This is a genomic window from Siphonobacter sp. SORGH_AS_0500 (genome assembly GCF_002838835.1).
In the GTDB taxonomy this organism is placed as follows: Bacteria; Bacteroidota; Bacteroidia; order Cytophagales; family Spirosomataceae; genus Siphonobacter.
On the sequence record NZ_NHPP01000004.1, the window covers coordinates 1 to 230,686 of the forward strand.

At 44.6% G+C, this 230,686-nt stretch carries 202 protein-coding genes, 2 tRNA genes and 6 pseudogenes (1 of these 210 cut by a window edge); 106 read left to right on the forward strand and 104 right to left on the reverse strand.

Going from position 1 to position 230,686, the window contains the following annotated elements; translation table 11 throughout:
* Positions 1-74: 74 nt before the first annotated feature.
* Positions 75-1,802, reverse strand: a complete 1,728-nt coding sequence (locus tag BWI96_RS05385) for a glycoside hydrolase family 9 protein (protein ID WP_106635672.1) — start codon at positions 1,800-1,802, stop codon at positions 75-77.
* Between the two features lie 142 nt (positions 1,803-1,944).
* Here BWI96_RS05385 and BWI96_RS05390 point away from each other — a divergent pair, with 142 nt between their 5' ends.
* From BWI96_RS05390 to BWI96_RS05410, 6 genes and pseudogenes are all read left to right on the forward strand, one after another.
* The gene (locus BWI96_RS05390) at positions 1,945-2,706 is read left to right on the forward strand and encodes a type III pantothenate kinase (protein ID WP_106635673.1); all 762 of its coding nucleotides are present in this window, start codon (positions 1,945-1,947) and stop codon (positions 2,704-2,706) included.
* A gap of 150 nt (positions 2,707-2,856) precedes the next feature.
* Positions 2,857-3,468, forward strand: a complete 612-nt coding sequence (locus tag BWI96_RS05395; protein ID WP_106635674.1) for a TetR/AcrR family transcriptional regulator — start codon at positions 2,857-2,859, stop codon at positions 3,466-3,468.
* Between the two features lie 103 nt (positions 3,469-3,571).
* Entirely contained in the window at positions 3,572-4,885 is a 1,314-nt protein-coding gene (locus BWI96_RS05400) for a TolC family protein (RefSeq protein ID WP_106635675.1), read from the forward strand.
* A 12-nt stretch (positions 4,886-4,897) separates the two neighbouring features.
* Complete coding sequence (locus BWI96_RS22150; RefSeq protein ID WP_232793586.1) at positions 4,898-5,431, forward strand: efflux RND transporter periplasmic adaptor subunit; 534 nt, start codon at positions 4,898-4,900, stop codon at positions 5,429-5,431.
* Positions 5,425-5,946, forward strand: a complete 522-nt coding sequence (locus tag BWI96_RS22155) for an efflux RND transporter periplasmic adaptor subunit (protein WP_232793587.1) — start codon at positions 5,425-5,427, stop codon at positions 5,944-5,946. The genes BWI96_RS22150 and BWI96_RS22155 overlap by 7 nt, the downstream gene beginning before the upstream one ends.
* Before the next feature lie 215 nt (positions 5,947-6,161).
* Positions 6,162-9,262: pseudogene (locus BWI96_RS05410) on the forward strand (efflux RND transporter permease subunit).
* A gap of 335 nt (positions 9,263-9,597) precedes the next feature.
* On the opposite strand, the gene dinB reads toward BWI96_RS05410, so the two are convergent.
* Positions 9,598-10,674, reverse strand: a complete 1,077-nt coding sequence (dinB, locus tag BWI96_RS05415; protein ID WP_255400646.1) for a DNA polymerase IV — start codon at positions 10,672-10,674, stop codon at positions 9,598-9,600.
* Positions 10,675-10,865: 191 nt separating this feature from the next.
* On the opposite strand from dinB, the gene arfB reads away from it, so the two are divergent.
* Both arfB and pafA read left to right on the forward strand, forming a co-directional pair.
* Positions 10,866-11,267, forward strand: coding sequence for an alternative ribosome rescue aminoacyl-tRNA hydrolase ArfB (gene arfB, locus BWI96_RS05420; RefSeq protein ID WP_106635677.1), 402 nt, complete (start codon positions 10,866-10,868; stop codon positions 11,265-11,267).
* Between the two features lie 36 nt (positions 11,268-11,303).
* Positions 11,304-12,956 (forward strand): alkaline phosphatase PafA, encoded by a 1,653-nt coding sequence (gene pafA / locus BWI96_RS05425; RefSeq protein ID WP_106635678.1) that lies wholly within the window; start codon positions 11,304-11,306, stop codon positions 12,954-12,956.
* A gap of 191 nt (positions 12,957-13,147) precedes the next feature.
* Here pafA and BWI96_RS05430 read toward each other — a convergent pair whose 3' ends face one another.
* The 19 genes from BWI96_RS05430 to polX all read right to left on the reverse strand — a co-directional run bounded on the left by BWI96_RS05430 (position 13,148) and on the right by polX (position 33,529).
* Positions 13,148-14,269: a Gfo/Idh/MocA family protein gene (locus tag BWI96_RS05430; protein ID WP_106635679.1), complete on the reverse strand. Its 1,122-nt coding sequence runs from the start codon at positions 14,267-14,269 to the stop codon at positions 13,148-13,150.
* Positions 14,270-15,075: 806 nt separating this feature from the next.
* On the reverse strand, positions 15,076-15,588 hold the full coding sequence (locus BWI96_RS05435; RefSeq protein WP_106635680.1) for a helicase: 513 nt from the start codon (positions 15,586-15,588) through the stop codon (positions 15,076-15,078).
* 68 nt (positions 15,589-15,656) lie between these two features.
* Positions 15,657-16,412 carry a hypothetical protein gene (locus BWI96_RS05440; protein ID WP_157830221.1) on the reverse strand — a complete coding sequence of 252 codons (756 nt, stop codon included), beginning with the start codon at positions 16,410-16,412 and terminating at the stop codon, positions 15,657-15,659.
* Positions 16,413-16,481: 69 nt separating this feature from the next.
* On the reverse strand, positions 16,482-17,276 hold the full coding sequence (locus BWI96_RS05445) for a thymidylate synthase (protein WP_106635682.1): 795 nt from the start codon (positions 17,274-17,276) through the stop codon (positions 16,482-16,484).
* 37 nt (positions 17,277-17,313) lie between these two features.
* A complete protein-coding gene (locus BWI96_RS05450; RefSeq protein ID WP_106635938.1) occupies positions 17,314-17,775 on the reverse strand; it encodes an OsmC family protein in 462 nt (153 codons plus the stop codon).
* 393 nt (positions 17,776-18,168) lie between these two features.
* Positions 18,169-18,333: a hypothetical protein gene (locus tag BWI96_RS23140; protein WP_369804074.1), complete on the reverse strand. Its 165-nt coding sequence runs from the start codon at positions 18,331-18,333 to the stop codon at positions 18,169-18,171.
* Between the two features lie 38 nt (positions 18,334-18,371).
* Complete coding sequence (locus tag BWI96_RS05455) at positions 18,372-18,788, reverse strand: hypothetical protein (protein ID WP_106635683.1); 417 nt, start codon at positions 18,786-18,788, stop codon at positions 18,372-18,374.
* 11 nt (positions 18,789-18,799) lie between these two features.
* Positions 18,800-20,977 carry a tetratricopeptide repeat protein gene (locus BWI96_RS05460; protein WP_106635684.1) on the reverse strand — a complete coding sequence of 726 codons (2,178 nt, stop codon included), beginning with the start codon at positions 20,975-20,977 and terminating at the stop codon, positions 18,800-18,802.
* 166 nt (positions 20,978-21,143) lie between these two features.
* Positions 21,144-22,592 carry a CCA tRNA nucleotidyltransferase gene (locus tag BWI96_RS05465; protein ID WP_106635685.1) on the reverse strand — a complete coding sequence of 483 codons (1,449 nt, stop codon included), beginning with the start codon at positions 22,590-22,592 and terminating at the stop codon, positions 21,144-21,146.
* 64 nt (positions 22,593-22,656) lie between these two features.
* The gene (locus BWI96_RS05470; RefSeq protein WP_106635686.1) at positions 22,657-23,211 is read right to left on the reverse strand and encodes an L-threonylcarbamoyladenylate synthase; all 555 of its coding nucleotides are present in this window, start codon (positions 23,209-23,211) and stop codon (positions 22,657-22,659) included.
* 786 nt (positions 23,212-23,997) lie between these two features.
* Complete coding sequence (locus tag BWI96_RS05475) at positions 23,998-25,485, reverse strand: hypothetical protein (RefSeq protein ID WP_157830222.1); 1,488 nt, start codon at positions 25,483-25,485, stop codon at positions 23,998-24,000.
* A 208-nt stretch (positions 25,486-25,693) separates the two neighbouring features.
* Positions 25,694-26,113 (reverse strand): diacylglycerol kinase family protein, encoded by a 420-nt coding sequence (locus BWI96_RS05480; protein WP_106635688.1) that lies wholly within the window; start codon positions 26,111-26,113, stop codon positions 25,694-25,696.
* 98 nt (positions 26,114-26,211) lie between these two features.
* The gene (locus BWI96_RS05485) at positions 26,212-26,859 is read right to left on the reverse strand and encodes a DUF1361 domain-containing protein (protein ID WP_106635689.1); all 648 of its coding nucleotides are present in this window, start codon (positions 26,857-26,859) and stop codon (positions 26,212-26,214) included.
* A gap of 22 nt (positions 26,860-26,881) precedes the next feature.
* Entirely contained in the window at positions 26,882-28,294 is a 1,413-nt protein-coding gene (locus tag BWI96_RS05490) for a DUF4173 domain-containing protein (protein WP_106635690.1), read from the reverse strand.
* Positions 28,295-28,337: 43 nt separating this feature from the next.
* A complete protein-coding gene (locus BWI96_RS05495) occupies positions 28,338-28,646 on the reverse strand; it encodes a transcriptional regulator (RefSeq protein ID WP_106635691.1) in 309 nt (102 codons plus the stop codon).
* Between the two features lie 24 nt (positions 28,647-28,670).
* The gene (locus BWI96_RS05500) at positions 28,671-29,294 is read right to left on the reverse strand and encodes a hypothetical protein (protein WP_106635939.1); all 624 of its coding nucleotides are present in this window, start codon (positions 29,292-29,294) and stop codon (positions 28,671-28,673) included.
* Between the two features lie 636 nt (positions 29,295-29,930).
* Complete coding sequence (locus BWI96_RS05510) at positions 29,931-30,791, reverse strand: DMT family transporter (RefSeq protein ID WP_232793588.1); 861 nt, start codon at positions 30,789-30,791, stop codon at positions 29,931-29,933.
* A 59-nt stretch (positions 30,792-30,850) separates the two neighbouring features.
* Positions 30,851-31,723, reverse strand: coding sequence for a carbon-nitrogen hydrolase (locus tag BWI96_RS05515; protein WP_106635694.1), 873 nt, complete (start codon positions 31,721-31,723; stop codon positions 30,851-30,853).
* A gap of 114 nt (positions 31,724-31,837) precedes the next feature.
* Positions 31,838-33,529, reverse strand: coding sequence for a DNA polymerase/3'-5' exonuclease PolX (polX, locus tag BWI96_RS05520; RefSeq protein WP_106635695.1), 1,692 nt, complete (start codon positions 33,527-33,529; stop codon positions 31,838-31,840).
* Positions 33,530-33,959: 430 nt separating this feature from the next.
* Between polX and BWI96_RS05525 the strand changes: the two genes are divergently transcribed.
* Positions 33,960-35,276, forward strand: coding sequence for a UDP-glucose/GDP-mannose dehydrogenase family protein (locus BWI96_RS05525; RefSeq protein ID WP_106635696.1), 1,317 nt, complete (start codon positions 33,960-33,962; stop codon positions 35,274-35,276).
* A gap of 64 nt (positions 35,277-35,340) precedes the next feature.
* The gene (locus BWI96_RS05530; RefSeq protein WP_106635697.1) at positions 35,341-36,348 is read left to right on the forward strand and encodes a UDP-glucuronic acid decarboxylase family protein; all 1,008 of its coding nucleotides are present in this window, start codon (positions 35,341-35,343) and stop codon (positions 36,346-36,348) included.
* Positions 36,349-36,423: 75 nt separating this feature from the next.
* Here the strand turns inward: BWI96_RS05530 and BWI96_RS05535 are convergent, their stop codons facing one another.
* The 3 genes from BWI96_RS05535 to BWI96_RS22780 form a co-directional block, all read right to left on the reverse strand.
* Complete coding sequence (locus BWI96_RS05535; RefSeq protein WP_106635698.1) at positions 36,424-37,737, reverse strand: hypothetical protein; 1,314 nt, start codon at positions 37,735-37,737, stop codon at positions 36,424-36,426.
* Between the two features lie 221 nt (positions 37,738-37,958).
* Positions 37,959-38,462: a DNA polymerase III subunit psi gene (locus tag BWI96_RS05540; RefSeq protein WP_106635699.1), complete on the reverse strand. Its 504-nt coding sequence runs from the start codon at positions 38,460-38,462 to the stop codon at positions 37,959-37,961.
* Positions 38,459-38,587: a hypothetical protein gene (locus BWI96_RS22780; protein ID WP_255400586.1), complete on the reverse strand. Its 129-nt coding sequence runs from the start codon at positions 38,585-38,587 to the stop codon at positions 38,459-38,461. Before BWI96_RS22780 ends, BWI96_RS05540 begins: the two co-directional genes overlap by 4 nt.
* 174 nt (positions 38,588-38,761) lie before the next feature.
* On the opposite strand from BWI96_RS22780, the gene BWI96_RS05545 reads away from it, so the two are divergent.
* The 7 genes from BWI96_RS05545 (at position 38,762) to BWI96_RS05575 (ending at position 46,019) form a co-directional block, all read left to right on the forward strand.
* Positions 38,762-39,799: an agmatine/peptidylarginine deiminase gene (locus BWI96_RS05545; protein ID WP_106635700.1), complete on the forward strand. Its 1,038-nt coding sequence runs from the start codon at positions 38,762-38,764 to the stop codon at positions 39,797-39,799.
* 151 nt (positions 39,800-39,950) lie between these two features.
* A complete protein-coding gene (locus tag BWI96_RS05550; RefSeq protein ID WP_106635701.1) occupies positions 39,951-40,289 on the forward strand; it encodes a n-acetylglutamate synthase in 339 nt (112 codons plus the stop codon).
* 84 nt (positions 40,290-40,373) lie between these two features.
* Complete coding sequence (locus BWI96_RS05555) at positions 40,374-41,033, forward strand: hypothetical protein (protein WP_157830224.1); 660 nt, start codon at positions 40,374-40,376, stop codon at positions 41,031-41,033.
* A gap of 128 nt (positions 41,034-41,161) precedes the next feature.
* Positions 41,162-42,823 (forward strand): peptidylprolyl isomerase, encoded by a 1,662-nt coding sequence (locus BWI96_RS05560; RefSeq protein WP_157830225.1) that lies wholly within the window; start codon positions 41,162-41,164, stop codon positions 42,821-42,823.
* On the forward strand, positions 42,820-43,437 hold the full coding sequence (locus tag BWI96_RS05565; protein ID WP_369804097.1) for an OmpA family protein: 618 nt from the start codon (positions 42,820-42,822) through the stop codon (positions 43,435-43,437). Before BWI96_RS05560 ends, BWI96_RS05565 begins: the two co-directional genes overlap by 4 nt.
* A gap of 105 nt (positions 43,438-43,542) precedes the next feature.
* Positions 43,543-44,895, forward strand: a complete 1,353-nt coding sequence (locus BWI96_RS05570) for a peptidylprolyl isomerase (RefSeq protein ID WP_106635705.1) — start codon at positions 43,543-43,545, stop codon at positions 44,893-44,895.
* A gap of 161 nt (positions 44,896-45,056) precedes the next feature.
* On the forward strand, positions 45,057-46,019 hold the full coding sequence (locus BWI96_RS05575) for a MoxR family ATPase (protein ID WP_106635706.1): 963 nt from the start codon (positions 45,057-45,059) through the stop codon (positions 46,017-46,019).
* A gap of 164 nt (positions 46,020-46,183) precedes the next feature.
* Here BWI96_RS05575 and BWI96_RS05580 read toward each other — a convergent pair whose 3' ends face one another.
* The 14 genes and pseudogenes from BWI96_RS05580 to BWI96_RS05645 form a co-directional block, all read right to left on the reverse strand.
* Positions 46,184-47,215, reverse strand: coding sequence for an NYN domain-containing protein (locus tag BWI96_RS05580; RefSeq protein ID WP_106635707.1), 1,032 nt, complete (start codon positions 47,213-47,215; stop codon positions 46,184-46,186).
* 201 nt (positions 47,216-47,416) lie between these two features.
* The gene (locus BWI96_RS05585; RefSeq protein ID WP_106635708.1) at positions 47,417-48,019 is read right to left on the reverse strand and encodes an NTP transferase domain-containing protein; all 603 of its coding nucleotides are present in this window, start codon (positions 48,017-48,019) and stop codon (positions 47,417-47,419) included.
* Positions 48,020-48,022: 3 nt separating this feature from the next.
* Positions 48,023-48,793, reverse strand: a complete 771-nt coding sequence (truA, locus tag BWI96_RS05590) for a tRNA pseudouridine(38-40) synthase TruA (protein ID WP_369804077.1) — start codon at positions 48,791-48,793, stop codon at positions 48,023-48,025.
* A 63-nt stretch (positions 48,794-48,856) separates the two neighbouring features.
* Positions 48,857-49,588 carry a hypothetical protein gene (locus BWI96_RS05595; RefSeq protein ID WP_106635710.1) on the reverse strand — a complete coding sequence of 244 codons (732 nt, stop codon included), beginning with the start codon at positions 49,586-49,588 and terminating at the stop codon, positions 48,857-48,859.
* Between the two features lie 124 nt (positions 49,589-49,712).
* Positions 49,713-50,300 (reverse strand): DUF4136 domain-containing protein, encoded by a 588-nt coding sequence (locus BWI96_RS05600; RefSeq protein WP_106635711.1) that lies wholly within the window; start codon positions 50,298-50,300, stop codon positions 49,713-49,715.
* A 111-nt stretch (positions 50,301-50,411) separates the two neighbouring features.
* Positions 50,412-50,606 (reverse strand): cold-shock protein, encoded by a 195-nt coding sequence (locus tag BWI96_RS05605; protein WP_106635940.1) that lies wholly within the window; start codon positions 50,604-50,606, stop codon positions 50,412-50,414.
* 315 nt (positions 50,607-50,921) lie between these two features.
* Positions 50,922-53,492: a TonB-dependent receptor domain-containing protein gene (locus tag BWI96_RS05610; protein WP_106635712.1), complete on the reverse strand. Its 2,571-nt coding sequence runs from the start codon at positions 53,490-53,492 to the stop codon at positions 50,922-50,924.
* A 304-nt stretch (positions 53,493-53,796) separates the two neighbouring features.
* Positions 53,797-54,342 carry a cupin domain-containing protein gene (locus tag BWI96_RS05615; protein ID WP_106635713.1) on the reverse strand — a complete coding sequence of 182 codons (546 nt, stop codon included), beginning with the start codon at positions 54,340-54,342 and terminating at the stop codon, positions 53,797-53,799.
* Between the two features lie 350 nt (positions 54,343-54,692).
* Positions 54,693-55,283 carry an O-methyltransferase gene (locus BWI96_RS05620; RefSeq protein WP_106635714.1) on the reverse strand — a complete coding sequence of 197 codons (591 nt, stop codon included), beginning with the start codon at positions 55,281-55,283 and terminating at the stop codon, positions 54,693-54,695.
* 60 nt (positions 55,284-55,343) lie between these two features.
* A pseudogene (gene acs, locus BWI96_RS05625) lies at positions 55,344-57,246 on the reverse strand (acetate--CoA ligase).
* Positions 57,247-57,413: 167 nt separating this feature from the next.
* The gene (locus tag BWI96_RS05630) at positions 57,414-57,776 is read right to left on the reverse strand and encodes a response regulator transcription factor (protein ID WP_106635715.1); all 363 of its coding nucleotides are present in this window, start codon (positions 57,774-57,776) and stop codon (positions 57,414-57,416) included.
* A 207-nt stretch (positions 57,777-57,983) separates the two neighbouring features.
* Positions 57,984-60,683: a sensor histidine kinase gene (locus BWI96_RS05635; protein WP_106635716.1), complete on the reverse strand. Its 2,700-nt coding sequence runs from the start codon at positions 60,681-60,683 to the stop codon at positions 57,984-57,986.
* 33 nt (positions 60,684-60,716) lie between these two features.
* Positions 60,717-60,875 (reverse strand): hypothetical protein, encoded by a 159-nt coding sequence (locus tag BWI96_RS05640; protein ID WP_198555151.1) that lies wholly within the window; start codon positions 60,873-60,875, stop codon positions 60,717-60,719.
* A 79-nt stretch (positions 60,876-60,954) separates the two neighbouring features.
* The gene (locus BWI96_RS05645; protein ID WP_106635717.1) at positions 60,955-61,383 is read right to left on the reverse strand and encodes a helix-turn-helix domain-containing protein; all 429 of its coding nucleotides are present in this window, start codon (positions 61,381-61,383) and stop codon (positions 60,955-60,957) included.
* Between the two features lie 679 nt (positions 61,384-62,062).
* Between BWI96_RS05645 and BWI96_RS05650 the strand changes: the two genes are divergently transcribed.
* From BWI96_RS05650 to BWI96_RS05665, 4 genes are all read left to right on the forward strand, one after another.
* Positions 62,063-63,412 (forward strand): flippase, encoded by a 1,350-nt coding sequence (locus tag BWI96_RS05650; RefSeq protein ID WP_106635718.1) that lies wholly within the window; start codon positions 62,063-62,065, stop codon positions 63,410-63,412.
* A 60-nt stretch (positions 63,413-63,472) separates the two neighbouring features.
* Positions 63,473-64,228, forward strand: coding sequence for an FkbM family methyltransferase (locus tag BWI96_RS05655; protein ID WP_106635719.1), 756 nt, complete (start codon positions 63,473-63,475; stop codon positions 64,226-64,228).
* 521 nt (positions 64,229-64,749) lie between these two features.
* The gene (locus BWI96_RS05660) at positions 64,750-67,197 is read left to right on the forward strand and encodes an alpha-L-fucosidase (RefSeq protein WP_106635720.1); all 2,448 of its coding nucleotides are present in this window, start codon (positions 64,750-64,752) and stop codon (positions 67,195-67,197) included.
* Positions 67,198-67,505: 308 nt separating this feature from the next.
* The gene (locus BWI96_RS05665; protein WP_106635721.1) at positions 67,506-68,312 is read left to right on the forward strand and encodes a RimK family alpha-L-glutamate ligase; all 807 of its coding nucleotides are present in this window, start codon (positions 67,506-67,508) and stop codon (positions 68,310-68,312) included.
* Between the two features lie 76 nt (positions 68,313-68,388).
* Here the strand turns inward: BWI96_RS05665 and BWI96_RS05670 are convergent, their stop codons facing one another.
* The 5 genes from BWI96_RS05670 to BWI96_RS05690 all read right to left on the reverse strand — a co-directional run bounded on the left by BWI96_RS05670 (position 68,389) and on the right by BWI96_RS05690 (position 75,378).
* On the reverse strand, positions 68,389-71,127 hold the full coding sequence (locus BWI96_RS05670; protein WP_106635722.1) for a DUF4365 domain-containing protein: 2,739 nt from the start codon (positions 71,125-71,127) through the stop codon (positions 68,389-68,391).
* Between the two features lie 55 nt (positions 71,128-71,182).
* Complete coding sequence (locus BWI96_RS05675; protein WP_106635723.1) at positions 71,183-73,162, reverse strand: NACHT domain-containing NTPase; 1,980 nt, start codon at positions 73,160-73,162, stop codon at positions 71,183-71,185.
* A 75-nt stretch (positions 73,163-73,237) separates the two neighbouring features.
* A tRNA-Ser gene (locus tag BWI96_RS05680) sits at positions 73,238-73,322 on the reverse strand.
* A 58-nt stretch (positions 73,323-73,380) separates the two neighbouring features.
* The gene (locus BWI96_RS05685) at positions 73,381-73,899 is read right to left on the reverse strand and encodes an ABC transporter permease (RefSeq protein WP_106635724.1); all 519 of its coding nucleotides are present in this window, start codon (positions 73,897-73,899) and stop codon (positions 73,381-73,383) included.
* 102 nt (positions 73,900-74,001) lie between these two features.
* On the reverse strand, positions 74,002-75,378 hold the full coding sequence (locus BWI96_RS05690) for a cystathionine beta-synthase (RefSeq protein WP_106635725.1): 1,377 nt from the start codon (positions 75,376-75,378) through the stop codon (positions 74,002-74,004).
* 177 nt (positions 75,379-75,555) lie between these two features.
* On the opposite strand from BWI96_RS05690, the gene BWI96_RS05695 reads away from it, so the two are divergent.
* Positions 75,556-75,882, forward strand: coding sequence for an iron-sulfur cluster assembly accessory protein (locus BWI96_RS05695; protein WP_106635726.1), 327 nt, complete (start codon positions 75,556-75,558; stop codon positions 75,880-75,882).
* 104 nt (positions 75,883-75,986) lie between these two features.
* Here BWI96_RS05695 and BWI96_RS05700 read toward each other — a convergent pair whose 3' ends face one another.
* From BWI96_RS05700 to BWI96_RS05720, 5 genes are all read right to left on the reverse strand, one after another.
* Entirely contained in the window at positions 75,987-76,313 is a 327-nt protein-coding gene (locus BWI96_RS05700; RefSeq protein WP_106635727.1) for an MGMT family protein, read from the reverse strand.
* Positions 76,314-76,387: 74 nt separating this feature from the next.
* Positions 76,388-76,972 (reverse strand): DUF3109 family protein, encoded by a 585-nt coding sequence (locus tag BWI96_RS05705; protein ID WP_106635728.1) that lies wholly within the window; start codon positions 76,970-76,972, stop codon positions 76,388-76,390.
* A 101-nt stretch (positions 76,973-77,073) separates the two neighbouring features.
* Positions 77,074-79,377 (reverse strand): LysM peptidoglycan-binding domain-containing protein, encoded by a 2,304-nt coding sequence (locus BWI96_RS05710; RefSeq protein WP_106635729.1) that lies wholly within the window; start codon positions 79,375-79,377, stop codon positions 77,074-77,076.
* Between the two features lie 88 nt (positions 79,378-79,465).
* Positions 79,466-80,107, reverse strand: coding sequence for an O-methyltransferase (locus BWI96_RS05715; protein ID WP_106635730.1), 642 nt, complete (start codon positions 80,105-80,107; stop codon positions 79,466-79,468).
* A 78-nt stretch (positions 80,108-80,185) separates the two neighbouring features.
* Entirely contained in the window at positions 80,186-81,421 is a 1,236-nt protein-coding gene (locus BWI96_RS05720; protein WP_106635731.1) for a pitrilysin family protein, read from the reverse strand.
* A 380-nt stretch (positions 81,422-81,801) separates the two neighbouring features.
* Between BWI96_RS05720 and BWI96_RS05725 the strand changes: the two genes are divergently transcribed.
* Positions 81,802-82,776, forward strand: a complete 975-nt coding sequence (locus BWI96_RS05725) for a glycosyltransferase family 9 protein (RefSeq protein WP_106635732.1) — start codon at positions 81,802-81,804, stop codon at positions 82,774-82,776.
* Here BWI96_RS05725 and BWI96_RS05730 read toward each other — a convergent pair whose 3' ends face one another.
* From BWI96_RS05730 to BWI96_RS22165, 5 genes are all read right to left on the reverse strand, one after another.
* A complete protein-coding gene (locus BWI96_RS05730) occupies positions 82,777-84,510 on the reverse strand; it encodes a DUF1097 domain-containing protein (RefSeq protein ID WP_157830227.1) in 1,734 nt (577 codons plus the stop codon).
* A 180-nt stretch (positions 84,511-84,690) separates the two neighbouring features.
* A tRNA-OTHER gene (locus tag BWI96_RS21445) sits at positions 84,691-84,818 on the reverse strand.
* A gap of 207 nt (positions 84,819-85,025) precedes the next feature.
* Positions 85,026-85,796 carry a DNA polymerase beta superfamily protein gene (locus BWI96_RS05735; protein ID WP_106635734.1) on the reverse strand — a complete coding sequence of 257 codons (771 nt, stop codon included), beginning with the start codon at positions 85,794-85,796 and terminating at the stop codon, positions 85,026-85,028.
* A 186-nt stretch (positions 85,797-85,982) separates the two neighbouring features.
* Positions 85,983-86,645 carry a hypothetical protein gene (locus tag BWI96_RS22160; protein ID WP_232793589.1) on the reverse strand — a complete coding sequence of 221 codons (663 nt, stop codon included), beginning with the start codon at positions 86,643-86,645 and terminating at the stop codon, positions 85,983-85,985.
* Positions 86,600-87,547 (reverse strand): TROVE domain-containing protein, encoded by a 948-nt coding sequence (locus BWI96_RS22165; protein WP_232793590.1) that lies wholly within the window; start codon positions 87,545-87,547, stop codon positions 86,600-86,602. The genes BWI96_RS22160 and BWI96_RS22165 overlap by 46 nt, the downstream gene beginning before the upstream one ends.
* Before the next feature lie 101 nt (positions 87,548-87,648).
* On the opposite strand from BWI96_RS22165, the gene BWI96_RS05745 reads away from it, so the two are divergent.
* The gene (locus tag BWI96_RS05745) at positions 87,649-88,692 is read left to right on the forward strand and encodes a YafY family protein (protein WP_106635735.1); all 1,044 of its coding nucleotides are present in this window, start codon (positions 87,649-87,651) and stop codon (positions 88,690-88,692) included.
* A gap of 4 nt (positions 88,693-88,696) precedes the next feature.
* On the opposite strand, the gene BWI96_RS05750 is transcribed toward BWI96_RS05745, so the two are convergent.
* From BWI96_RS05750 to BWI96_RS05780, 7 genes and pseudogenes are all read right to left on the reverse strand, one after another.
* Positions 88,697-89,464, reverse strand: a complete 768-nt coding sequence (locus BWI96_RS05750; RefSeq protein WP_106635736.1) for a TIGR03915 family putative DNA repair protein — start codon at positions 89,462-89,464, stop codon at positions 88,697-88,699.
* Positions 89,465-90,727, reverse strand: a complete 1,263-nt coding sequence (locus BWI96_RS05755) for a putative DNA modification/repair radical SAM protein (RefSeq protein ID WP_106635737.1) — start codon at positions 90,725-90,727, stop codon at positions 89,465-89,467. It abuts the gene before it with no gap.
* A 455-nt stretch (positions 90,728-91,182) separates the two neighbouring features.
* Positions 91,183-92,592 (reverse strand): tetratricopeptide repeat protein, encoded by a 1,410-nt coding sequence (locus BWI96_RS05760; RefSeq protein WP_307143514.1) that lies wholly within the window; start codon positions 92,590-92,592, stop codon positions 91,183-91,185.
* Positions 92,593-93,411: 819 nt separating this feature from the next.
* Complete coding sequence (locus BWI96_RS05765; RefSeq protein WP_106635738.1) at positions 93,412-96,411, reverse strand: DUF2723 domain-containing protein; 3,000 nt, start codon at positions 96,409-96,411, stop codon at positions 93,412-93,414.
* Between the two features lie 169 nt (positions 96,412-96,580).
* A complete protein-coding gene (locus BWI96_RS05770; RefSeq protein WP_106635739.1) occupies positions 96,581-97,912 on the reverse strand; it encodes an ABC transporter permease in 1,332 nt (443 codons plus the stop codon).
* Between the two features lie 13 nt (positions 97,913-97,925).
* Positions 97,926-98,854, reverse strand: a pseudogene (locus tag BWI96_RS05775) (ABC transporter ATP-binding protein).
* Between the two features lie 250 nt (positions 98,855-99,104).
* Positions 99,105-99,542 (reverse strand): hypothetical protein, encoded by a 438-nt coding sequence (locus BWI96_RS05780; protein WP_106635740.1) that lies wholly within the window; start codon positions 99,540-99,542, stop codon positions 99,105-99,107.
* 228 nt (positions 99,543-99,770) lie between these two features.
* On the opposite strand from BWI96_RS05780, the gene BWI96_RS05785 reads away from it, so the two are divergent.
* The gene (locus BWI96_RS05785; RefSeq protein ID WP_106635741.1) at positions 99,771-101,045 is read left to right on the forward strand and encodes a dicarboxylate/amino acid:cation symporter; all 1,275 of its coding nucleotides are present in this window, start codon (positions 99,771-99,773) and stop codon (positions 101,043-101,045) included.
* 244 nt (positions 101,046-101,289) lie between these two features.
* Here BWI96_RS05785 and BWI96_RS05790 read toward each other — a convergent pair whose 3' ends face one another.
* Positions 101,290-101,628, reverse strand: coding sequence for a phosphoribosylpyrophosphate synthetase (locus BWI96_RS05790; RefSeq protein ID WP_106635742.1), 339 nt, complete (start codon positions 101,626-101,628; stop codon positions 101,290-101,292).
* A gap of 157 nt (positions 101,629-101,785) precedes the next feature.
* On the opposite strand from BWI96_RS05790, the gene BWI96_RS05795 reads away from it, so the two are divergent.
* The 3 genes from BWI96_RS05795 to BWI96_RS05805 all read left to right on the forward strand — a co-directional run bounded on the left by BWI96_RS05795 (position 101,786) and on the right by BWI96_RS05805 (position 104,054).
* On the forward strand, positions 101,786-102,016 hold the full coding sequence (locus tag BWI96_RS05795) for a 4a-hydroxytetrahydrobiopterin dehydratase (protein WP_106635743.1): 231 nt from the start codon (positions 101,786-101,788) through the stop codon (positions 102,014-102,016).
* A 72-nt stretch (positions 102,017-102,088) separates the two neighbouring features.
* Positions 102,089-102,760, forward strand: a complete 672-nt coding sequence (gene rsmI / locus BWI96_RS05800; RefSeq protein WP_106635744.1) for a 16S rRNA (cytidine(1402)-2'-O)-methyltransferase — start codon at positions 102,089-102,091, stop codon at positions 102,758-102,760.
* Between the two features lie 118 nt (positions 102,761-102,878).
* Complete coding sequence (locus BWI96_RS05805) at positions 102,879-104,054, forward strand: DUF4105 domain-containing protein (protein ID WP_106635745.1); 1,176 nt, start codon at positions 102,879-102,881, stop codon at positions 104,052-104,054.
* Positions 104,055-104,224: 170 nt separating this feature from the next.
* Here BWI96_RS05805 and BWI96_RS05810 read toward each other — a convergent pair whose 3' ends face one another.
* Entirely contained in the window at positions 104,225-105,586 is a 1,362-nt protein-coding gene (locus BWI96_RS05810; RefSeq protein WP_106635746.1) for an RNA methyltransferase, read from the reverse strand.
* Between the two features lie 175 nt (positions 105,587-105,761).
* Here BWI96_RS05810 and BWI96_RS05815 point away from each other — a divergent pair, with 175 nt between their 5' ends.
* From BWI96_RS05815 to BWI96_RS05825, 3 genes are all read left to right on the forward strand, one after another.
* Positions 105,762-106,541 (forward strand): alpha/beta fold hydrolase, encoded by a 780-nt coding sequence (locus tag BWI96_RS05815; protein ID WP_106635942.1) that lies wholly within the window; start codon positions 105,762-105,764, stop codon positions 106,539-106,541.
* Between the two features lie 93 nt (positions 106,542-106,634).
* A complete protein-coding gene (locus BWI96_RS05820; RefSeq protein ID WP_106635747.1) occupies positions 106,635-107,300 on the forward strand; it encodes a CBS domain-containing protein in 666 nt (221 codons plus the stop codon).
* A 109-nt stretch (positions 107,301-107,409) separates the two neighbouring features.
* Positions 107,410-107,907, forward strand: a complete 498-nt coding sequence (locus tag BWI96_RS05825) for a low affinity iron permease family protein (protein ID WP_106635943.1) — start codon at positions 107,410-107,412, stop codon at positions 107,905-107,907.
* 208 nt (positions 107,908-108,115) lie between these two features.
* Here the strand turns inward: BWI96_RS05825 and BWI96_RS05830 are convergent, their stop codons facing one another.
* Entirely contained in the window at positions 108,116-109,381 is a 1,266-nt protein-coding gene (locus tag BWI96_RS05830; RefSeq protein ID WP_106635748.1) for a glutamate-5-semialdehyde dehydrogenase, read from the reverse strand.
* A gap of 112 nt (positions 109,382-109,493) precedes the next feature.
* Positions 109,494-110,525 carry a glutamate 5-kinase gene (proB, locus tag BWI96_RS05835; protein ID WP_106635749.1) on the reverse strand — a complete coding sequence of 344 codons (1,032 nt, stop codon included), beginning with the start codon at positions 110,523-110,525 and terminating at the stop codon, positions 109,494-109,496.
* Between the two features lie 346 nt (positions 110,526-110,871).
* Between proB and BWI96_RS05840 the strand changes: the two genes are divergently transcribed.
* From BWI96_RS05840 to BWI96_RS05860, 5 genes are all read left to right on the forward strand, one after another.
* Complete coding sequence (locus BWI96_RS05840) at positions 110,872-112,077, forward strand: histidinol-phosphate transaminase (protein WP_106635750.1); 1,206 nt, start codon at positions 110,872-110,874, stop codon at positions 112,075-112,077.
* Between the two features lie 125 nt (positions 112,078-112,202).
* Positions 112,203-113,756 carry a flavin monoamine oxidase family protein gene (locus tag BWI96_RS05845; RefSeq protein WP_106635751.1) on the forward strand — a complete coding sequence of 518 codons (1,554 nt, stop codon included), beginning with the start codon at positions 112,203-112,205 and terminating at the stop codon, positions 113,754-113,756.
* A gap of 72 nt (positions 113,757-113,828) precedes the next feature.
* Positions 113,829-114,731, forward strand: coding sequence for a hypothetical protein (locus BWI96_RS05850; protein WP_106635752.1), 903 nt, complete (start codon positions 113,829-113,831; stop codon positions 114,729-114,731).
* A 335-nt stretch (positions 114,732-115,066) separates the two neighbouring features.
* Complete coding sequence (locus tag BWI96_RS05855) at positions 115,067-117,190, forward strand: M48 family metallopeptidase (protein WP_106635753.1); 2,124 nt, start codon at positions 115,067-115,069, stop codon at positions 117,188-117,190.
* Between the two features lie 67 nt (positions 117,191-117,257).
* On the forward strand, positions 117,258-117,962 hold the full coding sequence (locus BWI96_RS05860; RefSeq protein WP_106635754.1) for a head GIN domain-containing protein: 705 nt from the start codon (positions 117,258-117,260) through the stop codon (positions 117,960-117,962).
* Here the strand turns inward: BWI96_RS05860 and BWI96_RS05865 are convergent.
* Positions 117,959-118,195: a hypothetical protein gene (locus tag BWI96_RS05865; protein ID WP_106635755.1), complete on the reverse strand. Its 237-nt coding sequence runs from the start codon at positions 118,193-118,195 to the stop codon at positions 117,959-117,961. The genes BWI96_RS05860 and BWI96_RS05865 overlap by 4 nt on opposite strands.
* Positions 118,196-118,225: 30 nt before the next feature.
* Positions 118,226-118,870 carry a leucyl/phenylalanyl-tRNA--protein transferase gene (gene aat, locus BWI96_RS05870; protein ID WP_106635756.1) on the reverse strand — a complete coding sequence of 215 codons (645 nt, stop codon included), beginning with the start codon at positions 118,868-118,870 and terminating at the stop codon, positions 118,226-118,228.
* 376 nt (positions 118,871-119,246) lie between these two features.
* Here aat and BWI96_RS05875 point away from each other — a divergent pair, with 376 nt between their 5' ends.
* The 9 genes from BWI96_RS05875 to BWI96_RS22785 all read left to right on the forward strand — a co-directional run bounded on the left by BWI96_RS05875 (position 119,247) and on the right by BWI96_RS22785 (position 127,888).
* Entirely contained in the window at positions 119,247-119,915 is a 669-nt protein-coding gene (locus tag BWI96_RS05875; protein WP_106635757.1) for a GNAT family N-acetyltransferase, read from the forward strand.
* Positions 119,916-120,098: 183 nt separating this feature from the next.
* The gene (argG, locus tag BWI96_RS05880) at positions 120,099-121,298 is read left to right on the forward strand and encodes an argininosuccinate synthase (RefSeq protein WP_106635758.1); all 1,200 of its coding nucleotides are present in this window, start codon (positions 120,099-120,101) and stop codon (positions 121,296-121,298) included.
* An 86-nt stretch (positions 121,299-121,384) separates the two neighbouring features.
* A complete protein-coding gene (argC, locus tag BWI96_RS05885; protein ID WP_198555152.1) occupies positions 121,385-122,341 on the forward strand; it encodes an N-acetyl-gamma-glutamyl-phosphate reductase in 957 nt (318 codons plus the stop codon).
* Between the two features lie 145 nt (positions 122,342-122,486).
* The gene (locus BWI96_RS05890) at positions 122,487-123,617 is read left to right on the forward strand and encodes an aspartate aminotransferase family protein (protein ID WP_106635944.1); all 1,131 of its coding nucleotides are present in this window, start codon (positions 122,487-122,489) and stop codon (positions 123,615-123,617) included.
* Positions 123,618-123,761: 144 nt separating this feature from the next.
* A complete protein-coding gene (locus BWI96_RS05895; RefSeq protein WP_106635760.1) occupies positions 123,762-124,709 on the forward strand; it encodes an N-acetylornithine carbamoyltransferase in 948 nt (315 codons plus the stop codon).
* A 42-nt stretch (positions 124,710-124,751) separates the two neighbouring features.
* Positions 124,752-125,537, forward strand: coding sequence for an acetylglutamate kinase (argB, locus tag BWI96_RS05900; protein ID WP_106635761.1), 786 nt, complete (start codon positions 124,752-124,754; stop codon positions 125,535-125,537).
* 28 nt (positions 125,538-125,565) lie between these two features.
* A complete protein-coding gene (locus BWI96_RS05905) occupies positions 125,566-126,522 on the forward strand; it encodes an ADP-ribosylglycohydrolase family protein (protein WP_106635762.1) in 957 nt (318 codons plus the stop codon).
* Positions 126,523-126,575: 53 nt separating this feature from the next.
* Positions 126,576-127,679 carry a M20 family metallo-hydrolase gene (locus BWI96_RS05910; protein ID WP_106635763.1) on the forward strand — a complete coding sequence of 368 codons (1,104 nt, stop codon included), beginning with the start codon at positions 126,576-126,578 and terminating at the stop codon, positions 127,677-127,679.
* A 74-nt stretch (positions 127,680-127,753) separates the two neighbouring features.
* A complete protein-coding gene (locus tag BWI96_RS22785) occupies positions 127,754-127,888 on the forward strand; it encodes a hypothetical protein (protein ID WP_255400607.1) in 135 nt (44 codons plus the stop codon).
* Between the two features lie 122 nt (positions 127,889-128,010).
* Here BWI96_RS22785 and BWI96_RS05915 read toward each other — a convergent pair whose 3' ends face one another.
* Together BWI96_RS05915 and BWI96_RS22790 are read right to left on the reverse strand one after the other, a co-directional pair.
* Positions 128,011-129,258: an MFS transporter gene (locus tag BWI96_RS05915; protein ID WP_106635764.1), complete on the reverse strand. Its 1,248-nt coding sequence runs from the start codon at positions 129,256-129,258 to the stop codon at positions 128,011-128,013.
* A gap of 123 nt (positions 129,259-129,381) precedes the next feature.
* A pseudogene (locus BWI96_RS22790) lies at positions 129,382-130,481 on the reverse strand (chorismate mutase).
* Positions 130,482-130,808: 327 nt separating this feature from the next.
* Between BWI96_RS22790 and BWI96_RS05925 the strand changes: the two are divergent.
* A pseudogene (locus BWI96_RS05925) lies at positions 130,809-132,070 on the forward strand (proline dehydrogenase family protein).
* 141 nt (positions 132,071-132,211) lie between these two features.
* Positions 132,212-132,853, forward strand: a complete 642-nt coding sequence (locus BWI96_RS05930; protein WP_106635765.1) for a lipoprotein signal peptidase — start codon at positions 132,212-132,214, stop codon at positions 132,851-132,853.
* 580 nt (positions 132,854-133,433) lie between these two features.
* On the opposite strand, the gene BWI96_RS05935 is transcribed toward BWI96_RS05930, so the two are convergent.
* From BWI96_RS05935 to BWI96_RS05975, 10 genes are all read right to left on the reverse strand, one after another.
* Positions 133,434-134,072, reverse strand: coding sequence for an OmpH family outer membrane protein (locus tag BWI96_RS05935; protein ID WP_106635766.1), 639 nt, complete (start codon positions 134,070-134,072; stop codon positions 133,434-133,436).
* Between the two features lie 5 nt (positions 134,073-134,077).
* Complete coding sequence (locus BWI96_RS05940) at positions 134,078-134,653, reverse strand: OmpH family outer membrane protein (protein WP_106635767.1); 576 nt, start codon at positions 134,651-134,653, stop codon at positions 134,078-134,080.
* 64 nt (positions 134,654-134,717) lie between these two features.
* Entirely contained in the window at positions 134,718-136,139 is a 1,422-nt protein-coding gene (locus BWI96_RS23145) for an outer membrane protein assembly factor (RefSeq protein WP_369804081.1), read from the reverse strand.
* Positions 136,140-136,141: 2 nt separating this feature from the next.
* Complete coding sequence (locus BWI96_RS23150; RefSeq protein ID WP_369804082.1) at positions 136,142-137,332, reverse strand: outer membrane protein assembly factor; 1,191 nt, start codon at positions 137,330-137,332, stop codon at positions 136,142-136,144.
* 93 nt (positions 137,333-137,425) lie between these two features.
* Positions 137,426-138,166, reverse strand: coding sequence for an isoprenyl transferase (locus BWI96_RS05950; protein ID WP_106635768.1), 741 nt, complete (start codon positions 138,164-138,166; stop codon positions 137,426-137,428).
* A 98-nt stretch (positions 138,167-138,264) separates the two neighbouring features.
* The gene (locus BWI96_RS05955) at positions 138,265-138,936 is read right to left on the reverse strand and encodes a DUF6089 family protein (RefSeq protein WP_106635769.1); all 672 of its coding nucleotides are present in this window, start codon (positions 138,934-138,936) and stop codon (positions 138,265-138,267) included.
* A 70-nt stretch (positions 138,937-139,006) separates the two neighbouring features.
* Complete coding sequence (locus BWI96_RS05960) at positions 139,007-139,975, reverse strand: hypothetical protein (protein WP_106635770.1); 969 nt, start codon at positions 139,973-139,975, stop codon at positions 139,007-139,009.
* A gap of 143 nt (positions 139,976-140,118) precedes the next feature.
* Positions 140,119-140,994, reverse strand: coding sequence for an NAD kinase (locus BWI96_RS05965; RefSeq protein ID WP_106635771.1), 876 nt, complete (start codon positions 140,992-140,994; stop codon positions 140,119-140,121).
* Between the two features lie 173 nt (positions 140,995-141,167).
* Complete coding sequence (locus tag BWI96_RS05970; protein WP_157830228.1) at positions 141,168-141,869, reverse strand: hypothetical protein; 702 nt, start codon at positions 141,867-141,869, stop codon at positions 141,168-141,170.
* Positions 141,870-142,074: 205 nt separating this feature from the next.
* Entirely contained in the window at positions 142,075-142,686 is a 612-nt protein-coding gene (locus BWI96_RS05975) for a thioredoxin family protein (RefSeq protein WP_106635773.1), read from the reverse strand.
* 62 nt (positions 142,687-142,748) lie between these two features.
* On the opposite strand from BWI96_RS05975, the gene BWI96_RS05980 reads away from it, so the two are divergent.
* Both BWI96_RS05980 and BWI96_RS05985 read left to right on the forward strand, forming a co-directional pair.
* The gene (locus BWI96_RS05980) at positions 142,749-143,150 is read left to right on the forward strand and encodes a GNAT family N-acetyltransferase (protein WP_106635774.1); all 402 of its coding nucleotides are present in this window, start codon (positions 142,749-142,751) and stop codon (positions 143,148-143,150) included.
* Between the two features lie 35 nt (positions 143,151-143,185).
* A complete protein-coding gene (locus BWI96_RS05985) occupies positions 143,186-144,055 on the forward strand; it encodes a ChaN family lipoprotein (protein ID WP_106635775.1) in 870 nt (289 codons plus the stop codon).
* A gap of 342 nt (positions 144,056-144,397) precedes the next feature.
* Here the strand turns inward: BWI96_RS05985 and BWI96_RS05990 are convergent, their stop codons facing one another.
* The 6 genes from BWI96_RS05990 to BWI96_RS06015 all read right to left on the reverse strand — a co-directional run bounded on the left by BWI96_RS05990 (position 144,398) and on the right by BWI96_RS06015 (position 149,564).
* Positions 144,398-145,042 carry a response regulator transcription factor gene (locus tag BWI96_RS05990; RefSeq protein WP_106635776.1) on the reverse strand — a complete coding sequence of 215 codons (645 nt, stop codon included), beginning with the start codon at positions 145,040-145,042 and terminating at the stop codon, positions 144,398-144,400.
* The gene (locus BWI96_RS05995; RefSeq protein WP_106635777.1) at positions 145,017-145,823 is read right to left on the reverse strand and encodes a sensor histidine kinase; all 807 of its coding nucleotides are present in this window, start codon (positions 145,821-145,823) and stop codon (positions 145,017-145,019) included. The genes BWI96_RS05990 and BWI96_RS05995 overlap by 26 nt, the downstream gene beginning before the upstream one ends.
* Complete coding sequence (locus tag BWI96_RS06000) at positions 145,792-146,433, reverse strand: hypothetical protein (protein ID WP_106635778.1); 642 nt, start codon at positions 146,431-146,433, stop codon at positions 145,792-145,794. The genes BWI96_RS05995 and BWI96_RS06000 overlap by 32 nt, the downstream gene beginning before the upstream one ends.
* A 58-nt stretch (positions 146,434-146,491) precedes the next feature.
* On the reverse strand, positions 146,492-146,878 hold the full coding sequence (locus tag BWI96_RS06005) for a hypothetical protein (protein ID WP_106635779.1): 387 nt from the start codon (positions 146,876-146,878) through the stop codon (positions 146,492-146,494).
* Between the two features lie 334 nt (positions 146,879-147,212).
* Complete coding sequence (locus BWI96_RS06010) at positions 147,213-148,511, reverse strand: hypothetical protein (RefSeq protein WP_106635780.1); 1,299 nt, start codon at positions 148,509-148,511, stop codon at positions 147,213-147,215.
* A 69-nt stretch (positions 148,512-148,580) separates the two neighbouring features.
* On the reverse strand, positions 148,581-149,564 hold the full coding sequence (locus tag BWI96_RS06015) for a YEATS-associated helix-containing protein (protein WP_106635781.1): 984 nt from the start codon (positions 149,562-149,564) through the stop codon (positions 148,581-148,583).
* 557 nt (positions 149,565-150,121) lie between these two features.
* Between BWI96_RS06015 and BWI96_RS06020 the strand changes: the two genes are divergently transcribed.
* The 5 genes from BWI96_RS06020 (at position 150,122) to BWI96_RS06040 (ending at position 157,298) form a co-directional block, all read left to right on the forward strand.
* The gene (locus BWI96_RS06020) at positions 150,122-152,155 is read left to right on the forward strand and encodes a C1 family peptidase (protein WP_106635782.1); all 2,034 of its coding nucleotides are present in this window, start codon (positions 150,122-150,124) and stop codon (positions 152,153-152,155) included.
* Between the two features lie 197 nt (positions 152,156-152,352).
* Entirely contained in the window at positions 152,353-152,865 is a 513-nt protein-coding gene (locus tag BWI96_RS06025; RefSeq protein ID WP_106635783.1) for a DUF4231 domain-containing protein, read from the forward strand.
* 1,435 nt (positions 152,866-154,300) lie between these two features.
* Complete coding sequence (locus BWI96_RS23155) at positions 154,301-155,557, forward strand: CHAT domain-containing protein (protein ID WP_369804098.1); 1,257 nt, start codon at positions 154,301-154,303, stop codon at positions 155,555-155,557.
* Positions 155,558-155,577: 20 nt separating this feature from the next.
* Complete coding sequence (locus BWI96_RS06035; RefSeq protein WP_106635785.1) at positions 155,578-155,925, forward strand: hypothetical protein; 348 nt, start codon at positions 155,578-155,580, stop codon at positions 155,923-155,925.
* A complete protein-coding gene (locus BWI96_RS06040; RefSeq protein ID WP_106635786.1) occupies positions 155,922-157,298 on the forward strand; it encodes a hypothetical protein in 1,377 nt (458 codons plus the stop codon). Before BWI96_RS06035 ends, BWI96_RS06040 begins: the two co-directional genes overlap by 4 nt.
* A gap of 77 nt (positions 157,299-157,375) precedes the next feature.
* On the opposite strand, the gene BWI96_RS06045 is transcribed toward BWI96_RS06040, so the two are convergent.
* On the reverse strand, positions 157,376-158,053 hold the full coding sequence (locus BWI96_RS06045) for a LytTR family DNA-binding domain-containing protein (RefSeq protein WP_198555153.1): 678 nt from the start codon (positions 158,051-158,053) through the stop codon (positions 157,376-157,378).
* Positions 158,054-158,057: 4 nt separating this feature from the next.
* Complete coding sequence (locus tag BWI96_RS06050) at positions 158,058-159,116, reverse strand: sensor histidine kinase (protein ID WP_106635788.1); 1,059 nt, start codon at positions 159,114-159,116, stop codon at positions 158,058-158,060.
* Positions 159,117-159,298: 182 nt separating this feature from the next.
* Here BWI96_RS06050 and BWI96_RS06055 point away from each other — a divergent pair, with 182 nt between their 5' ends.
* The 13 genes and pseudogenes from BWI96_RS06055 (at position 159,299) to BWI96_RS23170 (ending at position 166,669) form a co-directional block, all read left to right on the forward strand.
* Complete coding sequence (locus BWI96_RS06055; protein ID WP_106635789.1) at positions 159,299-160,405, forward strand: acyltransferase; 1,107 nt, start codon at positions 159,299-159,301, stop codon at positions 160,403-160,405.
* Positions 160,402-160,878 carry a hypothetical protein gene (locus BWI96_RS06060; protein ID WP_106635790.1) on the forward strand — a complete coding sequence of 159 codons (477 nt, stop codon included), beginning with the start codon at positions 160,402-160,404 and terminating at the stop codon, positions 160,876-160,878. The genes BWI96_RS06055 and BWI96_RS06060 overlap by 4 nt, the downstream gene beginning before the upstream one ends.
* 106 nt (positions 160,879-160,984) lie before the next feature.
* On the forward strand, positions 160,985-161,419 hold the full coding sequence (locus BWI96_RS06065; protein WP_106635945.1) for a RidA family protein: 435 nt from the start codon (positions 160,985-160,987) through the stop codon (positions 161,417-161,419).
* 417 nt (positions 161,420-161,836) lie between these two features.
* On the forward strand, positions 161,837-162,400 hold the full coding sequence (locus tag BWI96_RS06070) for a Crp/Fnr family transcriptional regulator (RefSeq protein ID WP_106635791.1): 564 nt from the start codon (positions 161,837-161,839) through the stop codon (positions 162,398-162,400).
* Positions 162,401-162,501: 101 nt separating this feature from the next.
* A complete protein-coding gene (locus BWI96_RS06075) occupies positions 162,502-163,410 on the forward strand; it encodes an alpha/beta fold hydrolase (protein ID WP_232793591.1) in 909 nt (302 codons plus the stop codon).
* A gap of 32 nt (positions 163,411-163,442) precedes the next feature.
* The gene (locus tag BWI96_RS06080; protein ID WP_106635793.1) at positions 163,443-164,339 is read left to right on the forward strand and encodes an NmrA family NAD(P)-binding protein; all 897 of its coding nucleotides are present in this window, start codon (positions 163,443-163,445) and stop codon (positions 164,337-164,339) included.
* A 193-nt stretch (positions 164,340-164,532) separates the two neighbouring features.
* Positions 164,533-164,703: a hypothetical protein gene (locus BWI96_RS21830; RefSeq protein WP_198555154.1), complete on the forward strand. Its 171-nt coding sequence runs from the start codon at positions 164,533-164,535 to the stop codon at positions 164,701-164,703.
* A 415-nt stretch (positions 164,704-165,118) separates the two neighbouring features.
* Positions 165,119-165,244: pseudogene (locus BWI96_RS23160) on the forward strand (DUF2958 domain-containing protein); the annotation flags it as partial.
* Positions 165,245-165,275: 31 nt separating this feature from the next.
* Positions 165,276-165,419 (forward strand): transposase, encoded by a 144-nt coding sequence (locus tag BWI96_RS23165; RefSeq protein ID WP_157830229.1) that lies wholly within the window; start codon positions 165,276-165,278, stop codon positions 165,417-165,419.
* Positions 165,420-165,489: 70 nt separating this feature from the next.
* The gene (locus tag BWI96_RS06095; RefSeq protein ID WP_255400611.1) at positions 165,490-165,807 is read left to right on the forward strand and encodes a helix-turn-helix domain-containing protein; all 318 of its coding nucleotides are present in this window, start codon (positions 165,490-165,492) and stop codon (positions 165,805-165,807) included.
* A 108-nt stretch (positions 165,808-165,915) separates the two neighbouring features.
* Complete coding sequence (locus tag BWI96_RS06100; RefSeq protein WP_157830230.1) at positions 165,916-166,341, forward strand: IS3 family transposase; 426 nt, start codon at positions 165,916-165,918, stop codon at positions 166,339-166,341.
* A 32-nt stretch (positions 166,342-166,373) separates the two neighbouring features.
* Positions 166,374-166,505, forward strand: a complete 132-nt coding sequence (locus BWI96_RS22795) for a hypothetical protein (protein ID WP_106635798.1) — start codon at positions 166,374-166,376, stop codon at positions 166,503-166,505.
* Between the two features lie 53 nt (positions 166,506-166,558).
* Complete coding sequence (locus BWI96_RS23170) at positions 166,559-166,669, forward strand: IS3 family transposase (protein ID WP_157830231.1); 111 nt, start codon at positions 166,559-166,561, stop codon at positions 166,667-166,669.
* An 87-nt stretch (positions 166,670-166,756) separates the two neighbouring features.
* Here the strand turns inward: BWI96_RS23170 and BWI96_RS06110 are convergent, their stop codons facing one another.
* Entirely contained in the window at positions 166,757-167,452 is a 696-nt protein-coding gene (locus BWI96_RS06110) for a FadR/GntR family transcriptional regulator (RefSeq protein WP_106635799.1), read from the reverse strand.
* A gap of 197 nt (positions 167,453-167,649) precedes the next feature.
* Between BWI96_RS06110 and BWI96_RS06115 the strand changes: the two genes are divergently transcribed.
* From BWI96_RS06115 to BWI96_RS06190, 16 genes are all read left to right on the forward strand, one after another.
* The gene (locus tag BWI96_RS06115) at positions 167,650-170,862 is read left to right on the forward strand and encodes a TonB-dependent receptor (RefSeq protein ID WP_106635946.1); all 3,213 of its coding nucleotides are present in this window, start codon (positions 167,650-167,652) and stop codon (positions 170,860-170,862) included.
* Positions 170,863-170,877: 15 nt separating this feature from the next.
* The gene (locus BWI96_RS06120; RefSeq protein WP_106635800.1) at positions 170,878-172,350 is read left to right on the forward strand and encodes a RagB/SusD family nutrient uptake outer membrane protein; all 1,473 of its coding nucleotides are present in this window, start codon (positions 170,878-170,880) and stop codon (positions 172,348-172,350) included.
* 90 nt (positions 172,351-172,440) lie between these two features.
* Positions 172,441-173,355, forward strand: coding sequence for a dihydrodipicolinate synthase family protein (locus tag BWI96_RS06125; RefSeq protein ID WP_106635801.1), 915 nt, complete (start codon positions 172,441-172,443; stop codon positions 173,353-173,355).
* Between the two features lie 27 nt (positions 173,356-173,382).
* Complete coding sequence (locus BWI96_RS06130) at positions 173,383-174,534, forward strand: sialidase family protein (protein ID WP_106635802.1); 1,152 nt, start codon at positions 173,383-173,385, stop codon at positions 174,532-174,534.
* Between the two features lie 129 nt (positions 174,535-174,663).
* Positions 174,664-174,816 (forward strand): hypothetical protein, encoded by a 153-nt coding sequence (locus tag BWI96_RS21460; protein ID WP_157830232.1) that lies wholly within the window; start codon positions 174,664-174,666, stop codon positions 174,814-174,816.
* Between the two features lie 45 nt (positions 174,817-174,861).
* Complete coding sequence (locus BWI96_RS21465; RefSeq protein WP_232793593.1) at positions 174,862-175,050, forward strand: sialidase family protein; 189 nt, start codon at positions 174,862-174,864, stop codon at positions 175,048-175,050.
* Between the two features lie 339 nt (positions 175,051-175,389).
* Entirely contained in the window at positions 175,390-176,316 is a 927-nt protein-coding gene (locus BWI96_RS06145) for a succinylglutamate desuccinylase/aspartoacylase family protein (RefSeq protein WP_106635805.1), read from the forward strand.
* Complete coding sequence (locus tag BWI96_RS06150) at positions 176,309-177,124, forward strand: SDR family NAD(P)-dependent oxidoreductase (RefSeq protein ID WP_106635806.1); 816 nt, start codon at positions 176,309-176,311, stop codon at positions 177,122-177,124. The genes BWI96_RS06145 and BWI96_RS06150 overlap by 8 nt, the downstream gene beginning before the upstream one ends.
* The gene (locus BWI96_RS22800; protein WP_157830233.1) at positions 177,121-177,819 is read left to right on the forward strand and encodes a pyridoxal-phosphate dependent enzyme; all 699 of its coding nucleotides are present in this window, start codon (positions 177,121-177,123) and stop codon (positions 177,817-177,819) included. The genes BWI96_RS06150 and BWI96_RS22800 overlap by 4 nt, the downstream gene beginning before the upstream one ends.
* Positions 177,731-178,201, forward strand: a complete 471-nt coding sequence (locus BWI96_RS22805) for a pyridoxal-phosphate dependent enzyme (RefSeq protein ID WP_255400612.1) — start codon at positions 177,731-177,733, stop codon at positions 178,199-178,201. The genes BWI96_RS22800 and BWI96_RS22805 overlap by 89 nt, the downstream gene beginning before the upstream one ends.
* A gap of 14 nt (positions 178,202-178,215) precedes the next feature.
* Positions 178,216-179,445 carry an MFS transporter gene (locus tag BWI96_RS06165; protein ID WP_106635809.1) on the forward strand — a complete coding sequence of 410 codons (1,230 nt, stop codon included), beginning with the start codon at positions 178,216-178,218 and terminating at the stop codon, positions 179,443-179,445.
* Between the two features lie 28 nt (positions 179,446-179,473).
* Positions 179,474-180,118, forward strand: a complete 645-nt coding sequence (locus BWI96_RS06170; RefSeq protein WP_106635810.1) for an RraA family protein — start codon at positions 179,474-179,476, stop codon at positions 180,116-180,118.
* Complete coding sequence (locus tag BWI96_RS06175; protein ID WP_106635811.1) at positions 180,115-180,495, forward strand: RidA family protein; 381 nt, start codon at positions 180,115-180,117, stop codon at positions 180,493-180,495. The genes BWI96_RS06170 and BWI96_RS06175 overlap by 4 nt, the downstream gene beginning before the upstream one ends.
* Positions 180,492-181,970: a M81 family metallopeptidase gene (locus tag BWI96_RS06180; RefSeq protein WP_106635812.1), complete on the forward strand. Its 1,479-nt coding sequence runs from the start codon at positions 180,492-180,494 to the stop codon at positions 181,968-181,970. Before BWI96_RS06175 ends, BWI96_RS06180 begins: the two co-directional genes overlap by 4 nt.
* A gap of 7 nt (positions 181,971-181,977) precedes the next feature.
* Entirely contained in the window at positions 181,978-182,817 is an 840-nt protein-coding gene (locus tag BWI96_RS06185; protein ID WP_106635813.1) for an SMP-30/gluconolactonase/LRE family protein, read from the forward strand.
* A 195-nt stretch (positions 182,818-183,012) separates the two neighbouring features.
* Positions 183,013-184,086 carry a hypothetical protein gene (locus tag BWI96_RS06190; RefSeq protein WP_157830235.1) on the forward strand — a complete coding sequence of 358 codons (1,074 nt, stop codon included), beginning with the start codon at positions 183,013-183,015 and terminating at the stop codon, positions 184,084-184,086.
* A 105-nt stretch (positions 184,087-184,191) separates the two neighbouring features.
* Here the strand turns inward: BWI96_RS06190 and BWI96_RS23175 are convergent, their stop codons facing one another.
* The gene (locus BWI96_RS23175; RefSeq protein ID WP_106635815.1) at positions 184,192-184,626 is read right to left on the reverse strand and encodes a LytTR family DNA-binding domain-containing protein; all 435 of its coding nucleotides are present in this window, start codon (positions 184,624-184,626) and stop codon (positions 184,192-184,194) included.
* Positions 184,627-185,403: 777 nt separating this feature from the next.
* On the opposite strand from BWI96_RS23175, the gene BWI96_RS06200 reads away from it, so the two are divergent.
* The 7 genes from BWI96_RS06200 (at position 185,404) to BWI96_RS06230 (ending at position 190,377) form a co-directional block, all read left to right on the forward strand.
* Positions 185,404-186,207 carry an oxidoreductase gene (locus BWI96_RS06200; protein ID WP_232793596.1) on the forward strand — a complete coding sequence of 268 codons (804 nt, stop codon included), beginning with the start codon at positions 185,404-185,406 and terminating at the stop codon, positions 186,205-186,207.
* A gap of 40 nt (positions 186,208-186,247) precedes the next feature.
* Complete coding sequence (locus BWI96_RS06205) at positions 186,248-187,132, forward strand: oxidoreductase (protein WP_106635816.1); 885 nt, start codon at positions 186,248-186,250, stop codon at positions 187,130-187,132.
* Positions 187,133-187,573: 441 nt separating this feature from the next.
* Positions 187,574-188,221: an NAD(P)H-binding protein gene (locus BWI96_RS06210; RefSeq protein ID WP_106635817.1), complete on the forward strand. Its 648-nt coding sequence runs from the start codon at positions 187,574-187,576 to the stop codon at positions 188,219-188,221.
* 29 nt (positions 188,222-188,250) lie between these two features.
* Entirely contained in the window at positions 188,251-188,748 is a 498-nt protein-coding gene (locus BWI96_RS06215; protein WP_106635818.1) for a hypothetical protein, read from the forward strand.
* 36 nt (positions 188,749-188,784) lie between these two features.
* Positions 188,785-189,090 carry a GDP-mannose 4,6-dehydratase gene (locus BWI96_RS22185; protein WP_106635819.1) on the forward strand — a complete coding sequence of 102 codons (306 nt, stop codon included), beginning with the start codon at positions 188,785-188,787 and terminating at the stop codon, positions 189,088-189,090.
* The gene (locus BWI96_RS22190; RefSeq protein WP_232793597.1) at positions 189,033-189,377 is read left to right on the forward strand and encodes a hypothetical protein; all 345 of its coding nucleotides are present in this window, start codon (positions 189,033-189,035) and stop codon (positions 189,375-189,377) included. The genes BWI96_RS22185 and BWI96_RS22190 overlap by 58 nt, the downstream gene beginning before the upstream one ends.
* 88 nt (positions 189,378-189,465) lie before the next feature.
* Entirely contained in the window at positions 189,466-190,377 is a 912-nt protein-coding gene (locus BWI96_RS06230) for an AraC family transcriptional regulator (protein ID WP_106635821.1), read from the forward strand.
* A gap of 422 nt (positions 190,378-190,799) precedes the next feature.
* Here the strand turns inward: BWI96_RS06230 and BWI96_RS06235 are convergent, their stop codons facing one another.
* Entirely contained in the window at positions 190,800-191,468 is a 669-nt protein-coding gene (locus tag BWI96_RS06235; RefSeq protein WP_157830237.1) for a hypothetical protein, read from the reverse strand.
* A 120-nt stretch (positions 191,469-191,588) separates the two neighbouring features.
* Here BWI96_RS06235 and BWI96_RS06240 point away from each other — a divergent pair, with 120 nt between their 5' ends.
* The 3 genes from BWI96_RS06240 (at position 191,589) to BWI96_RS06250 (ending at position 197,291) form a co-directional block, all read left to right on the forward strand.
* A complete protein-coding gene (locus tag BWI96_RS06240; protein WP_106635823.1) occupies positions 191,589-192,821 on the forward strand; it encodes a hypothetical protein in 1,233 nt (410 codons plus the stop codon).
* Between the two features lie 272 nt (positions 192,822-193,093).
* Entirely contained in the window at positions 193,094-193,447 is a 354-nt protein-coding gene (locus BWI96_RS06245; RefSeq protein ID WP_106635824.1) for a DUF2958 domain-containing protein, read from the forward strand.
* Between the two features lie 346 nt (positions 193,448-193,793).
* On the forward strand, positions 193,794-197,291 hold the full coding sequence (locus tag BWI96_RS06250) for a PAS domain-containing protein (RefSeq protein WP_106635825.1): 3,498 nt from the start codon (positions 193,794-193,796) through the stop codon (positions 197,289-197,291).
* Positions 197,292-197,499: 208 nt separating this feature from the next.
* Here the strand turns inward: BWI96_RS06250 and BWI96_RS06255 are convergent, their stop codons facing one another.
* Positions 197,500-197,802 carry a phage integrase SAM-like domain-containing protein gene (locus BWI96_RS06255; protein ID WP_106635826.1) on the reverse strand — a complete coding sequence of 101 codons (303 nt, stop codon included), beginning with the start codon at positions 197,800-197,802 and terminating at the stop codon, positions 197,500-197,502.
* A gap of 366 nt (positions 197,803-198,168) precedes the next feature.
* Here BWI96_RS06255 and BWI96_RS06260 point away from each other — a divergent pair, with 366 nt between their 5' ends.
* A complete protein-coding gene (locus BWI96_RS06260; protein WP_106635827.1) occupies positions 198,169-198,741 on the forward strand; it encodes a hypothetical protein in 573 nt (190 codons plus the stop codon).
* Between the two features lie 44 nt (positions 198,742-198,785).
* Here BWI96_RS06260 and BWI96_RS06265 read toward each other — a convergent pair whose 3' ends face one another.
* Both BWI96_RS06265 and BWI96_RS06270 read right to left on the reverse strand, forming a co-directional pair.
* Entirely contained in the window at positions 198,786-199,430 is a 645-nt protein-coding gene (locus BWI96_RS06265; RefSeq protein ID WP_106635828.1) for a response regulator transcription factor, read from the reverse strand.
* A 95-nt stretch (positions 199,431-199,525) separates the two neighbouring features.
* Positions 199,526-202,564, reverse strand: coding sequence for a sensor histidine kinase (locus BWI96_RS06270; RefSeq protein ID WP_106635829.1), 3,039 nt, complete (start codon positions 202,562-202,564; stop codon positions 199,526-199,528).
* Positions 202,565-202,933: 369 nt separating this feature from the next.
* Here BWI96_RS06270 and BWI96_RS06275 point away from each other — a divergent pair, with 369 nt between their 5' ends.
* A complete protein-coding gene (locus BWI96_RS06275) occupies positions 202,934-205,129 on the forward strand; it encodes a S9 family peptidase (RefSeq protein ID WP_106635830.1) in 2,196 nt (731 codons plus the stop codon).
* Between the two features lie 180 nt (positions 205,130-205,309).
* The gene (locus tag BWI96_RS06280) at positions 205,310-206,221 is read left to right on the forward strand and encodes a phosphodiester glycosidase family protein (RefSeq protein WP_106635831.1); all 912 of its coding nucleotides are present in this window, start codon (positions 205,310-205,312) and stop codon (positions 206,219-206,221) included.
* A 68-nt stretch (positions 206,222-206,289) separates the two neighbouring features.
* On the opposite strand, the gene BWI96_RS06285 is transcribed toward BWI96_RS06280, so the two are convergent.
* From BWI96_RS06285 to BWI96_RS06310, 6 genes are all read right to left on the reverse strand, one after another.
* Positions 206,290-207,117, reverse strand: coding sequence for a tyrosine-protein phosphatase (locus BWI96_RS06285; protein ID WP_106635832.1), 828 nt, complete (start codon positions 207,115-207,117; stop codon positions 206,290-206,292).
* A 38-nt stretch (positions 207,118-207,155) separates the two neighbouring features.
* Positions 207,156-210,032, reverse strand: coding sequence for a TonB-dependent receptor (locus tag BWI96_RS06290; protein ID WP_232793598.1), 2,877 nt, complete (start codon positions 210,030-210,032; stop codon positions 207,156-207,158).
* Between the two features lie 160 nt (positions 210,033-210,192).
* Positions 210,193-211,269 (reverse strand): AraC family transcriptional regulator, encoded by a 1,077-nt coding sequence (locus BWI96_RS06295; RefSeq protein WP_106635834.1) that lies wholly within the window; start codon positions 211,267-211,269, stop codon positions 210,193-210,195.
* A gap of 154 nt (positions 211,270-211,423) precedes the next feature.
* Positions 211,424-213,130 (reverse strand): FAD-dependent oxidoreductase, encoded by a 1,707-nt coding sequence (locus tag BWI96_RS06300; protein ID WP_106635835.1) that lies wholly within the window; start codon positions 213,128-213,130, stop codon positions 211,424-211,426.
* Positions 213,131-213,137: 7 nt separating this feature from the next.
* Positions 213,138-213,677, reverse strand: coding sequence for a gluconate 2-dehydrogenase subunit 3 family protein (locus tag BWI96_RS06305; protein WP_232793599.1), 540 nt, complete (start codon positions 213,675-213,677; stop codon positions 213,138-213,140).
* A 105-nt stretch (positions 213,678-213,782) separates the two neighbouring features.
* Positions 213,783-214,655, reverse strand: coding sequence for an AraC family transcriptional regulator (locus BWI96_RS06310; protein WP_106635837.1), 873 nt, complete (start codon positions 214,653-214,655; stop codon positions 213,783-213,785).
* 312 nt (positions 214,656-214,967) lie between these two features.
* On the opposite strand from BWI96_RS06310, the gene BWI96_RS06315 reads away from it, so the two are divergent.
* The 5 genes from BWI96_RS06315 to BWI96_RS06330 all read left to right on the forward strand — a co-directional run bounded on the left by BWI96_RS06315 (position 214,968) and on the right by BWI96_RS06330 (position 222,955).
* Entirely contained in the window at positions 214,968-217,982 is a 3,015-nt protein-coding gene (locus BWI96_RS06315; RefSeq protein WP_157830238.1) for a TonB-dependent receptor, read from the forward strand.
* 78 nt (positions 217,983-218,060) lie between these two features.
* Positions 218,061-219,662 (forward strand): RagB/SusD family nutrient uptake outer membrane protein, encoded by a 1,602-nt coding sequence (locus BWI96_RS06320; RefSeq protein ID WP_198555156.1) that lies wholly within the window; start codon positions 218,061-218,063, stop codon positions 219,660-219,662.
* Positions 219,663-219,855: 193 nt separating this feature from the next.
* Positions 219,856-220,782: a glycoside hydrolase family 26 protein gene (locus tag BWI96_RS06325; protein ID WP_232793600.1), complete on the forward strand. Its 927-nt coding sequence runs from the start codon at positions 219,856-219,858 to the stop codon at positions 220,780-220,782.
* Entirely contained in the window at positions 220,755-220,958 is a 204-nt protein-coding gene (locus BWI96_RS22195; protein ID WP_232793601.1) for a hypothetical protein, read from the forward strand. Before BWI96_RS06325 ends, BWI96_RS22195 begins: the two co-directional genes overlap by 28 nt.
* A gap of 113 nt (positions 220,959-221,071) precedes the next feature.
* Positions 221,072-222,955 carry a sodium:solute symporter family protein gene (locus tag BWI96_RS06330; protein ID WP_106635840.1) on the forward strand — a complete coding sequence of 628 codons (1,884 nt, stop codon included), beginning with the start codon at positions 221,072-221,074 and terminating at the stop codon, positions 222,953-222,955.
* A 44-nt stretch (positions 222,956-222,999) separates the two neighbouring features.
* Here BWI96_RS06330 and BWI96_RS21480 read toward each other — a convergent pair whose 3' ends face one another.
* The 4 genes from BWI96_RS21480 to BWI96_RS06340 all read right to left on the reverse strand — a co-directional run bounded on the left by BWI96_RS21480 (position 223,000) and on the right by BWI96_RS06340 (position 225,028).
* Complete coding sequence (locus BWI96_RS21480; RefSeq protein ID WP_157830240.1) at positions 223,000-223,176, reverse strand: hypothetical protein; 177 nt, start codon at positions 223,174-223,176, stop codon at positions 223,000-223,002.
* A 119-nt stretch (positions 223,177-223,295) separates the two neighbouring features.
* Positions 223,296-223,448, reverse strand: a complete 153-nt coding sequence (locus BWI96_RS22200; RefSeq protein WP_232793602.1) for a hypothetical protein — start codon at positions 223,446-223,448, stop codon at positions 223,296-223,298.
* Positions 223,445-224,533, reverse strand: coding sequence for an MFS transporter (locus BWI96_RS06335; protein ID WP_232793603.1), 1,089 nt, complete (start codon positions 224,531-224,533; stop codon positions 223,445-223,447). Before BWI96_RS06335 ends, BWI96_RS22200 begins: the two co-directional genes overlap by 4 nt.
* 114 nt (positions 224,534-224,647) lie before the next feature.
* Positions 224,648-225,028 carry a VOC family protein gene (locus BWI96_RS06340; protein WP_106635841.1) on the reverse strand — a complete coding sequence of 127 codons (381 nt, stop codon included), beginning with the start codon at positions 225,026-225,028 and terminating at the stop codon, positions 224,648-224,650.
* Between the two features lie 301 nt (positions 225,029-225,329).
* Here BWI96_RS06340 and BWI96_RS06345 point away from each other — a divergent pair, with 301 nt between their 5' ends.
* Together BWI96_RS06345 and BWI96_RS06350 are read left to right on the forward strand one after the other, a co-directional pair.
* Positions 225,330-225,890 carry a type 1 glutamine amidotransferase domain-containing protein gene (locus tag BWI96_RS06345; RefSeq protein ID WP_106635842.1) on the forward strand — a complete coding sequence of 187 codons (561 nt, stop codon included), beginning with the start codon at positions 225,330-225,332 and terminating at the stop codon, positions 225,888-225,890.
* Between the two features lie 139 nt (positions 225,891-226,029).
* Positions 226,030-226,305 (forward strand): hypothetical protein, encoded by a 276-nt coding sequence (locus tag BWI96_RS06350; RefSeq protein ID WP_106635843.1) that lies wholly within the window; start codon positions 226,030-226,032, stop codon positions 226,303-226,305.
* A 229-nt stretch (positions 226,306-226,534) separates the two neighbouring features.
* On the opposite strand, the gene mog is transcribed toward BWI96_RS06350, so the two are convergent.
* Positions 226,535-227,068 (reverse strand): molybdopterin adenylyltransferase, encoded by a 534-nt coding sequence (gene mog, locus BWI96_RS06355; RefSeq protein WP_106635844.1) that lies wholly within the window; start codon positions 227,066-227,068, stop codon positions 226,535-226,537.
* Between the two features lie 111 nt (positions 227,069-227,179).
* A complete protein-coding gene (gene metG, locus BWI96_RS06360) occupies positions 227,180-229,222 on the reverse strand; it encodes a methionine--tRNA ligase (RefSeq protein ID WP_106635845.1) in 2,043 nt (680 codons plus the stop codon).
* Positions 229,223-229,448: 226 nt separating this feature from the next.
* On the opposite strand from metG, the gene BWI96_RS23180 reads away from it, so the two are divergent.
* The 3 genes from BWI96_RS23180 to BWI96_RS06370 form a co-directional block, all read left to right on the forward strand.
* A complete protein-coding gene (locus tag BWI96_RS23180) occupies positions 229,449-229,961 on the forward strand; it encodes an NAD-dependent epimerase/dehydratase family protein (protein ID WP_369804087.1) in 513 nt (170 codons plus the stop codon).
* Positions 229,865-230,452 carry a hypothetical protein gene (locus BWI96_RS23185; protein ID WP_369804088.1) on the forward strand — a complete coding sequence of 196 codons (588 nt, stop codon included), beginning with the start codon at positions 229,865-229,867 and terminating at the stop codon, positions 230,450-230,452. Before BWI96_RS23180 ends, BWI96_RS23185 begins: the two co-directional genes overlap by 97 nt.
* Positions 230,453-230,532: 80 nt before the next feature.
* Positions 230,533-230,686 carry the beginning of a nuclear transport factor 2 family protein gene (locus tag BWI96_RS06370; RefSeq protein ID WP_106635846.1) on the forward strand. The gene runs 347 nt beyond the window's last position, so only the first 154 of its 501 coding nucleotides appear in the window; the start codon lies at positions 230,533-230,535; the stop codon falls past the right edge of the window.

Consider the following 230,686-nt stretch of genomic DNA (forward strand, 5'->3'; position numbering starts at 1 on the left):
GCCCCGGTTTAAACCGGGGCCCGTTGCCTTTAAAGATGTTGAATTTAAATATAAAACCCCGCTAGGGTCGAAAATTAGTGGAATTTCCCCTGCAATGCCTCCATTGCTACGGCGAGATACACAAATGGAGCGTTCCAGTTAATGGCAATTTCATTGGAAGCATAAGAGCAGACCTCATCGGTAAAAGACTCATTCGGAAGTTGGTTGGGATAGGTGGGGCACTTATCCTGCTGCCCCGGATTAGGCCCACCCGAGAGCATTCCCGGAACGGGTTCCGGTACGCCATCCGCTTCAGAAAGCCGATGGTGGGGATGGAGGGGGGATTTGGACCCAGCTCCAGTTAGGAAGCAATAACCCGTCGCGTTTCGGCCTAGTAGATAATCCAGATTCGATAAAGCCCCTTCCAGGTATTCTTTTTTCGGACGCAGGCGGTAGGCGTGTAGTAAGGCAATGCCCTGGTTAGCGGCCACTGAACTACTTCCCCAGCTAAAATCCTTCGCCGTTTGTCCCATCACCGTTGCGTAATCCCCCGATGAATAGTTTGCAATCAGATCGTCAGCGGCTTTGAGTAATAAGTTTCGAATACCGTTAACTTCAGTTTGAGCAGCTTCGGGTAACTGAGTTTGCAGGCGAGTTAACGTATAATACCCTAATGTTCGAACCTGATTCCAGGAAGGCAGGGGAGCGTTTGGCTCTGGAATCCAGGCCAGGCGATATTGTTTGTCTTTCGTTAGGGCGTATAATTCTGCGGAAGCCCAGATCCATTCATCGCTAACCTGACGGTCGCCATAGGTACCCGTACTAACATCCGGGTCAAAATTCCTATTAATCTCTTCCTGCTCGTATAACACTTTCGGATGTTCCTTCGCCCAATTCCAGGCCTGCACAGCCCTGACCCGACACGAATCGGAAAGGCCCGGTAACTCCCTCAAAAGAGGCTTGAAAACCCGGGCGGCCTGAGCCATAACTGCTGCGAAGTCCAATGTAGCTGCCGTACTTTTCTGCACAACATAACGAACGGTTTTGGCTTCGTGAGGCATGATCATGCCGTCGAATTTGGCATTGGTTAGTTTATGATACACGCCACCGTCGTGAGGGTCCTGCATGGTTAACATCCAGCGAAGGTTAACTAAAACTTCATCCAGCAAATCAGGAATAGCATTCGTTTTTTCGGGAATATCAATCACTAACTTTCTTACGTAAGCGGGGTAATCTTCGTAGAGTGAAAGCAGCGTTCCGACGGTAATACCGGAGTTAACGATATACTTGTTATAATCCCCGGCATCATACCAGCCGCCGGGGGAGGAAATGACCGTTCCTGCCGGGCGTTCTTTCGAAGCTGCTGATGGATGAACGATCACTTTTGCATCCGAATGTCCCGCTGGGCGAGCCCATTTTCCCGCAAAAGGCTTACTTAATGCCGTTGATACTCGGTTGTAATAGAACATTTTTATACCAGCCTTAGCGATGGGGAGATGAACATTCGTCTGAATTTTGAAAGGATAGGAAGCTCCAATTTCGGGCACAACGAGCTGATAAGTACCCGGTTTTTTGAAAGCCGAGAAATCTGCGAGATGACTTTCTTTTTTAGAGTAAGGATTAATGCGGGCGGCTTCCGTTTTTCCCCGAAACACCGTATCCTTTCCTGACACAATGACAAAAGAAGAACCTTTCATGATGACGGCTCTCTTTAGGGCATTAGGATAAAATCCGACCTGATTCAGTTGGATGGATTCTGAGGCAGACTGGGCAAAACCTGAGTAACTACAGAAGAATACGAAAAGAAAAAATAGACGCTTCATAATAGATTTAAAGGACGGTTCTGATGGCAAGTTACGGGTTGGGAGTGGGATAAAGCGGTATTTTCGGGAAAGGGTAGTAGCTTTGATTGACGAAAAATGAACAGCAATTCTTTTTTGGCTAGTTTCCACTTATTTACTTCTCATGTTTCTTGCCATTGACGTCGGTAATACTGACATCGTTTTTGGAATTTATACAAACCAGAACTGGCTTCATCAGTTCCGGATTCCGACTCATTACAGTACGCGGCCCGCAGATTATGAAGCCCGATTACGGATGCTTTTTCTGGAGAATGATCTGAAAATCAGTGATATAAATCGAGTCGGTATTAGCAGTGTTGTTCCGGGAGAAACGGCTTTGATTCGTTCGCTGGTAAAAGAACTTTTTGTCTTAGAGCCTTACGTACTGGGGCCTGAAATTTACCCTCATTTGGGAATAGAACTGGCCAGCCCCCGTGAAATTGGGACGGACCTGGTGGCCAATGCCGTGTATGCCTGGTATACGTATCAGCAGAATTGCATTGTGGTTGATTTTGGAACCGCTCTCACGTTTACCGTGGTTTCCAATGCTCGAATTGTGGGCGTTAACATTGTGCCCGGTATTAAAACGGCTCTTCGTTCGTTATTTTCAAATACGGCCCAGTTACCCGAAGTGCCGCTGGAAATGCCAGCGTCAGCGATTGGTAAAAATACCGTTCACGCCATTCAGGCCGGGATTCTCTGGGGGTATGTGGGTTTGGTGAAAGAGCAGTTATTGCAAATTCAGAAAGAAGTAGGGCCTTGTAAAGTATTAGCTACAGGAGGGCTCTCTTCTGTATTAAAACCCTTGCACGAACTTTTTGAAGAAGTAGATATTAATCTCACCCTCAACGGCCTGCGGATCGTGGGTGATTTGATTCAGCGATGAAATTCGATTACAGATAATGGGTTATGGCTTGAATTTATACCTCGTGAATTGCAGTATTCAAGCATAAAGTTTTATTTAAATATGTATTTTAAACATGTGTTTAAAATTCTTTGTTAATTCTACACAAGTATTATTTATTTGCATCAGCATATGACAAGCCACCCAGTTGATACGGAAGAGAAGATCAAGGAAGCTGCTCAGCGAATCTTTCTTGAAAAGGGGTTTGACGGTACGACGATTCGAGATATAGCCGAAGCTGCCCAGATCAATACGGCTTTAACAAACTATTACTTCAGAAGTAAGGAAAAGTTATTCTGGCTGGTCTATGAGTCGTTGCTCAAGGAAGCCCTCAAAAGCGTGCAGGCTATTCTGGACAAGCCTATTGGTGTAAAGGAAAAACTGGTAGAATTGCTTGACCACATGTTTGAAGTACACGGCCAAAATCCAAATCAGGCCATCTTCCTCATGAACGAATGCCGACGGAATCCGCAGGGATTTGCTGATAAAATTGGTATTAACTGTGGAGCTATGGAGCAGGGGTTTATCCTGCAATTTGAAGAGGAAGTAAAGAAAGGATTAATCATCGACATTTCTCCCGATACGATATTCCCTCTGATTTTTGGACTAATTCAACAGATTTTCGCCGGGCGTGAGCTTACCATGCATTTATTCCAGATGAATGAAGCGGAATTTAACAAGCACGCACTGGAGCAAAAGAAAATTATTAAAGAAATGTTGTTAAAGTATTTATTCATCGAATAAAGGCCTCTTATTCAACCGAATGAGCCCTTTGGAAACAATGGGCTTTTCTTTTACCCTTGATTTAAACAAACGTTTAAATTATCTATTTTAATCAAATAATCCAATGTTACGCCTTCCCCTGTTGCTTTGCCTGAGTTTGCTGACAAGCGGGGTTTTTGCCCAGCAATTATCGCTGGAAGAACTTACCGAAAAAGCACTTACGCATAATCTGGATGTTCGCTCAAGTCAGCTTGAACAACAGATCACGGAGTCCCGAATCAAAGAAGTGAAATCATCGGCTTTGCCGCAGGTGAGCTTTGCCGGAGACTATAAATACTACATCAAGATTCCCGCTCAGGTCATCCCCTTATCCGCCTTCGGTGGCCCAGAAGGTGCTTATTCGGCGGCAGCTTTTGGCTTACCCTGGAACCTCGGGAGCACCGTTCAGGCCAATCAGGTGATTTATAATCCCGGAATTATGATTGGACTGAAAGCGGCGAAAGTGGGTCGCGAAGTATCCGAGTTGCAGATTCGTCGCACCAAGGAAGACATTGCCTATAACGTGGCTGTTTCCTATTACAATGCCCAGACGCTGGCCCAGCAGGTGCAGTTTCTGGAAGGGAACATCGAAGCCCTCGACCGCTCCATTCGCATTACCGACTTACAGTTTCAGAATCAGTTAGGAAAGGGAATTGACGTGGATCGGCTGCGGCTAAATAAAGTGTCCATGCAAACGCAAATCGAGTCTTTAAAGGCTGATTACGTAAAATTGGTAAGCCTGCTGAAGTTTCTGGCGGGTATTCCTCAACAGGACGAACTGACCATTAATAATACCATTCAGGAATCAACCGTGGTAGTGCCTACCTCGCAGGAAAGTGGCCTGAACCGGACGGAATTATTACTGCTGGATCGCCAGCAATTTGCGAATACGCTGGAACAGAAGAACATTAAAGCCGGATTCTTACCTACGGTTTCGGCCTATGGGGTAGCCAATCACAGCGTTTTTGCCATTGGCGGTGACCAGTCGTATCTGAAGGGCATTCCGGCGTACTGGCTGGGTCTGCAAATCAACTGGAATATTTTCGATGGGTATACCCGTCGTCACAAGCTTTCCCAGAAACAGCTCGAAGGACAACAATTGTCGCTCAACCTTCAAAAAACGAAAGAATCCATTTCGATGGATATTACCAATGCCCGAACCCAAATGTCGGTGCAGAACCAGAACCTGAAAACGTCCGAAGAACAGGTCAAACTGGCTCAGAAAGTATACGAACAAACGCAGCTTCAGTTCAAGGAAGGAACGATTGACATCAGTAACCTCATTCAAACGGAAAATGCCCTCCGCGAAGCTCAGAATAATTTCCTTACCTCATTAGTAAAACTCCGGACAGCTGAACTCGACTGGAAAAAAGCCACTGGTAATCTCATCACCCAATAGATCCACTTTTATATGAAACGCATTTTCGTAGCTATCGGTCTGGCAGCCACTATTGGTCTGACGGGCTATAAGTTGCTCGACAACAAGGAAAAAGTTGCCGCTAAAGTATATAAACCCGAAGTAAACCTGAAAGTAGGCGTTCGGACGGCTAAGGCTGAAGTTCGTGATCTTTCGCAGGAATCTCAGTTTTTAGGTTCGTTTGCGGCCAATCGCGAAATCGAAATTCGTCCGCAGGCGGGGGGTGAAATCGTTCAGTTACCCATCGTTGAAGGGCAGATGGTAGGAGCTGGAAAACTGGTAGCCAAGATCGACGACGATCAGTTACGTTTCCAGATTGAAGCCTTGCAGATTAGCATTGAGGGTTACCAGAATGACCTGAAACGGTACGAAGCTCTGGTTAAAGGAGATGCCACGCCCGCTGTGAATATCGAGAAAACGCAGCTCAGCATTCGCTCGACGCAGGCTCAGATCAAGCAATTACAGAAACAGCTTTCCCAAACCACCATTACGGCTCCTTTCTCAGGAATCGTTACTACTAAATGGTAGAAAAGGGTTCGGTGGTTTCTCCCGGAACGCCGCTGGCCAAAGTAACCGACATTTCTTCGCTGAAACTGGTCGTTCAGGTGCCTGAAAAAGCTGTGAATCAGTTCAAAATGGGCCAAATGATTTCGGTAAAAACCGAGGTTTATCCCGACATTGATTTCAAGGGGCGGGTATCGTTAATCGGTGCCCAGGGCGATGCCGCTCATAACTACCCTGTCGAAATTACCGTATTAAACACGGCTGCTCACCAGTTACGGGCGGGCATGTACGGCAGCATTGCCAATACGAGTGAATTAAAAGGACAGACTCTGTCCGTGCCTCGTCAGGCCATTGTCGGTTCGACGAAACAGGCTCAGGTTTACGTAGTAGAGGATGGTAAAGCTGTGTTACGCGACGTGAAAATCGGAGCGACCACAAACGATTACTACGAGATTACCAGCGGCATCCAGGCGGGTGAACAAGTCGTGGTGAGTGGACAAATCAACCTTCAGAATGGAACCCCCGTGGTGGCCCAATAAAGCAGAAGAAGCTTTGGTTTGAGCATTAATATCTAGACAGTTTTCAGCGTTAGTTTGGTGAGATCGTCCGTTCCCTTCAACCGATCTGTTTTTAAGGCCCTCTCCTGTGACTCAAACCTGATCAAACGGAATCTAATGTCTCAAACGACCAGAGTAACTTCCTAATAAACAGCATAGCAATGAATTTCATAGAGACCATCATTAAGCGGCCCTCGATGATTATCGTACTTTTTGCGATACTCACGCTGGGAGGGATCGCCTCTTATCGGCTGCTGAGTTACGAGCTGATGCCCGAGTTTTCGGTGCCGGTCGTAACCATCACGACGATTTACCCCGGTGCGGCTCCTTCGGAGGTGGAGTCGGAGGTAAGTAAGAAGATTGAAGATGCCGTATCCGGACTGGACAACATCGATAACATTACCACGAAGTCACTTGAAAATGCCTCGCTGGTTATCGTGGAATTTAAAGCCGGAACGGACATTGACAATGCCCTTGACGAAACGCAGCGGAAGATTAATAACATGGTGAGCGACCTTCCCGACGACGTGGAAACGCCTTCCTTATCCAAAATTTCCCCGAGCGATCAGCCCATTATGCAGTTACTGGCAACCTCGAATCTGCCCAACGAAGTGTTTTATCAGCAGGTTGAAGATCGGTATTTGCCCATTATGCAACAGGTGCCCGGCGTGGCTGAAATTACCATGGTTGGGGGTGACAAACGGGAAGTACGGGTAAACGTGAATGACGACAAACTGAATTATTACGGATTGTCGCTCTTGCAGGTAACACAGGCCATTAATCAGGCGAACATGGAATTTCCGACGGGTAAGGTAAAAAGCTCTTCGGAGCAGATTACGCTGAAACTGGCCGGTAAATTCTCCTCACTTGACGACATCCGTGATCTGGTGATTTCGACTTCACAAACGGGTAGCCCCATTCGGGTGCGTGACGTGGCGACGGTAGAAGATGGACTAGCCGATACCGAAAGCATCAGCCGCTTTAACGGTCAGAACGGAATTGGCTTGTTCATTAAAAAACAATCGGATGCGAATGCCGTAGAAATCAGCCGACTGATCCAGGAACGTTTAGCGACCATTGAAAAAGAAAATGAGAAAGATAAAGTTCATTTTACGATTGCTTACGACAGCAGCATTTTCACACTCGAATCGGTTGAAGCCGTAACGCACGACTTGATTCTGGCCGTTGTGCTGGTGGCGGCGGTAATGCTGTTGTTCCTGCATAGTTTCCGAAATGCCATTATCGTGATGGTATCGGTTCCGGCTTCGCTGGTGTCTGCCTTCCTGTTCATGGGTGTAATGGGTTATTCCCTGAACCTGATGACGCTGCTGGCTCTTTCGCTGGTAATCGGTATCCTCGTCGATGACTCGATTGTTGTGCTGGAAAACATTCAGCGACATTTGGAAATGGGTAAAAACCGCTGGCAGGCTACCCTCGATGGGGTAAAAGAAATTGGCTTCGCCGCTGTGGCTTTGACACTGGTAATTGTGGTGGTATTCGTACCGATTACAATGGTTAACTCCGTCATTGCCGACTTACTACGCCAATTCTCCTTAACGGTAGCCTTCTCCACGCTGATCAGTTTGCTGGTAAGTTTTACCTTAACGCCTTACCTGACTTCACGGATATCAAAACTGGAACACCTGAATCCGAAAAATCCTTTTCACGCCTTTCTGTTATGGTTTGAACGGGGACTAACGGGTCTGTCCAACTGGTACCATAATGCTCTGGTTTGGGTGATTGGACATAAAATTGCTTTTACCGGAATTCTGATTGCCCTTTTCGTGGCTACGGGCTGGGTAATGGGACTGGGCATCATAGGTCAGGAATTTGTGGCTCAGGGCGATCAGGGTAAATTTTTGTTAACCATGAAGCTCGATAAAAGTGCTTCGCTGGAGCAGAATAACCTGACGGCTCGCAGCATTGAAGATTACCTGCGGAAGAAGCCCGAAGTAGAGACGATTTTCGCGAACGTAGCGGGTGCGAGTACGGGCATGGCCAGTACCGGGCAAGGCGAAAGTAACCGGACGGAGTTGACGATTGAGCTGGGACCCGTAGAGGATCGTCCCGATCATTTATCGACCGAAAATTACATGATTGCGGTTCGAAAAGAGTTAACGAAAAAATTCCCTGGGTTGGAGTTTACCTCATCGGTCATCGGAATGGTAGCTACGGGCGAATCGCCCATTATGATGATTCTGAGTGGGGATAATCTGGATGAGCTGATGAAAACGGCTCAGGGTTTGGCGGATCGTCTGAAGAAAATTCCTGGATCGAACGACGTAAAAGTGTCGGTAGAGGCGGGTAACCCCGAAGTTCAGGTGCAGATTGATCGTGAGAAAATGGCGAAGCTGGGGCTGAATATTCAAACCGTAGGCGGACTGTTGCAAAATGCCTTTGCGGGTAATGATGATTCCAAATACCGGGACGGTTCCGAAGATTATGACATTCGGATTATGCTCGATGCCTTTGATCGGAAGAATCCCGAAGCCGTGAAAAACATTACGTTCTTTAGCCCTATCGCGAATCGTCCGGTGCGGCTGGCTGAGTTTGCGGATGTTCGTTTGGGAAATGGTCCTTCGTTACTCGAACGTAAAAACCGTCGGACGTCGGTAACGGTAACGGGTAATACCCTGGGCGTGGGTTCTGGAACGCTGATTAACACCATTAATGAAGATCTGGCGAAAAATCCATTACCTGCCAACGTAACCTTAACCTGGGGCGGCGACGCCAAAAACCAGAGCGAAGGGTTCGGTTCGCTGGGTCTGGCGATGGGTGCCGCGTTGATTCTGGTGTACTTCATCATGGTATTACTGTACGACAGTTTCATTTACCCGCTAGTCGTATTATTCTCCATTCCCGTGGCCATTATCGGAGCCTTAATCGCTCTGGCTTTGTCCTCTTCCAACATGAGTATCTTCGCTATGTTAGGGATGTTAATGCTGATGGGTCTGGTCATGAAAAATGCCATTTTGATTGTCGATTTCGCCAACCAGCTTAAAGCTCAGGGGATGTCTTATAAAGAGGCCATTATTCACGCAGGAGAGGAACGGCTGCGACCCATTTAATGACCACTATCGCTATGGTCATTGGGATGTTACCCATCGCTCTGGCTGCCGGTGCCGGTTCAGAATGGAAAAACTCCCTGGCCTGGGTATTAATTGGTGGATTAACCAGTTCCATGATCCTTACCATTTTCCTGGTTCCCATGATTTATTATCTGGTAGATCGGGTGCAGGAGAAGTGGGGAAGTAAGAAAAAGAAAGCAGTAATAGAAGTAGAGTCCGTTCCCGTATAAGCCCTGAAAACGAAGGGTGTCTTTCGTAAGAAAGGCACCCTTTTATATTTATCGTAGAGACGTCGATTTATCGCGTCTCAGCCGGGGAATGAAAATCACAGGGATGGTAACCTAAAATCGCCTTTACCTAGATGTTATGAATCGAAGTTTCTACAGTGATTTTTCTTTCAAACGTAGAGACGTCGATTTATCGCGTCTCAGCCGAAGAATGAAAATCATGTGAAAGGTAACCCGAAACCGTCTCTGTCGGGGAACGAAAAATATACAAAAGGGAACCGAAAACTGCCTCTACCCAGACGCCATAAATGGACGTCTCTACATAGTAATTCAGTATTCTAAAAATTAAACGTCAACTGTCGTCCTTCCCATTCGTCAGCCCCTTCCAGATTAGAAAGTGTAACCCCCATGAGGCGAATCCCCATGCGTAAAGGAAAAATGCTGTCGAATAAATCTTTGACAATTCGTTCGTAAAACGATTGCTCAGTAATGGGCTGGAGGCTCGTTCGGCTGCGGGTAATCTGCTCAAAATCGCCGAATTTCACTTTCAATGTGACCGTCTTTCCGTACGCATGAGCCCGTTCGGCCCGTCGCCATACTTCCTCCGTAATCGGCCAGAGTTCGTTTAGTAATAACTCCAGATCTTCCAGATCGCTCGAGAAGGTTTCTTCGGCTCCAATGGATTTACGAATGCGATCCGGATTTACCGGGCGATCATCCTGTCCACGGGCAATCTGGTAATACCAGCGTCCCGCTTTCCCGAAATGTTTCACCAGAAATTCCTGCGACTGAAGTTTTAAATCACCTCCGGTAAAAATGCCCATTTTGTGCATCTTCTCGGCAGTTACTTTACCGATGCCGTGGAAGTCTTTTACCTCCAGCGTTTCCACAAACTTTTCAGCCTGACTGGGTTTAATAATGAAGAGCCCGTCAGGTTTGCGGTAATCCGAGGCAATTTTGGCCAGAAACTTATTGAAAGAAACGCCCGCCGAGGCTGTCAGTCCGGTTTCTGCCTTGATCTGAGCCTTGATTTCTTCCGCAACCTGCGTAGCGGTTTCAATACCTTTCAGATTTTCAGTGACATCCAGATATGCTTCGTCCAGGGAAAGCGGCTCAATTAAGGGAGTATATTGGGCGAAAATATCCCGAATTTCCCGGGAAACCGCTTTATAGACCTCAAACCGGGGACGGACGAAAATGAGCTGCGGACATTTCCGAATGGCCGTTACCGAAGCCATCGCCGAACGAACCCCGAATTTCCGGGCTTCGTAGCTGGCGGCTGCCACCACGCCCCGTTCGCGACTCCCACCTACGGCCAGCGGTTTCCCCCGAAGGTCTGGATTATCCCGCTGTTCGACGCTGGCATAGAAGGCGTCCATATCAATATGTATGATTTTCCTAAATGTTGCCAAAATTCAGTGTGTAACTTTGGAGAGTTTTCAGTTGCTCGTTTTCTGTTTTCAGTTTTTGTATTGCTTTTGGGTTGAATCTGTTTTATTAACCAAAGACTAAGTAAATAATTACACTCGAATACTTTAATTACTGATGACTAGCCTTCGGAATCTGGTTTTAACTGAAAACTGCAAACCGTAAACTGAAAACGAAGATGTTTGACTTATCCTCTGAGCTACAATTCCAGACGAGCCGATCCTCGGGGCCGGGTGGTCAGAATGTCAATAAGGTTGAAAGTAAAGTGGAAGTTCGTCTCAATATTCCAGCTTCACAAATTCTTAACGAAGAGCAGAAGCAGAAGATTCAGCAACGCCTGAAAAGTCAGCTAACCACCGAAGGTGATCTGGTAGTTACTTCACAAGAGTCGAGGAGCCAGATGAAGAATAAAGAATTGGCAGTGAAGAAGTTATATGCAGTATTAACCAAGGCTTTTGAAGAACCCCGCGTTCGGAAAGCAACCAAACCTACCAAGGCTTCAACCCTGGAAAGATTACAAACCAAGCGAGTAGCTTCCGAGCGAAAAGCATCCCGTAGTCGCAAAAACTGGGAAGACTAAACGTTACCTTTTATTTTTGTCCCAAACGATTTCCACATGCATTCTTTCAAACTTAGTTTTCTGTTGCTGCTAAGTCCCCTCTTGTTAGTGGCACAAACCAAGAAGAGCGTCCAGCGAACCATGCCCGACCGCCCCAAGCTGGTGGTAGGGATCGTAGTCGATCAGATGCGTTATGATTTCCTGTTCCGCTATTCAGAAAAATACGGAAAAGGCGGTTTCAAGCGATTATTAGGCGAAGGTTTCAACTGTGCCTATACGCATTACAACTACATGCCGACGATCACGGCCCCCGGTCACACCTCCATTTATACGGGTTCGGTTCCGGCCATTCACGGGATTGTGGGCAATGAATGGTTTGACCGGAGCCTGGGCCGCGATATTTATTGTACGGAAGATACGACGGTAGTAACAGCGGGTAATAACCCATCGCCTGCGGGGCGGATGTCTCCCCGGAATGTATTAGCCAGCACCATTACCGATCAGTTGAAGATCGCGACGAATTTTAAATCCAAAGTCATCGGTGTTTCTCAGAAAGACCGGGGGGCAATCATTCCGGCGGGTCACACGGCAGATGGAGCGTATTGGTTCGATTCCCGCGATGGAAGCTTCATTACCAGTACCTTTTACATGAAAGATGTACCGAAATGGGTGAAGGATTTCAACGCTAAAAAACTGGCGAACAAGTACCTGGAAAAGCCCTGGACAACCTTATTACCCATTGAGCAATACACGGAAAGTACTGCCGATGATATGCCTTACGAGCAGCCTATTCCCGGCGAAAAGAAACCCGTGTTTCCCCACGAAGTAGGCGGAACCTTCCAGGGATTCTATGAGAACTTCCGTAAAACGCCCTTCGGTAACAGCATTACGAAAGATTTTGCTCTGGAAGCTCTGAAAAACGAGAAATTAGGCAAAGGCAATGTAACGGATTTCCTGGCGGTTAGTTTCTCTTCAACGGATTACGTCGGTCACAGTTTCGGCCCTAACTCCATCGAAACGGAAGATACTTACTTGCGTCTGGATAAAGACATTGAAGAACTTTTAACCTTCCTCGATAGCTGGGTAGGGAAAGAAAACGTACTCGTTTTCCTTTCCGCTGACCACGGTGTTGCAGACGTTTGGGGCTTCTCGAACGAACACCACATTGCAGCAGGTTCATTGGATAAAGTAACGTTGAAAGCCAGAAACGTGCTGAACCAGGCATACGGTGAGGCAGACTGGATTCAGTATTATGGTAATTATCAGTTATACCTGAATCCTGAAGTAATGAAGGCTAAAAAACTGACGTACTCAGACGTGTACCCGGTGTTACGCGATTCCATTGTACAGATGAAAGGAGTAGCCAACTTTGTGAATCTTCATTCACTGGAGGCTGTTTCCATGAATGATAATCAGGCCTATTTCGTTAAAAATGGCTACCATCCCCGTCGCGGTGGGGACTTTATGTTAGTCTCAGAACCCGGCTGGCAGGATGGCTACACCAAGGCCGGAACGGGTCACGGAACGCTTTATAACTACGATTCACACGTGCCTTGTCTGTTCTACGGTTGGAAAATCCCTCACGGACGCACGGGGGCTTCTACCTACGTAGCTGATATTGCGGCAACAGTTTCGTATTTACTTGATATTTTGGAACCAAGCGGTTGTGTGGGCAAGCCCGTACTGGATATGGTTGGACAAATCAAGTAGTTTTCGGTTGACCGTTTTCAGTTTACGAAAAATGCCCGGCACAAACCGGGCATTTTTCGTAGCATAATGTAGAGACGCGACTTTATCGCGTCTGGGTAAGAGGCAGTTTTGTTATGCCGAAATTATTTCCATTTCCCAGCCAGACGCCATAAAGTCGCGTCTCTACGTTTTTTATTTGATAAAGGAACGAATTACAATTTCAGGGCGATCTGTTTCCCGGTTTTTATCGATTCATAAATCGCATCAATGATTTTTAAATCTTTCATCCCTTCTTCGCCGTCTACCGGAATCACTGGTTTTTTATTCTGAAGGATAATCGCTGCCATTTCATCCATCTGTACCGTTTGATGGGTTACGACGGGCTGATTGATCTCGCCTTTATTGGTTCGCCCTTTCAGGGGACCATAACCCGTGGCAGGACTTAATTCAGCGAAGCCTTTATCTCCCGATAAAAAGAAACGATCGAGAAAATTAATATTATAACTGGAAAGACAGGAAGCAACGGCTCCGCTGGGAAAACCTAACTGAAAAGTAATGGTCTCGTCAACTCCTTCTTTAAATTTCTGCGGATCCGTCTTCGTTTCCTGAGCCGTTACCCAAATGGGGTCTTCGCCCAGCATGTATCGTGAACCATTGATGGCATAAATACCAATGTCCATCATCGAACCGCCACCCGCGAGTTGCTTGTTCAAACGCCATTGGCTCGGATCGCCGATTTTGAAACCCGATAAGCCCTGAAAGAAATTAACCTTACCCAGTTCTCCGTCTTTTCGCATGCGAACGACTTCAAGGGTAAAGGGTTCAAAATGCAGGCGATACCCTACTAATAACTTCACGTTTGCCTTTTTACAGGCATCGATCATATCCTGACATTCCTTCGCGTTGAGGCCCATGGGTTTTTCAGTAATCGCATGTTTCCCCGCTTTCGCTACCCGAATAACCTGATCCCGGTGCAGGGCGTTTGGGGTAATTACATACACCGCGTCGATGTCAGCATTATTCTTGATCTGATCGAAATTGTCGTAGTTATAGCAGTTCTTTTCGGGAATATTGTACTTAGTCTGCCAGTCTTTGATCTTCGAAGGAGTACCGCTGATGACTCCCACGAGCTTCGCCATTTTACTTGATTGCATGGCTTCGGCTACACGGCTGCCATAACCACCCAGACCCATAATGGCAACCCGTAACACAGGTCCATCATAGGGTTGTGATTCACGCAAAACAGAGGGAGCGGCGGCAGCGGCGTAAGATGTAAAGGACAAGGCAGCGGCGGAGGCCGTCAGTTTCTGTAGAAAGTCGCGACGTGATTGCATATTATAGAATTGGGTTTGAGGTAGAACAAGCAAATGACCAGGACCATTGCCCTGATTCAAAAATGATCATTTCTCCCTGATATACTTCTACGCATTCGTCGAAAATCCTATTCCAGCGGGGTTTAGAGCAGCCACCTTCTCGGTTTTGAGTTTTGAGCGACCGTCGCTACGGTTTTGAGTTTTGAGTTTTGAGTTTTCAGTTTTCAGTTTTCAGTTTTCAGTTTTCAGTTTTCAGTTTTCAGTTTTCGAAGAGAAAACTCGTAAAGGTAAGTGAGTTGTTTGAAAAGGGAATTATAACCCCGGAGGGGTTTAACATGAATAGTCCCGGTCTGGATGGACCCGGATGACAATCCGGGGTTTCTTATGAGATTACTTAATGGATGGACCCGGGATAAACGTTGGAGGGACCCATACGCCAATCTCTCGCCTTGACTGGTGTCTTTACCAGCCATTAATAGGAAGCCTAGTGGTTGGTGAGGACACCAACCCTGGTGGATGGGAAGAGGTTTGGAAAAGGGAATCATAACCCCGGAGGGGTTCAATATCAATAGCCCCGGATGACAATCCGGGGTTCCCTATGCCCGGGATAAACGTTGGAGGGCTCATACGCTAATCTCCCGCCGTGCTGGTGTCCTCACCAGCCCTTACTAAAAGCATAATGGTTGGTGAGGACACCAACCACGGCGGAGGGTAAAAGGCGGCTAGTGCTACTTTAGGGATTGTAAATCCCTAACAGATGGGCTTTCGGATTGCAAATCCGAAAGAGCGTAGCGTAGGAGTATAGTGGTAAAATAAAGAATAAGACCTTATTCCAGAGTACGGGAACTGGCGTTGACTTGAAAAAGAAAAGCATCCAGAGGTGACCAGACATAGTCGTCGGAACAACGATACCCTCTTAACCATAAATCTCCCTTTATTTTCCTCAAGTAAAGACCTCTCGGAAAGTTACGATCCGCTAAAAGCGGCTTTGAATAAATGACGAGGGCTCCGGGTGGGTTTTGATTTACTACCTTTTTGCTTACTTCTTCCTGATCGGTAAAATAAAATCTACTATAAAATGCGGCCTCCAGAGGGCATTCTACCAAACCTAATAGACGGGCCTGCTTTCGGATTTCCTCTAATGTTCCACCCTGTTGAAGGCCCAACCCTCCAACAGTAATTTCTGCGACCGATAGAGACTGCTGTTGGGGAGAGGGGCAAAAATGTGGGCTAAACAAAAGCATCTCCGCAAATTCATTGAGGAAAATAGGGTAACCCTTGAGGCGATCAAACAGATGCTCCCTGGATAAGCCGCCGTAGGTTATCTCTTTTATTACCATCTGATTACTATACTATTAAGTATATTTTGGTAAAAGGATTATTGCTGATGTACTGAAACTTAGAAAACTTACTTGAGGTATTTTAACGTCAAAATATTAGCTATTGAAGAGCAAGCCATTGCCGCACTATAGGCTACCAGCATTGACGTATGAGGTAATAATAATCCCACGGCATACAAAAAAGTAGCATAGCCCATACCAGAGTTCACCATCCCTCGTAAAATCCGGGCACACTGGGCAGGCCCCTGCTGAATGTGCGTAAAGACAGCGAGGCAGGTGGTCATAATAGGGAAGGGTGTTAATAAACCACTCCAAACCGGTCCCGTCCAGGAAGCCACTTGCGTAATGACCGCTACAAAAGTTGTTGCCACGATCATCCGTAAAGGGAGGTCAAAGCGGGGTGGGGCTGCAATGTGAGCCGGAACTTCGGGCCGGGGAAATAGCTTGTAGACCAGTAAAATGAACAGTAATAAGGTTATGAAAAGGAGATGAATACTTCCCGAATAAAATTGTCCGATGTATAAACTTCCAAAAATCATGGCGTAGCAGAGCATCAGTAAGGGAAACCAGTGCAAGCGGGGAGCCAGTTTCGCATATAACCAGGCGAAGGCATAGGTAGAGAAACAACCTACCAGCGAACCCATAGCCGATTTCGCCGCGAAATCCTTACTCTGCTCAAGGGCCAGAAAAATAGAAATAGGCCCTGCCACCCAGGGAAACCCACCGAGCCATCCGCCAATAACATTACCCCACCGTCGGGCTGCCAGCGTAACACCGGCAATCAACGAGGGCATTAAAATTAACTTGAGTACAAGTGTGTTCATCCGTAATGAGAAAGCCACGAAGGTAAGGGATTCCTTCGTGGCTTGAGTTGGTATCAATAGTCGGAAAAATTAGACCGCAACCGGAGCTTTAATCGCAGGCCAGGGGTCATAATTTTCGAGTTTAAAATCTTCGTAAGTAAAGGCAAATAAATCTTGAACTTCGGGATTGATTCGCAGCGTGGGTAAGGCTCGCGGTTCGCGACTTAACTGTAACTCTACCTGTTCTAAATGGTTCAGGTACAGGTGCGTATCGCCACCCGTCCAGATAAAATCACCGAGTTCCAGGTTTGTTACCTGAGCAATCATCATCGTCAGTAACGCATAGCTGGCAATGTTAAAGGGTACGCCCAGGAATACGTCCGCACTGCGTTGGTATAACTGGCAGGAAAGCTTGTTGTCGGCTACGTAAAACTGAAACAACGCATGGCAGGGTTGCAGAGCCATACCATCCAGATCGGCTGGATTCCAGGCGGATACAATGATTCGACGGGAGTCCGGCGATTTTTTCAGAAGGTTAACGGCCTGTGTAATCTGATCGATTACCCGTCCGTCGGGGGCTTCCCAACTTCTCCACTGTTTACCGTATACGGGACCAAGGTTGCCTTCCGTATCCGCCCATTCATCCCAAATACTAACACCGTTGTCTTTCAGGTATTTAATATTGGTATCGCCCTGAAGAAACCAGAGTAACTCGTGAATAATGGATTTCGTGTGTACCTTTTTGGTAGTCACTAAAGGGAAACCTTCGGCCAGATTAAAACGCATCTGGTAACCGAAAACCGAAATAGTACCCGTGCCGGTACGGTCGGTTTTGCGAGTGCCGTGGTCAAGAATATGCTGGAGGAGATCCTGGTATTGTTTCATCGATACTTAAAAGCTGAGAGCGGGGACAAAGGTAAGGCTATTCGGCGAGACTATCGGCCTGAATTTCCTGGGGGCTTAGTCCTTCGATGCTCACTGAATGGGTAATCTCCGCTGACTGAGCAAACTGGGCCGTTGCCGAACAGTATTTCTCCATCGAAAGTTTGATGGCTCGCTCTGCTTTTTCTTCACTCACATTACCCTTGATGTCAAAATGCACATTGATTTTGCGAAACGGACTCATTTCTGTGCCTTCAATCTTCACCCGTTCACCTGATACACTCACTTTGACATCTTCGATTTGCAGCCGCTGTTTTTTCAGAATCAGGATCACGTCAATGGCCGAGCAGCCACCCAACCCCATTAGCAAAAGCTCCATGGGGCGGACGCCTGCATTCTTGCCACCAATAGCCTCGGCTGCATCAATAGAAACTTTGGCCTCGGATGAACCAGAAGCCTGAAAATGAAAAGCGTCATCAACGCGAACTAATTCAACTTGCATCGTAGAGAGTGGTTTACTGTAAACAGCATCAATTAATAGCAGAACACCAGCAGGCTTAAAAATCTGGCTAGTATCATGAATTAACAAGAATCCTGCAAAAGTAGTTTGCTTTGAGGGATTAAAAGATATAATACGAGTCTTAAAACTAACGCTTGGTGATGGGCGGTGGAGGTGGGGGGAGAGGGACACCATTCCATATGAAATCAGCGTATTTGAAGCTTTTACTAACGGTTGAGTCGGGGGTTAGTTGTGTTGATGTATATACTTGCTGTAAATAGGAGAAAAGTACTCGCAACTCCGTAGGCTCACGATCAAATCCATAAGCGTGTGATTCTACGTGACTTTTGCCCAGAGAAATATAAATGCCGCACGTTTGGTCATCTGTCCAATTAGCTACATAATTTTTGCGAAGCTGAAATATATCCAGTTTGTGTAATTTTTTTTGATCGTTCGTAACATTTCGGATGGAATCTGGCCTCTATAAAAGCCTGGGGCAATGCTAGTATAACTTTTAGCCTGGAATAAAAATGATCCTAAACTATCCATTTCAAAGTACATAGATGGACATAATCCAAAGCATCCAGTGCTATAAAAGGCTATTTTGTCGAAAAAAAAGGATGATACTCGGCTGGAGGAATTCTACTAAAAATCAGCGTATCAGAGTGATTCAAAATACTGGAAAGCTCTTTTGCGTGACTATTTATACTAATCAAAGAAAGTTCATCTGCTTTATTATTTTCTATTCTGAATAAATATCTAAATGTATTTTTTCGTAACTCATCTATATAAAGATGGTTACCCACTAATTTGTAGTTTACAAACTCATTTGAAAAATCGAAGCAAATTGATTTTTCAAATGATAATAGTATACTTTTATTAAAAGTTGTGTCAGGTTTTTCTTTTATCCAGTCTCCAATTATACGATCCGATAATGGCTGAGAATTATAGCTTTTTGGACTATTGCAACTTGCAAAAATAAAAGTAAGTAAGAAAGAAAATAGAGTTGTTTTCATAAAGGATAGCTTTAGAAAACAATTATAACTAAATTTTTAGTTATAAAAACTATTCTTGGTTTTATTTTAAACCGGACATTCTGTACTCCCCCGATTTTTTGCCCCTTTTGGGTTGATTTTAAAGACTTGCCTTTGGGATAGGTGTACACACGTGGCTGTCGGGGAATGGGCTCGGGTTTGGGTGGTTCTGGAATGGACTGAAAATCGAAGTAACTCTGAAATTCTGTGGGTTTTCCGGCATCGGCTTTAATAGGAAAGGTCGGTTGTCCTTTGTACTCGTATGTTTCGTATTGATAGTCAAAGAGATAAACCGTAATGTAACCGTCTTTGCTATATTTTCGGGCGATGGCATTGGGAGAAATAAAGGATTCGGCCCGTAAATATTTTCCACGCGTCCGCAACGAGTCCGGGAACTCGGAACGGTATAATTTAGCTCGATTATAGAGAAATGAAAAGTTAGTAGAATCCAGTTGTAACGCCGTCGTGATGTAATAATGCGAATACTTTTTCTGTTTGGTTCCGGCGTATAAAACACCGAGGTTATTAATCGCGGTTTTACTCAGATACCCGTTATAATTCTCAATGGCCTTTTCCTTTTCGTTCAGGATTTTATACACATTCCCGGCGTTGTTTCGGTAGTAACCGCCCGCCGTATCAATCGACATGGCCCGTTGAAAATCAGCCAGTGATTTTTTATAGGAGCCTTTGGCCTCATTATCTTTCTTTTCCTGTTCCAGTTGCAAACCCCGATACGACAGGGTAATACCGCGGTTGTTTAATAACATCGGTTCGCGGGAATGCTTCAGTACTAAACTATCGTAACGTACCAAAGCTTCAGGAATTCGGTCGCTTTGCAAATCCGTAATAGCCACGCCGTTATGGGCATTAAGGTTATTGGGTTCAAGTTTGATGGCTTGCTGGTAATCTTTTGAAGCATCGTCAAACTGTTCGATGTTCATCTGAAAATTTCCCCGATTGGTTAATAACCCTGCGTGATTAGGCTCGCGTTTCAGGGCTTCGTTTACGTTGCGATGAGCCAACTGAAAGTCACCCACGCCTCGGTAGGCTTCGCTTAAACCCGCATACACGGCGGTGGCATTAGGCTTGTTTTTTAAGGCATTTTCAAATTCGGGAATGGCCTGTCTATAGCGTTTTAACCGAACTAGCGTAAATCCGCGACATATATAAAAATCAGCGTAGTCAGGATTGTCGGGATTAATGATATGAACGCTGGCCGTGAAATCTTTCCAGGCTTCAGCGTATCGACCTAACCGGTAATAGGCCATAGCCCGACCTAGGCGAGCGGGCATGTACGTAGAATCCAGTGAAACGGCTCGCTGGTATTGAGCCAAAGCCTGCTTATCCTGATGCTGGCCGATGAGAATATTTCCGATTCCGGTGGCAGCTTCTGGGGAGGTGGGACGAATGCGTAAGACGCGATGAAAGGCTTCTCCGGCCAGCGTATAATCGCCCATTCGGTAATGAGTGTAAGCCATGCCAAGGTGAGCCAGATACCCTTCGCGGCCACCGGCATCGAGGTATTCCTGAAAAGCTTTAATGGCTTCGTCGGATTGTTTCAGGGCCAGATGAGCGTGCCCCAAACGTAATAATACCTGTAAATCAGCTCCTTCCTGACGAGCTTGCTGAAAATTCCGCACGGCTTCATCCCATCGATTTTGAGCCGCCATGAGCTGCCCCATCGCAATTCGGGATTGCGGATTGGTATTAACTGATTGTTCCAGGTAACGCTCAATGTGCGGATACGTATTGGTATTCGTAGGAGCGGATTTCCAGAGAGCAATCGCCTGGTTGTAAAAGAGAACGTCTGAATTTTCAGGAGTGGAAGGAGTCGTTCGAAAATAATTCAAAGCCTCCGAGTATTTACCCATCTGACTGGCTGCCAGACCCTTCTGTAAACCCGCATTGGGAAAAGGCAACGGTTGATTAAGTAACTGAAGTGCCTGGGCGGAATGCCCCTGGGCTAATTCCACCAGAGCCAGATTATAGCGAAGCGTATCGCGGTTTTCTACCTTCAGTGCCCCATTGAGCAAAGGCCAGGCCCGGTCATAACGACCACGTTTGGCAAGCTCAGCAGCCAGATTATTCATCTTACGCAACGAATCCGTCCGGGTTTGAGCCGTAACCAGAGTGGATGCACAGAAGAAAAAAATCACCAGCCAACGCAGCATTCTAAAGGAAGAAAATTTTTACAGTTTTCAGTTTGCAATTTTCAGTTTTCAGTGAAAAAAATGATTTAGCTGAGTACATCAATGATAGCTCAAATAGGGGGGCACAATATCCCAACTGAAAACAGAAAACTGTCAACTGAAAACTGATTATAAAACTAACGCATAATCAAGGTACTTGGTCTTGGAGGGGAGGGGTTAATTCTTTAACCGGGGATAACCCCATGTCAGCTCCGGCTTTCAGTAAAAACGGATAGGCGTATTCCCATTTGTTCGGTAGCGTTCCCTCCAGAATGGCTTCACGAATGATGGTTTTCAGCGTACCTACTTCTCTGGAAGGTTGCAGCCCGAATACTTCCATAATCATTTCTCCGGTAACGATGGGCTGAAAATTACGGAGCTGATCGCGTTCTTCAACTTCTTTCATCAGAGCTTCCACCTTATCAAAATTGGCGAGATAACGTTTCACCCGGTTTCCGTCTTTAGAAGTAATATCAGCCCGGCAAAGCTTCATCAGATCGTCCAGATCCTCGCCAGCTTCCACCATAACTCTCCTCAATGCCGAATCTGTGATATCATCTTTGGCCAGAGCAATGGGGCGTAAGTGCAGGCGAACCAGTTTTTTCACTTTCCTCATTTCTTCACCCAAGGGCAACCGGAACTTACGGAAAATGGTAGGAACCATGCGGGCACCCATCTCTTCGTGACCGTGGAAAGTCCAGCCAATTTTGGGATGAAAACGCTTGGTTGCGGGTTTGGCAATGTCGTGCAGGATGGCCGCCCAGCGTAACCACAGGTCGTCACTCATTCGGCAGACGTTATCTAATACCTGAAGTGTGTGGTAAAAATTGTCTTTATGTCCTTTGCCATCAATTTGTTCGGCACCTTTCAGGGCCACAAAATCAGGGAAAATGATTTCGAGTAAACCCGAGATTTCCAGTAACTTAAATCCATACGAAGGCGTTTGTGTTCGGATAATCTTGTTGAGTTCGTCCGTAATACGTTCCTGAGAAATGATTTCAATACGGTCTTTCGTCCGAATTAATCCATCAAACGAATCCGGGTCAATATCAAAACCGAGCTGGGTAGCAAACCGAATGGCCCGCAGCATGCGAAGGGGGTCATCGGAAAAAGTAATATCTGGATTAAGCGGTGTCCGAATGACTTTCCGGCGTAAATCGGCCTGGCCGTCAAAAGGATCAATCAGGGTGCCAAAGTCTGCTTTATTCAGAGAAATGGCTAATGCATTGATGGTGAAATCACGACGATTCTGGTCATCTTCCAGCGTTCCGTCTTCTACAATGGGTTTGCGGGAGTCGGAGCGATAGGATTCTTTACGAGCTCCGACAAATTCTACTTCCCAGCCATCAAACTTTACCTGGGCCGTGCCGAAATTTTTGAAAACGGCCAGAGAAGCCTGTTTATCGCCCGAGTTTCTGGCCACTTGCTCAGCTAGAGCGATGCCACTTCCTACGCAAACAATATCAATATCCTTGGAAGGTCGATTCAGTAACAAATCCCGTACGTAGCCGCCAATGACATAGGTTGGCAGGTTCAGTTGCTCCGCAGAGCGGGCAACGATCTGAAATACAGGATGATTTTTAATTAATTCATTCATGGCGAAAAGCCGGATCGGTGATCATTGGGCTCGCAAAAGATCTATGCGAGAACCTGATACTATATTATTTACGGATAAATTCAAATTCACCACCCACGCCCAGTCGAACGATGCGGGAAGGTTTGCCGGAAGTCCAGCCTGCCGGAGCTGGAATTATTTCCTGAGCCGCCTGGCGGATGTCAGGAGCAATATCTTCACTTTTCTTAGGAATGGGCTGACCTGAAATTGCGGCAATTGTAGAAACGAGAGGTTTGCCGAAACTTTTTACCAGATCAAGGCAAGGACCCGATTTCACAACGCGAATGGCAATGCTTCTGTCGGGAGCCAGCAGATTTTCGGCCACATTTTTTCCCTGAGGAAAGACTACAGTTAACGGATCTTCGGCGTATTCGATCAGATCAAAAGCCAGATCGGGCACTTTCGCGACGTAACGATCCAGCATGGAGGTGTCCCACAGCAAGATAATAAGTCCCTGCTGAGGGGGAATTTGACAGGTTTTGCGAAGTAACTCCACCGTTTCCGGTCGAGTGGCATCTCCGCTCAGTCCCCATACGGTATCGGTAGGATGAAGCACCAAGCTTCCGTTTCGCAAAGCCTGCAAGGGCATTTTGATATTCATAGTACAAAAGTAACCTCTCTTTTTGAGTTTTGAGCGGCCGCCGCTGCGGTTTTGAGTTTTGAGTTTTGAGTTTTGAGTTTTGAGTTTTCAGTTTTCAGTTTTCAGTTTTCAGTTTTCAGTTTTCAGTTTTCAGTTTTCAGTTTTCAGTTTTCAGTTTGGGAAGAGAAAACTCGTAAAGGTAGACAAGACGTTTGGATATCGAGACCCTAACCCCGTAGGGGTTTAACCTGGATAGCCCCGGATGACAATCCGGGGTTTCTTATGAGATTACTTAATGGATGGACCCGGGATAAACGTTGGAGGGGCCCATACGCCAATCTCCCGCCTTGACTAGTGTCTTCACCAGCCATTAATAGGAAGCCTAGTGGTTGGTGAGGACACCAACCATGGTGGATGGGAAGAGGTTTGGAAATGGAGACCTTAACCCCGGAGGGGTTGAATATGGGTAGCCCCGGGTAAAACCCGGGGTAAACGTTGGACGGGCTCATACGCTAGTCTTCCGCCTTGGCTGGTGTCCTCACCAGCCATTACTAAAAGCCTGGTAGTTGGTGAAGGCACCAACCATGACGGAGTTTTGGAGTTTACAATCCCCAACAACACGCGATCATTCTATGGTCGCATCTGGGTAAGAGACGGTTAGCGTTGCTTTAGGGATTATAAATCCCTTACAGACGGCTTTCGGATTACAAATCCGAAAGAGCGTAGTTTGAAAAGAAAACAATACCCCGGAGGGTTTAAATGTAGCGTTCTTGCTTGAAAACGAAAAACAGCTAATGGAAAACTGTACTAATGAACCGGATGCTCCAGTTTATAGAGAAAAAAGGCTTCTTTCGGAGATTGGTTAGCGGTGGGAGGGTACTTTCGAAACCCCCAACTCAGGTAATATGGACCATACCAGGAAATCAGGGAAGGGTATGGGTCACGATCGATTGATTTGTTAAGTTCAGCGGGTAATAACTCGTATTCTTCAATCTTGCCTAGCGTTTTATCTTTCTGAATCTGAAGAGCCCTGACTTTGGATTCATACGTATAACTCAAACAAAGCGTGTTGGAACTGAGCGTACTAAGTTGCACTTGTGGACTCAACAAATCGGAGGTCAAATCCTTTAATTCCATCGAGTTATCCCATACGAGTTCACCCGAACGATTCAGGCCGCAAACCAAAGCGTGGGTGTAACGGAACGATTCATAACTATTTTGAAGGCGGCGATTGGTAACAGCCGTTGGGGTAAAAGAACTGCTGGTTTTGGTTTGGGGAAAGTACGCTTCCGCCACCATCAGATAACCCTCCTCCGTGGAAATCAGATCCTGAATATGAAGCAGGTAATGGAATTTCAGGTCCTTGCCCAGTTTCTTTTGGGCTGCGATTTTATTTCGCATCCGTTCCTGTCGACTGGGTTTCAGGTAATTGAAGAAATTCTGTAAATCCGAAAAGGGAACGTACTGAATCTTGTTCTGTGGCTGATCGGTTACTTTGGTGAGGTATAAGCCCTGCGAATAATCCGAGCAGTTGAGTGAATAGTTGCCTACCAGCAAGGACTCCCCATTTTCCAGATGAACAATTTTAGCCGTAATCAGACTTCGGTCGGACTCGTCATTGAGGGTTGTTTTGCTTAACAAATGCCCGTCATAAGCATACGTGTACATCTGAAGCAGGCATTTCCCGCGACGATTGTACTTACTGAAAACGTGAATTTTATTTCCTTTTTCATCCACGTCCAGGTCATTGATGGTTAAATGAAAGTCAAATAATTCGGGGAGAGCCTGTGAGGTTTTATCAAAAAAACTGAAAGAAACCACTACCGGACGGTCATTATAAGTACCTCCCAAAAAGGCTTTATTACCCAGAATTTTAAATTTCGAAACAATGTCAATGGCCGGTACTTCCCCTTCAATTACTTCCATTTCGCCCGTGTCAAGGCTGGTTTTCCAGATTTGGATTTTATCAGAATCTGGGTCGCCACAGAGCCAGAATAAATGTTCGGGTGTGTGGTAAGAAAGTAAGGCTTTGTACGGTGGCTTCAGTTTAAACTCGCTTTCCCAGCGTAAAGCCAGTGTTGAATCGTAGCGACTAAACTGATAGGTATGGTTGATGCCCCGAGAGGGGTTATCAAGAATTTTAGTAACCAAAACGCCCTGACTTCCCAGGGGCAGCACTTCAAAATCGTCCGTAATTTTATCATCCCGCAGAATTTCCAGCCGTTTAGAAGGCAGCATCTGAGCCCAGACCGAACTGGCGTACAGGCAAAAAATAACCAATAAAAGACGTTTCATAGCGGCGAAAATTAGGGTCATTACAAAGCATTCATACCCCGGTCGTAGGGCAGACCGAGGTATGAGCGAATTTACTGGAAAGGAACGGAGTGAACAAGGGTTATGCTCATTCCTTTGCATGAAATAATGGGGGAAGGGTATTCTGAAAATCAGTACTTAAGAGTAAAATAAAGGATAGTTAGGTAGGTGGAATGTAATGATCTGTTAGTTAATAGGCAGGTTCGTCGTCTTGGGGCAGGGGAATGCCTAACTGATAGGCCCAGTCCTCCCAGGGAACGTATTCCTTAAAAATCATAATCCCGACAATGACGGAGAAAATGGCCGTAATTAGTACCGCTCCCGCAGCCAGATCTTTGATTTCGCCGGCAATCTTTCGGTATTCAGGCGAAACCATATCCACGGTTTTTTCAAAAGCCGTATTGATCGCCTCTGTTACCCAAACCAGTACAATGCAGATCAGCAGGTTTACCCAGTCTTTTTTTGTAATGTTCAGGTAAAAACCCATACACACCACTACCAGTGTAGCCAGCAGGTGAATCCGGGCGTTGTTTTCCGAATAAACCATGACTTTCAAACCCTTGAGGGCATAGCGAACACTTCGAAAAAACTTGGGAATGTCAATGGGCATGACGCTGGGTTTGCAAATGGTTTAAAAATAGCTTGACGCGGTTTGAGGAAGTCAGAAAAGGTTTGATCATGGATACTCTCAGACAACCTTAAACGCGATCAAACGCTTTCTTTTTGCATCAAACTTAGGAGGACGAGGTAAGAAATGCCAATCATTACCGAAAATTCAAGCGTCATCAGGATCGCCTGTTTGTTGACCAGACTCTCCAGGATCTGTTGGATGAGTAAGCCCGGTTTCGTAAACGGGTGCCAGCTATTGAGCCGTTTGACCCGACCAAGGTAAATGCCGAAGCCACTTAAAGGCAATACGGCAAGCATCACGTATTCAGACCATTTCGGGATGATTCGCATCAGATTTTGCCGCATCCAGTGGAAGGATAATAACCCGCAGATCAGGCTAGTCATAGCGTAACTAAAAATCATCAAGGCATCGTGCCAGGCTGGAATGCCGCTGGAATGCTGAATGTGAATAAAATCCGTAATAACATAAGGAGCATTCGGAAAAAATAGCAGCCAAAGTATGCCTACAGAGGCCAGTTTAAGTTTTGAGCCGGGTTCGTTCAGGGTAATGCGTTCAAACCAGAGCGAAAGAAAAAGTGGCATCCAGGCCAGGAACAGATTCCAGTTAATCATGACATACCAGCCGCCATGGGTAATGCCAAACCGAATGGCTAGAAACGTAGCCGAAAGAACAGATAAAGCCGAGAGGCTGCCAATCTGTAAAGTGCGGGTGTGAATGAGTTGCATAAGCGAAAGGTTGAAGGTTGAATTATTTTTTTAAAGGGTGGGAGGTGAGGTGTTGATAGAGTTTCCAGTCACTATAATTCCAAGATTGCCAGGCATCCGGGTATCGTTCATACCGCTTTTGAAAAGATTCAACAGCGAAACTTAATTTATCCTCAAGACCTGGATGCGTTTCGCTGTAGGCCTGTAATTGAGGAAGATTAGAGTGGTGAAGACTGAATAGGTAGCTTAGGTCAAGACTACGGGAGTAGTTTAAATTATAGTGAGTAATAATCTTAGCCCAGGGCATCGCTACCATGAGAATAAAAACAAAGTAAGTAATCCAGCTATTCACACGAAATAGATAGGCATTGGTCTTCTTTTGGTGAATTTTTAAAAGTGTAGTGAATAATCCCAATCCTGTTAAAAGCAGCCAGAGGTAAACGCCTATTCGCTTGTATGTTAGCCCATAATTTTGAACATATAACGAATTGGTATGGGTAGTAACTGCAAGTAATAAAATGTTTAGTCCAATCCACGTATAAGCCTGTTTTACTAAGGTTTGATTATTGGGAAAGAAATTCAGGTTTTTACGGAAATAGAATAAGATTAGAGTAATAGCTAATAAGATACTGATAATTAGGACATTGATTCCGTCATGAACGGATTGGGACAACTCGTATGCCGATTGAGCTTTGGAGCCTGAATAAAGAGATTGAAGTTCGACCACTAAAAAGATAGCCAGCAAACTATTCAACATAACCAGCATAATAACTCCCTGACGATATTCCCATTTTAATTGCAATAAATGGCCTTTGAATCGGGTACGAATTCGTTTTAATGTATTAGGTCTACTTAAATCACTTTCAGTAAAAGCGTTAGGAGAGTAAGGGAAGATTAAGGCTGGTATCCAGGTTAATCCTACGAGAAATAAAAAGAGGTAACCTGCGTCCAGGGTGTAAGTGGTTGAGAGAAAAGAAAAATTAGGATTAGCCCAATAATAGAGTCCATAAAAACACAGGGTAATGGCGAGTGGAGGAAGTAATAATTGAATCTGTTTGGAAAAGCGTCGTTGATTCGTTGGCGTATCGGCCTTGGTTAACAAGTTTGCCCCGGCATTAAACGAGGCTATCCCAATGAAGCTAACGAAACCATTGAACGCAGAAACGTAAGGGGATAACTGAGCAATAGAATTGTAGCCAATCAATAACAGAATTGAAAAAATATAGAGAAAAATGGAAGTATCGCCGCCGTAGAAAGCTATAGTCATTCCACAAAGAACAGATCCCAGACTGGCTAACTGGGTATTTATTTGCTTTAAATAATCACGGTTCCGAACGAGTAAAAGGGTTAGCACCAAGACGTTGAGTGCCAGAAAATTAATCCCAAAATTTTGGTTGTAAAACAGATAGTTCTGTAGAATAATAGCGGCGAGCAGAAGAAAGAATCCGTATTTCATGTTAAAAAGTACTTTGAATTACAAAGTTAAAGGCTAAAAAAAATTAAGACTTGGTCGGCACTGATTTTAAAAGTGATTCCAGGGCGTTGAGGTGTTCCTGAAAGGCCTGGCGGCCCGTTTCGGTAGCCTGATAGGACGTATTGGGTTTACGACCGATAAATCCTTTTCGAATAGCAACGTATTGTACTTTTTCCAGAGCCATCAGGTGGCTGGCGAGGTTACCATCGGTTTGCTGAAGTGTTTCTTTCAGCGTATTAAACTCTACCCAATCGTTCACCATCAGCACGGACATAATGCCCAGCCGTACCCGATTCTCAAATGCTTTATTTAACTGATCAATAAAACTTTTCATAGAAATCAGACCCCAAAAGTCTGCTTATGCCCCGTATTTACGATACATGATAATACCGTACAGGATGTGGAGGACGCCAAAACCCAGGGCCCAAAATAACAGGCTAGTGCCCGTCGAGGCAAACCAACCGCAGCAAATTCCCAGGATTAATTCACATAATCCTAAATTTCTTACGTCGCTATGGGTGTATTTGCTGGCATTAATGAGTGCCATTCCATAAAAAATAAGTGTACAAGCGGCTATTAATTCCGGTGCACGGAACAGTAAAAAATAGCAGAAAAAGGCACCTGTACCCAGAGGAATGGCCATATTAATCAGTAATCGTTTGGAAGTGGCATCCCAGAGTTTCCAACCCCGCTGGCGGGCCCGACGGTTGGTAAAGTAAAGTCCGCCGACAATGGAAAGTAACATGACCCCACCAAAATTGACCACGAAGAACTGATAAAATCCATAAGGCTTGGATACAAAAGCCTGACCAACGATAGAATCGGTACCTTCCAGGAATTTCCAGGCGGCGGCGGCTCCGAGTAGAGCTACAGTTCCAGCAAAAACTCCAGATAATCCGCTTAGGGATAAAAACCGGGAGGAACGCTCCATCATTTGACGGATTTCAGACAAGTCGCGTAAGGGTCCTTCTTCTTGGGTCATAAATCGAAGTACTTTGTATTGCAAAGTAAATAAAACCTGATTCAATAAGTCAATAGAAAAGGGAAAATTTATTTTTGGTGGATGAGCTAGGGTCGATGATAAATCCTTTGACAGATTCCTTTCGGCTGGCAAATCCGAAAAAGCAAAGAGTTAACGAAATCAACAAAATAAAACCTCAGCGGGGTTATGAAGAAAAGATTACTTGTCTCCCCTTTATCCCTAAAGACTGTCATCTCGAACGAAGAGAGAGACCTTTCCTGGCATTAGGACGAGTGACAAGCCTAGTTAAGTTCGTAGCCTTCGTAGGTTCCTTCGCTTCGTTCTGGCTGACAGATTTAATTATCAACATAAATCCGCCCATAGCCTGCTTGAATCCAAGGAAAGACCAACGTAAGGTCTACTTCATCTTACCTCAAAATTTTATTTTGGACTAAAAATCCAAAAGAGCGAGGATAAAGAAGAAGTAAGAAAATTGACAGACAAAACCCCAGAGGGGTTAAACATGAATAGCCCCGGTTTGGATGGACCCGGATCATAATCCGGGAAAAATTCGAAAGGAAGGTCCTATCCTGGTATTCCCCGCATTTCATATAGGGTTAGCCTACGACTAACCTATATTCAACCCTAAGCAAAAGATTACTTACCCGATCGTTGCCCAATCCAGAGACCAATCAAAACCAGAACCGTTCCGGCGGCAGTATACAGGGTAAAAGGTTCGCCGAGTAAAAACGTGGCGTAAGCAAAACCAAAAACGGGACAGAGGAAAAGAAATAGGGAAGCCCGAACGGCATCATCTTTCAGCAACTTCAGCCAAAGCTGAACCGCCGCAACGGAAACGAAAATAATTAACCACACTTCGGTAGCCCAAAAGCGGTTATCGTAATGGCTTTCTTTTTCGTGAAAAAAATAAATCAGAGGAAGACAAATCACCCCTGAAATCAGGGCCTGCCAGCCGTTGATGCTACTTCGGGATAACTTCCAGTCGATTTCAGAAAAGTAAATCGTAGCTACTGAATAGGAGAGCATACTCAGAAAAAGCAGTAATAACCCTTGCGGTGTAGCAAAGCTATTTTGAAGTAAAGGATACGTCGCGATTGCAACGCCAGCCATGCCCAAAACAATAGCAATCCATGCTTTTGAGCGAACGCTTTTACCCGTATAAAATGCAGATATAATGCTGATTAATAAAGGGTTAATTGCAATAGCCAAGCTGCCAATACCAGCGGCCACCTGTTTCATTGCAAATACGAATAAACCCAGATAAATAACGGTATTAAGAACGGCAAATAGGAGCAACTGTAGCCATTCCTTACCCTGAGGCATTCGCTGTTTTTCAAAGGCTAATGCGTAAATCAACAAGAAAAATCCAGCCCCGAAATAACGGATATCAAACAGAACCATGGGTTCTGCCGATTGCAGACCAAACTTGGCCGCTACGGAGGCGGATGACCACAAAGCCGCAAACAATAAACCTGTGGCGACAAAAGAATTTTTCACGATAGGAGGAAAGAAAGTATAAAAAAAGAGGCGGAATCCATCATTCCGCCTCTAACAAGTTATTCGTCGATGAATCGTTTGGTAATGGGCTGATACGAATCAATTCGCCGGTCGCGGAAATAGGGCCACGTCGTTCGAATCCGATCAGCCACTTCCAGGTCAAGTTCCTGTACGTGAACGGTTTCCTGATCGTGTGGAGCGAGGTATAACAAACCTCCGTGGGGTTTGGCAACAAAGCTACCGCCCCAGAATTCCTGATCCGCTTCTCGGCCCACGCGGTTCACTGCGACTACGTAAACACCGTTCGCCACCGCGTGACTCCGCTGAATGGTTTGCCAGGCTTCGTATTGCTCTTTATTAACCTGAGGGTCGGTTTCGTTTACATCCCAGCCAATAGCGGTGGGGTAAAACAGGATATCTGCACCCATCAGAGCCGTAATGCGGGATGCTTCGGGATACCATTGATCCCAGCAGATGAGCACGCCGATTTTAGCAAATTTGGTATCAAAAACTTTATAACCTAAATCGCCGGGGGTGAAGTAAAACTTCTCGTAATAACCCGGATCATCGGGAATATGCATTTTACGGTATTTGCCCAGATAGGTACCGTCCGCATCTAAAACAGCGGTTGTGTTATGGTATAAACCAGCGGCCCGTTTTTCAAACAGAGACGCGACAATAACTACGCCCAGTTCAGCCGCCAGCTTGCTCATACGGTCGGTGGTTGGACCGGGAATGGCTTCTGCCAGCGAGAAATTGTGGTGATCTTCAACGTCACAAAAATACAGCGAAGTAAAAAGCTCCTGCAAACATACGATCTGAGCACCTTTGGAAGCAGCTTCGCGAATGCCAGCTTCGGCCTTCTGAATATTGGCCTCCACATCGGCAGAGTTAGCCATCTGCACCAGGCCTACATTTACTTTTTTATTCATTTTTCTTGAACAGATTCAATCGTTATAGCTGGGTTGGACGATCTGGTTTGCCCTGTACGACCGCTTCAGAAATAACGTATAGTACTGATTTTGGTTCCGGTTTTCCGTGCGGATTTATCCGATTTTGCGTTTCGTGAAATACGTCTGGACTTCTTCTTTTCCTAAAGCATTAAAGGTCATTTCCTGCGTTAGTCCACCTTTGCGGGCTACGGCCACACCATAATGCATGTCCATATAGCCGTCAATGTGGTGAGCATCAGGGTTAATGGATACTAACACGCCTTTTTCCAGAGCATAAGGAATCCACCGCCAATCCACGTCCAGTCGGTAAGGACTCGCATTGAGTTCCAAAATAACACCATTCGCCGCACATGCGTCTATTAACTTTTTGTGATCTACGGGGTAACCGGGGCGAGAAAGTAACAACCGACCCGTTGGGTGTCCAATAATAGTGGTATATGGGTTTTCGATGGCGGTAATGAGCCGCTGCATGGCCCGTTCTTCCGTCATTTTCAGATTGGAGTGAACCGATGCCACCACAAAATCGAAGGTCTTCAGCACTTCCGACGAGTAATCCAGCGAACCATCTCCCAGAATATCGGATTCAATTCCTTTAAAAATGGTGAAATTCAGTCCCTCTTTTTGGAACTGGGCGTTGAGATCATCCACCTGCTGATGTTGTTGATAAACCCGCTCCTCGTTCAACCCATTGGCATACGTTGCTGACTTGGAGTGATCGGCAATGCCTAAGTACTGCAAGCCTAACTCCGCCGCCGCCCGAGCCATTTGCTCTAAGGTATGTTTTCCATCCGACCAGGTTGAGTGGTTGTGAACGGTACCTTTCAGGGCATCCCAGGTGATGAGGTTTTTGCTTTGAAAAGCAGGGTCAAATTCCAGCTCGCCATTGCGTAACTCCGGCGATAGATAGGGCATGCCCAGTTTCGTATAAATCGCTTCTTCGGAATCGTGAGGTTCCAGCAAGGCCGTTTTTAGAAGTGTAGTCGTGCCAACGGGTTGAATCAAATGTTTTTCATCCGAGGAATGCACAAAAACCTGATTAACAAATTGCTGAGGTTTAACGATTCGCACTTCTACCGGAATCGTCCGGTCCAGAAAACGGCCTCGCCAGATGAACGGGGTAGAGGCCTTCTCATCGGGCGTAAGAAACTCCAGCGTATTCAGAAACGACTGCACTTCTGCTGGTTTTTCTGCGGAAACCACCAGTTGAATCAGCTCAACAATTTCCAGCTTGCGGCGGACCTCTCCGGTAATTTCAACTTTATACTTTTTCTCTAAAGCATCAAACAATACTTCAGCTAAAACCAGAGCCGCGTCCATGCGAAGTTTAGAGGAATTGGATTGTAGGAAGAGCAGATTCGTATGAATCGTTTCCTGCGTCTTTTCGCCGAAACCCTTCAGTTTGGCAATATCTCCGTTCTCACAAGCCAATAATAGCTGCTGCGTATCAGTAATGCCCAGCTCTTTCCAGATGGTACGAATTTTCTTCGGTCCAATTCCCTTGATTCTGAACATGTCCAGAATACCTTCGGGCGTGTTAGCTAATAAATCATTGAGATCTTTTAAAGAACCCGTCGTACGGATTTCATCGATTTTCGCAGCCATACTTTTCACTACCCCGGGAATCATCGAAAGCTCTTCGATGGGGGCAGTAAGCAGGTCAACGTTAGTTTTATCGAGATTAAAAGCGGCATTCTGGTAGTTACGAATTTTAAACTCGTTTTCACCGTGAAGCTCCAGTAGCTTAGTAGTCAGTTCGAAAATTTCAACTATTTCTTCGTTCGTCACGAGACAGGCAATTTTTTGAGCAAGATAAAACCCTAAACCTGTTTTTCCTGTTTTGTGGGATGATTTTACGGGTTAATAACTAGGAATGAGCTAGTTAAGTTTAGGGTGCAGGAACAGAATATAAAACGTGCAGACAACAGAAATGACGCTACTGAAAATCAGCAATTCAAAGGGATAACCCCCTAAACAATTCTTGATTTATGTCAGTTTAGTAAAAATGACGTATACATGAGCAAAGAGATTAAGATTGATTTTTAATAATTTACATAATGAATATAAAAAAATAAACATTCCAGTAACCGTATAGTCAATTTTCCAGTGTAGTCTTAGGCTTTATCTGAAAAAATATATTTTTGTGAGTCTTATTTTTTATAGATATTATTCCGTCAAGTCAATATCATTATAACTATTTCAACACACTGTCAATAGTATGAAATTAGCCGTAGTAGGGACCGGATACGTGGGATTAGTCACGGGCACGTGCTTTGCCGAAACAGGAAACCAGGTAGTTTGCGTGGACATCGATGCCCGCAAAGTCGAGAAGATGAAAAGTGGGATCATCCCCATCTACGAACCCGGTCTGGAAGAGTTATTCTTACGTAACACCGCTGAAGGCCGCCTCTCCTTCACGACTTCGTTAGCCGAAGGCATTGAAGGAGCCGAAGTGATCTTTCTGGCTCTACCCACGCCTCCCGGCGAAGACGGCTCGGCCGATCTTAAGTATATCCTGGGCGTAGCCAAAGACCTGGGCCCTTTGCTCAAACAATATACCGTCATCATCGACAAATCGACCGTTCCCGTGGGAACGGCTGAGAAAGTAAGAGCCGCTATCGCTGAAAAAGCTAGCGTGGAGTTCGATGTGATCTCTAACCCTGAATTCCTTCGCGAAGGCGTAGCCGTGGAAGACTTCATGAAGCCCGACCGCGTGGTGATTGGAACGACTTCGGAGAAAGCCAAAGCGTCTATGAACCGGCTGTATGCCCCGCTGGTGCGTCAGGGCAACCCCATTATCTTCATGGACGAGCGTTCAGCGGAGATGACCAAGTACGCCGCCAATGCCTTTTTAGCGGTCAAGATTACCTTCATGAACGAGATTGCCAACCTCTGCGAGAAAGTGGGAGCCAATGTCGATGACATTCGCCGGGGCATTGGTACCGACAGCCGGATTGGCAAACGCTTTTTGTTTGCCGGGATTGGCTACGGAGGCTCGTGCTTCCCCAAAGACGTGCAGGCTCTTTCCAAGACGAGTAGCGAGCACGACTACGACTTCCAGATTCTGGATTCGGTGATGAAAGTCAACGAAGAGCAGAAGACGCGGTTGTTGCCCTCGGTGCTGGAGTACTTTGGCGGAGACGTCAAGGGCAAGACGATTGCCGTATGGGGATTGGCCTTCAAACCGTACACCGACGACATCCGGGAAGCTCCGGCCTTGTATAACATTCGAGAACTGCTGGCGGCGGGGGCTCACGTGAAGGCGTATGATCCCGAGGCGATGGAGAACGTAGCGAATCTAGCGGATCTGGGCTCGAAGGTGACCTTCACCAAAGATGCCTATTCGGCGGTGGTGGATGCCGATGCGTTGATGATTATGACGGAGTGGCCTCAGTTTAGAACGCCGGATTTTGAGAAGCTCGAAGCGAGGTTGAAGAACAAGGTGATCTTCGATGGACGTAACGTCTATGAACTCGAAGACATGAAAGAGAGAGGCTATACTTACTTCTCCATTGGTCGTCAGAAAATTAATTAATACCTACCTAGAAGCGGAAAGAACCCAGTATCTTTCCGCTTCAATTCTTTTCTTTTAGAAACTTATGAAACGTGTGTTAATCACCGGAGCCGCCGGTTTTTTGGGCTCTCACTTAAGTGATCGCTTCATTAAAGAAGGGTACTACGTTATCGGGATGGACAATCTGGTCACGGGTGATCTCAAAAATATTGAACACCTCCGTTCGTTGCCCCAATTCGAATTTATTCACCACGATGTATCCAACTACATTGATGTTTCGGGTGAACTGGATTACATCCTGCACTTTGCCAGTCCAGCTAGTCCAATTGACTACCTCAAGATTCCGATCCAGACCTTGAAAGTAGGATCACTCGGCACGCATAACTGTCTGGGTTTGGCTAAAGCCAAAGGAGCCCGGATTCTGGTGGCATCCACTTCGGAAGTGTACGGCGATCCGCTAGTTCACCCGCAAACGGAAGATTACTGGGGTCACGTAAACCCTATTGGTCCTCGTGGGGTGTATGATGAAGCAAAACGTTTTCAGGAAGCGATCACGATGGCCTACCACCGTTACCACGGCGTAGAGACTCGCATTGTTCGCATCTTTAATACCTACGGTCCCCGAATGCGTCTAAACGACGGTCGTGTATTACCTGCTTTCATTGGTCAGGCTCTGCGTGGCGAAGATTTAACGGTATTCGGTGATGGTTCGCAAACGCGTTCTTTCTGTTACGTAGATGATCTCATCGAAGGCATTTACCGATTGCTCATGAGCGATTATGCCGAACCCGTGAACATTGGTAACCCCGGCGAAATCACGATCAAGCAATTCGGTGAAGAAATCATCAAACTAACCGGAACGAAACAACAGTTGATTCTCAAGCCTTTGCCGCAGGATGATCCCAAGCAGCGTCGTCCGGACATTACCCGTGCTCAGCAGATTTTGGGTTGGGAGCCTCAGATCAGTCGCGAAGAAGGGCTGAAACGCACCTACGAATACTTCAAGACCCTGCCCGAAGAGGAATTGTACAAGGCAGCAAACTATCGTTTCGGTACCCCTTACGAACAAGGCAGCCACACGATTAGCAAATAACTACACCCAGTACTGATACAGGAAAAGGCCAGCAATCGCTGGCCTTTTCCTGTATTGAACGAATGAGTAATCAAGTTAATGATGACCGTTCATTCCACCGCCATTTACACTGGTTTGGCGGTCAATGGAAGAGGGTAATACGTGCCCCTGTTCTATAAATTTAGGCTCAACTTTTTCAGGTTCCGTATGCTCCCGACTAGAAGTGCCTTTCGCCAGTCCATCTTTAAACGAAGCCACCCGGCGACCGATTTCCGCATTTTTCTGATCTTCTTCCAACCTACGAATGTGATCTCGCAATTCCTGGCGGCGGTTGTTTAGTTCAGTAATGGGAGTGAGGTAATGGAGTTTGTTTTCCAGGGTTCCTTTCTGAATTAAATGCTCCGCAAGACCATTTTCAATAGTGGCTAATTCCCCTAATTTCTGGAGACGAAGTTTGCGTAACCGCTTCAGTCGCGGTCCGGCCTGTAACCATCGGAACCAGAATCCCTGAAGGATGGGGAAAGAAACCCCGAGGCAAACGGCCCCTGCCACCGCAAATAACACCCCCGAAAGTACGAACGATGCCAATGCAAACGGACTCGTGACTAAGCCCTGATTCAGTACATCGACCTGCTGCATCTGTTTTTCTACCTGTAAAATGGCAGAAGCAGAGTTAGGGTCGGCCTGCTGAATCTGAAGGTTCTTGATGTTCTGAGTAATAGCTTGTTTCATTTTGTCGGTTCGGTACGCTTCGTAACGGAACCAACCCAGAATGAATAAGGTAAGCACTGAAAAGACAGCCAATGTAATTTTGAAAGCTGCGTACAACTTCTGACTTTTCTCCTGATTTTGTAAATAAGGCCCTTCAATCAGACGGTCGTAAACGGGCTTTAATAAGACCGAGACCATCGCCAGACCAACGGCAAAAAACCAGGCTTCGGTCTGATTACGAATGTTGAGGGCGTAGGCAACAATTTCGTGCGAGATAATTAAATCCCCCGCCACGAATGAAACACCAGCGACGAAATACAGAATCCCCGCAAATAGCGAATACTTGGGAGCGGCTTTCTGGTAACGTTCTTCCAGTGAAGTAATGTCCTGCTCGGTTTCCGCAATACGTTTACTTTGCCTTTCAACTTCTTTGTTAATTCCGTCAATTTTTACCAGATGCTGCTGAAGGGAAGCAAAAGCTTGCTGTTGATCCTGACGCGTTTGCCGGATTTCGCTGTCAACTTCGCGTAGTTCCTGTTGGTAAGAAACAATCTGGTTTTGTAACCGATCCGCATTCACGGTATTGGTTACAAAATCTGCATAAGCATCCGGGTTTACTTGCTCTAAGCCACTGCTATAGCCACGATGAAAATCCTGATTTTGCGAATCATCGGGGTTGTTCAGGGGTGGTTGTGTCATGATTTCTACGTTTTAAATGGGTCAATCGATTCTTCCATCCAATCCGGTTACGGGGTAGGGAAAAGGCAATGATTAGCACAGAAGAATGTAGAATTGTTTCGTAGAAAATGAAGCAGGATTAATGGAACAGCGGTGACACTAGATATATAAACGAAAAAAACGCCTTTCCCGTTGAGTAAGGTTCGAAAAAACTTAGAAATGCAAAAGAGCAGAAGGCAGACTTAAACGCCAAATAACTGTTTCAGAACCATCCACAAAGCCTTTTTCTTGGCTTTATCTTCATGGAAGTCTTTCAGGTGATCGACCATCACGAAATTGATATCCTGTACATTTCGAACCTGATAGGGCATCAGGAAAATCTGCAAACCAATCTTCTTCAGGGGAACGCCAAAGGTTAATACATGGTGCACCATTTTCCCACTTAAAAGATTCTGATGTTCTGAAACGGAAACCTGAGCAAGATCCAGTAAGTCAATGGTATCCAGTGAAAGATTGACCGATTTAAGGATATTCTGGAGCAAGTCTAAATCCTGCAAGGAAGGGTTCTCTGTCAATAGTAAAACCTGATGGCTAAGTTGAATCGGCTTAGGTTCAGCAGGCTTGACAGGTGGGGTAACTGGTTCAGGTGGAGTAACCACAGGGGGCGTTACTACTGCGGGTGCCGAAGTTTCGGCTTCTGCCGGTTTTTCGATGATTTCCTCAACAAAAGGTACCGTAGGTGTCACCTCTCTACCGAACTAACTTCTTCCTGCGTAGTTTCCTGAACTGAAATATCTGAAGAAACCAGAAAAAGCTGCTCCTGCGAAAAGAGTTGCTGTAAAAAAGCCGTATCACCCGAACCGTTCATCATGCCGCAAAAATACGGAGAGATTGGTAAGAAGCTTTCATTAAAACCAGGTTTAAGCCTGAAAATTGAATTTGGAGTGAGGTTAACTCAAAACGCTAAACCGAAAACTCCCGTATCTTTGCCGCCTGATTCTGATACCGGGCTGCAACCAAACTTCCCACAGCAATCGTAACACTGATGACACCCAAAGAACAAGGTTTTTTCTTTCCTGCTGAGTGGCACCCGCACCGGGCTACCTGGCTGACTTTCCCGCATAACGACCACTCCTGGCAGGGAGACAAACTTGCCGGTATGCGTCCGCAGTATATTCAATTTATTAAAGCTATTTCTCAGGGCGAAAAAGTTTGCATTAATGCCAATAGCGAAGCCCTTAAAACGCAAATTATCGGCTGGTTAACCGAGGCAGGCGTTGATCTTAATCAGATTGAATTTCTGATTAACCCTACCAACGATGCCTGGTGCCGCGACCACGGTCCAGCTTTTCTGATTAACCCCGAAACCAAAGAACGCCAGATTGTAAACTGGGGCTATAACGCCTGGGGTGGTAAGTATCCACCGTATTCGGATGATGATGCTCTGCCTGTTAAAATTGCGGCCTATCTGGATTTGCCTTACGTATCACCAGGAGTGATTATGGAGGGGGGATCGGTTGAATTCAACGGAGCGGGAACGGTATTAACTTCCAAATCCTGTTTACTCAATCCTAACCGTAATCCCCATTTAACTCAGGGCCAGATCGAGCAATACCTGTGCGATTATTACGGCATGGAGCAGGTATTATGGGTAGAAGATGGCATTGTCGGTGATGATACGGACGGACACATTGATGATACTACTCGTTTCGTAAATAAAGATACCGTTGTGGCTTGCGTGGAAGCAGATCGGAATGATGAGAATTTTGAAGTGTTAAATACGAACCTTCAAATGCTTAAAGAAATGCGTCTGTTGAATGGTAAACAATTAAATATCATTGAGTTACCGATGCCCAAGCCCGTTTATATCAATGATTTTCGTACGCCCGGCAGTTACGCCAACTTCCTGATTTGTAATGCAGGGGTGATCGTTCCGGTGTTTGATAACCCTAATGATCAAATGGCGATTGATATTCTGGAAAAGGCATTTCCGACGCAGAAAGTGATTCCTTTGTTGGCTAATGAAATCATTTGGGGGCAGGGAAGCTTCCACTGTCTAAGCCAGCAGGAACCTTTGGTTTAGACGATACCGAATAAACGCCAGCGAAAAGCTAGTACACCGATGCCAGCTTTTTCGCTGGCATTTCTTGCCTCTGCCATGTAAAGCACTGCCTTATGGATAGAGAATGCTGAAAGAATGCCAGCCTAACTTATTACCAAAACTTTAAAAACCTATGATTAACTACAATGGACGGCGTTTCCGAACAGCCGTTAATACTGAAAATGGGGAAGTAAATAATGAAACCATTTTTAACTATTACCAGCAAAATGGAGAGGTATGGGCCGATTATGCGGGTGGTTCCGTCATTCGTGGTTCGATTATAGGGAAGGTAACTGAAGAAGGAGCCATTGACATGGTGTATCATCATCTGAGCGAAACAGGTGAATTGCGAGCCGGAAAGTGTCACTCCGTGCCTGAAGTTATGAACAATGGAAAAATCCGTTTGCACGAAACCTGGCAGTGGACTTCCGGCGATGCTTCCTCGGGTCAGTCTATCATTGAAGAGGTTTAATAAAATTCTTATCGTTATTTAAGCATACATAGTTAGTTTTTAAAACGTTAACTATCATTCTAAAAACTAATAGCTACTTACCCTGTGTTGTCCCGACCTATTTATTTCCTGTTTTTCCTGATAAGCCTGACGGCCTGCAAAAACCAGAGCCGACGCTCACCAGTTGCGGTGAAGTTTCAGCCGACTTCCTTGAAGGCAGTTACCATTCAGGAGAAAATTACCCGTCAGGATGAACTCATGTTGGCGTATACCCTGAGCGTACTCGATGAAAATAACCATCTCATCAATACCCAAAATGGTGCCTGGGGTGTACAGCGAACTAAAAAAGGCGATCAGTTTACGGCTTTTCCGAGTTTAAGCATTGAAGTGCCGCCGAAGAGTCGGGTAGTAGCCACTGTCGTATTAATGGAAATTGACGATTACAGCAAAGCTCAGAAACTGGTTACCGATATTCGAAAATATACGGGTTACGCCGGAGCGGCAGCGAGTTTATTACAGGTAACCGAACTGACCAATCCGGTGGGTTATTTTCTGTTATCGCTTCAGGCGGCGGGATTGGTATTAAATAATTCCAACCGAATTGATCCCGACGATTTGTTAGGGTCTTTCAGCCGAACGTATACCTACGAAGAGGTAGCGAAAATGACAGCTACGCAAACTATTCCGCTGAAATTCAGTGCTGATACTCGCTTTGACAGCTATGAATATCAGTTGAATTTTCAGATTTCCCGGCAATCACGCTAGGGTTTTACCGATGGGGCTGGCCCCTCCCTAACTTAGAAAAATAGGTCACTACGCGGAGTTTCGCTATCTTTGAGCAATAATTTGGCCCGAAATTCGGTTATGCTCGGATGAACCCCAATTGCTCAGGTATGTATAAATCACTTCGGTGGATCGCTTTGGTTTTTTGCTTTCAGGATTTTACTGCTTTCGCTCAACAATCCAATGATCCAGTTTTGATTACCATCGGCCCTAAAAAGGTTACGGTGAGTGAATTCATGTATCATTACAAGAAAAACCCGGTCGGAGCTGACAGCCTAACCGAATCCGCCGGAATTCGAGAATATCTTCCCCTTTTTATTAATTATAAACTCAAAGTACTGGCGGGCGAAAGTCGGGGAATTGATACCACCGCTGACTTTAAAGAAGAATTAGCTGGCTATCGCAAAGTGTCGGCTCAGTCCTTTATTACGGATAAAAAAGTAACGGAGGCGTTGGTAAGAGAAGCGTACGAAAGGCTGAAAGAAGAAGTCAATGCGTCGCATATCCTGCTGGAAGTAGCCCCTAATGCTTCACCCGAAGACACCTTACGCATTTACAACCAGGCTCTTTCCATCCGTGATCGGATCAACAAGGGAGAACCTTTCGAAGAATTAGCCAAACAGTTTTCCAAAGATCCTTACGCCGCTAAAAATGGTGGAACCTTAGGCTGGTTTACGGGTTTGCAAATGGTTTATCCCTTTGAAACGGCTGCTTATACTACCAAGAAAGGTGAAATTTCGATGCCCGTCCGCACCAAGTTCGGTTACCACCTGATTCGGGTGAATGACCGTCGGAGTAGTCAGGGAAATATTCAGGTAGCTCATCTGTTTGTTCGTGTACCGGGGCATGCTACGGATGCGGATAAAATGACGGCCAAGACAAAAATTGAGGAAGCTTACGGCGAACTGCAACGCGGCGTTCCGTTTGATGCAGTAGTGAAACAGTTTTCGGAAGATGCCAGCACAAAAAATGCTGGAGGAGTAATGCAGCCCTTTGGAACGGGTAAAATGTTACCTCCATTTGAAGAAGCCGCGTTTGCTTTAAAGAAAGAAGGAGCGTATTCGGCCCCATTTCAGACGCCTTATGGCTGGCATATATTGAAGCTGGTAAAGCGGATTCCGCTACTTGATTACGAAGAAATGGTAGGGTACTTACGAACGAAAGTGCAGTCAGACGAGCGTTCGAATGTGAGCAAGTCAGCGGTACTTCGCCGCATTAAGCAGGAAAATAAATTTGAGGAGAATAAAACGGCATTAGCTGCCGCTCTGGAAAAAGCTACGCCTTTGCTGGCAGACGGAAAATGGCAGGCCACGAATGATCAGAATCTCAACGGGCAGTTACTTTTCCGCATTGGATCTGACATGTATCGGGTAAGTGATTTCTTTGATTATGCTCAGCGAAATCAGAAACCTCAACCCGGAGCGAACCCTCAGGCCCTGCTGAAAACGCTTTATAATGCTTACGTAGAAGAGAAAAATCTGGCCTACGAAGAAGATCATCTGGAAGCTAAAAATCAAGATTTTAAAGATCTGATTCAGGAATACCACGACGGCATGTTGTTGTTTCAGATGCTGGAAGAAAACGTGCAGGGGAAATCCCTGACGGATACAACCGGACAGCGTCAGTTTTTTGAACAAAATCGCAATAAGTATCAGTTAAGTCCTCGCGTCCGGGCTTCGGTGCTAAGTGCTTCCACACGTCCGGTGCTGGATCAGGCGTTAAAGGCTCTGGCTAAAAGCCTTATGTCATTAACCGGAAAATTGAAGACCTGACGTTTCCTAAAGGACAGACCAAACTAACGGAGGCCCAGCGGGAGAAGCTTTTCGACCTGATCGTGATTTTAAGTAAAAACCCAGCGTATCAAATTGCCATTAGTGGACACGCGGATGCTGGGGAGGCTGATTCTTGCTCAGCCGGTCGTTTACGAAGCGTGGTGAACGAGTTGACCAAACGCGGCAATATTTCAGCTACCCGCATTGTTGAAGTTGATGAAAGTAAATTTAAGCCTGTTTCAACCACCAATCGCGACAAAAATCGTCGGGTAAGCTTTAGTTTAACGACTACTTCGAAACAGGATGTGGTTCGTCAGTTCAACGTAGCAAAAGCCAATACTTTAACGCTGGAAGAAGGGTATTTCCAGAAAGGAGATAATAAATTCATTGATGGGATTACCTGGAAAACGGGTAAGCAAACCCTTGAAAAAAGCGGACGTTTTGTAGTCATTGATGTAACGAACGTGGACATGGCCCGAACCAAAACTCTGGGAGAAGCCCGTGGGCAGGTAATTAATGATTACCAGCAATACCTGGAAAAAAACTGGGTAGAGTCTCTGAGAAAACAATTTCCGGTTCAGGTGAATGAAAACGAGCTGAAAAAGCTTAAGTAATTAAAAAGAAACTGCAACGTTAGGAAAGCATGCAACGTAACGTTAGTATTTAGCATCAATCCAATAGACACCCGTTTTCTAACTATATTACCTACTTAATTAAAAATGAAGAAATTATTCGGGCTGTTACTCCTGTTTTTGCCAGTGCTGGGCTTTGCTCAGGCCACGAAGGGTAAGGTCATTGACGGTGTGATCAGCAAAGTGGATAACCACTATATTCTCCGCTCTGATTTAGATCAGATGTATTACCAGTACCAGAACGAAAATCAGAAAAATCCTCCTTCGAAGTGTCAATGTCTGAATAGCTTGATTATCAATAAGGTAATGTTAGCAAAAGCAGAGATTGACTCCGTAACGGTAGAGGATCGTCAGGTGGACGGCGAACTTGAAGGCCGGATGGATCAGATGATTCAGATGTACGGTTCGCAGAAAAACATTGTCGAACAATTTGGCAAAAGCATAGAGCAACTGAAAGCGGAACTTCGCTCGGACGTGAGAAATAATCTGCTGGTGCAGGAAATGCAGCGGAAAATCACGAGTGACGTAAAGATTACGCCTAATGAAGTACGGAAGTTCTTTAATTCCATTCCCAAAGACAGTCTTCCTTATTTCCCTTCGGAAGTGCAGGTAGGCCACATCATTCGATTGGCAGAAGTAACCAAGGAAGAAACCGATGCTTTGAAGCAACGCTTGCTGGAATATAAAAAACGGGCTTTAGCAGGCGAGGACTTTGCCCAGTTAGCCATAACGTATTCCGAAGATTTGGGTAGTGCCCAAAGCGGTGGTTTGTATCAAAACGTGAAACGGGGTACCATGGTATCGGAGTTTGAAGGAGCCGTTTATCGCCTCAAACCCGGTGAATATTCTGATCCCGTTGAAACAGAATACGGCGTTCACTTAATCAAACTGGAAGACATGAAAGGCGAAGTCTATACGGCTCGTCACATTCTGCTGCGTCCTGACTATAATCGTCTGGATGTAACGAAAGCAACGAAATACCTGGATTCGGTTCGTACGCTTTTAGTAGATAATAAAATTACTTTTGAGAAAGCTGCCAAAGAGTTTTCTGAAGATAAAGCTACTGCTGATGTAGGAGGCTGGATTCAGGATCCGGAAACGCGGAGTACGCGTCTGGCTTTGGATGAAACGATGGACCACAGCCTTTACTTTACGCTGGATTCAATGCAGGTAGGTACGTATTCAACAATTTTGCCTTACCGTTCCGGCGATGGTAAAGTAGGTGTTCGGATTATTTATTACAAAGCAAAATATCCGCCCCATTACGCGAACCTGGAGGAAGACTACCAGAAGCTGCAAAAAATTGCCTTGAGCCGGAAACGAAACAATGCTGTTGAAAAGTGGTTTAAAAAGACAAAAGCTGAAGTGTTCATCCAGGTACGTGATGAAGAGCTGAAAACCGAATGTAGCGATGTTGTGGCGGCCTACGGGCAACAGTAACAGCATCTGTTCGGAATAAGCCGGAGGAAAGGGTTTGAATGCATTTGAAGAGGTAAAAGTTTGTAATGATGAAAATCTTGCATTACTTATCTTTTCAAATAGATTCAAACCCTTTTTCGTTTATTAAAATCAAATAACTGGTCCCTAACCCTATTTTATTTATGGCGTATTCTTCCGATGTAGAGGGTGTAAAAGCCCTGAATGAAGCTTACCAGAAATTACATGCTGAAATTACCAAAGTAGTCATAGGGCAGGACGATGTAGTAAAGTTGTTACTAACGGCAATTTTCTGTCAGGGTCATTGCTTATTAGTGGGCGTGCCCGGACTGGCTAAAACCTTACTGATTCAAACCATGGCAAACGCTCTGGATCTGGATTTTAACCGGATTCAGTTTACGCCGGACTTAATGCCTTCGGATATTACGGGATCAGAAACGTTGGATAATGACCGCAACTTCCGATTCATCAAAGGTCCCATTTTCTCAAACATTATTCTGGCGGATGAGATCAACCGGACGCCTCCTAAAACGCAGTCGGCTCTGCTGGAATCCATGCAGGAGTATGCGGTTACCATTGCGGGGCAGAAGTATGGCCTAAGCAAGCCTTTCTTTGTACTGGCTACCCAAAACCCGATTGAACAGGAAGGAACCTATCCCTTACCCGAAGCCCAGCTTGATCGTTTCATGTTTATGATCCAGTTGGATTATCCCAAATTTGAAGCTGAACTAGCGATTGTAAAAGCGACGACCTCGGATATACGTTACGAAGTGAAGCATCAGGTAACGGGGGAAGAAATTCTGTACTTCCAGCAATTGGTTCGTCGCGTCCCCATCGCGGACAATGTGGTAGATTACGCCGTTCGTCTGGTTCACAAAACGCGTCCCCGCACGGAGCTGGCCTCCAAAGAAGCCAATGAGTTTCTGGAGTGGGGAGCAGGGCCCAGAGCCTCGCAGAACCTGATCCTGGCGGCCAAGTGTAATGCCTTATTTAGCGGAAAATTTTCACCGGATATTGAAGATGTAAAAGCCGTTGCCCTGGCCGTATTACGCCACCGGATCGTCCGAAATTTCAAGGCTGAAGCTGAAGGCATTTCGGTTGAAGATATTGTCAAACGAATTGTTTAAACCCTCATAATTATTTGATAGTATATTTTTACGGTTGTAAAACGTTGACTGGTACTCTATCAACTGACAACCGCAGCCGCTAAAAACGATCCAATACATACGTAATAAAGAAGCCCGGTTCATCACTGATGAACCGGGCTTCTTTATACGTATGTTACAAGCTATTAAAATTCCAGTTTCAGGGAATCTTCTTCGCCTTCGGTTACCGTTTCAGGAGTTGCAACCACTTCAGTGGAAGCACCCTCTTCATCCCATAACAAACGAACGTTCTTGGCAATATAATCGCCACGGTCATTTAAGGACAGAACGAATTCTACCTCATCTCCTTCCTGAAGCTCATTGAAATCAGTATCCACCAGGCTGGTGTAATGGAAGAACAGGTTATTGGGTGGATATTTAATAAAGCCGTATCCATTTTTAAGCGAGTAGATCGTGCTGGTCATTAACTCGCCCGTATGCTCAGCCAGACTATCTTCAGCACCTTCCGCTTCCGTATTGGTACGTTCTGGACGTGAAGAGTTGTTCTGGGGAGGCGTTGGAGGCACTACGAACATATTGTTAATCAATGGATCATTGCGACGAACGCGATCTTCAATGATTTTCTCCATATCGGCGTGGAAAGTAACCTCGTCCAGTAAGTCCTGAGACGTACGCGTTACCATTTTCTGACCATCTTCCGTAGTGTATTCGAAGTCCCAGCTTAAAACCATTACTTTGGTTGCCAGCGAGTTTAATTTGCGAACCAGAGGCACGTAATCGCCATCTGAAGCAATCAGGACAATAACATCAAATCGTTTGGATAAGGCTTTCTCGTAAGCTTCCAGAGCCAGCCAGACATCAATTCCTTTTTCGTAACGATTGCCAAAGGAGCTACGAATGGGAAGGTAATGCGTCGTAACGCCTTCAGCCATGAGTAAATCGTCAAAAACCCGGTCGTAGAAAAGCATATTTCCCCGCTGACTGGCTTCCTGTGCATTCAAACGGCCCCGGAAATAATGAGAGTCAACAATCTGGCAGAAACGTATATCAGAGCTTAATTCGTCCGCAACCTGATTTCTTATAAAATTATGTAAGCCTGAAACGCTTATGCGACTTTTACGGGTATGAAAATAGTTGTAATAATTGCTGACGTGTAAAAAGTAGTTTCCGTCATAAAAAACTCCAATTCTTGTAAGAGCTAATGGATCGTTGGCCATTTGATAAATTATGTTTTATAGTTACTTATAATTTATTCAATAGAAATAATTCCTTTAAAAAGGCAAGTTATACTTGGGGTAGGATATCTTAATAAATCTAGATGTGCAGGTATAAGTACTCAATTTTAAACGGAGTGTTAACTCCCAATAACTAATCTAATAAATAGAGCTCATTTCCAGTGAATTCACAAATTTACAAACTCATTGCCTTTCTTGCAAATGCATTAGGTCATGTTCAGTATCAATATCAATAAGTCCTCTTAAAAAAGTTACTTTTTTCACTGCCAACTGCCTTTGTTTTACATATCGTTTAACTCCCGAATCACCTTTTAACTGTACTAAAGACTCAAAGTAAGCAGCACCAATGAGTAAAGGAACGCCCCAGTCGGAACCATAGTCAGAAACTACTACGCAGCCGGAATCGTTTACTTCTAAGTAAGTCAGAATAAATTGCTCTAGTAAGGAGGTATCCACAAAAGGCTGATCCGTTAAGGCAAAAAGAATAGCATCGGCCTGCTGTTGAATGGCATATTGGGTGGCTACACGTACGGAAGAAGCCATTCCTTCCGACCAGTCAGGATTAATCAGGATCTGCAAAGGGAGGGAATGGAGGGCTTCAGCAACGGCTTCAGCATACGCTCCAACGACAACGCAATGCTCAAGGGTAACGTTCGGATCAGAAATGGCTAAGGCTTCTTCCGCGACGTACCGGATCAGAGGTTTTCCCTGCCATTGTACCAATTGTTTGGGTCGTCCAAGCCGGCTTGAATTTCCTGCTGCAAGAATAGCTACCTGGATTTTCATCGTTTATAGCTCAATAGCTACGGTTTCTGTGGGTGGATCGAAGGCATTAATCGGGTAGGTGACTTCAACCAGAAATAACCCATCCGGTGGAACGGCCCGCCCGGCTCGTTTACGATCTTTGGCTAGTATAATTTCATTTACTTCTTCAACGGAAATCCGTCCACGGCCTACATCCATGAGCGTTCCCACCAGAGCTCTTACCATGCCCCGAAGAAAACGATCTGCTCGCACGTGAAAGATTAACTCGTGACCACGTTCTTCCCAGCGGGCTTCAGTAATGTCGCAGCGAAAGGTTTTTACCTGGGTATTAACCAAACTAAAGCTCTGAAAATCGCTGTGATTCAATAAGAACTGAGCGGCCTGATTCATGGCTTCCACATCTAACGGAAAGCTAAAGGGATAAACCATAAAAGGGCGGAAGGGGTTTTTTACTCTCGAAATTCGATACTCGTATTTGCGGGAAGTTGCAGTAAACCGGGCATGAACATCCTGCCGAATCGGGAAGATGCGGTAGATGACAATGCCGGCGGGTGTCATGCGGTTAGACTTAAAGGCAATGAATTCCAGATCTTCCGTAATGGGTTCTGGCCAGTCAAAATGAGCGTATTGTTGTTCGGCGTGAACTCCCGTATCCGTGCGGCCAGAACCGATTAGATTTACCGGATTTTTTAATAAAATGGAGAGCGATTTTTCAAGGGCTTCCTGTACAGAAACAGCATTAGGCTGTTTTTGCCAGCCATTGAACGTAGACCCATTATACGCAAACGAAATCATGTACCTCATCTTGCAAAGGTACACGCAGAATGCCTGAATCGAAATGAGAGAATGTGGGAATGACTACTTTTGCCCCAGGCGGGCTTTGTACTTGGAAAAATTGGCCTTGATTACCTGAATAATGTCGTATTCGGAAGACTGCAATACAAAGTCGTCGTCAATGGGAAATAAACGCATGAATTCCTTCAGATCTTCGCCTTCCAGTTTAGTAATCTGATTTACTACCTGTTCGTTATACTTGAATTCAGCCAATTTGTGTTTGCGGTCCTGTTGCTGGTAAACGGCTAGTTTACGTTTAGTTTTGGCTTCTTTGCTGAATAATTCATAGAGCAGGGAAATGGGGGAGGTGGCCATACCCAACATCTGATCCGTACTCATGTTCTTTTTGGCAAGGGGCTCTTTCAGAGCTTTTTCGATCTCGTATTTAATTTCAGCCTCCGACTTAGCCGTTACCCGCACTTCATTCAGCGTAGTACCATCACCCTGAAAGACATATTGCTTTACCCGAACCGTAAAATCATCGTGCGTAGAATCAACGGTAATCGTAGCATCGTCACAGCCATTACAGGTAATGCGAAGGTTATCACCGGGCCGGGCCATAACCAGGAACGTACCTGATTTATTCGTGCGGGTTACATCCTGCGTCCGCATGTTCCGTACCGAAGCCAGGTTGATAGGCTTATTGGTCGAATCGCTTAGGGCAATACCCGTAATGTAACGATCCTGAGCTAAACCTTTAAAATTTAGACTAAGCCCGAAAAAAATCAGTATAAATGCAGTGAGTTTATAGATCATTGGAAAAACAATTCTTTCGTAAAACTAAGGTTTTCCGAGAAAATTGTACAGCAATTAATGACTTAAGGTATATTAACAAATCAGGTGACGGTTTATAATCCGCCACCTGATTCATTATTGCATTCTATTCTCCTGATTTTTCTTCAGGCACCTTATCAATAATTCTGCTCACTTCCCGCTCCAACTGCCGGGAGATTTGAGTAGGGTTATCAACAGCTTTTTCAACGGAACCCCGCCAGACTAATTTTTGAGTTTTGGCATCTACAATATCCACCACTACCGTTCCTGCGTCGTATTTTTCCTGACGGTAGCGGGGACCGCCGCCCCAGCCATACCAGGCAGGGCCCCAACCTTGCCAGCCCCAACGTCCCCAACCCATGTAAGGGCCGTACATCGGACTGGGATCCGAGACGGTGCGTTCCCGCTGTTCAACGAAAAAGTGATAGCCAATCAGCATATCCGGGTTACTGGTATTTTCTTTATACCCTTTTTCATTAAGCGTATTAACGACTGCGGCTTCCAGATTCTGAGTGGCAATTTCATTGTAATAAGCGGGGTTTTTTCCTGCCTGTACGTCAGAGTCCATCCAGGCAAAGGTTCTGTAACGACTAAAGTCCGCTTTTCTACTTTTATCAACGTTGACCGAAGAACAGGCTGATCCAATCCAGATCAGGCTGACTAGTGCGAAGAGATTTATTAATGGAGTTTTCATGGTTTATAGCATAGTGTAGCTATAACCTTTAAAAAACGGTGCCATATGCGACAAAAGAAAAGCCCTGCTTCCGTACGGAAGCAGGGCTTTTCCTGAGCACGCTCAGAAAAATTAGATTTTCTTAACGTTAACGGCGTTCAAGCCACGTTTGCCTTCGATTGTATCGAAAGACACACGGTCATCCTGACGAATGGTAGCTGAACTCAGACCCGTCGCGTGCACGAAAATATCTTGCCCGGAAGCGTCATCAAGAATAAAGCCAAAACCTTTCGTTTCGTTGAAAAATTTTACAGTGCCTGTTTGCATTGTGAACAAAAAAATAAATAAAACAAAAATCTCCTGTACGTCAGGAGTCAACAAAGGTAATCGGATTCTTTAGAGTTTTTCAATACAAAGTACGTATATCGAAAAAAAAATGTGTAAAATATAGCCTGCGGCAAAAAATTAGTAGTTTTTCAGGTAATATTTTCACTGATTTAAGATTATTAAACAGTTTTTAATAATTGCAAGTACTTTTTAAATGCTTTTTAATGCAGTACTTCGAACCAGATCCATTAGATGATAATCCAAGCGGGACTGTTTATCTACGTAAACAGTCCCGCTTCACTGGAGATTCAATCCCTACCGGGGTCGCCCGCCGGGGGCTGTGCTACCTCCTGCTGGAGCACCGCCCTGCATGCCGTCACCACCGCTCTTCACGTCATCGTTGTTAACCGATTTACCTTTCTTACGCGGAGCCTGAGCAGTCATTTTGCCAATTTTATAGGAGAACGTTAGGCGAACACCCCGCATAAAGAGGTGGATGTCAGACACCTGGGTAAACTGGGAATTGGAAAGGTTGGTATGAATGTTAAAGCTTTTGGTAAGGAAGTTTTCTCCAGCCAGACCAATGCTCCCTTTCTTATTTTTAAAGTCTTTCTTCACACCCGCCGAGTAGAAGGCAAATCCGCCCCGGCGACCCTGTAACTGTACCTGAGAACCCTGAATGAAGGCAAAACCCTGAGCTCCCCAGCCGTTTTTAAACTGAATCTGGGAATTAAATCCACCCCCAATGTTTAGACCGGAATTCTCAACGAATTCAGATTTACCGCCGCTAATAGGAGCCATCCCACGCAGGTTATTGTAAATGATATTTGAGAAAATACCAATGTTCCATTTAGAGGTAATGGCAAGGTTACCGAAGAGATTCGTGCCCACGGCCCGCTCGCTACCAATGTTCTGGTAGGTGGTCAGCACGCCACCGGCCAGCGTATCATTCGCTTGGACTACCTGAGTGATGGTTCCATTGGTAATCCGTCCAAAGAAGGCTGCATTCAGATAGAACTTCTTGAAGTTCTTGCTATAACCTAACTCTGCGTTATCCGTCAGTTCAGGACGAAGCGAAGGATCCCCGATCATGATGTTCTGGGGGTTAGCCGCGTTAATGTTGGGGTTCAATTGCTGAATTCCGGGACGTTGCAGACGACGGTTATATCCCACTTTCCAGGTAGCTCCCTTGATGTTTTTCGAGATGTTTACACTGGGAACCAGGTTTCCGTAATTAGGAATCTCAATGTTACCTCCTTCACGCGTGCTGGCTTCAATAGTGGTGTATTCGTAACGAGTACCGGCTTTGATGGTGTACTTGTTTTTGGTGGTAAGTGTGTAAGAGGTATACGCTCCGACTACGTTCTGGTTGTAATCCAGGGCTCCAGAAGGTTGCTTAGGGCTCTGAGTAAGGGGATTGTTCCCATTACCAAATAAATACTGATAATCACTGTTTACCGTCCGCATGATGCCTTTGCCACCAAATTCAATCATCTGATTTTTCTTGATTGGTGTCTGGTAATCCGTCTGAATGGTAAATTCCTGATTCAGGTTGTGGTTAATATTTTTCTGCCGAAACAAGAGCTCATTTGTGCCAGTACGATCATTAGAGATGAAATCGTTGGTTAAATCATTTCGGCTGTATTGCGTGGAAACGCTCCATTCCTGCTGTGGTTTTTTGTACGTATGAAGGTAATCTACGTTTACGTCAACCGTTCCAGAAAGGTTTTTAGTATCAACATCCCGATAAACCGTTGAATTAATAAGATTATTGATATACGAATCCGTTTTGTAATCCAGAGCATTGAGCATGTTCCGGGCACCGTACCGAACCCCGGCAGTGATCGACTGATTCTGAGCAAGATCATAATCAAAACCCAGGTTATAATTCCCGAAAAGGCCCGAGTTTACACCTGAAAAATCCTGATAGGTACGAGTAGTTGAGCCGTTTGATTCAAAATTCGTCTGATCGGTGAAGCCTTTCAGCTTTACATTGTAGTTGGCCCGACCGAAACCGCCGAGGGTAATACCCATTTTACCTTTGCGATAATTTCCGTTCAGTGACAAGTTCGAACCCCGGTTTCCTACGCCTGAATCTATTGTCAGGTTTAAGCCCTGAAGGCTGTTCTTCTTGGTGATGATGTTGATAATCCCGCCGGAACCTTCGGCATCGTATTTGGCGGAGGGAGAGGTAATCACTTCAACCGTTTTAATCATATCGGCTGGAATTTGTTTCAAAGCATCCGCAACGCTGCTGGCTACGATTGTACTGGGTTTATTATTAATTAAAACCCGCACATTCTGATTCCCACGTAAGGAAAGGTTCCCCTGCAAATCGACGGATAGCATCGGAACTTTACGCAGCACGTCAGAAGCATCGCCTCCTTTAGCCATGATGTCTTTTTCAGCATTGTAAACCAGACGATCCACCTTCTCTTCGATTAAATCCTTCTGTCCGGTTACGGTTACTTCGTCCAGCGTTTTGGTTTTTGAATTAACCTTAATTACGCCCAGATCAATATCCTGACCTTTTTCGACTTTAATGTTATCAATGGTTTTGTTTTCATACCCAATGAAAGTGACCAGGATTTTATATTCGCCCACGGCCACGCGACTAAGGGTAAATTTGCCTTTATCATCTGCAACGGTACCATCAACGGGCTTGTTGGTAGCTTTGTTATACAAGGCGATGTTCGCAAACTCTACGGCTTTCGTGACCGAAGAATCCACCACAAAACCAGTGATTTTCGAATTGCCTTTGGGTGTATTATCGTCGGCTGTTCCGGGAAGGGCTTTCCGCTGAGGAGTAGCTCCGCCCATAGGAAACTGAGCCTGAGCCGTTTGTATAAGCAGACAACAACTAAAAAGGAGTAGTAATTTTTTCATAAATAAGGGTGTTCAGTAGCTCGTGTTGATTAAGTGTACGTGGGTTGGAGACAGCCGGCAGGTGTGCCTTACTGATGCTTCAAAATTAAGGGGCTATTGAAGGTGCTAACTTCGAAAATCGGAACAGAGGTAACAGGAATAGATGTGTGGCAATTTTAGCCGTGATGAGCGGAAACGAACGAATAATAAAAATGCTCTGGCTTATCAGACCAGAGCATCGAGTATTCATGAGAAACGGGTTTCAGCCCCACAATCGACATTTACCAGCGTGGCAATGAAAATACAGTCGCCAGAAGTGAGTCGGTTAGATACAGTATTTTCTAACTAAATCAGCTTCTAATCCCTTTTTTCGTCCGAGTCTTGCCAGTATTTTAACTAGTGGTGTGGTTACTAGACCGGCTATACCAGTTAGTCGCATGTCACTCATCACGGCACATATTCCCATATGGTAAATATTACTGGGAATATTGGCTTTGGTGTATAATCCGTCTTCAGCTAGGCCACACAGAATCCTTAACGTATTCTCCAAACCTGTAGAACCTGGGACGACCTTATTGGTAAAGGTAATTCGCTGGTCATTCTGATTAAAAAAGCGGTGGTTTTCGCCCATTTTAACTAAATAAGATTCGCCGGGCTTTAGCATTACTTTCTTACCACCCTTAAGTTCCAGGCCCAGCTCACCGTCCACTGCCGTAAATAATTCACTATAAGCTTTATGATAGTGCATAGGATTACCCCCACCAGGTTCCAGTGAGATTTCCAACTCAGAGTACGCACCGTCGGTTTCAATCGATGTTTTATTGAAAACGATTGTCTCTTTTAAAGCCGGATTGTAGATGGTTTTTTTCATGTATAGCGTAAAAAGGTGAGGATGAGTAGCAAAGCTACTAGTATCTGACTTTTTTGAGGTACATGGGATAGTAATAATCTTGTGTACTAAGTCAGTTTGCGACAAGTGTAACGGTTAAAGGGAAGAATGATTTCTCCTTCCATGCAAAAACAGAAGGTTAACGGGTTTTTGCCCTGACTGGCCCGAACCACCCCTTTTCCCAGAAAATAAACCTGATATTTAAATGCGTTCGGCCCAATACAGGTGCTGAGTGATGAAAGGCTTAATTAGCTCCAGACTTTCGTGGGGTAGAGCAGAGACGGAACGAAGAATGGATGTTAAGCCAGGCAAAGAAATGAGGTGAGTGAAAGTTAGGTTCTGCGGCAAATAAATTCGCCATTACCAATCGGAACGGTTACGCAATCGAAACGTTCATCGGCCAAAGCCGCATCAATCATGGGTTTAATGCCGTCGTATTGATCAATGGCGTTGTCGGCTACCAGTAAGCCATTGGTGACTAATGTTGTAGCGATGAGCTGGAAACAGGGCTCATACAATTCCTTTTCAGCATCTAAAAAACAGAACGAGACCGAGGATACCTCTAATCCGCTTTGCAGAAAGTCGCCGGGAATAATCTCAATATATTCTTCTAGTCCCGCGAGGTGAAAGGTTTCCTGAGCCAGAGCTATCTTTTCGGGATCAATCTCGAAGGTCTTTACTTTCTGTTGGCGTTCGCGGGCAGCCAAGGCCAGCCAAAGCGTAGAATAGCCCGCACTGGTGCCGATTTCAATGAGTTCTCCTGCCGGAGCGTTTACCGCCAGAATGGATAAAAACTCGCCCGTTGCCCGATTAATCTGCCGCAGGCGTTTAGAACGGGGCGTGCCATCCGTGCGATCCTGCTGGTCGAGTTTCTCCAGATAGGCCATTCGCTCCAGGGCCTGTGAACTTAGCTTTCGAAACATAGTATGCCTTTAAAAAAGAACTTCCCGAAAGTTCTTACACTTTCGGGAAGTTGTCATGTATTATAAAGCTCCGTTTTTAATCTCATCGACTACTGCGGGATCGAGCAGCGTAGATGTATCGCCTAAATTAGAGGTATCTCCTTCGGCAATCTTCCGCAGAATTCGACGCATAATTTTACCCGAGCGAGTTTTAGGTAAGCCCGTTACGAACTGAATTTTATCCGGTTTCGCAATCGGCCCAATCACGCGGGAAACCGTAGCCAGAATGTCCCGACGGGTCAGGTCGGCGTTATCCAGCGGTTCTTCCGTAATGATATAAGCGTAGATACCCTGGCCTTTGATGTCGTGCGGATAACCCACCACGGCACTTTCCACTACGCCAAGGTGCATGTTAATGGCATTTTCTACCTCAGCCGTTCCGATTCGGTGACCGGATACGTTCAGTACGTCATCAACCCGACCCGTAATGCGGTAATAACCGTCTTCATCGCGGAGACAGCCGTCGCCCGTAAAGTATAAATTGGGATATGTGCTGAAATACGTTTGCTTGCAACGTTCGTGGTCGCCGTAGGTGGTTCGGAGAATACCGGGCCAGGGGAATTTAATGCAAAGGTTACCCGAAACGCCGTTCCCTTCAATTTCCTTCCCGTTTTCGTCCACCAGAATCGGTTGTACACCGGGTAAGGGCAAAGTCGCATAAGTTGGCTTTTCGGGGGTAATACCCGCCAGTGGCGAAATCATGATTCCGCCCGTTTCGGTTTGCCACCAGGTATCGGCAATGGGCGTTTTTCCCTTACCAATATGATCGTGGAACCAACGCCAGGCTTCTTCATTAATCGGCTCACCCACGGAACCTAACTTCGTCAGGCTCGAAAGGTCTTTGTCTTCGACGTATTGTAAGCCAAAGCCCATCAGCGAACGAATGGCCGTTGGAGCCGTGTAGAGAATGTTAACCTTATGCTTATCAACAATATCCCAGAAACGTCCGGCATCGGGATAGGTCGGTACCCCTTCGAACATTAAGCTCGTAGCACCGCAGCAAAGCGGACCGTAAACGATGTAACTATGCCCGGTAATCCAGCCGATGTCTGCCGTACAGAAATGAATGTCGCCGGGTTGGTACTGGAAAACGTTGGCAAAAGTGTACGAAGCGTACACCATATACCCACCGCAGGTATGCACCACGCCTTTGGGCTTACCCGTAGATCCCGAAGTGTAAAGGATGAACAGGGTGTCTTCAGCGTTCATTTCTTCGGCGGGGCATTCGTTGGTAACGTATTTTTCTTCCTGCTCCCACCAGCGATCCCGGCCTTTCAGCATGAAGACTGGCGTGCGGGTACGGGTCATGACCAATACGGTTTCTACCGAAGGACAGGTTACCAAAGCGTCATCCACGGTAGCTTTCATGGCAATTTCCTTCGAACCCCGGTAGGCTCCATCCGAAGTAACGACCACCTTACACTGAGCATCATTGATACGGTCAGCAATGGATTGGGCCGAGAAACCACCAAAAACGACCGAATGGATGGCTCCGATACGGGCACAGGCCAGAACGGCTACGGCCAGCTCAGGCACCATGGGTAAGTAAATACAAACGCGGTCACCTTTTTGCACGCCCTGTTTTTTCAGGACGTTCGCAAAACGGCAAACCCGCTGATGCAATTGTTTATAGGATATTTTAACCGATTCTTCCTGAGGATCGTTGGGTTCCCAAAGTATGGCTGTCTGATCGCCGCGTTCTACTAAGTGACGATCCAGAGCATTCTCAGTAATATTTAATTTACCACCCGTAAACCACTTAATATCCGGGTCGGAAAAATTCCATTGAAGCGTTTACCCAGGGTTTCCGCCAGTAAAAATGGGAAGCAATTTCAGCCCAGAAACCTTCAGGATCCTCAACTGATTGCTTATACGTTCGTTGATAGTCTTCAAAGCTTTTCAGTTGAAATGGGATGTGACTCATAGCTAACAGCTCGTTTTAGAGGACTTGAAAAATACGTACTTAGTCCGGCTAAAGTACAAGCAATCGCGGAGGTGATCAAAAAAACGCGATTTTTCTAGCTAATTTAATATAGATAAAAGAGTAATATTCCATTGCTTTTTTGACTGGAACGAAGGGAAGAAATACCATTAACAGGCCGTAAGTTCCTGAACTTTGGCCATTAAGTTACGAGTAGAGAAGGGTTTGGTCAGGTAAAGATCAGCTCCGAAGGATAGGCCCTTTTCAATGTCGCTTTCTTTACTCTTGGCACTCAGAAAAATAATTTTGGTTTCCTGTAAAGATTCGGATTCTTTTACCTGTCGGCATACTTCATAGCCATCTACACTGGGCATCATGATGTCCAGCAGAACCAGGTGTGGCGTTTCCTGGCGAATGATGTCCAGAGCTTCGGCTCCGTCACGGGCAATGTACACCTGGTAACCTTCCTTTTTCATCAGGAATTCCAGCGACATGACTATGCCCGGTTCATCGTCAACAATCAGAATTTTCATAACACACATCAACAAAATCTCAATGGTTGGGTTGAGATTCGGTTCGTTTTATAGAGTCAAGGAGTTACGGATTGAATTCAAATATACGCAAGTTTGTTCACTAACGAGGGGCTTCACCACGCATCTGTACGTTAGGGAAACAGGAAAAGCCCAACAAGGTTCATTCATTCATCCCTGAATGCAACCTTGCGTAAGTACTCAGAATAATCACTCCGAGCGAAGGGGTAACTGCACGATAAATAGGGCTCCGTGACCAGATTCGCTGTGGACTGCAATCGTTCCGCTATGCAATTCTATGATTTTTTTGGTAATGGCTAAGCCCAAACCGCTGCCTTTGGGTTTGCGGATGGTTTGATTTTCAGCCTGATAAAACTTGTCAAATATAAGTTTCTGATAATCCAGAGCAATGCCGGGCCCGTTATCCTGTACCTCAATAGTAATCTTCTTGTCAGTGGTGTAGGCCCTGAGTTGGATTACTCCCCGGTGGGCTTCCGTATATTTGATAGCGTTGGAAAGCAGGTTAATGAGTACCTGCATGATTTTATCCCGATCTGCCTGCGTAGTGGGCAAGTTTTCATCCAGCGTCACCTCCAGTTTGACCGACTTATCCAGAGCCAGTTGCTCAACCGTCTCAATGGCTTCCCGAATCACTTCCCGCATCTGAACGCTTTCCGTGCGAAGGGATTGTTTTCCGGATTCGTATTTTTCCAGATCCAGCACCTGACTAATGAGACGGGTTAATCGATCCGACTCCCGAATAATGGTGTTCAGAAAATGATCCCGCTGGTCGGTTTCGAGTTCAGGATTATCCTGTAAAATTTCACTTAGAGCCTTGATTGACGTAATAGGCGTTCGTAATTCGTGGGTAACGGTGGTGAGAAAATCATCTTTCAAACGATCCGTCCGTACCATCTGTTCGTTAGCTTCACGGAGTTGCGTCGTGGCTCGTTCCAGCTCGGTTTGATGCTGGCGAAGCTGGCGGTTGGTGAGAATTAACTCCTGCGACTCCTTCAGAATTTCTACGACCTCATCCACCGAAATTTTCTCTTCCAGCGTTACCGAGGCAACCATTAACCGAGCCGAAGCCGAACCCACCACTCCGGCCAGCAGGTTTTCAGCGTAGTTCACCAATTGGGGCGAAGCCCGTTGCCAGTTGAGGTCAATTTCGTTCTCACTGGCAAAGCGTTCGAGTAACTGAGCTGTTCGTTCTTTACCAAAAAATTGACTCAACAAGCTTTGTAAATCAGGAATATAAGCCGTTCCCCGCCAGATGGTAGAGCTTTCGATTACTTCGGAATATTTGAAAATGTCCACGAATAAAATCGCCTGATTGTGTTCCATGGAGGTTTGTGGAAAGCGAATCGAAAGCAATACGTAAGCCAGCACATTAACCAATAAACTCCAGAAAATGGCGTGCGATATTCGGTCGAAACCCTCCAGCCCAAACAGAGCTGAAGGCTTCAGCAATTCCACACCCCAGGGGCCGTGCGTGTTCAACGAAATGGGGAAGAAACCCGCTTCCGCCAGCATGGGAATCACGAGGGTATAAAACCAAAGGGTAAAGCCCAGAATCAACCCAACGGTGGCTCCGTATCGGTTTCCCTGTTTCCAGAAAATACCACCTAATACAGCCGGAGCCAACTGAGCTACTGCGGTAAAGGACACCTGACCAATGGACACCAAGGGGTAGCGTCCGGCGAGTTTGGAGTAATAGAGATAAGCGGCGACGAGCAAAAACAGAATACTAATCCGGCGGGAGCGGGTCAGGAAGCTTCCCAGATTGGGCCCGATGCGTCGGCGGAGGGTGGGTTGCGTCAAGACATAAGGCATCAACACGCTGTTACTGAGCATCGTACTCAAAGCAATGGTTTCTACAATAACCATCCCCGTAGCCGCCGAAAAACCACCCAGATAAGTAATTAGAGCCAGCCATTCTTTATCAAAATACAGCGGAATGGCTAAGACATAATTATCTGCATTGACGGCCTGATTCTGAAACAGGATCGCTCCGCCAAAAGCGATGGGTAATACGAAAAGGTTAATAATCAGCATGTAAAGCGGAAACGACCAGATCGCCCGGTTGAGGTGACGCTCGTCCGTATTTTCAACCACGGCTACCTGAAATTGGCGGGGTAACAACAGAATGCTGAGGGTAGAAAGCAACAAATGCCAAAACCAGGAACCATAGCCGCCCTCGGGATCGATGGTAAAGAGCTTTTGAAGTTCGGGTTTGTGAGAAGCCTGCGTGAAAATGTCGCCAAAACCATTAAAAACGCCGAAGGTAACGTAACTGCCTACGAGTAAAAAGGCCAGCATCTTTACCAGCGACTCGGCAGCAATGGCCGTTACCATGCCTTCGTGTTGTTCGGTAGCTTCGATTTTTCGCGTACCGAAAAGGATCACGAACAAGCCTAATCCAACGGCCAGATATAAGGTTAAATTACTGGTAAGTTCTTCTTTTTGAGGGAGTTGTGCTAGTACAGCAAAGCTCGTAGAAATGGCTTTAAGCTGAAGTGAAATGTAAGGGACGATCCCTACCAGACAGCAAAGTGCGACCAGAGCCCCTAAATTGGCAGATTTCCCATACCTGGAAGCCACAAAATCGGCCAGCGTGGCGATGCGTTGTACCTTACAAATGCGGATGATTTTGCGTAAAATAATCCACCACAGGGGAGCCGTCAAGGTAGGGCCTAAATAGGTGGAGAGGAATTCTACGCCGTTGGTGATCACTCGCCCTACGGAGCCATAATAGGCCCAGGCGGAACAGTAAACGCTCAGCGACAGCGAGTAAATCCAGGGATTGGAAACCCAGCGACGGGCGGGTTGAGAACGTTCAGCCCAGTAAGCAATGCCGAAAAGAAGTCCCAGATACATGACCGAGACAATAACTACCCAGCCACTATTCATGATTTCTGCGAGTCCAGTACCAATACATCAAAATTACCAGCCCCAGCCATACGATAAACAGATACCAGTAGAGCAGGGGAATGCCGAGCCAGAGGATGGGTCGGTTAAAAGCGATAATAAAGGGAAATTGAGAATGAGGGCAAAAAGTAAACTAACGATAATCAGGTACTGACCCCGCAATCTTTCGTTCATGAGCTGCGATTTAAACCGCAAAGGTACGCCAGGATCAGTAAGAGATTGCCAACGAAGGGTAAGGGAAAGATTGATAAAGTTAATCCTTGAACCGTTCCCAGCGAATGAGCATGAATTTATCGCCCAGTTCGGTAACCAGTACGCCAGAGCTTCGCAGGTTTTCGCGGTTGGCAAAGTAATCAGCCAGCTCCTTATGATTGAGGATTTTGTAAGTGGGTTTATACTCAGAATTCTTGGGGATTTTGATCTGGTACTTCTTTACCCAGTTCATCACTGAAACGTGACTGACACCGAGTAGCCGCTCGATTTCTCGGTAGCTAACTCCTTCAATATAAAGTTGCAAGGCCTTAATGACGTAATACGTACTAATCCCTTTTCCTAACTTGTCTACGGTGAAGTGATACTGACAAGCTTTACAAAAAAAACGTTGCCGATCTTTAATAACCCCCGATTTGGTAACGTCCGAAGAATCGCAGCGGGGGCAATCTGGATGTTGCGTTGAATCCATTCGCTTACAATTGAGTAGCAAACATATAGCTAATTAGCAGAGAATGGAGAATAAAATGACATTTTTTCAAGAAAGGTATAAATCATGGAATTAAAACTACGTATGAAAATGCTTTATTAAATCTTAGGTAAGAATGACTGGAGACAATACCGGGTAGTATCATAAGACTTATACTAGGCATCTCTGTGAGATTCACGTCAAAGAAATAGCTCTTAGCAACTGATGACTCTTGCGTAGGTTCTGGGTTGGTCAACTCGCAGACTTTCAGGCAGATAGGATATAGGAGTAACACGATGAATAATTATGTTTAGAGTATATGTACTTATTTTATAGATACATGATTATTAAATTCGTTGGCGATACGAGAAAGAATTTAAGAAAATATACCATTTTTGCGAAAATCTGAACAAGCAACTTACATGGCAACCTTCTTTGATTTATTGATTTCATCAGGAGAATCACGTGCTCTTGAGCCCATTCGTGCGGGTCTTCAACACTGATGCCAGTATATTTATATGGACTACCTTATCTTTGATAAGCGATAGGTCTCTTCCATTATACCGTTTTAGGTTTTCTTGTATAATGTACTGAAAGACAATAGATAACATATCTGTAATGCTTCCATTTAAGTAAATGATAACTACTTGAAAAGGGGATAAAAGCACCTATTATAAACTTTATGACGGAAGTAAAGTCACCGAAACTAGGCAAAAATATCAGTAAGGCTTTAGTCAGTGTCGGATGGATATTTTTTGATCGGATTTTCCGCATGGCGGCAGGCATGGTTATTGGCGTCTGGCTGGCTCGTTACCTGGGACCTGAGCAATTTGGGCAGTTAAACTATGCCATGGTGTTTCCTGCTATTCTTTTACCCCTGGCAAGCTTGGGGCTGACCTCAGTGGTGGTGACAGAGTTAATAAACCCTAAAACTGCCTCCAGACAAGAATTACTGGGCACTGCCTTTGTATTGAAACTGCTGGCTGGGTTGGTTGCGTACCTGCTGGTGGGTGTGGCTGCTTATTACTTTTGTAAAGAGCTCACCCTAGTCTACATGATTCTTTTCTCCGCATCTACGCTGGTTTTTCAAAGTTCAGATGTCATTGATCTGTTTTTTCAGGCCGAGGTGCAGGCCCGCCGCTCCGTATTAGCAAAGTTCATTGCTTTTATTCTTTCAACGTTGCTTCGTACGTACCTATTAGTCTCACAGGCTAACCTTATTGTTTTTTCGGCTTTAATATTTCTGGAGGCTCTATTAGGAGCGTTGTTCTTGTTGTTTTTTTATAGCCGATACCGTTCAGAGTCTTTATTGCAGTGGCGTTTTGATCTTTCTCTGGCCAAACATTTGTTGTTAATGTCCTGGCCCTTGATCGTAAATGAATTTTTTATTTTTATTTACATGCGGGCCGATCAGTTTATGATTGAAAGCCTGGCAGACAGTGCTGAGTTAGGCAGGTATAGTGCTGCCTTACGTTTATCTGAAGTCTGGTATTTTATTGCTACCGCATTAGTATCCTCCTTTTATCCTTCCATTCTTCAACTAAAGAACAGCGACGAGGCCGCTTTCCACAGGGGTTACCAGCAATTACTTACCTTACTCGCTTTCATTAGTATCAGTATATCTGTAGGGACTTGCTTTTTTGCGGATACACTGGTTAATCTATTGTTTGGCAATCAGTATGAAGGCGTAGCTCAAATTTTGATTGTGCATATCTGGGCAGGCGTATTTGTCTTTCTAGGCGTAGGCACTTCCAATTGGTTTATACTATACGGACATCAACGCTTTATGCTTTATAAAACGCTGATAGGAGCTCTTGTAAATGTGATCTTAAATCTGGTCTTGATTCCTACCTATGGAGCAGTAGGAGCTTCTGTAGCCACATTAATCGCCTATATGTTATCAGCTTATTTGCTAAATTATTTCTCTGTACCTGTGCGACTTATCTTTCGTATGCAAACGTTGGCGATAGTGGACACGTTCCGTCTAAAGGCAGTACGCGATCTAGTACAGCGTTTTAAAATAAAAAGTTAAATTCTACGGTCAATAAACCCTCGTTTACTCAATCCCTTACCTTTCTAAAAGCTTGCGAACATGTCGAACTTCAATCAAGTGAAAGTACTTTTTAATTATTTGCCTTTTCTGGACGCCTTACAGATGTCTACTTTTTATTTTTTCAGAAAGCTGTTCAGAAACGACGTATTTTTAAGTTACTCTCAGATGGGAGAGGATCGGATTATTGCCAATATGCTCCCGGAGGTAACTACAGGATTTTATGTAGAGGTAGGTAGTAACGAACCTGTACATTTTTCTAATACGTTTGGCTTTTACTGCAAAGGCTGGCGGGGAATTACCATCGATGCGAATAAAAGCCTCGTAGAAAAACACAGAAATCTTCGCTTAAAGGACATTCCATTATACGCTGCGGTTTCTAATACGGAGACTGAAGTGGTCTTTACCGAGTATAACATGCATGAGCTAAATACGATTGATCAGCGAACGGTAACCGTGTTGGAAAAGGATCAGAAGGTGAAGGTAGTGGCTGAACATCGACTAAAAACCCGTACGCTAACAGATCTTTTGCAGGAAAATTTACCAACAGGGCAAACCATAGATTTTCTTTCTATTGACGTAGAAGGCCATGACTGGGAAGTATTGCAATCCCTGGATTTATCAATTTATCGTCCCAGACTTATCGTCATTGAAATGCATAGTTTTGATCTGGAGAAGTGTGCTGAAAACGCCATATACGCGTATTTGACGGCTAATGGATATGTTTTTAGCGGGTACGCCGTCTGGAATGGGTTCTTCCTTGACCAGCAATACCACAAACGTTCGGACCGTCATTGAAATGATTTTTTCGAAAGCTTCAGCTAACACTAGCCTGGCTAGTGTTGGCTGAAGCTTTCTATGATCGCAAGAGCAGTTGGAAGAGGATCGCTAATGTAGTAGATGATACGCGGGCATGATAGAATACTAATGATGCAGAGATCCGTGGATCAAAAGGAATGTACCTCTTGGCGGACTATTATAAAATTACTTCACTAGAACCATTCAGGTCAATATATACGCATTTAGAAAGCCGACGTTTCTCCGTCATTCATACGCCAGGAGCTATAGGGTTTACAACCGATAGGTATGCTTCTTTGCCAAACATAGATCAATACGGGAGGTCGGATTAAAGCGGATTATTTTAGGTACGCTTTCGTTGTAATGAATGAATAGATAAGAAGATAACATCACTGGAGGAACCACGTTGGCTCAAACTGTAAACTTTACTCGTGGTTATACATACCTGAAAACAGGGAAATGATCACAAGACAGGCCCTATCGAATTCTATCGTTAGTTCCACCCTTATTGCCGGCAACGAATGAAGGCTTTCCTGAGTTTACTAATTTCTTTAATGCCCCTTGCCCTGTGGGCACAGTTGACCATTACCACCACCTCCAGTACCGCGTATAGGAAGGATCGTGGAAATGCTATTTACCCGGCTTTTGTAGACCATTTGCCTTATCAAAGTTGGACGGAAGCGGGAAGTAAGGATTATTTTCAGCTTCGGGCGGAGGGAGGTAAGTACTATTCCTGGATTCTCACGCAGGGCCACCTGCCGGATGGGTTAAGCCTGAGTACAGAGGGCCGGATTCAGGGTACTCCTGAAAAAGAAGGTACGTACACGTTTACGGTACAGGTAACTTCGGGGAACCGATCCGCCTCTAAAAAGCTAACAATGGTAGCGGAACCCTACCGAGCTCAGTGGTATGAACGGGCCAAATTTGGCGTGAATGTGTCTTGTGGGTTTTTATCAGAACCGCGAATCGTGGGTGCCTGGACGATGCCCAAAGACACCATTCAGGCTAAAATAAGAAAATTGGAAGCCCGAATGTCTGCCTTTGATGCTCAAACCTGGGTAAATGAAACGGTTAATTTGGGAGGTAAGTTTTTAAACTATGCCGGACATTCGTTTGATGCCTGGCGAATGTGGCCTTCGACTACGCCCACGAATGGGGAAATGAAAACAACCCGAAATTACGTGGGTGAGCTAATAACTGCCTGCCATAACAAGGGAATTAAGTTCATCAGTTACTTTGCTCCTGATAAGGGAGGCAATCCAGACAATACGGATTATGCCGCCTGGGATCCCAAGATTGCTACTGATTTTGACGCTTGGGGTACAATGAATATAGGTTTGTGCCGGGAACTCGTAGACATGGGGGCCGATGGACTCTGGGTAGATGTGGGAGCAACACCTGAACTATTTACCGTAGACCCTCGCTGGTTTGACTGGCAGAAAATTGTTGCCTATGCTCGGACTAAGAACCCGTACTTTATCTTTCTATCGAACCCTGGTATTCGTGCGTTTGGTTCAGTGGTAAACTACCCTTATAATGATGTAGCTGTTTTTGAGGGAGAAGCACGGATGGAAAGCGTGTTGATTGGCGTCGGGCATCTTCCGGCGGCCAGGAAAAAAATGGCGGCGGAAACGAGTATTTTACTGGATAAGGAATGGGCCTGGAGTCCCAGCCGGGGAACGCCTAACGTTCCGGCTAAAGACCCTGAGGTAATAATCGATTTTATCAAACGAAACTGGGCCAATGGGGCTACCATATCCCTGAACTGGCCCGTGCGAGTGGATGGTACTTTCATTGTTCCTGAGTACCGAGCAGCCCTTACCAAAATCGGGGCCTTCGTCAGAGCTAATCAGCCCTGGTTGCCCGCTCCCGAGCTGCAAGAAGCGGGAGGTCAGGTGACCCTAAAAGCCGTGGGGGGTACCCAAATTTTTTATACGACAGACGGGAAAACACCCGGAAAGAATAGCCGGATGTTCACGGGTAAGCTCCCTGTCTCAAAAATGATCAGAGCTGTTGCTATTGGTAAAAACGGAAATAGCAGTCGTGAAGCCCAAAGACCAGCCAGGGTAGTCGAAAGTCTGGAAGGCTATAGCACCGGATTTGCTTCCTCAAAAGACTATACATCCCGCATCGATACGCTGGGGTATTTTCGGGGAATGCGGGTGGTGGTAGGAGCTTCGGACCTAACTCTGGCCGCAGTTGGACATCCTGATGCTGGGCAGATCAGCCACGAAATACTGATTAAGGAATACGCCACGGATAAGCCTGTGCTGGTCTTTAAAGGATCAGCCGTAGTCAAAGAAGCGGGCTTTAATTATCTGCTAATTCCTGAAACGCGGCTGGAAGCTGGGCATTCTTACCTCATTGCATTTAAAGAGGCCGGCCCCTACAGGGCCCATACCCTTACCGTGGTTCCTCAAAACCCGGATGTACGAATCGTAGAAAAATATATTCTCAACGCTCAAGGGGATCGCATCCCCGTTAAGAAAGATGGCTACGGAGCACTGCTGGCTCTGAAATACAGGCGTGATTCAGAAACCAGTAAAAATCTGGCCTTAGGCAAGCCCGTGGCCTTTCTGTCCAATAAAAATGGAGCTCTTCTGAATCCGAGTGCTGAAATTTTATTTCCTGAAAATGGCGTGGATGGCGATATGAACACAGTAGCTATAGGTGGGGGAGAATATGCCTATACCTACCGGATTGACCTGTTAGAATCGACGGAGATCCGGCAGATAAAGCTGTTTTTTTATCCCGAAAACATCGCTACTGAGCTGGAGATTTATACCTCGCTGGATGGAAGTGATAAGACCAGAAGGCTAAGCATGGACAATGCGAAGTTAAAAACGGAATTATCGTTGCCTTTAGGAGTAGTAAAAGCAAGGTATGTATACATTAAAGCTCTTAAACCCGATGGACCAGAACAGCCCGGTGCACAGATGAGTATCGGGGAAGTTCAGGTTTTTAAGTAAGTAGGTGTTGTGTAATTCTATTATGTTTTGAAGGTTTCTGTATTGATATTTTAGGCAAAAGAGGATAGTGGAAAAGGAGGGCTAGTGCTGAAAAATAGGGGTATCAATAAAAGTATGGAAATTAGAGAAATTTGTAGAGGCGAGAATGGTTATGATCGGATCTACGATGCAAGAGAAGAACTCTCAGAACCGAATCGACTCAAAGCGAAGACTTTCAAAGCTGTAGTCAGTCGTTTAGGAGCTGGTTTAGCCTAGGGTTCTACCATCCTTCAGCATCTGACCGAGAACCTAGCCATTTATTGCCTTCGATGGGAATACAGATTGCTCATGATAAGCTTTTCACATCCCAGATTCTTAGCTACGAAGGGGTAAAGACACCGATGACCGTTTTTTCTTGCCGACCCAACCACGTTAGTTTTTTTGTTGATAAGCTGGGTGGATTACCCATTGTCGTTAAGCAGCTTACTGGCTCACAAGGAACAGGGGTGTCAATACTAGAAACGCCACTAAGTACTAACACCACCTTAGAGAGCTTGCACCGGGCGGGCGTTCCAGTTAAGATGCAACGCTTTATTAAGTCTGAAGGGATGGAAGTGGAAGATTTTAGAGCAATTGTAGTAGGCGGCAAGGTAGTTTCTGCTATGCGTAGAACAGCACCCAAAGGTGACTTTAGAGCCAATCTTTCGAGAGGCGGAACGGGTAGCAGCGTAAAGCTATTCGACTATGAAATTCAAATGGCTATTGATGCTGCAAAAGCGTTGATGCTTGAATTTGCCGGCGTGGATATTATGCGTTCTAACTATAAAAAGAAAGAAAGCTATATCACTGAAGTAAATGGAAACCCTGGTACAGGCATCATCAATATCACAAAGCACAATCACTTTAAAGATTTAGTGGAATTTACTGCTTTAAAAGCCGCTGCAAAGAAGAAAGCAAAACCCGAGCAAAACCAAACTCAAACGGTGAAAGCAGAAGTTCAGGTGGTAAATCAACTCGATGAGCGTGCACAACTAGCTATTTTGGAAGAAAAACTAAAAGTGCAAAGTCAAAGTTTTCGTAGTGTAAATCCACAGGATCATGCAATGTTATCTTTTCTTAGAAAAGTATTAAAATAAAATTGTAAATAAAAGGCGAGGATTATAATCTTCGCCTTTTATTTACAACTAAATATCTTAAATAATATAATCTAAATCACTCATCTTTAGGAAGTTCATAGAAAATTTTATGATATTCCTTCTGAAGTTGATAATTATTATTCCTAATTAAGAATTCATCTGTCTTATTTTTAATCACAGGATATTTCAATAGTTGCATATGATAGTAATAGGTTTCATATAATACAATCCATGTAGGATTGAACTTGTTATAATCAAATTTTTCCATATTTAATAACCAATCATAATAATTGTTTATATTTCTGAATTTATAAAATTTGATATCATCAAAATTAATATTGAATTTATAGCAAATATTAATAAGCATATTTAAGCTTAATGATCTTATAGGGTTATCTGTGCTAAAAAAATCTTCAAATCCATGTAAGTTATCAATGTTAATAAAATTTATTAGTTTATCAATATATTTTTCTTCTAATGGAATTACATCTAATAATAAAGAATAAGATAAAATTCCGAAATCAAATTCATTATCTATATATTCTATTAAATTAAATTTTATGATATCTTTGGTAGTGGTGCTTAAATTTAATTTATACAAAAAAATTAAAATTTTTAAACGGTTAACTACGTGCGATGATTGATTGGGTTTAGTAATAAATTCATCCAAGAATGAAGTTTGTAATTCATTACTTATTTTTAGGTATTTATGATTTTTAGTTATCGTATAGGTTAAACTTTCGAAATAATCTTCATCATGGAATATACTATTAATAATTGATTTATTTAATAGATCAGTTATTAGGTCACTAGTAAAATAAGAATGTTTTTTTCTAATTAGTAATTTAAAATATTTTAATGTTTTAAATGACAATCTATTAGTATTAATGATATAATTTAAAATTTCTTTATAAAACATTATAACTGATCTTTCATCGAAATCAGTGATTGCGAAAAGAATAATGCTATTATCAATCATGTCGTCTAAACTTCTTGATAATTTATAGTTAATTTTTATTGAAGAATTGCCGTTGTAAACAAAATTAGAATTTTCAATTAGAGATATAGATTTTGATAGAAATTCGTTATATCCATTGTTATTTATTTTATACTTAAGCCCATTTAATTCATATCTATTGTAAAATTTCAAAATATCATCTCCATTGCCGTAAATCATCATTTTCAATAATGTCCAATCATCAAAATATTTTAATCTATGATAATGTTTATTGTTGATACCATGCGAAGCAAATAAACCTTCTATAAATAATTCATGTATTTTAATATAATATTGAGATAGGGTTCCAATTATTCTATTTGAAGAGACAAATCTTTCTATAAAAGCATACTCGTATATGAGCTTAGATATATTATCATTCATACTCATTCCACCCCTAAGCTGGCTTCTGTAATGATCAATAATTTCAGAAACTACTTTATTGATAGTAAAGTAAGAATTAATTATTATTGATTCTCTATGGATCTTACTAACTATATATTCTCTATATGAAAGACTCATTTTTTCATAAGTTACTTTCATCAACCTATCGTTAAAGTAATCGTAAAAATATTTATTATTAAAATATACATCGTAATTATATGTTTTAACATAAAATACAAGTTTATTTAAATTATATATAACAATATAATAGAGTATAGAATTTGTTTTGTTATTTATAGTTAAAGTTTTTAATAATGCAATATATATATTAAAAGAATCTAAATATTCGCCTATTAAATATGCAGTATATGCTTTTTTATTTAAAGTATCTATAGAGTCAGATGTATTAATAATATAGTCGATTTTTGCAAAATTAAAACTGTAATAATTGCAAATACAGCAATCGCAATTTGATTTAGTATTGAGCTTTATATTTTTTTTGTTTTCACCATTTTTATTAGTAATTGTGTAAATTAAATTGCTATTGAGTTTATATAATATTGTATGAACCTTTTCTGTAATTGAATCTTGGTCACTATTCTTAATATTAAGTATAAGTGTATCTTCAAGAATATCTATTGAATTAAAAAATTCAAATACTGATTCGTTAGAAATTCTTAAAGAAAATGTTTCAATATTATAGTAACTGTTAATGTCATTAATACTAAATGGATAGCTTCGAGCGATAAAACTTATAGGCACTATAGTTATCTCGCTATATAATTGATTAATGAAACTATATAATTGGTTTAATATGCTATCGTCACTGTTAATATGAATAACTTTAGGAATATCAAACAATTCTCTGTCAATACTTTGCAAATATCTTTCGTGCTGCTCTACGTGAGAATTAAGTAGATCTGCAATAAACAAGCGTGCCGTATCAGTATTTAAAAATTTACTTGGATTAATATATATAGATATACTCTTTTTGTTATTTTTTTCAGCAGCTATAATTCTTTCATCAATAGAATCGTCAAGTTGTATAGAATGCCAGTAAACTTTTTTATTAACTAAATCGCATACAATGAAAACTACAGGTATATTAACCTCATTACGATAATATTTAGCATTACGAATTTTAATAGAATATGAAATATGTCCCAAGTTATTAGTTTCAGTAAGTGGACTCAAAGCTTTGGAACTACCCTTATTTTGTATTTTGAATAAATGTGAAGTTGATCCAGTTGTTCTTTGTTCTATTTCGCATTCAAAGTCAATACCTTTATCGTCTTGATCTTCTTGACTCCTTAAATTTAAATAATAATCAGGTATGATGTGTTTAAGTTCATTTATTTTGTCTTCTAATAAGCGATTGGCTTGTTTTTGAATATCTTTTCTTCTGTAGTTATCTACAAGATTATTTTTTTTCATAATATTACTTATTTTAGCTTAAAAGTAAGTTTATTATGGTTTAAATAAATGTTATTTATAAATCGAAAACTGTATCATTTTTTTCTGCTTTGTCTATACTATCTATTTCCCTGATTGCATTACTATAATCTATGACATAAGACTTCCTTGTAGAAGGGCCAATGAAAAGTAAACTTTGTAAGATTTTATTAACACTATTGAAATGCTTTAAATTATTTAATGGAGATTCAATTTTATCATCTAAAGGTATTATGAAATTTTCGTATGGTAAATTTATTTGTATTTCATTCTCAATCGGTTTTAAATATATTTCCTTTATTGCAGGATAATTCCTATTTATAAATAAATTAATTAACTTTCTTTTGAAAGAATCTTTTAAAAAATAGCCATATCCTTTTGATAATACAATGCTTTCTATTGGATCATTCGGTAGCGTATCTTTGATTATTTTTTCTAATGCTAAATACGATTTTTCATCTATTTTTTTTAAATTTTTAATCATTATAAAAGATACATCAACCCCATAATGTAAAGATTTCCTAAGTACAATTTGCTGTTGAGGGTAATTTTTATTATTCAAATAATCTTTGTAAGAGCTTTCGTAGAAATTTACAAAGTCTATTAATAATTGTTTTAAAATAATTTTCCTAAAAGTTTTAAAATCTAGGTCTATATATAGATCTAGCGTGTTGAGTAAGTTATCTGTATGTTTTAGATATATTTTATTTAAAATTTCTTCCTTCTTGCTACTAGAAGCAATGAATTCAGCTAAAAAGTAATCTTGAATCGATTTATGTATCCACTTTATTTTTAAACCTTCTCGCTGAAACAGAGGTACAGCTGAAAGAAGGTCTTCTAGGAAATTAGTATTTGAAAAAGTAATGCCCGGGCATCTGTCTTTAGCTTTTTTAATTAATTCAATTAGCTGATTTTCGTCATAACTTATAGTCCCCGCTTGATAAGATTCGTAAGCTAATTCTCTTAAAACTAATCTGAATTGGTATACGTCAAGATTAGATTTTTTAAGTCTTGACCAACCGTTTTTTGATAAATCATGTCTTTTATAGAGGGCAGTGTATATTTCTTCATAAAATGCAGATTTATTGGGTGGAATATCCTTATTATATATGTATGTATAATATATTAATGAAACTAAGAAAGGATTTCCTAGCAAATCCCTAGTCTCCCTTAATTTAGTCTTTAAATCTTTAATTAACTTATCTCCAACTTTTATAGAACTGATCGAATCATATCTTTTAATTAAGTCATTTGCTTCTTTAGGTTTAAGCGGTAATATATTGAATAGCTGAAAATCTCCAAAGGCGGCTAAAGATCCTTCAGGCCTGGATGTTAGAAGAAAATAATTATTTGATGTTTTATTAATAAACTCTCTTATATCTTTTGTAATAGTTTCTTGATGTTGTAGTTGTATTTCATCAAATCCATCTAATATTATGAAAAATTGACCCAATTCTAGAAATTTGAAAATCAGGTCTTTTTCAAATGATTGATCTATAGGATCGATTTGAAAGAATATTTCATCAATAAGAGAATGTTTTTCGGTTAAATTTCTTAATTCTATAAGAATCGGTATCGCAAACCTGTTTTCTATTGTTTTTAAAGCAATAAATTTAGTCAAAGTAGATTTGCCCATACCTGCAGTATCAGCAATTAGAACTTTTGAAAATGGTTTTATGAAATCTTCTGTATAGTTTTCTATCTTTTGATAGAGAAAGTCTTTAGATGATCTTAATGTTAAAGGATAATATATTTCTTCTAAAAGTATTTGTTGATTTTGTAAAATTAAGATGTTAATGTTTTTACATTTTAGCATTGTTCTAGCTAAATATTCTTCAAATTTGTTTTCGAAATAATTTTCTAAAACCTTATCTTTAATATCATTTTTTTTTACCCACTTTGCTAATCTTTCAATTTTAGGTTTTATGAGAGTAGATATGATTGGGTCAATAAAAGGCTTGGCCAAAGTAATATAATCTTTAACCTCATTTACATTAAAAGAGTCAACAATATCCATATTATCAAGGTTGTAAAGGTGCTTAAAAAGACAGAAGCCTAAGTATCTGAAAATCAGTTACTTAGGCTTCATATGCAGAGGGTGAGGGATTCGAACCCCCGGACCTGTTACAGTCAACAGTTTTCAAGACTGCCGCGATCGACCACTCCGCCAACCCTCTGTTTGTGTCACAAAAGTAGTGGTATTTGAGAGCTTTGTCAAGTGCTGTTTCGAAAAAATTATAATTCTATTAAGTCTTGAACCACTACTTTCATTCTAGGTGCCTCACCCTCAGGCACTATTACAGTTAAATTTTCTGAAGAAATTTCTCCATTTTTTAATATATGTCCCACCTGAATGTTCGTGGTAGTGGTGGTCATCTTGCCTTCAGCATTCTTTACCGTCTGTTTGTAGGGAATGACAAAAGGCCCGGCGTAGACCTGAGCGTCTTTTGAGGTGAGGCGTTTGCCCGTGGCGTTCACGCATAGGAAGGCGGCTAGTAAATTCTGGTTCTGCTCGCCGAAGGCGGTTGGTCGTGGAAACAGGATTTTCGAACAGCCGCTATTATTTCGAACGTACACCCGCAGTTCAAAACGGTTGTAATTTTCGTTCTTGATTTCCATCTTTCGCTCGTTCGTAATATCAAAGCCGTATTCAATGCCATTGAAATTCGTTGCGTGCTCAGTAGTCAGATCAATACTTTGCTGGGCGTAGCTTGACAGGGGAGCCAGCAGAAGAAAAAATAGAACTTTTTTCATGTTGGGGATAAGGTGAGAAAATCGTCGCCCAAATGAAAGCGATATTTAGCAAAAAAGGAAGGCCGATAAGCCTCCCTTTCGTAGATCATTTCTTATAAATACTTAATTAGTCATCGCCAGTAATAAATCGGCCTGAGTGATGATGTGAACGCGATCAACTTCGTCGCGAACGAGTAGGGCCTTGTTGTCTTTATCGATTAGCGAAGCTAAAACGTCGATGGTGTCGTGAAAGCCCACAAAGCGGAAAGGCTTCTCCATAATTTCCTGAATGGGTAATTCCTTAATGTCCGGCGATTGAATCAGTAATGATAGGATCGTCGATTCTGAGATACTGCCCACGAAGTTACCCGTTTCATCAACCACCGGAATCTGACTGATGCCGTCGCGATTGAGCAGGCGGATCGCCTCGCTTACGCGTGCCTGCTGGGGAAGGGTAATGAGTGGCGTGTTGCGGTGACGAATGCGGATGAGATCGCGGGCGGTAGCGAAGGAGCGGCTTTCCAGGAACCCATGGTCTTTCATCCAGTTATCATTGTAAATCTTATTCAGGTAACGCGTGCCGTGGTCGGGGAGTAGAATGACCATCACGTCGTCTTCTTTCAAATGCTCCCGAGCGTACTCCAAAGCTCCGTAAACGGCTGTTCCGCAGCTCCAGCCGACGAATAAACCTTCTTCCCGGGCCAGTCGGCGAGCCATGATGGCGGCGTCTTTGTCGGTTACCTTGAGGATATGGTCGATAAGATTAAAATCTACATTTTTCGGCAAAATGTCTTCACCGATGCCCTCCGTGAGGTAGGGGTAAATTTCATGCGGATCAAATTCGCCCGTCTCTTTATACTTTTTGAAAACTGAGCCGTAAGTATCCAGACCGACGGTTACGACGTCTGCCTTTTTTTCTTTCAGAAATTTAGCTGTTCCGCAGATCGTTCCGCCCGTACCTACGCCCGCCGCAAAGTGCGTGATTTCGCCACCCGTTTGCGACCAGATTTCGGGACCCGTGGTATCGTAATGGGCCGCCGAATTGGAAAGGTTGTCGTACTGATTGGGGTAAAACGAATTCGGAATATCCTGATTTAATTTCTTGGCTACCGAGTAATAACTTCTCGGATCATCGGGTTCTACATTCGTGGGGCAAACCACCACTTCAGCCCCCACGGCCCGTAGAATATCGATTTTTTCCTGGGACTGTTTATCGGCCATCGTGAAAATACACTTATAGCCCTTCGCGACAGCGGCCAGAGCCAGACCCATACCCGTGTTACCCGAAGTTCCCTCAATAATGGTTCCGCCCGGTTTCAGAATGCCCGCTGCTTCGGCGTCTTCAATCATCCGAAGAGCAATGCGGTCTTTCACGGAGTTACCGGGGTTGAAGTATTCTACTTTTACAAGAATAGTCCCTGAAATTCCTTTGGTAACTTTGTTGAGTTTGACAAGCGGCGTATTGCCGATAGTCTCAATAATATGGTTATAGTAGTGCATGGCTGAAAGAAAAATAAATCGATCGATGACCGAAAGTGTCAAATTCTTTAGATAGGAACTGGTAAAATTCCGTACTCAGGAAACCTATTACAGTCTATGACTGTTCGGATTTCGGAAGTAAATTTGTAGGAAGAAATCAACAATAGAAGTTTTAACCTTCTTATTTTATCAATAAATATGGTAACGGTATCTCAGGAAGCAGCTGATAAAATCATAGAATTACGCAAGAAAGACGGTCTTACGGAAGACTTTAGCGTACGGGTAGCCGTGAAAGGCGGCGGATGCTCAGGTCTGATGTACGATCTGAATTTTTCTTCTGAGCCGGAAGCAGGCGATATGGTATTTGAAGATAAAGGAGTGAAAGTAATGGTAGATCGCAAGTCGATTCTTTATCTGGCTGGCACCGAATTACAATACTCAGGCGGGCTGAACGGAAAAGGTTTTGTCTTCTTCAACCCTAATGCCTCTCGCACCTGCGGTTGCGGCGAAAGCTTCGCGGTTTAGTTATTGGTTATTCTAAACGAAACATCCCGAAAGTTTTAACTTTCGGGATGTTTCGTTTAGAGAGGCCCTAGTGATCTAAATAACTAAAAACCAACAACGGCTAACTATAATAACTCATCCTTCGGTATCCAGTAGCGATTTTTGAAATCCTGGATCTGGTCGTTTTTTACTTCGACTCCTTCGGCCTCTAGTAACTCCTGCATCCGATTTCCTCCAAAATGATGCTTCCCGGTGAGTACGCCATTCCGATTTACCACGCGGTGGGCCGGAACGTCGGAGAGGTGATGGCAGGCATTCATCGCCCAACCCACCAGTCTTGCTCCCCCTTTTGAACCAAGGTATTCGGCGATAGCCCCGTAGCTGGTTACTCGTCCGGGAGGAATAAGTTTTACTACTTCATAAATATCCTGAAAAGCGTCTGAAGAAGGCATCGTGTAGTAAGGTAATAAAAGAGTAAATAATCACACCTTTTAGGCGGGTATTCACTTTATCGGGTAATGATTCATTAAGATTCATGCTTCGCGTCCAGGCGATCCTGAATTTCCCGGCAGAGTTCTTCGTACCAAGCTTCGCCATAAGCACTAATCAGCGGATCTTTCAGAAATTTATAGACGGGCACCTTCAGGGCTGCTCCGTGTTCACAGGCTGGTGAACAAATGTGCCAGCGGTCGTAGTTCAGGGCATCATACTGCTCATATTTTGTGACCCGAATAGGGTATAAATGACAGGAAATGGGTTTTTTCCAGTTGATCTTACCGTCCAGATAAGCCTGTTCAATGCCACATTTTAAAATGCCTTTCTGATCATAAACCGCATACGCACATTCCCGACCTTCAATCACGGGCGTAGAATAATCGCCTTCCCAATCTTCAACGTATACGCCCTGCTCTTCAATGGTTTTGATGCCTATCTCCGAAAGGTAAGGTTTCACCTGTTCGTATACTTCTTCCAGCTTAGGTAATTCATCCATTGAAAGCGGAGCTCCGAGGTCGCCCTCTACGCAACAGGCTCCCTTGCATTTAAGAAGATCACAAACGAAATATTGGTCTGCGATGTCGTCTGAAATGACGGTATTATCAATCAGTATCATGCTCGTTAGGGTGGAAAGTCCACTAAAAAGAATAGCGGGAAATGATTCCCGCTATCAAAATTAACACTTGTCGGAGGGCCTGCGTTCACGCAGACGGGTAATTATTTGTTTTTGATCTTTAACCGTTGACCTGTGCGAATCATGTCTGTGCCTGACATGTTATTCCAGGAGCGAATTTGATCCACTTTTATATCATACTGACGGGCAATACTAAACATGGTTTCCCCTTGTTGAACGGTGTGGTAACGCCACTCTCCAGTAGTAGTATTGGCAGGGATGCTGCTGGTGGCGGGACGAGCGGCACCGGCCCGTAATACGTAGCGGTCGCCAACATTTACCTGAGGAAATGCTTGCAAGCCGTTCAGGTCTCTCAATTCTTCGGGCTTCATGTTGTATTTTCTGGCAATAGCGAAGAACGTTTCACCTGATTTAACAACGTGATAAGCTGGTTTACTTTCGGAGGAAGGAGTTGCTTCGCGAACGGGAGCCACGGCTGTTTCTTCCACGCGAATGGGATTGGTTACGGGGGTACCTTTCACCAGCACTTTCTCACCCTTTTTAAGTAAAGGATAACTTTTCAGCCCGTTTAGTTCCAGTAACTCATCGGGCTTCATGTTGTACTTACGAGCAATAGCGTAGAACGTTTCTCCCGATTCAACCGTGTGGTAGCTTTCGGAAGCGGCTTCTGTACGAACGGCAGGTTGACGAGGGGTTACCGGAGCGTCTTCTTCACCAGGCGTAGTGGGGAATTTGTTGGGATTAGTAACAGGACGACTCACTACTTCTGGTTGCGTTCGGGTTGGTTCCGTCCGTACTGGTTGGCTAGTGCTGGGTTGAACCGGACGTGTAGCGGAGGGGTTACCGGATACTACCTGACCATTTTCATCCACCAATACCACCCGACCTGAGTTGGTCTGAGGCTGAGTAGGCGTTGTAGGAACCGTTACGGCTACGTCTGTTGCGGGAGTCGTCACAGGAGGGGTAGAGGTTGTAACTGGAGTCTCGGCTAAGATAGGAGTCTCCTCTTTCGCTTTTTCCGGCTCTGGTAAAGGAACGACTTCAATCGCTGTTTTGCAGGGGCGGCGTTTCTTCATCCACAATACCCGGCCTGGTTGCAGAGGTTCGGTAGCAGAAGCAATGCGGTTTTTCCTTAACAGGAAGCTCAAACGAATGCCATACATTTGAGAGACATCCCAGGCTGTTTCTCCGTGTTGTAACGTATGGAATTCAACGGGTGCACTTTTAGCTTTTTTCTGAATATAATATACTTTACCTCCTACAATTTTGTCATCCTCTTCCATGTCGTTAATGGATAGAAAACGACCCGCCCGGATGTCCGCACGTTTAGCGATAGTTTCGTAGGTATCTCCATCCTGAGCAAGAATTCCATCTCTACCATTAATCTGATAGTAAACAGGACCGCTGGAAGCACGATTGGAGGGGGGGGTAATGCGTTTCAGAACCGGAAATTCAGGCTCTCGGGCTTTCGCTTTCCGGGCTGCCGCTGCCGTAGCTGTGCGATTAGCCGAAGGAGTAGTCGTTTGCGAAACTGCTACGGGTGGAGCCGACTGATTGGAAGCAAGGGCAGCAGGACGGTTGTTGTCCACTACCACCAGCATGGTATAAGGGCGATCCTGGGGAATTTTTGAGCCGCCCACCCAACGGTTATACCGACGTAATTCTACTTCGTCCACCCCGAGCTGATCGGCAATTTGCGTAAAAGTTTTTCCACCGCTGGCCTTGTATTCGTAGAAAGGCGTTTGGCTGGTGCGGTATCCGCGTAACTCGTTTTCATACACTAGTTTGTGAGCCAGGCAACGCAGAATATAACGATCCGTTTTGTCAGTAAGTGTTATTTCATTTGCTCCATTCCATTCCGTTGGTACCAGTGACCGAACGCCGCCTAGGCCTAAGTAATAGGAATAAAGGGTTGAAATCCAGTTATTTAAGGCTGTATTATTTTTCTTTAAATAATTAGCTGCTGCCCGCGTAGAAGCATGAATATTCTTGCGTTCATCTATTTCATCGTCCACACGCAAGCCGTAATCCGTAGCCGTTTCTTTCTTGAACTGCCAGAAACCTACGGCATTGGAAGTGGAAACAGCATCGGGAGCGAGGCCACTTTCCTGCAAAACCAGGTATTTAAAATCATTGGGGACTTTCTCTTCCGAAAGGATATTTTCAACGATCGGAAAGTAAAGAGAAGCCCGATCCAGGCGTGTGTTGAGGGTGGTCCGGTTCGACAAAAGGGCATAAACGTCGGTTTGGACTATTTGCTGGGCTCCGGCGTCGAGTTTTACGTTGACATTTGCAAAGGTAAGCCGCGTGGGGGCCTGAAAAAGCTGGGCAGAAGCGTATGCGTTTAGGATAAGAGTAAACGCAAGAATAAGGATACCTCTAATCATGGTTGATCTGGTTAAGCGTTGTCTTCTATAACGAAGACCTGAACCCTAACGATTCAAAAGATTACTATCGGAAGGTAAAAATGCAGAATTATTTTTTTCGTACGACCATCAAGCCATCACGAATAGGTAATAATATATTTTCAACGCGATCATCCTTCTGAATTTTCGCATTAAAATCCAGAAGATGCTGCGTGTCTTTATCAATTTTTGCGTTGGCCTGAGCTACTTTTCCACTCCAGAGTACATTATCAGCAATGATCCAGCCGCCGGGCCGTACCCGATCAATCGTCAGATCATAGTAGGTGGAATAACTGGGTTTATCTGCATCGATAAAGACAATGTCGAAGACTTCGTCCAGATCGGGTATTAAGTCGCGGGCATTCCCCAGCCGGTAATCAATCTGGTTTTTATAATCAGACTGATCCAGAAATTCCCGGACAAAAGGTTCCAGCTCGGCCTTAATATCCATGGTAATGACTTTCCCGCCTTCCGCCAGACCTTCCGCAAAACACAGGGCCGAGTAACCCGTGTATGTTCCAATTTCAAGCACAACTTTTGGGCGAACCATCCATGAAATCATCGACAGCATCCGTCCCTGAAAATGCCCTGACAGCATTCGGGGGTGAAGAATTTTCACGTGTGTCTGCCGATTGAGCCTCTTGAGAAGATCACTTTCCGGGCTGGTGTGAACTTCTGAATAGGCCTCTATTTCCTGATCAATAAAATACATTCTAAAACAAAACTAGGGAAAACCTTCTCACAAATGACATGATTTACTAGGTAATTTTACCAGAACATTGAACATTTATCAATGTTCTGGTAAAAAAGTAAGGCTACAGAATTGTTGTTCGTCAAACATTTCGTTCGCTAAGTCCTGTAATTCCTGAGCCGTAATGGCTTTAATATGCCCAAAAAGATTTTCCAGCGATTCAATCCGATGGGTATCCAGCAGGCTCTTGGCCATCATTAGCATATAACTCATGTTACCCTCTTCAGACATGGCCAGCTGCCCCATTAATTGTTGCTTGGTAATGTGTAACTGATTGGCTGTTAGAGGCTTTTCGCGTAACGTTTTGAGCTCCTTCTGAATCAGGGAATGGGTCTTGTTGAGCTGACTGGCTTCCGTGCCAAAGTAAATGCCAAAATAACCCGTATCGGTAAACGGTGTATACTGAGCATCTATTCCATAAACCAGACCATATTTTTCACGAACGGAAAGGTTCAGCCGGGAATTCATACCGGGGCCGCCGAGTAGGTTAACCAGAAAGAAAAAGGGGAGACGTTTAGGGTCTTCCAGAGCATACGACTGACGGCCTATCGCCACCTGAGCCTGGGTAATGTTCCGGCGAACGGTTTGGCTTTGAGGCGTGTAAAGGGTAGGAGCCTGACGAATTCGCTGGGTTTTCTTGGCGGGAATATCCTTCAGTAGTCGTTCGGCCAGAGCTACTACTTTTTTGAAAGGTAGTTTACTAACCGACGAAACGATGATCTTTTCAGTATCAATATTCTGAGCAATGAATTCCTGGAAATCCTCGCGTTTGTAACGTTTCAGGCTATCGGCGTCACCCAGAATATTGGCTCCTAGCTGATGCTGAGTAAAAATCAGTCCATCAAAATCGTCCTGAATGGCATCTTCCGGCGAATCATAATACATAGAAATTTCTTCCAGAATGACATTACGTTCGCGTTCGATCTGCTTCTCAGGAAAAGAAGAATGGAACGTGATATCAGTGATCAGATCCAGAGCCTTATCGAAATGCTCCGTTAGAACCGAGGCATGAAAGCAGATTTTTTCCTTGGTCGTGTACGCGTTCAATTCGCCGCCTACGTTTTCCAGGCGATTAATGATCTGAAGGTTACTACGCCGTTCGGTGCCTTTGAAAGCCATGTGTTCCCAGAAATGAGCGAGACCCTGCTGATGAGGCTGTTCGTCCCGAGAACCAATATCGAGCATGATGCCCACGTGAGCAATCTGCGTATGTGTAAGCTGCTTGTGTACAATTCTTATCCCGTTGGGTAAAGTATGTAATTGGTATTCTTCCATTGATAATCAGGGCCACATTTCGCTGTGAAAGGAATCCTTTCATCTTCCTCCTATCTCTTTGATGAGAGAATACAATTGTCGTAAAGAAGAGTAAGCGGGTGTATATTACTCAAAGTTAACCGACATTAAAGCAAAATGTTAATAGTTAATAATGGTATTTGAATAGGATGATATTGCCTGAGTAAGTTTTTATGCGGAAGAAGTATTTGTGCGGCTCCCATTCATTTCAAACTTTTAAGCAGCTGCAAATATAAGAAGGAATGAATAACTGATTGGAAATCAAATAATAAACAAATGTGAAGGGCTGATCAGTACTACTGATCAGCAGAGAAGTATAAAAACCACAAGGAGCATTGTTTTTTCTTGACGAACTTTGCAGGATGAAAATTCTGGTGATTCAAACGGCTTTTATTGGGGATGTAATTCTGGCGACCTCGTTGCTTGAAAAAATCCATTATCATTTCCCCGAAGCTGAGATTGATTTTTTGGTCAGACGAGGAAATGAAAGTCTGCTGAAAAACCATCCCTACTTGCACGAAACGCTGATTTGGGATAAAAAGTCGAGTAAGTACGCCAGTCTTTGGAAGCTTCTCAAGACGATTCGTTCCCGGAAGTATCAGTATGCCATTAATATTCAGCGATTTGGTGCCACGGGCTTGTTAACGGCCTTTTCCGGGGCAGAAACGACGGTTGGTTTTGACAAAAACCCACTTAGTTTTCTGTTTTCAAAAAAAATCCAGCACCGCTTTGATGGTCCGCACGAAGTAGAGAGAAATACGGATCTGATTTCTTGGCTTACAGATGCTCAGGTTTTTCCGCCGCGATTGTACCCTTTCGAATTATCCCTTCAGCCTACCAGTCCTTACGTTTGTCTGGCACCTTCGTCGGTTTGGTTTACGAAACAATATCCAGAAGAAAAATGGGTGGAACTGATTCAACAGTTGCCCTCGCATTTACAGATTTATTTACTAGGTGGCCCCGGTGATCGGGAATTAGTGGAGCGAATTCAGAAAGCGGCCAATCGGGAGAAGGTTGAATCGTTGGCGGGGAAGTTAAGTCTCCTGGAATCAGCGGCTTTGATGAAAGGAGCCGTAATGAATTATGTGAACGATTCGGGTCCGATGCACTTATGCTCAGCGGTTAATGCTCCTACAACGGCCATTTTTTGTTCGACCGTCCCCACATTTGGCTTTGGCCCGCTGTCAGAGGTTTCCAGTATCGTAGAAGTTGACGAAAAACTAACCTGTCGTCCCTGCGGCATTCATGGATACAAAGAATGCCCCGAAGGGCATTTTAAATGCGGGAAAGACATCCGGACAGAACAGTTACTCGGCGTCTTAACCACCATGTCCTAGTCATTGAAAGTGGATGGTTCCCTCGCTTTGAGGATTTAGTCTGCCTTCTTGGTTATTAAAATAAAACTGATGCAATTGATAAGTACCTTCAGGAAAGCTTCCTTTTCTTAAGGGAGTATTGACTACATACCCCTTGCGAGTGACTTTTCCAGTAAGTAAAAGTTGTTTGAGAGAATTTCTAAGTAATTGTGTTGGTAGAAAAATAGTATCCATTTCAGAAGCCATTACTATAGCGTATCCTTCGTCTTTTTTTAAAATACCCGGAGCTTCTCCATTATAGACCTGTACCGAAATAAATGGACTACTAAACGAATTATTACTTTGTACAAGTAAGCATTTGTGGAAACCCTGGTTTGTGATCTTCTTATTTTGAAAAGCAGTCAGAATATCATATTTGGGTAAGGTAACGAGAGGTGCCTTTTCTTGGTTAAAAAACGTATTATAATAATTTTCGTAAAATGCACTAGGTTGATATATTAGCCAATTTTTATTGACCATAAAATTAATATAGCCAGTACTTAACAAATTACGCTGATTTAATAGGTTTATATAACTACTGAATTGACATACTCCCCATAGCAATGAACTGAAGACTAAAAAAACATAAGCAAAAATATGCTTATTGCGATTGTTATAAGTAAGGTAAGCTACGCAAAATAGCATATTAGCCAGAGCAATAATGGAATAAGGATAATATCGACTTTTAAAGATAACGAATATCCCTTCTGAAGATCTTCCAATGGTAATAAAAGCAAACGTTATGAACATAAATAAAGAAACGGAAACGACTGCGATAGCATCACGATCCGTTCTCTGATAAGCCTTAAGAAGTACAAGAATGAAACAAATGATAATAAATAAACCAATATAGATAGCTGGATAAAAAAATGATATAACTGGTTCAGAATCAGAAAGATCTAAAGAGCTGTAATCAAAGTAAGTAGCTCCTGCCAAGCCTGTAATGATATTCAGAATTTTAGTAGGTAGATTGTCAAAAATGCCAGAAATTTTACTGCCAGAAGGGGTTTCTTTCAGCGTGACATGGCTAAGGTATAAACCAATTCCTAAGGCAGAACTAACCACCCACCCCATGAGAGCCTTATAGTTTTTTAAAAGTAATAAAGCCAGAAAGCCAGCGGGCCAGACGGCCATTCCATTCCCCGAAGAAAAGGTACATATCATACCCGCTACAACCGCAGGAAGAAACGAGTATACTGAGAGCTTTTCAACTTTACATAGAAGATAAATAGTTAGAAAGCACATAAAGGTTACTCCCAAATGTTGCAGTCCAGCCATCGTCCAGAAAATGGCTTGGTAGGAGGCGAGAGAAACTAATACGAATGTAATGCTAAGTAACCAGATCCTTGGAAAGGATTTAATCCAACGCTGGTAGAAGAAAAAGATACTCGTCCAGGCTAATCCCGCCGATAAGGCGAATAGTGGCAAAGATATTTTACCCGTAATGCCGTAAAGAATAGATACAAGAATAGTAAAAAATAAAAGCTTATGTTCAACAAAATTATTGCTGATCATAAGCTGAATTTTTTCTGATAAAGAACTGGAGTTATGGAGCTTTAGTAAGAATTCATAAATAGTGGGTAAATCATCTCCAAAGGGAACTGGAGAAATGAAATAATATATGAAGAATAGAAAATTTAATAATAATATGAAGCAGATTAAATAAATTGATTTATTATTAGGGGATATAGCCTTACTCTTGAATCTAAGTGTCATACGAGTAATCAGATATAAAGTTAAGTTAGTGTGGAAGAATACCAAAGTAAGTCACTTAACGTAGTTAAATAACTCGTTCCACAAGGTAATAAAATAAATATTCCGTACAGTAATTTAAGTATTTTTATTTATTAAAATGAAAGGGCAATAGGCAAACAGTGCTTAAAACTGAACTACAAAGGCCGGACTCGAACCGGCGACCTTCCTGTTTCTAGGACGTTCTAACCGAAGGATCACTGCTTTACGGCACCTTTACAAAGGATGCAGGGTAATAAGTAGGGAAATGATCTGCTCTAACCAACTGAGCTACCTGATAAATTTCAGGGCCGGGTTCGAACCGGCGACCCGATGAAACACTCCCTGACGACACCTGCGGAGTACTGAGCAGCCCTATAGTAAGGAGTAATGTTTGATAAGGGGATTTGAGGGCTCGAACCTCCGTTGAAACCAGCGTCTCAACGCTAACCAAGAAGTAACCCGTTTCTACGACATCCTTAAGAGCTGATTGAAGGTAATTAACGATAAAACTGGTTTTTGAGCTGGAAGTTATACTCTCTTAACATCCTTTCCAACGGCTCCGCCTTACCCTCCCGACGCGGTTGATTCGATTCCATACTACTCATATATTCCTGGATAACTCTGACCATACAACCTCTTTCTGCTTCAGCCACTTCCTGTGTTTCAAGTTCCTGCTGCTTACGTTCGAGGCTTTCCTTCGCCATGCTCAATACGGGAAAGTTAGTGTCGAACTGATCGAAAAGCTTTTCGACTGTAAGCTCTGGCAGAATACCTTGGCGGGCGATATCGGCGGATAATAACCCACGCAGGCAGTAAAAAACTACTTTATACGTGAATTTATTACCTGATGCGAGCAACTTCCAATGCGTCTTAGCCAGCGAGAAGTAATGATAATACAAATTGCTGAAATTCAGGTGATTCGTTAGCTCTTTGCTAAAAGATGACCAGTCGGGTAGGGTATTGAAGTAAATCAAATGTGCCCGAATCCATTCATAGGTGTTTGGATTCCCTTGGGCCAATAACCCAAACATTTTGTCCAGATCATAAGAGACAAAATCGAAATCTCCATCCATGACTTCAATGACATCCTGGTGCTTTCTGAAATCATAATATTGCTCCTGCGATTGGAGGTGAAATCCCCGCACGTCGTAGTCACTATTGGGACTGGCTATATTCCAAAGCCGACTCCCACTTTCAATGTAGAACAGCGGAATTCCCTTGTGAACAGTGAAAACCTTAGCAATCTGTTCTTGGATTAGTAAGTTCATGGTATGCAATAGATAAGGAGTAACAAGCGATTTGGGTCGGGGGACCGTAATGAGGACTCGAACCTCCATCCTGACCGAAGTCATAATGCCCACCCCCTAAGTGCTACGAAGTAACCCATCTCTACGACATCCTTAATTTCTGAGTTGATAGTTGCGGGTTAATGGAAAGTAATGAACAGCGATCTCTCAACTATAAATTCGAATATTTTCAATAACTGATTCATAGTCTTCCAGTGCGGCCAGAACCCCGAAAATTTTGTCACTCCAGCCTGCAATCAGGCAGACCTCATGATCAAGCATCTTCAAAGGAACCTGACCGTAGCCATTCAAATCGAACAGATATAAGCGAGCCTCGGCATGAACGTTAGCCTTATATTGTTTCCAGAGTCGAGACATGGGTTCATTACCGGTACCGGTGTTCCAGAGTTGTAAGTCGGTGAAGAACATGATTTTATCCACTTTTTCTTTCCGTTCCAGTAACTCCTTCAAAACCAGGTGCCCGTTCGTGGCATAACCCACTTCACCCTCGCGTTTGTAAAACTCCTGAACGTTTGACAAAATATTACGTGTGGGAACTGGAATGCGTTTCCAGGTATTTCCAAACATGCCCACCTGTACATTTTCACAGCGGGATTGTAACATCATGGCTAGCATTAACCCAATGTCGTACAGTAATATTTTAGACTGCGGTGAGATAGGTCGCTGCATCGAGCCCGACACGTCACAGGCCAGTAGAACGCGGGTATTTTCATCGAAACCACGAAAGTTTTTCGCACTGTGCTGGGCAGCACTTTCCAGACTGTCTAGTACTTCCTCAAGGTAACCTCGTCCATTCCAGAGCCTTTCCATCCAGTTTTATTCTGATTCAAAGAACTCTTCAGGTTTAACAATTCACGATAGGCCGATAAGAATCGGAAGGGAAATTGTTTGGAGCGAGCCACCTGCTCGCCATTGGATAAGGTTTGTGTTACCTTCTTAAGGTGAGCATAAGACACTCCAGCTTGCAGAATATTCCGCAGGTTACGTAATAAAGCCATGTACCCCAGCTTATTACTATCGATGAGCTCTTCCCATTTTTGACGAAACGCGATGGTCTTTTCTTTCTCCGTTTCAAATTTCTGCTGGCCCAGCTGTGATAATTCCGTTTCCCAGGTGTAGGGTATGGCAAGCGTATGAGCTGCAATCTTATTGAATAACTCTTGTTGCTGCTGGTTTTTAGCTTTGGGGTGAACCAGAAACAAGGCATCCCGAAGCTTAATGGTTGTATCCCGATTGTATTTCGCAAACTGATATTCATCGAAACGATTAAATGCCGCAGCCAGCCCTTTCTGCATCTGCTTGGATAAACGATTCAGTTTTTTAAATCCTTCTCGCTTATTTAACGTCTCATAGCAAGCTAGTAATTCCGTGATTTCGTCAGCCCGGGTAATGACTTTTTCGGTTGCCCGAGCTACGGTATTATCGCCGGAATGAATTCGGGCTAGCTCTGTAAGTAATACCAGCGGAACGGAACGCATGTGCATTTCATGGCGGGCGTAAATCGCTAACTGAGCTACGAAACCTGGTTTGTTTAGAGCAATCAGATGGCGAATTCGAATAAGCCGCTCGTCATTCTTTTCGTAGAACGTATCATTCAAGGACCAGGTTACTACAGCCGAATACAATGCCATCGCTGAATCCATGCGGTACGCTTTAGCCCCTTCGTGATTCAGGGTTACCTGGTTGTTTCTAGTAGTTGTATTGAATTTCATAACCTGTATTGTTTTGCTTTGGTGATACAAAGGTTTTGGGTGACTACGCAGTCTTTGTGCGTAGTAGAAATTATTTTCTATTTTTCTGAAAATTTTTTTCGATGCCCCTCAATCGCAACGCTCTTATCCGTTACCGAACCATTGATCAATGTCTGCAAAACCGATATCGTAAATGGACGCTGGACAATCTAATGGACGCTTGTTCAGAAGCTTTGTACGAATTTCAGGGAATTGAAAAAGGCGTGAGTCGCCGGACAGTTCAGGCCGACCTTGAGATGATGCGAAGCTCGAAGCTGGGGTATGAAGCTCCCATTATCGTCGTTGATCGGAAGTATTACACATATGCGGATAAGAATTTCAGCATTACCAACATTCCGCTAAATGCTCAGGATATGCAGGTATTGAGTGAAGTTGCGGGCTTATTACAGCAATTCAAAGGCTTCCATCACTTCGTCGATTTACGGGAAATGGTGAGTAAACTGGAAGACAAGATTTATACCCAGCAGACGAGTAGTTCGCCCGTTGTTGATTTTGAGAAAAATGACCACTTGGTCGGCTTGAATTACATCGAAACCATTCGGAAAGCGATTGTTAACAAGACGACTTTGTGCATGACCTATCAGTCTTTCCGGGCCCGGCAACCCGCTACGTTTTGTTTTAGTGCTTTTTTACTGAAAGAATACCGAAACCGTTGGTTTGTATTGGGGCAATCGCATCAAAAACAGAAACCCATTTTAACCCTGGCATTAGACCGTATTCAAAATCTGGAAGAGGATAAAAAAGAAACTTACCGCGAGAATGACTCACTGGATTTGAAGACTTTTTACTCGGATGTAGTCGGGGTAACCAAAACGCCGGGACAAAAAAGCTGTGAAGTGGTTTTCTGGGTAGATCCGACGAATGCCCCGTATGTAATCACCAAGCCGATTCATGCGTCACAAGAGCTAATTTCCAGAGACAAAACGGGTTCCATTTTTCGAATTAAGGTGGTTCTTAACTTTGAACTGGAGCGGGAATTATTAGGCTTTGGTGGAAAGCTGAAAGTAATAAGACCTCGTTTGTTACGTAGTCGAATGATCAAATGCGTGCAATCGGCTCTGGCTAATTATGAAAACCCACTCGCTGAAAGTAATGAAGACGAATGATTGCCTAATAAACCTGCTTCTCCGTTAAATACCGCCAAAAGCGGCGGGGCATGCTTCGAACTTGTAGTTTAATATTCCGTCGGGAAGCGATGTTGGTGCTTTTGAAGTAATCCTTCCACAGCAACTGATACATTTCTTCATTCGTCTCCTCAGAAATGGGAGCGGGGAGATTACTGGTGTTATGCTTCTGGAAATCAATGTTAATAAGTTCCAGGTTTCGCAGGTCATAATAAAGACCGTACCGCCGCTGGTGGTCATAAATAACCCAGGGCTGATCGGCATAACGGTCTTTGAAGTGTTTGGCAATCAGTGGCAGAACGTTGTACTTTGGCTCTACCGGGGCATAATACATCCCATCGCTGGTTTGCTGAAAACGAATGAAGGCTTCCAGGTGATGCTTTTCCCGCTCTACTTTTCGGGCCATCTGAGTTACGTATAAAACGGAGTCATTCCCATAATTATCTTCTGGATTTTCTACGTCGCTGAAGACGTAAACGGCAAACTGAAAAAGGTGCTGAAAGGCTTCGGGTAACTCAGACAGAAAGGTGCAGTAAAAATTTCGCCAACCCGCGTTCGTCAGTTTTTTCTGTAAACCCGTAGCCACGCGGGTAGCTTTTTCAGCATCAGTACTAACAACATACGCCGGATTAAACGCACTTGGCTGGTAATGCTTTTCGGAGTTAACCAGAATAGCCCCCGGCTTGCGATTATACCAATCGAAGATCAGGGTTAACAACCCTTCCAGCGTATCGTCAAAAACATAAGTTTCCATCTAAAACAGGCTTAACTGCTGCGTAGCGGCTTTCTGAAACTTCCCGTGGCTATTGCCCAAAATGAAGTTTTTGATTTGCGTAGGTTGCCAGTCTTTTGAAAGAAAAGGCGTATCCGCACAACGGATGAAATATTTGGCCCGATTATAAGCAATGCCAAGTTTTTGCAATTGATGCGTGCGTAACTGCCCAAAGCGACGAGCGGCAATGATTTTCTGAGCAGAGCCTACGCCAATACCCGGTACGCGAAGAATCATGTCGTACTCAGCCTTATTGATGTCAATGGGAAATTCGTGCAGATTCCGTAAAGCCCAGCTTAGTTTGGGGTCAATTTCAGTTTCGAGATTGGGGTGAGCCTCATTGAGAATTTCTTCCACCCGGAATCGGTAAAATCGTAGTAACCAATCGGTTTGATACAAACGATTTTCCCGCAGTAAGGGAGGCTGACTCCCAATGGAAGGTAACAAACGGTCGTCTTCCCGAATGGGAACGTAACCTGAATAATAGACTCGTTTCAGCGAATAGTCTTTGTAAAAGCGATCGGCGGTATACATAACCTCCAGGTCCGATTCGGGTGTGGCTCCCACAACCATTTGAGTACTTTGCCCCGCCGGAACGAATTTAGGTGTACTTTTGATCAGTTTGGTATCTGCCTTATAGATCTGAATTTGCTGATTAACAAAATGCAGCGGCTTCTTTACGTCTTCGTGGCTTTTCTCGGGAGCCACCAGTTTCAAACCCGCCTCCGTTGGCATTTCTAGGTTAATACTCATCCGGTCAGCGTAAAGGCCCGCTTCCTGAATCAGTTCCTCACTGGCTCCGGGAATGGTTTTAAGGTGAATATAGCCATTAAAACGCTCCTCAATTCGAAGTTTCTTGACAATACGGAGCAGTCGCTCCATTGTATAATCCGCATTCTTGAAAATGCCGGAACTCAGAAATAATCCTTCGATGTAATTCCGACGATAGAAGTTGATTGTTAAATCAACGACTTCTTCGACCGTAAAAGCGGCCCGCTGCACATCGTTACTTTTTCGTGAAACGCAGAAGGCACAGTCGTAAATACAGTGATTGGTTAAGAGAATCTTCAGCAGGGACACGCAGCGACCATCTTCCGTGAACGAATGACAAATGCCATTAGCTTTGCTGTCGCCCAAACCCTTATTCTCATTCTTGCGATTGCCTCCGCTGGATGCACAGGAGACGTCATACTTAGCTGCATCGGCAAGAATTTGTAGTTTTTCGCTGGCCCTGATTAAATTCATATTTATAATATTTGTGTAAATATATTAACTTAAAATAAGTAAAAACAGTTTAAATGAATATATTTAATAGTTAATGAATAAATATTTTACCTAAAAATCTCTACCAGCGTTTAAAAATGGTCTATGTAATAGGGAAACCATGCATTAGCCTCTCACTTTGTTAGTGAGGGTAGTTGGGTGAAGTATTCATACTCCAAGCCTGTCATCCAGAGCGAAGCGAAGGATCTTATTGCGTTTGCGGATTAGCTTAGTGATGAGGAAACGTTAACAACCCCAACACTGACCCAGTCCACTGAAGCTCTCTCACTTCATTCGAGATGACAGTTTAGAGGACCTGCCGTTATTTCATCAATTGGAGAAGGCTTCTAAATCATGGGTCTTGTACCGTTTTTTTACAGAGCACAAAAAAAGACCCGGATTATAGTCCGGGTCTTTGGTTGATAACTAACAGGTTATTACTCCTTCTTATACTGCTCGATGATTTTGTAAAGAGCCTTCTGCGTCTCCAAACTGGTGAAGTATTCGAACAGCATAATGTGCATGTCGTAATTAAGCGTAAGGGCCGTTTCCAGGTATAAAAAGGCTTCGCGAAATTTGCCGTTATGAATCAGGTAAACAGTTAACTGATAATACAATTCCCCTTCATCCGGGCATTCGTCCAGAGCCTGATTAATAACGTCGATGGCCTGATCAAAATCGCCCTGTTCGTAGTACAAGAGCGACCATTTTACCCAAATTTCAACGTCTTCAGGAGCAATTTCAACACCAGCTTTGTAGGCTTCTTCCGAAGAAAAAGCATTTCCAATGCGTTGTTCCGTTTCGGCTACGGCGAGCCAGTAATCGGCGTTTTTCTTGTTTAGGTTCAGGGCTTTCCGCAGGTAATGTAGAGCCTGAAACCATTTGTTCATTTCATACAGACAAACGCCCACCCCGTACCAGCCTTCATCCCACAACTGATCCAGAGCAATGGCATCTTTATACTGCTTGATGGCCTCTTCATACTTCATTTGCTTTTCCAGACTGGCGGCCAGACAGCAAATGGTTTCGGGCGTTGGATCTTCATTCGCCAGCGTTTTTTCGTAAGCTTCCTGAGCTTCCTGAAAACGATCCAGGTTCATGTAGGTATTACCCAGATTGTAATACGCCGAGGCAAAATTTTTCTTCAGATACGTAGCATATTCGTAGGCTTCGGCAGCGTCATCGTACCGTTCCAGTTTCGAATAAGCGATACCGAGGTTATACCAGGCATTGTACGAAGAAGGATCACGATCCGTAAACTCCAGGTAATAGGGAAGGCTTTCTTCCAGTTTACCGAGTTGATCGAGGCAGTTTGCCAGCTCATATAAAGCATTTTCGTTACTCAAGTCGCCGTGAATGGCTTCGCGGTAATGCTCAATGGCTTCTTCAAATTTTCCCCATTGCTGGTAGGCCAGACCAATGTGGTAATGCACTTCATCTTTTTCTTCGGCGTAATCGAGCACTTCTTTGAGCATTTCAATGGCATGCTCATAGTCGCCGATCAGGCCATAAACCGTACTACGGAGATAAAAAATGTCTAAATCATGAGGATTGAAAAGGGCCGCACGTTCCAGTAGATCGAGAGCTTCGTCGTACCGTTGAAAATTGGCCATAATCTGAGCCTGATTTAGCATCAACTCTAATGAATAGGGATATTGAGATAACCCGTATTCGCAGGCTTTAAGAGCGTCCTCTAACTTGCCTTCTTCCAGATAGTGTTCAACAATTTGCTCGTAAGTATCCAGATCAAAGAATGAATCTTCCCGACTATTCAACATATTCTCAAATCGTCTCACAGAATCCTGTGTTGTTTCCGGGCGGTCGTCGAATTCAGGTTGTTCCATCATAAGGCAACGGGTATAATGACAAACGTGAATAAACAAAGGTGGTTCTAACTACTTGTTAAGCAACCCACTAAGCACAATCACACTAATTCACGTTATTGGTTTTCATGTTAAGGAACATTCTAAGATATATAGAAAATTCCATTTTCCTAAGGTTAGACTTAAAAACTTGGGTGAACAAAAGCAAGCTTTAGAAGCTTTCTGCCCTGAAATCACTCAGAATGAATTGAAGAGTTATTAGGATTTTTTTGGGGGGATAATCGAAAATAGGCTTTACAAGCGGCTTGGTTATTACTTATCCTATGTTTACTTAACCGATTGACTTTCGGATTTGTATGTATGAAAACCGTGGCTTTAAAACGGAGAACACAACCCAGCAGGGATTAGCTTTTCGTTGGTAGTATGGAATTAAGGAGAAAATCTTTGCTTACCGAATAGCGTGGCCGGGCCAGCGAAAAAGGAAAATGAACGGAGTTTAAGAGTCTCTCTAAAAATAAGGTTTTAATAAATGTTGCTTCCCTGGATGGAATCCAGGGCTATTTGAATATTGAACCCCGCTGGGATTGTTGTTATCATAAATTTACAACAAATAACCCCGGAGGGGTTAAACATGGATAGCCCCGGATGGAATCCGGGGACTAAGGCAGGTTCCATCTGCCGTTATCCCTCAAGCCTGTCATTCACAGCCAAGGGAAGAAACGCATTCCGATTCGCATTAATGTCTTCGGTTACAAATTTTAGACAGCTTTTAAGATATGATCTATTAAAGGTAAAGACCGCCAACGAGCGGGTCTTTACCTTTAATAGATCACAAAAACTTGATTATTCCGCACCGCTACCATCATCTAAACGATTGCCTAGACGCTGATACTGGCGATTGAACATCTGTTCGTATTTGTTAGCTTCATTTTCCAGCTTGGCATCATGCAATTGCTGAACTACTAAATTCATTTCATAGAGGTTAACCCGAATGTCCTGACTATCGCCATTAGATTCAATGAAATAATTCAGGTTTTCGTCGCAACGCTTCATGATCGTTTGAGCCATTTGCAGAGCTTTTGCTTTTTCACCTACCGAAATCAGCGGTCCGATGAAGCTTACCGAAATCTGATCGTAAGGAATAGCTTTGTCAGGAATAACTTCCAGACAGTGATTCAGAACGGCTTTAGCTTTGTCCAGTTTGTTTTCCTGAATCAGTTGATTCGCTAGACGATAAAAGGCAATACGAGCCGACACTACGGGAGCTCCCCGGTACGTTTCGTCGTAATAAACCTTCGGGTTATTCATTTCACGCCAAGCCATTTTCGTCATCATTTTCTCGTACATAATGTCCGAGTTAACGAAGCCGTCACGGGCACCGGGTACTTTGAATGGCATCAGACGATACGCATAACCTTCGAGTTGTAAAAACTCTTTCAGACCCAGGAAGCTTTGTGAACCTAACGTCGAAGCAAAGTAAATCGGACGCTCAAAGTTGTTATGAGCGATGATGTCTAACTGAATTAACTCTGGCTTGGTGATGTCACTCTGACCATAACTCCAGGTAAGACGGTCGCTATTCAACAGAGGTTCGAATTCCTTAGAAACGATTCCCATCTGACGAATCTTCGTCGAGTCCAGTTTCAGCGAGAATACCGACGAAGGTAGCACGTTCATCTGGCCCAGGGTAGTCTGTACCTGAATAGCAGGGTTATTCTGTTTCACCAACTGAATATATTCCTGTAAGTCAATGCCATCTTTTACGTTCGGGTTTTCAGAGAAAGGAATCTGATCGTTAATACCCGTACGGAAGTTATCCATCTCCAGAGAAATCGGCAGGGGCTGAGACTCATACGTCTTCCGTTTCATCTGCTCGATATACCAGTCCGTACCTAATAAGGAAAGGTTACATACCCGAACGTCCGTACGGAAATGTTCTACTTCCTGAACGTACCATAAAGGGAACGTATCGTTATCTCCACCTGTAAACAGAATGGCGTTCGGAGCACAGGAGCTTAACAGATTTTTCGCGAAATCGACCGAATGCCAGCGGTTCGAACGATCGTGGTTATCCCAGCTTTTCGCACCCATCATGATAGGTACGCCAATGGTTAATACGAAAGCTAAACCACCCGTAGTGACCATATTCTTGGAAACGCGACTGAGTAACTGTTGCAAAGCAATAACACCTAAACCTGCCCATAGAGCAAAGAAATAGAACGAACCTACGTAGATGTAATCCCGTTCGCGAGGCTCGGTTGGGGGAGAGTTCAGGAATACCACCAGAGCCAGACCCGTCATAATAAAGCTGATGGCAACGATGAGCCAGTCTTTGTCTTTACGTAAGAATTGGAGCACAAATCCTAGCAATCCCAGAATCAAAGGCAACATGTAGAAATTGTCGTGGCCTTTGTTAGTGGCGATACTTTCCGGAAGGTTCGATTTGCCGGGACGCGTCCAGTCGGCCCACTCGTAATCACTTTCACGACCAGCGAAATTCCACATGAAATAACGCATGTACATAAAGCCCATCTGACGGGTGAACATGTAACTAATGTTCTGTCCAAACGTCGGTTTTACGTAACGCGATTGATCAGTAGGATCTTTAGGTAATCCTAAAATAGAAGCGTATAACTGGGCATGGCCGGGTTGTTGAGACCACAAGCGGGGAAGAAGCATTTGCTGATCTTTTTCCCACACGTATTCCGGTTTGTAGTCATAAATTTTATATTGACCGCCTTCCATTTTATACATCGGGTCGCCACGTTTAATGTCCGTTACACGAGCCGTGAAGAGCGGTCCATAAGTTAAGGAGCGGCTTCCGTATTGTTCACGTTTGAGGTAACTCAGGTAGCTGATGGCATCCGAAGGATTGTTCTCGTTGATTGGCGGATTAAAGTTCGCCCGAACCAGTACCTGCGTGTAGGAAATGTAACCAATTAGTACAAACGCCAGTGATAAAACCGCTGTGCTCAGGGTAGGGTTATTTTTCTTCTGAGCGTAAATAACGCCGTAAATTACGGCTCCGAAAAAGACCACTACGAAGAACAGAACCCCCGTGTTATAAGGTAATCCAAAGGAGTTTGCGAAGAGTTTTTCAAAGAAGAAGGCCAGACCGGGAATGCCAGGAATGATACCGGCATTGATAATACCCAGAATCACAACACCTACAACTAAGGCAGCAATCCCGCCGAAAAGCGTAGGCTTTTCTTTCTTCTTGAAGTAATATAGCAGAGCTAGAGAAGGAATCGTAACCAGGTTTAGTAAGTGAATACCGATGGAAAGACCCGTCAGATAAGCAATTAAAATGATCCATCGGTTAGCGGCGGATTCGTCTTCAATGAGTTCCCAGCGGTACATGGCCCAGAAAACCAGAGCAGTAAAGAAGGATGACATGGCGTATACTTCGGCCTCAACGGCTGAAAACCAGAACGTATCACTAAAGGTATAGATCAAAGAACCCACAATCCCGGCTCCTAAGACGCCAATGCCTTCGCCCAAACTCAGTTGATCTGCTTTTTTATCGAAAAGCTTGCGACCCAGCATGGTGAGCGTCCAGAACATGAACAAAATGGTAAAGGCACTAGCCATGACGGACATCATGTTGATCCAGAATGCTACGCGGGTTAAGTCACTACCGGCAAACAGTGCGAACATTCTACCCAGAAGCAGGAAGATGGGTGCTCCGGGGGGGTGGGGTACCTGTAATTTAAAAGAACATGCAATGAATTCACCACAATCCCAGAAACTGGCGGTTTGCTCAACGGTCGAGGCATAGGTGAACAACGCAATGGCAAAGACACTCCAACCCAGAAGGTTATTGAGCCGCTGAAAATTTTTCATGAAGTAGTTTTATGCTAAATAATCTAATTACGGATGATGGTTGTAGGGATAGATTGGCCAAAAATAGCAAAAAGCCCCCGACCAATAGGGCTAGGGGCGTTAAAATCTGTTAAGTAATCTAAACGTTGGCTACCAGGAGATGGTTTTTAAAGAACTTTTGCTATGAAAACTAGACCTTATAGAAAATCCATTTGGATAGTTCTTTTAGCGTAACCTTCTTACCGTACATCAGAATTCCGACGCGATAAATCCGGGCAGCGAGCCAGGTCGTACCGATAAAGCCCAGCACCAGTAAAGCCATGGATAACCCAATTTCCCACCATTCGACCCCAAAGGGAATGCGAGCCATCATATTGACGGGGGAGGTAAACGGAATGATCGAAGCCCAGAAGGCAATTTTACTATCTGGCTCATTGATGATGAAACTCATCAGCATGATACTGATAATGAGCGGCATCGTTACCGGGAAAATTAACTGCTGTCCTTCCTGCGGACTTTCCACTGCCGAACCAACGGCGGCGAATAAGGCACTGTAGAAGAGGTAACCGCCCAGGTAATAAAAGAGGAATAAGGTCAGGATTTTGGCCCAGGGTAAATCGCCAATGGTATCCATAATACCCATGATTTTGGAACCGGGGCCAGCTTCGCTCATTTGCTTCACGGCGGCTTCCACCTGTTTTTGACTGGCCTGACTGCTCAATTCCGTTTTGGCTTTCGATTCAAGTTTGACTTTCAGAAAATGCGTCGTAGCACTGGAAATAGCAATTGTTAAACTGATCCAGAGTACAAACTGGGTTAATCCAACCAACCCTACGCCGATGATTTTTCCCATCATCAACTCTATCGGACGAACCGAAGAGACGATTACTTCAATGATGCGGTTACTTTTTTCTTCAATAACCCCGTTCATTACCTGTGATCCCGAGAAGAAAACGACGAAGTAAAGTAACAGGGCAATGGCGTAACCTAACCCCATTGAAACGCCAGTATTACTCGATTTTTCCTGTCCCTCGGTTAAACTGTAGGTTTCGGCATTGACATTAACCCGGTTGTCTTCAATGATTTGCGTATCGATACCGGCCCGTTTGAGCCGCTGATTGCGAACTTCGGCCTGAACGATGTTCTCAATGTCGTTCTGTAAATTCAGGCCCACGCTTTTTTCAGAAAAAATTTCCAGCCCGTTTGGATGGTCAATAATATCAGCCGGAATATGAACCAGGGCCGTCACCTTATTTTTTTTAAGGTCAGCTTTTGCCTGCGATACAGGAGCTTTTTTAAAGGTATAAGCGTAGTCTTTTCCGCTCTTGAATTTATCCTTGAAAAGCCCGGTTTCATCAATAACTTCAATCGTTTTCAGATCGCCGCCTGCAAAAAACAGCAGGGCCGGGATAGCGTAAATGGCAGTAATTAATAGGGGCGTGATAAGCGTAGTAATCCAGAAAGAACGCTTCCGTACCCGCGTCATGTACTCCCGCTGGAGAATGAGGAGAATTTTATTCATAAGGTAAAGCAGGTTAAGGAATGAGGGCTTGCGTAGCGGTTTCGCCGACTACACGAATGAAAATGTCGTTGAAAGAAGGCACGTTTTCGCTGAAAGACTTCAGCTCCACCTGGTCAATTAGCTGAGCTAATAAGGCATTCACACTACCTTCAGGACCAATCCGAACATTGGTACGGTAGACGTTTGGTTCCAGTTCGGTTTTGGAAATTATTTCGTAAGAGTAGGGTAAAACCAAAGAACCGACGTATTCCAGTGTATAGGTATTGTCCATGAACTGGCGTTTGATGGCTCGTTTTTCTCCCCGCAATACTACTTTTGATCGGTTGATAAGGGCAATCGAATCGCAGAGTTCTTCTACGGATTCCATCCGGTGTGTCGAGAAGATAATGGTAGACCCCTTCTGCTTTAATTCCAGAATTTCGTCTTTCAGCAGGTTGGCATTGATCGGATCGAAACCGGAAAAAGGTTCATCCAGAATAACCAGTTTAGGCTCGTGAACGATGGTTGCAATGAACTGACATTTTTGAGCCATCCCTTTCGACAAATCTTCTACTTTTTTATCCCACCAGTCTTTGATGTCGAATTTAATAAACCAGCGTTTGAGGCGTTCAGTGGCTTCGCGTTGGGAAAGACCTTTCAGCCGGGCCAGGTAAATCAATTGATCGCCAACCTGCATTTTTTGTACAAACCGCGTTCTTCGGGAAGATAACCAATGTCGGCGATATGTTTGGGATGAAGCGGCTCGCCGTTGAGTAACACTTCGCCCTCATCGGGAGCCGTGATCTGGTTAATGATTCGAATGAGCGATGTTTTACCGGCTCCATTCGGACCAAGTAAACCGAAAATCTGGCCTTGAGGGATGTCTAGCGAAACATTATCCAAAGCCGTATGGCTGGTATAACGTTTATAGACATTGCGGGTTTCGAGTAAAGGATGGGACACCTGGCTGATATTTGTTGATGAATCAAAGCTAAACGATCTAAAGCAGAAGGCTTGTTTTATTGCATCAAATTACTCAAAAAAGGGATGAACGGCTAAAAACACAAATCAGCCTCCAGCTTTTACACCGGAAGGCTGATCTTTTATATCAATTTTGAACGTCAGAAGGAGAGAAGGAGTGAATGAAGGAAGTAGTTAAACTTGATCAAACTTTCAAATAGACTTTATCCAACGGCTTCAAACTATGCCTCCTTTACCAGTATCTTTCGCGGATGTTAAAAAGTACCCATAACTCAAAAGTTGAGAAGAGGAGTGTGAAGAGAATTTCTCCGATGCCAAAGTCCAGCACGCCTGACAGAAGATTTAAAACGGTGCTAATCAGAACGGCAAAATAAAGGAAATTCCAGCCCCGGCGACGATTGGCACGCAGCGACGTAAATGCCAGCAACGATAGAATAGAAGTAACCGCCGTGGCTAATAATGAAAAGGTGGCCTCGGTAGTCACACCATAAGAAATAGCGTAAGAATCACTGTATACTTTAATGAGGCGGACAATACCTAAAATGCCATTGATAAGGGCTATCCAAGGCATTACCTGAACAAATCCATCTTTAACATTGAATGGCATAGGGGGGAGCTTACGAAGGAAAAGCGGTTCCAGTTCAGCTTCCAGGGGTAACTTGGATTTCATAACGAGATTTGGTTGATAGGATTGCGTTAGCGGCTGCAAACATGTCTCAATTCTACAAGAAAGGACGTAACTTTCAAATGGATTCGTCTAAAAAGGGCGTTATATTGGGGGTTTTTTTAGTATTTTTTGCGAAAAATAGATGCGAGGGCTTGTGAAATGTGAGTTAGTGATGCACTATCTTTACCCGAAAGGGTCAACAAACCATTGTCTTTTACCTGAATTTTCTCTATGAAACTTTCTATTACCTGGCGTATTTTTATTGGATTGGTTTTGGGTGTTATCGTGGGATTGGCAGTCCACACGGCTTATGATTCGGGCAGCCCAGCCGACCAGGAAACACTGGCTACGTGGAGTAAAAACCTTCAGATTTTAAGTAAGGTTTTTCTTCGAATGATTAAAATGATTATCGGACCATTAGTTTTCTCCATGCTGGTGGTAGGCATTGCGAAATTAGGAGATTTCAAGTTAGTAGGTCGCATTGGCGGTAAAACCTTAGGTTACTTTCTCTTCGCTACGGTTCTTTCGTTACTAACCGGCTTAATTACAGTCAACCTGCTGAAACCTGGTAAGGTGATGCAGTTACCCCTGCCTCCCTCGGGAACCGATATCGGGGTAGAAGCCAAGAAATTTTCGGTTGAATCGTTTTTCTACCACATTTTCCCACAAAGTATCGTGGAATCGATGGCAGCGAATGAAATTCTTCAAATTGTTGTCTTCTCGATCTTCTTTGGTATTGCAACCGCCGCCATTGGTGAAACGGGCAAGGTAGTTATCAAAGCCCTGGATGCGGTTTCGCACGTGATGTTCAAAATCGTTTCATACGTAATGGGCTTTGCTCCCTTCGGCGTCTTTGGAGCAATTGCCGCCGTAGTAGCAACCGAAGGTCTGGGGATTTTTATAGGATATGCGTATCTGATTTTCAGCTTCTTTATCGGCCTGTTCTTCTTTATCTTCATTGTACTCTGGGTGATCTGTCTGGTTAATAAAATACCTTACTTCAAATTATTGGGTTTAATCAAAGATCCAGCTTTGCTATCCTTCAGTACAGCGAGTTCAGAAGCGTCTATGCCTCAGACTATTGAAGCTCTTCGCAAATTCGGTTGTTCTGAAAAGATCATTAGTTTCGTGTTACCTCTAGGTTATTCGTTCAACCTTGATGGTTCCATGATGTACATGACCTTTGCGACGGCATTTATCGCTCAGGCTTACGGGAAAGACCTCTCCACAACGCAACAAATTACCATGCTGGCCACGCTGATGTTGAGCAGCAAAGGGATTGCAGGCGTGCCCCGTGCTTCGCTGGTAATCATTGCCGGAACCATGACCATGTTTGATTTACCCATCGAAGGATTGGCTCTGTTATTAGGAATCGATCAGATTCTGGACATGGGTCGCTCGTCGACGTCCGTAATTGGAAATGCCGTAGCTACTGCAGTAGTATCGAAATGGGAAGGAGAGCTGGACATAGCAAAAATGAATGGTACGGAAGATGTAACGGTATAAGTTACATCAGATTCATCATTAAAAAAGGAGCCCGACAAGGCTCCTTTTTTAATGAAGTCTCATACGGTTGCTCGGCTCTGCCGAGTGACTGCATAGCCGTAGGCCTCTGGCCTTCTTATGAAAAAAGCTAACGTAGGAAAAGAAAGGTATCTTACCTGAATAGTCTACTTGTAATCGTCAGTTAGAGGCCTATGAGTGTCGATCTGCCGTCACAGAAATAAGGAGCCTCGCAAGGCTCCTTATTCTATTCCTGACCTTTGGCGTTGGTTGCTCCTAAAGCTCCTTTTCGCATGTCCAGTTTCTGAATCAGATCGGCTGATAGCGGTTCTGAATAGGTTCCGTAAGCCATCACGAGTACACCTTTATGACCGTCTTTCGACTCGATGGCATAAACCGCAGACATATCGCCCGGATCAGTTACCCCTTCGAAGCGATACGCTTCTACTACTTCAAAATCTTCAGGGTGCAAAACCATCCCTAAAGACTGGTAATTAAGGGCACCGTTTTCAATGCTAAAACTTTCGGTATAACCCCGAGACGCTAAATCATTAATAGCCTCGGTTTCGGTGGTGTATTCATCCATGATTGTATGCGTTTAAAGGTTTACAGATGCTCTTGCGTAGGGCGGTTGATGGTTGGCAAGCCTCTTTACTTGTGTAGAGAGTATAAAAAATTAGGCCACCTGAACGCCTAAGGCTAGGGCTCAGCCTGTATGTTTGTTCTAAAATCGTCTATCACTCATGTGGGAAGAAAAAGATAATCAACTCCAGCGAACATTCGAATTCAACGATTTTTCAGAAGCGTTTGCCTTTATGACTCGGGTAGCTTTAGCGGCAGAAAAACTGAACCATCATCCCGACTGGTCGAATGCGTATAACAAAGTAACCATTGCTTTGACTTCGCACGATGCTGGTCACGTGGTTACGGAAAAAGATCGCAAGCTCGCGGAAATTATTGATACCTTCGTTTAAGTAACTGGAATGTCGTCATGGCTTAACTCTAATGATTTTTATGAGTCATGACGACATCATTGATCATAACTGATGAAATTGTATTTAGTGCCAACACCGATTGGCAATTTGGATGATATTACGCTGCGAGCGTTGAAGGTATTGCAGTCGGTAGATGCCATTCTTGCGGAAGATACTCGTACGACGGGTCAGCTTCTCAAGCATTTAAACATTCAGAAACCGCTCATGGCTCATCATTCGCACAATGAGCACGCGTCTTCGGGGGGCGTTATCAAAATGCTGCAATCAGGCAAGACCCTGGCGTTGGTGTCCGATGCGGGAACGCCCGGCATTTCGGACCCCGGATTTTTGCTGGTGCGTGAATGCCTCAAAAATGGCCTTGACGTGGAATGTCTACCCGGCCCAACGGCCTTCGTTCCGGCTCTGGTGAACTCGGGCTTACCAACCGATCGTTTCTGTTTTGAAGGCTTCTTACCCCAAAAAAAAGGCCGTCAGACGCGATTGAAAGCCTTAGTGGAAGAGGAACGAACCATGGTTTTCTACGAGTCACCGCACCGGATTGTGAAGTTACTTGAGCAACTTGTAGAAGTAGTAGGCCCTGATCGCCAGGCTTCGGTTTCGAGGGAACTAACGAAGATGTTCGAAGAAACCGTTCGTGGAACCTTAACCGAACTGATTCAGCACTACACCGACCACGCCGACCGGGTGAAAGGGGAATTTGTGCTGGTAGTAGCCGGAGCATAAGTTTTCAGTTTGCTGTTTTTAGTTTTCAGTTAGTTCGCTTGTTTAGCGTTTTGGGTTTAGAGTTAAGGGAGGCGTCCCCAAACTCAAAACTCAAAACACCAAACTCAAAACCCTCCACATGTTCCTTCGTCGATTTATACTTTTCTTTTTACTGGCATTTCCGCTTGGGTTGGGGGCTCAGCAGTTGAGTCCGATGGCTAAGGTTAGTTTGATTACCGTTGGCACGGGTGACGAGATTTATACCTTTTTTGGCCATACCGCTATCTGGATCTACGATCCGGGGTTGGGAATCGACAAAGTGTATAACTACGGAACGTTTGATTTCCGGGCTTCTGGCTTTTACTGGAATTTTCTGAGAGGGAACCTTCCGTATCAGCTTTCTACGTCTCCCCTGGATTATCCTGATCCGCAGTATAGCTTGCTGGAATACTGGAAAAGTGAAAACCGCAGTGTAATCGAGCAGGTGCTGAATTTTACGCCCCAGCAAAAGCAGCGTCTCTTCGAATTGATGGAAATGAACGCCCGCCCCGAGAACAAGACGTATCAGTATCGACCTTATTATGATAACTGCTCGACTCGCCCCCGCGATAAGGTTTTTGAGGCTGCTGGAGATAGCATTCGTTTGGATGAAAGAGATACGTTTCTGATCGGTAAGTCGTACCGCGACTGGATGAACGATTATTTGCACCAAAGCTACTGGTCGCGATTGGGACTGAATCTGGCTTTAGGTTACCCGATTGACCGAATTACTACACCTAATCAGTCAGCGTATATTCCTAACAACTTACTTCGGATGTTAGATCGGGCCAGAATAATACGTTTGAATGGCAAGTCGGAAAAGTTGGTATTACAAACCAACACGCTTTTTGAAGCAACGCCCGTAGAAACCAGTTTTCTCTGGAAAAGCCTCTTCTGGATCGTGATGGCTTCCCCGCTGATTATTCTGATGGTGAGGAAAAACAAAATCCGACCCGGTGGTACGTTTGATCGAAGCTTACTGTTCATCACTGGCGTTTTCGGCGTGATTCATACCCTGTTATGGTTCGGCACCAACCACGGGATTACCGAATGGAATTACAGCATGTTTATAACTAGTCCTTTCAACGTCATTGCTTTCGTCATGCTGTCCCGTCGCCCGAAATGGCTGATGTATTATTTTATCGTGGCGATGGTGTTTGTAGTGGCTGGAACGATGTTACAATTCCTATTCTGGAAAGGTTTATACGGGTTATTATTCCTGAATATCACCCTTTTCTTACGGTATCGTCATCTCGCCTTATACTGTAAAAAATAAGGGATTATTAAATTCAAAAGGCCGTCATCTATTGGCAGATGACGGCCTTTTTCGTAGAGACGCCGATTCATCGCGTCTGGGCAGAGGCGGTTTTAGTTATCATTGGAGATGATTTTCATCTTTCGGCTAAGACGCCATAAATGGACGTCCCTACTGTAAAAAAACGCCTCTTAGTTCTCCCGAATATCCATCAGAATCCGCCAGTCTTTGGGAAGGTAGTTGTTCACCCGATTTGGTAATACCTTCACCCAGCCAAGAGAGTGGCCCTGATGGGTTACTAAATGCCAGCCTTTTTTCGAAGTTTTATACTCAAAATCTTCGCGTTTAAGGTAACGTAAAGCATTTTCCCGGTTTAATTCCAGCCGGGGAACGGACTTTTCGGAAACCAGCGTGCTTAAAGCCAATTCATGATCGGGAATTAAGTCTTTACCGGCCAGCTTCCCTAGCCGAATACCCGCTTTTCGAAGGTATAACTGTTGGCTAATAATCTCGAAATCAACGCGGTGATCGGGGTTCAATAAAAAGAAATCATCATTTTTTTCCACCCATTCGTAAGACTGGATATGATCGACCCAGTCAGAGAAAATTGCGGATTCCTGCTTGCGGGTTTTGCCTTTCCCGGCATAATTCATCCGAAACTGAACCTCGTCCTGATCTTCAGTTTTCTGAAAAGCAGCAATAAAAAAACCTTCTCCCTGTATCTGATCGGGCCAGAAACGGTAGCCGTAGTTTTTTTCTTCAGTACAAACTTCTACGATGCCCGCCGGCAAATCCGTGAAATTGAGCGAAGTACAGCCAAAGGATTCCGAAAACCAGTCCAGAATATCTTCGTTTTCCGAACGTGAATAGGAGCAGGTCGAATAAATCAAGACACCCCCTTCCTTCAAACAAGGCCAGGCGTCGGCCAGAATGCGTTGCTGACGTTGCGAACAGAGAGCTACATTCTCTTCTGACCATTCCTCAATGGCGTCGCTGTCCTTACGGAACAGACCTGAGCCCGAACAGGGAGCATCAATAACCAGTACATCAAAAAAGCCCGGTATCCGCTGAAAATCGCGGGGGTCGTTGTTCGTCACGAACGAATTTATTCGTCCCCACTTGGTCATGTTATCCGCCAGCACGCCCGAACGGGGGCGAATGACTTCGTTAGAGACCAGCAGGGAATCTTCATCCAGTAAACTGGAAAGTAAGGTGCTTTTCCCACCCGGAGCGGCACACAAGTCCAGAACCCGTAGGGGACCTTCGGGAGCCACCTGTTTAAAGAAGGCTTCGAGGAACATAGAGCTGGCTTCCTGAACGTAATAGGTGCCCGCATGAAAGAGAGGGTCCAGAGTAAAAACTGGACGTTCGGGCAAGTAGTAGCCGTACTCCGACCAGGGAATAGGCGTGGCTTCTGCCGGAGGATTAATAACCTTAAAAGGATTTAATCTGATGGAAACGGGGGCTGGCTGCTCGTGAGCTACCAGAAACTCGTTTTTATGAAAACTACTTTCATTCTGTAAGGATAAAAGCAGGGAATCAGGAAGTTGCATAAAGAATACTGAAGTATTTTCTTCAAAAATTTAACAAATCTACAATTCAAAGATGTTGTCTTTCGATTAAGAATTATCTATTTTCATCACTTGATGAAAAAACGAGCACTGCTTTTTTGAACCTTTCAAAGAAAAAATGCTTTATTTTGCTTCAACGATTGTCTTAATCCGTGAAATGAACTATTCAATTAAACAAGAAGACGGGTACCAATTCATTGACGAAGGGCAGGGCGAAATCGTCATGATGCTTCATGGCTTGTTCGGTGCTCTTTCAAACTGGGACTCGGTCATTAATACTTTCAGAGATCAGTATCGGGTAATCATTCCTTTGATGCCGGTCTATGAAATGCCTCCTCGTGAAGCAGGGGTCGAAGGCTTAACCGCGTTCGTTGAAAAATTTGTAACCGACCGTAATCTGACTGACCTGACCTTGGTAGGGAACTCTCTGGGTGGTCATATTGCGTTACTTTATACGATTAAAAATCCATCCAACGTTAAACGTCTGGTGTTAACGGGAAGTTCTGGATTATTTGAAAATGCCATGGGTGGTAGTTATCCTAAACGGGGTAGTTACGAATATATCCGTGAGCGGGTCTCGTATACGTTTTACGATCCTAACGTAGCAACGCCAGAACTGATTGAAGAATGCTTTGAGATTACGAACAGCATTCCGAAATGTATGAGCATTGTGCAGATTGCAAAGTCTGCCCAACGGAATAACGTGGGTAAAGATCTGGATCAAATCAAAGTACCCACTTTATTAATCTGGGGCCTGAACGATACGATTACGCCTCCCACCGTGGCACACGAGTTTAATCGGCTTATTCCCAATTCGGAATTGTTTTTTATTGATAAGTGTTGCCATGCTCCGATGATGGAGCATCCCGATGAATTCAATGAAATTCTGGCGAAGTTTTTAAAAAGAACCAAAGAAGTTGCTTTGGTGGAAAATTAAAGTGACTTTGCATTAATCAATAATCTGTCTTATTTTAACAAGGAAACTATCGAAAAAACCGGATAAGCTTTCACATAACCCATACAAAGCCATATGCTCGCTGAAGAATTGATTGACCCATTATTACCGACTTTGCGACCTACCGATACGGTTGGGAAGGCACTGGACTGGATGCAGGAATTTCGAATGACTCAGTTAGTATTGGCTGAAGAAGAACGTTATGCAGGAATTCTTTCGGAAGAACGATTAATGAACGCAGATGAGGAGGATTTCCTGACGGAAGTTCAGCCCGAACACCCCGGTATTTCGGTGCAGCCTTACCAGCATATGTACGACTTGTTACGAACAACGCAGTTGTATCAACTGGATGTTTTGCCAGTAGTTACGGAAGACCATACTTTTGTAGGCAGTATCTCCGTTAACGAATTACTGAAAAGATTCGCGGACGACTTAGGAACGCAGGAGGAAGGAGCCATCGTAGTTCTTCAAATGGACGACCGGGATTACTCCATGAGTGAAGTAAGCCGGTTGGTGGAATCGAACGACGTGAAGATTATTAGCAGTTATTTTAACAGTGGTAACTACGAAAACAATCAGCCCGGACGATTAACTCTGAAGCTGAACCGTCGGAACATCAAGGCCGTGATTGCTACCTTTGAACGTTACAATTATGTCATTGAATCCGTCTTCACGGCGGAAGCTCTGGACAATACCGATCAGGAACGGCTGGATTTACTGCTTCGTTACCTGAATATGTAGATTAACTTTTCCTTAAAAAAAGGTCTCACTTGCCAAAGTGAGACCTTTTTTGTTGAATTGAGAATGGTTTTTTAGAAGATTGGGTAGGATGAACTTTACCTATACAATCATGAAAAACACCCCTCATTCGGATGAATCTCACGTCCAGAAGCATAAGTTTTTTGAGAGCTTTTCTTCTTGGGTAACCAAAGCGACGGGAAGCCCGGCGGCTTTTCTGATGGCTCTGGCAGTAGTGCTGATCTGGGCGATCTCTGGTCCCTTTTTTCATTATTCCGAAACCTGGCAGCTCGTGATTAATACGGGAACAACCATCATTACTTTTCTGATGGTATTTGTAATTCAGAAAGCTCAGAATAAGGATTCCGTTTCGATTCAATTGAAACTGAATGAGTTGATTGCGGCTACCAAAGGAGCCAGTAACCGACTCGTAGGTGTAGAAACGCTGGATCAGGATGAACTGGATATTCTTTGCAAACATTACGAAACACTGGCCGAATTAACCCGCAAGGCCAGCGATTTAAGAAAATCACACTCTATTGAGGAGGCTTACAAAGACACGAAAGATAAGCTCAAAGCAGAAGAGGGAGCCACCCCTGAAGCGATTTAAGGTTTGAGAGGGTTGGTACCTTTATGATTTCTCTGTTTATCGGATTTTTCCCCGGATTGCATCCGGGGTTATTCATATTTAACCCCTACGGGTTTTTCAGTACATAAAAAGTCGTAGTGAATGCATCTAGGTAACCTCTTGTATTTCAATACAAGAAGTTACCTAGATGAAATGCAGGGGAAACCCAACCACGATACAAATAAGAAGATCACCAACGAACCTGTCCGTCTCCTTGAATTACCCATTTCTCAGTAAGCAATTTCTCCAGAGCAAAAGGCCCACGGGCGTGCAATTTTTGCGTGCTGATTCCAATTTCAGCACCTAAACCAAATTCACCACCATCCGTAAACCGAGTGGAAGCATTAGCATACACCGCCGCCGCATCAACCTCTTCCAGAAAACGTTGACAAACGTGTGGGTTCTCAGAAATAATCGCTTCCGAATGCCGGGAAGAGTAGACCCGAATGTGCTCCAGAGCTTCGTCAAGTCCGGTAACTACCTTAATTGTAATTTTATAGTCGAGCCATTCTTTGCCGAAATCTTCGGGCTGAGCATGGCGTAAAAAGGGGTAGCCCGTTTTCTCTAAAACATAATACGCGGCAGGGTCTGCGAAAACTTCTACATTCCATTTTTCGAAATCCGCACAAAGCATGGGTAAGAAAGCGGAAGCCACACCCTGATCCACCAGAATGCAGTCGAGCGAATTACAGACCGAAGGACGGGACACCCGAGCATTAACGACAATGTCGCGGGCTTTTTCAAGATCCGCTTCTTCCTGAACGTAAGTATGGACCACACCCGCTCCGGTTTCGATGGTTGGTATCAGCGAATGCTGACGTACAAACTGAATTAAAGCACTGGAGCCTCGGGGAATAATAATATCAACGTAACGCGTGGCCGTTAGTAACTCTTTCATTAACTCCCGATTGGTGGGGAGAAGCGTAATCACTGCCGCAGGTACATCGAATTCCTGCAAAACCTGATGAATTAAAGTAACCAGGTATTGATTCGTAAACCAGGCATCGCTGCCACCGCGTAAAACCACCGCATTCCCCGAACGCAGACAAATCGCCGTCACGTCAATGGTTACATTAGGGCGGGATTCGTAGATAACGCCTACTACGCCCAGCGGGACGGCTATTTTTTTCAGGTCTAATCCGTTGGGTAACGTCCGTTCCAGTAGAACTTGCCCACTGGGATCGGGTAACTGAGCAATGTCCCGAACGCTCTGAGCCAAACCCTGAATCCGTTGATCATTCAGTAATAAACGATCCCACTTCGGGTCACTCTGCGGCATTCGCTCCAGATCTTTCTGATTTTCAGTCTGAATCTGACTGGAATGTTCTAGCAGAAGGGCTGCCAGACGATTCAGAATTTCCGCTTTTTGCGAACCACTCAGTCGCCGAACCGCCGGAGCTGCCGCGTGGGTAGCTTCGAGTTGGGGAAGAATGCTCAATTGTTCCGTTTCCTGCATGGAAGTGAAGAGTTTTCAGTTTTCAAGTTTGCCGTTTACTGTTTGTTCCGCAGAAAGAGTTTAACCGCTTGTTTCATACCGATTAACCCCATTGAAAACAGCAAATAGAAAACTACAGTAATACGATATCGTCGGCGTGAGCGACAGCAAAGTTCTGGGTTTTCAGATTCTGGGAAACCGTATGGGAAGATTCCCTGGCCTTAGCAACGGCAATGATCTGGCCGCTTTCATCGGTAATTTCGATTACTTCGCCACGGTCAAAGTCGCCCATCACTTCCGCAATACCCACGGCTAATAAGCTGCGTCGGGATAGTAAAGCCTTGACGGCCCCATCGTCTACTTTCAATTGTCCCCTTACCAAGCTGGCGGTTCCCAGCCATTTTTGCCGGGCTTTCAGAGAAACCTTATCGGGTGTAAAGACAGTTCCGGTTTCTTCTTTTAATGCATTCAAAATGCCTTCCGGCGTATGAATCCCAAAGATGACCACCCGAATGCCCATCCGAACGGCACGTTTGGCAAAGCTTAACTTTGAAACCATACCCCCTAAACCCACGGCAGATTTGGACGTATCGGCCATGCCGAGAATATTTTCATCAATTCGCTCGACGCGTGGGACGATGTTGTTTTCTTTATCCAGTAAGCCTCCAACGGATGTACTGAATAACAAGGTATCTGCCCCCAGGCCAGCAGCTAGGAGCGTGGCTAGTTCATCGTTATCCGAGAACTTTAGCTCCAAATCCGATACCACGTCATTCTCGTTAGCGATAGGGATCACGCCGTTTTCCCAGAGCGTTTCGTAGGTCTCTTTTAATTGAAGAAACTGCGGTCGATTCGCGAAGTGACTGCGTTCGCACAGGTTTTGGGCTACCGGGATTCCGAAGGCTCCAAAATACTTGGCGTATAATCCTAACAGAAGCGGATTGCCAATAGCCGCAGCGGCTTTGCGTTGCGTTAACTCGCCTCGGTATTCCTTCAGATAAGCTTTACCTGCACCCACGGCACCCGAAGATACCAGAACGATGCGGTACTGATCGTGTAACTGAGCGGCTTGCCGGGCAATTTCAAGAATCGTTGCTTCATTAATCTCACCATTGGCTTTGGTGATACTGGCTGTGCCGAATTTAATAACAAGAATAGGCTTCATACTGCCCACAAAGGTAAAAAATTGGTCGGCAATCTATGTAGAGTTAGTATAGATTAGATATTTGAATATTATAGGTTTAAAAAATTACTAATTGTGGATGAAAAATTAATAAATGACAAATAATAGGTTTCTAAAAATGAGTTATTTGACATTTAAATTGTAAAAATGTAAAAAGTAGATGTAAACTGATGTTTGGTGGATGGCCAAATAATCCCTATTTTTATGCTCGGAAAGGAAAATATTTTTTTATTAACTCTGCTAATGTTGGAATTTTCTACTCCATCTTTCTAATAAGTCCCATTTTAGGTCGCACGCATACCACAAACCATCAAACTGTTACGAAAAGATGAATCGTCGTAATTGGCTTAAAAACTCAGCGGCTCTTACAGTAGGAGCGACCGCCTTGCCTACTCTTCTGCAAAAAGCTTATGCAGACCCAGCGGCTCGTCAGGAACTTTACATGGATCTGTCCCATGAGTTTCGGGCAGCTATGTTAGCGGATGCTATGCCTCCTGCGGCAGTAAAAGCTCGTTTAAGTGCGAATGAAAATCCCTGGGGACTTTCTGTAAAAACGAAAGAAGCCGTCAATAACTCACTCACTGAAGCCAACCGTTATGCGGGTCGTGCTTCTATGGATTTGTACAAAGTCATTTCGGAGAAAGATGGAATTCCGATGCCACAAAATCCTTCGGGTGGCGGCGGCTGGGGCGGTCCTTCTAAAAGCTACATCAAATTAGGATGTGGTTCCACAGAGTTACTGAATGCCAGTCTGATGCACTTCGGTTCTAAGGGAACGATCATGGTGGGAGATCCCTGCTATATTTCGGGCAACGACGAGAAGTTTCCGATGGACAAGGTGAAGCTGACGCCCGATTATCAATACGATCTGGACGCAATGGCGAAGAAGGTAGATCCAGCGAAACACAGCCTGGTCTATATCTGTAATCCTAATAACCCCACGGGTAACCTGCTTCCTGCCGATAAACTGCGGAAGTTCATTGATGAAGTTTCTCCTAAAGTTCCGGTATTGGTGGATGAAGCCTACATCGACTACGCCAATGATCCTAAAACGGATTGTATGGTAGATAAAGTGAAGGAAGGTAAAAACGTAATCGTTCTTCGCACGATGTCTAAACTTTACGCTTTTGCAGGGATGCGTTTGGGTTATGCGATTGGCAAACCTGAATTATTACAGGATATTTCAAAATACACCATGAATGGCTTTGGCGTATCACTTCCCACGCTTATGGCAGCACAGGCGGCCTTCGCGGATACGGAAAACTCTAAAATGGTATTAGCCAAGACGACGGAATCAAGAAAATATACGGCTGATTTCCTCAAAAAAGCAGGTTATAAAGTCATCCCATCCTACGCCAACTTTATGCTCTTCCCAGTAAACATGAAGGGCACGGAGCTTACGGGTAAACTGATGCAGGAAGGCGTAATGGTACGGAACTGGTTCTTTGACGGACAACACTGGTGCCGGGTGTCCATCGGTACAATGGATGAAATGAAAGCCTTCACAGACGCGTTCACGAAGGTAGTTTCTTAATTAAGTTTGTTGGGTTGCACGTTGCCCGGTATGATACAAACTAGTAATGAGCAATTGATTAGTTTAGTTGGATCATACCGGGCAGGTTCTATTTTAAAACCTGACCAACCGCTTTCTTTCCCCATATGACCAGAAGAGATTTTATTGAAAAGTCAGGTAACAGTTACCTGGCTATGGTTGCTTTGGGCTTTCTTTCAGGTGCTCCTGCCCAGGCATTTAACTTACCTCGTAACGAAAAACCCAACGGCAAAAAGGTTGTTATTCTAGGTGCTGGCCTGGCTGGTATGTCGGCGGCCTATGAGTTGGGCAAATTGGGGTATGAGTGTGTCTTGCTGGAAGCCCGCGAACGGGTAGGTGGTCGGATCTGGACCATACGGAAGGGAACGACGGAGACGGAGATTGCAGGAGAAAAACAGGTTTGCAAATTTGATGAAGGGTACTATCTAAATGCCGGGGCTGCCCGGATTCCACATCATCATCAGTTAACAGTTCAGTATTGTAGAGAACTAAAAATACCCGTAGAGATTTTCGGCAATCTCAATGAAGCGGGGTATCAATATTCTGAAAGTAACCGTGGAGCTTTAGCGAATAAGCGGGTGAGAGCTCGTGAAATTCACGCCGATATGCGGGGTTACCTGACCGAGTTAGTAGCGAAAGCCATTGATCAAAACGCTCTGGATCTGGAGATGTCTAAAGAAGACGTTGATCGTTACGTAGCCTGGTTACGCGAAGAAGGAGATTTAGATATTAACAAAAAGTACAAAGGCTCGGAGCGTCATGGCTATGAAATGGCTCCGGGAGCGGGCTTGCAGAGTGGCAAAATTGCCCAGCCTTATGCTCTGAAAGACATCGTAGAGTCAGGGTTAACGCATCCGGCTTTTGCCAATGTAGGCGAATATACGTTTAATCAGCAACCCGTTCTCCTTCAACCCGTGGGTGGTATGGATATGATTCCCAAGGCTTTTGAGAAAGTATTGGGAGAGAAGATTAAACGTTCCTGCGAGATTCTGGAAATTCGCAAAACCAATCCTGGCGTACGCATTGTGTACCAGGATAAGAAAAGCGGGCAGAAACAAGAAATGAAGGGCGATTATTGCATTTGCACCTTACCCTTGCCGATCCTTCGAAAAATTCCATCTGATCTCTCCGGTGAAGTACAACGGGTAGCCGACTTCGTACCTTACATGGAAACCTGCAAAATCGGAATGCAGTTTAAACGCCGCTTTTGGGAAGAAGATGACAAAATCTTCGGTGGAATTACCAAAACCAATATGGATATTACCCAGATTTTCTACCCGGCCCATGGCATGTTAGGAGAGAAGGGCGTACTGAAAGGCATGTATAACTTCCACGGTCTGGCAAAAAAGGTGGGAGAGTTATCCATTGCGGATCGGCAGAAACTGGCCTTTGAGCAGGGTTCAAAAATTCACCCGCAGTATAAGGATGAATTTGAAAATGCCTTTTCACTAGCCTGGCATAAAATCCCGTATTCACAGGGCGGCTGGGGTATTTATTCTGAGGCCAATCGTCAGCGGTTATATGCCACCATGACGAAAAATGACGATGACATTTACTTTGCTGGCGAACACGCCAGTAACCTGCCCGCCTGGATGGCCGGAGCGTTTGAATCAGCCCGTTACGCGGTTGACTTGTTACACAAACGGGTTTCGGCGGGATAATGAATTAATAATTCGTTCAATCAGACGATTAACGAACTAACGTAATACTGATAACGCTTCAAATGTAGTCTTATGAAGAAAATTTTCCTGACGCTGGGAGTTGCCGCTTTAGTTTCTTTAAATAGCTGGGCTCAAGATGCTGAGAAACGTCCGATTACCTCTGCTGAATTTGACGCGGCCAAGAAAATTGCCGTAAAAAATCTGGAAAAAGACACCTACGTAAAGGCCGGGAATTTCATACTGGATCGCGTAGGAGATCCTTTCGTATTTAAGTTTTCTGACGGTACCGAACGTCGGGTATATCTCTATAAATTATTTGAAACTGAGAAAATGGCCGAATTGGGAATGTATGCCATTTATACAACGCCCAAAGATGGTAAGCTTCGTCAGTTTCCCTTACCCAGTCCTGATGCTGCGGGCGACGTTTGGGGAAAATACATTGATGAGTTGAAATACGGAGAAGATGCCATGAAAGGCATGGCGTCCTGTATTGCTTTTGTGTTGACGAAATCGGGCGTGGGTGGTGCACCGGCGGCGGCTCAGGAAGGGGAGAAAATTGAATATTGTTTTCCCGCGGAGGCTTTGGTAACCTTAGCCAACGGCACAACAAAAGCCATCTCGGAGGTTACTGCTGGTGATCAGGTACAAAGTTATGACTCCGTAACCAAGTCTTCAGAAATAGCTACTGTTGAGGAACTTACGGTTCACGCTGATCAGACTTTTGACTTAACCCGATTAACCCTGGTCGATGCAGCCACTAAAGTAACGGCATCTGCTACGACAAATTGGGAAACAGTTACCCTGGAAGCTACAGCCAATCACCCTCTTTTAACGGAAAATGGAGTAAAAAAGATGAGTGAAGTTCGGGTAGCGATGCCCTGTATTACCGCGATGCCGAAACCAACACATTCAAAAAATACGATGTCTTTACGACACAATCTGCGGTTCGTTCGGTTAACAAAGTATTTAATCTGAAAACCGATAAGACTACCTATGTAGTCAACGGAACGGTGGTTATGACGAAGTAATTCACTTCCAATTTTGTACATTCAAACTAGTTTCATAAATTAAATTTCGGGAAGGTATTAGTAAGGTTTTCCCCTTCTCGAAACTTAAAAGTCAAGTAAGATTACTGCCTAAATTACTCTCTTTTAAGCTATTGCGGCTTTCTCTTAACCAAAACTCGAACAGGCCCCCGCTACTCGTAGTGGGGGCTATTTTTTATTAAGAAACCAGGCGTACTATCATTGAATTTGCTAAAGAATACAGTCTTTGCTTTATTAGGTGTTATAACCTAACTCCTAATTCTGATGTCCAATCAATTTATTTATCCACCGTCTCCCAAGGGTATTTCTCCAACCTTAACAGAACCTTCAAACGCTTACAAGAGGCAAGTAAAAACGGTAACTACTTCTATTATTACCTTCATTGTAGTATATATAGTTTTGTTTCTGGCCTCTATTGCTCTGACAATAGCTTGTGGCTTTGTAGGGATATTACTTTTCTCGAAATTTTCTTATTCGGGAGTCTTTATTTTAGGTCTGGGATTAGTAGGGTTTGGTTTATTAACTATCTTCTTTCTAATCAAATTTATGTTTGCCATAAAAAAAGAAGATACATCTGAGCTTATTGAAATAAGCGAAGAAGACGAACCTGATCTATACAAATTTATTTATCAAATAGCCGAAGATACTAAAGCACCAAAGCCCAAAAAAATATTCCTATCGCATAATGTTAATGCTGCTGTTTTTTACGATTCCAGTTTCTGGAGTATGTTCTTTCCTATTCGTAAAAATTTACTCATCGGTGTAGGTTTGGTTAATGGATTGTCTTTAAGTGAACTGAAGGCCGTACTAGCTCATGAATTTGGACATTTCTCTCAGCGTAGTATGAAACTGGGGAGTTACGTGTATCAGTCAAACAGGGTTATTTATAATATGCTTTATGAAAATGAATCCTGGAGTAAAACGGCAGAAGTTATTTCAGCCAGTCACTGGGCTGGCAGTATTGCAGCTTCTCTTTCGACACTGCTTATCAGGCAGATTATGAGTGTATTGCAGTTTTTTTACGTCTCTATTAATAAGAAACAATTAAGTCTATCGCGTGAAATGGAATTTCATGCCGATGCGGTTGCGGCAAGTGTAGCTGGCAGTGACATTACTATTCACGCCTTACGAAGAGCTGATTTTGCAGAAATTGCATTCAATTCAACGCTGAGTTGGTGTAGTCAGTTGGTGGATGATAATCAAAAAATTGATAATATATATGAGGGGCAGACAACAATTATTAAGTACATGGTTGCCAAACATAACCTTACGTTCAGTAACGATTTACCAGTAATAACAGATCAGTATTTAGCGTCACACCAAACCAGTAGAGTAGTTTACAAAAATCAATGGGCCTCTCACCCAAGTCAGGAAGAGCGTGAGGAGAACCTAAGAAGTATCAATGTCGATGCTGTTAATGTAGAAGATTCTGCCTGGAATGTGTTTACAAATTCTAAACATTGGCAGTTGTATTTTACTGAACAACTATATAATCAGGTTGAATTTAAATCGGAAGTACAAATCGTTAGTTCTCAAGCTTTATTAGATAAAATAGAGGAAAACGAGCAAGAATATGCTTTGCCAGCTATTTTCGAAGATTTCTACAGTCAACGGCTTATCGGAACTTTTGATTTAGAGACCGAACCCGAAAGTTTACGACCCTGGAATAGTCTAATGAACCAGGAGGCGATGCTTCTAAAAGATCGAATTTTGGCTAATGCTAAAGATATAGAGGTTCTGAAATCCATACAGTCGGGTGAAATCGATGTAATATCTTTTGATTTTGATGGAAAGAAATACAAAAAAGAAGGAGCAGAGAGCTGGATCCATCAACTCACTAAAGAGCAGGAGATAGACACGGCTCAATTAAATCAATTGGATGCCGAGATTTACTGGTATGTCTCTAAACACAATTCTGACGAATCTGAAAACTTTAAACAGCACTATTGTAACTTTTTTAAGGTGAAGAAAATCAAAGAAGATTTTCTGGCCGAGGCTACTAAAGATGCCGAATTTATTATGCCTTTTCTGATGAATAGTTTAGAAGATACGTCCATTAACTTTAACTATTATCACGAAGAATATAAAAGGGCAGAACCTGGATTAATGAGTCAATTTGAGGAGTTTAAAAAAAATGGAATTTTCGATGGAATTAGAACGGAGGAATTAAAGCGTTCGATGAATAGCTTTATGGGTGGAGAATATCATCAACTGCCTATTCGGGAAATGTTCTATAAGGTGTATCATCTTCTTGGGGATACTATCAACCATTTATCTTATCGGGAATTGCAAGCTCAGAAAGCTGCTTTAGAACTACAGGCTCAGTTATATCGAAAATCAGGACTTATGGTTCCGAAGAAGACTGAAATGGAGGGAATTATCCTATGAGAAAAGATAGGTCATGCAACGAAAAAATCCGAGTATGCATCTTTACTAAAAATAATTCATTCAACTTATGAAGAAAGCCTTATTATCTATTGCTCTAGTACTGGGAATAACGGGAGCTTTGCAAGCTCAAAACTGGCAGCAAGCTCGCTCGGTAGGCAATTTTACTGCCATTCAGGCTAATAGTGGCATTGACCTATACCTGACCCAGGGAAACAGTAACTCTTTGAAACTCGAAGTGAAAGGCTACGAAGAGAAGGAAGTCATTACAGAGATTAAGGACGGTACACTCATGCTGAAAATTGACCGCAATAGACCTTGGGGAAGCTGGGGTGGGTCTGGTCGTTCAGTGAAGGCTTATATTTCCTTTAAAACCCTGGAGAAACTTAGAGCTAGCGGAGGGTCAGATGTCTATTCTCAAAACCAGTGGAGCGTAAAAGACTTAACGATGGATTTAAGTGGCGGCTCTGATGCAAAAGTTGAGCTGAAAGCCGAACACCTGGTAATAACTGCGGGTGGCGGTTCGGATGCCTATCTGAAAGGAAGTGCGGGGGTTTTTGAAGCCGTAGCCAGTGGCGGTTCGGATATTAAAGCCTCAGGGTTCAAAGCGGGTATTGTGCGGGTGAAAGCCTCTGGTGGTTCCGACGCTCACGTACATGCAGATGAGGAGATCACTGCGGAAGCCAGCGGGGGAAGCGATATCAACTATTCCGGGAATGCGAAAGAAGTTGGTATTCGGAAATCGGGCGGTAGTGATGTGAACCGACGGAATTAATTCAGGAATTCAAATGCATGCGGGCAATGCCATTCTTGTTGTTTTAATTTAATACGTGTTGCCAGCTTTTTATTGTTATTGAGGTGCAGGGTTGAGGATGGTGCTGCTAGCGGCATTTCTGTTGTTTTAATACGTGCTACCAGCTTTTTTGCTGGTAGCTTTTTATTGTTATTGAATTGCAGGATTGAGAATACCGCTACCAGCTTTTTCGCTAGCAGCGGTATTCTTGGCATAGCCCGACCAGCTTTTTCCGCTGGTTTACGCTAGCTCTTGTGCTTGATAATCGCCGGGAAAGGATATGGCAATGGATGGGGGGAAACATCCGCAAACTGGCACCGTTGTTGAAGAGCAATGCGTAAGCGAAACATGTACTCTGCCCTTGGAATCTCGATGGCTCCGTATCGTTTCACGTTATCATTAATAAACTGCGTATCGAGTAGGTAATATTGCCTTTCCCGCAGTCTTTCGATTAAGTAATGAAAAGCTACTTTAGACGCATTAGGGACATTATAGAACATGGATTCCCCGTAGAAAGCCCCACCAATCGCTACGCCGTATAAGCCACCGGCCAGCTCATCGTCTACATACGCTTCGACGGAGTGGGCATAACCCATCTCATATAATTCGGTGTAAGCCGTAATGATCTCTTCGGAAATCCAGGTACTGTCTTCGCCTACGCGAATGCGGGCACAACCCCGCATTACCCCTTCAAAGTCATGGTTGATACGAATTTCAAAGGTCTTTTTATTAAGAATGGGGCGTAAGGATTTGGCGGGTTTGTAGGTGTCAATAGGAATAATGGCTCGGGGTTCAGGCGAGTACCAGTAAAGTGTACCGTCTGAGTCCGCCATGGGAAAAATCCCACTCATATATCCATAAAGCAGATCATCCGCGGTAAGATTAGTCATAAGCTCGGAACAAAAATTTCATGGGCTCCGTTAAACATATAAAGGTCTTCATGATCTGACAAGTATAACTAATGTAAAGAAAAAAATGTACAAAGTTTGCAAGAACGCTTTCGTTTTTCTAAACTTTGCGACGTTTTCAAAATTATCTCCAAAAGAAAATGAATTCACAGGCCATTATCGAGCCTTTCTTTAGTATCCTGCCACCGCGTCGGCCCTTCTTCAGGCCTGAACGACGGAGGCCGGTACGCCTGTGATTTCTGGCCATTCCGGCACACTATTTTCTTCCTTTTAGGGTTGTATGAGTCGTTAAGCAAGGCTACCTGACCATTAGCCAGTGTACTTTCATTCAACACAAGTTCCTGTTTTAAGTAATCAAATGAACGAATATAAAGTCCAGATTGCCTCGAAAGAGCATCTGTACCTTGCCGAAGAAATTTGCTGGCACATGGAAGAAAGTGCCAAGCAACGCGGCACAGGCATTGCCAAACGCTCGCCTGAGTACCTTCGTCGTAAAATGGAAGAGGGGAAAGCTATTGTCGCTATGTCGCGTCGCGGCGAGTGGGTAGGTTTCTGTTACATAGAAACCTGGGATCACGGTAAATTCGTGGCAAACTCAGGTTTGATCGTCCATCCTGATCACCGGAAAAGTGGTCTGGCAAAGATGATTAAGGAAAAGGCTTTTGAGCTATCCCGTCATAAATACCCCAACGCCAGAATTATTGGTATTACCACGAGCCTGGCCGTGATGAAAATTAACTCCGAACTGGGTTATAAGCCTACTACGTTCAGTGAGTTACCCGTAGATGATGCCTTCTGGAAAGGGTGTTCCTCCTGCGTAAACTTCGATGTGCTGAGCCGTACGGGTCGGAAGCATTGTCTTTGCACGGGGATGATGTTCGATCCTTCCTGGGAAAAAGAAAAAGAGAAAAAGCCGAAGTGGAATTTCCTGAAAAACGCTAAAATCTATGAGCGTTGGAATAAAATCAAACAACGGCTTTTGTTAAGGCACCACGAGAAAGAAGAAATCGAAGAACCCGTTCATTAGTTATTCACAAATCGTTAACTGTTGAATAGTTAATGGTTGTACGTTGTCGTATAATTTTGGCGGGTGGGAGAGATTCCTTCCCGCTTTTTTATAAGTATTTATTGATTGAACATAACCAGGACCGGAAATCATAGGCGTAACCTCCAGAAATCGCATTTCCGAATCCGCACTCAACCAAATTCCATGAGTAAACCCAAAGTTGTATTGGCGTACAGTGGTGGTCTTGACACCTCTTTTTGTGTGAAATACCTGTCGGACGATCAGGGCTATGAAGTTCATTCCGTATTAGTAGATACTGGCGGATTTACCCAGGCAGATTTACAGCAGGTAGAACGCAATGCCTATGAATTGGGGGTAGCCAGCCACGCCACGCTCGACGTCGTGAATGACTATTACGAAAACTGCCTGAAGTATCTCGTTTTTGGAAACGTACTGAAAAACAATACGTATCCGCTGTCGGTAAGTGCCGAGCGGGTATTCCAGGCTCTGGCAGTAGCTGAGTATGCCAAGCAAATTGGAGCAAAGGCCGTTGCTCACGGAAGTACGGGTGCGGGTAACGACCAGGTTCGCTTTGATATGGTGTTCCGCATCGTTGTTCCTGAAGTAGAGATCATTACGCCCATTCGCGACTTACGCTTAAGCCGTGAAGCGGAAATTGAATACCTGAAAGCTAAAGGAGTCGTACGCGACTGGACGAAGACGACCTATTCGATCAATAAAGGATTATGGGGAACGTCAGTAGGAGGTAAAGAAACATTAACCTCAGACGGATTTTTACCCGAAGAAGCCTGGCCTACGCAATTACAGCGTCAGGATACAGAAACGGTAACGCTTGATTTCGTAGCCGGTGAGCTGAAAGGGGTAAATGGCGAAAGCTTCGAAAACCCAGTAGATGCGATCCGTAAATTACAGGACGTAGCGGCTCCTTTTGCGGTAGGTCGTGACATTCACGTGGGCGACACCATCATTGGTATTAAAGGACGGGTGGGTTTTGAAGCCGCCGCTCCGCTGATTATTATTAAAGCACACCACTTACTTGAAAAGCACGTATTAACCGAACAGCAGATTTTCTTCAAGGAACAACTGTCGGGTCAGTACGGTAGCCTGTTGCACAAAGGCCAGTTCCTGGAACCAGCCATGCGGGACGTGGAAACGTTCCTCGAAAGTACCCAACAACACGTAACGGGTCAGGTACAGGTGCAGTTACAGCCTTACCGTTTCTTCGTAACGGGTATTACCTCACCGTTTGATCTGATGAGTAATGTCTTTGGTAGTTACGGTGAAATGAACAATGCCTGGTCGGGTGATGACGTTCGCGGCTTCTCGAAAATTGCTTCGAATCAGACCATGATTCACCGTAAAATCACTGAGTTGAACGACTAAAATTGCGTTGTTGGTTAATGGTTATTAGTGGTTGGATTTATTCTTTTACTACTAACAACTATCAACCAACAACCAACAACTATAAAATGAAAGTTGGTATCATTGGAGCGGCGGGCTACACGGGTGGTGAGTTGCTTCGTATTTTAATCCATCATCCTGAAGCAGAGATCGTGTATGCTCATTCGAAGAGTCAGGCAGGGAAACCCGTCGCTTCTACGCATACAGACTTATTCGGAGATACAGATCTTACCTTTTCAGAGGAATTTCATACCGATATAGATGTGGTTTTCCTGTGTTCTGGACACGGCGAATCGAAGAAATTTCTGGCGGCCAATCCGGCGTTTGAGAATCTGAAAGTCATTGACTTAAGTACGGATTTTCGGGATGAATCCAACGGATTTGTGTATGGGTTACCTGAATTACAAAGAGATACCATCCGTCAGGCTCAGAAAATTGCGAATCCCGGATGTTTTGCTACGAGCATTGAGCTGGCTTTGTTACCATTGGCTCAGTCGGGTTTATTGACGAATGATGTTCACATTTCGGCAGTAACGGGCAGCACTGGAGCGGGACAATCCCTGAGTGCCACGAGCCATTTTAGCTGGCGGAATAATAACATCAGTATTTATAAAGCCTTCACCCACCAGCACCTGACCGAAATCGGAATGGTATTGAGGAAAGGTCAGCCGGATTTTTCGCAGGCCATTAACTTCATTCCCTACCGGGGTAACTTTACACGGGGCATCATGGCGAACGTTTATACGCCTTATGCCGGAACGCTGGAAGAGGCTAAGGAGCTTTATAAATCCTATTATGCCCCGCATCCCTTCACACACGTAAGTGATGCCAGCATTGATGTCAAGCAGGTGGTAAATACCAACAAAGGCATCGTTCATCTGGAAGTGGCAGAAGGTAACCTGCTTATTACCAGTATTATCGATAACCTGACCAAAGGAGCTTCCGGTCAGGCGGTTCAGAACATGAACTTATTATTTGGACTGGACGAGAAAACCGGTCTGAAATTAAAATCAGTTGGTTTTTAATGAAGCGTTTGATTGGGTTCAATAAAGTTTGATGACGTTTGACCGTTTGGTTGAGTTTAAGGAAGATACCAAGGAACTCAAACTTTTCAAACCTCTCAAACTAGATCAAACCTCAAACCGAATCAAACCCCAAACACAGCATTTCATGAATCCATTCAACGTCTATCCGCTCTATGATATTGAGCCTGTGAAAGCTCAGGGAAGCTACCTCTGGGATAAAAAAGGGGATCAATACCTGGACTTATACGGTGGTCACGCGGTTATTTCCGTAGGCCATTCACACCCTTACTACGTGGAAGCAATCAATCGTCAGCTTTCACAAATCGGGTTTTACTCTAACTCCGTTCAAATTCCCATTCAAAAAGAATTAGGACAGAAACTCGGTGAACTTTCGGGCTATCCAGATTACTCGCTTTTCCTGGTAAACTCGGGTGCGGAAGCCAACGAGAACGCCCTGAAGTTAGCTTCTTTTTATAATGGACGTAAAAAAGTAATCGCTTTTAAAGGAGCGTTTCACGGACGTACTTCAGGGGCCGTAGCGGTTACGGATAATCCTTCTATTGTTGCTCCCATTAACGATAATTCACACGTTACCTTCATTCCTTTCAACGACGTGGAAGCTTTAAAAGCGGCCATGAGCGAAGAAATCTGTGCGGTAATTGTGGAAGGAATTCAGGGCGTGGGCGGTATTAAAGTTACTTCGGCTGAGTTTCTTCAGGCAGCTCGTCAACTTTGCGATCAGTTTGGCTCGGTATTAATTCTGGATTCGGTTCAGTGTGGATACGGTCGTAGCGGTAAGTTTTTCTCGCATCAGTTCACAGGCGTTGATCCTGATCTGATTACGACGGCTAAAGGTATGGGTAATGGTTTCCCCATTGGTAGCGTTCTGATTTCCCCTAAGTTTCATGCGAAATTCGGCATGCTGGGAACGACGTTTGGTGGCAACCACCTGGCTTGTGCAGCAGCGGTAGCGGTTCTCGATATCATGAAAAATGAAAATCTGATTGAGAATGCAGCTAAGCAGGGCGATTACCTGTTTGAGCAACTCAAAGGAATCGGCGGTATCAAGGAACTTCGTGGCCGTGGACTCATGATTGGCATTGAGTTCGAACAACCCGTAGACAAGATTCGCGATACGCTTTTATTCGACCATAAAATTTTCTGCGGTTACGCAGGTAAACATACCTTACGCTTATTACCAAGTCTGGCCATCGGTCAAACCGAAAGCGATCGCTTCCTCGAAGCTCTCGAGCAGGTCATTGCGGTAACAGCCTAATAGTTTTCAGTTTATTGTTTTCTGTTTACAGTTGTTGGTTCAAACAATAACTGTAAACAGAATGCTCTCAGCTTTAGTCTTTTAAAGAACAGTTATTAGTAGGCGAAATTGAAAACCGCAAACTGAAAACTGTAAACTAATCCTATGAAACAATTTCTTTCCGTACATGATGTTCCTGACCTGCCGGGATTGGTGCAGGAAGCTCTTCGTCTGAAACAGAATCCCTTTGCGGATGAACAGTTAGGACACCACAAAACCATTGGATTACTGTTCTTTAATGCCAGTCTTCGTACCCGCCTCAGCACGCAGAAAGCGGCTGAAAACCTGGGGATGAAGGTGATGGTAATGAATGTGACGTCAGATTCCTGGGGTCTGGAGTTCGAGGATGGAGCCATCATGAACGGAAATAAAGCCGAACACATCAAAGAAGCAGCGGCAGTAGTGGCTCAGTATTGTGACATCATCGGGGTTCGGAGTTTTCCATCTTTAACGGATCGGGCGAAGGATTACGGTGAAGAGGTAATTAAGCAGTTTGTGAAATATGCAGGTGTGCCTATCTTGAGCCTGGAGTCGGCCACGCGTCACCCGTTGCAGTCACTGACCGATTTGATTACCATTGAAGAATACAAGAAAGTAGCTCGTCCCAAAGTGGTATTAACCTGGGCTCCGCACGTAAAAGCTTTGCCTCAGGCCGTTCCTAACTCCTTTGCGGAATGGATGAACGCAGCGGATGTGGATTTTGTGATTACCCATCCTGCAGGCTATGCTCTGGCTCCTGAATTCTCAGGTAATGCTTTGGTAACTCAGAATCAACGCGAGGCCTTTGAAGGGGCGGACTTCATCTACGCGAAAAACTGGTCTTCTTATGAAGATTACGGCAAAATCCTGAACAGTGATCCCGCCTGGAAGATTACACAGGAAAAAATGGGCTTGACCAATGATGCCAAGTTCATGCACTGTCTGCCCGTTCGCCGGAATATTGTCGTAGACGATGCCGTGCTGGATTCACCTGCGTCGATTGTAATTCACGAAGCGGGTAACCGGGTTTGGGCGGCTCAGGCGGTTATCAAGCAAATGTTATTGAATTTGTAAGTTTGGAATCTCTGGAGATTTCCAGATTAAAGAATTAATAACATGCTGACTGTCATTAAAATAGGCGGAAACGTAGTTGATAACCCAACGTTACGACAACAATTCCTCAAAGATTTCGCTGAATTATCCTTACCCAAGATTCTGGTTCACGGTGGGGGTAAAATTGCTACGCAGGTAGCCGTAAAGCTCGACGTAGAAACGGTCATGGTAGAAGGTCGGCGGGTAACGGATGCCGCCATGCTTGACGTAGTTACCATGGTGTACGGTGGACTGGTGAATAAACAGCTCGTCGCTCAGTTACAAGCACTGGATTGTAACGCTCTTGGCCTTACTGGGGCCGATGGAGGGATCATCCGTTCTAAAAAACGGACGGGCTGGAGCGTTGATTACGGTTTTGTTGGAGATATTGAATCCGTGAACGATGAGCAAATCAAGCGTTTTCTGGAAGTAGGACTAGTGCCCGTGTTTGCTCCCTTAACTTTCGACGCCTCGCTGGCTTCCATGCTGAATACCAACGCCGATACACAAGCTCAGGCCATCTCAGTAGCGTTAGCAAAGCATTTTGAAGTAAATTTGGTATATTGTTTCGAAAAAAAGGGCGTACTGACTAATCCTGAAGACGATTCCAGTGTCATTCCAGAATTATTGCCTGAAACCTATGCCGAGCATAAAGCCTCTGGTGCTATTTACGCCGGAATGGTTCCTAAGCTCGATAATGCCTTTAAGGCTCTGGCCGATGGCGTAAAGCAGGTAACCATTTGCCACGCGGCTGACTTGCGTAAGGCCGTGGCCGAAGGTACCGCCGGAACCCGGATCAGACTTCAATAACCAACGTTATCATTACAAGCAACACCGTATGAACGACCTCGACTCCCGAGTAAAGGGCTATCTTTTCGGCACTGCCATTGGAGATGCAATGGGCGTTCCGGTGGAATTCTCGAATCGTAAGTTTTTAAAGGAAAAACCAGTGGCTGGCCTAAGGGCGTTCGGAACGCATTATCAACCTGCCGGAACTTGGTCGGATGACAGTGCTCTGACTTATCAAACCATTGAAACTTTAATTAACGGTCTGAATTACCGGGATTTAGCGAACCGTTTTTTGAGCTGGTATCACCAGGGCGAATGGACAGCTAATGGAGTCGTTTTTGATATTGGTTTTGCCACCCGTAACTCCCTCGACCGTCTGGAAAATGGGGTAGAACCCACCGAGGCAGGTGAGATCAGCGAGCTTTGTAATGGGAATGGTTCGCTCATGCGAATTTCACCCTTAGCGTTTTACTTGCAGTATCGTAAACCCAGTCTTTCCATGACGGAGCGTTTCGAACTGGTTCGAAAAACGTCGGCTATTACGCATGGACATATCCGTTCGGCTCATGCCTGCTTTTTACTGGTGAGTTACATTCAGGAATTACTTTCCGGAAAAGATAAGATGGAGGCTTACTATAGCATTCAGCAAACCATGTGCCCGTTTTTCGAAGAAACCGGCCCGGCGGATGAGTGCGAGTTATTTGCCCGAATCTTGAAAGAGGACCTTACCCAAATCCCCGAATCTGAAATTTACTCTTCCGGTTACGTAGTACACTCGCTGGAGGCGGCTTTGTGGTGCTTTCTCACCTCGAATTCATTTTCAGAATCCGTTTTAAAAGCGGTTAATCTGGGTGATAACACGGATACTACCGGTTCGGTAACGGGCGGTCTAGCGGGTGTTTATTATAGTCTTCAGGCGATACCAGCCGAATGGCTTCAGGACATTGCCCGAAGGGAAGACATTGAAAATTTGGCGGAGCGATTTACCCAATCGCTCTCCGTTTAACACCATAAAAATGGATCAGATCTTTGGGTTTGGTCCATTTTAACTATGTATGTATGGCCATTGCAAACTTAATTGAAAGCCTAACCAGCGACTCTATTGAATTATTAAAGCGATTGATTGCTACGCCTTCATTTAGTAGGGAAGAAGACCAGACGGCGTATTTGATTGAAGAATTTTTTCGGGAAAGGAATATGCCTTTTTCCCGTCTGCATAATAACCTCTGGTCAAAGAACAAATACTACAACCCAGAGCTTCCGACGGTATTGCTCAATTCGCACCATGATACCGTTAAGCCCAATCCGAAGTGGACCCTGGATCCTTTTAACCCCCTCGTTAATGAGGAAGGTAAACTCTTTGGGCTGGGTTCAAATGATGCAGGAGGTTGTCTGGTTTCGTTATTAGCGGCCTTCTGTTACTTCTACCACCGCACCGATCTTCAGTATAACGTCGTTTTTGCCGCCTCTTCAGAAGAAGAAGTGTCCGGTAAAAATGGGATGGAATTACTCTGGAATTCCGGCAAATTGGGTGAAGTAGAATTTGCCATCGTGGGTGAACCCACGCAAATGCACCTGGCGATTGCAGAAAAAGGGTTACTCGTACTGGATTGCATGGCTCAGGGTAAAGCTGGTCACGCTGCCCGGGAAGAAGGCGAAAACGCTCTCTATAAAGCTCTGGATGACATTGCCTGGGTTCGTTCGTTTCAGTTCCCTAAAGTGTCACCAACGCTGGGAAACATGAAAATGTCGGCAACGGTGATTCAAACGGAAAATAAGCAGCATAACGTCGTTCCGGCTAGTTGTCATTTTACACTGGATGTTCGGGTAACCGATCAATATACCCTGGAGGAAACGTGTGAGATTATTCAGTCACACCTAAAATCAGAAGTACAGGCCCGTTCGGTACGTTTGCATCCTTCCAGTATTCCTCTCGAACACCCGATTGTTCAGGCGGGTATTACTTTAGGACGTAATACCTACGGTTCACCTACCACTTCCGATCAGGCTGTCATTGGTTGTCATTCGCTGAAAATGGGACCGGGAGATTCCGCTCGATCGCATCAAGCCGATGAATTTATTTACCTCCATGAGATCGAAGAAGGAATTCAACTGTACATTGAGATGCTTAAGTACGTTGTTTTAGCTAGAGAGGTGGCCTGATAAATTTTCTGAATCGCTGGGAGAACCGAATCTTTTTTCCGAGTTTTGATTTCTATAGAATCATTCTAAACATTATGGAACAAAAAGCGACAACTCCCGGCTGGAAAGGCTGGATTAAACGGTTAGGTTGGGCTGGCTTTTTTTTCTTTCTGATTAAAGGCTTACTCTGGCTCGCCCTCGGTTATTTCGGACTAAAGATTTTTGAATAATAACTTCTGAAAAAAGGCTAACCCTCGCAGGTTAGCCTTTTCATTTATGGTTTGAATAAGTATTAAGTATGAATCTGTTTGAGATCGTTTGATACAAATTCTTTATCTGACCAGTGCTTCTCTTAAATCAGCTTCACGTGTAGTAACTCTTTCGTTTTTACCCAGATTAGCCCTACAATGACTATCGTCAAACTTCCGCCGATGAGAACGGAGGGAACCGTTCCGAATGCTTTCGCCAGTAATCCCGATTCAAAAGCTCCGATTTCATTCGAGGTACTAACAAAAATGCTGTTAACCGAAAGGACCCTTCCACGAATTTCATCGGGCGGAACCAGTTGTAAAATAGCTTGCCGAATCACGACGCTAATGCTATCAAACGCTCCCGTAAGGAATAACATCAATACCGATAACCAGAAGTGAGTAGAGAGAGCGAAAATGATAGTGGTTAATCCAAAACCCGCCACGGCAATGAGCATATTAAGCCATGCTTTCTTTACGGGAGAATAAACGGCTGTACCGATAATGGTAAGCACTGCTCCAACAGAAGGAGCTGCTCTCAAAATGCCCAGCCCTTCCGCTCCAACTTTCAGCACATCTTCGGCAAAGACGGGTAATATTGCCACCACGCCCCCAAAAAGCACCGCAACTAGATCCAGCGAAATGGAGTAAAGCAGAATTTTGCTTTTAAAGACAAAGCCAATTCCTTCCCTAATACTTTGCCAGACGCTCGTTTCTTCGTGGGTAGGTTCGGGAATGGGCTTCTTTTTAATGAAAGAAAAAAGTATAAAAACGACCCCGATACTGCCAATCACCAGCCACATAGTGCCCGACATTCCCATCCAGCTATACAGAAAACCGGCAATGCCTGGCCCAAGAATGGCTCCTGTTTGCCAGAATGAACTGTACCAGGAGGCCGCATTGGCGTAGACTTCGCGAGGGGTAAGGAACGCTTTTAGAGAAGCAGTAGCCGGACTATAAAAGCCACGGGCAAAACCAATCAAAGCCACAACCGAATAGATGATCATTAATAAAAAACGATCATCGTGAATGGCCCGGGTTTCAGGGAGGGTGGCCCAGTGAAGAATGAAAGAACCAGCCAGAATCACAGACAAGCTTAATAAGATAATCGTTTTCTTATCATACTTATCGGCTAGGTGACCGCCTAACAAAGCCAGGGATATGTAAGGAATGGCCTCCGCTAACCCCACTAAACCCAAAGCCAGCGGATCATGCGTAATGCGATAAATCTGGTAACCCAGCACTACTTCCTGAATCAGAATAGCAGTAGTAAAAAAGAAACTCCCGAGGCCATAAAAAGTAAACTCTTTATAGCGTAGGGCCGCGAACGGATCAGTGGGAGGCGTTTTCATAGGCAGGAATGACTCGTAACGAATATGGGTTATAAAAAAGGCCCTTAGGTTTAGATGAAAATAGGCTTAAAATAAAAATGAGGTCACTGGATAGCGACCTCATTTTTTATAATCAATCTCAGATTAAGACTGAGAAACTGAATTCATTACTTCCGTTTGTTTACGGATCGATGCTTCGTGAATCAGGCGGTATAAATCTTCTACGAGATCAGAGTAGAGACCTAGTTTCTTTGCCATTTCTGCACGTGAAGCGTGAACTTGTTTCCAGCGGTCAATCTGGAAGATCGTTACTCCATTATCACGTTTGTATTCACCCATTTTCTCAACAATGGCCATACGCGTCGCTAACACTTCCAGCAATTCGCGGTCGATGTTATCTACTTTCGCACGGAGTTCATCCATGTGGCTGTGGTATACGGAGTCAGAAGAATCAGACTCACGCACCTGCATGCTGCGAAGCAGTTCGCCCAAAGCCGCAGGAGTTAATTGTTGAGAGGCATCAGACCAGGCTTCGTCAGGATTACGGTGTGATTCAATAATCAGACCATCGTAATTCAGATCGAAGAAACGTTGGGTCAACTCACCCAGGTACTGACGTTTTCCTGCCATGTGGCTTGGATCGCCAATGATGGGAAGATTAGGCAACTGGCGTTTCAGTTCCAGAGCTACCTGCCACATGGGAGAGTTGCGGTATTTTGTTTCCTGCATGTTTGAGAAACCGCGGTGAATAGCCGCTAATTTCTTCAGGCCGGAATTTTGAAGACGTTCCAGAGCTCCAATCCAAAGAGCTAAATCAGGGTTAACGGGGTTTTAACCAGTACTGGAATATCAACACCTTTCAAAGCGTCCGCAATATCCTGAACGTTAAAAGGGTTAACCGTTGTACGGGCTCCGATCCACAAGATATCAACGCCGTATTTGAGAGCCAGTTCAATATGATCAGGACTTGCTACTTCAATAGCAAGGGGAAGACCTGTTTCTTTTTTAGCAGCTGCTAACCAGGGTAAAGCTGCTTCGCCCATTCCTTCAAAACTTCCGGGACGGGTACGAGGTTTCCATACACCCGCACGAATCACGTGGGCATACCCCTCTTTTGCAATTTGGGTAACCGTATCCCAAACTTGTTCTTCAGTTTCTGCACTACAGGGTCCCGCAATCATCAAGGGCTTACCGTTGGTGTTGATCCAATCCTGTAAAGGCACAATATCCAGCGTCGCACTCATCTTGTAAATCGTTAATTAGTAAGCGTTTATTTGTTCAAAAAGCCAGGGGGCAGTTTATTATGATGAAGTGTAACGTTAAGGCCAAATCTTTTATGGTTTGACTAATCTTAATAAACTTAAAATCAGTTTGTTAACCTCTCAAAGATAACCTATTTTATTAAAAAAATCAGTACTGACATGTAAAAATGCGGTGTGTTTCCTCTTACCTTTGTAATCGCTTTTCGGAAAAACAAAAAGTACCGAATCGCCGATATATTTTAGATCGAGCACACCCAACCTGAACCTGACCGCTATATTCCACTTTCACACTAACACGGTTCACTTCCCATGCCCAAAATGGACATTTTGAAAGCTCCGAGTCATCAACAGCAAGAAAAAACTATTTCATTTGACGACACTTCGGTTGCTTTTGCTAATCAATCTAACTGGCAACTCAAGAAGACATTTTTCATCTTCGCTGCCATGAATCGAAATTGGCTTGTAAAGATAGGCACCTTTTTCATCAAATTGTTTTAATGCTCAAATTTCCTATCAAGGGAGCCATTAAAAACACAATTTTTGAGCATTTCTGCGGTGGTGAAACCATCGAAGGTTGTAACGAGACTATCAAGCAACTGGATGCGGCTCACATCGGTACAATTCTGGATTATTCCGTAGAAGGAGAGGAGTCAGAAGAAAGCTTTGACCATACAGTAGAAGAAATTCTGCTGACTATTAAGAAAGCTGCTGAGTCACCCGCCGTGCCTTTTTCAGTATTTAAGGTAACCGGAATCGCGACGCTGGAACTACTGGAAAAAGTACAATCCGGGAGAGAATTAACCGCCGAAGATCAGGCGGCTTATGCCCGGGTAAAACAACGCATGAATACCTTGTGTAAGGCGGCTCATGATCTGCACGTACGGATTTTTGTGGATGCAGAGGAAACCTGGATTCAGGATACCATCGACACGTTGACCTATGAGATGATGGATTTATACAATCATCAGGAATGTATCGTTTGGAATACCTATCAAATGTACCGCACAGAAAGTTATTCAAATCTGGTAAAAGCAACGGAAACGGCTCGCAAAAAGGGATATGAGCTGGGAATCAAACTGGTTCGTGGAGCTTACATGGAAAGAGAACGCCAGCGGGCTCATGAAATGGAATATTCAGATCCTATTCATGCCACCAAAGAAGATACCGACCAGGCTTATAATAAAGCTCTTCAGTATTTCCTCGATAACCATGATATTCTTTCGATCTGTCTGGGTACCCATAACGAATACTCCTGTTTGTTAATGGTTCAGAAAATGAAAGAAATGGGCATTGCCGCTGATGATCAGCATTTCTGGTTTGCTCAGTTATTAGGCATGAGTGATAATATTAGCTTTAACCTTTCTCATGCAGGTTATAATGTAGCGAAATACGTTCCCTACGGCCCCATCGAGGCGGTGATGCCTTACCTTTTCCGTCGGGCTGCAGAAAATACTTCAGTAGCTGGCCAAGCCAGCAGAGAGTTTACCTTGCTTAAAAAAGAAGTTCGCCGACGTAAAAGAGCCGTTCGGCAAGATCTTTGTAAAAGTAAGAAAGCTGCTCAGAAAGCATAATCCGAAACCCCGTTCAACTGAATGGGGTTTTTTATTAGGATCATACCCTAGTTTTTTGAGTGGTTGTTACCGATTTTTGTACTTTATTGAATGAGTTACTCGATTAACCTATTTATTTGTAGGTTGATAATTATTGATTGAATGAAGAATCCTCTGAAGTTTTTTTTACTTACCCTTTTGGTTATTGTTGTCGATCAGGTAGTAAAGCTGCTGGTTTTCAAAAATATGTATTTGGGTGAAGATATCCCGGTGATCGGCGATTGGCTAAGCATTCATTATGTACTGAATCCGGGAATGGCTTTTGGCATGCAACTGGATCATCCTTATGGGAAGTTGGTGCTGACGTTATTCCGTCTGGTGGCCATGGGGGTAATCGCCTGGTATCTTACTCGTTTAGCCCGGAAAAACGCTCCTGATGGTTTATTGTGGTGCATTGCCGCCATCTTAGGAGGGGCCATTGGCAACGTAATTGATTCAACTTTCTATGGTGTATTTCTGGGAAACGCTCCCTACGATGCTCCAACGCCCTGGTTTCACGGGCAGGTAATTGATATGGTGTTGTTTAATCCCTGGGAAGGATTTATTCCTGAATGGGTTCCCGTCTGGGGCGGTTCTTATTATACCAGTCCCGTTTTCAACATTGCAGATTCAGCGATTTTTCTTGGGGTGGTTTTTATTCTGATCTTTCAATCATCGTTCTTTAAAGAAGAACCCGCAAAGCCAGCCGAAGAGAAGCCATCAGAAGAAGATGCCAAGCCCATCAGCGATTCATCAGAACAATAAGAGTTTAATCGATTTATAAGCGTAAAAAGACTAGCAGATTCTGCTGGTCTTTTTACGCTTATGACAGCTTGAGGTAGAAGAGCAGGTGGAACCTGTCGTTAAGATAGGAACGAGAGGGAATCTCGCTCCAGTGGTCAGACCTGTCATCTCGAATGAAGAGAGAGCCCTTCCGTAGAGTGGGAGAGTGTAACAGTTAATCAAGGTTCTTCATAACCTAATGCGTTTAGCAAAGGTCATCCCCGCAGTCGCTCGGCTCTGCCGAGTGACTACTTAACGTAGGCCTCTGGCCGTCTGAGGTAAATAACTCTAGCCTGGAAAGAAGGGCTTGCTTAACTGGAAATGCTTTAACTACCAGAGGCCTGAATTCCATTTCGTCACTCAGACAGAACTGAGCGACTATGGTAGAAAACTTATTTACAACAAAGAGAGGCGAAAACTAAGTAAGTTTCATCGCTTCGCTCGGAATGACAGGCATGTGGGAATCTACCATTATTGTAGGAATGAGATAGAATCTTGCCTCAGGAAAACGAAAAAAGCCGGACTGTCAAGTCCGGCTTTTTTCGTTTACTTGCCTAATCGCTTATTTGTTACCAGCTTTTTTCGTTGGCGTTGTTGCTGGTTTAGTACCAGCTGCTGGCGTAGTGGCAGGTTGTTGAGCAGCGGCAGCAGCTTTTTTCACTGCTTCTGGATCAACACCCATTTTCTTAAAGATCAAATCCGTTACTTCCGTAGAAGGATCAGCGTAAAGCACGACAGGGTTTAATTGTGTGCTGATCGAGCTGCTTAAAATGAACGTGTAGTTATTTTCTTTGGCTACAGCTTTAATCGCATTGTCGATGTCCACTAACAGCGGTTGTAATAATTGCTGTTGTTTCTGACCCAACTCAGTCTGAGCATTTTGTTGAAGCGTTTGCAGACGCTCCTGAATGCCTTGTAATTCTTTTTGCTTGTCAGCTTTGATTACGTCAGACATCGTAGCTTCAGCTTTCTGATAAGCAGTGTATTTGTCCTGCAGATCTTTCTGAAGGCTCTGCATTTGGTTTTGATATTGCGTGCTACGAGTTTGTAATTCAGCTTCTACTGCTTTCGATTTAGGGTGTCCAGCTAATAGTACATCGATATCAGTATAGCCAATTTTGGGAGCCGACTGGGCGTTTGCATTCAATCCTGCGAAGGCCAGGGCAACGGCGGTCAGAACGGCGAAAATTTGTTTTTTCATTTGATTTACTGCTTAGTCTTTGTGTTTTGCGTTGGTGTGTTTGTTTGATTGGGGTTCGCTTTAGGATCGATGCCTAGCTCTTCTAAAACATAATCAGAGTAATCGTCCCGGGGATCCGTATAGATCATGGCAATTCCTTCCGAGGATTTATCCAGAATCATACGAAGCTGTTTTTGGCGTGCTACTTTCTCAACGGCCCGATGCAATTCATCCATAACGGGTTTCAAGACATCTTTCCGTCGCTGGTGATACTGGCCGTTGTAGCCAAATATTTTATTGTTTAACTCTTTAACTTCATTTTCCCGCTTCGTAATCTCCTGACGACGCTGTTGTTTCATGGGGTCAGTCAAAAGAGGCTCCTCTGCTTTGAAAGCCCGTTCAAGCTTTTCAATTTCAGCATATTTATCAGAAATTTCCTTCGTCCGTGCTTGGGTCCAGCGATCCATCTCACCGTTCACTTTCTGGAATTCAGGCATCTTGCTGACAATATACTCGGAGTCAATGTATCCAAATCGCTGGGCCATTGCAGGACTTACCTGCCCTATGAACGCCAAAAATAGGAAAAATACGCTGTTTCTCACGAGTTAAAGGATCTTATACGATTTATAGTTCGGGTTGTAGCTATTAAAAAAACTTAATTAAACCTTATCGGATCTGCTGACCGATGGTAAAGTGGAACTGGCCTTTACCGGCTGGCTGTGTACCGTTCGGCCCTACGTTGCGGTCAAATCCGTATCCATAGTCAATACCGATCATACCAAAGGCAGGCATAAAGATACGAGCACCAATACCAGCCGAACGTTTCAGGTCAAAGGGATTGAAATATTTGTAACTATCCCAGTTATTACCCGCTTCCATAAATCCTAAAACGAAGACCGTTGCTGAAGGATTCAGAGAGATGGGATAACGAATCTCCATTACATATTTATTGTACACAACCCCACCATTTCCTTCGTAACGACGCGTAGGATCGGTACGTACGTTACGGTCATCATAACCACGTAAACCAATGATATCCTGAGCGATGGCAAACTGGCCCTGGCCTGACAGACCCGAACCTCCTAATACGAAGCGTTCCATTGGAATGATGCCCAGGCGTTTGTTATAGTTACCCAGGAAACCCATGTGAGCTCGCGTGTGGAATACCAGTTTTCCAGTAATAGGCACGAACCATGACATGTCGAACATCCACTTGTGATACTCCAGAAATTTATATTTATCCTGAGCCTCCGTCGGGTTCCAGTTATTAGGACGGAACAGTGAGTAGGGAGGAGTCAAAGTGGCCGAAATCGATAACGAAGATCCCTTTCTGGTATACTGGGGGTTATCCAGATCATAACGTGTCAGGGTCGTAATCAACGAAATGTTATTAGCGTTACCTGAGCTAAAGTCCCGAATCAGGATCGGATAATTTTTGAACTCATAACGCATGTACGAAAGTGCCATGTTCAAACCGAAACGGTTGTCAGGGCGGCGTAAACGCTTCCCTAAACTGATCGAAGCACCCGTAGTGTTGAAGTAACCTCTTTCGTTACCCAGCGAAGTGGGTACGCCACTCCCGTAACCGTAGCCATAACCGCTCCCGTAACCATAGCCGCTGTACATGCTACCGCTGTAATCGAAGATGCGGTAAATCTGACGGTTAATGTTGAAAGAGAAGGCATTTGGTTTCTTACCTCCCAGCCAAGGTTCCGTAAACGATAACGAGTAGTTCTGGAATTGACGACCATTGGCCTGGAAACGAACAGCCAGTTTCTGACCATCCCCAGCTGGAAGCGGACGCCAGGCTTTGAGGTTAGTAATGTTGCGAGCAGAGAAGTTGTTAAACACTACCCCAAGCGTACCTACAAAGCCGATGTAACCACCCCAACCACCAGAAAGCTCAATCTGATCCGAAGCTTTTTCTTCAACGGTGTACTCGATATCTACAGTGTAATCGTTACGGGGAATGGGGTTAATTCCGATTTTCTCCGCATCAAAGTAACCCAGACGACCTAATTCCTGCTGTGTACTTACAACCGCCGTTTTAGAGAATTTCTGACCGGGTAAGGTAAGAATTTCACGCAATACTACGTGGTCGGAAGTTTGGTGTTACCATTCAGAATAATCTTGTTAATGGTAAACTGTTTTCCTTCGAAAATATTGAAGTTAATGTCAATAGAATCACCTTCGATGGCCGTCTCTTCGGGATTGGCACTGAAATACAGATAACCTGCATCCATATACAGCGAAGAAACGTCATAGCCAGGGCTGCCCTGCAAGCGTTTTTGTAATTCTTCAGGGTTGTAAACGTCTCCCTTTTTAATACCTAATAATTCCGTCAGAACAGAATCAGAGTGGAGGTAATTACCCTGCCAGTTGATATTACGGAAATAATATTTTTTACCTTCTTCCAGCCCCAGATATACGTCAACTGTCTTGCGGTCGTGTGAGTAAACAGAATCCGCTACGATGCGAGCATCGCGGAACCCTTTCTTGTTGTAAAACTCAATGAGCTTGCCTTTATCTTCTTCGAATTTTTTCGGAATGTATTTTGAAGGCGTGAAAACCCGACCAAAACGCATTTGTTTGGTCCCCTTCATTTTGTTCCGAACGGTTGCTTCCGGCAATTGTTCCCGGCCGTCAAAATCAATGGTATGAATTTTGATTTTAGGACCTTTATCGATGGAAACGGTCAGAGCCGCGTTATTACCACGAGTCGTATCTGAAACCTGACGAACTTTCACGTCTGCGTTGAGAAAACCTTTTTCAACGTAGTGTTTCTTGATGGTCGCCTGGGTGTTCTTGATGAGGGCTTCGTTAATAATCTTTCCCTTGATCAGTTTCACTTTATCGTTAAGAGCGTCTTTTTCGCCTTTACGAACGCCGGTGAAAGTAATCTTATAGAGACGAGAACGCTCCCGCATGAAAATATCCAGCCAGATATTTTCGCCTTCCACTTTGGTAGCGGTTACTTCTACGTCTTCCAGGATGCCCTGATCCATCAGTTTACGGATGGCTCCAGAAATGGCAATACCCGGAATCTGGATTTTGTCACCAACCCGAAGTCCGGATATGGAAATCAGAGAGGCGGCATCATAGAACTTGGTACCACTGGTTGTAATGCCTTTGATGGTATACTCTTTGGGGTGAGTATAGTCAATTTCATTCGAAGCCGCAGGAGTCTGGCTGGTAGATGGTTGCCCACCCAAACCGACACGGGCCTGGCTGAATGAAAGAAAAGGCAGGAAAATTAGAAGGAGAGGGAAAACCTTTCTCATGGGTTAAGAATGCATTTCTGAAGATCGAAAGCCTGAAAATTTAGTTCATTAATGAATTAATAATCAAATCATCAGAAATTTCAATAATGGTAGTTAGGCTTTTAATTGTTCGCTTGTTTTACCGAAACGACGTTCCCGATTCTGAAAATCGAGAATAGCTTCGTACAGGTGTTCACGACGGAAATCTGGCCAGTAAGTTTCTGTAAAATGAAGCTCAGCGTAAGCAAGTTGCCACAGTAAAAAATTACTAATGCGATGTTCTCCACCCGTTCGGATCATCAGATCTACATCAGGGATGTGGGAAGTAGGCAATGCATTTGACAAATCTTGCTCCGTTAATTCTCCAGATGCTAATTCTCCCGATTGGGTTGCACGTACGAGATTATTAATTCCCCGCATGATGTCCCATTTCCCACTATAACTGAGAGCTAACACAAGCGACAGACCCGTGTTATGTTCGGTACGCTGCATGGCCTGCCGAAGATCGGCCTGACAGCGGGGGGGCAGACTTTCCGTATCACCAATGGTTAACAGGCGGATATTGTTTTTCAATAATTTGGGGGTTTGGTCAGCAATGGCCTGAACCAACAATTCCATTAAAGCAGCAACTTCCTCTTTCGGGCGGTTCCAGTTTTCCGTAGAAAACGTATAGAGTGTAAGGTAATCAATGCCTAGTTCAGCACAACCCTCTACTACTTCTTCAACTGCTTTAATCGCATGCCGATGTCCGAATATCCGGCTCAGCATACCTTTTTGTTTGGCCCAGCGACCATTTCCGTCCATTATAACGGCAATATGACGGGGGAGATTGCCTTGAATAATAGTTTCCTTCATCCTCTAATACAAAAAACCGGTAGGTTCCAAACCTGCCGGTTCTGAACGATGCTGCAAAAGTAAGGTTTTTGTGGCAGTTTTCGTTGTAATTGGTTTTATTAAGGACAGAACACCCGGAGGATTGTATAACTTAATGAAATAGAACTGTAATAATACATGTCTTTTCGGGTGGGATCTGTCTGTAGTCGCCTTTCCACGGCTGGACCGGATTCATTATGACCATCGAGGTAATCAGACCATGTTTTGCGGGTTCCAAACTCAAAACCCAGCGACCAGGGACCTTTGATCTGCCATTTAATACCTAAACCAAAGGGAATGGCCAGCCCTGATTTCCGATAGGACTCCGTAGGTTCCTGATCTGGTTTAAAGTTATAAAAGGCCAATCCGGCAAAAACATAAGGAGACCAGTTGCGGGGTTTTCGTTTTGTATAATCAAAATCCAGAAAATTATATTCTAAATCAGCACCCGCTTCCAGCATTCGCGTTCCAAAGATATACCCTCTTCCTAGCTGGAAGGGGTCCTTACTGCGGAAGTCACTACCATAAATTCGCCCAGCACCTGCAGAAAAGCGACCAGAAAGAGCTTTGGAGGCATTGTATCGAAAAAATAGATTACCAGCCGGACGGCCTGATTTCAGTTGAAGATTGGGGGTGATGTCCCCTTTGTAATGCATAAAGCCCAGGCCTCCGCCAAATTCAATCTTTTGAGCCTGACTGGTCAGGGCCGAACCAATAAAAAGGAAGCAAAGCAGTAAAAGCTGTTTCCGCATACGCTTAAATAAGTAAGGTTCGTGCAAGATACACGAACCTATTTCCTGAATGGATATCTGTCCTGACTAACTAACGTAAGGGAGGACATTTAATTTTAGGTGCAATGATGTAATTAATATGAATAGCGGTTAATAGATACATGTCGTTATTACCGCCCCCACGGGCATTGGTTGTGGGTAAATCACCTCCATTCTCTGCGGCGATTCTCTGTAAACCAGGTATACGATCTCCGCCTTTTCGGGCAGCCGTTGGCTCAAGGATACGGTTGCTAAGCAATATAGCCGTCGGATTCGCTAAATCATTTGGATTAGAAGGGTATAATCCACCCGCATCATCGAGATAATCTGTAGCTGTGAATCGCATTCCAGCTTCGGCAGAAATATCCCAATTGCGATTAAAGCGAAAGCGGAAGCCAATGCCAACGGGTATTGCTGCAGAAACTAGAGAATAAGGTTTTGCTCCACCTGAAAGGCCCTGACCCTCGGTGCCTAAGGGCTGTAACGCTACCCAGTTATTTCCCGCATCAACAGGAGTTTTGGCTTTAGGGTTATGAGCAAAGACAGCAATACCTGCAAAGAGATAAGGTACAAAAAAAGGCCTGTCAAAAGCATTTCGACCTTCTGGTAAGATATTAAAAATACCCGTGATAGCTAATTCCTTTACGTCATTTCTGAAATGCAAATTCCGTAAAAATTGGCCATCAAATTTAGGACGCCCCTTCGAAAAAGTATAGTCATCGCCTGATAAACGAGCTAAAGTCAGAGAAGCTCTGCCGCTGAACCTTGGCGTAAAATGGCGGACGTAATTAGCCGTTACATTCCAACGCATCATTTTGAAAGTAGCGTTGACAGGGTCTGCAATGGGAGAAAGCTCCCCGTAGTAGCTGGATGTCCCAAGTCCGAAGCCTACACTGGAATAGGGTTCAAATTTGGCTTTGTAAGGTTTATTATAATTTTTTTTGCTGGAAAATAGCTGGGCCTGGGAATAACCTATTCCAAGTAAATATAAAGTGCTGATCAGTAAAATTCTTTTTCGCATCTGAGCGTAAATTTCAGTTCTATTACACGGTAATTACCAAGGTACTGTTACTAACGATAGAGCTTCCAATATGGTATGGGAGGTGACTAGAATACTTTCGAAAAGCAAATCTAGTACTATATAACTAATAAAAAGCAGAAATGTTAATTTCTGATATCCAAACCCCAATTCAGCTTATGGCGTAAGGTTTCCAGGAAGGTATCCCCTTTAACTTTTACCAGGTGAGCACTGAATCGTTCCCGGCGAACACAGAAACGTACGGAATCTTCTACCACTTTCGATCTTGAATCCAGAGAAATTAGACAATTTTTACTTCGGCTTTCTACCGAAACTTCAATTCGACTACTGTCATTCACCACAATAGGCCGCACGTTGAGGTTGTGTGGACTGATAGGGGCGATAATAAAATTGTTGGTTCGGGGTAATACCACTGGACCTCCCACGCTCAAACAGTAACCCGTAGAACCCGTTGGGGTTGAAATCACCAGACCATCGGCCCAATAAGAATTCAGGAATTCACCATCGAGCCAGGTATGTACGACGATCATGGAAGATCGATCGGTTTTAGTAACCACGAAATCGTTCAGACCAAAGTTGGTTCCTTCAAAAACATCCCGATCATTTTCAACGTGCAGTAATACGCGTTCGTCAATCGAGTATTTTCCGTTTTCAAGCCAGTCCAGCGTTTGGGTAATTTCGTCGGGGTTAATGGTAGCCAGAAACCCTAGCCGACCGGTATTAACGCCAACGATTGGTAACGTACGTTCGCCAACGTGAGTGACGGTTTCAAGCAAAGTTCCGTCACCGCCAATGCTAAATACAAAGTCAGCGTCGAATAAATCCTGACGAGAGGTGTACGTGGACGTGAAAGGATGATTAACGCCATTTTCCTGAATGTTCTGGCGGTATTGTTCGTGTATCTGAACCTCCGCACCCCGACGAGCCAGTTCTCCCAGAAGAGCCTGAATGGCAGGTTTCGTTTGTTCAGATAAGGGACGACCATTGAGAGCAATTTTCATGGAGTCATGCTTTGAGCAAAGAGCAGGGTTATTTTACCTTTCAGTAGTAACCCTATACAAGCACTAAAGTTTTGGCCGGTGGTATTGTTCGATCTCGCGGTAAGCATCGTCAAACTCGTAGCCATCGCGTACTTGTTGAATGATTCGAAGTAAGCCATCCTGCCCGACAAGTCCTAACCAGCGGGAAACTTCTTTGCCAGAAGTAACGTACGACTGGGCCGTTCGGGTGGGATCGGCCTGGCCACGCTGCGTGCCAAAAAGCCGTTTAATGTAACAATATCCTGAAGATGAGGGGCTGTTTTGCCGTGATTGGTAAGAATATCCCATTCCTGAACATAGCCAATGTATCGGCGGGAAGGATCTGGGTCCGAATACCGATAGTCAACCATGAGAGCCATGCCCTCGTCAAACCATTGAGGCAGGGAAGATTTAGCTTTCATCCAACCTAAACGGGCAAATAACTCATCGTGACACATTTCATGAGCGATGACATCTACATTTAATCCGTCTGGATTGAGTATAATCCAGGAGCCGGTAGGTGTGCCTAGGCTACAGCCAGCTCCTTCGTACAAAAGACAAAATTTCTGATATTCTTCGCGATTGGAGCAGAAAATAATGGTTGCTTCGCCGCTTTGAGCCCCCCAGAAGGAGCGTATTCTTTTATGAGCCTGATTGATAAACTGCAAAAGTGAATCCTGACGAGGTTTGCTGGTTTGATCGCTGACGTAGACCGAAGGAGCTATTTTGGAAAAGCCACGGAAACGCACCGTCTGGCAGGCCCAAATAGGTGGAAACCATAGATAATAAGCTGCTAGTAAAAATATACTAAACAATAAAATATTGATAATCAATTGCTTACCGCTCCAACGTATCATAATAAAACCTCGCCCTAAAGTAGCTAGCCAGGCTAGCGTTTTTCCCAAAATTATAACGATACCCCCGGATTACCATCATTTGTAGCAGTTTTTTACTAGTGCAAGGGTATAGTCCGGTTGTATAAATTTTAAAGATATAAACACAACTATCTACGTAAAATTTAACACTTAGGTAAAAGATGATCTGATTGGATGGCTGAAAATACTAGAATAAATTTTTCAGTAAATTCTGTAATTCAGCCTGAAGGGTAAGGGTTTTATCCTTGGCGTACCAGGTGTGAAGTTGCGTGCTGAGTTCCTCAAAAGGTGTTTTTGCTTCCTGTAAAGACTTGTACAATTGCTGAGCGGGTTGGGGGCGGGGGCCCCATTCGGCTACTTCCGTTAACGTATTTTTTTCAACAATAACTAACTTGGGAATCGCCCGGCCACCATTGGTTAGGTAGGCATCCATAAAGTCCAGATTGGTGTCACGTAAAAAATAACGGGTCTGAATGGTTCCGTTCGAAGCTTCGGCTATTCGTTCCAGTACGGGCACAATTTGAGCCGCATCGCCACACCAGCCTTCGGTAAGGATTAGCCAGTAATAAGACGAAGGGTTATTCTGAACAGTCGCCAGCAACTCCGGCATCAGAACCGTAGTTTTGTCCAGACGCTGCATTCGTTGTACATTGAGCTGGGTATATTTCGTCAGAATGTCCGATTGTTTCGGGCCCGTCGTTTTCCCCGCCGCTAGCAGATCCGTAATCAGTTGACGATACGATTGATAGGAGTAGGCAGACTCGATGCGTGCAGAAGAAAGGGTAAATGGAGTTTCCATAAATGTTATAAAATTGATTGATAGTTACTAAACGGTGCTTTCATCTATCGACTACTATTCCTATGATTCAATATCAAACCGGGCGAAAGCTCTCCGTAGAAGAATTCATTGATGTTCTAAATCGTTCCACGTTGGGTGAGCGGCGGCCTGTCAACGACCGCGAACGTATGGAGCAGATGTTAACTGCTGCTCAGATTTTAGTTACCGCCTGGGAAGGAGAGGTACTCATTGGAGTTTCCAGAGCCTTAAGTGATTTCAGCTTCTGTACCTATCTCGCTGATCTGGCCGTAGACGAACGTTACCAGCATCAGGGAATTGGTCGAACGTTACTTGAACTCACCCATGAAGTAGCGGGTTTGCAAACAAGCCTGATTCTGCTGGCGGCACCCAAAGCGGTAGATTATTATCCTAAAATTGGAATGAAACGCAGTGAGGTCTGTTTCCTAAAAGATCGAATCCATTAACGAAACGATAATCCTTCATTAAAATAAATTTCTATATGCGAAGTCTCCTCCTTACACTGGTGGCACTGATCGGTCTAGCTTTCACGGATAAACCAGCCTATCTTATTTACAATCAGCAGTTGAAGGCTTCGAGTTATGAGGAGTTACTGAGAAAAGCTTCCGAAGCGGACATCGTTTTGTTTGGCGAGTTACACAATAACTCGATTGATCACTGGTTACAATTGGAATTGACAAAGGATTTATACAAACAGAAAAAGGAGAAAATAGTCCTCGGAGCAGAGATGTTTGAATCTGATAATCAGATTGTTCTGGATGAATATTTACAGAACAGAATTACCTCTCAGCAATTAACCGCCGAGGCTAAAGTCTGGAACAATTATCAAACGGATTATAAGCCGTTAGTTGATTTCGCTCAGGAAAAGAAGATTCCTTTTATCGCAACCAATATTCCCCGGCGTTATGCCAGCATCGTTGCCAAACGAGGTACAGATGAATTGAAACAGTTAAGTCCAGAAGCTCAGCAGCATATTGCCCCTCAACCTATCCCGTTTGACTTGACACTTCCCGGGTATGCCGAATTAATAAAAATGGGTGGGGTACATGGTAGCGGTAGCTCCATTAGTGCTGAAAACATGGCCAAAGCTCAGGCCATTAAGGATGCCACGATGAGTCACTTTATTCTTAAACACTGGAAAAAAGGACAGACCTTTCTACACTTTAATGGCTCGTACCACAGCCAGAACTTTGAAGGAATTTACTGGTATCTCAAGAAAGCGAATCCCGCTTTAAAAATTTTAACCATTGCTACTACCGAAGAAGCAAATATTGAGGAACCTAAAGATGCCAAACCCGAACTGGCCAATTTTATTATCACGGTTCCTGAAACCATGACTAAGACGCATTAAGTCAATCGTATCAAAAGAATTAGGCTTCCCCGATTATCCAGTTTTGTAAAGATGAGCTATACTCAGAAAGAGCTTAGAAGTTTTAATATTCAACTAGAAATGGATTGAGTATCTAGTAATTTGGGCTGGCTTTGTTGCATGAGTCTTGAGTAGTAGTGTAAACCGGATAAAACCTGCCTGTAATTGCACTCGTAACCGAATAGTTATCCAATAAGAGGTACTTATGTTATCTCTGTCAACCTATGGAGAAGGCTGTTTGGGTCTAAAGATGTGTGTTTCAAGAACGATGCAACAAAGCCTAAAAAAAATGATAAACGAGCATTTATAATTCCTTAACTAAAGTTATATTTTAAAATCCGCTAATCCCTTTTCCATCGCATATTTAACTAAAGCGGGTGTATTTTTCAAGTTAAGCTTGCTTAAGATATTCTTTCGATGTGTATCAACGGTATAGGTGCTTAAAAAAAGCTGATCTGCAATTGTAACTGTAGTGTGGCCTTGAGCTAACAAGCGTAAAATTTCTAATTCTCGCTTGGTTAATTGGCTTTCAGGAAATGCTTGCTGGTTTTTGGTGGTAGGTATAAGCAAATGGGTAATCTCTGTTGAAAAATAGTTGCTTCCACCCGAGATATTAGTAATAGCTTGAAGTAGTTCGTCTTTCCCTGTATTTTTGAGTACATAACCAGAAATGCCTTCCTGCATTAAAGACCTGATGAAGACGGGATTGTTGTACATACTAAGAATAAGTATCCGAATGGACGGAAAATGCTTTCTAAGGTAGCGAGTGGTCTGGATTCCGTCTTGACCGGGCATATTGATATCCAAAATAATAATTTGCAAGACCTCGGCATGACGGTTGGCTAGTTCTATGACTTCCAGGCCTGTATGAGCCTCCCCCATAATCAATAGGTCTGGCTCGTGGGCCAGAAGTGCTTTCAATCCGTCCAGAATCATCTGATGATCATCGGCTAGTAATAAGTGTGTCATAGTCAAAAGGAAGTTCAATAGTCAGTGTGGTACCACGTCCCAATCCAGTATCAATCGTCAACTTGCCACCCATTTTGTTTAGACGATCCTCCACATTTTGCAGTCCCATGCCGCGTTTTACTAGCGTTGGAGCAAATCCAACACCATTGTCTTCTACCATTAATACAACCCAAGTTTCATGTAAGGTCAACTGAACGGTCAGCTCGGTAGCTTTGGCGTGCTTCAATGCATTGGAAACGATTTCCTGGACGATCCGATAGAGGCTGGTTTCAGTTTGGATATCTAATCGTAGGTCGGCGGGGTGAATGAACAAATGAATTGTAAGTTGCCTGGAGGCTTCCAAGGTCTCTTTTAGGTCGAGCAAAGCTGCCGTAAGTCCGAACTTGATCAATACACCGGAAGTCAGATTGTGAGCAATTTCCCGGACTTCGGTTACGGCTCCGTCCAGTAACTCTGTTCCCTTGGTGAGAGCCTCATTTGTGCCCGGAATGGCCTGAAAAAAGAGTTTTACCGCCGCCAGTCGACTACCCAGTCGGTCGTGTAAGTCTACGGCAATTCTTTTACGTTCGTCTTCTTGGGCTTGTAAAACGGCATAGGTAGCTTTTATCTCCTGTCTCTGTAGCAACTTTTCAATTTGGCGGAACGCCTGCTGTTTACGAATGAGTTTACGCTGGAACAGGAAAGCAAATAGAATGAGGGCAAATACAACTGACAGTAACGTAAATGTTCCGAAAATAAGGATGAAGGTATTATCGGTTGGAATTGAACTGGCGGAGTCCATAGCTGATGACCAGATTTTTAATCAAGTTGGCCACTGACTGAAAAAGCCATCCATTCCCGAACCACCCAGTCGCCTGACCCGACAAGATATTAAAGCCTAATAGGTATGTGAAGAGCGATCCTGCAAAGTAAATGAGGAATCCAGAATTAATTATAAATCCTTCCACTTCCTCCAGTGGAACATCTTCAACCTTTTCATAAAGATAATATAGATACCGGATTGAAACAATAAGTAATATAAGAGTATTAATGCTCCAGGCGTAGGAATTGAAAGTAAATATATTCTGCAAGAACAGAGAAAAGCCTACATCAAGTAGCAATATACTTACTAATGGAAGGAAGGTTTGCCATCGTGACCATTGCAACTGACCGGCATAGAAAAGGAACAGGCAACTGAATTCAAAAAGAGCCAATACATGGTAAAAGGGGTGCGTATTGCGACTACCAAAGCCAAAAATCATTACGATGGTAAGTAATTTGATAATGAAGGCCCCTCCAAAATAAATTCTTAAAGAAGAATATTTGTAAAAGGAAAGGAATAACGCAAAAGGCAAGCCATCTGAAAGGTCAGATAGTGTAGAAATAATTAATGTCCAGGTCTGTAAATTCAAGGTTCAAGTGAGAAAAGAAATTGCCCAGGGGTCTTTATCTCCTGGGCAATAATAAAATTTATTTGCACATAAACCCATTAGGGCATACATTGGGACATGGTAAAGTGTTTCCAATTAATGTATCTAATGCAGTTAGTGGATGCACGTCATATACTTTATGAATGTCATGACCATCCTTGAATACAGGAACGAGTACAATATCGTATTGTTTGACAGATGAGCCAGGCCTAATGCTTTTCCCAAGATAGATACGGACAGCATCAATTTCATGACTTTTAGGATGAGCTTTAATAGCTGCAATAAAGTCCTCTAAGAGTGACAGATCAAGCTTTTGACCAATCCCGACTTCCTCTAATGGACGTTTCAGTACTTGGGTCTGTTCTTCTTCAAAAGCAAGAATAATTTCTTTGGCTTCTTCGAGGGTTAATTTTCTGCCGTTTGACATTAGGGTTCGTTGTTAAGTATGGAGAATACTGAGTAAAAGTAAGCATATAACTAATAGCATGCATCCCTATAAATGGGTATATTTAGGTCTTCTGAAATAATTGAAAAAGTGTTTTAGAGTAGATAAATTTTTAGGAAGACTAGTATTAAGGAAAGGTTTGCTAGTTGATTTTGGGGTAGCGATAATAACTTCAAATTATCCCCAAGATTATAAATTAGGATTTTCCTTAGGAATAGTTTGATATATGGAATTCTCCTGTTGCATGAGTAAGAAAAATGTCAGAATGGTTGACTCAAAATTTCGTCTATTAACCTATTGATCATTAAGAATTGGTTTACCAGGTTAATATTGAGTTCAGGCCAAGCTTTCCTGTTATACCAATCGTTAAACGGTTAAAGGCAGGACGTAAGTTTTGTGCTGAAAGGTCTTTCTGCTTTTCCATGTTATTATTGATGTCAGGCAGCTCGACGTAAAAACCACCCAAAAAATTTCCGTCATTCTTAAAAAAATACATGCCTAATCCAACATTGGAGGTGTTGACTAATAGAGAAGTGTTCCGGGATTGCCAGTTGGCACGTAAGTAAGGATTCAACAGAAGATGAGAGGTACGTTTTTTATCTAACGGTAAATTATAAACGACATCAATAATGCACTCATTTTGTACAGTGCTTCCATAATCACCAGCATATGCAGTGATCTCTTCTTCTGTGCTTAAAGAGGTATTTTTTACGTTATTAGTGGATCTGAGTGTGTAGGTAATGGACGAAAGGCTTTGGAAATTACTTTTAACTGCTCTAGCATACGTGAAACCCAATCGCCATCTTCTCCACTCGCCGTTTAAACCTAGGCCTGCTTGCCATCCCCAGTAGTTGACATTTTTAAAACTATTCGATAGATCAGTTGTATCGAGGCTAATAAATCGAGTGAAACCGAGAGCGTTTCCACTTGCAAAACCAAAAAATAATAGACGCCAATAATTAGAATTTAGGCTTTGCTTTTGGCGAATAAATATTTCTCTTCTTAGATTTTGAAATAAATGGTCGACTATGTTGCTATAAACTCTCGTTAATGCTGCTTTTAATTGAGATCTGAACTTTTTTATATCGTTTTTTATTTCCGGTTCATCTTCATTAATGCCAATCGTAGTATTGGTGTGAAACCACAGCAAAGGGTAGCCTTTTCTTGTGATTGTGCTATCAAATTTAGCTAATACTTTTTCTACTTCTTTTTTTCTTGTATTTGTGTCTGGTATAAGTTTAGAAAAAGAATGTAAAATTACAATTAATGAGTCATGATATAGGCTAATTAATTGTAATTTTTTGTCTTCTAAAGAGGGGATTAAATTTGACGGAATACAATTTTTATCTATAGTTTGATTAGCATTAGACCAATAATGCCCTAAGTAACCATTGAGCCTACCTTCAGGAGTGAAATTTCCTTTTGATAGCAGAGTTCCAACTCCTTTGGCATTTTTAACTCGAATGTCACCTCCGAAGAAATAGGCCGAATTTTTGCTTGCAACAAGTGGGTTTAAATTGTTCCACCCAAAACCTAATTCAGATTGAGTAATATCAATGTTTAAGGCTGATCCATCAATTAAAACTGAGCTTTTACCTTCGGCACTTTGTGTCAATCCCTGAGAATAAAGGGTGAATGAAGACAGTAGTGAGAGCCAATAAATTAAAAGTATTTTTTCATAGACTTAAGCTAGTTTAATAGATTCGATGTCTAATTGTCCGCGACGATTATCTCCTATTGTGAAATTTTGAGGGGTATTTAATAAATCCTGATCCTGGAACTTAAAAGAAGTTAGGGTAATCTGATGGTTAGGTTCTCCTACCGCGTCAATGATTAAGTAGATGGTATCATCGACTAAGGGTACAAATTTCTCTCCTTTGATAATGTCATTTTCGGCAGTGCTGGCGAGAGTAAGCAACTCATTTCCTTCAACTACGGAGCCATCAATGTCTATACGGACAAGTTTTGTTTTGGGAGATAATTTTATCTCAAATTTAAAATTGGCGTGTGTCGCTGGCTGACTAGCCAGCATAATACTATTTATTTCTGAGCTTTCAATTGTTGAATAGGTTGTTGCGTTCGGTGTGATGATTTCTTTGGCAGACCGCAATAAATCGGCAGATTCGCGTACCTGCTTAGCAGTTTCGTTACGTAAATTTTTGACTTGGTTTAGAATACGTTGAGATAGAGCATCTATAAAGCTAGAAGAGGAAATTGCAGCCAATAGACAAAATCCAACAAAGATTAGTATTGTAATGTCATTTTTGTCGTCAAGCAACGCACTACTGACACTATTTAAAAACAATGGAACTAGAGATGCCGCAACTATGCCAAGAATAAGGCAGGTTTGTAAATATTTATTCTGCTCATTTCTATCTATTACTATTGAATTTCCCGTCTGTTCTTTTTCTGAAGTCTTTTCTGATAGTTGATTAACAGTCCTACGATAATTGGCATAACCACCAATTAACCCAGATAAGCTAATAATAATAAGCATGCTAGCTAAATCAAAAGGATATTTTTTTTCTTTATCAGAAGTTACTCCTCTTTGCTCTGACGTGTGTTTGTTAGGATGTTGAGCGGAGGAAGTGTCTGTTGATTGAGAAAATATAGGGTTTTTAATTCCCAACATAAGCACTAAAAACAGAAATAGTTTGAGCTTGTTCATACATGATAAGTTTTGAAAGTTTAATATAATTTTTACTTTAATAAAATGAATACTTTATTGGTGTGTAGTTGTATTATGATAGCATTTTTACTTTAATAATTTGTTACAGGTTAATTATATGTATAGAAAAGTAGTTAGGGTATATTTATTTTAGATTATAGTTAGGTTCTGTGACAAAAATATTAAATAAATTACCTGTAAACAATACCGATATTTTGGTATTTTGCTTTTAGTATAGCTGATCTTGAAAGTAAATTAACTATTGTTTAGTTAATTGATAATAAGTGTAAGTAAAGTTTATAGACAAACATAACTATTTAATTTATACAACGGATTTTAAGGATTAGTCAGAATAACCATAAATGGGTATTGATATATAATGTATTTTTAGCTCTATTGCATACTGATTCTTATACTAAAACGATTCATTACCAAAGAAAATAATAATCAAAAACTGCTTGGTAATTCATTTTATTTAAATTGATTTCATCTATTTATAAAGTACATAAGGATTCTTTAATGAAGGGTGAAATGCTAACTTCTAAATCTACCAAATTATGCCTTCAAACGATCGTACTTTCAATGCTCGGCCAGACTCTCTTGACTTTAGAGATAAAATTTATGTAGCTAACCTTTACGAGGTGCCACCTCATATATCTTTAGAAGAATACCTGAAATATGAAGTCCCTGTCCTGAATCAGGGCCAAGAGGGAGCCTGTACGGGTTTTGGTCTAGCTACGGTAGCGAATTACTTGTTATGTAGACGCCAAGTTTCTCCAGATAGAAATGCCGTTAGTCCGCGTATGCTTTATGAAATGGCCAAGCGTTACGATGAATGGCCAGGAGAAGACTACAGTGGTTCGAGTGCTCGTGGAGCTATGAAAGGATGGCATAAACATGGGGTTTGTGATGAAAACTGCTGGCCCTGTACAACCAATACCCCTGACGAACGGCTTACGAATGAAAGAACCTCAGATGCCTTGAAGAGACCTCTGGGTGCTTATTATCGGGTTAATCACCGGGACTTGGTAGCTATGCATAGTGCAATGGCCGAAGTTGGTATTCTTTATGCTACTTGCCTAGTGCATGAAGGTTGGCAACAGGTGGGTTCCGACGGTCAAATTCATTATTCTGATCATCGCTTGGGAGGGCATGCTTTTGCTATTGTCGCTTATGACAAAAAAGGCTTCTGGATTCAGAATTCCTGGGGTACTGACTGGGGGCGGCAGGGCTTTGCACAAATCAGCTATGACGACTGGCTGGCTAATGGTACAGATGTCTGGGTAGCACGTTTAGGTGCTCCAGTAATTTTACTGTCGGCTCAGTCTATTGCTTCTTCCCACGCTGCGGGAGCTGGCAAGTCGAGAGCTTATGCCTACTCCGATTTGCGGCCTCATATAATCAGTTTAGGAAACGATGGACAACTCAAGGCTGGAGGTGATTTTGGAACCTCCCAACAGGAGGTAAAGACATTATTTGCCGAAGATTTTAAAAGAATTACCCAGAATTGGAAAAAAAAACGAATCTTATTGTATGCTCATGGAGGTTTAGTGGATGAGACTTCTGCTGTACAAAGACTAGCGGAATACCGAGCGGTGATGTTAGAAAATGAAGTCTATCCCATCTCCTTTATCTGGCACAGCGACTTTTGGTCTACGGCTACAAATATCCTTGAGGAAGCTTTGCGAAGACGCAAGCCAGAAGGCTTTTTAGACGCGAGCCTGGACTTTATGCTTGACCGCTTAGATGATGCCCTAGAAGTTGTAGCACGATCACTCATGGGAAAAGCTCAATGGGATGAAATGAAAGAAAATGCCCTGGCTGCAACAGAAAACGAAAGCGGTGGAGCACGGTTAGCCCTTAAGTACTTATCTGAGTTGGTTAAACAGGAGCCAGCCATTGAAATACATGTGGTGGGTCATAGTGCGGGTAGTATATTCCTGGCCCCACTTGTACGGCTATTGACTGCCCCCGAAGAAAAGATTACCGAAGGCTATCTAAAAGGGAAGTCAGGGTATGGAATCCCCATTACTACATGCACACTTTGGGCTCCTGCCTGCACAATAGACCTGTTTAAAAAGGCGTACATTCCGGCTATAGAAAAGAAGGGTATTAATAAGTTTGCGTTGTTTACCTTAACAGACGATGCGGAGCAAAAGGATCATTGTGCACACATCTATAATAAATCACTATTGTATCTCGTATCGAATGCCTTCGAGAAGGTGCCTAAGTATTACGTTTTTAGTCAGGGAGAAGCCATTTTAGGAATGCAAAAGTGGGTAGTACAGGATGAAGAGGTTCAAAAAATTTTTAATACTAAAGCGGGAGACTGGATTCTCTCCCCTAACTCAAACGAACCTATACTGGAAAATTACTCATCCTCACACACGCATGGAGGGTTTGATGATGATAAACCGACCGTCGTTGCGACTCTAGCTCGCATATTAACCGCATCTGAAAGTGAAGCCGATGCAATAGAAATTAAAGCCAGATTGTATCGACTTTTAGGGGATTCTTCTCCTCGTACGCTTCTCCATTTCAATCCTTCTGCAAACGTCTTCAAACAAGAGAGAAAAAATTTGAAGCTTTAACTTTATATAAAGGTATATCTACTTATCTTTTTATTTGTTAATCATAAATGCTTGTAACTAATTAATATTCTACATTTTACAAAAAATGTAGAATATTAATTGATCAACAAAAAAATACAACCGATAAAAACTATGAATCACTTGGTAGATAATAGGGACGTAATTGTGAAATGATAGGTTTATAAACTATTAATTTAATGGACAAACCAAAGCAAGACTGGAGCGATTTATCCTGTAAGGAATCAGCCCGTCAATATATTGATCATGTATATAAATATTATTGTAAAGATTATGATAAAGGTTCAATTTTATTTGAGAATCTTTATCATATTTTTAGTATCTTAATAATACTTCTGGGGTTTTTAAGTTCTGTTTTGGCGGCTTTAGACGGAGAAAAACTGCTAATGGGAAAAACGCTAGACTTAAAGGTTGCTTTAATTCTATTACCCCTCATAAGTTCAATGCTGGCTGCTATCATAACTCAATTTAATATTAAAGAAAAATATCAATTGAGAGAAATAGGAAGAATTAAGTGCACTCACCTCTACACTGAAGCGAGGATTGCTTTTGCTAAAGCTAAAATAGAGGATGAATTCTATAAAATTCATAAAGATCTGGCTTCGAAGATTTTTGCCTTACAGTCCGAACAGGCTTATGGCTTTTTTAATACAACGCATAAAAATGAGGATATGAATAAAGAAAAATCATAAAAATAATTACACTTATTTTTTGGTGGAATAATTTTGAATTCAAATTATTTAAAATGTACACTAAGTAATATATAGCTTTAAGTGGATAATTGATAATCAATGTTTTACAATCCAAAATATATTGTTGAATAATAACAAGAAATTAATTTAATAAATAAGGTATTAAATTGATTAATAATTTTATAGTTTAAGGCCATTAACTCCATAGCCTTATCTAAAGATGTCCTCCCTTGCCTACCAGGCGTTCATAAATGAACTGCTAGCTTTAGAAACTTTTGAACAGGTATTTGACACGTGTCAGAAGAATGATTCCTTGCTAACTAAAGAGTTGCTGGCTGAATTAACTCAACAAGCTGACAACGACCCATCAAATCAACAGCTCTCCTGGTTAATTACACCAGTAAGTTACTTGTTGGGTAGAAAATACTTATTCGAATTTATTAATCTTTCCTCCGAAGAAGCCCTGGCTTATGCTCGGGAACATCTACATGTTCTGGCTACTTCGGCGAATTACAAGCAGTTTGAACACCTGTCGAATGAATATGCTGCTCAAAAAGAGGTAATTGACCTGCTCAAAACCCGTCAAAGTCTCTTGGTAATGATAGTAGCCGAAGCTTGTTTTTATGCATCGGATTGGCCTCGACGACGTGAGCTACTAGTAGGAAGCATAGACTGGTTACTTGATTCGGCGGCCACTATTCTATTTGATTCTGTAGTAGAGGAAAATTCTGATTATGAGCTGTTTGTGAATTCCTTAAAAGCAATCATTGACCGCTGCCGGAAAGAAGATGTACATACGGTTATCAGGGAATTGGATCTGGCGTGGCTCGTTCAACAGGCCGGAGAAAGCCAGGATGAGGAGAAAATCGGGTATTATCTACAAGCCCTTTCCCTGGTAGGCGAAAACCTGACCCAACAAGGAGCAGAAGTATGGTTTAATCTGGGGAATGCGTACCGGGAACGCGTTCGTGGGGATCGAGGGGAGAATCAGGAGCTTGCCATTGAGTCGTTTAAGAATGCTTTGCTAGTACGAACCCAGGAATCGCTGCCGACGGAGTCTCAGCAAACCCATTTTGTTTTGGGGAGTCTTTATTACCAGGAAAAACGTTGGACCGAAGCTCTCAAAGCCTATGAACAAACTCATGCCGCCCTCGAATCTGTGCGAGGAGAAACCCTGAAGGAAGAAAGCCGAAGGAGATTAGCTCAAGATAATACCCTGTTGTACGCTCGACTGGTGCATTGCTGCCTCTTACTCAATAACCACAAAGCTGCCGCTACGTATGCCTTACAGGGTAAAAGCCGTACGCTCAGCGAACAATTAGCCGGTGATCGGCAACCCGTGGCTGAATTACTAGCTCAGGATGAGAGCTTAGCTCGGGACTATCAATCCCTGAGGGTCCTTCAAGCCCAGCTCCAAGAACGGATCGATTTATTGATGCTACCTCGTTCTGAAGATGATTCGCGAAGCTTCGAAGAATATCGGCAAGAAAAAGAACGCCAAGAAGAACAAGTCGCTACGCTTCGTAAACAGATCAATGTCCGAGTGGATGATCTCGTATTTACCCATCCGACCCTTTCACTCCTTCAGCCGCTGCCCCCCCGAACATTAGCCGACATTCAATACCTGTCGGCTACATTAGGAAATATACCTTTAGTAGAATACGTCAAACATGCAGGAGGGTGGGGAGCCTTTGTCTTTGGGGGGCAAAAAGTAGAGTACGTTGCTTTGGCGGATGACCTGCTCGATCAAATAAGCGAATCTTTAAGCTTATTACTGCAGACAGAAAATGCGAGTAAGCGTACCCTTTTCTGGTGTCAAGAAGATTGGAAAGAACGCTTGGTTCATTTACATGAATGGGTCTTTAAACCCCTTGTACCTTTTCTACCCTCATCGGGTCAAGTAGTTGTCGCTCCCACTAATGTTCTTTATTTAGTTCCCTTTCAGGCCCTTTGTGACGAGCACGGCAAGTATTTAAGTGAAACATATGCTTTTAGTTTTGTCCCCAGCTTAGCTACTCTTAGCGTCCTTCTCGAACAGCGAAAGCGAGTTCAGTCCACTCCATCTACTGCCTATCGACTTCTCAACATCGCTCACTCGGGCGAACCTGGGAATTATCTCACTCACATAGCCTTAGAAGCTCAGGAAGTGGAAAGTCAGTTTGAGGAATCTGTCCCTTTGCAAGAAGAGAAAGCTACGCTTGAGAACGTTATTGAAGCCGCGAACAAGTGTGACTATGAGGTCATCCATTTTAATTGTCACGGTAAATTTTTTCACGACAATCCCGCTCATTCCGGCTTGCAACTGGCCGAACAACGAATGCTAACAGTCAATGACATCCGAATCAATATTCGGCTGAAAGGTCGTCCTCTGGTCACGCTGAGTGCCTGCCAGACGGGCCAGACTTGGCCTGAGCAAGGCGATGAAACTACGGGGACTTCGTGGGCTTTTCTGGCAGCGGGAGCCTCCTCCGTACTAGCCAGCCAATGGAATGTCCCGGATCGATCTACCAGAGCGTTATTCAAACACTTCTACCAAATCCGTCGTCAGTCACAGGTAAGTGACGCCCAAGCCCTGCAACAGGCGATTCAGCAGGTTCGAAAGCAATTTACCGCGTTTAACAATTTACCCGAATTCTGGGCGGGCTTTCAAGTCATGGGCGTTCCCATTCCTGCAGGTAGCCAATCTTTTTAAAAACCATATTATAGAAAACAATGTCTCCACAACAACAAACGTTAGCAGATCTTAACTACGCATTAGATCAACTTAGTGCGGAAGAATTAACGACTTTCAACTATCATTGGAAGCTCATTGATGCCTATAGCAGGAACTCGGCAGCAACCGAAGAGGGATTCGTCTTTTTACTTAATGAGGTTGTTTTGGCAAGTCCAACGTTGGTAAACAATGGATTTGACACGGTTCTATCTAGCTTTACCACCCGCTTTGCTCCTAAAACAGGACAGCCTCAACACGCTTCTTCGACCCAGGGTTTGCCCCCCATTCGTAACGAAGTACTCGAGGTTACAAAAACCATTGAAAAATTAATGAATGGTTTGAAATGACTTCCTATCTTAATCTGGAAAATATTGAGGTTGCAAGCCCGGAGCGGCCTAATGAGGTGTGCTTAACCCTTTATTTTATTGACGAAGAAGGTGTCGACTACCGAACGAGGATACGTGAATTTCTTCAACCCCAGGTGGGTGGGTGGAAGGTAGTTGAAGAATTAAATTTAGAAAACTCAGCCGAACCAAAGGAATGGATTCAACGCGGCTTTCTGGGAAAAAGCTCGCCGAAAGATTTCCAACAAATCTATTTATTAGAAATTCTTCCGGCTTTGTCTTCAAATGCCTATGCCGTCCAAATTATCATCAATCTTACCCAACCCATTCAAATGGGGTGGCCACAAGCTACGAATTGGCTGAGTAATGAACTTTACATGCTCTTTAAAAATCCTCCAGAATCTTTGCTGGGGTATTCGGTGGTATATCGAGCTAATAGCAGTGTTCCATCCGAAACGGAGTATGTAGAATGGTCTTCAGCTTTAACGCAGCCGCTCCGATGGATTGATTCAAAAGCACCCATCGTTACCCTAAAAAAGCCCGTTCAGCAATACTTTTCGGGTCAGGGATGGCTTAGTTTAGTAGCTTACCCAATGCATCCACAAGGGGGACTTGTTTACTTAGGATTTGGAAAAGCAGATCCTGCGATGGGGGACGACCTGGCTCATATTGCTTACGCTACTTATGAAGCGGAACTGCTCTCGTGCGATTTATTTTTCCACAAAGGATTTCGACAGGGGATGCAACTGGTGCAGGCTTTTCCCACCTATGACAGGGAAAAGCTACAGCCTCTTCAAGGAGCTATCCAAAACCTGTTGAGCAGCCAGCCGAAAGATCAGCCCGTTAGCGAAAAAGAGCTGCGGAACATGTCCAATGAAATTGCCATTCAGGCTGAATTTCATTGGCTGACGAGCCGGGTAGAGTTATCCTTACAGCAACAAATAAATGGCATTAAGCGATTATTTACCTTTAATGATATGAGTGTGCTTGCAAAGCACCATGTTATTCTCCTGCAAGCTTACCTGGAGGAGGTACAGGCGTGTCGTCATAAAGGAGAATCTCTTTTAAAAACGGCTCGAACGGCTCTTGCCATTGTGGAAGCAGAAGAGAATAAACAGGGGAATCAAATTCAGGAACGATTTACGAATGTACTTACACTTTTTGGCGTTTTTTTAAGTGCTTATCAGGTATTTGATGACGATTTTACAAAGCATTTTATCCAGCTTTTTTGGCTTAATTATGCCCCTAAATTCTATTGGGATGAATTAATTTATCGTAACACGATCGCACTGTTAGTAACTGCTTCCATTTATATACCCTATAAGTTGATTAATTGGGGTAAAGTAAAACGTTCCTTTTTTAAGTTATTTAAGTAGTTGATAGATTATTTGGCAATAAAACGTACAATGTTAATCGCTTAACGGACAACTGCTGAAAGGCCATCAACTATTTACTACACTGTTTTAGCATAATTCTTAACAAACGCATTAAACTCTTGTTTGTAAAATCTCCCTACCGGAACGGAATAGGAGCCTAATGCAATTTCAGAATTGCTATAACCGGTAACGTAGTCAGGATTAAAGAGAAAGGACCGATGGATTCTTACAAAACCTTGGGTAGCAAGCCGTTCTGCAAAATCCGCAATCGTGTTTTTAGTGAGGTAAACCGCATTAGTCAGAAAAAGCTTCAGGTCATTGCCCTGACTTTCTATAAAAATAATGTCATCTATTCTGATTTTTCGGTTTAACCCTTCTGACCTGATCATTAGGGTGTTTTCAGGATTTTTGTTACCCGTATCTCTCAATATCCGACTAACCGCTTTAAAAAAACGCTCGAAAGTGATCGGCTTCAGAATATAATCGACGGCTTCCAATTCAAATCCCTCTACAGCAAATTCCCTGAAGGCCGTCGTGAAGATAACCTTCGGTTTTACTGGTAGAGACCGCACTAGTTCAATACCACTCAGATGAGGCATCTGAATATCCAGAAACAGAAGATCAACCGGGAGTTGTTGCAGGAGCTTATGGGCCTCAATCGCATTTCTTGCTTTGCCGACGAGCTGAAGGGCTTCTATTTTTTTTAAATGGCTTTCCAACAGCTCAATAGCCAGTGGTTCGTCATCGACGATCATACATTTAATCATACCAAGCAGGAGTGACGATTTCTACACTAAACCAGTCTTCATCTGAGTTGACACGAAGTTCAAAATTATGTTTGTAATACAATTTCAGTTGCTCTTCAATATTAATAAGACCGATTCCTTCTTGGCGGTCAGACGTTTTCTGAAAACTGCTATTTCCAATTTTGAATACAGATCTGACCTCATCGGTTTGCAGTTCAAGCGTGATACGGAGCTTGCCGTCAAGGCTCCTGCTTCCATGTTTAAAGGCATTTTCAACCAGTGAGAGATACAGAAGCGGAGGAATTTGATTTTCAGCTTGAATTTGCAGTATTCGGTTGATTTCTAAAGTGTTTCCATAACGCAATTCTTCCAGTTCCAGGTAGCGGTCGATGGTAGTGATCTCGTCAGTGATTCGAACCATCTTTTGAGGGCCTTTGTAGATGGCATAGTCAAGGATGTCAGCCAGTCCGGCAATGAATTTAGGAGCTTTATCGGGGTGGTTAACCGCGAGGGAATAAATGTTATTAAGCGTATTGAACAGAAAATGAGGATTCAGGTGGGATTTCAACACCTTCAGCTCAAGTTCTGCTTTTTCCTTTTGCAGTCGAATGCGGTCTTGTTTCTCGTTTTTATACCGTAAAATATGCATGAAACAGACAAAAATAAATGATGCAGTAATAATGGGGAGGGCATAGCACACAACCAGATAATCAAGATCGGTTAAAATGGTGGTAATACTGTCCGGTGCCTCATTCGTAAAAAAAGGTTCTGCGGCATAAACGATAAAAATTCGATTGATAACGGCTAAGAGATACAGAGAAAAGGTTAGGCTGATCAAAAACAGCACGTAACGTTTTCGGTCGAAAAGATGAATAATCAGATAATAGTAAATCAAGTTGGCACTGATGATCTGAAATAGCAGGTGACACAAGTTGTAGATGATGATATCCTCTAAACTTAGGTAAGTGGTACTGCTGTGAGCCTGTCCCAGTCCGAACAGAAAAAGGGCCGTCCAGAATACCGCCTGATAGCTGATGACTGAAAGTAAGTTACGGGTTGTTTTCTCTTTCATTGCTGTAAAACTAGATATTCTGCCCGTATAAACGCCCACAACAGGGACAGACTACCTGATTGGAGCACAAACAGCAGGATTTTTCATGTAAACACCCTCTAATGTCGTCGGTCCCATAAAAGAGGTTTTCTGGCATACCCCGTAGGATATAGGTCGCAAGAGGTGAAGTTTTGCAGAAAAAAATGAAAGAGAACAGATTTAACGGACTAGATCATTTAAGGGCCGTCGCTATTATATTGGTGTGGATGTACCATTACCGGGCGTTCCGGCATCCTGACTGGCTGGATACTATCGGCAGCTATGGCTGGACAGGAGTGGATCTTTTTTTTGTGCTAAGCGGGTTTCTTATTTCTGGTCAGTTGTTCAGAGAAATTCGGGAGTATGGTACTGTATTTCTGAAAACCTTTTTTACCAAAAGGTTTTTCAGGATTATCCCGCCTTTTGTCTTTACGCTGCTGCTGTATGTCTGTTTTCCTTGGTTTAGGGAACGAGAGGCCTTACCTCCTTTATGGAGGTTTCTAACGTTTACGCAAAACTATGGACTTGATGTAATCAATAAAGGCACGTTTTCCCATGCCTGGTCTTTGTGTATCGAAGAACAGTTTTACCTGCTGCTCCCTTTCTCCCTTCTTCTGTTATTAAAAACGGGCTGGCTGAGTAAACTTAAGTACATACTCATGGTTTTGCCGCTAATTTCTATTGCTCTGCGGAGCTCTGCCTGGACTCATTTCGTCGTTCCCGCATTAGAGTCTGATCACTTTTGGAAACTGTGGTATATGCACATCTACTATCCTACGCATACCCGGTTGGACTCTCTCGCCATAGGGGTGCTGATCGGTTTTCTTTACGAATATTCAGTAACGTTCAAGCAACTGATCCATTCAAAGGGGGTACTATTTTTCTTTGCAGGAATAGCTACGCTGGCCTTTGCCTTTTGGGTTTGTAAGGACCAATACTCCCAAACGGCTTCTGTTTTTGGCTTTACCTGGGTAGGTCTGGCGTATGGATTACTGGTAAGTTCTGCTGTTTCTAACTCCTGTTTTCTCAGCGGGATGTCATCAAGGGTAACCCGTCAATTGGCTGATTTATCTTTTGCGATCTATTTATCTCATAAAGGAATCATTCATCTCATACAAGTAGCCACTAGCCCGATGAATCTTTCCGAAAACCAATTAATGATTCTTTGCCTGATTGGATGTCTGGCGGCTGGATTAGTTTACCGATACACGTTAGAGCGTCCCTCAAGCTGGCTGAAAAATCGATTACTAAATCAAAATATAGAATCATGAAAAGAGTAATTACCGTATCTATTTTCCTGCTCTCTTTAACTCAGGTAAAAGCACAGAAATTTGCAAAAGAAAAAGCTGAAATCAACGGGATTTTGGATCAATTCCGAACTAGCATTAGTAAAAAAGATTCAGTCTCTTTTCTACGCCTTTTTACACCGCAGGCGTTCGTATGGATAGGGGTTATGAAAAATCAGAATCAGTTTAAAAAAGTAATTGCTAAAAAGCCTGATCTTAAAAACTATTTTTCCGTAGGATATGATACTTTCTATAAGTTTTTGGGAGATAAAGGAAAGCAGGAGGAAATCTTTAAAAATGTAAGAATTACCAATGATGACGTGCTAGGTAGTGTTACGTTTGATTATGAGTATTGGAATGATGGTAAAATGACCAACTGGGGAAAGGAATTCTGGCATCTGATCAAAATGAATAACGAATGGAAAATGGTAAGCGTTATTTTCTCTATAGCTGAATAATCATCTTTAGCTCTTGATGGATTACAGAGCGAATACATGCATTGCTGAAGTATAAGTAAATCTGATAGAGTCAAACCTAAAAACGGCAGTTATTCTGACTATGATTATGAAAATTGTATCATCTCTATTTTTTGTTCTTATAACCTTCGTTGGTTACACACAAAGTCATACTATCACCAAAGATAAATGGCATTGGGATATGCCTTCTAAGCAAGATACGGTAGCCGGGTACACACAAGTACTAAAAGTAGACCATGTTCTCTACATTTCTGGGGCGGTAACAACCGAGCTTACTCCCGAAGGTATACGACAAGTCTATAAAGCCTTGGAAAAATCTTTAAAAAGCTATGGAGCAACTTTTCAAAATGTGGTAAAGGAAAATTTATATACTACGGACATTGAAACGATGAAAGCATACAACTCCGTAAGAAAAACGTTTTATAATGGAGATTTCCCGGCGGCGACCTGGGTTCAGGTATCCAGACTTTACATGAGTGAAGCCAAACTGGAAGTTGAGTTAATAGCACATTTGCCTCATTAAAACAGGACAAGAAATTACATAGATTTGATTATGATTTGACCAATATTTGAAGGTAACCTCTTACAAACGAACATTCATGGAACGCCGTAGAGCAAAAGGCCCCTGGAAATCTTCCAAGGGGCCTTTTAAATAAGATGAAAAGGCTCTTTTAACTTTTGTAAAATCCACGTCGGGGTATGTCCCAGTAATAGAGCAATAGGACATTGGAAGCGATCACTACTTTAAAGGAACCCCGTCTATGTACTGTTCGAGGTGACGTTCTATTGTATTTAATGTTTGAACCCGTTTGATTAATCCTTACCTATGCTGATTGTGGACTTAAGCCCTTATTCCTCAGGAAAATAAAACTCTTTGCTAGTAAAACCAGTTAGTTGGAGGCTTCAATGCATAAACTTTTACTCCTCGATAAGCATAGCTATGGAAGAATTCATAAAATTCATCAAAACAGTGATCTGGATCGATGATCTGGATTTGCAATTGGTGCTTTCCCGATGCAGCGAAAGAAAAGTTCCTAAAGGCAAGCTGCTTTTACGAAGTGGACAAATTGCCAATCAATACTTTTTCATTGCCTCAGGAGGGGTTCGTTTTTTTTACGAAGCCCAAGACCAGGAACATACCACTTGGGTAATGTTTGAAAATGAGTTTTTTACTGAGATTTCGAGCCTTCACCCTCAAAAGCCCTCCCGATTTAATATCGAAACAGTAGATGAAACGAAGCTGATCGTAATAGATAAAAAGGACATGGATCTCTTATATAGCCAGGTGGCGGCCTGGGAAGCGTTTGGTCGAAAAATATGGGAAGCAACGACCGTACGAATGATCGACCAGATTATGAACTTTCAAACGCTGTCTGCCGAGGACCGATACCTGTCTTTTCTCACGCATTCTCAAGTTGTTAAGAAAGTGCCCATCAAGCAGGTGGCCGCCGTGCTGGGTATTACCCCCAATGCCCTGAGCCGGATCAGGAAAAAAATCCGGTAAACTTCATTCTCTACCCTTTGGTAGTTTTGCCCCTTGGCAAGCTGGGTACTTTTGAGTCATCAAAAAAAGAAGCGATGACTCAACTAAACAAAGACCCAAGGATGCCTCAGAATCCGTATTCTGACGAGATGTTAATCAACCATTTTCCGGGCTTCACGAATCAGTATGTAACAGTCAATGGAGTTCGGTTACACTACGTGGAGGGCGGGACCGGGATGCCGCTCATCTGTTTGCCGGGCTGGCCGCAAAGCTGGTTTTCTTACCAGCCAGTTGCCCTAGAACTTGCTAAAAAATACCGCGTGTTTATTGTGGATATCCGAGGAATGGGTAGCTCGGAAAAGCCGCAATCTGGCTATAGCAAGAAAACAATGGCCGCCGATATTTTAGCCTTGGTACAGCATCTGGGCTTGCCGAAAGTGCATCTTATGGGGCACGACATTGGCGGGATGGTCGCCATGAGTTTTGCGTTTAATTACTCCCAATTCACTGAAAAGCTAATTATTCTGGACGGTTCGCATCCCACGGAGGGAATGATGCAGATGAGCCTGATTCCTGCTCCGGGTGCATTTACGGAGAAAATGGATGCCAACAGACCCTACGCGTGGTGGATGGGCTTTAATCAGGTAAAAGGGTTGCCCGAGCAGCTACTAGCCGGACGGTTTCGGTATTTGCTGGACTGGCTTTTTCATTACGTCATGATTGATGACAGCAAAATGACTTCTCTGGAGCGAGAGGTGTATGCTTCTCAATACAACGACGCCGAAAGCATTCGGGCGGCCAATGCTTGGTATCAGACCTTCCTGGAGGATATCGAAGATGCCAAAATCTACTCGCCGCTTGTAATGCCGGTGTTAGGCATTGGAAGCTACATCAGTTACAATTACATGAAGATGGGGTTGCCTTCCGTAGTGAAAGACCTGCACCTGGTGGGGATTCTGGATAGTGGACATTATCTGTTTGAAGAGCAACCCGCCCAAGTACTTGAGGCCGTTCTGAGCTTTCTGGCGTAATCTATGTTTTAACTTTTCGAGAAATAATAACCATGAAAAAAACAATTATCGTATTCGGTGGAACGGGTAATTTAGGCAAACGGATTGTTCGCGAACTATTGAAAAGAGGTGCGGATGTCCGGGCTATCGTTCGAACGTCTACCGATTCCGAAAAAATAAAAGCCCTGGAACAATTGGGTGCCGCTGTTCTGGAAGTCGATCTGGACCGTGTCGATGCTCTGGCAGAGGCAAGTAAGGGTGCCCATTGCGTAGTATCGGCTCTGGCCGGTTTGGGGGATGTAATTGTCGATGTACAGAAGCGAATTTTAGAGGCTGCTCTGCAAGCCGATGTACCCCGTTTTATCCCGTCTGACTTCTGTACGGATTACACGGAGTTAGTGCCGGGTGAAAACAGGAATTTTGATTTGCGGAGAGCTTTTCGAGAACACCTTGATCGCACGCCCATTCAGGCTTCTTCGATTTTCAACGGTGCTTTTGCCGATATCCTTCAGTATAATACGCCAATCTTAAATCTGAAAGAAAAGAGCATTGGGTATTGGGGTGATAAAGCAGACTGGAAGCTGGATTTCACGACGATGGACGACACGGCAGCCTTTACCGCCGAAGTAGCTTTGGATGATGAAGCTCCCCGGGACTTACAGATTGCCAGTTTTCAGGTCAGCCCTGCCATGCTGTGGGAAGACGTGAAACAGGTGACGGGTCAGGATTTTAGGCTTTACCAGCTATCGAGCCTGGAAGATTTTGCCCGATTTATCCAAAAACAGAGAGCCGATTATCCCGCTGGTGAAAACGAGTTATACGCAAAATGGCAACAGGGACAGTACATGTATTCGATGTTTACTACCCACCATACTCAATTGGCCAACGAACGGTATAAAAACCTCACCTGGACGACAAGTTTAGATTTCATCAAATCGTTCGTTCACTAAGCAAAAGCCTCCTGACGTAGAGCCAAGCTGTATTTCAGGAGGCTTACTAGTCTCTACACAAAGGCCCAATACCGTTCGGGTAATGGAAGTTATCTGTCTACAGGGTAGGGTAAAGCACTTTATCGGCTAATCGAAAAAGTTGTTGAATGCCTACAGTCTAAGGTTGCCGCCAAAGAGGATAAATGGATATCGATTGGCCCAGCACAAACCTGAGTTATTGAATAATCCACTTATTTCTCCTAACCCTGGAAATGAATACATGCAAGCTGTGGCTCATGGGAAAAATCAATTTGAACAGGAAAAGCTTATGGCTGGAATGAAGCAAATCAGTGAGAAGCAGAAACACAATCTATGTAAAAAATGATAGCTCAACCTCTTTTTCCGCCTGTTCCAGTAGGGTTGCTTCTGCTGCCTATTTTGTTTTGCTCAGCGACTAGTTTATCAATGTCATCTTGTGTAGGTGATGAAGACGTACTTTCAATTGGCTTTGCTTGTTATTGTGTTCTATAATCTTTTCTGAGTTTTATCGCTTTGTTCTGTAAGCGACTAAGGATGCAATCTTTGGGTCAGTACCGATCGACTCCTTAGAGACCCTTTCTAAAATCTCCCTCCAATAGGCCGCTCTTTTATCTTCCAAATAAGAAATGGCACATGCTCGTCTTTCATTTTTTCGGATATTTTCTGCCGACAGCGATTCCGAAATAGGTACTTCTTTCACAGAATTTTAAAAAACGAACGCTAATTAATGGTCAGGATTATTAGATGGGAGTGACAGGGATCGTATACCTATGGTAGAGCTCTTTACGCCTTTTGGAAGAGCTACCTGGATTTTAACAGAACTTAATCCAATGAATCCTGTACCATTCCATGAATGGATTAGGGGTTCTCTGGAGTGCCCCCAATAAGTTAGACATTAACTTGGGGGCATTTTTAGTTATGTCAAAGCATCGGAGCCACAGTTTTGAATTCAAGCTAAGATGTGTCAAAGAGGTTTTGGAGGGAAGAGAATCGATGACTAGAGTTGCCCATCGACAAGGCATTTCCCCTACATTTAGTCAAGCGATGGTGTTGTTACCATGAACACTAGGGTTCTCAGGGATTACAAGCCAGAGTAGGCAAGTGAGACTTTAGTTCAAGCTTTAAACTTGAAGTGCTTGAGATGATTAAAAAACAAAAGCTATCTTTAAAGCAGGCGTGCCTTCACTTCCATCTCTCGAGTGAATCGTTGATCGTCACTTGGCAAAAACGCTTCAATGAATCAGGTCTGGCAGGGCTACAGCCCCGCAAAAAAGGAAGAGCTCTTATGAAAAAGAGTGAACATGAGCCCAACAAACGAAAGCCTAAATCTGCAAAAGAACCTCTGAGTCGAGAAGAGGAATTGCTCAAAGAAAATGAATACTTACGGGCAGAGAATGCGTTGCTAAAAAAGCTTCACGCCTTAGTTAAAGCCGACCAAAAGCGAAAGTAATTTTAGAACTAAGGCATACCTTTTCACTCGACATCCATTTAAGCTGTCTGGCTATGGCTCGCAGCACATTTTATTATCAAATCCGTAAACTTACCCAGCCCGATAAGTGTGAGGGCGACGAAAGCGGAAATTTATCGCCTCTATCATCGACATAAGGGGCGTTTGGGCTACCGCAGAATTACGTTATACCTAAGACGCAAGGGCAGCCCTATCAATCACAAAACTGTATTTAGATTAATGAAAGAAATGGGAATCAAAAGCCTGATTCGAGTCAAAAAGTACCGATCTTACCGGGGAGAAGCAGGCAAGATTGTTGCAAACGTTCTAGCTCGTGACTTCCAGGCCGATGGACCCAACCAGAAGTGGGTAACTGACCTGACGGAGTTTAAAGTCAGAGGAGAGAAACGCTATATCTCGGCCTTGCTGGACCTCTACAACCACGAAATTATTAGCTATCAACTTTCGTTGAGACCCGTCTTCAAATTAGTGATGACTATGCTTGAAAAAGCAGCACCCTCGTATCAAGAAAGTTAATCCTTCATTCGGATCAGGGTTGGCGGTATCAGATGAAAACGTATCAAGCCTGGCTCCGCGAGCGGGGCATCATTCAGAGCATGTCCCGAAAAGGCAACTGTCTAGACAATGCAGTGATCGAAAGCTTTCGCTTCGGCGATCCGATTTGGAACGTTGAAGTCTGAACTCTTCTATCTTCAATCCTATGAGTCAATAGAAGTTCTCAAAAAAGATATTGTTGCTTAATATACGCTATTATAATAAATACCGCATCAAGCACCATTTAAAGGCAATGAGCCCGATTGAATACCGAGCTCATTACTATCAATCTAAACGCGAATCCGTCTAACTTTTGGCGGCTCGTCCATCTATATCTTGGTCCTTATGTTGAAAGCCTTTGATGTCATACAAGGATTTTAAATCCTCGATTATCGACTTAAAGAATAGAGGCAAAATAGACAGCCAGGTGGGTATACATCGCCTTTCGAAATTCGTCGGGAGTGCCGGTTTTCAAAATGGCAACCAGATCGTGATGCGTAATGGGGTTGGCGATTTCAATCTTTTTGTCATTATCGTAATAGCCTGTAAATACATGATCGAATGTAGGCATAAGCAGTGTTTGAAACCGTTTGAACATGTCGTTGCCCGTCATTTCATATAGCTTACCGTGAAAGGCAATTTCTTCATCCTTAGATACTGTTGTAACATCTTTTTGTTGGGATAGTATCTCGTCTAGTTCGTTCAAATCTTGTTCAGTTTTTCGGGCAAACAGAAACTCAGGAATCCCCATCTCCAAAATAAGCCGCATCTCGAAAATGTCCTTGAGGTTATCTTGGCTTAGGAGTGCTGGATTTAATACTTTCTCAATACCCCCCAACAAATCGGGTTGAGCCATGATCATACCGCGTCGTGGTCTGGCTTCAACCATACCTAACATGCGTAATCGACTGAGGGCCTCTCGGACAACATTACGACTGACATTAAGCTTTTGAGCAATTTCCACTTCATTAGGCAGAGCATCGCCAGGTTTAAAGCCATTTTCAGTGAAATAAACTCTGAGACTGTTCTCTACACGATCAGTCATCGACAAGGTTTCCAGTGGATTTAATGCACCTAATTTGGCTATAGACATATGATTTACCTACTAGATGGTTGGTTATGCAAGATAATAGTTCGTATAGAAACGTAATACTTTAGTTAATTTTTTATACAAAATGATTGGTAATTAATTATCATTATTATATTTGTCCTACAAATGAAATTAAGAATAATATTTTGATTTTCTGATGAAGTGTAGAATAAAAATGCATGTACAAAACTTTTATCTTCATGAAAAGGAAGCTTACGTCGAAATTACTGTTAGTTCTTTTGGGAAGTGCGGGAATCTGTTTATGTATTCCATCGATTGGTCAACAGCTAGTAAAAGGAACAGTGCGTTCCGCCGAAGATCAAGCATTCATGCCGTTTGTAACCGTGGTAGTGAAAGGCATACCAAACGGCGTAACCACTGATGCCGAGGGAAAATTCTCAATAGCGGTTGCTTCAGGTCAAACACTGGTTTTCAGTTTTGTGGGGTATAGACCACGAGAAGTGACTATTTCTGCACAGACGAATCTGGATATAACCTTGGAGCCCGAATCTACTAATCTAGGCGAAGTGCTGGTGGTTGGGTATGGTACGCAGATCAGAGATAAGATTACGACGGCCATTTCGAAACTTGATAATAAGGTACTTGAAAATATCCCTTATCAAAACGCAGCATCGTCGTTGCAGGGAACTATTGCTGGGATGCGAGTTCAGAGTATTTCAGGACAACCTGGAGCGGCTCCCCGTGTAATTATCCGGGGAGGGACTTCCATTACAAATCCGAATGGAGCAGCACCTCTTTATATTATTGATGGGGTAATCAGGCCTAACCTGAACGATATCAGTTCGGAGGAAATCGAATCTATGCAAGTATTGAAAGATGCTGCATCGACCGCTATTTATGGAGCCAGGGCATCTAATGGAGTAGTAATTGTAACCACCAAAACCGGTAAAAGTGGTAAGCTTAGGGTTAATTATCAGTACAACTGGTCGCTGTCACAGTTAGCAAAAGGATATGAGCTGGCATCGGACAGAGATCTGCTTACGTATCAGCGGCTAGGTGTTCTGGCGACCTCGCAGGTTTCGGGTAACGCTACATATCTGAACCTGCTGACGGGTAAGTCGGGCTATGGGACCGGTAATGATTTGACGAATTCAACGGCTTTTACTACGCAGTATTTGACGGATGCGAACCGGCATAAACTGAACGAAGGGTGGGAAAGTATGCCTGATCCGGTAGACCCGTCCAAAACGATCATTTTTAAAGAGACGGATTTTCAGAAAGTTTTATTCCAAAATGCTATTTCACAAAACCACCACCTGTCCTTTTCAGGAGGTAGTGAGAAGGCTACATTCAGTGCTGGACTAGGGTATATGAACGCACAAGGAATAGCTATTACTACCAAATATCAACGTCTGAATTTCGACCTCAACGGAGAATTACTGGTCAATAATCGATTGAAGTTTTTTAGCAGGATGATGTATTCACGGTCAGGCAATAATCAGGTATTTTCAAACAATAGCATTTTTGAAAGATCTATTGACGTTCCAATGACGACCAAATATGTTTTTGAGGATGGATCACTAGCTCCAGGATTGGCGATGTCACTTGGCAATCCCGAGTACTATCTAAACAAACTGAAAGGAAAAAATTCGATCACCAATCTATCGATGGCTATTGGCGGACACTGGCAAATGCTGCCTGGCCTTTCGTTTGATCCGCAACTGTCGCTCTACGAAACCAGTGGTGATGGCCGTTCATTTCAGCAGGCCTATTACAATGGACCTACATCGTATATAACTACCCGTTCGGCCACGGGCTTATACGGCAAACGAACCCAGTACCAAGCCGACGGAGTGCTCAGCTATTCCAAATTGTTTCAGGGCGTTCATAATGTGGAGACAAAACTGGGGATTTCCTACTACCAGCGGGATACGACGGGGCTTAGTGCAACTGGCCAGGGTGCTTCGTCCGATTTAATTCCAACTTTGAACGCATCGGCAACTCCTCTGTCGGTATCGGGTTACGAAAGTCGGCAGGTGCTGGTGGGGTATTTTTCCCGGATTAACTACGACTATATGGACAAATACCTGGTGTCGTTAAATGCACGGTACGATGGGGCATCCAATCTGGGGGCGTCGCATCAGTGGGGGTTCTTTCCAGGAGTATCGGTTGGCTGGAATCTGCACAGGGAAAATTTCTGGAAAAGCATTTCGGAAGATAAGCTGCGGCTGAAATTACGGGCCAGTTATGGGGTCAATGGAAATATTGCGGGCCTGGCCGACTTTCAGGCACAGGGGCAGTACAGCGTCGGATCGTTGTATAATGGAAATGCGGCCATTACCAATACCATTCTACCGAATGCGAATCTGCAATGGGAACGCTCGAAAACTGTCGATCTGGGTGCCGATATTGGCCTGTTTAACAACCGGATCAGTATGCTTGTCGATGTATACCGTCGGGTAACCGATAATCTGCTGACCGATCTGAGCCTACCCTTGTCGACTGGTTTTTCCAGTGTGCGTACCAATCTGGGGAGCCTCGAAAACAAAGGGATCGAATTGGAACTAAGGGCCAGCGTGTTGCCGCCCAGCTCAACGCTGCAATGGGTGGTTTCAGTGAATGCAGCCAAAACCCTACAGAAAATCCTCAAACTTCCCGAAAATGGTAATACAAACAATCGGATTGGTGGCATTGAAATCTGGGACGATGCAACCAAATCGTACGTTTACAAAGGTGGTTTGCAGGAAGGCGGTCGGGTTGGCGATATGTTCTCGTACAAACAACTTGGGATTTATTCCACTGACGAGGAAGCTGCCAAAGCTCCAATCGATTACCTGATTACCCGAAGCAACCGCACCAAATACGGGGGGGATGTGATCTGGCTGGATGCCGATGGCAACGGCTCTATCGATGCCCGCGACCGGGTGTATGTAGGAAATCCATACCCTACTTGGACGGGTGGCATTTCAAATACCTTAAGCTACAAAGGTCTTAGTTTCTACGTTCGGGCCGATTACACAACGGGGCATACGATTTTCAACTACCCGCGTGCTCAGATGATAGGACAGTTTCAGGGCGATATCAACATCTCGAAAGAAGCTCTCCAGTCGTGGAAGAAACCGGGCGATCGGACGGAGGTTCCAAAATATTACTGGGCCGATCAGAACGCACAAAACAACCTGTTTCGCAATGCTCTGTCAGCTAATGGCAGTAACTCTCGATACTACGAATCTGGTGATTTTCTCTGTTTCCGGGAAGTATCCTTGTCGTATATTCTGCCTAAAAAAATGGCTGGTTTTCTTACACTTCAGGGCGTTCGCATGAACCTTACCGTACAGAATCTGGGATATATTACGGGCTACAAAGGCCTGAATCCGGAAGAAGGCGGTACTGACCGGGGACGCTACCCACTCCCCCGGACTTTTATGTTTGGTTTGAATGTCACGCTTTAAACGAACAGCACTCTCATGAAAAAGCAATTACGTTTCCTCTACATAACGCTGCTGGGAGTAATTATAACCTCCTGTACCGAAAATCTTGAGCTGCAACCGACCAGTGTCATCAGTAATGCTTCGTTTTGGAAAACACAGGATGATGCGACTGGGGGTATCTATGGCATGTACGTCAATCTTCGGGCCCAGGCGAGCAAGAACCTATTTTTGTGGGGCGAAGCCCGGAGTGAAACCGTTGGTGCAGGGGTGCAGGGGCTGGATGGCCGGGATCTTTTCTACCTCAACCAACTGGATGCGACCAATTCCGGGCCCGACTGGCAGGGCATGTACACGGTTATACACCATGCCAACCTCATTATTAAGTACGTACCGGGTATTTCATTTACGTCGGAAGCTACCAAAAACAATATTCTGGCACAGGCCTATGCCATGCGTGCCTACGTTTACTTCTGTATGGTCAGAACCTGGGGTGAATTACCGCTGGTAACCGAACCTACCGAAAATTTCGACCCCACTTCGATTCAGCGGGAGCGGTCGTCGGTGGCGAATGTGTTTACCCTCATTAAAAGCGATCTGGACAAGTCCCTGGCTTTATTCTCCAACAATACCTTTCCGACCGGGCGAAACGTATGGAGCAAACCCGCATTGAATGCACTGAAAGGGGATGTGTATCTGTGGACGGCCAAAAAAGTGGCTGGCGGAAAGGCCGATTATAATACTGCTCTGGAGGCTCTCAACCAGGTGAAATCGTCGGATGTGGCCTTGATGAGCAATTATAACGATATTTTCGACTATACCACCAAGGGCAATAAGGAAATCATCTTTGCAATCAACTTCAAACGGAATGAAGTGACAGACAACGACTATGCGAATATGTACTTCTCACCAGCCTACGTCCCGAAAGACATCAACACCGAAGTGGCTGCGGCTCTGGGCGTAGCCGCTGGTCAGAATTTCTGGGCACCGGCAGCGGCTTTCCGGTCGCAGTTTACCGACGACGACCAGCGTAAGAGCGGAACGTTTCGGGAGATTTACACAGCCTCTAGTGGCGTTTCGAAATTCTATGGGGCGTTTGCCGTCAAATTCAACGGTATTGTTGATTTGGGAGTCCGCTATTTTCTGGACGACTATATCGTGTATCGCTATGCCGATATTCTGTTGATGATCGCCGAAGTCAAAAATGCACTCGGTCAGGACCCTTCGTCGGAAATCATGCAGGTACGGACCCGGGCTTATGGTAGCAAAGTCGGTGCCTATGCATTTACCAACGGCTCGCAGGCACAGAATGACGATGTGATTCTTCAGGAACGTTTGCTGGAGTTAGGTCTGGAAGGAAAACGCTGGTGGGATCTGGTTCGCTTTAACAAAGTGTTCGACAAAGTAGCCTCGTTGAAAGACCGTACTGGAAAAGATTATTTACTGCTTTTCCCGATTTCGGCCAATACGCTTAGCCTTGAAAATAAGATCAAGCAAAACCCCGGATACTGACAGATTAGGTTAATCCTGTAAGAAAACCATTTGCCCTAGTCGCTGTCTATCAATACATTAGCCTATTTTGACAAGTTTAAATACACATACATGTTTAGTAAATCAGTATTAGGAGGTGTATGGCCTGCCTTGCTCACACCTGTGCATCCGGACGGAGCACCTAACTTTGCGGAGCTGGAAAAAATTGTCCAGTTATTTATCGACCAGCAGTTAGGCGGTATTTACGTACTGGGATCAACGGGGCAGGGCGTGTTGTTTACCGAAAAGCAGCGGCTCGACGTTACCCTGAAAGTAATGGAACTGGTCGGAAACCGGATGCCCGTGATGACGCAGGTAGGAGCTATCAACACCCGCGAATCGATCCGATTAGCACAGGCGGCCGAAAAATCAGGCGTATATGGCATCTCATCGGTAGCACCAATTTATTACCAGGGAGGAACAGTGCAAGCCTTAGCCCACTACCGGGCCATCAGTTCGTCAGTTAATATCCCCTTCTTTCCATACCATGTTGGTAACCAGAGTATTTTTGGGGGCGATGTACAACCGTATCTGGAACAGCTGCTGGCCCTTCCCAATATTCAGGGAATGAAACTGACTACCCAGAATCTGTACGAAATTAGCCTGATGCACATTCTGGCAGGTGACGACCTGATTCTGTTTAGTGGGGCCGATGAGCTGTTTTGTCAGGCCGCCTTGTGCGGGACTGTTGGGGCCATCGGCAGTTTTTACAATCTGTGGGGCGAAGAGTGTGCCTATGTGTATCAGGCTTTCAAGGCCGGAAATGTTGAACTGGGCAAGCGGTTTATGCTGACTTTTCAGGAAATTATCCATGCCGTTCTGCCCAATGCCTGGACGTTTTTTCAGCAGGCTATGTTTATGAAACACGGCATCGACGTTGGTTTGCCCAACCCGCCCTTAGGTATAGGAAATCAACCCTGGAAAGCAGAAGACGTACAGCAGATTCTGGATAAAATGGCGGTCGTGAGTGGTATTGCCAGTGAATAATTTTCGACGAGACGATTCTTAATCAAGATGACTAAAATAGCACAATTCTATGTCTGTTTTTGGCTGACCATTACTGGCTGCCTGGGGCAGGAACCGGTAGTATTCAATGAACAAACCGGTAAAATTACAGCCACTGGTGCCTGGATTCCCCAAAACGTCGACGAGATGAAAGGGCTTTTGATGGGGCCGTTTATACGCAATTCTGACGGACACATGGTGGCCATCGAAGGGCAAAATTGCATGATCAGTAAGGACGAAGGTAAAACCTGGCAACCGTATCCCCTGTTTGCAAAGCCCGAAAAATTCAACATTTCGGGGGAGCGGGCCATGCTCAAAACGCGAAGTGGCGTGCTCATCTTTGCTTTTTTGAACTTGGCCGAACGGAGCGGGTGGAAATGGGATCGTACCCTTTCCGATACGCCCGGTGCTATTCTGCCAACCTATGCCATGCGTAGTCTGGATGGGGGGCGTACCTGGCAGGAGCCGAAACGGTTGCATACCGAGCATACGGGTGCCATTCGGAGCATGATCGAAACTCGCGACGGAAATGTGATTTTTACCTCCATGATGATGCGACACAATCCGGGCCACCATACGGTACTGACTTACACCACCCGCGACGATGGTCAGACCTGGGAACGGTCCAACATTATTGATATGGGCGGTATCGGCGACCATAGCGGGGTTACCGAATCGACCATCGAACAATTGAAGGATGGACGTATCTGGCAATTGATGCGAACCAACTGGGGGACATTCTGGGAGGCTTTTTCGGACAACGAAGGCATTACTTGGACCACCATTCGCCCTACCTCGATTGATGCCAGTTCGGCACCGGGGCAACTCAAACGGCTGGCCAGTGGCAAACTGGTACTGCTCTGGAACCGTCGTTTTCCCGAAGGCAAGACAACCTACCCGTTCCGGGGGGGCGACCGGCAGTTTTCGGAAGTAGCCGCCAGCAACTACCGCGAAGAACTGTCGATTGCGTTTTCGGACGATGACGGCAAAAGCTGGAGTAAGCCCAAAGTGATTGCCAAGTCGTACACGATTCAGAACCGCGACACGGGCAAAGCCTGGATTGCCTACCCTTATATTTTTGAAGTCAGTCCGGGCCGATTATGGGTCACTACCATGCAGGGCGATCTTCGCATTGCGTTCAACGAAGTTGATTTTTATTGATTTACAGAGTGTTATGAAATATGTCGGAAGATTGTCTGACTGGGTAATAGGGAACTTGCTCATCTCGCTCGGATTCCTGTTGACGTTGCCTGTCATGGCTCAGAGAGTCATGGCAGACTGGCAGACGATATGTCTGAACGTATACTTTGGCTGGAACCCGGCGGCGACAATCCCCGAAATAGCGAGGACAATTTTGTAACGCTCAAAAATGGGCAGATTCTGTTTGTCTATTCGCATTACACTGGGAAATCGATCGATGATAATGCTGTCTATCTGGTCTGACGATATTCACGCGATGGAGGTAAAACCTGGACTACCAGTGAATCTGTGCCTAATCCAACGTTGATTGTGACCCAGGAGCCCGGCCTGATTGAACTGAAGGGTGGCCGGATCATGATGTTTATTCGGGCCAATCAGGGTTTTCAAGCCATGAACTTTTCGGTTGATCAGGGCAAAACCTGGAGTCTTGCACAGAACACGACTATTCATTCGCTAGTATCGCCTGCATCCAGTTGACGGGTGATCTGCTGCTGGTCTAGAACAACATTAAAACTACCGAAAAGCCTGGCAGAAAGGCATGCGAACCCCATTAACCATCGCTCTTTCATCCGATGAGGGAAGATCTTGGAAATACATCTGGGATATAGTATAGAAACCGACCCTGGCGGCTGGTACTGTTACACCACAATTCATTTTACCACTAAAGACGTACTGTTGAGTACCGGAAGCCAGTTGGCCAAAACCCACCTCTCCGTGCTTGAGATTCGCAAAATGAGCCAAAAATCGCTCTATAAATGAGCGTAAGAGTGGTCGAACGTAATCAATGACCCCGTTTTCACTCAATGCAATAAATAGATGGAATTGTTTACCGCAGAGAAAATCAATGCTTTGGAGCCTGGGCCGCATGTGTTATTCGTTGCTGGGGTGCATGGCGATGAATACGAACCCATGCTGGCGGTTGAAAAGCTTCAGCATAGCTTGCCCAATCAGTTGCAGAAGGGAACGATTACGTTGGTTCGTGTGGCTAACCAAAGTGCCTTTCGTCGGAGTGCTCGCTGTGGCGATGATCAGATGGATTTGGCTCGTACCTGCCCAGGCAACCCCGATGGGAGCCTTACGGAACGAGTGGCATCGGGCCTGAGCAAGCTGATTGAGACGGCTGATTACTTGGTCGATCTGCATACCGGCGGGGTTATGTTCGACATTTCGCCTCTGGCCGGGTATATGCTTCATCCCGACGAAACCATTCTGGAAATGCAGCGTAAAATGGCCTGGGCGTGTGGCCTACCTATTGTGTGGGGCACCGAGCCGACTCCACAGGGACGGACTTTATCCGTAGCTCGCGATGCGGGTATTCCGGCCATTTATCTCGAATACGGTGGAGGAACGGGTATTCGAATCCAGGCAGTTGCCGCCTATCAACAAGCTTGTGTCAACGTACTGTCTCTACTCGAAATGGTTGCAGCTACGTACACACCACAACCTGAGTCGGAAGTATTCTGGGTGGAAGATTACCGGGATAATAGCGGGTACTTGCAAGCCATGATGCCCTCGCCCATCGACGGAATTTTTGTCAGAGAGGTTGGTCTCGGCCGTTTCGTAAAGCAAGGAGACCGCTGGGGGAAAGTAGTCGATGTGATTAATGGGACTGAGGCCGAGGTATTTTGTGATAAAGGCGGGATGGTGTTTTTGCGAAGGGAATTGGTGAATGTAAAGCAGGGAGATGCTTTGGGCGGAATTTTACCCATTTCAGAACCCGGTAAAATTGTAATTTATGCATAAGTCGAACGTGGTAATCATTACGGGGGCGGCCGGAGGAATCGGCAGGGCTACGGCTCATGCTTTTGCCGCTGAAGGATATCGTCTGACCCTGAGTGATCTCGACGAAAACGCTCTTATCGGGTTGGCTGCTGAGTTGAGTAGTCAATATGCAACTAGGTGCTTTCCATTGGCTGGGGATCTGGCCGATAGTACCTATCTACAGGCTATTGTCTCGGAAACCGTAGCAAAATGGGGGAGTATCAATGTACTGGTCAATAACGCGGCCTGGAGGACCCTGGAAAGCCTGCGAACCATGAAACTGGATGATTGGGAACGAACCTTGAAGGTATGCCTGACGGCCCCAGCTTTCCTGACCAAATGGGCGGCTGAAGTGATGGAAGCTAACGGCAATCCGGGGGTTATTATCAACATTACCAGCATGATGGCCAGCCGTCCTTCAGGAATGGGATCGGGCTATATAGCTGCCAAAGGAGGATTGGAAAGCCTAATCAGGGAAACAGCTGCTACCTATGGCCGCAGTGGAATCCGAGTGGTGGGCGTAGCACCCGGTTATGTCGAAACACCCTTGAGCCGGGATTACCAGGGCGAAGATGGTGAAAACATCAGCCAGCAACTAATTGATGAACTGGTTGATTTTGTCCCTCTAGGCCGTGGAGGCGACCCGGCAGAAATCGCAGAAGCCATTCGCTGGCTGGCCTCCGGATCGGCCTCGTACATCACCGGCACCACCTTGCTGGTCGATGGTGGGTTCAGCCCCAACTTCAATAAATACTCGATTAAAAAACGTCAATTGCCCAACGAATTTTGAAAACAATCTGGACATATGCGGAACACTTACCATCGGTACCAAAAGCCAGTCGTCTGTATCTGGGCGAAGGCGGAACACCCCTGGTGAAATCCCGTTATATCGGCAACGCAATCGGTCTTGAACACCTCTATTTCAAGCTGGAAAACCTGAATCCCACTGGGTCGTATAAGGATCGGTTTGCGTCAGTACTGGTCAGTCAGATGCAAGTGGCTGGTCAGAAGGTTTGTATTGCTACTTCTAGCGGAAATACGGGGGCCGCGTTATCGGCATTCTGTGCCGCGGCCGGTATTCGGTGTGTTCTGGTGGTGGTAGATGGAGCACCTATACCGAAAATCCGCCAGATGCAACTCTATGGGGCCGAAATCCTGATGGTAAAAGACTTTGGGAAAAGTGCTAGGGTCACCGGAGAGGTATTTACCAGACTGGCCGAAATCTGTCAGGATCATCGGCTTCCCTTACCCATCAGTGCCTTTTACTATTGTCCCTCCGCCATGCAGGGGGTACAAACGATGGTGTACGAAATCATGGAGCAGTTGCCCCAGGCTCCCGACCACATTTTTCGCCCGCGGCGGTGGCGGCCTTACGCTGGCTATTGGCCGGGGAGTATTGTCGGCAAAGGCGGCTACCAAAGTGCATTGTGTACAGCCCGAAGGCAACGATACCATTGCTTCAGCCTTACGGTGGGGGCAGGATAAAGCCATTCCGGTCGATTATTCTACTACCCGGATCAGTGGATTGCAGGTGGCCAATGTGATTGATGGCACCGAAGTGGTACAAATCTGCCGGCAGTTGGGCGGTACGGGCTATGTGGTTACGGACGGACAGGTGTTCAACTGGCACCAGGAACTGGCCCGCCGGGAAGGGATTTTCGGCGAACCGGCCGGAGCCGTGGCATTGACTGGGGTTGTTCAGGCTCTTAAACGGGGTGAAATCGATCCGTCGGATGTGGTGGTTTGCCCGGTAACTGGTAGCGGGTTTAAAGATATGAATACTGTAGAGCGAAATTTTGTGTTGCCGGACATCTCGGCGATAGACATAACGGTAGGTATCGACCGAATTGAGCAATACGTATCCTAATTGATTTTCTAGACATGAACAAACAACGGTTTTTTCCTGCGTCAATCTATCCATGGGTAGTAGTAGGTCTGCTGTGTATAGTGGGATGCCTGAACTACCTGGACAGAATGATGATTACGACTATGCGGCTATCCATCGTGGAGTCAATCCCGATGAGCGAGTCCCAGTTTGGCTTACTGACTTCTCTGTTTCTGTGGGTTTACGGATTGTTAAGCCCCTTCTCCGGGTTTCTGGCCGACCGCTTCAGTCGCAGTAAAGTAATCATAGTCAGCTTGTTCATCTGGTCGCTGGTTACGCTGATGACCTCTTATGTGACTACGTTCGAAGGCTTGTTGCTGACGAGGGCACTGATGGGTATCAGCGAAGCCTGTTATATTCCGGCCGCCCTGGCCCTGATTGCGGATTACCACCAGGGGGACAGCCGCTCGTTGGCAACGGGAATACACATGGGCGGGATCATGATCGGCCAAAGCCTCGGATTTATTGGTGGCTGGCTAGCCGAAGACCAAACCTGGAACTACGTATTTTTCATATTCGGTATTGTGGGAGTCATTTATGCCGTTGTTCTGCTGTTTACGTTGCGGGATTGTGCTGCTGATCCTGTTTTGGAAAATCGCCCTCAGGAAAAAAGCGTAGGCATTTGGGAAGCCGTTCGGGTACTGTTCAGTAACCGGTCCTATTGGCTGGCCATTGGGTTCTGGGGAATTGCCGGTGTAGTTACCTGGATGATTGCTGGCTGGCTGCCCACCTATTTTCAGGAACATTTCAGCCTAACCCAAAGCATGGCCGGGGTTTATGCTACGGGTTACTTTTACCCGGTTTCGCTGGTGGGCGTGATTCTGGGCGGTTTCCTGGCCGACCGCTGGAGCCGTCGTAATCCGAAAGGGAGAATTTTTGTGCCGATCATCGGGCTGGTTATCGCTGCTCCGGCTGTGTTTTTTGCCGGGAGTACCGATGTGCTGGCATTAGCCATTCTCGGCTTTACTACCTACGCGTTTACCCGTACGTTTCTGGATGCCAACATGATGCCGATATTATGCCTGGTTGTCGACCAACGGTACCGGGCAACGGGCTATGGCATCATTAATCTGGTATCGACCAGTATCGGAGGTATCGGGTTATATGCTGCCGGAGCAATCCGGGATGCCCACTTAGATCTGAGCCTGTTTTTCCGGATGGGATCGGTTGCCCTGCTTGCATCGGCTGCTTTGTTATACCGGGTTAGAACATCAGCTGAATCGTAAATAAAAATCAATTAAGTGTTTTCATATTATGAATCTGAATGAGTTAAAAGAACGGCTGTATGTGGCCGTGGTAAGTGACGTACTGGACCAGATGGGCTATACCCACCAGGCAACGCGTATCCCGTTTAATGCCTACACCGGAATACCCAAATTGATGGGGCGGTGTAAAACTACCCTTTGGGCCGATATGTATGATGTGGATCCAAACCCGTATGATCTCGAACTGAAAGCTGTGGATAGCTGCCAACCCGGCGATGTGTTAATTGCCGCTGCGGGTGGATCGGATCGGTCCGGTATCTGGGGCGAGTTACTGTCAACGGCGGCCCAGAACAGCGGCTGTGTGGGTGTAATTATTCACGGTGGTGTGAGAGACATTGACAAGATGAGGGCAATGCAGTTCCCGGTTTTTGCCACCTCCAGGAACCCCTACGACAGTCAGAACCGGCAACGGGTAATCGACATGGACGTAACAGTCGAGATTGACGGAGTCCGGTTTTCACCGGGCGATATGGTGATGGCCGATGAAGATGGTATCGTGGTAATTCCGAAGGCTATTGAGCAGGAAGTTATCCAGGCGGCTCTGAACAAGGTTTCGGCTGAGAACGTAACCCGCGATGCGATTAAAAATGGAATGAAGGCTACCGAAGCCTATTTAAAATTTGGTATATTATGAGGACGAAAAAAACAGTGGTTACTGGTAGTGAGGTACCCCAAAGTCATTTGCCCTTTTCGCCCGGCATTATTTCGGGTAACTACCTGTTTGTTTCCGGCCAGGCATCGGTCGACGATAAAGGTGTGATTGTGATCGATACGTTTGCGGGCGAATGCCGCCGTTCATTTGATAACCTGAAACGGATTGTTGAAGCGGCAGGAGCCACGCTGGAGGAGGCCGTTCAGGTACGAAACTATGTCGGTAAAGCCGAAGACATTACTGAGTTCAATGCCATCTATCGTGAATATTTTAAAGAGCCCTTCCCGGCCCGTACCACGCTGGTCGGATGCTTGGGCAATGTGCTGAAGTTTGAAGTAGATGCCGTAATTGCCTTATGAAAAAGCGGGTAGCCCTGATGGGTATTTATCATGAAACGAATACGTTTATTGATACGCCCACTACACTAGATGATTTTCAGAGCAATTTCTGGCTGGTGGGCGACCGGATACTGGCCGAATACGCCGGGGCATATCACGAGATCAGTGGCATAATTGAAGTGATCACTGCGGCCGACGATATGGAGCTTGTTCCCGTGTTTTACGCGATGGCCACTCCCGGCGGGATGATTGACAAACGGACCTATGAAACTATTCTGGCCGAATTATGGCGTAATATGGACCTGTGCGGCCCGATGGATGGCTGTGTCGTGGTGCCACACGGTGCCGGCGTGGCCGAAGGGTACCCGGACATGGATGGTCACTGGCTGACGGAGCTTCGACGAAAGCTGGGGCCAAAGGTTCCGATAACGGGTACATTGGACCCTCACGCTAATGTCAGTCCGGCTATAGCCAACGCTACTGACGCATTGGTCGCTTATGCCAGTAATCCCCACATTGACCAGCGTATTGCCGGACTGAAAGCCGCCCGGTTGCTGGTTAGAATATTACGGGGTGAAATCAAACCGCTGCAAAAACTGGTGCAACTACCGCTGGCTATTAGCATCGAACAGCAGTATACGTCGCAGGAACCTTGCAAATGCCTGATCGCTACCATGAATCAATGGGCCGGGGAGAAGGGGTTTGTTTCGGCCAGTTTGCTGCTTGGGTTTCCCTATGCCGATGTGGCGGAAATGGGTTCGGGCTTTTTGTTGGTAGCCGATGCACAGGATGTAGAGAGGACGACCAGAGATCTGGAAGATGTGGCACATCAGTTAACAACCTATGTGCTAGATCGGCGGGCATCATTCAATGGCGAAAAAATAAGCATTGGACAGGTGTATGAAACATTACTGGGTCTGGCAAAGCCTGTACTGCTGTTGGACATGGGCGATAATGTAGGCGGTGGCGGACCGGGTAATAGTTCGGTACTGATCGAATACCTGGAAAATAAATCCTTCTCAAAAGTATTTATCTGCCTGGCCGATCCAGATGCGGTGAAAACAGCATTTATGTTTTCTATCGGCGACCTTTTCCTGGTCACGATCAGAACCGTTCAGGGAGCGTGGACAACCAAGGTGATTTTGCGGCAATTGAGCGATGGTATTTTTAAGGAAGATCAGCCCAAACACGGCGGGTTTGTGAATTACAATATGGGCAATACGGTCGTTGTCGAAACCCTGACCGGTAATACTATCATGCTCACCAGTCGCCGCACTCCGCCTTACAGCTTAGGCCAGATGACTGCCTTTGGGCTTGATCCCGCCGCCTTCGATATCATTATTGCTAAAGGCGTTAATGCTCCGATAGCTGCTTACGCATCGGTTTGCCCCTCCATCGTGCAGATCGATACGCCCGGCGTGACCCAAGCCGACATGACGCTTTTCACGTACCGTCACCGCCGAAAACCCATGTATCCTTTCGAAGACGTTAAATAAACAGATAATGCAGGTAACCGTTCAACAATTAGTGAACCTCCCTTTTTACACCGAGGGCCCAGTATTAGGTCCTGACGGTCGTTGTTTTTTTACAACCTTATCGGGGGGGATGATCGGTACGGTCGGGGAGAATGGAACAGTTGAGCCGTGGGGTAAAACAGTATGCCCGAACGGACAAGTGATATCGGCTGAGGGCTTACATTTGGTTTGTGATAGTCAACAGGCAGGCATTGCTCGGTTTGATACGTCAGGTAATTTTATCGATTATCTCGTAAAAGAAACGATAGCCAAGACAACAATTTGTACACCCAATGACCTGATTCTGGATAGCCATCAAAACCTCTATTTTACGGACTCTATTCATGTAGATGGGAAGGTATTTTTTAAAGGGGCGGATGGCACTGAAAAATTGGTACTACGGGACATCCATTACGCCAACGGATTAGGGCTATCACCCGATGAACGCACGCTTTACGTAGCCGAAAGCTATCGGAATCGGATTCTTGCCATCGAATTGACCGAACCGGGCGTAGCCCGGAGTAAAGCGGAGGTTTTTATTCAGTTACCGCAACATCCGTCCGGTGAACTGACCCGTAATCTTCCCGACGGGATCGCTATAGCCCCCGATAGTAGTGTATGGGTAGCCCACTATGGGATGCAAGCCGTTCAGGTGGTGGATATAGACGGACATTTACGTTTCAGTATCGATACACAACTGCCACTGACCAGCAACCTCTGTTTTGTAGAATGGAGCAGGTACAAGCAGGTTTTATTGGTGACTGGAGGCTACGGCGAGCCGGGACCGGGAGCCGTAATGCGTATTAGCGTGACACATGGGAAAAATTAGATATGAAATCTCCAGCCCGGCAACGGCTGGAGAGGGCGAACGATCCGTTAACAGCCAGCCGTTCAATACCTATATATACATGAAACGGCGATGCGATTAGCTTTTAGCCCACAACTCCACCGTTGGCGGGATAGGTCTTGAGATGAATAAAAGACTTAACTAATAGCCAATGCTGACAGCTTAATTTTTATTCGCATGAAAATAGTACATCTGACATTCTGGATTCTGGTTATGCTAGTGACAAAAAATGGGATGTTCCAAATGGCAATCCAATGGGAGCCCTTGCCAAAACTGCCTGACCCCAAAGGGCGGGCGGGCATGTTTGCCGGAGTAAGCGACGAGGCCATTGTTGCTGTTGGTGGGGCCAATTTTCCGGATACTCTGCCCTGGGAAGGAGGCAAGAAAAAATGGTACGACGATATTTTTGTGCTGGAAAAAGGCAAAAAGGGGTGGAAGACAGCCAAACATACATTTCCTGGAGCGTGTGGCTATGGCGTCTCCATTACCTATAAAAACCAGTTGATTGTCATTGGCGGTAGCAATGCCAAGGAGCATTTGACTCAGGTAGTGGGCGTTGAATGGAAGGGCGGCGATGTGATGCTGACCAAATACCCGGCATTGCCGTACCCGCTGGCCCAGATGGGTGGCTTCCTGACCGACAATATGATTGTGCTGATCGGTGGCAATCGATCCCCTACGGCACCTCCTATGCATACCTGTCTTGTACTGGACTTGAAAAATCTAAAAGCGGGTTGGCAACAGAACGACACCTTTCCAGGAGTTGCCAGAGTTTTCCCGGTTTGTGGCGTTTACCATGGGGATGGCTACCTGTTCAGTGGCGAAACCCAGGGAATCAATACAAAAGGTAATAAGTACCGGGATATTCTGTTGGATGTCTACCGCATTCGAGTGAAGCGGCTTGAAGGAATGCCATTCCTGACTTGGGAAAAGCTGGCCCCGATGCCTAGAGGCATGTCAGCGGGTGGTGGTACGGTTCCGCTGTTGAATGGCAATCAGTTCTTTTTCTGGGGTGGGGTTGATGCTGTAACAGCCGGCTGGAAAACACCCGCCAAACACCCCGGCATCATTCGCAGTATGCTGATATATAAACCCGAAACCGATGAATGGGAGTATCTGGGCGAAGAGCGTACCTATGAATCCCGAGTAACCTTACCGGTTGTTTACTGGCAGGGATTGTGGGTGTATATTAGTGGAGAAACATTCCCAGGTGTACGTACGCCGTCAATCATTGGCATTAAAGGTATTTGATATACAAATGTACCTTAGTTATAGATTTTTAGAAGAGAAACAAGAACGTTGGCGACTATCTCCAAGGTTAGAGTAAGAACCCTGTACAGGAGTAGAGACAGGATGTCAATGTCTCTTGAAATAGGGTTCAATCGACTGGATCGCATTACGATTGATGAGCATTTGTCGGTTGATGTGGTAAAACTGATGTGAATTGCAAACCGACTCGATGTATTCCAGATTTTTCAGGAGCGGGTGCCGCTCTCCGCTGAACGTATACAACTGAACGAGTTCACACTCAATGGTGATGGCCACAATGTCTTTAGTGTAAATGACGATGGATTTTTCGCGGTGCTGGGTCCGAAAACTTTTCTCTCGGGAAGCTACCCATAAAGCGGGATTGACAACCTTATGGCTATATCGATATACTGAAAAATCGCGAAGCTGTGCCCATCGGCGAGCTGAATGTCCAGAAAGATCAGGTCGATTTTGCTGTGGTGCTTCGTCAGAAAAGCAACGGTCTCCGTAATTCGAGCGTGGCCGTTTTGTCGGGCTTAGCAGTACCGTAGCTTGTCTAAAACTTTCGGATGAATAGCTTTGGCTTGCTTGATTTTAAGTTCCTTAAAAAGTTTCAACATGGCTTTATATCGAGTTAGTTGGGGTCGGTCTGCATGCAAGTCTAATGTTTCTAATTCTTGGTATTTCCCTATACTGATAAGAAAATCAACAAATAAACACCCAGAGCTTCGGTATGATTATCAAATCCCTCAGACCTAACAGGGTCACTTCCTGCATTCTTTGCTGCTTCGTTAACCACCTGAAACATTTGAAGAATATCTAATATCTCATGCTCCCTTATATAGCTTAGTCCTTTTGCTATTCCTTAAAATACTTCACGATATAAAACCTCATAGCTGTTTTTGACAATCTATGCTTTCTCTTATAGTATCCCTCTCTAAATAGCTACGCAACAAAGCCATATTCAACTCTAATACACAACAGAAATAGTTGTAATGACGAATAAATATTTATTCATTTTTAATACTTGATAATAGAGTTTAATTAAATTATTTATTGCTACCTTTTTAATTTAAAATATTTTGAAATTATAACAGTGAAACAACCATAGTATGATTCATTAATAGCTGCTTTTATCTGAAAAATTATTTCAATATTCTTTATAATTAAGATTCCCTACACTAATCAATAGCTTATAGTTAAAATACTTCCTTCTGTTTTAGCAAAAAGAGAATTCGTATACAGGAAACGAGAATTCGTATTACTGCTGAGGGTTTGGCAGCCAATACCTTTGTATCATCATTCAAGACAAAAAGGATCATGAAAAAAGTAATCTTAATAACCGGTGCCAGTTCAGGAATGGGTAAAGAATCCGCTAAAAAACTGATTGGGGAAGGGCACCGCGTTTATACAGTAGCTCGCCGGATTGACCAGATGCAAGACCTGAAAGAACTAGGGGGCATTCCGATGCAGATGGATGTGACTAACGAAAACGACATCCAGCGAGTAGTCGATGCCATTGTCAAGCAGGAAGGTAAAATTGATGTACTGTGGAACAATGCCGGTTTTGGTTTATATGGTTCGGTGGAAGATGTTCCCCTGGACGAAGCCCGGAGAGAGTTTGAGGTAAACGTGTTTGGCATGGCCGCCATGACCCAGAAAGTAGTACCCTACATGCGGGAAGCGAAATCGGGTACCATCATCAATACCTCGTCGATGGGTGGAAAAATGTATTTCCCCATGGGGGCCTGGTATCATGCATCTAAGCACGCCGTGGAAGGATTAAGCGATTGTCTACGGCTGGAATTGAAGCCCTTCAATGTCAACGTAGTAGTATTGGAACCCGGCTTTATCGCGACAGAATTTGGCTCGGTACTGCTGAATAATTTCGCTAAAATCCGCCCGGACAGTGCCTATCGGGAAATGATGGATAAAATTATCGAAGGAACCAAAAAATCATCTGAAGGCAATGGCTCTTCTAAACCTTCGGTGATTGCTGACGCGATCAGCAAGATCGTTACTAGCAACAGCCCTAAAACCCGGTATCGGGTCGCAAATTTGCCAAGCCAATGGTTTGGATGCGGACGTATCTGGGCGATGAGTTATTTGACAAAATCGTCATGAGTCAGATGTAACCTGTAATAATCGAAATAAACCGTAAGCCATGAAAATAATAACGCTTGTTGCCTCGCTACTCTTGCTGGTGACCACATTCCAGGCCAAAGCTGATGATCCTAAAGCCGAGCCTAAAAAAGTAGTATTAGTTACCGGTTCCGCATCAGGTATTGGGAAAGCCACTTGCCAATTGCTTACCTCAAAAGGATACATCGTTTACGGCGGAGATATTCAGACAGAACGTAACAAGTATCTGGATTCATTAGGCGGACACTCCCTTATTTTGGATGTCACAAACGAAGAGCAAATAAAAGCCGCCGTCGATAAAATTATTCAGGAGCAAGGTCGGATTGATGTTTTGTATAATAACGCCGGATTTGGCATTATGGGCACGGCAGAAGAAACAACGTCTGAAGATGCTCATAAACTGATGGAGGTTAACGTATTTGGTTATACCCGGATGATTCAGGCCGTATTGCCCCACATGAGACAACAAAAGTCAGGGCGGATCATCAATACGACCTCAATGGGCGGGAAAATTTATTTCCCATTAGCCTCCTGGTATCATGCCTCTAAACATGCCTTGGAAGGATGGCTGGACGTTTTGCGACTGGAAGTAAAAGACTTCGGTATCGACGTGGTTATTATTGAACCAGGATTCATCAATACCAATTTTTATAACGTCAGTGGGGCCTATGGGCAAAAATACGCTCAGCATACAGCCTATGGCCATCTGTTCGAACCCATCATGAAAACACCACTCCCCAAATCCTCAGAGCCTATTGTGATTGCAAATGTGGTCGAAAAAGCAATTACCCAAAAACACCCTAGAAGGCGGTACGTAAGGGGTAAAAATGCCAAAATGCTGATTTGGATGCGAAGAACTTTGGGCGACAAAATGTATGACAGAATTGTCATGAGCCAGGTTAAGTAAAGAACATCGTACTATTTTTTAACTCAAAACAGGCTGAGATTGCGTACGAGACTCAGCCTGTTTTACTCCAGATTATATTAGATCATCAGGCCTTCCGACAGTAAAATCACCGGAAACCGTCAACCTGCTGCCACCAGACTGGACAATCAAAAACCAGCTACGAATAACAGCGGTAAAGATAGGCTATCTGGTAACGTTCTTTTCGTTTGACGAGGTTTCAACCTGTTGTTGCTGAATAATGTCTATGCTTAGTAGTCTTCTAATCAACGTCTCGCAATTGATTTGATCCTATCATTCAAAGGTGCCTAGCGTCATTGGTTAAAACGTTGCGATCACCTTATCCTTCATAAATCCTGAATTTGTATACAACAATCGAGGATTCGTTTAAGTACTTCGTTTCAGAGGGTTCAGACCTTTGTCTGATAATACCAACGCAGTAACATGAAAGCAGTCATTATTGGGGCAACTGGTTCTACAGGTAACGAACTGTTACAATTGCTGATGGCAAGTAAGGACGTTTCGGAAATTGTAGCCTTGGTTCGTAAGCCACTTACTGTAAGCCATTCCAAACTTACCACCGTCGTTGTTGACTTTTCCAGACTCGGTCAATGGGCATCCTATATTTCCGGTGATGTGGCCTTTTCATGCCTTGGTACTACGTTACGAGCTGCGGGTAGTCAAAAGGCTCAGTATGTGGTCGATTATGAGTACCAGTACGAATTTGCTAAACTAGCCAAAGCAAATGGCATACCTACGTTTATCCTAATTTCATCGTCTACTGCCAATCCAAATTCATTCCTGTTCTATTCACAAATGAAAGGCAAGCTGGAAAAATCGGTGGAAGCTTTGGATTTTACAAACGTTGGTGTTTTTCGCCCTGGTCCATTAATAAGACCCGAAACCGACCGAACCGGTGAAAAAATAGGGGTATCCGTTATTTCTTTTCTCAATAAAGTGGGGCTGTTTCGTAAGATGGCTCCCTTGCCCGTAAACGATCTTGCTCGATTGATGCTCCAGTATGCGAGAAATCCTCCTTCTGGGCATAGGATTCAGCAGTCTGGCCAAATACTGAAAGAAGCCGGACACTAGATCAGAAAGGGATTAAACAATAGACTACGATGGAATTGATACAACACACAACCACCTGGATTAAAGGCGAGCTATTCGAGGCTAAACTCATTGTTGCCTTCGGCCTTTTTAGTGCAGTCATGGGATTGCTGTTCTGGAAAGCAGGTCATACGCCGAATGCTCAAGCTCTTTTATGGCCCTTGCTGGTCTCTGGTATCATTTACTTAGGTGTTGGAGGAGGAATGATGGTCTCCAATCCGAAGCGGATGGTAGAATTGCCCCAAAGCTACCGGCAGGACAAAAAAGCCTTTGCCGTCTCTGAGAAGAAACGGGTCGATGCTTTTCAATATGGATACAAGGTGTCGAAAATTGTGGCTACCCTCTTTTTTATCGTTACGTTATTGATTTTCTGGACCACCAAAAATTCAACCTGGATGGGAATCGGTATTGGCCTATCGTATTTCGCCATAGCGGGACTAGTAGTTGATTACTTCTCTCAGGAACGAGCTGATACGTATTACAAAGCCATTCTGGCCGCACTACACTAAGAACGATACAACGCTATCTCTCAAACGTTTAAAACGATGGTTCAAATCGATCAATCGAAACCAGCACTGGTAACGGGTGCGACCGGCTTTGTCGCCAGTTGGGTTATTTATGAATTATTAAAAAAGGGGGTTCCCGTTCACGCAGCTGTTCGAAATCCAGACGACAAGACGAAAACGGCTCATCTGGACAAGCTGGCGGCTGAAACCAAAGGCACCATTCGCTATTTCAAAGCGGATTTGCTCCAGGAAGGCTCGTATCTGGAAGCCATGAAGGGCTTGAACTGGTGTTCCACACGGCTTCCCCCTTCACTACTAACGTTGAAGATCCCCAAAAGGAATTGATTGACCCCGCCTTTTTAGGGACCCAAAATGTACTCAATACGGTCAATCAAACGCCTTCCGTTAAAGGAGTGGTGCTGACTAGCAGCTGTGCCGCCATCTACACAGATGCCATCGATTGTAAAAAAGGTCCCAACGGTACCCTCAACGAAGCTATCTGGAATACGACGGCCTCTCTAACCTATCAGCCCTATTCGTATTCGAAACCTTGGCCGAAAAGAAAGCGTGGGAAATGGCCGATCAACAGTCGCAATGGGATCTGGTCACCATCAATCCAAGTCTCGGCCTAGCTGGGGCACCCGATTCCTCGATGCTGGTCACGAACAGACCCTATACGATTTATCGTCTTCACCCATAATAGGACAAATCAGACTGCTTATGAGCAACATCCATCATATAGAAACGATTACCGAGATGTATAAAATGCTTCCCAAAGCGGAAGTACAGCATCCACTAGTGGCCGTTGTCGATTTCTCTTCTTATCAGGAGCAGATCAACTCCGGCATGAAAATGACTCTGGGTTTTTACTCGATCATGTTCAAAAACTTCTGCATCAATAAGATGAAATACGGTCAGCAGATGTATGATTTTCAAGAGGGCAGTCTCATTTGCATGGCTCCCCGGCAGTTGATCACCCTGGACGAGCCTTCCGAACCAATCATCAATGCCACCGGCTGGGGGTTGTTCTTTCACCCTGATTTGATCCGGGGAACTACCTTAGGGAAAGCCATTAAAGAGTATTCGTTTTTTTCGTATGAGACCAGCGAAGCCCTCCATCTTTCTGAAAAGGAAAAGAACGTATTAACGGGTATTATCCAAAAGATCGATACGGAATTACAGGAAAATATTGATAAGCACAGCCAGACCCTGATTGTTTCGAATATCGAGTTATTATTAAACTATTGTACCCGGTATTACGAGCGGCAGTTCATTACTCGAAAGCACGTTAATAAAGACCTGTTAACCAAAGTAGAAGCCGTCTTGCTGAATTATATGCAGTCGCCGGAGCTAAGTGAAAAGGGTTTGCCAACCGTTAAATATTTAGCCGATCAGGTAAATCTGTCGCCGAATTATTTGAGTGATTTACTGAAAAAGGAAACGGGTATGAATGCACAAGATCGTATTCACTATTACCTAATCGAAGAAGCCAAAGACTTGCTGTTAAACTCTGATTTATCCATCAGTGAATTAGCGTATAAGTTGGGATTTGCCTATCCGCAATATTTTTCGAGATTATTCAAAGCGAAAACGGGCATACTTCCGCTCGATTACCGCCATAAGAATTTTTAGTTCAACGCACGCATACGATACAGGAATACGCAGATTACATCGATCAGGTACTAAAAACGCAAGATTAATAATTTCTGCAGAGACATGTCAAAGGTTTAGCATTGATAGATAGTTACTTACCGCTGGTTTTGAAGGTAGGCACAGCCTATGACCGCTAAACTACAGAAAGGCAAACGAGTGACTATGGCTTGTGTGTACTTGAGCAGTCTCACTACAATGGACAGATGATTTCTTAAGTAAGTTTTATACTTACACTTGATGCAGGACTACTTAATGAGCATGAAATAAATGTCTCTCACTAATTACGCCATACGCCTCATCAAGGCTCCTTGTGCAACACCCGTTGCACAAGGAGCCTTGATCACATGATGACTTTACAATGAACCTGCTAAAAGAGCACGGAGCCGTAAGCCTTCATCCTTTTATTTTTTAACCCATTGGCTGCCAGTGATTACTAGATTTGAGAAAGTCCCGTTTGATTCATGGCCCACCCAAAAGCCTACTTTGCCGTTAAAGGATTTTTCCAGTGGCGAAATTTTGAGCATGGGTGACTCATCCCCGTTCATGAAAACTTGGATGAGTTGGTCGGTTACCTCTACCTTCACATGAAACCAGGCATCAGGATCGACAAAGGACTTTACCGGGGCCTCGTATTTTCCGGGAAAAGTTTTCCTTAAATAGGGCCAGTCATTATTCGGTAAGGCCATATACTGCACCGCGTGTGATTTTCTCACACTATCTTTCGCATTGAAATTAAAGGGCCTGAAATAAACTGCTTCATAGCTGTGGTCATCCCTACCATGAAAAGCAATGCCTACAAAACTTTTCTGTAGAACATCCCTTCCTTTCACGTCGAATTCAATACTGCCACTCTTAAAATTCAGGTTATTGATCCAGACTACTCCTGGGTTGTTCAAAGCATTGACCTGCACTAGGCTACCTTTATGCTTATCAAAAGCAAGTTGTATTTCTCGGTTTACCGGATACAGATTCTCTTTTTCCAAAGGTACCCGAGTGGCCTTTTGGCCCAAAGCACTGAAAGCATAACACATCAGTATCAGACCCGTTACTCCTTTACTAAATCGGTTCATCGTAAGCATTTGTTGTTAAACTTGGTGTGATTATCATTGTCGTTCAAAGGAAAGTGAAAAGGTTCAAAGCTTACATTCAAAGCGTGTTCAAATCTATTCAAGTTTGAACAGGGTACTACAATGACTGATATTCAGATTTTTATATTAAAATACCGGACACTTGTCGAAAGCAAGATCGGTTGGCGGAAAAGCACTGACTGGCAATCGCAGGACTTCGAAACCTTAAGTGAAGAGATCTTTAAAAAAACGGGTGTACTGCTGAGTCCAAGCACGCTAAAGCGGATCTGGGGGAAAGTCAAATACAACAGCACACCGAACCTGGCCACCTTGGATGCCCTGGCCCAGTTTGTAGATTTTCCTAATTGGAGGTCCTTTTGTTCTGCCCAGGAAGAAAAAACTGATCCAAAGCCTAAGGAACGTAAAAAGAGAGGCTATAGAATTACGCTCCTGGTTGTCGCTGCTGTTGTTGCATTAGCACTGATTGGTTTTGTCCTGCAAAAGCAATCCGGCAGAACCTTGAGCTATCGCCATATCCGCTTTTCAAGCCAGCCCGTAACTCAAGGTGTACCCAACACCGTCTTATTTGAATATGATGCCAGTGACTCTAATGCAGACAGCGTTTTCATTCAGCAAAGCTGGGATGAAAGACGCAGGTTTAAGGTTGATAAGCACAAACATGAGTACGCCAGCACCTATTACTTACCGGGATATTACCGTGCTAAGCTGGTATTGAATGATTCAGTCGTCAAAGAACACGACCTTTTTATCGAATCAGACTGGATCGGCGTGCTCGACAAAGACCCGATGCCAATCTACCTGCCCCGGGAATTGTACTTCAAAGCGGGTGGGCTGGGCCTCGAAGAAGCGGACTTGATCATGGATTCCAAGGATTACAATCAGGAGGTCCCCACTTTTGTGCTCACGCGAGTGGATAAGGACATGGGCATCGCATCGGAAAATTTTGAACTGACCATGGCGTTGCAAAATACGTTTACTCAGGTGAGTGCTCCGTGCCGACAGGCCAGTGTAATGCTGCTCGGAACAGGAGGCGTTATCGAGATACCCTTATCCGCTCCAGGGTGCGTAGGAGACCTGCTACTCAGACTGGGCGAAGAGGAGATTGCCGGGAATACTCATAACCTTTCAAGTTTTGGCGTTGATTTCACTAAGGCTGTCCAGTTAAAGTGCATGGCCTCCGCCGGAGTGCTAACGATCAGCCTAAACGAGAAATTGGCCTTCAAAGGGAAGTTTTCCAAAGGCATTGGCCGCATCGTTGGGGTGCGGATTGCATTCAAAGGCTCGGGGATAGTCAGGGATTTCAAGCTCAAAAGCCCAACCCTACAGGTTAGGTAATGTATGGAACGTGGGAGGATGCCAGACTGACAAGGTAACGATAAAAGACAGCTAGGGTATAGATACAAGGGCATAGGGGAGGGCCAATGGAGCACTTGTAATGTACTCTCCCCACAGGTAAAACGTAGGATCAGCATAAAGCTCACAAGCGATGCGGTTTAACTACCTTGATTTTTTTGAAGGCTTGTTATCCTTGTAGCATTCTTGAAATATACCTTCCGTTCATTTTCTAACGGTGTACGTTCAACGTTTTGAATTCTAGTAGGCGGAGGATGTCTGAACTTCTTTCAAAGGATTTAAAAGAACAAATGCTTATCAATAGTCAGGATCATTTAGATGGTAATGACGTGGATCGTATACCTATGATCCAGCTCCTTACGCGTTTTGGAAGAGCTACCTGGATTTTAACAGAACTTAACCCCAGGGACTCCGCATTTGGGTTATATGATTTGGGGTTGGGTTCCCCTGAATTAGGCTATGTATCTATCTCGGAAATAGAAAGCGTCACCAATTTGGGAATGCTAGCTATTGAAATCGATACACATTTTAAGTCTGAATACCCTTTGTCTGTTTACACGGAAGCGGCTCGTCTGGCGGTCGGATTACCGAAGATCCTAATATGCTGAAACGGGCAGCCGTTGATGGTCTGATGCGTTTATCAGGCAAGCAATTGCCTAAGCCAGATCGGTGAGTTCAACGCTTCAGCATTATTCGTCATTGCTTGAATTTCGAAGGGAAGCTCTATTGGATTGGAAGCATCAAGGAAGGGTAGGGGGTAATAGGGCAAAAGTGTGAGAGAAAAAATGGACTTACTCCTATTAAAAAATAGGGGTGTATAGAGATGATTGTATAGTACTTGCTTCCTACTCAAAATTTAAGTGTCATCCTGCAAACTAGTTAAGTTTTACAATTGTTAAATGCTCAGTCTACTGACTATATTCTAGTTATTTCTGAGCGTAGTATGACCGCCATATGCATTACTTAAAAAAAGAATTCCTTGAATTACTGACGAATGATGAACGTTTTTTTAACTTTTTTCAGGAAGCGGGCATCTGGACTTGGGATTTAGTAAATCCAGACAATCAGTGGATGAGTCCTAGTTTCTGGGACAAGCTAGGCTATACGCCACAAGAAATTACAGCCCTTTCCTCAACCATAGTATCCTTATTGCATCCTGATGATGTTCAGGCCGTAACCCGTGATTTGGAGGCCCATCTGGCAGACCCTTCCCATGCTTTTGAACCTGTAATTCGCTACTTTCACAAAGATGGGTCGATTGTTTGGGTACGCTGCCGGGGTATTGCGGTTCGAAATGCTGAGGGTCAGCCCGTGCGTATGCTGGTTTCTCACCAGGATATTACCAAGGAAAAGGAAGCCGAACTAAGTGCTCGCCGGGAGGCTTTACTCTATCGCTACATAACCAATAGTCAGGTGCTCTACGTAGCACGAACAAATTTAGCAGGAGCTTATACCTTTGTTAGTGAAGATTACGCAAAGTCCCTGGGCAAAACGTCACAAGAATTAATTGGGACATTAGCTGCTGAAGCTGTTTTAGAAGAAGATGTACCTATAGGACTTCAAGCCTTCGAATCCTGTGCTACTCAACCCGAAGTACCTTTTACCGTGATTCTTCGCAAAAAGTCTGATCTAGGGCAGCTCAAAGTGCATGAGTGGACCTTTATTGGCCTGAGTGATACGGGCAATCAGGTTAACGAGATTCTTTGTTTGGGTCGCGACATCACCGAGAGCTTTAAAAACCAGGCAGATTTATCCGTTTTACTCGCTGCGACTAGTGATATTCTTTCCATTGTGAATGCCGAAGGAATCATCAACTATCTATCGCCTTCTTGGAGTCGGATTTACGGCCTGGAGGTAGAGGAAAGTCTGGGACAAAACATCACTACCTTTCTTCATCCTGATGAGTGGGCAGTGGCTTTTGAAGCCTTAGCACAAGCCAACCAGATCGGGTACGGGAAATTAGAACACCGCATGCGTCACCGGGACGGACATTATCTGTGGATGGAAACCCGGGCTAATCGTTACGAGTTGACGGGCGAAATGGTGTTTACCAGCCGTGATATTACGGAACGTAAAAAGGCCGAAGCAGAACTGCTTCGAACCCGGCAACTGCTCGAGCAAACGGCTGAAATTGCCCGGGTGGGCGGCTGGGAATACATCGTGGCTACCGGACAAGTCAATCGTTCGGCCGTAGCCCGGGCCATCTACGAGGAAGATACTTCTACATTCCTGAGTGCGGATGCCGCTTTGGATGCGTTCACTGACAAAGCGGTGCGAGCGAATGCAATAACCCTTCTTAGAGAGTCCATTAAAAAAGGAACGCCCTGGCATTTTGAAGGAGAAATACGCACGGCTCAAGGGAATCTAAAGTGGATTCGGAGTCAAGGGCAGGCCGAGTTTGAAAATGGCGTTTGTCAGCGACTGGTAGGCTCTACTCAGGATATCACTCGGGATAAGAAGGCTCAGATGGAGCTGTTTCGGACCCATGAATTTTTAGAAAATACGGGCCGAATGGCCAAAGTGGGCGGGTGGGAATTATTATGCCCTAGCCAGAAGCTTTATTGGTCTTCCGTTACCAAAGAAATTCATGAATTGCCTTTGGACTATGTACCTAATGTTGACGCAGGCATTAACTTCTACGCCAGTGCTCAGGATCAGGCCCGCATTAGTCAAGTAGTTGAAGCGGCTCTAGAGCACGGAACTCCCTGGGATCTAGAAGCTCAAATTCGAACGGCTAAGGGAACACTCAAGTGGGTACGCAGTCAAGGAGAAGCCGAATTTGTCCAAGGGAAATGTGTCAGAATGTATGGTACGTTTCAAGATATTGACGATCGTAAGAAGGCGGAGCAAGAAACCGACAAAGCCCGTCAGCAGGCCGAAGCCGCCAGTAAGGCTAAGTCGGAGTTTCTGGCTAACATGAGCCACGAAATCCGTACTCCTTTGAACGGGGTCATTGGCTTTACTGAACTTTTAATGAATACGCGTCTGGATGAGACTCAGACTCAATATCAGCAAGTGGTGTTGCAATCGGCTCAGTCGCTTTTAGATATTATCAATGATATTTTAGATTTTTCTAAAATTGAAGCGGATAAACTTCAGCTAGCTTCCGAAAAGACGAACCTTTGGCAGCTCTCGGAGCAGGCAATTTCCATGATTACGACTCAGGCTCATAAAAAAGGACTGGAAGTACTGCTAAATCTGGACGTAGATGTGCCCACTTGGGTATGGGTGGATGGCATTCGTCTGCGACAGATCCTGGTCAATTTGTTAGGCAATGCGGTTAAGTTTACGCTCAAAGGCGAAATTGAACTTAAGACCGAAGTCATTCGTAGTCAGCAAGATCAAGTTACGTTGCAGTTTTCGGTTCGTGATACGGGCATTGGCATTGCTCTTGAAAATCAGCATAAAATCTTTGAAGCTTTTATGCAAGAGGATCTCTCGACGACTAAAAAATTTGGCGGAACAGGGTTAGGTTTGAGCATCTCCAGTCGTTTATTACGTCTGATGGGAAGTGAGTTCAGGCTAGATAGCGATATAGACAAAGGCAGCATTTTTTCCTTTGAGCTCACGCTGCCCGTTGAAGCTGAACCTAAAGCATCCTGGCCGCAGCTACGCTCCCTTAAGCAAGTACTTATTGTCGATGATAATGAGAGTAATCGGCTGATCCTAGAGCGGATGTTGGCCTTGGAGCATATTCCTACTCAATCTGCTTCCAATGGCATGCAAGCCTTGGAGTTGGTAGCAAAAGAAACTTTTGATATCATCATCATGGACTACCACATGCCGTATTTAAACGGCATTGAGACTTTAAGTAGTTTGCGTAGAATCCATGCCCACGATAGTCAGCATCAGCCTGTAATATTGCTCTATACTTCCTCGGAAGATGAAGCCGTAGAAAAAGCCTGTCAGCAATTAGACATAACCCATCGACTAATTAAGCCCGTTAAAATCCAGCAGCTTTATCAGGCTTTATCTAGTCTCATGGATCTCAGAACTAGTGAGGCGGAGCCCACTACCGCCGAGTCTGGAAACCATGCTTCTAGTGCCGTGGTCCAGGAAGCGAAAACCCGTTCGGTGCTGGTAGTAGAAGACAATGCCGTTAATCGTTTGCTGGCCCATAAGCTCATTGCTTCCCTACGGCCTGATTTAACCATTTATGAGGCTCACGACGGCAAGCAGGGACTTGAAGCCTACCTTCGTTATCAGCCAGATCTTATTTTAATGGATATTCAAATGCCTGAAATGAATGGGTACGAAGCTACTCAGGCCATCCGGGCGAAAGAGAAGAAGGGTCGGATTCCTATTTTAGCGTTAACGGCGGGCACCCTAGCCGGAGAAAGAGACAGGTGTCTGGCCGCCGGAATGGATGACTATCTGACCAAACCGATTGCCCGGGTAGTTTTAGAAAAAGCCTTTACTCAGTGGCTTCCACTTCCCTCTAACCATTCCTGAGTCATTACCAGGCAAACATTACATCCATTCTATAAAAGGAAGCGAAGCCTATACAAGAGCTTTTCTTGGTATCTAGATAGTCATCTTACTTCCTTTTATAAGCAATTCTTTAGAAAATGTATACGCTAGTGGCTCTGCCGTATAGGCTCAATAACTATCTGGCTCCTTTACTATAGATCTAAAACAGCATCCAGGGCTTCTAAGATCTTCACTTCGTTGACCGTAAGCCCGAGGACTCTGAAAACTTCATATTGATTTTCTCTTTGCCAAACGGATAATGTTTATAATCCACAAGCCCTGCTGCAATGGCTTTGTTATGAAGTATACGAATGATAATCAGGTGATTAACAATAGTGCAGTCACTTACCTTACGTTTACTTTTTACATAGGTTCGGTATCGTTCGAGTAATGGAACAGTTATTTCCTGAAACGAGATATCCGCATTATTTAGAAAATCATTGATGTAAGGGATGTCTGTATTGACACGGTTATATTTACCTTGCTTACGCAAGTGATCAATAAAGAGGTCGGCTGGATTAAAATGAAGAACCTGTTTTGGGGCCGAATGTGAGTGCGGGCCACTTGATGCGAAATGAGTTTTTGCTGGGAAGCGAGTTGCAATATTTTATCATGGGCTTCGACTTTCCACTCCGCTTTGAAATGAGGTTATTCAAACGAGCCAAATTAGGATGGGATTTTTAACCTTTTCAGCTTTGGCTTCCGATTCTTTCAAGTTTTGACCTAAAGTAAAGCAATCAGTCAACAGGATTTGGTATAACAAATTCCGATTTTTATGAATTTATGCGGAATAATAATTTTTGTAATGAACTGATTGACAGTTTATAATGATTCATATCAAACCATAAGAAACCAGATCATGCAGGATATCGAGCCTTTTTACGGATGGGAGAAATATTATGTAGCTGCGGATGATCCACAATCGCCTTTCCATAACCGGGAGTACAATTATCAGCAATATGAGAACACGGTTTATGACTATTACATCCACCCTAATTGGGATGAAATCGGTTCTGAGACGCTCTATTGTAAGATTCTTTTCGCTGACTATGAATTAAACTTCACGGTGATTGAGTTACTGGGCGAGTGGAATGATACCTTGCATAATGATATTATGTTCTTCAAACGTAACGTCATTGACCCCTTACTTTCAGAAGGAATTAATAAATTCATCTTAATTGGTGAAAACGTCTTTAATTTCCACGGAAGTAATGACGACGATTATTACGCCGAATGGTTTGAAGAAGTAGAGGACGGCTGGATTGTCGCTCTTAATTTTCGCGATTTCGTTCAGGAAGAATTTACCAAGTATCACTTGGATTATTACATCAACTACGGCGGTACGCTGGAAGAAATTCCTAACTGGCGTACTTTAAAGCCGAAGATTTTTTACGAAGGCGTCAATCGACTGATTCAGCGAAGAATAGGGTAAAAGAAAAGCCGTATAACCTCAATCGTTATACGGCTTTTTTATAATCAAATCAAACGCTCTTTTGTGGCTTTCTCGATAGCCTCGGCTTTGGAATGTACTTCGAGTTTCCAGTAAATATTCTTGATATGCGTGCGGATGGTTTCTTTATCTACAAAAAGTTCATCCGCTATAGTCGAATAGCTTTTGCCCTTGGCCAGTAATTCCAGCACTTCCGTTTCCCGGGAAGTAAGCGGCGAATTTCGATTTTTCTGGAAGGATTGCACCACCATTCGGGCTACGTTCGTACTCATAGGAGCACCGCCATTCTGAATCTCCTGAATGGCATCCAGTAATCGGCTTGGAGGCATGTTTTTAGTCAGGTAACCACCTGCACCCGCACATAAAGCCTTGAATACCAGATCATCGTTTTCGTAGACGGTAATGACAATAATATTCGTCTGGGGTCGGATTTTCTTGATTTTGGTAATGCCTTCAATGCCGGTCATACCGGGTAATTCAATGTCCATTAATACGACATCGGGATTATCCTGTTGCAAGTGCAGAAGAGCATCTTCACAGCTGGAATAGGTCTGGACAGTTCGAAATCCAGAGGTACTATTGATTAACAGAGCAAATCCTTCACGAATGACGGAGTCGTCTTCAACAATACATACATTAATCGTTTGAGGAGCAGATAAAGTACTATTCATGGCTTTTAAAAAGATACTAAAGATAAAGCATAGTTTTCCGGTAATACATGTTTAATGGTATAATCGGAGAAATGACTTATTAAGCGGAAAGAGTTTTACTTTTTAGCGGGTGCCGGAAGAGACAGGGTAATGCTTGTTCCCGCCTCCGATGCACTGATCACCTGTAGGGTGCCATTAAATTTTCGGGCACGACTTTCCATGTTCAGCAAGCCATTTCCAGTCATTCGCTTACTGGACTCGAAGCCTTTCCCATTGTCAATCCACTGAATAGTAGCCCGGTTATTTTCCTGCTTAAAAATCAGTCTGGTTTCGGTGGCCTGGGCGTGTTTTAGCGTATTGCTAATGGCTTCCTTGAAAAGAAAGATTACGTGTCGGCTAACTCCCATGGGTAAAGAAAAATCTTTCAGACTTTCGGTTAACCCTTCAATATCAAAGCGAATGCCCGTCTTGTCAAGAACGTCATCCCCGAAGTCTTTCAGACGAATGGCAATTTCATAAAGGTTATCGTGATCAGGATTAATCGCCCAGATGAAATCTTTAGTTCCCTGATACATCCGGTTCGCATTATCGCTGATCTTGGTAAGAAGGGGTAATACGTTATCTGAATGCTCGGGAAGTTTGGTTTTAATGATTTCGGTCAACATCGAAATGCGGGTAATCGTATTGCCAAATTCATCGTGCAGATCCTGAGCCGCCAGTTTTCGCACGCGTTCATTTTCAGCCAGCTTTACCTTTTCCAGTTCCAGTAACCGAGCCACCTGATTTCTTAAACGATAGGTATAAAACAGCCAGGTAGCCACTGCTGCTACAAGGGCACAGGAAATATAAAACCACCAGCGTTGCCAGAAGGGGGGAATAACGGTAATCGGAATTTCCAGCAATTTTTGTTCGTTCCAGACCCCATCGGCATTGGAGGCCTTTACCTTTAATACATAGTCTCCGGGATTCAGGTTGGAAAAGCTGAGGTAACGTCGCTGACCGCTGTAATTCCAGTCATCCTGAAAGCCTTCGAGTTTATAGGCATACTGATTTTTCTGTGGATCTTTATAATCAAGGGCCGTATAAACGAAGGAAATAAAGTTTTCGTTGTAATTGATATTCAGCTTTTTATCGGCAGCCAGAAGACTGTCGAAAGCAAATGACTTTTCGAATTTTCGGAAAGTCGTCAGCACAATGGGTGGCAGAAACTGACTTTCTCTTAACTGCCAGGGATGAAAACTGATTAAGATACCAATTCCTCCGAAGAAAAACTCTCCGTCATCGCTCTGATGAAACGCTCCTACGTTGAATTCATTGGAGAGTAAGCCATCCGAACTAGCGTAATTCCGAAAGGCTTTCGTGCGTGGATCGAAGCGGGAGATTCCTTTATTGGTGCTCATCCACAAACGGCCCTGGGGATCTTCCAGTAACCCATAAACCACGTTGTTAGGCAAGCCCTGTTCTTCGGTAAAGTGCTCAAAACGAGCCCGGTCTCCCTCAAAGTAAAGCCGACTCAGGCCTTTGCTGCTGGCGATCCAGAATTGCCCGTTGCGGCAGGCGTGCAAGTCATAAATCTCATTGCTAAGCAAGGAATGAGCATCGTCGGTTTTGTTATAAAAAGAGCTGATCGTGCCGCGGGGGTCCATTTTAAAAAGACCGCCCAGCGTTCCCACCCAAATGGAGCCATCTGATTGCTCATGAATTGCTTCAACGGTTGAAACGGGTCCGTCGTAATGAAAATGAAAGCGATGGAGTACGCCGTTCTGGTTGCGTTTAAAGACTCCTTTATCCGTTCCAATCCAGAGGTTCCGTTGCCGATCCTCAAACAAGCACTTGACCTGAACATTTTCATGCCCTAAAGAAACGGATTCAAAACGATCCGCCGAGCGGTTGTAACGCCATAAACCTTCTTCCCCGCCCATCCAGAGGTTACCCTGATGGTCTTCCCGAAACGCATGAATCGCCCCGCCCAATCCGGCATCGGGGTAAGACTTGGCTTCCAGCGTATTTCGGTTGATGCGATAAAGTCCATGATAACTGCCCATCCACAGTTGCTGGTATTTATCCGTATAAACAGATAAGAATAACTGTAGGGAAGAGGCGGGAGAAATGAAGGATTCCCAATGCTGAAAGTTATTTTTTGATTGACTGAAGGCCTGTACGCCCGCATCCCGAGTCCCCATCCATACCACATCTTCTTTCGGATCGGGACCTTCAAAGAGGCAGGTAACCCGGTTGCTCTTGAGTCCCTTTCGAGTTCTGTCATCAACGATCCATTGGGAGAGGAGGGGTAATTCAAGCGGGTTACGCAGATCAAACCGATACACGCCTTCGTTCGCTACCGTTACCCAAAGCTGGTTCTGATGGCTGGCCAGTAAAGCCAGGACGGGTTTCTGAGAAACCCATGCTAAGGTGGTGCGATGGGGCAACTGACGATCCACACGGTTGAGTCCTTGATCCGTTCCCACCCAGAGTTGTTTCCGGTGATCTTGTGTAATGGCGTACACATGGGTACCCCACGATTTCCAGAGAGTTACGGATCTTCTATGATTAATTTCCGGAGAAATTCGATAAAGTCCGCGATTCGTAGCTACCCATAAAAAACCATCGCTGTCCACCTTCAGGGCCTGAATCGAGCGATCTTTTAATACGTAATTGGAGGTGTGGAGCAGATGATTGAAATCAAAATCCTGCCCCACGTTAGGAGATACCCGGAAAAGCCCATTGGTTGTGCCGACCCAGATAAAACCCTGTGCATCTACGGCTAATGCCTTGGCGGTAATTTTATAGGAGAGATCCGTTTCGCCAATACGGGTGAAAAGTCCAGTGGCCAGGTCCAGACGGTTCAAACCCTGACGAGTGCCAATCCAGATCTGCTGACGGCTTTCTGCCAAAGAAAGAATGTAATCATTGGAAAGACTATGAGCCTGAAAAGGCTGATGATGGTAATGCACAAACTGGTGCCCATCGAAGCGATTCAAGCCGTTTTGAGTACCCAGCCAGACATACCCACGCTGATCTTTCAGCAGGCAGGTTACCTCGCTCTGGGACAGCCCCTCATTGACCGAATACTGATCCAGCAAAACCGGCTTAGGCTGGGCTAACCCGGTTCCACAGATCCATAATAAGAACAGGCTTACTAGTAACTTTCGCATGTATTTCGGCACGATTTACCCGCTTTACCCAGGTAAATCCCCTCGTTTTTTTCTATATATCCCCCTAAATGTGGGATACGATAGCTTGAAGAATTGACATAATTTTGACCCGTAGAATTTTTACAAAGTTTTGGTTAAGGGAAAAAACAGTTCTGTCTTGCGGAGCTGTTTTTTAGTTTTTAAGCGAATTCAAAAGTAAGACTTAAAAATCAGGAATAGTAGCCAAAATCTTCTCATTTGAAGTCATCCCCCCCAATCTGATCTATTGAGGCACAGGGAGCCGCTTTTCTTCCGTACTTTTAGCAATTGAAAAACCATTGCGAAACTGACTAAAACAGTCGGTCTTACCTGAAAACGCTTCTTCTCTCTATGAAGTTTAGATTTTTATTAGTCCTCACGGTTCTGCCGTACCTGAGCTGGAGCCAAAACGAAAAAATTACCGTAACGGACCTGACCCGTCTGAAGGCTGCTTCTGGCGTAGCTCTTTCGCCCGATGGCTCCAAGGCCATTTATGCGGTGCAGACCACTCAGGCCGATGATGAGAAAAAGTGGGAGTATAACTACCGCACTCATTTATGGATTACGGATTTTAAAAATCCTGCCCGTCAGCTAACGCAGGGGGAAGAAAGTGTAGGTCGCGGCATCTGGAAGGATGAAAAGACGTTGCTATTCATGCGTCCGGTGAAAGGGAAGTTGCAGTTATTTCAATTATCGCTCGATGGGGGAGAACCCAAGCAGTTAACCAACTGGAAGTATGGCATTGGAGCCGCTTATCTCTCGCCCGATCATTCTAAAATAGCTTTCTCGGTTAGTTTAGGTTTGAATGAATTACTAAAAGACAGTTTATTCAACCCGACTAAAACGGTGCCTCAGTGGGCCTTCGAAAAACCCGGCTTTCGGGATAATAATTTCCTGAAACCCGATTCGAAAGTAAAGCCTAACCCCGACGGTTCCATTGCTGAAATCCGGGCTTTTCTGGATCAGGATGTAGTGGATAAAAAAGCCAAGGTTATCAACCGACTGAACTTCCAGGGTGAGGCTACCACGCAACCGGAGTTAACATTTAGTCACATTTGTTTGGTTGAATTGAAGGAAGGAGCCCAGCCGAAGGTATTAACAACGGGCTTTAAATCCGTTCAGCCCGCGGGTTGGAGTACGGATGGGAAAGTACTGTTTGCGACAACGGGTCAGCAAGCTGCGATTCACCCGGATCGGGAACAAACCAGCAAGATCATTCAGATTTCACCAGAAACGGGCGAACAAAAGGATTTCTTCGTACCCCAAAATCAGCGGGCCATGGCTTCGTCGATTTCTAAGGATGGCAAGAAAATGATCGTGTTGACTTCGCCCGCTGAAGGCGTTAACCTTGCTCAGGTTAACATTATTAATACTACGGGTGAGGCCAAACCTACGCCTATTTCCTTCGACCGGGCGGCTTCGGGTTTTGTTTGGTCTAATGATTCGAAATACGTTTACTTCACGGCGGCTTCCAACGGTGGCGAACCTTTATACCGCATTAATGCAGCTACGAATCAAGTTGAAACCTTATCCGATTTTGATTCAGGCATTCTGGATTTTGACCTGAAAGGAGATAAACTCATTTTCGTTAAAACGCAGGTAACGGCACCTAACGAAGTCTACTGGACTTCAGTAGCCGGAACCGCTAAAAAAGGAAAGGCTACGGAATGGTCAACAGCCGAGTTGAAGAAAGCCGTACAATCCGCTCAGAAATTAACGAACCTGAATGACTGGGTTTCAAAGAAGGCCATCAGTATTCCTGAAAAACGTACCTTCCAGAACGAAAAAGGCCAGACTATAGAATACTGGATTATGAAACCAGCCCAGCTTCAGGCGGGTAAAAAATATCCTTTATTACTGAACATGCACGGCGGCCCGACGGCCATGTGGGGCCCTGGTGAAGCCAGTATGTGGCATGAGTTTCAGTTCTTTTGTTCCCAAGGATATGGAGTCGTTTACGCCAATCCTCGCGGTTCGGGCGGTTACGGCATTGATTTTCAACGGGGAAATATTAAAGACTGGGGCACAGGTCCCGCTTCTGACGTGTTAAGAGCCGCTACCGAAGCCGCGAAAGAATCCTGGGCGGATACCTCTCGTCAGGTCATTACGGGCGGTAGTTATGCCGGTTACCTAACGGCCTGGATCGTCGGTCACGATCATCGGTTTAAGGCTGCTTTTTCGCAGCGGGGCGTTTATGATTTAACGACCTTCCTGGGCGAAGGCAATGCCTGGCGGTTGGTTCCCAACTATTTCCAGTACCCCTGGTTGGATAAAAAGGATCGAGTTTTGGAGGCTAACTCACCTTATACCTTCGTCGATCAGATTCGCACGCCATTGTTAATTAAACACGGCGAAAACGATTTACGCACGGGTGTTATTCAATCCGAGATGATGTATAAATCCATGAAGATCATGGGTAAGGACGTTGAATACGTACGCATGCCCGGAGCCACGCACGAACTGAGCCGTTCGGGTAACGTTCGTCAACGCATCGACCGAATGCTGCGGATTTATGAATTCTTCGAACGTTACATCGGAGCCAAATAAGCAGGATGTTCTTGTAAGTAGTTGATAATAGACGGTTCGGTTGTAAAACGTTGACTATCCATCGATCGACGGACCACCCTTACTACCATCTCCCGTGAGTTATCTTCCGGGAGATTGTTTGTTTGATAGGAATCCTGTCCTTTTTTGAGTTACTTATGGACATCACTAGCTAGTACTGCCATGAAATCTACCTCAATTCTCATTCTATGTTGGATCATGCTGACCTTACCGCCGGCAATGGCTCAGCATCCTTTCTCCGCTGATTCTGTGGCCTTACTCAAAGCTACCTGGAATTTTCTGGATGTGGCTCCCGGAGTTACCTGGAAACAGGCTCATCTGAAAGAGAAAGAGTTATTCCATTCCAACCAGAACATCAATATTCTGGATACGAAGCTGAAAAATCGACGAGTTAGTTTCGGTTTCGTATCCGCAGATACGCCCGGTGATTCCGTGCGGAAGTTGATTCCGACGAGTGATTTACTGACGAAAGCCGGAGCAGTGGCCGCCGTCAATGGGACGTTCTTTTTCGTAAAACAGAAGGGTTCAGAAGATCAGATCAAGCTGGACGGGGTAGTGCTGGATAGCACTTTTTATACGCCCGGGAAACCATTAATGGAACATAAACAGGCGGCTATTACCATTCGGAAACGAAAGGTTACCATCGAGAGAGCACCTACGTCAGAGCCGGGTAGGCAGTATGGCTGGGACAAAAAATTGAGTGCCCCTAACGTCATGGTAACGGGACCTTTATTAGTGTGGGATGGCGAAACAGTGCCCTTGCAGAAGAATGCATTCAATGATAACCGCCATCCCCGAACAGCAGCCTGTATTACCAGGGAAAAACATTTGATTTTATTAACTGCCGACGGTCGCAATGCCCAGGCAGAAGGGCTGTCTTTGCATGAACTCGCCTTTTTGTTGAAACAACTGCGTTGTGAGCGGGCCGTAAACCTCGACGGGGGCGGTTCCTCAACGATGGTGATTTCCGGTCAGCCGTATAAAGGAGTGGTGAATATGCCGTCGGATAATAAAATGTTCGATCACCTCGGTGAACGTCCAGTGAGTAATGCGATTTATATTCGGAAGAAATAAACAGTCATGTTAACGAAGCGGCCCGGTACTATTGGTACCGGGCCGCTTCGTTACAGAACGATCATCCATTACTTCAAAAACTGATCCTGCAAGGCCTTCCGACTACGGGCCGTTAGCCCCATTTCTTTCTCCAGAAACTGATCCATGCTTCCGTATTTTTGGTCGATGGCCTGAAAGGTACTTTCCAGATAGGCCGGATTCGCATCCAGCAAAGAGCGGGCAGCCTCGGGGTTCAGCCCCTGCTGTGCCATGCCCTGAAGCATCCGTTCCCGGTCTGCTTTCCAGAACTGATTCGTTGCCTGATAATCCTTTAAAATCGTCTGTCGATCTACGTTCAGAGCGGAAAGAATCAAAGCTGCTCCAATACCCGTACGGTCTTTACCCGCTGTGCAGTGAAAGAGCAAGGATTCGTCCCCTTTCAGCGATAACAGGTGATCGAACAGCGGTTTGTACTTGGCTTTCAGGTGTTCAGTACTCCGGTACGTTTGCAACAGTAAAGTATCTTTCCGGGTGCTTTTCTGCATCGCCTCGTAAAACTTTGCCATCTGTATGTGTTCGCTACCCGCGGGCAAATGAACGTATTGCACACCCGTCGGGATACGGTCGGGAGCCTTCTGCACTTCTTCGGGGCTCCGCAAATCGCAGTCGACGGCCAGGTGCACGGCTTCCAGTGTTTTCAGATCCTTATCACTAAGCTTGCTAATATCTGCCGAGCGATAAATCCGGCCCCATTGTACCCGACGCCCATCCCGCGTAGGATAGCCGCCCAGGTCCCGAAAATTCGAGCTACCCTCCAGAGTTACGGCCCGGCGTGCGTTATACACAAGCGTATCTTGCTGAGCAGAAACGGTTCCCGAAACCAAGAGTGAAGCAAGGAGAATGAATGTCTTTTTCATACGTAAGAAAAAAGGAGTCAAAAAAGCAGATTAGGCGATTAGAAAATGTCCCAGCGAATACCTGCCTGCCCGCGTTGCGAATACCACTCGGTGCTGGTGGTTCGTCCGGGTTTGCCCATGTACATGCGAACAGGTTCGTTGGTGAGGTTATTGACTTCTACAAATACCCGGAGTTTTGGGTTGATCGTGTAGGCGGCTGAGCCGTCGAGTGTGAAGTTATCATCCGTCCAGGTATAGAAATCGGGTCCTAGCTGCTGGTTGATCGTTTCGACGGAACGGCCCCGGAAGTTCCCGGCCAGCCGAATGGTCAGGCCCTTGCGTTCGTAGAACAGAATGGAATTGAAGAGGAACTTCGACTGATTGGGTAACGAGGTTGTTTCGTACTGCGTTTCATTATTCACCCGCCGGGGCACTCGTAATGACGATTGAATAGCTGTACCGTTCAGCTCAAGGCCCAGGCCACTTAGCAAGCCCGGCAGGAAGTTGAAGCGACGGAGAATACCCAATTCAATTCCTTTTAAAGAAGCATTTTCCAGATTTTGCGGCTGGGTAACCAAGGCCTGTACGCCGTTGTAGGTTTCTACCGTCTGGTTACTGAAACTATAATCCTTGATTTTTTTGTAGAACAAACCACCCGTCAGTAAGCCGATATTATCGAAGTAATATTCGCCCATCAGATCGAAATTACTGGCGAAGGTGGGTTTCAGGTTGATATTACCCCGTGTAATGGTAATCGGATTAGTAGTAGTATTAATGTTTTCACCCGGATTCAGGTCCGAGAAGTTGGGACGAATGAAAGTACGCGTGAAGGCCGCCCGAATGACCGATTTCTGCGTCGGCGTGTACTTGAGGTGAAGCATCGGCAAAAAGGCATCGTAATTGTTCTTTACCGTAGTGGGAGTTACCGTTTCTACACTTTTCGACTGCCCGTTCGTTGTAACTGTTTCCCGTTTGTACGAAGAGCCGTTCAGAGCGACTGCCGTATGTTCGTTACGCACGCCGCCAAACAGTTTTAGTTTGGGAATAACGTTCCATTCACCCATCAGATACAGAGCCAGTACATTTTCGGTGCCATTGAAACGGCCGGTGGCATTAGAAACGGGGGTAACATCCCGGAATTGATTGGTCTGCTGAAACTGAGGGGAGAAAAGATCGAATAACTGATTTTTCGTCAGGCTATTGATGGCTAACGCATCGTAACCGTTGCCCAGATTCTGGAAGAAATTCTGACGAACTGGAAATTCCGTACGCTCCAGCTGACTCAGTGAGACCAGGGGAGCGGCTCCGGGGATACCCAGTGCCGCATTGGGTAAGTATACCTGAGCTGCATTTTGCGATTCTTTGTACTTATGACGGAATTTACCACCCACCTTCAGCGAAAAACGTGACGAAAGGTCGTATTTAGCATTAACCTGAGCTACCTGATCTGCTTCTTTCGTTCCCAACTGATACAGCACTAACTGGCGTAAGGTCAGTTGATTGGGATTCATTAACTCGGTTGGATCGTTGAGACGGGGAAGAATATGCATAGGATCGTCGCCGACGCCGTTGGGAGAATCAAAAGACAGATACCGTTTTCCATCCGAAGCCAGACCGCCGAAGCCTTTGGTTAGTTTCTGTTTGAAAGTGGCAATGGGTAATCCGCGTTTATCTTTAGGCAACGTAGGAGGCGTATCCATGTAGTATTCGCTGACGTAATGGGAAGCCGACCAATCCAGTTTCAAACGCGAAACCAGTTGATGTTCGCCGCCGATTTCGCCCCCGTCAATTCGCGTTTGATAGTACGAGTAGCGATAGTTCAACTGATACTCATTAGTATTGAAAAGCAGATAGGATTCGTACACAGGTCGAATATCATTGAACTTGTCATGCAAGGCCCGGCCAAAGAGGCGGTGCTTTTCGTTGAAACGGTATTCCAGGCCAGCATTAAGGCCATACGTCTGGCGTTTGCCCATGTATCGTTTCAGCAATAAACTATTGAGCGAATACCGTTGCTGCGGAACCGATAGAGCCGTATTGTAAGAAACCACGTACTCATCCGTTCCCCATTGCCGATCCCAGATGGCCGCCGTCAGCATTACGCCCAGCTTGCCTTTCAGGAAGCGGTCACCGTAGGTAATGGAGGCGTTATACGTCCCGTCTTTCGAGAAATGGTTATATCCACCCGCCGCACTTACACTCAGCTTACGAAACTCAGGAGCCACCCGTGTAACAAAATTGATCGAACCGCCAATGGCGTCACCTTCCATGTCTGGCGTAAGAGCTTTGGCAACTTGTACGTACTGGATAATCTCGGAAGGAACGGCATCGAGTACCGCGTTTCGGCTACCACCCACGCTGGCACTCGGCATCCGGGTGCCATTGAGTAGAGTAGATGTCCAGCTAAAGGGCACGCCCCGTACGGTAGCCTGATCGGCCTCGCCGTGGTAGCGAGCAACCGCCACCCCAGGCATCCGCTGAACGGCTTCGGCGGCGTTACGGTCGGGTAATTTTCCGATGGCATCGGCGGCCATCACGTCCATCATGGCAAGGGAATTTCGTTTGATGCTGATCGCCTTGATTTGCGAAGCCGCCATCGTCCCCCGAACGACGACATCCGACAAGGCTTTTCCTTCGGGAGTCAGTTTAATGATGGGAACCACCACTTCGCCAGTCGTGGCCTGTATGGTTACTTCTACCGTTTTGTATCCGATATATCCGGCAGTCAGCGTAACGGAACCCGCAGGTATATTCGTTAGCCAGAAGGCCCCGCTTTGATCCGTTACGGTTCCCTGCGAAGTACCTTTTATACGAATGGCAGCTCCAGGTAAGGGACCGTTTTCGTCCTCAATACGTCCCGTCAATGAGCCTGAATGTTGCCCAAACGTGACAGATACGCTGAAGCATAGGAGCAGACTCAAGAGTAGTTGTTTCAATTTCATAGGGGTGTATGTGTGTTTCGACGGCGAAGCTAGGAACGTGCGAAAAGAAAAAAGTCCAAGCCGAACGGGGCGAACCTGCCCGTTCGGCTTGGACTTTTGGTTCCTGTGAGTTATTGAAAATCAGGAACTTGTGAATTTTAAGGAATTGTTAAATTTAGGATGCCTCTTGTACCGGATTACTCAGAAATTGCTGATACTGCGTGGGACTGTACCCAGTCACTTTTTTGAAGTAGGTATTTAGGGTAGTCTTCGATTGAAAGCCGACCTGATGAGCAAGCTCCGCAATTTTTTCTCCGGGATGCTTTTTTAACAAAACGATCATTTCCTGTACGCGGTAATCATTCACGTATGCGTAAAAATTTTTCTCGGCTTTCTGATTCAATACCTGTGATAATTGCTGGCGGGAAATTTTCAGAGCCTGGGATAAATCATCCAGAGAAAGTTCAGAATTACGAAAGGGTTTTTCCCGTCGCATGAACTGTTCCAGAGCTTCGAAATAGGCTTGTAGTTGCATCTCCGAAAGACCTGACTTTTCGTAGGTCTCACGAACAGACGCTACTGATTTGAAGCCTATCTGTGTAGCGGCGTGCTGTCTCAGAAAGAACCGCAGGCAGATCCAGCAAATGAAGCCAAAAGCGAGGTAAGGGAAAAAATGAGCATCCCACTGCGTACCCAGCCAGCTATTGAGAAACGACGTAATATACCCCATGAACACCGAGATCATGAAGAACGCACTGCATTGCAACAACAGACTGCGTTCGTGTGAGGGTAGGTGTGTATCCGGTATAAGTTTCCAGAGCAGATAGGCGGTATAGCTGGCTACGGAAAGCATCAACAGGTAAACAAATACCTCAAACACTTGATGAAACAGAGCTGGATTTTGGCTGGGAAGTTGTCCGATGAGACAGGACACGTACAGGAGAAAGGCCAGCAGGAAAGGAATCAGGTGCAGACCCTTGTGCATTCGGGACATCTTTTGACCCTTAAACTGCCTATACTGAAAGTACAGCAGCGGCCCGTAGGAAAAGGTCGTAAAGCTATTAAGTCGACCAAACAGATACGGATCTTTCAATACCGAAAGCAAAAACAGTTTAATGCCCAGGTGGATACTGATGAGAACAATTAAGGTTTTCAGGTATAAATAATGACGATTGAAGATGGTTTGCTTGGGTAGTACGTACAAACCAATCAGAGCCTGGGCAAAAGCGAACGTGGTAATGAGGGAAAGCATATCGCATGAATTTCCAGTAAATATATTGCGATACCCTTCTCAGCTTGAGGCCGTTCTCATTAAGAAATTATTATCATAACCAAGGCTGGATTAGTCAAAAAAAGGTCTGGCACGAACCGTACCAGACCTTAAAATCAGTGCTATAGTTGTAATATTACAGATTTTGCTTTTTCATTTCCTTCACTGCATAATCCACCGCACGAGCCGTCAGAGCCATGTAGGTTAAGGAAGGATTTTGAGTCGACGTAGACGTCATGGCGGCTCCGTCCGTTACGAAGACGTTTTTACAGGCATGCAACTGGTTCCACTTGTTCAGCATCGAAGTTTTAGGGTCTTTCCCCATGCGTGCTCCGCCCATTTCGTGAATATCCAGGCCGGGGGCCTGCTTCGAATCCCTGGTTTTGATGTTTTTAAAACCAGCAGCTTCGTACATTTCCGTAAACTGCTCATAGAAATCCTTCATCATCTTCTCGTCATTATCATCATAGAACATGTTGATTTTGAGTTGAGGAATTCCGAACGGATCTTTCAGGGTGCCATCCAGACTAACCGTGCTGTTTTCTTTTGGTATCGTTTCGCCCATCATGTGGGAACCTACGTGCCAGCCGCCCCAGGAAGGATTCAGCAGGCTTTTCTTCAGGTCCGCACCGATGCCTTCGTTATTGGTATAGGTACTGCGGCCCGCATTGAAACCAGCCGCGTATCCACGAAGGAAGTTGGTTTCCTGTTTGTGTAAGTTCCGGAAACGGGGAATGTAAGGGCTGTTCGGACGGCGACCGGCAGTCGTCGAATCCAGATCGCCATCGTATTGGGCCGAGATCGTAGCCCGGTAATTATGGAAGGCAACGTATTTACCCAACACACCGCTGTCGTTGCCCAAACCAGTAGGGAAACGATTGGAGGTAGAATTCAGCAGAATCAGGTTGGTATTCATCGCTGCGGCGTTCACGAAAATGATACGAGCATAATACTCTGTCATTTTCTTTGTGTTCGCATCCACCACCCGAACGCCCGTTGCTTTCCCTTTTTTCTCATCGTAAATGATGGAATGAACTACGGAATCAGGACGAAGCGTCATTTTCCCGGTTTTCATTGCCCAGGGGATAGTCGAAGCATTACTGCTGAAATAGCCTCCAAAGGGACAACCCCGCTCGCAAATCGTGCGGTGCTGGCACTGGGCACGACCCTGCTGGAAGTGAATGTCCTTGGGTTCGGTCAGGTGGGCACAACGACCCTGAATCACCTGACGATCTTTATATTTGCTGGCAATGGCTTTCTGAAAGTGAGTTTCCGCACAGTTCATTTCGTGTGGTTTCTGAAACTCACCATCCGGTAACTGGGCCAGGCCGTCTTTATTCCCGGAAATTCCGGCAAATTTTTCTACGTAACTATACCAGGGAGCCAGATCGGCATATCGAATAGGCCAGTCTACGGCAAAACCATCGCGGGCGGGCCCTTCAAAATCCAGGTCACTCCAGCGTTGCGTCTGCCGGGCCCATAGTAAGGATTTTCCACCAACCTGATAGCCCCGAATCCAGTCAAAAGGTTTTTCCTGCACGTAAGGATGTTCGGCATCTTTCACGAAAAAATGCGTGGTTCCTTCGTAAAAAGCATAACACTTGCTCACCACCGGGTTGGCCTGTTTCACTTCCAGCGGAAGCTGATTGCGGTGTTCAAATTCCCAGGGGTTCATCACGCCCGTGGGATAATCGGTAACGTGCTTGACGTCGCGTCCACGTTCCAGCACTAAGGTTTTAAGCCCGTGTTTCGTTAACTCTTTCGCAGCCCAGCCACCGCTGATCCCCGAACCAATAACGATGGCATCGAACTGGTTACCCGCTGCTGTTTCCTGAATATACATACTGTCGTTATTTGCTAGTTGAAATGGGGACACATCCGTGGTAAAAGCCCGGAACAAGCTGGTAATGAGCTACATTGGTAAGGTAATATTCCGAAGTAGTAAAACCTTTGATCGTCAGCGTTTTCACGAGATTATAAAACGTTTTCGTCTCTTCGTCGGCACCCTGCGTGAGTAACTCATTGAGGAAAGCAGTCCGTTCGGCCTGGTTCATAGCCACGAAGTCTTTGCCCTTACTTTTCTTGGAAATATCACCAACCGTATACAGGCCGTTTTCCAGAGCATCCTGAGCCTGCGTATCCATACAATCTTTTACGATTTTCTGAATGTAGGTGTGAACGCCCAGGCTTTTTGCTCCCGGAATATCGGTCTCGGGAATGATCGTTTCTGCAATCTCAGCCAGCAAGGCATCATCGGCAGCGGAGAGGTAGGAGCGGCTTGCCGTCTGTGCAGCAACAGACTCCGTCGTCCAGTTCTGAGCCCAGGAGGGGAGGCTCAGCAGACCGCCGAAGGCGACGGCCATGTTTTTAAGGGCAATTCTTCGTTCCACAAGTAAAGGAGTTAATAAATGTATATCGTGTTTAGAGGAAGCATTGAACTTTCGAATATAATCAAAGGAACTCGGGTGAGAGCTAACGTCATAAGCAGAATTCGCCTATACAAATACTCGTGAACCGGAATAATTACTTCTGAATTCCCGTGGCGTGCACCCATTCTTCTTTAGAAAGGTTCGATTGAAATAGGAGAGGTTATTGAACCCGCATTTGTAAGAGACTTCCGCAATGGTTTGAGAAGTATCAATCAACATGCGGGATGCGTGTCCCAGCCTGATTTCATTTAAACTATCTATAAACGTTTTACCAGTACTTCTTTTGATAAATCGGCTGAAGGAAACTTCCGGCATGTTGGCTACTTTGGCTACATCGGCCAGGGTAATCTTCTTTTCGTAGTTTCCCTGCATGTATTCAAAGGCCTTTTCAATCCGGCGACTATTATAATGAATCGTATCGTTTGTGAACGATGCATTCGATAACGTACGCATATTCCGCGAGATGGACAGGTCGTGCAGAATAGACATTAAATCCAGCACGGAGTCAAATCCGCTTTTTTGCGTCAGGGCTTCCAGCCGGGGCCGAACCGCTTCAATGGTCTCGCGGGAAAAGAGCACGCCCTTCGAGGCCCGTTCGAGTAAGGCCCGAATGAAACTCAACTGGTTTCGGCGTAATAATCTCTCATCAAACAAATCCCGGTGAAACTGAATCGTTATTTCCCGAATTGCGGTATTAGGGCACTGATGATTGAACCACCCATGTGGCAAATTACTGCCTACCAGCACCAGCTCCAGGTTTTCAATCACGTCGGAATGATCCCCGATGATTCGCTTAATACCCTCACCATGAGCGATAAAATTCAATTCAAACTCATCATGGTAATGAAGTGGAAAGTCAAAATCTGACTTTACCCGGGCAAACAGTGTAAAACAGTCGTGCTGAGTAAGGGGCGTAATCTCCCGGTAAATGTTACTCATAAAGCAAAAGTAAAATAAGTTTTAGGTAATAACAACAATCGATGATAACATAGTATTATAACAAAGATAGATTTAATAGTGGATTTCATTAGAATAATCAAAGAAAAATACGCACTCTAATCGTCAATTTAGTAATTAATCAATATTATATGATAATATATGGCTGATAAAAATATCAATCTGTTTTAAAAAATGATAAAATAGTATTATTCGGTTGATAAGATTGAAACATAATTTTGTTGCGAAAAAATTGACCTTATGAAACTATTGAAGCTTTATCTAATCTTCACCATATGCCTGCTTCTGGGGTGTATGGGCAACCTGTATGCTCAAACCAGGAGCATCTCCGGGACCGTCGCCGATGAAAAGGGCGAATTATTACCCGGCGTGAGTATTTCCGTGAAAGGCACGACGGTTGGGACCAATACCAATGCGGAGGGTCGTTTTACGTTAAATGTTCCCACCAATGGTACTACACTGCTCGTATCCTTCGTCGGAATGCAATCCAAAGAAATCCCATTAACCTCTGAATCTACCTATGCGATTGTACTGAACTCGGATACCAAAGCTTTAGATGAAGTAGTGGTAATCGGTTATGGTTCGGCTCGCAAGAGTGACCTGACCGGATCAGTGGCTTCGGTAAAGTCGGAACAGTTAACTCAGATCGCTACGCCTAACGTAACCCAGGCTTTGCAGGGCCGCGTAGCAGGGGTGGACGTAACGGCCAATTCGGGTGAGCCGGGTGGAGCCAGCCGGATTCGTATTCGGGGCGTGGGTACGATCAACAACTCCGATCCTCTGTACGTAGTAGATGGTTTCCAGACGGCTGATATCAGCTTCCTGGCTCCAACGGATATTTCGTCGATGGAAATTCTGAAGGACGCGTCGGCAACGGCTATTTACGGTTCTCGTGGAGCAAACGGGGTAGTATTGATCACTACGAAACGGGGTCGTTCAGGCCCGGCTAAATTTACGCTGGATGGTTATGCCGGGGTTCAGAATGCCTGGAGAAAACAAAGTCTGCTGAACGCCAGTCAGTACGCAACGCTGCGTCTGGAAGCGTATCGCAATGATGGAACCGTGTTGGACCCAACGGGCCAGGAATATCAGATACTGACCAACGCCGTTCAATCCAACATGGTTGGTACCGATTGGCAGAAGGAAGTCATGCAATCGGGTTCGATCCAGAACTACACGCTGAACGTCATGGGTGGTTCGGATAAATCACGTTACAGCCTGACGGGAACGTATTTTGGTCAGGATGGTATCGTAAAAAACTCTTCATTGCGTAAGTATTTCCTGCGTTTCAACAACGATTACACGTTTACGAACTGGTTGACAGGTGGCGTTTCGGCAGCCTTCTCCCGCACGAACAAAACGTTCACCAATAATGACTTGTTTGCCGGAGTATTAACCACCGCTTTGCGGGCAGAACCTATTACTCCTGCCTGGAATAGCACGACGAATAACTGGGGCCGTACGATTGTTTCGCAGGAAAATAACCCTGCCCGTGCCGCCAGTGAAATGTCGGGTAACAAAGGTTACGAAAGTCTGCTGAACGCAAATGCCTACGCAGAAGCTTCATTCCTGAAGCACTTCAAACTTCGTTCGCAATTCGGGGTGAATTACAGGAACATTCACAACAAACAATATTTACCCGAATTCTTCCTGGATATTAAGGAGTTACGGGCCAATAGCCAGTTGACGGAATTACGTGGCGAGCAAACCCAGTGGGTTTCATCCACTTACCTGACTTATGATAACGATTTCGGTAAGCACCACGTAGGAGCGATGATCGGTACGGAGTCGCAACGGTTAACGTATGCTGATTTCGGAATCACGGCGTATGACGTGCCTTCGAATGCAGACTTACGTTACCTGTCTTCCAGCCGTAACGCCAATAGCTATAACGTAACCAGCACGCAGTCAGACGAATCCATTCTGTCTTTCTTCGGTCGGGCAAACTATAGTTACAATGATCGTTACATGTTAACGGCAACCTTGCGTTACGACGGTTCATCCCGCTTCCTGCCGAGCAATCGCTGGGGTTTGTTCCCTTCTTTCGCGGCGGGCTGGAACATCACGGATGAACCCTTTATGGCTAACCTCAATGCCATCAGCAACCTGAAATTACGGGCAGGCTGGGGCCAGGTGGGTAACCAGAACTCGGCTAATAACTATGGTTATGTAACGACGATTTCAGGGGGTAACCGTTACGTATTCGGAAACCAGATTGTGGAAGGCTTCGCTCCGACGATGGCGAGTAACCCCAATTTGAAATGGGAAACGACGACGAGCTCAAACATCGGTATCGACGCGGATTTCTTCAATCATAGCTTAAGTCTGACCGCTGATTACTTCGTGAAGACCACTACTGACATGATTGTGCGGGTTCCCGTTCCCGTATTCGTAGGGGTTGGACCTCCGTACGTGAACGCGGGTAGTATGCGTAACAACGGTATCGAGTTGGCTTTGAACTACCGCAATGAGGTAGGCGATTTCCGGTACGACTTGGGCGTGAACTTCACGAAAATCAAAAATGAAGTAACCAGCTTGGGCGGTGGAACGGGCATTGAATCGGCCAACGTGATTGGTAACTGGGGTAACATTACCCGTACATCAGTAGGTCGGGAGATTGCCTATTTCTACGGAATGAAAACGGATGGTATCCTCAGAACGCAGGAAGAAGCCAATGCCTATAATGCTCAGTACAAACCTGAAAATGCAGCACAGGCGGGCGATGTTCGTTTCGTGGATACGAACGGAGATGGGGTGATCAGCAGTGACGACCGGGTATACCTGGGAAGTGCCACGCCTAACTTCAGCTACGGGATCAATGCTAATTTCGGCTATAAAAACTTCGATCTGAAAATCTTCTTTCAGGGAGTTCAGGGCGTAGAAGTAGTGAATGCTCTGGATTACTTCACTCGAAACTCACAAGGTATCTGGAATTCCGTTCCTGATCGCCTCAACCGCTGGACGCCAGAAAATACGAATACAAACGAGCCCCGCATGACAGCAAAAGATGCGAATGCAAACTACCGTTTCAGCGATCGGTTCGTACAAAGCGGTGATTACCTCCGTCTGCGGAACGTAACGCTGGGGTATACCATTCCTAAAACGGTAACGGAACGCTGGAAAATGTCAACCGTTCGTGCGTATGTGTCAGTAGACAACCTCCTGACTGTAACGGGTTACAAAGGGCTGGATCCTGAAATTGGTGAGTACGGTTACAACCGCAGTTACAATCCGCTGGCCGTTGGTGTTGACGTAGGAACCTACCCCCAACCCCAAACCTGGCGTGCCGGATTGACGCTTAATTTCTAGTAGTTGTCAGTTTTTGGTTTACAGTTTTCAATGAAAAAGAACTGTAAACTGAAAACGGTAAACAGTAAACTGATCAAAATGAAATTCAAATATATCATAGTTGCATTGTTGCTGGCTACGAGTGGCACGATGCAGAGCTGTAGCGATTTCCTTCAGAAAGATCCCCTCGGACAGGATACCGACGTTACCTATTATCAGGATGCCAACAATGCTATTCTGGCCGTTAACGCCGCTTATGACGTGTTGGGTTATGACGAAGGAAACGACGGTTTAGGGAACTACGTCAACCATAACTACGAGTGGATGTTTGGCGATGTACTTTCGGAAGATGCGGAGAAAGGCAGTACGCCGGGCGATATGCCTCCGCTTCAGGAGTTGAAAGAATGGCGGGCCAATGGAAGTAATACCATCGCCCAGGCCGTTTGGCAGAACATGTTTCAGGGCGTGTACCGGGCTAACCTGGTTATTCAGAACTTGGCAAATTCACCGATTGAAGAAGCCCTGAAAAACCGTCTGTTGGGTGAAGCTTACTTCATCCGGGGGTATTGCTATTTCTACATGTTGCGTTTATACGGCGGGCTTCCTCTGTTTGACAAGCCCGTGGAAACGTCTCAGTATAGCACCAGCAAGAGAGCAACTTTAGGGGAAACGTATGGGTTCATTGAAGCGGATTTCAAACGGGCGTTGGATTTATTACCCGAGAAAAATGGATATGATGCCGCTGACGCTGGCCGTGCTACCAAAGGTGCGGCTCGTGGGTACCTGGCCCGTGCCATTATGTATCAGTTAGGAACGGATAATACCAATAACCACACCTGGCAGCAGGTATACGATTACGCGGATGCCATCGTAAAATCGGGTCAGTATAGTTTAACGACGAACTACGCGGCTATTCAGGAAGAGGAAAGCGAAAACAACGCGGAGTCGATCTTCGAAATTCAGTTTGCGGAGTCGAACGTAGGTTGGGGAATTCAACGCGTAGGAACGGAAAATAACATCATCCAGAACAACCGGAATACCTGGGGTTGGGGTTTTAATAATCCGACGCAAAGCCTGGTGGATGCCTTCGAAGCAAACGACCCTCGCAAGAATATAACGGTTTATAAAACGGGTGATATTGTCACGGGCCTTTTGCAGGTGATTAATTATCCTTCCGAAAACTCAACGGGTTACCTGAACCGGAAAGCCGCCATTGTGAAGCCAACGACGCCTTCTCAGTCGCCGCAAAATATCCGTAAAATGCGTTATGCGGATGTGTTATTGATGAAAGCAGAAGCGGCGGCTCATCTGGGTATGGAAAGTGAAGCCCGCACCATTCTGAACCAGATTCGGACCCGGGCCCGTCAATCGACGTTAGGAAAAGGTTCGGTGTTGAATACCATGACTTACGAACCCGCGAATACACCTGCTTCGGCTTTACCCGCCATCGGTGCTTCGGTATCGGGAACTGCTCTGCTGAACGCGATTTACCATGAGCGTCGGGTCGAGCTGGGAATGGAATCTCTGCACTTCTGGGATCAGGTTCGTACCGGAACGTACATGAGTTCATTACCTACTTCCGTACGTGCCTCAGCCATGTCTCACAGCATTCAGGGATCAGTTAATCCGATTCCCGTATTGCCCATCCCACTGAACGAAGTACAATCCTGGGGACTGCAACAAAATCCTGGATACAATTAATAGTGGAGTTAGAGAAGTTTTGGGTTTAGGGTTTTGAGTTAAAGGTTCAGAGTTGATTACACAACTTGTTAACTCAAAACCCCAAACTCAAAACTCAAAACCCCAAACTCAATCGGGCTTCTATTCTAGATCATAGGATAGAAGCCCGTTTTTGTCTCTTTACTTCTTAGTTTTAGCAATTAATCAATGTTTTATGCTACGAACTGCTCTTATTTTGCTGGGGTTAACGACTGGAAGTCTGTTTGCTCAAAGCTTACCCATTGATCGTCAGGCCACCAAAGAAACCCGGAACCTGTACCGCAATCTTCAGAAGGCCTCGAAAAAAGGAACGATGTTCGGTCATCAGGATGATTTGGGGTATGGGGTAAACTGGCGGGCCGAGGCCGGTCGCTCGGATGTGAAAGACGTAACGGGTGAGTATCCTGCTGTTTTCGGTTGGGATTTGGGCCGAATTGAACTGGATAGCACGAAGGAAATTGACGGCATCCCGTTCGAAAGTCAGCGGAAAATGATTCAGCAGGTATATGCTCAGGGTGGGGTGAATACGTTTAGCTGGCATCTGAACAATCCGGTTGATCCCACTAAAACCAGTTGGGACGCCATGGATTTTAGCATTCGCAACATTTTCAGCGATAAGGAAATTCAAAATCGATATGATTCCTGGCTGGACCGGGTAGCCACCTATTTCCTCAGCCTGAAAGGCCCGAAAGGAGAGTTAATACCAGTCATTTTCCGGCCTTTTCACGAGCATACCGGAAGCTGGTTCTGGTGGGGGAAAGACCACGCAACGGTGGACGAGTACGTGAAATTATGGCGTTATACCGTTGAATATCTGCGGGATAAAAAAGGTGTTCATAACCTGTTATATGCGTATAGCACGGATCGTTTTACCTCGCGTGAAGAGTACCTGGAACGCTATCCCGGCGATGATGTGATTGATCTGGTAGGGTTTGACATTTACCACCGACCACAAACCGCCAAGCCGGATCGTTTTCTGGAGGATACCCGCAAAATGGTGGAGATCCTTAGAACGATTGGTAAAGAAAAAAGAAAGTATACGCCATTACCGAAACCGGACTGGAGAAACTCCCCATGCCTGACTGGTGGTCGGAGGTATTAACCCCGATCATCAAAGACGCGGGATTGTCTTACGTACTGGTGTGGCGAAATGGTAACCCCGGTCACTTTTATGCTCCGTATCCCGGGCAGGCAAGTGCCGAAGATTTTAAGAAGTTTGCCCGGCGTTCCGATGTCTTCCTGCAAAAGAAAGCCGCTGCCCAGAAGCTGTATAAGTAGTTACTGGTTAATAGTTGTTGGTTATTAGTTGTTAGTAAAACAAGCAACTAATAACCAACAACGAACAACTAAAACTGGGTGGCAGGACGTTGGGCGGACGCAACGACGCACTCATGAAGTTATCAGTACTGGATATTTGCATTATTGTTTGTTACCTGCTAGCCGTTATTGTGCTGGGGCTGGTGCTCAAAAAAAGGGCCGCCAAAGACAAAGAAGCGTATATGTTGGGTGGTAAAACCTTGCCCTGGTATATGCTCGGCCTCTCGAATGCTTCGGATATGTTTGACATTTCCGGGACGATGTGGATGGTTTCGCTGGCCTTTGTTTATGGACTAAAAAGCCTCTGGATTCCCTGGCTCTGGCCGGTCTTTAATCAGGTTTTCATGATGATGTACCTATCTGTCTGGTTGCGACGCTCGAACGTTACCACCGGGGCCGAATGGATCGGAACGCGATTCGGAAGAGGAAAGGGGGTCAAGGCTTCGCATACCATCGTGGTTGTTTTTGCCTTGTTGAGTTGTCTGGGTTTTTTGGCGTATGGCTTTGTGGGGCTGGGCAAATTTGTGGAGATATTCATTCCTTTTCAGAGTATCGCTCCTTATCTACCTTTCTCGGTTTCTCCGGAATACGTAGCTCCTTTTTACGGAATCATTTTCACAGCCTTCGCGGTGTTTTATGCCATTCTGGGGGGGATGACTAGCATCGTCATCGGCGATGTTATGAAATACGTTATCATGACCATCTCGGCATTGGTAATCGCGGTCATTGCCATGGATAACCTTTCGGGAAAAACACTGGCGGTGCCGCAGGGATGGTATACCCCCTTTTTCAGTTGGCGGCTCGATGATTTGGACTGGACGGGAATGATGGAGGAAGTGAACGACAAAATTCAGTCAGACGGCTTTTCTTTGTTTGGGGTGTTTTTCATGATGATGCTGTTCAAGGGAGTGCTGGCCAGTCTGGCTGGGCCTGCCCCGAATTACGACATGCAGAAAATTCTTTCGACTAAGTCGCCCCAGGAAGCAGCCAGGATGAGTGGCTTCGTTTCAATCGTCCTGTTACCCGTTCGCTATGCCATGATTATGGGTTTGACAGTCCTGGCCTTGCTCAATTTCGATCACTTAAATCTGCATGGAACGCACGGAATTGATTTCGAGAAAATTCTTCCAGCGGCCATCTTACACTTTGTTCCGGCAGGCCTGATGGGTTTATTACTGGCGGGCTTACTGGCCGCCTTTATGGGCACTTTTGCCGGAACACTGAATGCCGCTCAGGCCTATATCGTCAATGACATCTACCTGAAATACGTTAATCCGGGAGCCTCCAACCATCGCATTTCCAGAATGAATTACCTTTCGGGTCTGACGGTGGCATTGATTGGCATTCTTTTGGGGTTATTTGCCAAAGACGTAAATAGTATTTTACAGTGGATTGTCTCGGCATTGTACGGCGGCTACATCGCGGCTAATGTGCTGAAATGGCACTGGTGGCGATTTAACGCGAGTGGTTTTTTCTGGGGAATGGTAGCCGGAATTATTCCAGCCCTGATTTTCCCGGTCGTTTTCCCGCACACGCTAAGTCTGTATTATTTCCCTTTGTTGTTCGTGATTTCACTCGCAGGCTGTGTGTGTGGATCGTTGGTAACCCCTGCAACGAACATAGATACGCTGAAAACCTTTTACCGCACCGTTCGACCCTGGGGTTTCTGGAAACCCATTCAGGCATTAGTACAGCAGGAAGATCCTGATTTTCAGCCTAATTCCGATTTTAGAAAAGATACTTTAAATGTCGTGGTTGGAATAATCGCTCAGTGTACTTTAACGCTCGCACCCATGTATTGGGTACTGAAAATGAATCTGGAACTGTCGGTTACGCTGCTGGCACTGGGGGTATGCATATTCATCCTAAAAAGAACCTGGTGGGATCATCTCTACGATGAACCACCACTGGTGAAGGGAAACCGTTTAACCAAAACCCTGGATGACTTTCCAAGATAAATACCAGATTCAGGAAGAAGCGGTAACCAAGGTAACTAGCTTTATTAGGCATCCAGATTAACATCCGAGTCAGCTTCTCCAGCATTATTAATTCCATTAATAAATCTAAGAAGTCCAGCGGACTTCAATATGAATAGCCCCGGATGAAATCCGGGGAATGATGCCAGCTTACGAATGGCGTTCAGATCCCCGGATGTTAATCCGGGGCTATCCGTATTCAACCCCTCCGGGGTTATGGAGTCAAACGATTATTCATAAAAATACCCCCCAAGTAGTGTCTAACTTCTGGGGGGCACTCCACCTCGTTTGGGGGCTTTTTTATAGAAAACGCTGATCCTCATTAAACCGGCACGGCTGGATTGGTTACCTTTCGTTGTACCATCTTGTTCACCAGATACATCATTGCAATACCAACAATCATACCCAGGATAACGACGTAACTCAAAATATCGTAATGTTCAATGTATCCTGTCGGCGTTTCGGAAACGATCATTCCGGCGATGACTGCGGCGAGCCACCGGCCATTTGTTGAACCGAAGAGTTAATACTCATAAACGCCCCCCGATCCTGCAAGGTAGGAATGGCCGTCATCAGGGCCGAAGAAGAGATAATGCGGGAAGTAATTCCCACGAACATGATAACATTAATAATAATGACTGTAGTCAGCGGAGTAGGGCCGAGGTTCCCATAAATTCCCGTCATAATCATCGCCAATACCGACCCTGCAAAGAACAGACGATATTTGCCAATACGGTCGCTGTATTTCCCAATTAAAGGTCCTGCAATCATAGAGCTGATACCCGTAATGACATATACCGTAGGTAAATCAGCAAACGGAATTTGCAGGTTATGCACACTATACGCACTGCCAAAGGGCATCAGCATGTAACCTCCCATGGCCAGTAACGTCGTGGTAGCAAAAGCGAGTAGGTAATTCGGTTTAGATAAGGTTTTCTGCAGGTGTACAAAGGCATTCTGTTTTTCCGTACTCTTCAAATGGGCATCAATCGGCTTTAGATACACCACAATTAAAATACCAATGATGATGCAAAAACCGACAATCATAGTAAAGGGCGAATGCCAACCGAAGTGGTTAGCCAGGTATAAGCCGATGGGAATTCCCAAAACCTGACTCGTAGCAAAGGCCATTTGCACAAAACCCATGACCCGACCGCGAACTTCCAGAGCAAATAAGTCGGTAATGATCGCCGCACAAATAGAGCCGATTACCCCGCCAAATAGTCCCGTGAAAATCCGGGCGAAAAGCAGAAAATGAAAATCAGTGGCGATGCTGCACAAGAACGTACCGATGGTAAAGCCAGTGTAAAAAAACAGAAGTAACTTCTTGCGGTCAAACTTATCAGCGAACCCCGCAGCTAATAAGCCCGATGCTCCGGCACTAAACGCATAGGCCGACACCACCCAGCCAAATTGAGCGGGAGAAATGTGCATGGTAGGCATAAGGATGGCTCCGAGGGGAGACAACACCATGAAATCCAGAATGATGGTAAATTGAAGAATCGCCAGAATGGCAATAACGAAGGTTTCGTATTTGGAAAACTTTTGGGAAGAATCCATGGGTATGATTAAGGAAAAATAGGTTAGCTCGTTGCAACGAGTAATAAATCAGCACCACTGATCAAGACACTCCTTGGAGTAGCTAGTCAAGTCCTGCTTCGTCAAATAATGCTTTTACTTGGATTGTAAACTATTGATCCACCAGACGTTACCGAAAGGGTCAATCACTCCACCACTGCGGCCATAAGACTGATCACTCACTTCCATCAAAATGGTACTACCTTGTTCTACGGCCTTGCGAACGGCTTCGTCGGCATTATCTACGTAGACAAATAAACTGCAGGATTGCGGTCGCCATTCTTCCGTGCTGTCGCAAAGCATAAGGGTACTTCGACCAATTTGATATTCAGCGTGCATAACCGTAGTGTCGTCCCGTTTCGCCAGATAGACTTCCTTGGCCTGAAACACATATTTAATGAAGTCAATGAACTGAAAAGCACCTTCCAGAATAAAGTACGGCATGACCGACTGGTGATGATGGGGAAATAGTTTCATTCGTGAGGACGTATTAAGCACGGAATTACTTCAAATGTAAAGAAAAAGAATGAGTGATAGCGGGTTTAATGAGGCATAGTTACCGCAAGGGTGCGGAGGCTTTTCTATAAAAAATCTATCTTTTGTTAGGACTGATTACGAGGATAGAATAGATCTAAGTATTATAAATAGCCTCTGTTAATCAGTGTTTTAAGAGAGTGTAAGTTGAATAATGGGCTTACTAAAGCACTAGAATAACTAGGTTGAAGGAATATGTTTTTCTACTTAAGAGGCATCACACAAGTATAAACTTACTTAAGTCATGGAACAGAAACTGCAAGGAAAAAAAGTAGCAATTTTACTTACCGATGGATTCGAACAAGTAGAATTAACCGAACCACAACAAGCATTAATAGATGCCGGTGCTGAAACAAAAATTATTTCTCCTAAAGAGGGTCAGGTAAAAGGTTGGGATCACACAGATTGGGGCGATTCATTCGCAGTAGACGTGCCCTTATCAGAGGCAAATCCCGAAGACTATGATGCCTTATTGTTGCCCGGTGGGGTAATGAATCCTGATAATCTACGGATGGACAAAGATGCTGTAGCTTTCGTAGAACACTTCTTTGAAGCTTCAAAACCCGTAGCAGCCATTTGCCACGCACCCATCATGCTGATTGAAGCAGATGTAGTGGAAGGTCGGAAATTGACTTCTTTTCCATCCTTACAGACGGATTTAAGAAATGCCGGAGCCGAATGGGTTGATGAAGAAGTAGTGACAGACAACGGTTTGGTAACCAGCCGCAAGCCCGATGATATTCCTGCATTTAATAAGAAAATGATTGAGGAAATTGCGGAAGGTCAACACGCAACGACTTATTAATAGTAGCATTTTCAATACGATAGTTCCTAACTGGTTTTGTAGAAAAAATTCTATAAAATATAATTGGAATACTATTTTATTTCATGTAATTTAGATAAGTCCGTCAGATGACGAGATAAAATGATAACCTGATAAATCTATGGAAAATAACCAGCAACAGGCAAATCAGCAGCAAGGCTCTGATACGCAAAATCAAGATCAACGCAACCAGAATCAAGGAAATCAACAAGCTCAGCAAGCGGGTCAACAACGCCAGCAACAGGGAGCAGAACCCAATCGGGGAGGTGGTAACCAAAACAGTCCTGGTAACGGGGGAGAAGGGTTAGGCACGGGTCGTTATGAAAACGAAGATCAGAATAACGAAACGCCACAGCAGGATCAATACGTAAAAGAAGAAAGAACCAGTCGATTATAAAATTGACAGAAATACATAAAAGAAGCCCAATCGTTAACCTAACGATTGGGCTTCTTTTATGTTCGGCATTCTAGCTCGCAACGAACTGGCTTGCTGCTAGCGAAAAAGCTGGCAGCATTAAGAAAACTAGTAAAAAGCTATCAGCAGTGTATTTCAGTAATGCTACTTTGACTAAAAGGATGCTAACAACCTGTTGCCAGCAATTGAAAAACTAATCGTAATGCCCTCCCTAACTCTGCTTAGGCCGAAAAGCTTTGATAACGGCTTCGTTCGTTTCCAGATAAGGCCCGCCGATTAAATCAATGCAGTAAGGAATAGCTGGAAATACAGCGTCCAGACATTGGCGAATGGCCGAAGGCTTGCCGGGTAGATTTACAATCAGACATTGCCCACGAATACCCGCGGTTTGCCGGGAAAGAATGGCCGTAGGCACGTATTCCAGACTTACCTTTCGCATCAATTCCCCAAAACCCGGCATCATTTTCTGACAAATCGCCTCGGTTGCTTCGGGAGTGACATCGCGGGGAGCGGGGCCCGTTCCACCCGAGGTTACTACCAGGCAGCAACCTTCCTGATCCGCCAGTTCAATTAATGTCTGAGAAATGAGATCCTGCTCATCGGGAATAACCCGGTAGACGGGTTCCCACTGATTCACTAAATATTCGTTCAGGGTCGATACAATGGCTTTGCCCGGAATATCTTCATAAATACCCGCACTGGCCCGATCCGACACATTGATAATTCCAATCTTTACCCGGTTCATGAGGTTACTATTGAATGCGTGATTGATCAAAAGAGTGAATACATGGTACACTCATAACTGACAAAAAAGGCTGATGTTTCCACCAGCCTTCTTCCGCGTACTATTGAATACCTAAGAAACGGTTCCGCCGTTCCAGATGGGTTCGCCGGGGCGGATGAATTGCAGCTTGCCGTCGCGGTCTTCTGCCATCAAAATCATCCCTTGCGATTCGATGCCCATCATTTTTCGAGGGGCCAGATTTGCCAGTAAGGAAACCTGCTGACCAATAATAGCTTCGGGTGAAAAATGCTCAGCGATGCCACTAACTACCGTCCGGGTATCAATTCCTGTATTCAGCGTTAATTTCAATAATTTCTTAGATTTCGGAACGGCTTCAGCCGCCGTGATGGTGGCAATACGAATATCCAGTTTGCTGAAATCGTCGTAGGTAATGGCCTCTTTCTGAGGAGCTGGTGTTTTAGACGCCAGCTCGTTCATCTTTTTCGTATCCAGTAATTTCTGTACCTGAGCCTCGATGACTGCGTCTTCAATTTTCTCAAATAATAAACCCTTATTCTGGATGGAATGACCTTCAGGTAGTAAAGACGCCGATCCGGCTTTACTCCAGTTAGTATCCGTCAGGTTCAGCATCTCACGCAGTTTGGTTGCCGTGAAAGGCAGGAAGGGTTCCGCCAGGATAGAAAGCGAAGCGGTAATTTGCAAACTCAGGTTCAGGATCGTAGCTGCACGCTCGGGGTTTTCCTTAATGACCTTCCAGGGTTCTGTAGAGGCCAGATACTGATTCCCCAGGCGAGCTACTTCTATAAATAGGCTCAGTCCTTCCCGGAAACGGAAGTTATCGAGTGAGTCAGCAATTTTGGCGGGATACAGAGCCAGCTCTTCCAGCATTTTCTGATCGGCTTCGGTTAACTCGCCGAGAGCCGGAACTGCCGGGCCAAAGTTTTTCTCCGTTAATACAACAGCCCGGTTTACGAAGTTACCCAGAATTCCGACCAACTCGGAGTTGTTACGTGTTTGGTAATCTTTCCAGGTAAATTCCGAATCCTTAGTTTCGGGAGCGTTGGCAATCAGGGTATACCGAAGCACGTCCTGCTTGCCGGGCATGTCTTCCAGATATTCGTGTAACCACACCGCCCAGTTCCGGGACGTGGAAATCTTGTCTCCTTCCAAATTCATGAATTCATTGGCCGGAACGTTATCCGCACCCGCGATGAAACGACCATCGGCCATCAGCATGGCGGGGAAAATCAGACAGTGAAAAACAATGTTATCCTTACCAATGAAGTGAATGAGACGGGTATCGTCGGCTTTCCACCATTTCTCCCAATCATCGCCTTTCAGTTCTTTCGTAAAGGTGATATAGCCAATCGGAGCGTCGAACCATACGTACATGACTTTACCTTCGGCGTTGGGCAAAGGTACTTTGATACCCCAATCCAGGTCGCGGGTCATGGCCCGTGGTTTCAGACCTTCGTTGAGCCAGGAACGAACCTGACCAGCCACGTTGGTTTTCCATTCGGGGTGACTCGCTACGTATTTTTCCAGCTCTGGCTGCATCGCATCAAGCGGCAGGTTCCAGTTTTTGGTTTCTTTCAGAATCGGCGTTCCGCCGGATAGCATCGAGCGGGGGTTAATCAGCTCGCGAGGACTCAGGGTGCTGCCGCAACGCTCGCACTGATCGCCATATGCATTTTCGTTTCCACATACCGGACAGGTGCCTACGATGTAACGATCAGCCAGAAACTGACCCGCTTTTTCGTCGTAATACTGTTCGGTTACTTCTTCTACAAATTTTCCCTGGTTATATAACTGAAGGAAAATCTCCTGGGACATTTCGTGATGAATGGGCTTGGACGTCCGGGAATAAATGTCAAAATCGATTCCAAAATCCACAAACGACTGGTTGATTTGTGTGTAATACTTGTCAACCACTTCCTGCGGAGTGATGCCTTCTTTTTGAGCCCGGATGGTAATAGGGACACCGTGTTCATCGGTACCCGAAATAAAAGCGACGTCTTCTCCTTTCGCCCGGAGGTAACGTACATATACGTCTGCCGGAACGTAACATCCTGCCAGGTGACCAATGTGAATCGGACCGTTGGCATAAATGAGGGCTGCGGTGACGGTAGTGCGGTTGAATTTCTTCTCAGACATGAAAATCGGTAATTAAGGTCAGCAAAAGTAAGCATTTTTGGAGGATAGAGGGAAGAGTTTGCGGGATCGTTCGATCCGTTAAAAAATCCTTACTTTTGGCCTGTCAACGACGAAACGTAATTTTGTATCGTTTGGTCAGGTTCAGAAGATCTGTTTGCAGAAGAGGCTGAATTAGATCGGAGAGAGGCGATCTTTCCGCAGAAAACAGGAAGCAAAGCGTAAAGAGATGGTATTTCTCACCGGGGCTAATGGCCTGATTGGTAGTGCGGTAGCAAGGAAATTTATTCTGGAAGGAGTACCGGTTCGGGCTCTTCGTCGAGCCAGTAGCGACCTTCGTTTAGTAAAAGATCTGGAAGATCGAATCGAGTGGATCGAAGGAGATGTGCTGGATGTAGCTATTCTGGAATCGGCCATTCGTGGCTGTACGTATGTCGTACATACGGCAGCGGTAGTCTCCTTTTCACCGAAAGAACGGGAAAAATTATACAAAATTAATGTAGAAGGGACGGCAAATGTCGTCAATATCTGCCTGAGCGAAGGCGTTCAGAAATTAGCCTACATTAGTTCCGTAGCGGCTTTAGGAAGACCTTCCCAGCAAAGTAAAAACCCAGAGGTACCGACGGTTGTGGATGAAAATCAGAAATGGGAAGAATCGCCGTTAAATTCACATTATGCCATCTCCAAGTATCAGCCGAGCTGGAAGTCTGGCGGGGGGTATCGGAAGGGCTCAACAGCGTGATCGTAAATCCATCGGTAGTGATTGGGGAAGGCGACTGGGACAAAAGCAGCACGGCCTTGTTCAAGTATGTCCATGATGAAAAACCTTTTTATACCGACGGGACTTTCAACTACGTAGATGTTCAGGACGTGGCCGAAGCCATTTATCAGTTGCTCTACAGTACCATTAAAAACGAACGGTTCATTCTGAATGCCGGACGCACCACGTATCGTCAGTTTTTTGAGTTGATCGCTAAAGAAATGGGCAAGAAAGCTCCTTCCTATCGCGTTACTCCTTTAATTGCTGAAGTGGCCTGGCGATGGGAGGCATTTAAGAGTATTTTTACTAAAAAGCCGCCTTTGGTAACGAAGGAGACGGCCCAAAGCTCACAAACACACTTTACGTATCCGGGAACCAAGCTAGTATCAGCCTTACCTTTTAAATACCGCACACTAGAAGAAAGCACCCAGCGAATTGTTGCCTATTTAACAAATGCCTATTATAATAGTTGAAGTGTTTAGTGAAAGCTTTTTACTCTACTTAAAAAGATATTGTTTTGTCATTCAATCCAGCTTGTTTTAAGATTACTCACATGAAAAAGGTACTCCCCATTCTTTCGCTCGTGGTAGCCAGTTTTACTGCGGCTCAGGCTCAAAGTGAAGATGCTGCCATTAAAGAAACGTTACAAAATTACATTGACGGCGGAGCCACGGGTGATACTGCTAGTCTGAATCGGGCTTTTTACC

What these genes read in the sequence shown, in the direction of transcription:
- BWI96_RS05385 (WP_106635672.1), bottom strand. Translation starts at nt 1,802, where the DNA reads ATGAAGCGTCTATTTTTTCTTTTCGTATTCTTCTGTAGTTACTCAGGT.
- BWI96_RS05390 (WP_106635673.1), top strand. Translation starts at nt 1,945, where the DNA reads ATGTTTCTTGCCATTGACGTCGGTAATACTGACATCGTTTTTGGAATT.
- BWI96_RS05395 (WP_106635674.1), top strand. Translation starts at nt 2,857, where the DNA reads ATGACAAGCCACCCAGTTGATACGGAAGAGAAGATCAAGGAAGCTGCT.
- BWI96_RS05400 (WP_106635675.1), top strand. Translation starts at nt 3,572, where the DNA reads ATGTTACGCCTTCCCCTGTTGCTTTGCCTGAGTTTGCTGACAAGCGGG.
- BWI96_RS22150 (WP_232793586.1), top strand. Translation starts at nt 4,898, where the DNA reads ATGAAACGCATTTTCGTAGCTATCGGTCTGGCAGCCACTATTGGTCTG.
- BWI96_RS22155 (WP_232793587.1), top strand. Translation starts at nt 5,425, where the DNA reads ATGGTAGAAAAGGGTTCGGTGGTTTCTCCCGGAACGCCGCTGGCCAAA.
- arfB (WP_106635677.1), top strand. Translation starts at nt 10,866, where the DNA reads ATGTTTGACTTATCCTCTGAGCTACAATTCCAGACGAGCCGATCCTCG.
- pafA (WP_106635678.1), top strand. Translation starts at nt 11,304, where the DNA reads ATGCATTCTTTCAAACTTAGTTTTCTGTTGCTGCTAAGTCCCCTCTTG.
- BWI96_RS05430 (WP_106635679.1), bottom strand. Translation starts at nt 14,269, where the DNA reads ATGCAATCACGTCGCGACTTTCTACAGAAACTGACGGCCTCCGCCGCT.
- BWI96_RS05435 (WP_106635680.1), bottom strand. Translation starts at nt 15,588, where the DNA reads ATGGTAATAAAAGAGATAACCTACGGCGGCTTATCCAGGGAGCATCTG.
- BWI96_RS05440 (WP_157830221.1), bottom strand. Translation starts at nt 16,412, where the DNA reads ATGAACACACTTGTACTCAAGTTAATTTTAATGCCCTCGTTGATTGCC.
- BWI96_RS05445 (WP_106635682.1), bottom strand. Translation starts at nt 17,276, where the DNA reads ATGAAACAATACCAGGATCTCCTCCAGCATATTCTTGACCACGGCACT.
- BWI96_RS05450 (WP_106635938.1), bottom strand. Translation starts at nt 17,775, where the DNA reads ATGCAAGTTGAATTAGTTCGCGTTGATGACGCTTTTCATTTTCAGGCT.
- BWI96_RS23140 (WP_369804074.1), bottom strand. Translation starts at nt 18,333, where the DNA reads ATGTACTTTGAAATGGATAGTTTAGGATCATTTTTATTCCAGGCTAAA.
- BWI96_RS05455 (WP_106635683.1), bottom strand. Translation starts at nt 18,788, where the DNA reads ATGAAAACAACTCTATTTTCTTTCTTACTTACTTTTATTTTTGCAAGT.
- BWI96_RS05460 (WP_106635684.1), bottom strand. Translation starts at nt 20,977, where the DNA reads ATGCTGCGTTGGCTGGTGATTTTTTTCTTCTGTGCATCCACTCTGGTT.
- BWI96_RS05465 (WP_106635685.1), bottom strand. Translation starts at nt 22,592, where the DNA reads ATGAATGAATTAATTAAAAATCATCCTGTATTTCAGATCGTTGCCCGC.
- BWI96_RS05470 (WP_106635686.1), bottom strand. Translation starts at nt 23,211, where the DNA reads ATGAATATCAAAATGCCCTTGCAGGCTTTGCGAAACGGAAGCTTGGTG.
- BWI96_RS05475 (WP_157830222.1), bottom strand. Translation starts at nt 25,485, where the DNA reads ATGAAACGTCTTTTATTGGTTATTTTTTGCCTGTACGCCAGTTCGGTC.
- BWI96_RS05480 (WP_106635688.1), bottom strand. Translation starts at nt 26,113, where the DNA reads ATGCCCATTGACATTCCCAAGTTTTTTCGAAGTGTTCGCTATGCCCTC.
- BWI96_RS05485 (WP_106635689.1), bottom strand. Translation starts at nt 26,859, where the DNA reads ATGCAACTCATTCACACCCGCACTTTACAGATTGGCAGCCTCTCGGCT.
- BWI96_RS05490 (WP_106635690.1), bottom strand. Translation starts at nt 28,294, where the DNA reads ATGAAATACGGATTCTTTCTTCTGCTCGCCGCTATTATTCTACAGAAC.
- BWI96_RS05495 (WP_106635691.1), bottom strand. Translation starts at nt 28,646, where the DNA reads ATGAAAAGTTTTATTGATCAGTTAAATAAAGCATTTGAGAATCGGGTA.
- BWI96_RS05500 (WP_106635939.1), bottom strand. Translation starts at nt 29,294, where the DNA reads ATGACCCAAGAAGAAGGACCCTTACGCGACTTGTCTGAAATCCGTCAA.
- BWI96_RS05515 (WP_106635694.1), bottom strand. Translation starts at nt 31,723, where the DNA reads ATGAATAAAAAAGTAAATGTAGGCCTGGTGCAGATGGCTAACTCTGCC.
- BWI96_RS05525 (WP_106635696.1), top strand. Translation starts at nt 33,960, where the DNA reads ATGAAATTAGCCGTAGTAGGGACCGGATACGTGGGATTAGTCACGGGC.
- BWI96_RS05530 (WP_106635697.1), top strand. Translation starts at nt 35,341, where the DNA reads ATGAAACGTGTGTTAATCACCGGAGCCGCCGGTTTTTTGGGCTCTCAC.
- BWI96_RS05535 (WP_106635698.1), bottom strand. Translation starts at nt 37,737, where the DNA reads ATGACACAACCACCCCTGAACAACCCCGATGATTCGCAAAATCAGGAT.
- BWI96_RS22780 (WP_255400586.1), bottom strand. Translation starts at nt 38,587, where the DNA reads ATGATGAACGGTTCGGGTGATACGGCTTTTTTACAGCAACTCTTTTCG.
- BWI96_RS05545 (WP_106635700.1), top strand. Translation starts at nt 38,762, where the DNA reads ATGACACCCAAAGAACAAGGTTTTTTCTTTCCTGCTGAGTGGCACCCG.
- BWI96_RS05550 (WP_106635701.1), top strand. Translation starts at nt 39,951, where the DNA reads ATGATTAACTACAATGGACGGCGTTTCCGAACAGCCGTTAATACTGAA.
- BWI96_RS05560 (WP_157830225.1), top strand. Translation starts at nt 41,162, where the DNA reads ATGTATAAATCACTTCGGTGGATCGCTTTGGTTTTTTGCTTTCAGGAT.
- BWI96_RS05570 (WP_106635705.1), top strand. Translation starts at nt 43,543, where the DNA reads ATGAAGAAATTATTCGGGCTGTTACTCCTGTTTTTGCCAGTGCTGGGC.
- BWI96_RS05575 (WP_106635706.1), top strand. Translation starts at nt 45,057, where the DNA reads ATGGCGTATTCTTCCGATGTAGAGGGTGTAAAAGCCCTGAATGAAGCT.
- BWI96_RS05580 (WP_106635707.1), bottom strand. Translation starts at nt 47,215, where the DNA reads ATGGCCAACGATCCATTAGCTCTTACAAGAATTGGAGTTTTTTATGAC.
- BWI96_RS05585 (WP_106635708.1), bottom strand. Translation starts at nt 48,019, where the DNA reads ATGAAAATCCAGGTAGCTATTCTTGCAGCAGGAAATTCAAGCCGGCTT.
- truA (WP_369804077.1), bottom strand. Translation starts at nt 48,793, where the DNA reads ATGATTTCGTTTGCGTATAATGGGTCTACGTTCAATGGCTGGCAAAAA.
- BWI96_RS05595 (WP_106635710.1), bottom strand. Translation starts at nt 49,588, where the DNA reads ATGATCTATAAACTCACTGCATTTATACTGATTTTTTTCGGGCTTAGT.
- BWI96_RS05600 (WP_106635711.1), bottom strand. Translation starts at nt 50,300, where the DNA reads ATGAAAACTCCATTAATAAATCTCTTCGCACTAGTCAGCCTGATCTGG.
- BWI96_RS05605 (WP_106635940.1), bottom strand. Translation starts at nt 50,606, where the DNA reads ATGCAAACAGGCACTGTAAAATTTTTCAACGAAACGAAAGGTTTTGGC.
- BWI96_RS05610 (WP_106635712.1), bottom strand. Translation starts at nt 53,492, where the DNA reads ATGAAAAAATTACTACTCCTTTTTAGTTGTTGTCTGCTTATACAAACG.
- BWI96_RS05615 (WP_106635713.1), bottom strand. Translation starts at nt 54,342, where the DNA reads ATGAAAAAAACCATCTACAATCCGGCTTTAAAAGAGACAATCGTTTTC.
- BWI96_RS05620 (WP_106635714.1), bottom strand. Translation starts at nt 55,283, where the DNA reads ATGTTTCGAAAGCTAAGTTCACAGGCCCTGGAGCGAATGGCCTATCTG.
- BWI96_RS05630 (WP_106635715.1), bottom strand. Translation starts at nt 57,776, where the DNA reads ATGAAAATTCTGATTGTTGACGATGAACCGGGCATAGTCATGTCGCTG.
- BWI96_RS05635 (WP_106635716.1), bottom strand. Translation starts at nt 60,683, where the DNA reads ATGAATAGTGGCTGGGTAGTTATTGTCTCGGTCATGTATCTGGGACTT.
- BWI96_RS05640 (WP_198555151.1), bottom strand. Translation starts at nt 60,875, where the DNA reads ATGAACGAAAGATTGCGGGGTCAGTACCTGATTATCGTTAGTTTACTT.
- BWI96_RS05645 (WP_106635717.1), bottom strand. Translation starts at nt 61,383, where the DNA reads ATGGATTCAACGCAACATCCAGATTGCCCCCGCTGCGATTCTTCGGAC.
- BWI96_RS05650 (WP_106635718.1), top strand. Translation starts at nt 62,063, where the DNA reads ATGACGGAAGTAAAGTCACCGAAACTAGGCAAAAATATCAGTAAGGCT.
- BWI96_RS05655 (WP_106635719.1), top strand. Translation starts at nt 63,473, where the DNA reads ATGTCGAACTTCAATCAAGTGAAAGTACTTTTTAATTATTTGCCTTTT.
- BWI96_RS05660 (WP_106635720.1), top strand. Translation starts at nt 64,750, where the DNA reads ATGAAGGCTTTCCTGAGTTTACTAATTTCTTTAATGCCCCTTGCCCTG.
- BWI96_RS05665 (WP_106635721.1), top strand. Translation starts at nt 67,506, where the DNA reads ATGGGAATACAGATTGCTCATGATAAGCTTTTCACATCCCAGATTCTT.
- BWI96_RS05670 (WP_106635722.1), bottom strand. Translation starts at nt 71,127, where the DNA reads ATGAAAAAAAATAATCTTGTAGATAACTACAGAAGAAAAGATATTCAA.
- BWI96_RS05675 (WP_106635723.1), bottom strand. Translation starts at nt 73,162, where the DNA reads ATGGATATTGTTGACTCTTTTAATGTAAATGAGGTTAAAGATTATATT.
- BWI96_RS05685 (WP_106635724.1), bottom strand. Translation starts at nt 73,899, where the DNA reads ATGAAAAAAGTTCTATTTTTTCTTCTGCTGGCTCCCCTGTCAAGCTAC.
- BWI96_RS05690 (WP_106635725.1), bottom strand. Translation starts at nt 75,378, where the DNA reads ATGCACTACTATAACCATATTATTGAGACTATCGGCAATACGCCGCTT.
- BWI96_RS05695 (WP_106635726.1), top strand. Translation starts at nt 75,556, where the DNA reads ATGGTAACGGTATCTCAGGAAGCAGCTGATAAAATCATAGAATTACGC.
- BWI96_RS05700 (WP_106635727.1), bottom strand. Translation starts at nt 76,313, where the DNA reads ATGCCTTCTTCAGACGCTTTTCAGGATATTTATGAAGTAGTAAAACTT.
- BWI96_RS05705 (WP_106635728.1), bottom strand. Translation starts at nt 76,972, where the DNA reads ATGATACTGATTGATAATACCGTCATTTCAGACGACATCGCAGACCAA.
- BWI96_RS05710 (WP_106635729.1), bottom strand. Translation starts at nt 79,377, where the DNA reads ATGATTAGAGGTATCCTTATTCTTGCGTTTACTCTTATCCTAAACGCA.
- BWI96_RS05715 (WP_106635730.1), bottom strand. Translation starts at nt 80,107, where the DNA reads ATGTATTTTATTGATCAGGAAATAGAGGCCTATTCAGAAGTTCACACC.
- BWI96_RS05720 (WP_106635731.1), bottom strand. Translation starts at nt 81,421, where the DNA reads ATGGAAGAATACCAATTACATACTTTACCCAACGGGATAAGAATTGTA.
- BWI96_RS05725 (WP_106635732.1), top strand. Translation starts at nt 81,802, where the DNA reads ATGAAAATTCTGGTGATTCAAACGGCTTTTATTGGGGATGTAATTCTG.
- BWI96_RS05730 (WP_157830227.1), bottom strand. Translation starts at nt 84,510, where the DNA reads ATGACACTTAGATTCAAGAGTAAGGCTATATCCCCTAATAATAAATCA.
- BWI96_RS05735 (WP_106635734.1), bottom strand. Translation starts at nt 85,796, where the DNA reads ATGAACTTACTAATCCAAGAACAGATTGCTAAGGTTTTCACTGTTCAC.
- BWI96_RS22160 (WP_232793589.1), bottom strand. Translation starts at nt 86,645, where the DNA reads ATGGAAAGGCTCTGGAATGGACGAGGTTACCTTGAGGAAGTACTAGAC.
- BWI96_RS22165 (WP_232793590.1), bottom strand. Translation starts at nt 87,547, where the DNA reads ATGAAATTCAATACAACTACTAGAAACAACCAGGTAACCCTGAATCAC.
- BWI96_RS05745 (WP_106635735.1), top strand. Translation starts at nt 87,649, where the DNA reads ATGCCCCTCAATCGCAACGCTCTTATCCGTTACCGAACCATTGATCAA.
- BWI96_RS05750 (WP_106635736.1), bottom strand. Translation starts at nt 89,464, where the DNA reads ATGGAAACTTATGTTTTTGACGATACGCTGGAAGGGTTGTTAACCCTG.
- BWI96_RS05755 (WP_106635737.1), bottom strand. Translation starts at nt 90,727, where the DNA reads ATGAATTTAATCAGGGCCAGCGAAAAACTACAAATTCTTGCCGATGCA.
- BWI96_RS05760 (WP_307143514.1), bottom strand. Translation starts at nt 92,592, where the DNA reads ATGATGGAACAACCTGAATTCGACGACCGCCCGGAAACAACACAGGAT.
- BWI96_RS05765 (WP_106635738.1), bottom strand. Translation starts at nt 96,411, where the DNA reads ATGAAAAATTTTCAGCGGCTCAATAACCTTCTGGGTTGGAGTGTCTTT.
- BWI96_RS05770 (WP_106635739.1), bottom strand. Translation starts at nt 97,912, where the DNA reads ATGAATAAAATTCTCCTCATTCTCCAGCGGGAGTACATGACGCGGGTA.
- BWI96_RS05780 (WP_106635740.1), bottom strand. Translation starts at nt 99,542, where the DNA reads ATGAAATCCAAGTTACCCCTGGAAGCTGAACTGGAACCGCTTTTCCTT.
- BWI96_RS05785 (WP_106635741.1), top strand. Translation starts at nt 99,771, where the DNA reads ATGAAACTTTCTATTACCTGGCGTATTTTTATTGGATTGGTTTTGGGT.
- BWI96_RS05790 (WP_106635742.1), bottom strand. Translation starts at nt 101,628, where the DNA reads ATGGATGAATACACCACCGAAACCGAGGCTATTAATGATTTAGCGTCT.
- BWI96_RS05795 (WP_106635743.1), top strand. Translation starts at nt 101,786, where the DNA reads ATGTGGGAAGAAAAAGATAATCAACTCCAGCGAACATTCGAATTCAAC.
- rsmI (WP_106635744.1), top strand. Translation starts at nt 102,089, where the DNA reads ATGAAATTGTATTTAGTGCCAACACCGATTGGCAATTTGGATGATATT.
- BWI96_RS05805 (WP_106635745.1), top strand. Translation starts at nt 102,879, where the DNA reads ATGTTCCTTCGTCGATTTATACTTTTCTTTTTACTGGCATTTCCGCTT.
- BWI96_RS05810 (WP_106635746.1), bottom strand. Translation starts at nt 105,586, where the DNA reads ATGCAACTTCCTGATTCCCTGCTTTTATCCTTACAGAATGAAAGTAGT.
- BWI96_RS05815 (WP_106635942.1), top strand. Translation starts at nt 105,762, where the DNA reads ATGAACTATTCAATTAAACAAGAAGACGGGTACCAATTCATTGACGAA.
- BWI96_RS05820 (WP_106635747.1), top strand. Translation starts at nt 106,635, where the DNA reads ATGCTCGCTGAAGAATTGATTGACCCATTATTACCGACTTTGCGACCT.
- BWI96_RS05825 (WP_106635943.1), top strand. Translation starts at nt 107,410, where the DNA reads ATGAAAAACACCCCTCATTCGGATGAATCTCACGTCCAGAAGCATAAG.
- BWI96_RS05830 (WP_106635748.1), bottom strand. Translation starts at nt 109,381, where the DNA reads ATGCAGGAAACGGAACAATTGAGCATTCTTCCCCAACTCGAAGCTACC.
- proB (WP_106635749.1), bottom strand. Translation starts at nt 110,525, where the DNA reads ATGAAGCCTATTCTTGTTATTAAATTCGGCACAGCCAGTATCACCAAA.
- BWI96_RS05840 (WP_106635750.1), top strand. Translation starts at nt 110,872, where the DNA reads ATGAATCGTCGTAATTGGCTTAAAAACTCAGCGGCTCTTACAGTAGGA.
- BWI96_RS05845 (WP_106635751.1), top strand. Translation starts at nt 112,203, where the DNA reads ATGACCAGAAGAGATTTTATTGAAAAGTCAGGTAACAGTTACCTGGCT.
- BWI96_RS05850 (WP_106635752.1), top strand. Translation starts at nt 113,829, where the DNA reads ATGAAGAAAATTTTCCTGACGCTGGGAGTTGCCGCTTTAGTTTCTTTA.
- BWI96_RS05855 (WP_106635753.1), top strand. Translation starts at nt 115,067, where the DNA reads ATGTCCAATCAATTTATTTATCCACCGTCTCCCAAGGGTATTTCTCCA.
- BWI96_RS05860 (WP_106635754.1), top strand. Translation starts at nt 117,258, where the DNA reads ATGAAGAAAGCCTTATTATCTATTGCTCTAGTACTGGGAATAACGGGA.
- BWI96_RS05865 (WP_106635755.1), bottom strand. Translation starts at nt 118,195, where the DNA reads ATGCCAAGAATACCGCTGCTAGCGAAAAAGCTGGTAGCGGTATTCTCA.
- aat (WP_106635756.1), bottom strand. Translation starts at nt 118,870, where the DNA reads ATGACTAATCTTACCGCGGATGATCTGCTTTATGGATATATGAGTGGG.
- BWI96_RS05875 (WP_106635757.1), top strand. Translation starts at nt 119,247, where the DNA reads ATGAACGAATATAAAGTCCAGATTGCCTCGAAAGAGCATCTGTACCTT.
- argG (WP_106635758.1), top strand. Translation starts at nt 120,099, where the DNA reads ATGAGTAAACCCAAAGTTGTATTGGCGTACAGTGGTGGTCTTGACACC.
- argC (WP_198555152.1), top strand. Translation starts at nt 121,385, where the DNA reads ATGAAAGTTGGTATCATTGGAGCGGCGGGCTACACGGGTGGTGAGTTG.
- BWI96_RS05890 (WP_106635944.1), top strand. Translation starts at nt 122,487, where the DNA reads ATGAATCCATTCAACGTCTATCCGCTCTATGATATTGAGCCTGTGAAA.
- BWI96_RS05895 (WP_106635760.1), top strand. Translation starts at nt 123,762, where the DNA reads ATGAAACAATTTCTTTCCGTACATGATGTTCCTGACCTGCCGGGATTG.
- argB (WP_106635761.1), top strand. Translation starts at nt 124,752, where the DNA reads ATGCTGACTGTCATTAAAATAGGCGGAAACGTAGTTGATAACCCAACG.
- BWI96_RS05905 (WP_106635762.1), top strand. Translation starts at nt 125,566, where the DNA reads ATGAACGACCTCGACTCCCGAGTAAAGGGCTATCTTTTCGGCACTGCC.
- BWI96_RS05910 (WP_106635763.1), top strand. Translation starts at nt 126,576, where the DNA reads ATGGCCATTGCAAACTTAATTGAAAGCCTAACCAGCGACTCTATTGAA.
- BWI96_RS22785 (WP_255400607.1), top strand. Translation starts at nt 127,754, where the DNA reads ATGGAACAAAAAGCGACAACTCCCGGCTGGAAAGGCTGGATTAAACGG.
- BWI96_RS05915 (WP_106635764.1), bottom strand. Translation starts at nt 129,258, where the DNA reads ATGAAAACGCCTCCCACTGATCCGTTCGCGGCCCTACGCTATAAAGAG.
- BWI96_RS05930 (WP_106635765.1), top strand. Translation starts at nt 132,212, where the DNA reads ATGAAGAATCCTCTGAAGTTTTTTTTACTTACCCTTTTGGTTATTGTT.
- BWI96_RS05935 (WP_106635766.1), bottom strand. Translation starts at nt 134,072, where the DNA reads ATGAAAAAACAAATTTTCGCCGTTCTGACCGCCGTTGCCCTGGCCTTC.
- BWI96_RS23150 (WP_369804082.1), bottom strand. Translation starts at nt 137,332, where the DNA reads ATGAGAAAGGTTTTCCCTCTCCTTCTAATTTTCCTGCCTTTTCTTTCA.
- BWI96_RS05950 (WP_106635768.1), bottom strand. Translation starts at nt 138,166, where the DNA reads ATGAAGGAAACTATTATTCAAGGCAATCTCCCCCGTCATATTGCCGTT.
- BWI96_RS05955 (WP_106635769.1), bottom strand. Translation starts at nt 138,936, where the DNA reads ATGCGGAAACAGCTTTTACTGCTTTGCTTCCTTTTTATTGGTTCGGCC.
- BWI96_RS05960 (WP_106635770.1), bottom strand. Translation starts at nt 139,975, where the DNA reads ATGCGAAAAAGAATTTTACTGATCAGCACTTTATATTTACTTGGAATA.
- BWI96_RS05965 (WP_106635771.1), bottom strand. Translation starts at nt 140,994, where the DNA reads ATGAAAATTGCTCTCAATGGTCGTCCCTTATCTGAACAAACGAAACCT.
- BWI96_RS05970 (WP_157830228.1), bottom strand. Translation starts at nt 141,869, where the DNA reads ATGATACGTTGGAGCGGTAAGCAATTGATTATCAATATTTTATTGTTT.
- BWI96_RS05975 (WP_106635773.1), bottom strand. Translation starts at nt 142,686, where the DNA reads ATGGAAACTCCATTTACCCTTTCTTCTGCACGCATCGAGTCTGCCTAC.
- BWI96_RS05980 (WP_106635774.1), top strand. Translation starts at nt 142,749, where the DNA reads ATGATTCAATATCAAACCGGGCGAAAGCTCTCCGTAGAAGAATTCATT.
- BWI96_RS05985 (WP_106635775.1), top strand. Translation starts at nt 143,186, where the DNA reads ATGCGAAGTCTCCTCCTTACACTGGTGGCACTGATCGGTCTAGCTTTC.
- BWI96_RS05990 (WP_106635776.1), bottom strand. Translation starts at nt 145,042, where the DNA reads ATGACACACTTATTACTAGCCGATGATCATCAGATGATTCTGGACGGA.
- BWI96_RS05995 (WP_106635777.1), bottom strand. Translation starts at nt 145,823, where the DNA reads ATGGACTCCGCCAGTTCAATTCCAACCGATAATACCTTCATCCTTATT.
- BWI96_RS06005 (WP_106635779.1), bottom strand. Translation starts at nt 146,878, where the DNA reads ATGTCAAACGGCAGAAAATTAACCCTCGAAGAAGCCAAAGAAATTATT.
- BWI96_RS06015 (WP_106635781.1), bottom strand. Translation starts at nt 149,564, where the DNA reads ATGAACAAGCTCAAACTATTTCTGTTTTTAGTGCTTATGTTGGGAATT.
- BWI96_RS06020 (WP_106635782.1), top strand. Translation starts at nt 150,122, where the DNA reads ATGCCTTCAAACGATCGTACTTTCAATGCTCGGCCAGACTCTCTTGAC.
- BWI96_RS06025 (WP_106635783.1), top strand. Translation starts at nt 152,353, where the DNA reads ATGGACAAACCAAAGCAAGACTGGAGCGATTTATCCTGTAAGGAATCA.
- BWI96_RS23155 (WP_369804098.1), top strand. Translation starts at nt 154,301, where the DNA reads ATGCTACCTCGTTCTGAAGATGATTCGCGAAGCTTCGAAGAATATCGG.
- BWI96_RS06035 (WP_106635785.1), top strand. Translation starts at nt 155,578, where the DNA reads ATGTCTCCACAACAACAAACGTTAGCAGATCTTAACTACGCATTAGAT.
- BWI96_RS06040 (WP_106635786.1), top strand. Translation starts at nt 155,922, where the DNA reads ATGACTTCCTATCTTAATCTGGAAAATATTGAGGTTGCAAGCCCGGAG.
- BWI96_RS06045 (WP_198555153.1), bottom strand. Translation starts at nt 158,053, where the DNA reads ATGATCGTCGATGACGAACCACTGGCTATTGAGCTGTTGGAAAGCCAT.
- BWI96_RS06050 (WP_106635788.1), bottom strand. Translation starts at nt 159,116, where the DNA reads ATGAAAGAGAAAACAACCCGTAACTTACTTTCAGTCATCAGCTATCAG.
- BWI96_RS06055 (WP_106635789.1), top strand. Translation starts at nt 159,299, where the DNA reads ATGAAAGAGAACAGATTTAACGGACTAGATCATTTAAGGGCCGTCGCT.
- BWI96_RS06060 (WP_106635790.1), top strand. Translation starts at nt 160,402, where the DNA reads ATGAAAAGAGTAATTACCGTATCTATTTTCCTGCTCTCTTTAACTCAG.
- BWI96_RS06065 (WP_106635945.1), top strand. Translation starts at nt 160,985, where the DNA reads ATGAAAATTGTATCATCTCTATTTTTTGTTCTTATAACCTTCGTTGGT.
- BWI96_RS06070 (WP_106635791.1), top strand. Translation starts at nt 161,837, where the DNA reads ATGGAAGAATTCATAAAATTCATCAAAACAGTGATCTGGATCGATGAT.
- BWI96_RS06075 (WP_232793591.1), top strand. Translation starts at nt 162,502, where the DNA reads ATGCCTCAGAATCCGTATTCTGACGAGATGTTAATCAACCATTTTCCG.
- BWI96_RS06080 (WP_106635793.1), top strand. Translation starts at nt 163,443, where the DNA reads ATGAAAAAAACAATTATCGTATTCGGTGGAACGGGTAATTTAGGCAAA.
- BWI96_RS23165 (WP_157830229.1), top strand. Translation starts at nt 165,276, where the DNA reads ATGTCAAAGCATCGGAGCCACAGTTTTGAATTCAAGCTAAGATGTGTC.
- BWI96_RS22795 (WP_106635798.1), top strand. Translation starts at nt 166,374, where the DNA reads ATGAAAACGTATCAAGCCTGGCTCCGCGAGCGGGGCATCATTCAGAGC.
- BWI96_RS06110 (WP_106635799.1), bottom strand. Translation starts at nt 167,452, where the DNA reads ATGTCTATAGCCAAATTAGGTGCATTAAATCCACTGGAAACCTTGTCG.
- BWI96_RS06115 (WP_106635946.1), top strand. Translation starts at nt 167,650, where the DNA reads ATGAAAAGGAAGCTTACGTCGAAATTACTGTTAGTTCTTTTGGGAAGT.
- BWI96_RS06120 (WP_106635800.1), top strand. Translation starts at nt 170,878, where the DNA reads ATGAAAAAGCAATTACGTTTCCTCTACATAACGCTGCTGGGAGTAATT.
- BWI96_RS06125 (WP_106635801.1), top strand. Translation starts at nt 172,441, where the DNA reads ATGTTTAGTAAATCAGTATTAGGAGGTGTATGGCCTGCCTTGCTCACA.
- BWI96_RS06130 (WP_106635802.1), top strand. Translation starts at nt 173,383, where the DNA reads ATGACTAAAATAGCACAATTCTATGTCTGTTTTTGGCTGACCATTACT.
- BWI96_RS21460 (WP_157830232.1), top strand. Translation starts at nt 174,664, where the DNA reads ATGTCTGAACGTATACTTTGGCTGGAACCCGGCGGCGACAATCCCCGA.
- BWI96_RS06145 (WP_106635805.1), top strand. Translation starts at nt 175,390, where the DNA reads ATGGAATTGTTTACCGCAGAGAAAATCAATGCTTTGGAGCCTGGGCCG.
- BWI96_RS06150 (WP_106635806.1), top strand. Translation starts at nt 176,309, where the DNA reads ATGCATAAGTCGAACGTGGTAATCATTACGGGGGCGGCCGGAGGAATC.
- BWI96_RS06165 (WP_106635809.1), top strand. Translation starts at nt 178,216, where the DNA reads ATGAACAAACAACGGTTTTTTCCTGCGTCAATCTATCCATGGGTAGTA.
- BWI96_RS06170 (WP_106635810.1), top strand. Translation starts at nt 179,474, where the DNA reads ATGAATCTGAATGAGTTAAAAGAACGGCTGTATGTGGCCGTGGTAAGT.
- BWI96_RS06175 (WP_106635811.1), top strand. Translation starts at nt 180,115, where the DNA reads ATGAGGACGAAAAAAACAGTGGTTACTGGTAGTGAGGTACCCCAAAGT.
- BWI96_RS06180 (WP_106635812.1), top strand. Translation starts at nt 180,492, where the DNA reads ATGAAAAAGCGGGTAGCCCTGATGGGTATTTATCATGAAACGAATACG.
- BWI96_RS06185 (WP_106635813.1), top strand. Translation starts at nt 181,978, where the DNA reads ATGCAGGTAACCGTTCAACAATTAGTGAACCTCCCTTTTTACACCGAG.
- BWI96_RS06190 (WP_157830235.1), top strand. Translation starts at nt 183,013, where the DNA reads ATGAAAATAGTACATCTGACATTCTGGATTCTGGTTATGCTAGTGACA.
- BWI96_RS06200 (WP_232793596.1), top strand. Translation starts at nt 185,404, where the DNA reads ATGAAAAAAGTAATCTTAATAACCGGTGCCAGTTCAGGAATGGGTAAA.
- BWI96_RS06205 (WP_106635816.1), top strand. Translation starts at nt 186,248, where the DNA reads ATGAAAATAATAACGCTTGTTGCCTCGCTACTCTTGCTGGTGACCACA.
- BWI96_RS06210 (WP_106635817.1), top strand. Translation starts at nt 187,574, where the DNA reads ATGAAAGCAGTCATTATTGGGGCAACTGGTTCTACAGGTAACGAACTG.
- BWI96_RS06215 (WP_106635818.1), top strand. Translation starts at nt 188,251, where the DNA reads ATGGAATTGATACAACACACAACCACCTGGATTAAAGGCGAGCTATTC.
- BWI96_RS22185 (WP_106635819.1), top strand. Translation starts at nt 188,785, where the DNA reads ATGGTTCAAATCGATCAATCGAAACCAGCACTGGTAACGGGTGCGACC.
- BWI96_RS06230 (WP_106635821.1), top strand. Translation starts at nt 189,466, where the DNA reads ATGAGCAACATCCATCATATAGAAACGATTACCGAGATGTATAAAATG.
- BWI96_RS06235 (WP_157830237.1), bottom strand. Translation starts at nt 191,468, where the DNA reads ATGAACCGATTTAGTAAAGGAGTAACGGGTCTGATACTGATGTGTTAT.
- BWI96_RS06240 (WP_106635823.1), top strand. Translation starts at nt 191,589, where the DNA reads ATGACTGATATTCAGATTTTTATATTAAAATACCGGACACTTGTCGAA.
- BWI96_RS06245 (WP_106635824.1), top strand. Translation starts at nt 193,094, where the DNA reads ATGTCTGAACTTCTTTCAAAGGATTTAAAAGAACAAATGCTTATCAAT.
- BWI96_RS06250 (WP_106635825.1), top strand. Translation starts at nt 193,794, where the DNA reads ATGCATTACTTAAAAAAAGAATTCCTTGAATTACTGACGAATGATGAA.
- BWI96_RS06260 (WP_106635827.1), top strand. Translation starts at nt 198,169, where the DNA reads ATGCAGGATATCGAGCCTTTTTACGGATGGGAGAAATATTATGTAGCT.
- BWI96_RS06265 (WP_106635828.1), bottom strand. Translation starts at nt 199,430, where the DNA reads ATGAATAGTACTTTATCTGCTCCTCAAACGATTAATGTATGTATTGTT.
- BWI96_RS06270 (WP_106635829.1), bottom strand. Translation starts at nt 202,564, where the DNA reads ATGCGAAAGTTACTAGTAAGCCTGTTCTTATTATGGATCTGTGGAACC.
- BWI96_RS06275 (WP_106635830.1), top strand. Translation starts at nt 202,934, where the DNA reads ATGAAGTTTAGATTTTTATTAGTCCTCACGGTTCTGCCGTACCTGAGC.
- BWI96_RS06280 (WP_106635831.1), top strand. Translation starts at nt 205,310, where the DNA reads ATGAAATCTACCTCAATTCTCATTCTATGTTGGATCATGCTGACCTTA.
- BWI96_RS06285 (WP_106635832.1), bottom strand. Translation starts at nt 207,117, where the DNA reads ATGAAAAAGACATTCATTCTCCTTGCTTCACTCTTGGTTTCGGGAACC.
- BWI96_RS06295 (WP_106635834.1), bottom strand. Translation starts at nt 211,269, where the DNA reads ATGCTTTCCCTCATTACCACGTTCGCTTTTGCCCAGGCTCTGATTGGT.
- BWI96_RS06300 (WP_106635835.1), bottom strand. Translation starts at nt 213,130, where the DNA reads ATGTATATTCAGGAAACAGCAGCGGGTAACCAGTTCGATGCCATCGTT.
- BWI96_RS06310 (WP_106635837.1), bottom strand. Translation starts at nt 214,655, where the DNA reads ATGAGTAACATTTACCGGGAGATTACGCCCCTTACTCAGCACGACTGT.
- BWI96_RS06315 (WP_157830238.1), top strand. Translation starts at nt 214,968, where the DNA reads ATGGGCAACCTGTATGCTCAAACCAGGAGCATCTCCGGGACCGTCGCC.
- BWI96_RS06320 (WP_198555156.1), top strand. Translation starts at nt 218,061, where the DNA reads ATGAAATTCAAATATATCATAGTTGCATTGTTGCTGGCTACGAGTGGC.
- BWI96_RS06325 (WP_232793600.1), top strand. Translation starts at nt 219,856, where the DNA reads ATGCTACGAACTGCTCTTATTTTGCTGGGGTTAACGACTGGAAGTCTG.
- BWI96_RS22195 (WP_232793601.1), top strand. Translation starts at nt 220,755, where the DNA reads ATGCCTGACTGGTGGTCGGAGGTATTAACCCCGATCATCAAAGACGCG.
- BWI96_RS06330 (WP_106635840.1), top strand. Translation starts at nt 221,072, where the DNA reads ATGAAGTTATCAGTACTGGATATTTGCATTATTGTTTGTTACCTGCTA.
- BWI96_RS22200 (WP_232793602.1), bottom strand. Translation starts at nt 223,448, where the DNA reads ATGATCGTTTCCGAAACGCCGACAGGATACATTGAACATTACGATATT.
- BWI96_RS06335 (WP_232793603.1), bottom strand. Translation starts at nt 224,533, where the DNA reads ATGGATTCTTCCCAAAAGTTTTCCAAATACGAAACCTTCGTTATTGCC.
- BWI96_RS06340 (WP_106635841.1), bottom strand. Translation starts at nt 225,028, where the DNA reads ATGAAACTATTTCCCCATCATCACCAGTCGGTCATGCCGTACTTTATT.
- BWI96_RS06345 (WP_106635842.1), top strand. Translation starts at nt 225,330, where the DNA reads ATGGAACAGAAACTGCAAGGAAAAAAAGTAGCAATTTTACTTACCGAT.
- BWI96_RS06350 (WP_106635843.1), top strand. Translation starts at nt 226,030, where the DNA reads ATGGAAAATAACCAGCAACAGGCAAATCAGCAGCAAGGCTCTGATACG.
- mog (WP_106635844.1), bottom strand. Translation starts at nt 227,068, where the DNA reads ATGAACCGGGTAAAGATTGGAATTATCAATGTGTCGGATCGGGCCAGT.
- metG (WP_106635845.1), bottom strand. Translation starts at nt 229,222, where the DNA reads ATGTCTGAGAAGAAATTCAACCGCACTACCGTCACCGCAGCCCTCATT.
- BWI96_RS23180 (WP_369804087.1), top strand. Translation starts at nt 229,449, where the DNA reads ATGGTATTTCTCACCGGGGCTAATGGCCTGATTGGTAGTGCGGTAGCA.
- BWI96_RS23185 (WP_369804088.1), top strand. Translation starts at nt 229,865, where the DNA reads ATGGGAAGAATCGCCGTTAAATTCACATTATGCCATCTCCAAGTATCA.